Genomic DNA, 227376 nt, shown 5'->3' on the forward strand with positions numbered 1-227376 from the left:
GCTGGTTCGGACGCTTGAAGGCGGCGCGCCGCGATATCGCCTGGCTCAAGTACCTGTGAGGCCGGCGATGGCGGTACGCAAGTGGGCCGCAGGCATCGTGGCATTGATGGCGCCGTGGGCTGCGCACGCCCAGCAGAACGCCGTGACGCTGTATGGCGTCGTGGACCTGAGCATCGCGGGCTTTTCCACGCAGGAGCGCGGCACGGCCATCAACATGCAGTCCGGCGTGCAGTCCGGATCGCGCTGGGGCCTGCGCGGCAGCGAAGACCTGGGCAATGGCCTGCGGGCCAACTTCCAGCTTGAAAGCGGCTTTCTTGCCAACAACGGCAACTCGGCGCAGGGCAGGCGCCTGTTCGGGCGTGCGGCGTGGATGGGCGTGTCCGGCGGTTTTGGCGATCTTCGGCTTGGCCGGCAGACCTCTGTGTCGTCGGCCACGCTGGCCGACTACGATGCGTTCCTGGCGTCCTACCTGATCACCGGCGCGCAGACCGCGCTGCTGCCGTACAACGCCAATCGCGCAGACAACATGGTGGCCTACTGGAGCCCCTCTGTCGGCGGGCTGCGCGCGGGCGTCGATGCCAGCCTGGACTACGACGGCGGGGGCGGGTTCCAGACCGCGTCCACCAACAAGCTATACAGCGCCGCCGTGGTGTTCGACCAGCCGGGCTATTCGATCGCCGCCACCTACGAAGGCGCAAGCTGGGCGGACGGCACGGCGCAATCGGCCGCCATGACCCGGGCAGGCGCCGACCGCCGGCCCTACGCCTACACGCTGGCCGGCCGCGCCACGGTGGATGCGTTCACGCTTTATGCCGGCTGGTCGGTGATGCGCAACGGCTCAACCATCCCGGCGGTACAGTCACCCGGTCAGCGGGTGTACTTCCCGGGCAGCACGGTGCACGGCGTGATGGCGGGCGCTGCCTGGCGCAATGGTGCGAGCACCGTGATGGCGTCGTGGCAGGGCAGCCTGCCGGGCGGCGGGTCGCTCGAGCGCGATGGCGCCACGCATACCCAGCAGATCTATTCGGCGGGCTACGTCTACGACCTGTCCAAGCGCACCAACGTGTACGCCATCTACGGCTACATGCGCGGCGCCTGGGACGATCCGTCCTGGCATCAGTCCCAGTACGCGGTGGGCATGCGCCACCGCTTCTGATCGCGCCCGGCGCACGTCCACGAAAAAGCCGCCTGATGAAGGCGGCTTGAGGATCTGACGGAGCGACTATCCGTCGCCTCAGTGCAGGATCTGACTCAGGAACAGCTTGGTCCGCTCGCTCTGCGGATGATCGAAGAAGTCGTCGGGGTTGTTCTCTTCGATGATCTCGCCGCGGTCCATGAAGATGACGCGGTTGGCAACCTTGCGCGCAAAGCCCATCTCGTGCGTCACGCAGATCATCGTCATGCCGCTCTCCTGCGCCAGCGTCACCATCACGTCCAGCACTTCCTTGACCATTTCCGGGTCCAGCGCCGACGTGGGCTCGTCAAACAGCATGACCTTCGGGTTCATGCATAGCGAGCGCGCGATCGCCACGCGCTGCTGCTGGCCGCCCGAGAGCTGGCCGGGGAACTTGGCGGCCTGATCCGGGATGCGCACGCGCTCCAGATACTTCATGGCGGTGGCCTCGGCCTGGGCGCGCGACTGCTTGAGCACCCACATAGGCCCCAGCGTCAGGTTTTCCAGCACGGTCAGGTGCGGGAACAGGTTGAAGTGCTGGAACACCATGCCGACCTCGCGGCGGATGGTCTCGATGTGCTTCAGATCGCTGGTCAGCTCGGTGCCGTCGACGATGATCTGGCCCTTCTGGTGCTCTTCCAGCCGGTTGATGCAGCGGATCATCGTGGACTTGCCCGAGCCCGACGGGCCGCACACCACGATGCGCTCGCCCTGGGCGACGTTCAGGTTGATGTTGCGCAGCACGTGGAACTGGCCGTACCACTTGTTCACGTCATGCAGACGAATGATGGCATCGGACATGCCTGTCCTCCTTCGGATTTACCGGGCGTGCCCGGTGGCCAGGCGCTGCTCGAGCGCGCGGCTGTATTTGGACATGGAATAGCAGAAGACGAAGTAGATGAGCGAGATGAAGAGATAGGCCTCCACCCCGAAACCTCGCCATGCCGCGTCGGACAGGGCCGCCTTGGCCGCCAGCGTCAGGTCGAAAATGCCAATGATGACGACCAGCGACGTGTCCTTGAACAGGCTGATGAAGATGCCCACCAGCGGCGGGATCACGATCTTGAGCGCCTGCGGCAGGATGATCTTGCGCATCTGCTGCCAGTAGTTCAGGCCCAGCGAATCCGCGCCTTCGTACTGGCCCTTCGGAATGGCCTGCAGGCCGCCGCGCACCGTTTCCGCGATGTAGGCCGCGGCGAACATGATGATCGCGATCTGCGCGCGCAACAGCTTGTCGATGGTGAAGCCTTCCGGCAGAAAAAGCGGCAGCATGACCGACGACATGAACAGCAGGCTGATGAGCGGCACGCCGCGGATCAGCTCGATGTACACGACGCACAGCGCCTTGATCGCCGGCATCTTGGACCGGCGGCCCAATGCCAGCAGCACGCCGACCGGAAACGCGAAGGCGATGCCGAAGGTGGCCAGGATCAGGGTCAGCGGCAGGCCGCCCCAGCGGGCGTTTTCGACGTAGGTCAGGCCAAACACGCCACCCCACATCAGCACGGCGACGGCCGCCAGGCCCAGCGTCCAGATGAGCGCCAGCTTGCCGTTCCAGAAACGGCGCATGCCGCTTGCCACGATCACCGCGATCAGGATACCGGTAGCGATCAGCGGCCGCCATTGCTCGTCGAACGGATAGGTGCCGAACAGGATGAGGCGGTGCTTCTCGATGATGAACGCCCAGCACGCGCCGCCGGCCGCGCGGCATTCCTGCGCATTGGTGGCGTCAAAACTGGCCTTGATGAAGGCCCATTCCACCAGCGCCGGCAGCGCCATCAAGAGGCACCATGCCAGCAGCACAGTGATCAGGATGTTGAGCGGCGAGGAGAACAGGCGCGACCGCATCCAGGCCCAGGCGCCGCTTTGCGCGCCGGGCGGGGCGAGGTCGGCGCCCAGGGTTTGCGTAGTGCTGCTCATCTCAACGCTCCACCAGCGCGATGCGCTTGTTGTACCAATTCATGAATATCGAGATCGACAGGCTGACCGTGAGGTAGGCGGCCATGATGATGAGGATGCCTTCGATGGCCTGACCGGTCTGGTTCAGCGTGGTGTTCACGACAGACACGATGTCCGGATAGCCGATCGCCACTGCCAGCGAACTGTTCTTCAACAGGTTCAGGTACTGGCTCGTCATCGGGGGGATGATGACGCGCAGCGCCTGCGGCAGGATCACCAGGCGCAGCACCAGCCGGCGCGGCAGGCCCAACGATCCGGCGGCTTCCCACTGGCCGTTGTTGACGGCCTGGATGCCGGAACGCACGACTTCGGCGATGAAGGCGGACGTATAGACGGTCAGGCCAAGGAAGAGGGCGACGAACTCGGGCGTCAGCGTCAGGCCGCCGACAAAGTTGAAGCCCTTGAGCGCCGGCATGTCCAGCGTCAGCGATGCGCCGCTGGCCAGCCACCCGATGACGGGAAACCCGATCAAGAGACCGATGGCCACGCGGCCCAGCCGGAAAGGCTGCCCCGTCGCTTCCTGGCGCTTCGTGGCCCAGTGGCTCACGGCGATGATTGCCACGATGGCCAGCGCCAGTCCGCCCAGCACCCAGTCCAGCGAGGCGCCTTCCAGCCCCGGCACCTTCAGGCCGCGATTGGAGATGAAGACGCCCGGCAATGGGTTGTGCGCCTGGCGCGGCCCGGGCATGTTCTCGGTGATGAGCGCATACCAGAAGAAGAGCTGCAGCAAGAGCGGCACGTTGCGCATCACCTCGACGTAGACCGAGGTGATCTTGTTGACCAGCCAGTTCTTGGACAGCCGGCCGATGCCGATGAACACGCCCAGGATGGTCGCGGCCACCAGCGCCAGCAGCCCCACGCGCAGCGTGTTCAGGATGCCGGCGAAGATGGCGCGCCCATAAGTATCGGCGGGCGAGTAGGCGATGACGGTTTCGCCGATGGCAAAACCGGCCTCGCGATTCAGAAAGCCGAATCCTGTCGCAATGTTGCGCAGCGACAGGTTGTGCAGCGTGTTGTGCACCAGGAACCAGACGGCGGCCCCGACCAGCGCGAGGGCCAGCGCCTGGTAGACGACCGCCCGCGTGGCTGGATCGTTCCAGGAAACCCGGCGGGGCGGGCGCCGCACCGGGTGTTGAGCGGAGTGCTGCGCCACGGTTCAGCCCGCCATCAATGCGCCGACGGCGGCGGCAAGGCGGTCCATGCCCTGTTCGATGACCTCGGTGGAGGTCGCGAACGAGAAGCGCACGTACGGCGACAGCCCATACGAACCGCCGTCGATCACGGCCACGCCGGCCTCGCGCAGGAAGAACAGGCTGACGTCCAGGTCGGTCTTAAGTTCGCCATCGGGGCCTTGACGGCCGATCAGGCCCTGCACGTTGGCGTACACGTAGAACGCGCCGTCCGGCATGGCGCACGAGATGCCGGGGATGGCATTCAGCCGGCTCACGATGAGATCCCGGCGCTTCTTGAAGATCTCGACCATTTCCGTGACGCTGGACTGGTCGCCTTCCAGGGCTGCCTGCGCGGCCGCCTGCGAAATCGCGCTGGGGCACGACGTGCTTTGCGACATGACGGTGCTCATGGCCTTGATCAGCTCGGCCGGGCCGGCGCCGTAGCCGACGCGCCAGCCGGTCATTGCGTACGACTTGGACATGCCGTTCACGATGAGCGTGCGGCCGATGAGTTGCGGTTCGACCTGCACGGGCGAAGCGTGCGCCTGGCCGCTGTAGGTGAAGGGCGCGTAGATCTCGTCGCTCAGGATCCACACTTGGGGATGGCGCACCAGCACGTCGGTCAGCGCGCGCAGTTCGTCCGCGCTGTAGACGGCGCCGCTGGGGTTGCTGGGCGAATTCAGGATCAGCCAGCGCGTGCGCGGCGTGATGGCCGCTTCCAGCGTGGCCGCGTCCAGCTTGAAGCCTTGCGATTCGGGGCCGGTCACCACGACCGGCTTGCCTTCGCCCAGCAGCACCATGTCGGGGTAGGACACCCAATACGGCGCGCAGACGATGACTTCGTCGCCCGGTTCCAGGCTGGCCGTCAGCGCGGCCGCGATGATCTGCTTGGCGCCCGCGCCCACGGTGATCTGGTCCATGCCGTAGCGCACGCCCAGGGTCTGTTCGAGGCTGTTGGCAATGGCGGTGCGCAGGCCCACGGTGCCGTTCGGGCTGGTGTAGCGGATGTCGCCGCCCGCGATGGCTTCCTGGCCGGCGCGCGCGATATGCGCGGGCGTGGGCATGTCGGGCTCGCCCAGCGTGAAGTCGGCGATCTCGCGGCCCTGGCGGCGGAGTTCGTCCACGACGATCTTGGCGGCCATGCTGGGCGAGGGTTTGATCTGTTTGAGTCGGGCGTTGACGATGCTGTTCATGGTGATGCTGCGTAAAGAGTTATCTGGCGCGGGGCGGGCCCGCGCGCCGGGGAAATGAAAGACGGCTCCGCGCAAGGCGGAGCCGGGTAGGCCGCGGGTTAGCGCACCGGCCAGCCGTACATCAGGCCGCCTTGCGTCCACAGCTTGTTCAGCCCGCGGTCCAGCTTGAGCGGGCTTTCCTTGCCCATCGCACGGTCATAGCTTTCGCCGTAGTTGCCGACCTGCTTGATGATGTTGTAGGCCCACTTGTCGTCCAGGCCCAGGTTCTTGCCCATGCCGGGCGTCACGCCCAGGATGCGTTGGACGTTGGGGTTGGTGCTCTTCAACATTTCATCGACGTTCTTGGACGTGATGCCGTATTCCTCGGCTTCCAGCATCGCGTTCAGCGACCAGCGCACGATGTTGAACCACTGCTCGTCGCCCTGGCGGACCATGGGGCCCAGCGGTTCCTTGGACAGGTTCTCGGTCAGGATTTCCCAGTCGTCCGGGTTGGCCAGGCGCGTGCGCATGTTGGCGGCGGTGTTGGACTTGTCGTTGGTGTAGGCATCGCAGCGGCCCGATTCCAGCAGACGGAAGTTTTCGTCGTAGTTCTCGACCAGCACCGGCTTGAAGGTCAGGCCGCGGCTGCGGAAGTAGTCGGCCAGGTTCAGTTCGGTGGTGGTGCCGGGCTGCACGCAGATGGTCGCGCCGTCCAGTTCCTTCACGCTCTTGACGTTCATTGCCTTCTTCACGATCAGGCCCTGGGCGTCATAGAAATTCACGCCCACGCCGATCAGGCCCAGCGTCGTGTCGCGGGTCAGCGTCTGCGTGGTGTTGCGCGACAGCATGTCGATCTCGCCGGACTGCAGCGCCGTGAACTTCGCCTGGGCGGTCAGCACATTGCCCTTCACCTTGGAGGCGTCGCCGAACATGGCGGCGGCGACCGCACGGCACATATCTACGTCCAGGCCGGTCCATTCGCCCTTGCTGTCGAGCACCGAGAATCCGGGGATGCCGGCAAAGCCGCACTGCAGGAATCCCTTTTTCTTGACGGCGTCAAAGGTCACGCCGGCTTGCGCGCCGGAAGCAACGCACAGCAGGGTCGCCGCAATGGCGGAGCTCAGAAACTTGCGCATGGAGATTTCTCCTGGAGATCGAAAAAAAGTTAGGAAAAGCGGGAGGGACGGAAACGGCCAAGCGTGCGGGGACCGCCCCGGCAGGCCGGGGAGGGCGCGTCGCGCATTCGGACGGGGTAAGGCAATAAGGAGGAGGAGTGGCCGACGGGGCCGGTCAGGCGGTGCGCCGGTGGATGCGCGTGGCGTAAGGGAGATACGTACTGCGGAGGGTAGGAATCGGGCTCATCGGCGGCACTGGTACGGCAGGTCTTACAGTCGCGGAAGACGCCGGCGGTCACGAGGCCAACGTCGTATTACGTTATGCAATAAGACGTATGATGGCAGCCGTCATACAAGTAAACAAGTAAGGGGATTCCCGTAATTGGCATTACGGGCAGGGACTAAACGTCGGGCTTACGCCGCCGGCGGATGCGACAGCAGCTTGCGATAGCGCGCAATGCTGTCGCCCAGATGGCGGGCCATGGCGGCCCGCGCGGCGCCGGGATCGCGGCGCATGATGGCGGTCAGGATGGCTTCGTGCTCGCGCACGTTGCGGGTTTCGTACGTTTCAAGTTCTTCGGGCGTCTTGCCGCCGTGCTTGATGTTCAGATCCAGCATCACGTCGCGCACCGCGGCCTTCAGCAGCGCCGGAAAGTGCGGGTTGTTCGACGCGCGGGCGATCGACAGATGGAATTCGTAGTCGGCCTTCACGGCCGCTTCCATGTCGCGCGTGGCACGGTTGAAGGCGTCGAAGGCTTCGACGATGCTGCTCAGGTCCGAAGCGCTGCGGCGCTCGGCCGCCAGCCCACAGGCTTCCACTTCGAGGCCCGCGCGCAATTCCATGATGTGCAGCGCCCAGCGCGGATCCGTTGCGGGTTCGACGACGAAATCGATGGGTTTTTCGCGGTCTTCGGTGACGAAGACGCCGATGCCGGGTTTGCTGACCAGGCGTCCGCTCAGGCGCATGGAGGCCACGGCTTCACGAATGACGGTGCGGCTGACTTCGAATTCGTCGCAGAGCGCGTGTTCGGAAGGCAGCTTGTCGCCGGCGCGGTACTGGCGCGCATCAAGGCGCTTGGTCAGTTCCTTGATGACGAAATCGGTCAGGCGCGAGCGGGGAGGCCGGGCGGGAGTTTGCATTGTCTCTCTTATGGGAAATCGCTGCGGGCAAGGCGTGGCAGCCTTTGCGCAGCCGCAAGTTTACGCGTTCCTGGAATGCCTCGCGGGTGTCCGGCCCGTCGGGATTGGCCACGCGCAAAGGTCGCGGCCGCAGGAAGCGAGAGGGCCATATGACAACATACGGGGCGGATTCCGCCAACTTTTCTTTGCATCAATAAGCAAAACGCCCTCCATGGGAGGGCGTTCGGGCAATCAGGCAAGCATGGGCTTACTCGGCGCCGGACTTCTTGATCAGGGCGGCGAGCATTTCCATTTCTTCGCCGGTCAGGTCGGTCAGCGGCGCGCGCACGGGGCCCGCGTCGTGGCCCACCAGCTTGGCGCCGGCCTTGACGATGCTGACGGCGTAGCCGGCCTTGCGGTTACGGATTTCCAGGTACGGCAGGAAGAAATCGTCCAGCAGGCGGTTGGTGGTGTCGCTGTCGCCGGCGGCAATGGCGTTGTAGAACTCCATGGCCATCTTGGGCACGAAGTTGAAGACGGCCGACGAGTAGACCGGCACGCCCAGCGCGCGGTAGGCGGCAGCGTAGACTTCGGCGGTGGGCAGGCCGCCCAGGTACGAGAAGCGGTCGCCCATCTTGCGGCGGATGCGGACCATGGACTCGATGTCGCCGATGCCGTCCTTGAAGCCGACCAGGTTGGGGCAGCGGTCCGCCAGGCGGGCCAGGCTGTCGGCCGACAGGCGCGATTGGGCGCGGTTGTAGACGATGACGCCGATGTTGACCGACTTGCAGACCTGCTCGACGTGGGCGGCAATGCCGTCCTGCGAGGCTTCGGTCAGGTAGTGCGGCAGCAGCAGCACGCCCTTGGCGCCTTGGCGCTCGGCTTCCTGGGCGTAGGCGATGGCGGTGCGGGTGGGGCCGCCGGCGCCGGCCAGGATGGGGACCTTGCCCTTGCAGGTCTGGACGGCGGTGCGGATGACGTCCGAGTATTCCTCGGGGGCCAGCGAGAAGAACTCACCGGTGCCGCCGGCTGCGAACAGGGCGGTGGCGCCGTAGGGGGCCAGCCATTCCAGACGAGCCGCATAGCTCTTGGCGTTGAAATCGCCGTTCTGGTCGAAGTCGGTCACGGGGAAGGAAAGCAATCCTTCCGAGACGATGGCTTTGAGTTCCTGGGGAGTCGTCATGGCTGTCTTCCAAATAAGAGAAAGGGGTATGAAAAGGCGGTGATGCCGTGGCCGCGGCGTTATCGAACCCGCGATGTATGTCATCGTACAACATACAAGGTCGTACTACAACGGCTTCGTGGAGAAGATGTTGTCGTACAACAAGTCTACCGTTCACACCGGATATAGGAATTTCCCTAGATTGATCGCCAAAAGCCGCCAAGCTATCCTCGCGATTCATTGTCGTACGACAACGTACAAGAAAGACGACAATTCCATATCTCTAGGAGACAAGTTTGAAGGCATTTCCCCTGTTGAGCCGCCTGTCGGCCGTCCTGGCCGTCGCCACCGCGTTTGCCGCACCTGTCCACGCCGCCGATGACTGGCCGTCCGCCAAGGCCATCACGCTGGTCGTTCCGTTTGCAGCCGGGGGCACGTCCGACATCCTGGGCCGCCTGATCGCGCAGGAACTGGGCACGACGCTCAAGCAGACCGTCGTCGTTGAAAACAAGGGTGGCGCCGGCGGCGTGCTGGGCGCCGACGCCGTGGCGCGGGCCAAGCCGGACGGCTACACGCTGCTGTTGGGCACGATCGCCACGCATGCAATCAACCCGTCGCTGCTGCCCAGCATCAACTACAACGCCGCCAAGGATTTCTCGCCGGTCATTCTGCTTGGCAGCATTTCCAATGTGCTGCTGGTGGGCGCCAACCAGCCGTATAAGTCCGTGCAGGACGTGGTTGCCGCCGCCAAGGCCAACCCCGACACGATCGCGTTCGGGTCGGCCGGGCAGGGCACGTCGCAGCATCTGTCGGGCGAAGTGTTCAAGCAGTTGACGGGCGCGCACCTGACGCACGTGCCGTACCGCGGCAGCGCGCCGGCCATTTCGGACCTGATCGGCGGCCAGATCCCCAGCTCGTTTGAAACCGCCCTGGTCGCGCTGCCTTACGTGCAAAGCGGCAAGGTGCGCGCGCTGGCCGTGACGTCGGCCAAGCGCACCGCCGTGCTGCCCGATGTGCCCACCATGCAGGAAGCTGGGGTGCCGGGCTTCGACGTGAGCAGCTGGCAGGCCATCTACGCACCGGCCAACACGCCGCCCGCCGTGGTCGACAAGCTGAACAAGACCATCGCCGAGATCGTGGCCAAGCCGGAAGTGGCTGCCAAGATGCAAGGCCTGGGCCTGGCCTACACGCCGAACACGCCCGCCGAGTTCACCGCGTTCCAGACGGCCGAGCAGGCCAAGTGGGCAAAGATCATCGCCGACGGAAAACTCAAGCCGCAGTGATCGCGCGGCATCATCTCTTTGCGCGGTGTCTGACACCCGTTGAACGTCTGCCGCAAGCCGCAGGCGATGTCCACCGGGTGTCAGACACCTTTGCGCTCAGCACTTACCGAGACCCGCTGGCCGCCGCCAGCAGCACGCCAAACGCGACCAGCAGCCCGCCAAAGATCCGGTCTATCCAATGGCGCACGGCCAGCAGGCGTTGGCGCACGCCGTCCGACGAAAAGCACATCGCCACCAGGCAGAACCACGTCACGTGCGCCAGCGAAATAAAGGCGCCATAGCCAACCTGCACCGCCAGCGGCGTATCGGGCCGCACGACTTGCATGAAGAGACTCACGATGAAAACCGTGGTCTTGGGATTCAGCGCGTTGGTCAGAAAGCCCGTGCGCAGCGCCGCCAGGTCCGACATTGCCGCCGCGGGACGGCTACTGTTGCCGCTGCCCGGCCGCGTGCGCAGCATTTTCATGCCCAGATACACCAGATAGGCTGCACCTGCCAGTTTGATGGCGTTGAACAACCACAGCGATTGCTGGATCAGCAGCCCCACGCCGACCAGCGTGTAGCCGACATGCACCAGCACGCCCATGCCGATGCCCAGCGCCGTCAGCACGCCGGCGCGCCGGGACAGCATCAGGCTGTTGCGGGTGACCATCGCAAAGTCCGGCCCCGGACTGATGACGGCAAGCACCGTGATTGTGATGACAGCTATCAGTTCGGTCATGGCGTATCCTGTCGCGAAATATCAATGGCGAGCATCCTAGCAACGGGGCTCAAGGACGTATAACGATGGTTTCTCACAGCAATGGTGAGCTGCAATCACCATCCTCGGACGCGCGCCTGCCGTCGCTGCTGGCGCTGCGATGCTTTGAGGCCGCGGCGCGCCACGAAAACTTCAGCCGCGCGGCCGCGGAGCTGCATCTGACGCATGGCGCGATCAGCCGGGCGGTGCGGTTGCTGGAGGACGACCTGGGTGTGGCGCTGTTCGAGCGGCGTAGCCGCCGCGTGTTCCTGACGGACGCCGGGCGCACCCTGTCCGGCGCAGTGGGCAGCGGCCTGGACTTGATGCGGCAGGCGGTGGGCGAACTGCGCGCCCGCGCCCGCAGCGGGCGTCGTTGGGTGCTGTCATGCGAGCCGACCTTGCTGATGCGCTGGCTGATCCCGCGCTGGCCCGATTTCCAGGCCCGGCATCCGGACATGGAAGTGCACCTGGTCGCGGGCGGCGGGCCGTTTTCATTTGCAAGCGGCATCGACCTGGCTATCCGCCGCGACGACTTTACCTGGCCGGTCAGCCATCACGTCGAGCCCCTGTTTGCGGAAAAGGTCGGCCCGGTGTGCCATCCCGGCAAGCTGGCGGAATGGTTCGACGACAACACAGCCGGCGGCTCGTTGAAGTCTGGCGCGCCGCTGCTGCACACACGCACGCGGCCAGACGCATGGCGCGAATGGGCGGCCGCGGCCGGTAAACCGGCGCCAGATGCGCCCGGCCAGACATTCGATCATTTCTATTTCAGCCTGCAGGCGGCGGTCGCGGGCCTGGGCGTGGCCATCGGCCCGTGGCGGCTGGTGCGCGACGATCTGGAAAGCGGCGTGCTGGCCGCGCCCATGGGGTTCGTCGAGGATGGATCGCGCTATTGTCTGTTTGCTCCGCAGCCGCTGCCGCCGGGCAGTCCGCAAGCGGCGCTGCTGGACTGGCTGCGCAAGGCGGCGTAGTGCCGAAGGGGCTGGGAATGGCGAAAGGCCCGAGGGGGACGTCCGAAAGCCGGACGTCCCCCTCGGGCCGGTGTTGTCAGTCGGACCTTGCGGTCCGGCCCAGCGTTACGGCGTCACGCGATCAGGCGTTGGCCAGCTTGCCGTCGACCATGCGCGTCAGGCCCAGCGGGTTGGCGCGCTTGATGCCGTCGGGCAGCAGGGCGTCGGGCAGATCCTGATAGCAGACCGGACGCAGGAAGCGGCGGATGGCAGTGGCGCCCACCGAGGTCGAGGCCGGGTTCGAGGTGGCCGGGAACGGGCCGCCGTGAACCATGGCGTGGCTGACTTCCACGCCGGTCGGGTAGCCGTTGGCCAGGATGCGGCCGGCCTTGCGCTCCAGCACGGGCAGCAGCGCGCGGGCGGCGTCCACGTCGGCGTCGTCCACGAACAGCGTCGCGGTAAGTTGGCCTTCAAGATGCTCGGCCACGGCGCGGACCTGCGCTGCGTCCTTGCACGCGACCACCAGCGAGGCGGGGCCGAACACTTCGGCTTCCAGTTCGTGCGAGGCCAGGAACTGGTCCGCGCTGGCGCCAAACACCACGGCGCCCGCGGCGTTGCACGCCGGGTTGGACGGCTCGCCGCGGCCGACGGTCGACACGCTGGCGTGGCGCGCCAGTGCGTCGGCGCCTTGCTCGTAGGCCGAGAAGATGCCCGGCGTCAGCATGGTGGCGGCGCCCTTGGCTTTCACGGCTTCGGCGGCGGCCTGGCGGAAACGATCCAGTGCCGGGCCTTCGATGCCGATCACCAGACCCGGGTTGGTGCAGAACTGGCCCACGCCCATCGACAGCGAATCCACGAAGCCCTTGGCGATGGTCTCCGCACGGGCTTCCAGCGCGGCCGGCAGCAGGAACACCGGGTTGATGCTGGACATTTCGGCGTAGACGGGAATCGGCACGGGGCGGGCGTTGGCGGCGGCCACGAGCGCCAGGCCGCCGCGGCGCGAGCCGGTGAAGCCGATGGCCGTGATGGCCGGATGCGTCGCCAGCGCGGTGCCGATTTCATTGCCGGCGCCGAACAGCAGCGAGAAGGTGCCTTCGGGCAAGCCGTGCTTGGCCACTGCCTGCTGGATGGCGCGGCCGACCAGTTCGGACGTGCCGGGGTGCGCGTTATGCGCCTTGACGATTACCGGGCAACCGGCAGCCAGTGCCGAGGCGGTGTCGCCGCCCGCCACCGAGAAGGCCAGCGGGAAGTTGCTGGCGCCGAACACGGCTACCGGGCCGAGCGGAACGTTGGCCAGGCGCAGGTCGGCGCGCGGCAGGGGCTGGCGTTCGGGCTGGGCCGGATCGATGGTCGCGTCCAGGAAGTAGCCGTCGCGCACCACGCGGGCGAACAGGCGAAGCTGGCCGACGGTGCGGCCGCGCTCGCCCTGCAGGCGGGCGACGGGCAGGCCGGTTTCCAGGTGCGCGCGCTCGATCAGCGCGTCGCCCAGCGCCAGGATGCCTTCGGCGATGCTTTCGAGGAATTGGGCGCGCGTCTCCAGCGGCAGCGCGCGATACGGATCGAAAGCGGCACGGGCCAATTCGGCCGCGCGGGACACGTCGTCGGCGGAGCCGGCGGGGTAGGCGGGGTCCAGGCGTTCGCCGGTGGCGGGGTTGATGGCGTGCTGGGCAGCGCCCGCGCCCAGCACGGCGGTCGAGCCGATCAACATCTGGCCGGTCAGGTTCATGGTCATCTCCAAAAATTCATAGGCGCCGATCCAGGGGATGGGCGGTTTCGCCCCCGACGGGTCCGGGGAAAAAAATGCCCCCGGACCGGGGGCAGACAGAAGGCGTCGGTGCAGACCGATTATTCGGCGCCGGACTTCTTGATCAGGGCGGCGAGCATTTCCATTTCTTCGCCGGTCAGGTCGGTCAGCGGCGCGCGCACGGGGCCCGCGTCGTGGCCCACCAGCTTGGCGCCGGCCTTGACGATGCTGACGGCGTAGCCGGCCTTGCGGTTACGGATTTCCAGGTACGGCAGGAAGAAATCGTCCAGCAGGCGGTTGGTGGTGTCGCTGTCGCCGGCGGCAATGGCGTTGTAGAACTCCATGGCCATCTTGGGCACGAAGTTGAAGACGGCCGACGAGTAGACCGGCACGCCCAGCGCGCGGTAGGCGGCGGCGTAGACTTCGGCGGTGGGCAGGCCGCCCAGGTACGAGAAGCGGTCGCCCATCTTGCGGCGGATGCGGACCATCGATTCGATGTCGCCGATGCCGTCCTTGAAGCCGACCAGGTTGGGGCAGCGGTCCGCCAGGCGGGCCAGGCTGTCGGCCGACAGGCGCGATTGGGCGCGGTTGTAGACGATGACGCCGATGTTGACCGATTTGCAGACCTGCTCGACGTGGGCGGCAATGCCGTCCTGCGAGGCTTCGGTCAGGTAGTGGGGCAGCAGCAGCACGCCCTTGGCGCCTTGGCGCTCGGCTTCCTGGGCGTAGGCGATGGCGGTGCGGGTGGGGCCGCCGGCGCCGGCCAGGATGGGGACCTTGCCCTTGCAGGTCTGGACGGCGGTGCGGATGACGTCCGAGTATTCCTCGGGGGCCAGCGAGAAGAACTCACCGGTGCCGCCGGCCGCGAACAGGGCGGTGGCGCCGTAGGGGGCCAGCCATTCCAGGCGAGCCGCATAGCTCTTGGCGTTGAAATCGCCGTTCTGGTCGAAGTCGGTCACGGGGAAGGAAAGCAATCCTTCCGAAACAATGGCCTTGAGTTCCTGCGGAGTCGTCATGTTGCGCTCATCCCAAAATGGCCGTCGCAGGCGGAGAGGGTGCTTGCGAACGGGATGCGGTGGTAAAAGGTGAGTCATCGTACAACACGATTTTGCCGGATTCAAGGTGTCCACCCAGCTGAAGCGGCATTTACAAGGGGAAACCCGAAATTCCTTTCCGATGCCTTTCAGCGATATTCTCTTGGTTGTACGATAACGTACGGTGCCCGCAGCGGGGCATCCATCAGGCAAAAGGATTCAGCATGCAGGTTGCAGTCGAGCAGACGCCCGTTCTCATCAAGATTCATCCCGACGACAACGTCGCCATCGTGGCCAACGACGGCGGCTTGCCGGCCGGAACCGTTCTGCCCGACGGGCTTCAGTTGGTGGACGCCGTGCCGCAAGGCCACAAGGTGGCTCTGACCGATCTGGCCGAGGGCGATGAGGTCAGACGCTACAACGTGGTGGTGGGCTACGCCGCCAAGTCCTTGCCGCGCGGCAGCTGGATCAACGAGCGCGTCACGACGATGCCGACCGCGCGCACGCTGGAAGACCTGCCGGTGTCCACGCGCGTGACGCCGCTGCCGCCGCTGGAGGGCTATACGTTCCAGGGCTATCGCAACGCGGACGGCACCGTGGGCACGCGCAATATTCTGGCCATCAGCACCACGGTGCAGTGCGTGCAGGGCGTGGTCGAACATGCGGTCGCGCGTATCCGCCGGGAACTGCTGCCGCTATATCCGAACGTGGACGACGTGGTGGGCATCGAGCACACCTACGGCTGCGGCGTGGCCATCGACGCGCCTGGCGCCGCGATTCCGATCCGCACGCTGCACAACATCGCCCGCAACCCGAATTTCGGCGGCACGTCCATGGTGGTCAGCCTGGGCTGTGAAAAACTGCAGCCTGAACGCCTCTTGGCGCCCACCGCCATTCCGATCCGCGCCGGCGAAGGCATGGGCGGCAACGGCGTGGAGACGATCGTGCTGCAGGACGAAGAGAACATCGGCTTCGATTCGATGATCCAGCTCATCATGCGCACCGCCGAGCGCCACCTGCAAAAGCTCAACGCCCGCCAGCGCGAAACCTGCCCGGTATCCGACCTGACCGTCGGTGTGCAGTGCGGCGGCAGCGACGCGTTCTCCGGCGTGACCGCCAACCCGGCCGTGGGTTTTGCGACCGACCTGCTGGTGCGCGCCGGCGGCACCGTGATGTTCTCCGAAAACACCGAAGTGCGCGATGGCATCGACCAGCTCACCGCCCGCGCCGAAACGCCCGAAGTCGCCGACGCGCTGATCCGGGAGATGGCCTGGTATGACGCGTACCTGCAGCGCGGCATGGCCGACCGCAGCGCCAACACCAGTCCGGGCAACAAGAAGGGCGGTCTGTCCAACATCGTCGAAAAGGCGATGGGGTCGATCGTCAAGTCCGGTTCCTCGCCCATCCACGGCGTGCTGTCGCCCGGCGACCGCCTGACACGCAAGGGCCTGATCTTTGCGGCCACGCCTGCCAGCGACTTCATCTGCGGCACGCTGCAACTGGCCGCGGGCATGAATCTTCACATCTTCACCACCGGCCGCGGCACGCCTTATGGGTTGGCGCAGGTGCCGGTCATCAAGGTCGCCACGCGCTCCGCGCTGGCGCGCCGCTGGCACGACCTGATGGACGTGGATGCCGGCGTGATCGCCACCGGCCAGGCCTCGATCGAGGAAGTGGGCTGGCAGCTCTTTCAGATGATGCTGGACGTCGCCAGCGGCAAGAAGCAGACCTGTGCGGAAAAACTCAAGCTGCACAACGCCTTGGCGCTGTTCAATCCGGGCCCCGTGACCTGATCGCGGATCCGTCCCGTCCGTAGCGCCATCGCAAAAAAAACCACCGAGAGGAGACAGCCGATGGAAATTGACCCGCAAGTCCAGGCCGGCCGGCGCCGGCTGCTGGGCGCCGCGCTCGCACTGGGGCCCGCCAGCCTCGTGCACGCACAGTCATTCAGTTTCACCCCGCAGCAGCGCTATCCGGACCCCTCGGTCCGGATCCTGGACCCGGAATTCTCCAAGTACCGCATCTACAGCAGCAGCGTGGAGCAGCTTGCAACCGGGTTCCGCTGGCTGGAAGGGCCGGTGTGGTTCGGGGACGGGCGTTATCTGCTGGTTTCGGACATTCCCAACAACCGCATCCTGCGCTGGGACGAGACCACGGGCCAGATCAGCGTGTTCCGTCAGCCGTCCAATTTCAGCAACGGGCTTGCCCGCGACCGCCAGGGCCGCCTGCTGACCTGCGAGCATCTGACGCGCCGCGTCACGCGCACGGAGTACGACGGCAGCATCACGGTGCTGGCCGACCGCTTCGACGGCAAGCCGTTCAATTCGCCGAACGACATCGTGTGCCAGCGCAATGGCGCCATCTGGTTCACGGATCCGCCGTTTGGGATCGGCGGGCACTGGGAGGGCGACAAGGCCACGCCTGAGCTCCCGCATTCGGTCTATCGCATCGATCCGGCCAATGGCCGCGTGACGCTGGCGCTGGCGGATCTGGCCGGCCCCAACGGCCTGTGCTTCTCGCCCGACGAAAAGGTGCTCTACATCGTCGAGTCCCGCCACCAGCCCAATCGCGTGATCTGGGCTTTCGATGTGGGCGCGGACGGCGCGCTGACGAACAAGCGCCTGCACGTCGATGCGCAGGGCCCCGGCGCCATCGACGGCATCAAGTGCGACGAGGCCGGCAACCTGTGGTGCGGCTGGGGCAGCAACGGCTCGGCCGACGCCAAGCCCGAGGAACTGGACGGCGTGATGGTCTTTAACCCCGCCGGCAAACCCATCGGGCACATCCGGCTGCCCGAGCGGTGCGCCAACCTGTGTTTTGGCGGCGCCAAGCGCAACCGCCTTTTCATGGCGAGCAGCCATTCGCTCTATGCCCTGTACGTGGAGACCCGCGGCGCGGCATAGGCATATCCCCACCGCGGCCTCACCTGGCCGCGGGACACTTCAACACACATACCAATCAGTGTGGAGACAGCATGAACCCGAGCAAAAGACAGTTCCTGGGCAGCGCCGCGGCGCTTTGCCTGACGCCGCTGGTGCCGGCGTGGGCCCAATCGGCGCAATGGCCGACGCGCCCCGTGCGCATCGTGGTGCCTTACCCGCCCGGCGGCTCGTCGGACATCATCGCGCGCATCCTGGCGCCCCGGCTGGCCGAAGTGCTCAAGCAGACTGTGGTCGTCGAGAACAAGCCCGGCGCCAACGGCAACCTGGGCGCCGGCCTGGTGGTGCAGTCGGCACAGGAAGGCCATACGGTGCTCCTGTGCGACGTCGGCGCGCTGGCGATCAGCCCGTCCGTCTACACCAAGCTGACCTTTGATCCGTCCAAGGACCTGCGCGCGGTGGGCATGCTGGCGTATTCGCCGCACGTGCTGGCCGTGCATCCCGACGTGAAGGCCAACACCGTGCAGGATCTGGTCGAGCTGTCCAAGAAAGAGCGCATCAACTTTGCCGTCACCGCAATCGGCAGCGCGCCGCACCTGGCGGCTGTCGCGGTTCAGCAGGCGACCGGCGCGCAGTGGGAATACGTGCCGTACAAGGGCGGTTCGCAGGCGGTCACCGACACCATCGGCGGCCAGACGCAGATCATCATGAACGGGCTTTTGGCCACGCTGCCGCACATCAAGTCCGGCAAGCTGCGCGCGATCGCGATTTCCAAGAGCGAGCGCATGAAGCTGGTGCCGGACATTCCGACCATTTCCGAGCAGGGCGTGAAGGGCTTCGAGTCGGGCACGTGGCAGGGCGTGATGGCCCCGTCCAACATGACCGACCCGGTGGCCGCACAACTGCAGACGCTGATGGCGCAGATCGTCACCCAGCCGGACGTCACGGCGCAGTTGAACGAGCAGGGCGCCGAGATCGTCACCAAGAGCCCCGCGGAACTTGCGCAGTTCTTCGGCAGCGAACGCGCCCGCTGGGCCAAGGTCGTTGCAAGCACCGACATCCGCCTGGATTGACCGGCCCGGCCCGCGCCTTGCTAGGGGCGGGCGTTCGGGGGCACACTGGGATCGTGTCCGGGCTTCGGTCTGGACCGATTCCCGTGGAGCCTGACGATGAAATCCCTGTTCGCCGCGGCGGCCTTGGGGTCGCTGACGGCGCTGTCCGCCTTGGCAAGCGCGCCCTCAATCGCGCGCGATCCGCTGCCCACGGCGCCAAAGCCGCCCGCGTCGGCGCGCACCATACCAGACACGTGTCTGGGCACCGACTGCCCGCGCATCGTGGACCCGGGCAAACTCAACCGGGACTGCCTGGGCACGTCATGCCCGGGCTCTCGCTATCCTCCCGCGACGGAAACGCCGGTGCGGCCTCAGAATCAACCGGGGCTGAAACCTCCCACGCGGACATGGCTGCCGCCCATGCCGCCGCGGCCTGGCCAAGCCCCCGTGGGCCCGCTGACGCCCGCGCCGGCATTGCCTCGATAGATCAGAAAAGGCCACACGCCGCAGGTATGATGGCTTCCTTGCACCTGATCCACTTCGCCTTGGCCAACGCACGCCGGGCTTCCTGACAACGACATCCCATGAACGACCGCCTGCAGCAGACCCTGCGCCGCTTCGACGAGTACAACGCCGCCGATCCCAATGTGTTCACGTGGGAAGGCCAGTCCTGTCCGCAGGAGCTGTTTCTTGCGCAGAAGCTGCACGAATGGGTGATGAAGCTGGCGCCTGACGTGTCCGAGCCGCTGGTCCTGGCGTCCCGGTGCCAGCACATCGGCCGTTGGGAAATCGCGCGCGCCAGCTATCCTGAAGGCCGCATCGGTTACCTGACGTGGCGCAAGGCGTTGGCCAGGCATCACGCGGCAATCGCGCAACAGATCATGCAGGAAGCCGGCTATCCGCAAGAGGACTGCGACCGCGTGGCGGCGATCCTGATGAAGCAGGGAATCAAGCAGGACCCGGACGTGCAGGTGATGGAGAACGCGCTGTGCCTGGTGTTTTTGCAATACCAGTACGAGTCGTTTTATCCCGCCCACGAAGACAAGATCGTCGAGATCCTGCGCAAGTCGCTGCTGAAGATGGATGGCGCGGGGCATCAACAGGCTATGACGCTGACCTATTCGGACCAGGGCATGGGATACATCAAGCAGGCGCTCGCCGCGCTGGAAGCGGCGGCCTAGCAGCCTTTAGCCAGATGCAAAGAGGCCTGCGGCAGGCCGGGAATGGATCTCCCGGCCTGCCGCAGGCCTGTATCGCGTTTGGCGGGCTTACTCGGACGCTTGGGGCGTGACGTCGGAGGACGAGGCGTCCGCGGGCGTCGCACCTGCGGCCTTCGTATCTACGGCCTTCGTATCTGCAGAAGTCGCGTCGGCGGATTGCACGTCGGCAGGCTTCACGTCGGCAGGCGCGGCGTCTGCAGCGGGTGCTGGCGTTTGTTCGGCGGACGCCTGGGCCTTTTTCTCGGCGCGGGCGCGCGCGGCGTTGCGGGACGCGTTGCGCGATGCCATGCGCTTGGCGTGGCGCGCTTCGTTCGCAGTCACGGCGCCGGCGGGTTCGCCGTTCAGGTCCACGCGCGGCGCGTCTTCGACCATGCTGGCCCAGTAGCGGCGGCCATCGCACCACGTCTTGACGGCTTCCTTGATCTGCGCTTCGTCGAGCTGCAATTGCTCGGCGTGCTGCACCAGGTCCGCCAGCACGCCCAGCTTGAGCGGAACCTTGGGCGCGGGGTTCTTGGGAAACGCCTTGGGAAAGTGCCGTTGCAGGCGCGAAATGGCGACGACCACGGGATCGACCGGCGACTCGCGCTTTTCGGGACGCGGCGCACGCTGGCCCTTGTCACCGCCTTGCGCGCGCTTGGCCTTGTCGCCGGTCTGCGGACGCGGACCCTTGGCGGCGCCCTGCGGGCGGCGCGGCTTGTCGGTGCCTTGCGGACGCGATTCGTTTTTCGAGCCTGCCTTGTCAGGCGACTGCTTGATAAGCAATTCCCGGATCGCGGCTAATTGTTCTAGTCCCATGTGCTACACAAAAAAAAGGTTGAGGCGGCGAGCGTGTCCCTGCGCCGTGAAATCCGCTACCCGGAGACGACCACGAGCAGCGCCAGCGACAGCAGGATGCCGAACGCGGCCAGGGCAAACGGCAGTAGTAGAACATACACGCCGCGTTCCTGCCCCCGGCCATGCGCCAAACCGGCCGCAATCGACATCCGAACCGGCGAAAAAATCCCCATCGACGTGCCCGAAACGTGCAGCAGCGCGGCAGCTGCGGGCACGCTCAGGCCAGCCTGAAGCGCTAATGATAGCTGGGATGGCATGAACAGGCTGTTTGGCGCGTTGCCGCTGTTGGCCAGGATGCCGAACGCGCCGGCCAGCAGCGGCGTGATCAGGATAGTCCAGTCGCGCAGGCTCGCAAAGAGGCCGTCGGCGTAGGCCCGCGATATGCCCGCGCCAGCCAGCACCTCGGCCATCATGGCAAACAGGAATACGGACATGACGGCGTGCCGTCCGGTCAGCCAGGCGGCGCGCGCCTGTGTCCGCACGGCGCCCGGATGTCGCTGCCAGGCGGCCAGGAGCAGGGCGCCGGCGATCAGCCAGCTTCCGGCATGCAGAAATGGCATCCACGGCGGCAGGTCCGCATACGGGCGCAAAGCCGCAAGGTCGGCAAGGCCGCGATTCAGGCCGGGCACAAGCCGCGTGGCGACCAGCCAGGCGATGAGGGCGATATAGGGCAAGGCGCGGCGCGTTGCCCGCAGCGCCTCGCTGCGACCGGGCCGGCGGTCCGCCAGAAAACGCAGCACGATCAGCGGTCCGTATGCGGCGAGCAGTGCCGTTTCCGGTCCCAATAGCGCGGTCGCCGCGGCCAGCAAGGCCAGGCTCGCGGCCATCCAGCCAGCCTCGCGGACCCGCTCGGCGGCCGGCGCAGACAACCCCGCGCGCGTCGCGGTGCGCCAGTACAGCGTCAGCCACACGCCCATCAGCAGCGCGATGGGCACCATGCTGTAAAGCGCAAGTTGCGTGGGCGGCACGCGGGCATAGGCCGAAGCCAGCAGCGTGCCGCTGCCCATCGCGCCCCACGGAATCAGCGTCTGGCTGAGCAGCGCAAACACCATGACCTCGCGGGCGCCGAGGCCGAGCGGACGGATCAGCATCACGGTGCCCAGCATGCCCACGCCGAAACCCGTTGCCGATTCGGCGAAAGGGCCGATCAGGAAACAGGCAAAGAACAGCAGTCGGCGCTTCGCCAGCGCATCGCGGCGCCCCGCGTCCGGCGCGCCGCCAGCCGTGGCGTCGTTAGCCGAGGCGTGCCCCTGCGCCGCCATCTGCCAGAACAGCAGGCCGCCCAGGATGTAGGGGGTGATGATCCATCCGATCCAGAGCCCGCGTTCCAGCGCAATGGCCAGTTGCGAAGGCGCAAAAGGGGCAGGCGCCGCAAACAGCGCGATAGGCAGGGCCCCCAACAGGCCCATCGCCGCCGCAATGGTGGTGTTGACGCGCCCGCTCGCGATCGCGGCGATCACGGTCAGCGCCGGCAGGGACCACAGCAGGTACATCATTGAGGGAACATCCGCATCGCCCGGGTGAAGTCGCGGCGCAAAGCGTAGCAGCCTCTGGCCGCCGCGGGTAGCCATGCGCGCGGCGGACGGGGACGAGGGCGGGAGAGGGCGCGGCGCCCACACGCAGGAACGCCGGCTGGCGCTTGCACGCGAGCCGGCGTTCGGGACCTGGAAGATCAGGCCGGTGACGCTCGGATTACTGGTTCGCGCCGCGGATATTGCCCGCGATGCCGCCAGCCGCGCCGCCGATGGCGGCGCCGGTCCAGGCGCTGCCGCCCGCGATCGCGGCAATGCCGGCGCCCGCCGCGGCGCCCATCAAGCCGCCCGTGACGGTGCCTTGCTGTTCCTTGGTCATATTGGTGCATGCGGCCAGCGATGCCATCGCAATGGCCAGACCTATCGTGCGGATCGTCTTCATGGCGGCTCCTAGGGGGTGCGTTTCGTCTTCGTGGCGGGCATGACGATCTCAAACCAGATCGTCTCCACGACAGGGCGATCCAATCGGCTCGGATTGGCGGCATACCAGCGGTCGACGGTATCGCGCACGGAGTCCAGCGTCTGGTTCTGAAGACCCATGGAGAACTTGGGCACCAGGGTCTGGGTATCCGGCACGGCACGGCGTTGCTGATAGGCCCTTTCGACCTCAAGGACGTTGGCCATGCCCAGCAGATAGGCCTTCTTGAGATTGGCGTCGGATTCGGTCCAGTGCTTGCCCGTGACGATCGGGGCAGGCTCCGCGGGTGCGGCCGTGACAGCCGACCCGAACAGCATCGAGAGGGCTACGGTCGCTGGGCCAAGCAGGTGTTTTACTCGCATCGCATCGCTCCTTTGGGGAACAAAAGATAGAAAACAACCTTCGCGCGCGATTCGGGCGGACGAACCGTGATGGCCGATCGAAAAGCGTACCGATCAATTTATGCCTGAATGCGTGGGCACGCAAGATCAGATTGGCGGGTGGATCGGACCGATTTGCGTCTTCAGTACGCGGCCGATGGCGCTGCGGCGGCAGCGCTGGGCGCGCCGCGGTCAAAGCTGGCCGCCAGCCGGCGGGCGCTGTTGGCATAGAGCAGGACATCCACGCCAACCGCCACGAACGTGCAGCCCAGCTCCAGGTAGCGGCGCGCCAGGGCGGGGTCCGAGGTCAAGGTGCCGGCGGCTTTGCCGCGCGCGATGATGACCTGCATGGCGCGTTCGATCGCGGCCTGTACATCGGGGTGGCCGGGGCGGCCGCGATAACCCATCGACGCAGCCAGATCCGCCGGCCCGATGAAGACCCCATCCACGCCCGGCACCTCGCAGATTGCCTCCAGGTTCGACAGCGCTTGAACGGTTTCTGCCTGCACGAGCAGGCAGACTTCATCGTCGGCGACTTCCAGGTAGTCCTCGCGGGCGCTCCAGCGCGACGCGCGTCCCACGGCACTGCCGACCCCGCGGATGCCGTGCGGCGGATAGCGCGTGGCGGCGACCAGGGCGCGCGCCTGGTCGGCCGTGTCCACCATCGGCACCAGCAGGGTTTTCGCGCCAATGTCCAGCATCTGCTTGATGAGGGCCGTGTCAGCCGCCACCACGCGCACCACGGGATGCGAACGGTAGGGCGCCACGGTCTGCAACGCCGCAAGTGTTCCGCGCAAGTCGTTCGGGGCGTGCTCGCCATCGATCAGCAGCCAGTCAAAGCCGGCGGTGGCGGAGACCTCGGCCAGATAGGGATCGGCCATGGAGAGCCATAGCCCGACCTGGGCCTGGCGCGCCGCGAGGGCGGCCTTGAAGGGGTTGTGTGCGGGCATGCGGAAAGACTCCAGAAAGGGGGCGGATCAGCTGACGATGCCCAGGTGCCAGGGCACGAATTCGTGGTTGCCCAGGCCCAGGGCTTCGCTCTTGGTGGGTGCACCCGAGGCCGCGCGCAGGATGTGGTCGAAGATGCGCTGACCCATCTGCGCGATGTCCACCTCGCCGTCCAGCACCGCGCCGCAGTTGATGTCCATGTCCTGCTCAAGCCGGGCGTACATGCTGCTGTTGCTGGCAAGCTTGAGGGTGGGCGCCGGCTTGGAACCGAACATCGACCCGCGTCCCGTCGTGAAGCAGATCAGGTTGGCCCCGCTGGCGATCTGTCCGGTGACGGCGACCGGGTCGTAGCCGGGCGAATCCATGAACACCAGGCCCGCGCGGTCGATGGGTTCGGCGTATTCGTACACGGCTTGCAGCGGCGTCGTGCCGCCCTTCATGGCGGAACCCAGCGATTTTTCGAAGATGTTGGCCAGGCCGCCTTGCTGGTTGCCGTGGCCGACGACGCCATTGAACTGCGCGTTGTGCCCGGCCGTGTAGGTTTCCCACCAGGCCAGCCGGTCCAGCAGCTTCTGTCCCACTTCCGGCGTGACGGCGCGGCGCGTCAGCAGGTATTCCACGCCGTGGATTTCGGGGGTTTCCGACAGGATCGCCGTGCCGCCGTGACGCACCAGAATGTCCATGGCCGCGCCCAGCGCCGGATTGGCCGTGATCGCCGAATAACCGTCGGACCCGCCGCATTCCAGGCCGATCTTCAGGTGGCTGGCCGGCACGCTGCTGCGGCGCGCGGCGTTCGCGTGCGGCAGCATTTCCTCCACGGCGCGGATGCCCGCGTCGATGGTGGCGCGCGTGCCGCCCGTGTCCTGCATCACCAGGGTGCGTACCCGCGGATCGCCGGCCAGGTTCTGCGAGTCGATCAAGGCGGACACTTGATTGCGCTCGCATCCGAGACCCACGATCAGCACTCCGGCAAGGTTCGGGTGCCGCGCATAGCCGGCCAGCGTGCGCCGCAGGACGTCGAAATGCTCGCTGGGCGAGGACATCCCGCAACCGCTGGTCTGTGCAAACGCGGCCACGCCATCCACGTTGGGATAGGTGGCAAGCCGCTCGGGCGTGAAATGCTGCGCGATGTGGTGGATGACCGTGGCGGAACAGTTCACCGACGCGATGATGCCCACGAAATTGCGCGTGCCCACCCGGCCGTCGGCGCGCACATAGCCCTGAAACGTGGCGCGTTGCGCCTCGGGCACCATCGCGACGGGGCGAACGTCGCGGCAGAACGCCGGGTCCCGCTCGAAGTCGGCCAACGCAAGGTTGTGGGCGTGCACGTGGTCGCCCGCCTCGATGTCCCGGGCAGCCACGCCAATGACGGCGTCGTACTTGCGCACCGGTGTGCCCGCGGCAATGCGGCAGGCGGCAATCTTGTGCCCGCCAGGCACCTGCGCGCGCACACGCAGACCCAGGTCGGGCACGACCATGCCCAGGGCCAGGGCCTCCCGGGCGACGAGGACATTGTCGTTGGGGTGAAGCCGGATCAAGGGGTTGGAGTTCACCGTGAATCAGCCTTTCTGCAGCATTTCTTTCAATTTCAGCCGTGCGATCAATGCGGTCTCCTGCTGATAGACCGAGGCGACATACGCCTGGTAATCCGGACCGTCCAGGTACATCACCGGCGCGTCGATGCGGTCGGCAACCTGCTTGAAGGCGTCGCTCTTGACGGCGGTGCGGAACGCATCGCGCAGCTTGCGCTCGACGGCGGGGTCCAGGCCCTTGGGCGCGCCGATGCCGTTGGGCGCCTCGACCACGACGTCGTAACCCAATTCCTTCAAGGTTGGCGCGTCCTTGAAGCGCGAGGCGCGCGATTCGCCCCAGGTCGCCAGCAGGCGCAGTTTGCCTGCCTCGACATGCGGCGCCCACGAGCTGGAATCGGCCAGGAGATCGACCTGGCCGCCCAGCACATCCTGCAGCGCGGCCGCGCCGCCCTTGTACGCGATGGCGTTGAACCGCACGCCGGCCGCCATGGCGAACTCTTCCATGCCCACGTGCGTCGCGCCGCCGATGCCGGCGTGCCCGTATGTCAATTTGCCCGGGTTGGCCTTGGCATACGCCACGACTTCCTTGAGCGTCTTGAATGGCGAGGAGGCCAGCACGGCAATGCCGAACGTCTGGCCCGACGTGCGCGCCAGGTAGGTCAGCTCGCTGCGCGGGTCCAGCTGCAACAGGCCAAGCTGCGAAAAGCGCGCGACCGAGATGGGAATCTGACCGATGGTGTAGCCGTCCGGTTGCGCCTGCGACAGCGACTTCGTGCCGATCATTCCTGACGCGCCGGCGCGGTTCTCGACCACGATGGACTGGCCCAGCACCCCCGAGGCCACCTGGCAAAGCGCGCGCATGGATTGGTCCGCCGTGCCGCCCACGGGCCAGGGGCAGATGAAGGTGATGGGACGCTGGGGATAGTCGGCGGCGCGGGCCGTGGCGGGCGCCAGCAGGCCGACCGCGCCAGCGCCGGCGGCCGCGCCCAGATAGGCGGCGCCGGCCAGGAACCTGCGCCTGTCCAGATCGGGGGTAGGGATGTGCCTCATGATTTGTCTCCGGATGTCGTTCTTATGGGTCTCGCTTTTATATTCGGGCCCCGGCAAGGCTACGCGGGGGCCGGACTTATTCTCGTGAGCTTAACCATAACTATCCAATAGAATTGGCGCATCGTTAGATAACGCCGGTGATATGTATCGGCGCCCTGGTATCGGAGTCCTCGATGGCGCATTTGGATCGCGTTTTCCGCTCAAACCTGAAGCTGCGTCACCTCCAACTGGTCGTGGCGCTGGATGAATTCCGGCATTTGGGACGCACGGCCGAGTTCATGACCGTCAGCCAGCCGGCGGTGTCGCGCATGCTGTCGGAGGTCGAATCGATGCTGGGCCTGGCGCTGTTTGCGCGGTCCGTGCGCGGCACGGAACCCACGGAGGCCGGCGCCTCGGTCGTGCGCTTTGCGCGCGGCGTGCTGGCGCAATACGCGCGAACCCGCGACGAGATCGACGCCGCCGCAAGCGGCGCGGCGGGCAAGACGCGCGTCGGCGCGATGGCCGTCGCGCTGCCGGTGCTGCTGGCGCGGGCGGTGCACGCCTTGAAGGCGCGGGCCGCGCGCGCGACCGTGCTGATCGAAGAGGGCGACCTGACGCACCTGCTGCCCAAGCTTCGGCTGGGCGAACTGGACCTTTTCGTGGGCAGGTTGGAGCCGGGCTATGCCGCGCCAGATCTGCAGACCGAAGCGTTGTTCGAGGAGCCGATGGTGGTGGTGGCCGCGCCGGGCAGCAAGGTCGCGGGACTGGCACATCCCGGCTGGGAAGATCTGGCGGCATTGCCGTGCGTCATGCCACCGCCGTGGGCGTCATTGCGCGTCAAGCTGGAGCAGCAGTTCCACCAGCACGGGCTGGAACCGTCGTCCGATCTGATGGAAACGTCGTCCTACCTGGCGACGTTGACTTTCATCCGCGAACGCCACGGCGTCGGGTTTCTAGCCCGCTCGGCGGCGAGAAGCTTCCAAGCCCAGGGGCTGTGCCGGATTCTTGCGGTGCCGCTCGCGTTGCCGCTGCCGCCCGTCGGCATCATTACGATGCGCGAAGCCGGCCTGCCGGCCACCAGCGCGCAACTGATCGATTGCTTGAAGGAGGCTGCAACGGCGCTGTCGGCCGAAGCGGCAGACGGCGCCGGATAAGCCGGCGCGCGTTCGTGATGGCATTGCCGGTGGCGATTTACTTGGCCGCCGTGGCAGCGGCGGGCGCCAGCGCTTGCAGCAGGCGCTGCGCGTTGCCCTGCAGGTCCGCGACCGGGTCGGCGCCATCAGTGGCCAGCACGACGGCCTTGGCGCCGCCGGCTTCAATGGCCTGCGAAAGTGCTGGGGTCGGCTCGCGGTGCAACAGCGCGGCGGCCACGCCGTTGTCCTTCAGCGTGGCGGTCAGCGCAGCCAGCGCGTCGGGCGTCCAGTCCTTGTCGTCACGTGCCATCGTGTCGACCAGATCCAGATTGAATTCCGCAATCAGGTAGGGCAGGCGTTCGGACAGGCTGACGACCGCGACGTTCTCGGCCTGCGCCAGCCCCGCCTGGCTTTTTGCATTCAGTTCGACCAGCGTGCGCTTGATGTGCGCCAGGTTTTCGCCGATGCGCTTTTCGTCGGACGGGGACAGGCGGCCCAGGTCGGCGGACACGATGTCGGCCATGCGGCCCAGGTTGACGATGCTGAGCCACGGATAGGCGGCAAACTGGCCGCCAGCCCGCGTGTCGCTTTGCAGCGCGATGCCGTTCAGCGCGCCGTCGAGCGGACGCGCCGCGTCGATCTCGACGATGCGGATATTGGTGCGGCGCGCGTTGGCAAAGAGCGGATCGTCTGGCCAGAGGGAACGCAGGCCCACGGCCGCATCGGCGGAGGCCGCGGCCTTTTGCAGCGCCGCGCCGCCGCGGCCGCTGAAGTAGGACGTCAGCCGCGTGGCCGGCAGGTTGGCGGGCGCCGCACGTTCGACGCGGATGCTGCTGTCCTTGGCCAGGCTGTCGGTCAGGGCGAACACGACCGGGTGGGCGGCCAGCACGGTGACTGCTGCAGGCGCGGTGCTGGCGGTTTCGGGTTGCGGGGCGCGGGCGGCGCGGCCGGACTTGGCGGCTTCCTGGGCATGCGCCGTAACGGCGGCGCCCAGGGCGGATGCCATCGCCACCGCCAGGGCGGCGCGGCGCAAGGTGACATAACCTGACTTCAGACTCATGCTGCGTTTCCTTTCAGACCGGGGACCAGGCTGCGCGCCAGGGCCGCGATCGCAAACAAGATTCCCGCGACCAGAATGATGGCCGCGCCGGAGGGCACCGGCAGTTCCAGTTCGATGGGCAACATGATGCCGGCGAGCGTGGCGATCATCGCAAACAGCACCGACATCGTGAAAAACCCCTTGAGCGATTGCGCCAGCATCCGCGCCGCGGCGGCCGGAATCACCAGCAGCGCGCCGACCAGGATGGCGCCGATCACCTTGACCGAAGCCACGGTGACCAGCGTCACCAGGATCACGAACAGGTAGTCCATCGCCTTGACGGGTACACCGCGCACGGCGGCAAGCTGCGGATTGAAACTGGCCAGCATCAGCCGGTTGTAGTTGGGCAGCGCCAGCGCCAACGCCAGCACCGCCACGCACGTCAGCACCGACAGGTCGTTGCTGTTGACGGTGAGCACCGAGCCGAACAGCACGTTCTCCAGGATGTGGATGTTGATGCGCCCGGCCAGCACCAGCAGCAGGCTTGCACCCAGCGCCAGCGACACCGACAGGAACACGCCGATCAAGGTGTCCGGCGTGAGGCGCGTGCGGTTGCTCAGGAAATTGAGCAGGATGCCGAAGATGAGGCAATAGCTGAACAGGCTGCCATACGGGCCGGTGTAGGGCTCGCCCAGCAGAATGCCGATCGCCACGCCGGTCAGCGCGGCATGGCCCACCGCTTCCGAGAAGAACGCAAAGCGCTTGACCACGACCAGCGTGCCCAGGCCGCCCAACACCGGCCCGATGATCAGGCCGGCGAGCAGGGCGTTGATGACGAAGCCATAGGCCAGCGAATCGGGCAGCGCGCCGGATTCCGCCGCGCGCTGGATGAGTTGGCGCAGGTTATCGAAAAAGGCGTTCATGCGGCGCGCTCCTGCGGTTGGCCGCCCACGCGCGGACGGGTGGAAAAGAGCGTCAGCAGCCGGTCGGGCGTCAGCACTTGCTTAGGAGGACCGTCGCAAAGCACCTGGCGGTTCAGCCCGGTGACGCGGTCGGCCAGGCGGCCAACGGCCTCCAGGTCATGCTCGATCCAGAGCACGGTCACGCGCTGCGCGCGCCAGTTGTCCAGCAATTGTTCGAACACGCGCACGCCGGCTTCGTCCAGCGCCGACATGGGCTCGTCCAGGACCACCATCGATGGGCTGGGCACCAGGCCCTGGGCCAGCAGTACACGCTGGCGCTCGCCGCCCGACAGCGCGCCCATGCGGCGGTTGCGCTTGTCCTGCATGCCCACGCGTTCCAGCGCGGCGGAAATCTCTGCCGACTTTGCGCGCGACAAGCCCAGGAATGCCGGCTTGCGCTGGCACATCGCGGCCATGAAATCGTTGACGGTCATGGGCAGGCCGCGATCGAACTCCAGCGCCTGCGGGATGTAGCCGATGACGCCCGGCCGATCGCCGGGCCACGTCACGCTGAGCTTGCCTCGATGCGGCATCTGGCCCAGCAGCGTCTTGACCAGGGAACTCTTGCCGCCGCCGTTGGGGCCCACCAGCGCGTGCACGCTGCCCGCCGTCACGCTAAAGGCGACATCGCTGAGGATCTCGGTGCGGCCCAGCGTCAGCGAGATCTGCTCGAAGGTCAGCGTGGGGCCGGGCGCGCCCGCCGGGTGCGGGCTCACCGGGCCGGTCACGCGCCGGCCTCTTCAATGGCGCGCACGACGGTAGCCAGGTTTTGCGTCATTTCCTTCTCGAACTGCTCGGCGCTGTATTCGCCGTAAGAGATGTGCGACAGCGCGTACAGCTTCACGCCGGTTTCACGCTGGATCGTTTCGACGTACGAGGACGGGAAGTTCAGTTCCGAAAAGATCACCTTGACGTCGGCCGCGCGCAATTGCTCGATGGTGCCCTTGAGCTGGGCCGGGCTGGGCTCGATGCCGTGCGCCGGCTCCACGACGGCCGTGACTTCCAGGCCGAATTCGCGCAGCAGGTAGTCGTACGCGCCGTGAATGGTGGCCACGCGCAGGTCGGCGTTGGGCGCGGAGGCCAACTTGCCCAGCGCATCGGCGCGCAGCTTGCGCAGGCGCTGGCCATAGGCGCGCGCGTTGGCGGTGTACGCCTGCGCGTTCGCGGGATCGATACGGCCCAGTTCGCGGGCGATGGTGTTGATCTGCGCGATCGAGGCGGTGATCGACAGGAAGGTGTGCGGATTGACGACCTTGCCCGAATCGCCGCCCCCGCGCGCGGCCATGCCGACTGCGGCCAGCAGCGGCACCTGCGCGTTTGCCTCGATCACCGGGATCTTGGGCTTTTCGCTGGCGGCGATCATGCGGTCCGCGAAGTCATCGTGGCCGATCCCGTTGAGCACGACGACGTCCAACGTGCCGATGCGCTTGATGTCCTCGGCGCGAGGCTCGTAGGCATGCGGATTGAAGCCCACCGGAATCAGCGGCACGACCTCGGCGTTGTCACCCACGATGTTGGCGACGTAGCTGTAATAAGGATGCAGCGTCACGCCGATCTTCAGACGCTTGGCGTCTTCGGCGTGGGCGGGCGCGGTGAACGCGCCGGCCAGCAGCGCCAGCGCGGCGAGCGGCGCGGCGCAGCGGCGCAGGATCTGGGAGAAAAACGAAAAGGCAGACATAAATCCGTAGGCTCGTGTCGGAAGGCGAAGGGGGAGGGCCCGGTCAGGGCTTGTTCTGGCGGGTGACGCCGGCATCGAACTGGGCGGCGACCTGCAGCCAGCCCGCCGCAGCCAACGCGGCATCGTCGGCGCTTTCCGGGACGCGGGTTGCCGCATTCCGGGCCAGCCAGACATCGGCCTGGGCGGGCGCACTGCCGTCATGGCCATGGCCGTCCTTGGCGTGGCCGTCTTCGGCGCGCATCAGGAACGATCCGGCCAGCTTGGCATCCGCCGTCTGCCCCACATACAGGGCTTTGCCCGCCTGACGCTCCAAGCGCCACACGTGGCCGCCGCGCGCGGCGGTGCTGTTGTCGGTGACGAAAGGCGGCAGTCCCTGCGCGGCCAGATCGGCGACCGAGGGCAGCGGCTCGCCGGCTTGCAGGGCAAATCCGATTTCCTCGTAGGCGACGCGCAGGTCGGCGTAGATGCCCTGTTCGGCGGGCGTCAGGTCGCGTCGTGCGTCGATCTGGGTGGCGGCGAGCGGCGCGCTTTCGGGCGGCGCTTCGCGCAGTCCGATATACCCTGCGGCGGCGGCGACGATGACCACGCAGGCGCCCAGCACCGCAAGGGTTTCGTGGCCGGCGCCCGCGGGGCGGATGACTTGTGTGTGCATGCTGCGGTTGGCCGGGGCTTACTGGATGTCGACGTGGTCGATCTCGACCACGTGGCCGGGACCCGCGTCAAACAGGACGTAGAACTCGCCGTTCGGCCGCTTGAACGACATCTTGGAATCCGCGTCCAGCTTGCCGGGCACGAGGATCTGTTCGTCGTAGGAGATGACGTCCATGGTGACGCCGGCCGCGCCGCTGCCGTCGGAGAATCCGCCGGTGCACTGGATCTGTTCCTTGCCCTCGGCCTTGCATTCGGCCATCGGATTGTGCGCCAGGGCCGAAGCGCTGGCGGTCAACAGCGCGCCAAGCAGGGCGGCGCGAAAGCGGTTCGCGAAAACTGCGTTCATCGGGATGCTCCTTGTTTCTTCAGCCACTCGACGGTGGCGGGGGAGGCGGTGGCGATGGGCCACGCCGCCTGGTGCACCGAACCGTCCCAGCCTTCCGCCGTGATCCAGAGATCGGCGTCCGGGGTGGTGCGCGGCGGAATCGGCACGGTGGCAAAGGCCCGGTGCGGGCTGCCAAAGAAGATCGAGCCCGCGGCGCGCAGGCTGCGCGGCTTGCCCACGCGCACGTAGACTGCGCGGATCTGGTCCTTGCAGCCTTCGCATTGCGCCATGGTGAAGGTCTTGACCATGCCGGCCGGATCGGACTTGGGCGGTTCGATCTGCCATTCGGCAAGCTGCAGCTTCCACGGGCCGACCTGCAGGTCGCCGGCGGGGCGCTGGCCCAGGCCCATCGCCCCTCGCGACAACGCCAGGTTATCGAAATACTTCGGAACGTAGAGGATCGGCAGGATAAGCAGCAGCGCGCTCAGGTGAAAGCGCCAGCGGCGCCAGAGTCTGGGCTTGGACGCGGCGGCGAGGGTGGCGGTCTTGCTCATTCGGTCACCTCACGGGCGTCGGTGCGGGCTGCGCGGGCAGGGCGCAGCGCCTTGGCGGTGGCTTGCGCGGTGCGCTTGGTCCAGATCAGCAGGCCGCTCAGCGACATCATCGTCAGCAGCAGGCCAAACAGGAACCACACCAGCTTCAGCCAGAACCCGCCGAAGTCGCCGGTGTGCAGCGGCCGCATGGATTCGGTGAAGAATTCCAGACCGCTGCGATCGGACAGGCGGCGCACTTCCTCGACGGCGCCGTTGTACGGATTGATCTTGGCGTATTGGTACATCAGCGGATAGGCGCCGCGGCCCGAGATGGTGATCGGGTCGTAGGCATTGCCGGGGAAAAACACCTGCTGCGTCTCCAGTCCGGGCAGCTCGCGCTCGGCAATACCGACGATCTGGTCGAGCGGCAGGCGTTTGACGGTGTCGCCGGGCGCGACGGTCGGCACCTGGTCGCGCGCCACGACGGCGGGGACGCCCTGCGTTGAGATCGTGGTGGCCGTATCGAACAGCACGGCCTGGACCAGGAACCAGATCGCGCTGACCGAGATCAGCAGGATGAACCAGACGGACCACAACCCCGACAGGCGGTGGAAGTCGCCCCAGAAAATGCGGGCGCCCTGGTCGACGCGCAGGCGCGGCTTCTGGAAATAGGCGCGCCAGAACCGTTTGTAGACGACGAGACCCGTGATGAGCGAGAGCAGCATCGGCACGGACAGCAGCGACACCAGGTACCAGCCCCAGCTATAGCCATTCGTGAACGGAATCAACAGCCAGCCGTGCAACGCGCGCATGAACTGGCGCAGGTCAAAGTTCAGGGCAGGGCCTTGAACATCACCGGTATAGGGGGTGACGTAAATGGAGGTGAATCGCGCGCCCGGATATCCGACCGAGGCCGTCAGGGCGAATTGGGATTCCTCGGGCCAGGACAGCCGCTGCACGGAAGCGTCGGGCTCCTGCTTGGCGATGGCGTCCATCAAATCCTGGTAGCCCATGCGCGGGGTATCGGCATCGGGCGCCTGGGCGCGAACGGCGGGATTGATGAGCCAGACGATTTCCTGGCTGATGACGGCGATGGTTCCGGTCGCACAGATGAAGAACAGGAAAATCCAGATCGGCAAGGCCAGCCAACTGTGGACGAGAAACCATAATTTGGAGCGCGATGGCTTGGCCATTCGAGAACTGTCCGAAGAACGTGAGAAGTGGATCTGGTCCCATTTAAGGGAGGTGTCAGGCGGAATTCTAGCAATAATCGTTCTCAATTGTCTTAGCGACTGGCTTTGGATCCGTCCTGCACCGTCAGCCGCTCTCGCGGCGTAATGACGCCACCGGTGTTTAAAATGCCCCCTCGGCGCCCAAATCGGCCGCCGCCCGGAACCTCCGCATGCACGCCTTTCCGTCCTCGCCGTCCTTGCGCCCAGCCGCTGCCGTCGCCCTTGCGCGGCTGTTGCTGCTGGTGTTGCTGGCCGCGCGGGCGCTGGTGCCCACCGGCTACATGCCAGATGTGCAGGCGCTCAAGCAGGGCCGTTTCGCGCTGGGCTTCTGCGCGGCCGGGGGTGGCGTTTTTCCCGGCATGCCGGGTCTGGCCGACCCGCACGCGCATGCCGGCGACTCGCATGGCCATCACGGGCACCCGGATTCCTCCGGACACGTCGGCGCCGGTCAGGAATGTCCGTTTGGGCTGAGCGCGCACCCGGCACTGCTGACGCCGCCAGCCTTGGCGCTGATCCCCATGCTGCTTGGCTGGCGGGTGCAGCCAGCGCCGCAAGCCGACAGTCCGCGGCCCCCCATGCCGGCCGCCGGCCCGCCGCTGGGCCAGCGCGCGCCGCCTCGAACCATCGGATGACATTTCCCGCCGTGCGCCTTGCGCGCACGCTGGCCGCCCCTTGCGGGCGGCGTCCGTTGTTGTCGAGACCCTTATGACCACTGACACTCTGGTTAGCCCTGCCGAGTCCGCGCGGCCGCGGGCCGCGAGCGGCAGCGCGTTTCTCGCGCTGCTCACCCGGCTGCATTTCTATATCGGCCTGTTCGTCGGCCCCTTCATTCTGGTGGCGGCGGTGACCGGCACCCTGTTCGTCCTGACGCCGCAACTGGAAAGCGTCATCTATGCCGACCAATTGCGTACGGACTCCACCGGCACCGCGCAGCCCTTGGCCGCGCAGGTCGAGGCGGCCCGGGCGCGCATCGGCCCGGATCCGCGCCTCTTTGCCGTCCGGCCCTCACCCGGACCGGGCGAGACCACGCGCGTCATGTTCACGCAGCCCGGCATGGGCGACTCCGAATCCCGTGCGCTGTTCGTCGATCCCATCACCCTGGCCATCAAGGGCGACATGGTCGTCTACGGGACCAGCGGCACGCTGCCTTTCCGGACCAAACTGGACTACCTGCACCGCAATCTGATGCTGGGCGACCTGGGCCGCAACTACAGCGAGCTGGCGGCGTCGTGGTTGTGGGTGGCCACGCTTGGGGGCGTTGTGCTGTGGTTTGCACGCCGGAGCCGCGACAAGGCTGCGGCAGCGCGCAGTCCGCGCCTGCGCGCGCGGCGCTGGCATGGGCTGTTGGGGCTGTGGATCGGGATCGGCCTGGTGTTCTTCTCGGCCACGGGGCTGACCTGGTCGAACTGGGCGGGCGCGCGCGTGGACCAACTGCGGGCCCAATTGGGATGGATTACACCGGCGGTGTCGCTAAAACTGCCGGCCTCCGGAATGCCGGCCGCCGGTTCGCCGGCCGTGCCCGAGGGCGGCGAGCACGCGCATCATCATGGCGGCCAGCATGACCACGCCGCCATGATGATGGCGCCGGACAACGTGGCCTCCGGCTTTGACCGCGTGCTGCAGTCGGCCCGGCAGGGCGGCATCGACAGCAGCCAGCTCGAAATCCGCCCGCCGCGCGGTGAAGGCCAGGCCTGGATGGTGCGCGAGGTGGACCGCTCCTGGCCCACGCAAGTCGACACCATTGCGGTGGATCCGTCGACCTACGCCATCACGAGCCGCGCGGACTTCGACACATTTCCGCTCATCGCCAAGCTGATCCGGTGGGGCGTGGACATGCACATGGGGATCCTGTTCGGCTGGCCCAATCAGCTCTTGATGGCCGCCATGGGCATCGCGCTGACGGCGATGATCGTCCTGGGTTACCGGATGTGGTGGCTGCGCCGGCCGGCAGCCCCGGCAGGGCAGACGCTGACGCAGGCGTGGCGCGATCTGTCCTGGCCGGGTCGCATCGCGACGGCGGCTGTCGCGCTCGCGCTGGGCTGGTGCCTGCCGGTCATGGGCGTGAGCCTCGCCGTGTTCCTCGTGATCGACGTGTTGCGGTGGATGGTGGCCAAACGCGCTTGATATGCGTCAACGGGCGGCGCAGATCGCGGGCGGCGGGCCGGATTCGGGGCCGGATCCGCGCTACCATCTGCGCCGTCAAGGGGATCCGATGTACCGATGCGCCACGGCTGCAAGACGATGGGTTTCGCTGTTCGCAGCGGCCCTGTTCGTCTTTCAGGCGCTGATTGCCTCGGCGGCGCTCGCCGGATCCGGCGGCGCCGGCGGGGCAGGGGGATCCCCAGTCTTCGGTGCCACCACCATCATCTGCACGGCCAGCGGGCCGCGCGTGGTCACCCTTGGCCAGGAAGGCGCCATACCAGGCGACACCCCAGGCGCGCATCAAGACGCCACCTCGGACGCCGCGCAACATAGCGGCGCCATGCCGCACTGCTGCGTCGCGGGGTGCGCCATGCTGGGCGGCGCCTCGCTGCCGGCCTTGTGGCTGCTTGCATGGCTGCTGCCCTCCTTGGCCCAGCCTGACGCGCCGCCCGCCACCCACGATCCTCACTTCTCCAGTGCGCTCGCGCGGCTGCCGCAGCAGCCGCGTGCGCCGCCATCCGCCGCCTGACGGCTTTCCTCCCTGCATTTCCGGCTTGCATCGCGCCGCCCACCGCTAGCGGGTGCGGCGCCGACCGCTGACGCCTGTCCGCCTGTCCGCTCGTGGCATGGCCCCTGATCCGTGGGGCAGCCGCCGGGGCGTGCCTGCGCGCGGCCTTGGCGCACCAGACGGCAAGCCATGACTCCCCATTCCACGTTGGACTCGATTCCGATATGTGCAAGCAACAGCAATTTCTACGCATGACCTGCCTGGCCGCCGCCATGGCCGCCACGTTCTCCGCCGGGGCACAATCCGCTCCCGACGGCGTGACCACGCTTGATCCCGTCGTCATCACGGGCGTTGCGCCCAGCGCGCCCCTGACATTCACGACCGATCCCAAGCTGCCGCGCCAACCGCTGCCGGCCAGCGACGGCACCGACTATCTCAAGACCATTCCGGGGTTTTCGGCCATCCGCAATGGCGGCACCAATGGCGATCCGGTGCTGCGCGGCATGTTCGGTTCGCGCCTGAACATCCTGACGAACGGCACCGCCATGCCCGGCGCCTGCCCCTCGCGCATGGACGCGCCCAGTTCCTACATTTCCCCCGAGAACTTCGACCAGCTCACCGTCATCAAGGGACCGCAGACCGTGCTGTGGGGGCCGGGCGCGTCCGCCGGCACCGTCCGGTTCGACCGGGATACGCCCCCGTTCACCGAGCCGGGCGTGCGCTTTGACGGCAGCGTGACGGGCGGCTCGTTTGGACGCAACGACCAGACGGCGGACCTGACCGCCGGCAACGAGAAGGTCTACACCCGATTCACCGCCAACCACTCGCATTCGCAGGACTACAAGGACGGCGACGGCAACACCGTGCCGTCGCGCTGGGACAAATGGAACGCGGATGTGGCGCTGGGATTCACGCCGGACGCGGACACCCTCTATGAGTTGACCGCCGGCACCGGCGATGGCGAGGCCCGCTATGCCGGCCGCGGCATGGACGGTTCGCAGTTCAAGCGGGAAAGCTTTGGACTGCGGTTTGAAAAACGTAACCTCGGCGAGGTGCTGAATCGGGTGCAGGCGCAGCTCTATTACAACTACGCCGACCACGTCATGGACAACTACACCCTGCGCGCGCCCGACCCCTCAAGTTCCATGGCGATGCCCATGGCGTCGGACGTGGACCGGGCCACCTGGGGCGGGCGCTTCGCCAGCACCTGGACCCTGTCGCCGGACGTCAATCTGGAGGCGGGGATGGACTTCCAGCAGAGCCGCCACCGCGCCCGCAGCGGCACGGGCACGGTGTCGTACCGCAGCCAACCGTGGGTCAAGGATGCAGATTTTTCCAACACGGGTGTTTTTGGCGAATTGACCTGGCGCGCCGCCCCTGACAGCCGCGTGATTGGCGGAGCCCGCGTGGATTGGGCGTCGGCCAAGGATTTCCGCCAGACCACGGGCGGCCAGATGATGCCCATGCCCAATCCGACGGCGGGCGAGCGCCGCGACGACACGCTGCCCAGCGGCTTTCTGCGCTATGAACGGGATCTGGCGTCGCTGCCCGCCACGGTGTACATCGGCCTGGGCCACGTCGAGCGGTTTCCCGACTACTGGGAATTGTTCTCGCCCAAGCGCGGGCCGGCCGGTTCGGTCAACGCCTTCCAGGGTGTCAAGCCGGAAAAGACCACCCAGCTGGACTTCGGCGCGCAGTACAAGACCGAGACGCTCGATGCCTGGTTCTCCGGGTACGCGGGTTACGTGGACGACTTCATTCTTTTCAACTACACGTCCGGCGGGATGATGGGCGCCACCTCACAGGCGACCAACGTGGATGCCCGCATCTTTGGCGGGGAGTTCGGCGCCACGTACGCCGTGTCGCCGCGCTGGAAACTGGGTGCGACGCTGGCCTACGCCTGGGGCCAGAACCGCAGCGACGGCAGGCCGCTGCCGCAGATCCCCCCGCTGGAAGCCAAGCTCAGCGCCGCGTACGACGACGGCACCTGGTCGGCCGGCGCCTTGTGGCGCATCGTCGCGCCGCAAAAGCGCTACGCGCTCAACGAAGGCAATGTCGTCGGCAAGGATTTCGGCCCCAGCGCCGGTTTTGGCGTTTTCTCCGTCAACGCGGGGTATGTGGTCAACCCGCAGGTCCGGCTGTCCCTGGGCGTGGACAATGTGTTCAACAAAACCTACAGCGAACACCTGAACCTGGCCGGAAACGCGGGTTTCGGATATCCAGCGGGGACAGCCGTGAACGAACCCGGACGTAGCGTCTGGGCCCGGGTCGGTATCCGATACTGACAACGGAAATGGGTTGGGCACGCTACTTGCTGAAAGGGGGGTGAGGGTCATTCCTTGTCTTATGGAGAAGCATCATGGAAGCTTTCAAGTACACGCCCACCCTGTCCACCCCCCAGCCGATGACCAACGGCGAACGCTGCGCGCTGCGCACCCTGGCCGCCGCGCAGCAACTTTTGCACCCGGAACGTCCGCCCGCCGTCATGATGTCGACGGTCGAGGCCGAGCTGGCGAAATATGTAAAAGAGACTTACCGTCCGCGCACGGCGTGGTGACCCGCGGGGGCAGGGCGCCGCTGCCCTCGGGCGCCCGTCACTCGATCGGCGCCCGCATGACCAGCGCCGAAACGGTATGGTTTTTCCAGAACACCTGATAGATTCGGGGCAGCAAGGCTTGCAGCTCCGGTTCCGTCGCGCCTGTAAAGGTCACCAGCACTGCGGGCCGGTTGCCTTCGCTGGGGACGCGTTTGACGTGATCCGGCGATGGAAACCCGTACTTCGTCAGGAAGGTGCGAATCTCGTCGTCGGTGGTGGTTTCCTCAACCTGATTGATGAGCAGCGCTGCCATGGCTGAACCTCCGGGGAAGGGGCGCTTCGGGCGTCAGGACGTGTCGCGTCAGAACTTTTCGGGCACGAACCGGAACGGATGCTCCGGCTGCTCGTATCCCTTGGCCTTTTGCCGCTTGGGTAGCGCAATCTTTTCCCTGGGCCCGACCTTGTAGGGAATGTGTTCCAGCAGATGGCTGATGATGTTGAGCCGCGCCCGCTTCTTGTCATCGGATCCGCACACATACCAAGGCGAGATGGCCGTGTCCGAGGCCTTGAACATGTCGTCACGCGCCCGTGAATAGTCGTACCAGCGGCTGTACGAATCCAGGTCCATCTTGGTCAGCTTCCAGGTCTTGCGCGGGTCATTGATGCGCGACTGCAACCTGCGCGTCTGCTCCGCCTCGCTCACTTCCAGCCAATACTTGAAGAGCAGGATGCCGGAGTCAATCATCACCCGCTCCACCAGCGGCACGGCCTTCAGGAAGGTGTCGACCTGCGCCTGGGAGCAGAACCCCATGACGCGTTCCACGCCCGCCCGGTTGTACCAGCTGCGGTCGAAGATCACGACTTCGCCGGCGGCGGGCAGGTGGGGAAGATAACGCTGCATGTACATCTGGGACTTCTCGCGCTCGGTGGGCGCGGGCAAGGCCACGATGCGGAAAACGCGGGGGCTGACGCGCTCGGTCAGGGCCTTGATCGTGCCGCCTTTGCCTGCGCCGTCACGGCCTTCGAAGACGATGCACACCTTGGCGCCGGTCTCCTGCACCCATTGCTGCAGCTTGACCAGTTCGGCGTGCAATTGCGCCAATTCCTTTTCGTACTGCTTCTTGGACAATCCGGCCTCTTCGGCCGCTTCGGGGGTGTCCTTCTGCTTTTTTTTGCCGGCCATCGTCGCACTCCGAAAAGTTAAGCCACGAATCAAGGCGCATCACGGCGCCGCCCGTGAAGTGAATATATTGCCGATTCGATGCCATTTGGGAACGCGTTACCAATGGTTTTATGGTGCCGCAACGTAACCCGTCATTGGAGGCATGCGAAATCAGGCACAGCCCGGGCACGCCATTTGCTGTTTGCGTCCTTGGCCACGCTTCGCTGGCCGCCGCATATTCCAAGGTGACGAAAATGGAACCAAGACATTCCGTTGGGCAGGCATCTTCCCAGGACAACGCCGTGGAAGCGACGTCGACGCCAGACGATCTGCCCGTCAAGCCTTCCGACGGCAAGGCCGGCGCCCAGCCGGTCAAGCCTTCCGACGCTAGCGAGAACGCGCAGGGCAACGAAATTCGAAATGAGGATATGGAGCCGTCGGATGCGTCCGAATCCAATCCCGACCCCGCCGGCTCGCAGCGCTCGTCCTGACCCCGAGGAGAACCGATCATGACCATAAAGACCACAGTGTTGGGTTTGGCCGTCCTCCTGGGCGCCGCGGGCGGCGCTTGCGTGGCGCAGGCGCAGGGCGCGCCGCAGTCCGTGACCGAAGTCCGGGTCGATGTCGCCAAGGTTGACGCCGGCTACCGCGCCTCGAAGATGATCGGGGCGACGGTCTACAACGGCAAGAAGGAAAAGCTCGGCACCGTGGATGATCTGATCCTCGGACCGCCCGACTGGGCGCCTTATGCGGTGTTGTCGGTGGGGGGCCTGCTGGGCGTGGGCAACCACCTGGTGACGGTGCCGCTGTCTCAGATGCAGGTCGCGGGCGATCAGTTCCAGTTGCCGGCGGCCACCAAAGATACGCTCAAGGCGCTGCCCGAATTCAAGTACGCGAAGTAGACGGCGCGGGGCCTGCCGCCCCGCGCCGCATGACCATCCATGCCACGAGGAGGCTCCATGCAGATTGAACCCGTCCCCGACATCCGCCCCGCGCCGCGCTCGCGGTCACTGGTCGCGCAGCTCAAGGATATCGATGCCCGCCGGCCGGATTTTCCGGGCGAGCATCTGATCGTGCTGGGCGTGGGCGTTCTGCTCATGCTGTCGGGCATGCGCAGCCGCACCATCCTGCGGCGCACGCTGATCACGGCAGCCGGCACCGCCCTGATCGGTCGCGCGGCAAGCGGAACCGGGGGCGTTGCCCGCGTCGCCCGGATCGTCAAGCGCTTGGGCTGATCGCGGCGCAGGAGAATCATCATGGCAGCAAGAACCATATGGAAAGGGGCCATTTCCTTCGGTCTGGTTCACATCCCCGTGGGCCTGCACACGGCCACCACCGAGTCGGGCGTGGATTTCGACTGGCTGGACAAGCGCTCGATGGACCCGGTGGGCTACAAGCGCATCAACAAGCGGACCGGCAAGGAAATCGACAAGGACAACATCGTGAAGGGCGTCGAGTACGAGGACGGCAAGTACGTCATCGTATCGCCCGACGAAATCGCCGATGCGTATCCCCGGACCACGCAGACCATCGAGATTCAGCAGTTCGTGGACGCCACGGACGTGTCCTTCGTCTATCTGGAGCGGCCGTATTACGTTGCGCCCATCAACAAGGGGCACAAGGTATATGCCTTGCTGCGCGACACCCTGGCCAAGACCGGCAAGATCGGTATTGCCAAGGTCGTGATCCAGACCAAACAGCACCTGGCCGCGCTGATCCCGTCGGGCGACGCGCTGGTGCTGAACCTGATGCGTTGGGGCGATGAGGTCAAGTCTGTCGATGGGCTGGATCTTCCCAAGGCTGGGGCCAAGAACATGACGCCCAGCGCCAGCGAGTTGAAGATGGCCAAGATGCTGGTGGAGGACATGTCCGGCCAATGGGATCCGGAACAGTACCAGGACGAATTCAAGGCCGCGGTGATGGAGCTGGTGGAGAAGAAGGCGCGCGCCGGCAAGACGGAGACGGTCATCGAGCCGCAGGAAGAGTCGCCCACCTACGCCGACAACGTCATCGACCTGACGGAGCTGCTGCAACGCAGCCTGAAGGGCGGCAAGGGCGGAGCCAAGGCCGCGTCATCGGCGGGCAAGGCCGGAAATGGCGCCGCAAAAAAGGCGGCCAAATCTGCGGCCAAAAAGACGGCTGCAAAGAAGACAACGGCCAAAACCACGGGCAGCGCCGGCAAGGCGTCCGGTAAGACAGCAGCCAAGACGGCGAGCAAAGCGCGCAAGGCGGCTTGATCATGGCCGATTCGCTCAAGAAGTACCGCGAAAAGCGCAACTTTCAAGTTACCTCGGAACCGGCCGGCGGCGGCGAGGCGAACGAGGACGCTCGCGCCTTCGTCATCCAGAAGCACTGGGCGAGCCGGCTGCACTACGACTTCCGTCTGGAACTGGACGGCGCCATGAAGAGCTGGGCGGTGCCGAAGGGTCCTTGCTACGACCCGGCCGTCAAGCGCATGGCGGTTCAGGTCGAGGACCATCCCATTGCCTACAACCAGTTCGAGGGGCAGATTCCCGAAGGCCAGTACGGCGCGGGCAAGGTCATCATCTGGGACGAAGGCAAGTGGATGCCCGTGGGCGACCCGCGCAAGGGCTATCGGGACGGTCATCTGAAGTTCGACCTGCAGGGCGTGAAGATGCAGGGCAGGTGGGCGCTGATCCGCTTAAAGGGCAAGGAAAGCGACAAGCAGCCGCCCTGGTTGCTCATCAAGGATCGCGATGCGTTCGCCCGGCCGGAGCGGGAGTTCAGCGTGGTGGACGAAATGCCCGACAGCGTGGTCCCGCTGCGGGCGGCCAAAGCGCCATCCCCAGATCGGTCCGAAGACCAACCTGAACCTTCGGCCGACGGCCAACGCGCCTTGCCCGGCGTGGCCGCCGATTTGCCGGCGCATCTGAAACCTCAGCTCGCCACGCTGGTGGACGGTGTGCCCCACCACGCCCCGGACTGGCTGTACGAAATGAAGTTCGACGGCTACCGGCTGGTGGTGCGGATCGAAGGCGACGACGTGCGTCTTTATACCCGCAACGGCCACGACTGGAGCGCCAAGCTGCCTCATCTGGTCGACGCGTTTCGCGCGTTGCCTGCCAAATGGGCGTGGGTCGACGGCGAAATCGTGATGCTCGACCGCGAGGGCATTCCGAACTTCCAGGCGCTGCAGAACGCCTTCGACGGCGAGCGCACGCAAGATATCGTCTTCTATGCCTTTGATCTTCCTTTCATCGGGCAGCGGGATCTGCGCCAGGAACCCCTGACGGTGCGCCGGGCGCTGCTGCAGCAACTGATGGACACCGCCGAAGACGACCATCTGCGGTTCAGCGAGGCCCTGGAGGCCGCGCCGACGGATCTGGTGGCGACAGCCTGCAAGATGGGGCTGGAAGGCATCATGGCCAAGCGCCTGTCCTCGCCCTACGTGTCGCGCCGCACAAATACCTGGGTCAAGGTCAAATGCGCCCGGCGCCAGGAATTTGCCATCGTCGGCTACACCGCGCCGAAGGGCAGCCGCGCGGGGCTGGGGGCGCTGCTGCTTGCCGTGACCGAGCAGGATGGCAGCCTGCGCTATGCCGGCAAGGTGGGCACGGGGTTCGATGACGCCAGCCTGGTGTCGCTGCAAAAGCGCCTGGCGTCCATCGAGACCGACAAGAAGCCTGTCGCGAACGCGCCCGCCGCGGGTGGCGTACGCTGGGTCAAGCCCGAACTGATTGCAGAGGTGTCGTTTGGCGAGTGGACGGGAGGCGGACACATCCGTCATTCTGTCTTTCGAGGATTGCGGCAGGACAAGCCGGTGCGGGCCATTTCCAGGGAGAAGGCAGTGCCAGTCAAAGACATCGAGGGCGATGCGGGCGCGACCAGACCGGCCAGCAAAGCCGTGCCCGCCACCAAGGCCAGCCGCGCCAAGGGCGGCAAGCTCACCAATCCGGATCGCGTCATCGATCCGTCCACCAAGCTCACCAAGCTGGACCTGGCACGCTATTACGCGTTGGTGGCGCCGCTGATGCTGGAGCACCTGAAGGGGCGCCCGGTGTCGTTTCTGCGCGCGCCGGCCGGCATCCAGGGCGAATTCTTCTTTCAGAAGCACCTGGAAGCCGCAATGCCGGGCGTGAAATCCCTGCCGGCCAAGCTCGACCCGGACCATCCGCCGCTGCTCGAAGTGCCCACGGCCGAGGCCATCATGTCCGCGGTGCAGATGAACGTGGTCGAATTTCACACCTGGAACGCGGTCAAGACGTCCATCGGCAAGCCGGATCGGATGCTGTTCGACCTGGACCCGGGCGAGGGCGTGCAGTGGCCCGCGATGCAGCAGGCCGCGAACCTCGTGCGTGTGCTGCTGGAAGAAATCGGACTGAAAGCGTGGCTCAAGACCAGCGGCGGCAAGGGCCTGCACGTGGTCGTGCCGCTGCGCAAACAGTACGACTGGGATACGGTGAAGCGCTTTTCCCAGGTGATCGTGCAGCATCTGGCGCGGACGCTACCGCAACTGTTTGTGGCCAAGAGCGGGCCGAAGAACCGGGTCGGCAAGATTTTTGCGGACTACCTGCGCAATGGATTTGGCGCGACCACCGTATGCGCCTGGTCGGCGCGGGCGCGTCCCGGTCTGGGCGTATCGGTGCCCGTCAAGTGGGAAGAGCTGGACAAGCTGACGGGCGGGGCGCACTGGACGATCCAGGATATCCACACCCGGCTGGACGCGGGCAACACCCCATGGGACGATTACGCGCCGCAGTCTCTGGCGCCCGCCATGTCCGCCATGGAGTTCGAGCCATGAGCAGGATCTCCCTTGTGCTGTGCCGATCTCCCAAGGAGTCGCCCTATGCCACCGCCTGTCGCCAAATCCAGCGTAATGGACCGTCCGGACGGGTATGGAATCGTCAGCCGTGTCCTGCATTGGCTAATGGCGGTGCTGCTGGCGTGGCAGTTCACCAGCGCGGCTGCGCGGCAATTTTTTCCGGACACCCCCATCGAGGACTTCTTCTGGGCGTCGCACACGTCGCTGGGCCTGTTGCTGCTGATCCTGGTTGTCGTACGCGGCGCGTGGGCCCTCGCCAACCTGGGACGCCGTCCGAACAGCGGCCTGATGGCGGGTTTCGGTCACTTGCTCCTGTACCTCATGATGATCGCCATTCCCACATTGGGATTGTTGCGGGCATATGGCCGGGGCAGGGGCTATTCGGCTTTCCGCATCCCGGTCTTCAGCCCCCGCGACCAGGAAATCGAAGCGCTGGTCGAGTTGGCCAATGCCTGGCACGGACTGCTGGGCTGGACGCTTCTCGCGGCGGCGGCGGGCCACGTCCTGATGGCCTTCCTGCACCGCGGCAGGGACGGCCGGCGCGTATTGACGCGCATGACCCGAGGGCAATGACGGCCGGCGCGCCGGCCTGCACAGGAGGCAATCATGCAGCGCGATGAGCTCTTGGCACTGATGATCTCGGTGTCCGCGCCGGCGCCCCGGCTGGACGAATGGGACCGGGTGCTTTCCATCTACGCCGGGTACCTGGAAGGCGTCGCACCCAAGCTGTCGGAGAAGGAGCTGGGCAATTTCATTGGCGCGGGCGCCATGTTCTACCGCACGCTGTGCCAGGCGGACGCCTATCGGCAGGAATCCGTGTGGGGGCGGCGCAAAAAGGAAGGATAGCCACGTCCGGGCACGCCAACCCGGGGGCGCTTCGCATGCGGCATCCGGCCGCCTTGAATGCAAACGTTTGCATGGGTACGGGGCTTGCTGGCCGTTCTGGCACGAAATTCATCCATTCGTGCCAGGAAATGGCCAGCGGCAAGGACACCACATGCGACGCAGACCGGTAAGACAACCATCAAGCCGACCCACCATCACGACACCCACGACCCTTGACGCGAACTTCACATTGGCGGATGACGCACCGCACAGACAGCTGCCCGCCATCTGGGCGATCGGCGACGTGCATGGCTGCTGCCCGTCGCTGGACGCGCTGCTGGCCAGCCCCGAAATTGCGGGGGATCCAACCTGCCGGTTCTGGTTCGTGGGCGACCTGATCAACCGCGGTCCCGCCAACGCCGAGGTCTTGCGCCGGGTCATGGCCTTGGGCGACCGCGCGACCGTGGTGCTGGGTAACCACGACCTGCGCGCCCTGGGCGTGGCCGCAGGTTGCCTGCGCCCAGACCCCCGCGACACGTTGAATGATCTGTTCGACGCGCCGGATGCGTACGAATTGCTGGATTGGCTGCGCGCGCAACCGCTGATTCACGTGCAGGACAGGCATGTCCTCGTGCATGCCGGGCTCTTTCCCGGATGGGACGTGGCCCAAGCGGTGGCGCTGGCCGGCGAGGTCCAGGACATGCTTCGCGACGATGACTGGCGCCGCCATATGCGCACGCTGACCGGCACCGCGCCGCTGGCGTGGAGCGCCAACCTGGACACGCAGCAACGCCTGCGCTTCATCGCCAGCGCATTTACGCGTATGCGGCTTTGCACCCGCAATGCGGCGCTGGCGCCCGGCGCCAAGTCCACCCCAGGGCGCTGGCCTCGCGGAACGTTGCCGTGGTACGACCTGCCGCGGCGCGCGGACGCCGGCAACACCATCGTGTTCGGGCACTGGGCGACGCTGGGGCTGCTCGTGCGCACGGACGCCGTGTGCCTGGACACGGGCTGCGTGACGGGCGGGCCGTTGACTGCCTACCGGCTCTCCGACCACAAATTGGTACAGGCCCCGCGCGAAGCGCTTGCCCAGGCGGCTTGAACGGTCACGCGAACAGCCGGTAGGCCACGCCCAGACTGAACAGAAGCGCCGTGCCAATGGCATAGAACGCCAACGACAGCCAGGCGCTCAGCGGCACGCGCGCCGGCGCTTCGGCCTGACCCGCCGATTGCGCCTCGGGCGGAATTTCATCATTGGCGGCCGTGGGGCAGGGGAGTCGGCCGTCCGCGACGTGGGCGGGTTGGGCGGCGCGCGCAAGCCCCAAGGAAATCAAGGTGTTGCCGACCGGCGTCGGCGAGAGAACGGGTTCCGGTGAGCTCATGGGAGCCTCCGCAATCAGGGTTAAGTGACGAAAGGCGAAACGCCTACAGCAAGCGGCGTGCCCATGCCCGGCCTTGCGCGCCGGACCGCCAGCCGGACGGTCCGAAGGCGGCCTACTTCCCGTCTCCCTCCCAAACACTTACGATACGGCAGGCGCCGGGCGTTTCCGCCCCGCTTGCCCGAATCGACTGACACGTGACGGCCGCATTTCAACCACGGAGCATTCATGAACGGTTACCCAGATACTCTTCTCCTGATCGACAACGAATGGCGCGAGGCCCGAGGTGGCGCGCGCATCGACGTCGTGAACCCCGCCACCGGCCAGAAGATCGGCCAGGTGGCCAGCGCCTCCCGCGAGGACCTGGACGCGGCGCTGGCGGCCGCGCAACGCGGTTTCGAGACGTGGCGCGACACGTCCGCGCATGAGCGTTGCGCGGTCATGCGCAAGGCGGCCGTCCTGCTGCGCGAGCGCGCGGACAACGTGGCGCGCCTCTTGACGCAAGAGCAGGGCAAGCCGTTGGCCGAGGCGCGCGGCGAAGTGCTGGCGGGCGCCGACATCATCGACTGGTTTGCCAACGAAGCCCTGCGCGTCTACGGCCGCATCGTACCGTCGCGCAACCCGGCCGCCCAGCAATTGGTCATCAAGGAACCCGTCGGCCCCGTCGCCGCGTTCACGCCTTGGAACTTCCCGGTCAACCAGATCGTGCGCAAGCTGGGCGCCGCGCTGGCCACGGGCTGCTCCTTCCTGGTGAAGGCGCCCGAGGAAACCCCGGCGTCGCCTGCCGCGCTGCTCAACTGCTTTGTCGACGCCGGCATCCCGAAGGGCGTGCTGGGCCTGGTGTTCGGCTCGCCGGCCGAAATCTCCAGCTACCTGATTCCGCACCCGATCATCCGCAAGGTCACCTTCACCGGCTCCACCCCGGTCGGCAAGGAACTGGCCGCGCTGGCTGGCCGCCACATGAAGCGCGTCACGATGGAACTGGGCGGTCACGCCCCGGTCATCGTGGCCGAGGACGCCGACGTCGAACTGGCCGTCAAGGCCTCGGGCGGCGCGAAATTCCGCAACGCCGGCCAGGTCTGCATTTCGCCGACCCGTTTCCTGGTGCACAAGAACGTCAAGGCGGCATTCGAGCAGGCTTTCATCGCGCACGCCGAAAAGCTCAAGCTGGGCGATGGCCTGACCGAAGGCACCACGCTGGGCCCGCTGGCCAACGACCGCCGCCTGGCGGCCATGGACAAGATCGTCAAGAACGCGGCAGAGAAGGGCGCACGCGTGGCCACCGGTGGGCAGCGCGTGGGTGGCGCCGGTAATTTCTTCGCCCCGACGATCCTGACCGACGTGCCGCTCGAGGCCGATATTTTCAACGAAGAGCCGTTTGGTCCCATCGCGGCGATCCGCAGCTTCGAAACCCTGGACGAAGCCATCCGCGAAGCCAACCGCCTGCCGTTCGGCTTGGCGGCTTATGGTTTCACCCGGTCGATCAAGACGGTGCACGAGCTGTCGCGCCGCCTCGAAGTGGGCATGCTCTGGGTCAACCAGCCCGCAACGCCCTCGGCCGAGCTGCCCTTTGGCGGCGTTAAGGATTCCGGCTACGGTTCCGAAGGCGGTCCCGAAGCGCTTGAGGCGTATCTGGTCACGAAGGCCGTGTCGGTCGTGGGGGTCTAAGCCCGGGGTCTAAGCCCGCCCTCTGACCCCGCTGGTTTGGCAACAGGCCGTATCCGAGAAATCGGATACGGCTTGTTCGTTTCCGGGTTCGATGCTCTCCAAATGAAAGGCGTGCTTACGCACCGTTGCCGGTCGGGCCCGCCGACCGAAGGTAAGGTCTGTCTGACAATGACGTCCCCCGGAGATAGACGCATCGATGTTTTCCTTGCCGCCCATCAAGACCCTAGCCCGCCACAAGCCGGCCGGCTCGGCCATGAATTGGTTTTTGGAGCGCAAGCAGTTTGTCAAGGCGCTGCTTTCCAACCCCTCGGCGGTCGGCGCGGTTGCGCCTTCCAGTGCAGCGCTGGCCGCGGCCATCACCGAATCGATCCCGCCGCGCGGCGGCAAGGTCCTCGAACTGGGCTGCGGGACTGGCGTGTTCACCCGAGAGATGCTGCGCCGGGGCGTTGCGCCATCCAATCTGGTACTGGTGGAGCAGGACTCGGACATGAGCTCCAGCTTGCGCAGCCAGTTTCCAGAGGCGGCCGTGCTGCAGGTGCCTGCCCAGGACCTGTCGCGTGACAGCCATCCTGAACTGCACGGGATCGGCGCGGCGATTTGCGGCCTGCCGCTACGCAACATGAGCGGCGCGCATCACCACAAGCTGCTTACCGCCGTCTTCGAGGCAATGCCGCCGGGCGCATCCATGCACTTCTTCACGTATGGCGTGAAATGCCCGATCTCGGCGCGCGTGCTCGATGACTGCGGGCTTCACGCCCGGCGCGTGCGATTCGTGCCGATGAACCTGCCGCCTGCCTCTGTGTTCAGCCTGAGCCGCACGCCCTGAGGGCACGGGCGGGACGGGCGCGGCCCATTGATAGGCACGCCCGCCCGCGGTACGGCGACGTCGGGGAAAGGGCTATGCCATGAAGGTCAGCATGCCGTTGGTGAGGTCGTACATCGACCCGACGATCTTGATCTTTCCTTCCTTTTCCAGCCCCGCAAGAATGGGGCTGTTCTTGCGGATGGCCTCGACGGTGAGCTGAACGTTGGTCCGCGCCACCGCGTCCACGAATTGCGCGTTCTTGCCGCTGCGGTCGCCCGTGTACTGGGTGGCCTCGACCGCTGGCTTGATGACGTCGAGCAATCCGGTCAGATGGCCGAGCTGAACATTGTCGATCGCGCCGGCCACCGCGCCGCAAGCCGTATGCCCCATGACGAGGATCACCTTGGCGCCCGCCGCCGCGCAGGCAAACTCCATGCTGCCGAGCAGGTCGTTGTTGGAAATGTTGCCGGCGATCCGCCCGTTGAAGGTTTCGCCGATGCCCGTGTCCAGAATGATCTCGGCGGGCGCGCGCGAGTCGATGCAGCTCAGGATGACCGCCGCCGGGTATTGGCCCAGGGCGCTGGACCGCTTCTGCGCAAGGTAATCGTGCTTCTGGGGCTTGCCCGCGCGAAAGCGCGCATTGCCCCGCTTCATCATGTCAATCACCTGGTCCGGCGTCATTGCGTCGCGCTGTGCCTGCGATAACGACGCCGCCTGCGCGTCGTTCGGGGCGACTGCCACGCCTGCCATCACCGCAGCCGTTCCGGCGGCAACGCCCGCCTTCAACCAGCCGCGCCGGTCCAGGTTCAGAGGGTGCCCAGCCATGCAACAATCCTTGATCGCTTCCATGAGGTGTCCCCAAAAAGCAGCCCAAAACGATAGACCGCGGGACGCGGCTATTCGATGATGGGCCGGCCACACTTGCCGTTTTCACGGCGACAGCCATTCTGTTCCTGTTTGCGGCGGTGAACAATGTTTCTTGTTTTCCCGACCGATGAGTGGCATAGTTTTTCGCACGACAGGCCCCCGGGCGGGTTCGGGGCGGTTAAGACAGCGAATACGAAAGGTGCCCCATGAGATACCTGTACATCGTATTGATTGTGTTGCTCACGGCGATGGTTCTGTCGTTCAAGGTCCAGAATTTCGATTCCGTCACCCTGACGCTCTGGACATCCACCATCACTTTGCCGACGTCGGTTCTCGTGGTCGGCGTCTACATCCTGGGCATGCTGACGGGCGGCTTTCTGCTCAGCCTGTTGCGCACCGCCTTCCGGGGCGCGGCCAGCCGTCCCGCCGGTCCCACCCCCTGAAGATTCCCCAAGCGCTACCCGGCTAGCCGCCGTGCGTCCGCAATCAGGGCGCGAACGCGTACTTAGGAGCAATCCCGATGAAAAGGCTATTCCTTGTCTTGTCCACGTGCGTGCTGGCCGGTTGCGCCGGCACGGTCGCGACGAAGAACGATCTGGCCAAGTACGGCACGCCGCCCAGCGATGAAGACCTGTACCAGTACATGTCGACGCTGCGCGATTCCATGCCGCCCACCCGGTATGTCAGCTATCGCGACAAGGGATATGCGGAATCCGTGAAGAAGACCACGTTTGCGGGCGAGGACGGCAAGCCGATGTCGGGTTGGGAGTACGACTTTGACGTGGCTGCCTACGACCAGCTTGGCCCCGACCAGCCGCAGTGGACTGCGCGGCGCGTCGTGTTCTTCAATGGCCGCGCCATAGGCGGCTTCGATGCGAATGGGAAGTTCATGCGCGCCAGCGCCCAGCCATCCGCGGCTGCGCCTGCGCCCGCACCGGCGCCCGCGCCTGCGGCCTCGCCGGCGCGTCCGCGCTAGGCCTGGTTTTCCCATTTCCGCCGTTCCGGAGACCCCATCATGCAAAAGCCTCAGCAGGCCGCCCCGCGTAGCCGCCTGACCCTTCTCGCCGCAGGCGGCATTCTTGGCCTTGCCGCCATCCTTGCCGGCTGCGCCAATCCCTCCGCGTCCTCACGCGTCTACACCTTCGACCAGGCGCAGCGCGCCCAGACCGTCACCCTCGGCTACGTCATTGGCGTGCGGCCCGTCACCATCCAGGCCAGCCAGACATCGGGCATGGGCATGATCGCGGGTGGCGCGCTGGGCGCCGTCGCCGGCAACGCCGTGGGCGGCGGCTCCGGACGACGCATCACCACCGTCGGCGGCGCAGTCGGCGGCGCCATGGCGGGCAACGCAGTCGAAAACGCCAGCATGCGCCGCGCGGGCCTGGAAATCACCGTGCGCCTGGATTCAGGCGACGTGCGCGTCATCACACAGGAAGCGGATGTGCCAATCTCGACCGGCCAGCGCGTCCAGGTGGTCACCCAGGGCGGCGTCAGCCGCGTCGGCGGCATCTGAAGCCGCCCGGGATCCGCATCCGGACTGCGATTCGGGCCGGCTGCGGAGAATATGGCATCTAATCTCCGCATGGCGGCATGCGGAGATTAATTGCTCGCGCCGAGAAAGCGCGCCATGGGCGGGCGCAGCACCAGCGATGAATTGGCGGATTGACCGCGCCATGAGCGTCTTAAGATTCTCTTCATCCTGTCGCGTATAGTCGGCGCATGCGTATCCTACTGGCCGAAGACGATGTATCCCTGGGCGAGTCGATCGAATCCTGGCTGGAGCTCGACGGCTATGTGGTCGACCGCGTGACACGCGGCGACCTTGCCGAAACGGCGCTGGCCGCCCACGACTACCACTGCGTGTTGATCGACCGCGGGCTGCCCGGCGTCTCGGGGGACGACCTGCTGCGGCGGCTGCGCGCGCGCCGCGACAACGTGCCGGCCATCATGATCACCGCCCGCGACGCGGTGCCCGACCGTATCGAAGGCCTGGACCTCGGCGCGGACGACTACCTCGTCAAGCCTTTCGACCTGGACGAACTGTCCGCGCGCATCCGCGCTGCGCTGCGCCGCCGCGACGGCCACGCCACCCCTGCGCTCAAGCATGGTGGCGTCTTGCTGGACGTGGCGGCCAAGCAGGTGCGCTTCAACGGGACGCCGGTCGAGCTGACGGCGCGCGAATTCGCCATCCTGCACGCGCTCATCCGGCGCCCGGGCCATATCGTGTCCCGCGCGCAGCTGGAAGAGGCGCTGTATGGCTGGGGCGACGAAGTCGAAAGCAACACGATCGAAGTCCACATCTACAACCTGCGGCGCAAGCTGTCTTCGGACCTGATCAAGACGGTGCGCCGCCAGGGCTATCGGCTGGCGGACTGAGATGCGCTGGCGCAACAAGACTCCCCGGGCCGAGCGCGGCTATTCCCTGCGGCGGCGCCTGATCGGCACGACGCTCGGTTCCAGCATCCTGGTGGGGCTGGTCAGCACCGTGATCGTGCTGGCCATCGCGCGCAAGGAGGTCAACGACGCCTATGACGACTGGCTGGAAGAGGGCGCGCGGCTGGTCCTGGCTCTGGGAGAGGGCAGCATCGGCCGGACGGCGGGCCAACCCGCCGCTGGCGACACGCAGCCGGCGCTTCGGCTGGACTATCAGCTGGTCTCGCGCACGGGCGATGTGCTGCTGCGGGGTGAAGACGCGCCCAAGCGGCCGTTCGTGCCGACGGACCGGCGCGGCGACCGCTATTACGACGTACGTGCCGACGGCGAGGACTGGCGCGTCTACGTGCGCCATCATGACTCCCTGGGTTTTTCGGCGCAGGTCGGCCAGGAGATGGACGAACGCACCGATCTCATCTGGGACATGCTCGAGTCCTTGGCGTGGCCGTTGGTCGGCCTGTGGGTCCTGCTTGGACTGATCAACTGGTTCCTGATCTGGCGTCTGCTCAGGCCGCTTGCGCGCATGGCGCGCGGCATCGAGACCAAATCGCCGTCCGACCTGTCGCCGGTGGCCGAAGAGAGCAGGGCGCATGAAGTGCAGTCCATCACGGCAGCCCTGAACCGTCTGCTTGGCCGGTTGGACCACGCGCTTGAAGCCGAAAGGCGCTTCACTGCCGATGCGGCGCATGAGCTGCGCACGCCGCTCGCGGCGCTGGCGTCGCGGATCCAGGTCCTGCAACGCAGCCATCCGGCCGACGAGGCGCCGGCGCTGGCCGCGCAATTGCAGCGCCTGCGCGCCGACATGATGCGCACGACGAGCCTGGTGGAAAACCTGCTGCAACTTGCCCGGCTGGATCCGCAATCGGCCGACGCCATGCCGCGCGAGCGCATCGACGTCCCCAGCCTGCTGCAGGATGCGGTGGACGCCTGCGCGCCCGCGGCGGCGGCGCGCGGCGCCACGATCACGATTGCAGCGCGCGAAAAGGAACTGGTCGGCAACCGGGACGCGCTCTTTACCGCCTTGCGCAACCTCATCCATAACGCGGTGTCGTACGGTCGCGAGGGCGGACAGGTGCGGGTCGCGGCCGAACGTGCCGGGCAGCACGTCGCGCTCAGCGTGAAGGACGACGGGGAGGGCGTGGCGCCAGCCGATCTGGAGCGGCTGACGCAGCGCTTTTACCGCGTCCTGGGCACAAACGTGCCGGGCAACGGCCTGGGTCTGTCCATTGTGGCGCGCGTGGCCACCATGCATCGCGCAGAACTACGCTTCGGTCCGGGCCTGGACGGCCGGGGGTTGGGCGTCACGCTGCTGCTGCCGCTAGACATGAACGGGTGACGCAAGAATCCGCGTCCCCGCGCAGGGATAAGGTCTGCTTCATCTTCGGGGCGTCAAATGGCGCCATGTTCAACAGCGAAGCGCAATCCGCGCAAGGAGCCGCACCATGACCCAGATCTCTCGTCGTTCCTCATTCCTCCGCACGTTCCTGGCCAGCGCCGTCCTCGCTGGCGCCACCGTGGCGGGCGTGGCGCACGCCCAGGGCTACACGGGCCCCAGCACCGGCAAACCCGCTGCCCAAGGCTACAGCGGCCCCAGCACGGTTGCCGTCACGACGGTCAAGGAACTCCTGGCCAATGGCCGCGACGACCAGAACGCCATCCTGCGCGGCCGCATCGTGTCGCACGACGGTGACGATCACTACACCTTCGACGACGGCACGGGCCAGATTCGGGTCGAAATCGATCACGAGGACTTCCCGGCGGGCCAGAAAATCGACGACAAGACCCAGGTCGAGTTGCGTGGCGAACTGGACCGTGACCGCAACAACGTCGAGTTCGACGTCGACAGCGTCCGCGTGATGTAAAGCGCGCGCGGCGGGCGCATACGTTATCCTGTCGACCTCCGTTTCGATACCCGTGCCCGTTTGTCGTGAATCCCGTAACGTCCCCCGCCGCGGTCCAACTGCCCGAAGCCTCCATCCGCGCCACCGTCCGGTTGCCCATCCGCCTTGCCGATGGCACCGAGGCGCTGGCGCTGGCTTACAGCTTTCATGGCCTGGCTGACGCCCGCGACCATCTGGCCCTCAAGTTCGGGCAGCCTGGCCCGCAACCGCTCGTCCGGCTGCACTCCGAGTGCATGACCGGCGATGTCTTCGGATCGCTGCGCTGCGACTGCGGCCCCCAACTGCAGGAAGCGTTGCGCCTCATGAGCCAGGAGGGCGGCTATCTGCTGTACCTGCGCCAGGAAGGGCGCGGCATCGGCCTGTATTCCAAGCTTGACGCCTACCGGCTGCAGGAACTGGGCTACGACACCTACACCGCCAACCTGGAACTGGGGCACGGCCTGGACGACCGCGACTACACGCCGGCCGCCCAGATGCTGCGAGCATTGGGCGTCGACAATCTTGAACTGCTGACAAACAATCCCGACAAGCGCACCCAGCTCGAACGCATGGGCATCCGGGTCAGCGGTTGCCGCCTGACGGGCGTATTTCCGAACGAACACAACAAAGGCTATCTGCTGGCCAAGGCGCTGCGCACGCAGCACCGCATCGAACTCGGTCAGACCGAGGAGTGACGAAGCGATACGTCCGGCAGCCCCGCCCGGCATAAGGAGAAACCCTTATACTCTGGGCCGGTCGTTGGGCCGCATTGCCGGCTGCATGGCCGTATCGTTTTGGAATCCCCTATGAATCAACAACATAAAGACCTGTCCGCGCTCGCAAAAGCGTGGCTGTTCGTGCTGGGCGCCTGCATTCTGGCGGCCGGACTCTTTTTCGGCTACCAAGGTGGGCGCCTCGTGGCGCTGAACGGTAGCTGGTATTTCGTGATTTGCGGCGTTGTGCTGGCCATCTCCGGCATCCAGATCGCACGCCGCCGCGCCAGCGGCGGTCTGCTGTACGCGTTGGCGCTGATCGGCACCGCCATCTGGGCGGTGGCAGAGGTCGGCCTGCAATTCTGGCCGCTCGTGTCGCGTGTCCTGGTGTTTGCAGGCTTTGGCATCCTGGTCGCGCTGTCGCAGCCGCTGCTGCGCCGCGCGCAGAACCAGCCGGCCAGCCCCGCACCGTCCCGCATCGCCGCCGCCGCGCTGGCGCTGGCCTTCATTGCGACAGTTGCCGGCATGTTCGTGCCGCACGTGCCGCTCTCGCAAGGCGAGACCCTCGCGCTCAAGCCTGTCGCACCCGGCCAGGAGCAGAAGGACTGGGCGCATTACGGCAACACCGCCGGCGGGACGCGCTTCGCGGCGCTGGACCAGATCACCCGTGACAACGTCAAGGACCTGCAGGTCGCCGGGACCTACCGCACGGGCGATACGCCCGTCAGCCCCGGCGGCGGCGGCGCCGAAGACCAGCAGACCCCGCTGCAGATCGGCAACCGCGTGTTCCTGTGCACCCCGCACAACAACGTGATCGCGCTGGACGCGACCACGGGCAAGGAACTCTGGAAGGTCGAGATCAACGCCAAGCAGAAGAAGTGGATGCGTTGCCGCGGCCTGGCTTATTTCGACATCGATGCGCCCCTGGAGCAGCCGACCGTCGAAGGCGCGACGCCCGTCAAGGCCGTCAGCCTGGACGCGGGCGCCACCTGCCGCCGCCGCATCCTGATGAACAGCGTGACGCCCGAACTGATCGCGCTGGACGCCGACACGGGCGCGTTCTGCGCCGATTTCGGCAAAGCGGGCCGCGTGGACCTGCGCGCCGGCATGGGCAAGGGCGCCGACAAGGGCGAGTACTACCCGACATCGGCCCCGACGCTGGCCGGCACGACCATCGTGATCGGCGGCCGCGTCGCGGACAACGTCAGCACCGACATGCCTGGCGGCGTGGTGCGTGGCTTTGATGTCATCACCGGCGAGCTGCGCTGGGCGTTCGACCCCGGCAATCCGCAAGACAAGGCCGCGCCGGCCGACGGCCAGACGTACGCACGCTCGACCCCGAACGTGTGGGCGCCGATGTCGTATGACGCACAGTCCAACACGGTCTTCATGCCCGTGGGCAGCGCCGCCGTGGACCTGTGGGGCGTCAAGCACACCGCGCTGGACCGCAAGTACGGCGCGTCTGTCCTGGCGGTCGACGCCAGCACCGGCCAGGAAAAGTGGGTCTACCAGACCGTGCACGACGACCTCTGGGACTTCGACGTGCCCATGCAGCCGACTTTCGCGGACTTCCCCGTGGACGGCAAGAACGTGCCCGCACTCGTCTTCGGCACCAAGGCCGGCCAGATCTTCGTGCTGGACCGCCAGACCGGCAAGCCGCTCACCCGCGTCGAAGAACGCAAGGTGCCGGCCGGCAACATTCCCGGCGAAACCTACTCGCCGACCCAACCCTTTTCGGTCGGCATGCCTTCGATCGGCGCCAACGACCTGAAGGAATCGGACATGTGGGGCGCCACGCCGTTCGATCAGCTGCTGTGCCGCATTCACTTCAAGTCCAAGCGCTACACGGGCCTGTTCACCCCGCCGGGCACCGACGCATCGCTCAACCTGCCCGGATCGCTGGGCGGCATGAACTGGGGCGGCATTTCGATCGACCCGGTCAACGGCTACCTGTTCATCAACGACATGCGCGTCGGCCTGGAAGTGCAACTGGTCGAGGCCGGCGCCAATGCCAAGAAGGGCGACGGCAACGAAGCCGCCGCAATCCAGGGCCCCGTGGCCCTGGCCGGCACGCCTTACGCGATCAACGCCAAGGTGCGATTCATGTCGCCGCTGGAAATCCCGTGCCAGGCGCCGCCGTTCGGCACGCTGACCGCCGTGGATCTGAAGACGCAGAAGATGGTCTGGCAGGTGCCAGTCGGCACCGTTCAGGACACCGGCCCCTTCGGCATGAAGCTGGGCCTGCCGATCCCCATCGGCATGCCGACCATCGGCGGCACGCTCGCCACGCAAGGCGGCCTCGTGTTCATCGCCGCCACGCAGGACTACTACCTGCGCGCGTACGACGCCGGCACCGGCAAGGAAGTGTGGAAGGTCCGTCTGCCTGTCGGCAGCCAAGGCACGCCCATCAGCTACAAGTCGACCGTCGACGGCAAGCAATACCTCGTCATCTCGGCCGGCGGGGCGCGCAATTCGCCCGACCGTGGCGACTACGTGATTGCCTACGCATTGCCCGGCAAGGTGTAAGCCGCGCGGCAACGCAAGTATCTGGGCGCTCCGCGGAGCGCCCATTTTTTTGCAATCTAACCGCTGTGGCGATGCTTGCCGGTCTTGATGAACAAGTCGGAGAATGCCTCCCAGTCGGTTTCTGGCGAAACCCGGAACCAACCGCCATCGAGCGCAATCGCCGGCATATGGCCACGCCGGTGCCGCCCGCTGCGCTTAGTCGTGCGTTGGGCTGCAGATCCTTGTCCGGATCGCAGGGCAGGGAAGGGAGCAAATCGCAATGCCTTTTTCCTTCATTTCTTGCAGAAGAGTTCTGCGGAATATCGCGGAGATCGGCGGCTGGGCGATCGATACACTTTCAGGCGGAGACAACTGAAAAAGAGCAACACATGCCTATCGTCACACGCCGCCGCATACTGCTGGGCAGCGTAGTCCTCAGCGCACTGTTTTCGTTCGGGGCTGCCGCGCAAACCGCTTATCCGTCGAAACCTGTCCGCCTCGTCGTCCCGTATCCACCGGGCGCCGCCACCGACGCCATCTCGCGCGCGTTCGCCCAACAACTGGGCACGATCATGGGCCAACCGGTCGTCGTCGAAAACCGGCCAGGCGCTGGCTCTGCCATCGGCATCATGGCCGTCAAGAACAGGCCCGCGGACGGATACACCTTGCTGGTCCACGCCGAAGGCTTCTACAGCGCAAAGATCACGACACCCGCCGCGGATTATGCGTTCTCCGACTTTGAAATCCTGGCGCCGCTGGGCCAAAGCAGCTACGCCTTCATCGTGCCGTCCGACCGAGGCTGGAACCGCCTGGAAGACTTGAAGGGCATTAACCGGGAATTGGACATTGGCGTCGCCGACCTCGGCGTGGGCACGTACTCCACGCTTGCGGCGAGGCTGGCTTCAGGGCTGAGGACGCAATACCGTCCAATTCCGTTCAAGGGCGGCGCGGAAGGGCTGACGGCCATCCTTGGCGGGCAGATCGACGGCTACTTCACCACAATTGGCACCACCCAAAGCGTCAAGGACAATCCGCACGTAAAGGTGCTGGCCTATACCGGCCGCAAAGGAAGCGTCAGTCATTTGCCCGGCGTGAAGACGTTCGCCGAGCTTGGCGTGCCGAACATGGTGTTCCACAGCAGCTACAGCGTTGCCGTGCGCAGCGAAACGCCAGAGCCCGTCAGGACGAAGCTGGCGGAGTTTGTACGGCAGGCTGCCACTTCAGGGGCGATGGAAAAGGCGCGGCGGGATTTGTATTTGGAGGGATATGAGGGGTCGTTGGACGACTACAAGCGAGAGCTCAAGGGGTTGGCCGATGAGTTCGCGGCAAGCGCCAAGGGGCTGAAAAAGGAGTAGCCGGTGGTTGCTCTGGATGGGTTGGCGACGATAATGGCTCCGAGCTGCGGGGGTCCGTAACCGATGTGGTGCTCGCCCCAGGCTAAGTTCGCATAATGTGTATTATGTAAAATAGAGGATCCGGGTGGATAGCATGCTTGGCTCCCCTAAATAGCCACACCGCCCCAATCAATCGCCTGTTCTCATGTCTTTCCGGTCTGCCACCCCTGCGTTAGCCGCCGCGCTCCTGTTCGGCGCCAGCACGCCTTTCGCAAAAGCCTTGGTCGAAGGTGTGCCGCCGCTGTTGCTGGCCGGGCTGCTCTACCTGGGCAGTGGCTTGGGTCTCGGCATCCTCCTGGCATCGCGCCACCTCTTGCATGCCCGGGAGTCGAAGCTTCCGTCCGCCTGGCGCATTCCTCGGGCCGATCTGCCGTGGTTGGCCGGCGCAATCGTTGCGGGCGGCGTGCTTGGCCCAGTCCTGTTGATGCTGGGATTGACCCAGACCAGCGGCGCGTCGGCGTCCCTGTTGCTCAATGTCGAGGGCGTGCTCACGGCGGTCATTGCCTGGTGCTTGTTCAAGGAAAACGCCGACCGCCAGATCGTGATGGGCATGATTGCCATCGTTCTGGGCGGCGTCTTGCTGTCCTGGGAGCCCGGCGGCGCAACGCTGTCGACCGGGGCGCTGCTGATCGTGGGCGCCTGTCTGTGCTGGGCGGTGGACAACAACCTGACCCGGCGAGTCGCCTGCAATGACGCCATGCTGATTGCGGGCATCAAAGGCTTGGCAGCGGGCATTGTCAGCACAACCCTGGCACTGCTCGGCGGCGCCGGGTTTCCGTCCGGCGCGGTGGCGGGCGCCAGTCTTGCCGTGGGATTTTTCGGTTATGGATTGAGCCTCACGTTGTTCGTGGTGGCGCTCCGGACGCTGGGAACCGCCAGGACTGGCGCGTACTTCTCCGTGGCGCCGCTTTTTGGGGTGGCGATATCTTTTGTTCTGTGGCCAGAAAGCCCCGGTCTGCTCTTTTGGCCGGCCGCGGCCTTGATGGCGCTTGGCGTTTGGCTGCACGTGCGCGAACGGCATGCGCACGAGCACACCCACGAACCGCTTGAGCACAGCCACCGGCATGTGCACGACGATCACCACCAGCACACGCACCCATTCGCCTGGGACGGCGTGGAACCACACACCCATCCTCATCGTCACGAACCTCTGACGCACACCCATCCGCACTACCCGGATATTCATCACAGACATCCTCACCGTCGCGCAAGCAAGAAAGGAAGTTCACAGGGCTCTCGCTAATAGTTTCAACAATCGTTGTATGATCGAACAATGAACGAAGAGCAAGCCATCTCCGCGCTAGGCGCCCTCGCCCATCCTCAACGGCTGCGGACCTTCCGCGCACTGGTCGTGGCGGGTCCGCCGGGACTGATGCCCAGTGTCCTCGCAGACCAACTGGGCGTTGCGCGTAATACCCTGTCCTTTCACCTGAAAGAACTGTCCACGTCGGGCCTGGTCACCGTCGAGCAACAGGGGCGCAACCTGATCTACCGAGCCGACTTCTCGAAGATGAGCGGATTGCTCGGCTATCTGACTGAGCACTGCTGCGCGGGCACGGCCTGCGAACCTTCCCTGCGTGCGGCTTGCACGACCTGCTGATCAAACCCCCGGAGTAAACCCGATGTCGTCCACCACACAGGCCGCGCCCGCTCAGCGCCCGCGGCCCGGGATGAATGTTTTCGAGCGCTATCTCACCCTATGGGTGTTTCTCTGCATCATGCTCGGCGTGACGCTTGGGCAACTGATGCCCGCGTTGTTCCAGACGATTGGCCGCCTTGAAGTCGCTCAGGTCAACTTGCCGGTCGGGATTCTGATCTGGGTAATGATCATTCCCATGCTGCTCAAGGTGGACTTCAGTGCGCTTGGCCAGGTCAAGCAGCACTGGCGCGGCATTGGCGTGACGCTGTTCATCAACTGGGCCGTCAAGCCGTTTTCGATGGCCTTTCTGGGCTGGCTGTTCATCCGCCAGATTTTTTCGGCCTGGTTACCCGCCGACCAGCTGGATAGCTACATTGCCGGCTTGATCCTGCTGGCGGCGGCGCCGTGCACCGCCATGGTGTTCGTCTGGAGCCGCCTGACCGGAGGCGATCCGGTGTTCACGTTGTCCCAGGTCGCGTTGAACGACACCATCATGGTGTTTGCCTTCGCGCCCATGGTGGGCTTGCTGCTCGGGCTGTCGGCCATCACCGTGCCTTGGGACACGCTGCTGGTGTCCGTCGGGTTGTACATCGTGATTCCGGTGGTGCTCGCCCAGGTCTGGCGCCGCGCCCTGCTTCGCCGCGGTCAGGCGGCATTTGACGCCGCGCTGGCGCGCATCGGGCCGTTCTCGATGGCGGCGCTGCTGCTGACGCTGGTTCTGCTGTTCGCATTTCAGGGCGAAGCCATCATTGGCCAACCTTTGATCATTGCGATGCTGGCGGTGCCGATTCTCATCCAGGTGTTTTTCAATTCGGGCCTGGCGTACTGGCTTAACCGCCGCGCGGGAGAAAAGCACAGCATTGCCTGCCCTTCCGCGCTGATCGGCGCATCCAACTTCTTCGAACTGGCCGTGGCGGCCGCGATCAGCCTGTTCGGATTCCACTCTGGCGCGGCATTGGCCACGGTGGTGGGCGTGCTTATCGAAGTGCCCGTAATGCTGCTTGTCGTGCGGATCGTAAATCGGACCAAGGGTTGGTACGAGGCCGGCGCCCTCCGGCGCTGAGTGGTGGCCACCGGCCTGCCCGACATTCCTTAGACAGAGGTTTTCATGAGTTCCATCACGATTTATCACAACCCGGCCTGCGGCACGTCTCGCAACGTCCTCGGGTTGATTCGCAATAGCGGCGAAACGCCCACGATCATTGAGTACCTGAAGACGCCGCCGGACGCCGCCACGCTGAGGTCGTTGATTGCCGATATGGGCATCTCCGCTCGCGAGCTGCTGCGCCAGAAAGGCACGCCTTACGACGAATTGGGGCTGTCCGATCCGAAGTGGACGGACGACCAACTGATCGGCTTCATGCTTGAGCACCCGATCCTGATAAATCGGCCGATCGTCGTGACCCCGCTGGGTACGCGGCTGTGCCGGCCGTCGGAGGCCGTGCTGGACATTCTGCCTCAGGCTCAACGCGGCGCCTTCAACAAAGAGGATGGAGAACCGCTGATCGATGCGGAGGGCAACCGTGTCTGACGTGTTTGCGGATCTGCCGAATATCGATCCCGCGTACTTCAAGGCGCCGGCTCCGGCCGCGCTGTTCCCGCCGGCGCGGGCCACGCATGCGCCGCGGTTCCTGCTCTTGTATGGATCGCTGCGCGAGCGCTCGTACAGCCGGTTGGTCGCCGAAGAAGCGGCGCGCTTGCTCCAAGCCCTGGGCGGCGAAACCCGGCTCTTCAATCCCACCGGGCTGCCGCTGGTCGATGACGCCACGGAGAATCATCCCAAGGTCCGAGAGCTTCACGAGCTTGTCCAGTGGGCCGAAGGCATGGTCTGGAGCTCGCCCGAGCGTCACGGCGCGATGACGGGATTGATGAAGACGCAGATCGACTGGATCCCGTTGTCGGTGGGCGCCGTGCGGCCCACCCAGGGCAAGACGCTGGCGGTCATGCAGGTTTCGGGCGGATCGCAGTCGTTCAACGCAGTGAACCAGATGCGTATCCTGGGCCGTTGGATGCGGATGTTGACCATTCCCAATCAATCGTCCGTCGCCAAGGCCTACCAGGAGTTCGACGATCGCGGGCGCATGAAGCCCTCCCCTTACTACGATCGGATCGTCGACGTGGTCGAGGAGCTGATGAAGTTCACGTTGCTCACGCGGGACACAAGCCCTTATCTGGTGGATCGCTACAGCGAACGCAAGGAAGCCGGCATAAAGAGCCGGCTTCCTTCCGTCGCTTAGAGCCGAATTGCAGGCGTTACCCCTTCTTCGACGCCGCGTACTTCGCCTTGTTGGCTTCGTTCGGCGGATACAAGCCCGGCAGCACGGCGCCGTTGTTGACTTCGTCCATGATCCAGCCTTCAAAGCGTTCCTGCTCAACGGCCGCATCGACCACGTCGGCCAGCAGCGCGGCTGGAATGACGACGGCGCCGTCCTGGTCGGCGACGATCACGTCATTGGGAAAGACGGCCACGCCGCCGCAGGCGACGGGCTGCTGCCAGTCCACGAAGGTCAGGCCGGCCACCGAGGGCGGCGCTGCCGCCCCGCTCGCCCACACGGGCAGCTTGGTTCCCAGTACACCGGCCAGGTCGCGCACGACCCCGTCGGTCACCAGGCCAGCCACGCCGCGCTTTGCCATGCGGGCGCACAGGATGTCGCCCCAGATACCGGCGTCTTTCACGCCCATGGCGTCGACCACCGCGATGCAGCCGGAGGGCATCTGCTCGATGGCGCCGCGGCTGGATTTGGGCGAGGACCAGGATTCCGGCGTGGCAAGGTCTTCGCGGGCGGGCACGAAGCGCACGGTGAACGCGCGGCCGACGATGCGGTCCAGGCCCTGGGCCAGCGGGAACGCGCCGCGAATCCAGACGTTGCGCAGCCCTTTCTTCAATAGGATGGTGGTCAGCGTGGCCGTCGTGACGCCAGAAAGCGCCTTGAAATAAACCTCATCGGAAACCGTCATGTATTTCTCCAGGTGAAATTGGAACTGGCGCTCAGCTTGAGCGCGCGCTTTCCCGTGATGCTCAAATCCATTGTTCCAGCCTCTTTAGTCAAGGGTGTCGCAAGTATCGCGCAGACGTTTGCACGCCTGCGCCAGCCGCTCGTCCGACGTCGCAAATGAAATGCGGAAGTAGCCTTCGGCGCCAAATGCGCTGCCCGGCACGACGGCAACATGCGCTGCTTCGAGAAAGAACTGGCTGACATCCACGTCGCTTTTGAGCACCCTGCCCTGCGGCGTCGTGCGGCCAATCAGCCCTTCGCAGGACGGAAACAAGTAAAACGCGCCTTCTGGAGTGCGGCAGTGAACGCCCTCGATCGCATTGAGCGCGTCCAGGCAGTCGTCGCGCCGGCGCTGGAACGCCTGATTGCGCGGTAACAGAAATTCCATCGGGCCATCCAGCGCTGCGGTTGCCGCCGCCTGAGCGACCGAGCATGGGTTGCTTGTGCTCTGCGATTGAATCGTGGCCATGGCCTGGATCAGCGGCTGGGGTCCCGCGGCATAACCGATGCGCCAACCCGTCATGGCATAGGCCTTGGAAACGCCATTGACGGTTAACGTGCGGGGGTGGAGTTCAGGGTCCACAGACGCGATGGTCGAGAACTGCCAGCCGTCATAGCGGATGTGCTCGTACATGTCGTCGGTCATGATCCACACGTGCGGATGACGCGCCAGTTCAATGGCAAGCGCCGCCAGATCGGCGCGCGAGTAGCCGGCGCCCGTGGGATTGCTGGGCGAATTGAGAATGATCCATTTGGTCTTGGCCGTGATCGCGTGGCGCAGCTGTTCCGGCTTGATCTTGAAGTCCTGCGAGGCCGGGCAAGCGACCTCGACGGGCACGCCGCCCGCAAGCCGCACCATGTCCGGGTAGGAAACCCAATACGGAGCCGGGATGATGACCTCGTCTCCCGGATTGATGGTCGCCAGGAGCGCATTGAAGATGACCTGCTTTCCGCCCGTGCCCACGCTGATTTGCGCAGGATCGTAGGAAATGCTGTTGTCGCGCCAGAACTTGCGGGCGATCGCTTCCTTCAACTCGCGCGTTCCGTCGACGTCCGTGTAACGCGTGGCGCCGGCGTCGATGGCCTCTTTCGCGGCGACGCAGATGTGCTCCGGGGTCGGAAAATCAGGCTCGCCCTGCGATAGGCCGATGACGTCGATGCCGCGCCGCCGCATGTCCCCCGCTATTTTGGTGATGACCAGTGTGGGGGAAGGCTTTACTGCGCCAAGGCGGTGGGAAAGCATCATCGTCTCGCGGGTCTGGATCGTTCAATGCTGGAAGTCTAGAACTGCGATTAGTCCATGAAAAGCGATATATTTCACAGCTGAGTATCAATTATTTCGATTAAATGCGGGCGGCGAGAGACAACATCGCAGGCACGATACGCGCTGTCGCTGCCCCGTGTCTGTGTCACGGGCGAGATCGCACCGCGTGCGGCGCCCCAGAGGCAGTGTCGACCCCTTCGGATATCCGCTGGCGTCACACAACTTGACCGGAATCAATATTCTCGCCGCGCGTCCGCTGATACTGGTTTCGTGCCCAATTTTCCCGGAGACCAGCATGTATGAGCGAATCCTTGTTCCCATCGACGGCAGCGCCACCTCGCAGATCGGCTTGAACGAGGCCATCCGGCTAGCCAAGCTGACCGGGGCGCGCATCCGTCTGATACACGTCATCGACGAGCTGTCCTTTGCCCTGACAACCGATGCCTACAGTTATCGCGCGGGCGAACTGCTGGATCTGATGCGCCGCAACGGCGCGAAGATGCTGGAGACGGCGCAAGGCACCGTCCGCGATGCAGGCATCGAAGCGGATACCGCGCTCTACGAGAATCTGGACCGGACCGTCCAGCAGCGGGTGCTGGATGAAGCGGCAGCATGGAAAGCCGATCTGATCGTGATCGGCACGCACGGCCGCCGCGGCGCGCGGCGTCTGCTTCTGGGCAGCAGCGCCGAAGGCATCCTGCGCGGGGCATCGGTGCCGGTCTTGCTGTTGCGGGCTCCCGAAGGCGTTTCCTGATCCGGGGCGTTTCATGCTCCTGCCGCAGCCGGCGTGCGTGAATGTGCTGCTTGACCGGTACGCGGCGTGCGCAGAGCACGATGCCGCGCAGGTGTACGCGCGCGTCGCCCTGGCGCTCGCCCAGGCGGAGACGCCGGCACGGCGGGCGTCCGCCGCCGCGGCGTTTCTTCAGAACATGCGGGACGGCGCGATCGGTGCGGGGCGGATCATGGCAAACGCCGGCACGCAGGCACACGCGACCATGGTCAATTGCTTCGTGCAGCCGGTGGGTGGCCATGATGCCTCACTCTCCTTCCAGGCCGGTCTGCAGCAGGCGCTTGAGACGTTGGCCATGGGCGGCGGGGTCGGGTACGATTTTTCATCGCTGCCCCCGCAGGCGGCTGGGTCCCGTGGGCGGGCAGACGCCCCGACGGTCCGCGAAGCCATCGACCAGTACGACGCGGCGTGCGCCCGCCTGGCATTCGAGGGCAGCCGCCGCGGCGCCCAAATGGCGGTTCTATCCTGTGCGCATCCCGACATCCTTGACTTTGCCCAGACCAAGCACGGCCGCCGGCGCTGGCGCACCTTCAATATTTCGGTCGCGGTCAGCGACGCGTTTCTTGCCGCGGTGCAGCGCGACGAGCCCTGGCCGCTGGTTCATCACACCCCGCCCGGCCAAGCGGCGATCGACGCGGGCGCATTCCAGCGAACCGACGGCCTTTGGCAGTATCGCCAGGATTCGGCACGGCGCTTATGGGATGCCATCGCGCGCGAGGCCGTCCACAGCGCCGAACCGGGGTTGCTGTTCATTGACACCATCGCGCGCGCCGACAACCTGCGCGCGCTCGAGACGATCCGGGCCACCAATCCGTGTGGCGAGCAGCCGCTGCCCGACTATGGATGCTGCGTGCTCGGCCCCATCAACCTGACACGCTTGGTCGAGCACCCATTTGGACTGGGCGGCCCCGCCAACGTGAACCTGGCAAAGCTGGCCGGCATGGTCCGCATACAGGTGCGCATGCTCGATAACGTGATCGCGTTGACGCATTGGCCCCTGCCCGCCCAACAGGCGCAGGCATTGTCCACGCGCAGGATCGGCGTGGGGGTGACCGGGCTGGCGGACATGCTAGCGATGCTGCAATTGCGATACGACAGCGACGCCGGCCGCCAGGCCGCAAGCGAAGTGGCCCGGTGCATCCGGGACAGCGCCTACGCGGCGTCGGCGGCACTGGCCCGGGAACGCGGGCCGTTTCCCCTTTACCGCGCAGCGGACTACCTGTCGGACGGCGCCATCGGCGATGCGCTTGCCGCCGAGGTACGCGTTGCCGTGCGCCGGCATGGGTTGCGAAACAGCCATCTGGTGTCGTATGCGCCCACCGGCAGCGTCAGCCTTGCCTTTGCGGACAATTGCTCCAGCGGGATCGAACCGGCTTTCGGCTGGACTTACCGCCGCCGCGTGATGCTGGGCGCCGCTGCGGTTGACGTGCCGCTTGAGAACCATGCGTGGCGCCAATGGAACCTGCATTTTGCCCGCAAGCCTTTGCCCGACTATTTCCGCACCGCGCAGCAGGTAGCGCCTGAAGACCACGTGGCGATGGTGGGCGTCTTGCAACCTTTCGTGGACGCCTCCATTTCGAAGACGGTACCCGTGCCGTCCGACTGCAGCGTCGAACGCGCGCAGGCGTTGTTCATGTCAGCATTCAAGCTCGGGCTCAAGGGGATTACTCTCTTTCGGCCAGACCCCGCGCTTGCGGCGGTGCTGGGCACGGCAACCTCGGGGGCTGACGCCCTGGCAACGCCAAGCGCCTGCGAAGGGTGCGCATGAGAGCCCCCCCGGCAACCGGGATCCGCGGCGCCTCAGGGCAGCAGCACGGCCGTCGCCTGGATGCGCCCCGCCCGCAAGTCGTCCAACGCGCGATTTGCGTCCTCAAGCCGATACGTGCGGACATCGGCACCCAGATCCCACGCGTGCGCCTTGCCCAGAAATTCCCTTCCGTCCTCACGCGTCAGGTTGGCGACGGACGAGAGCGAACGTTCGCCCCAAAGCAGGCGGTAGGGAAATGCCGGGATGTCCGACATGTGGATGCCCGCGCACACCACGCATCCGCCCGGGCGCACCGCGCCCAGCGCTGACGGCACCAGCGCGCCGACCGGCGCGAACAGGATCGCCCCATCCAGGGGTACCGGCGCGGGTTCGCTGCTGTTGCCAGCCCAAGTCGCGCCCATCGCAAGCGCATGCGCTTGCGCTGCCACATCGCCGGTGCGGGTAAAGGCGTACACCTCGCGGTTCAGATGGCGGCAGGCCTGTGTCAGGAGCCGTGCCGCAGAACCGAAACCGTAAAGCCCCAGCCGCTGGGCATCGCCGGTTGCCCGCAATGCCCGCCAGCCAATCAGGCCGGCGCATAGCCACGGCGCCATCCGCGCCGGGGCTCTGGCCGCTGGCAAGGGAAACAGATAGTCAGCATGCGCCAGCATGTGCGTGGCAAAGCCGCCGTCCTGTGTGTAGCCGGTAAACAGAGCCTCGCTGCAGAGATTTTCCAGGCCGGCGCGGCAGAACGTGCATTGTCCGCACGTGCGCGCCAGCCAGGCCGCACCCATGCGGCGCCCCAGCATCGCCGTGTCGACGCCAGCCCCGACCGATTCCACGACGCCGACGACTTCATGGCCCGGAATGATGGGATACCTGAGGTTGGGCAGCTCGCCGTCCAGGACATGCAGATCCGTGCGGCAGACCGCGCATGCCAACACGCGTAATCTGACCTGGCCGGGGCCGGGCTGCGGCGTCTCGCGTGTTTCCAGCGTCAGGGGCAGCCCCGGCGCTTGCAGGACCATCGCCTTCATGGGGTGCGGACCAGCAAGACGGGGACAGGCGCCATCCGCACGACGCCTTCCGCGCTGCTGCCCAGCATCGCGCGGCGCAGGCCATGGTGGCCATGTGTGCCCAACACGATCAGGTCCGCGTTGAAGGCCTGCGCGGCCCGCAGGATGCGCGCGGGCGTCGGCATGGCGTCCTCATCCAGAAGCGTCGCCTCTGCGTTGACGCCGGCCGCCGCGGCGTCAGCCTTGGCGCGCTTGAGCAGGTTGGCGCCCGCTTCTTCTCGGCTGGCCTTCAGCGTGCGCAGGGCATCCTCGGCGTAGGGGTTGTCCTCCAGGACTGCCGGCGGATCCTCCAGCGCATGCACGACAAGGAGCGAGGCGCCGGCTTCCCGGCTGATCCGGACCGCCTCCTCCAATGCCCGGTCGGATGCGTGCGAGCCGTCGATGGCGGCAAGGATACGGCGGTACATGGGCTATCCAGATCGGCGACGCAGCAATCGCCTAATGGGACAGAAGGACGGGAACCGTCATTGCGCTGAGCAGCGACCGGGTGGCCCCGCCCATCACCAGCTGCCGCATCCGGCTGTGCCCATATCCGCCCATCACGATGAGATCCGCACTGAAATCCGCGGCCGCCGTCAGAATTGCATCGCCGATGTCTCCGTGGCGGACGTCGCGCATCTGGTGGACGGGCTGGGGAAACCCGTGGCAGATGCAGTAGGCGACGAGGTCCTCGAAGGGAACGTCCGAAGGCTGCTGCAAGGGGAATCCCTCGTCCAGGGACAACACCTGCAAAGCCGCAGCATTGCGCAGCAGCGGCGCGGCGTCGGCGATGGCCCGCGCCGCCTCGCGGCCGCGGTCCCAGCAGTACAGCACCCGGCCGCCGATCGTGCTGAACGTCCCGGCAATGGGCAGCACGATGACGGGCCGGCCCGAGGTGAGGATCACCTGCTCGACGAAATCGTTGCCCGTGGCCGCTTCGAGATCCTTCAGGTTGTTCTGCCCCACCACGACGACATCCGAGGAACGCGCGTGCCGGGAAACGCACTCCGCGGGCGTGCCCCACTCGCCTTGCCGCCATGCCGCCGCAACGCCGGCGTGCTCGGCCGCCTCGCTGAACGCCTTCTGGACGGCAGTGCGCGCCTTTTCGTGGATCTGGACCGCCCGATCCATCCCCCTCACCCACAACCCGGCTTCGTCATAGAAATAGCCCGGCGCGACGTAGCTGGCGTATATCCCTGTCAGGTGGGCGTCATGGGCCTTGGCCAGACGCAGACAGAAATCGAGCCGGCGCGAACAATCGGCGCCCTGGTCCAGATGGACCGCGATTCGACGGAACATGGTGACCTCCGGTGGCAGTAAGTGGCTGAGGACTGCCTGCACGCGCCTCACACCCTGCGGCGCTCTCTTGACTGGCTGGCGGGGCAACGTCCTCTTGCATAGGCTTCATCTTGCGCGGGTGCGCGTGGCAAATATTGACCTTCGTCAACGCGCGAGCGGGGACGCCGCCGTCGGGGTGCGGCCCAAACCTTGATTCCAGTCAATGGCCGGGGCATCATTCGCGTCATGATGGTTGCAGGCAGCCGAGGCTGCGCCTTTCCTACCCCCAAACGTTGAGGCCACTGTGAAGAACGTACTCATTCCCATCGACGGCTCCGAAAACGCCTTGCGTGCCGTGAAGTACATGATCGATCACATCCGTGAGCATGGCGACTGCGCGATCCACCTGCTGAACGTGCAAATACCCATTGTGTCGGGCGCCGTCCGCGCGTTCGTCACGCCGGAAATGATCCGGGACTACTATGAGGATGAATCCAGCGCCGCGCTCGCCGAGGCGCGGTCGGTCCTGGATGCCGCCGGTGTCAGCTATCAAACGCAGATGCGCGTGGGGCCCGTGGCCGCTACGATCACCACCTATGCCGCCGAACAGCACTGCGACCACATCGTCATGGGTTCGCGGGGGCTAGGCGCCGCAGGCAGCCTGCTGCTCGGATCGGTGGCGCTGAAAGTGCTGCACACCGCCCACATACCGGTCGTCATGATCAATTGACCACGCGCGCCCCGCCTTGCCCGCCCGCTGCCCGGGCGGCCTGGGCCGGGCGCGCCCTTCCCTGCCCCTGCGCCGCGCCGGATCAGTTCAACACGGCGGTTTCGGACGGCTCGACAGGATGGCAGCGCCAGCCAAGCTCGTCCTTGATGCGCAGGCGCAGCGCGTCGGCTGCCGCGGGTTCTCCGTGCACGATGTAGGTATGCCGGGGCGCGCTTGAGAATCCACGAAGCCAGCGCAGGATCTCGTCGGCGTCCGCATGCGCCGACAACATCGACAGGTTGTCGAGCTCGGCGCGAATCGGCACATATTCTCCATGTATCTTGGCTTGTCGGGCGCCATCCAGCATGGCGGCCCCGCGCGTTCCCATCGCCTGGAAGCCGGCAAAGAGGATCGTGTTTCTAGGGTCTCTGGCATAGTGCTTGAGATGGTGAATGACCCGTCCGCCGGTGGCCATGCCGCTGGCCGAAAGAATGATCTTGGGCATCGGCGAGCGGTCCAGCGCCTTGGATTGTTCGACGTCAGTGACGCAGGTGGCTACGCCGAACGCGGCCCTGGCATCCGCACGCGGCAATCGCTGATCGGCGGTATGCCGTAGATAGACGTCGACCGCGCTGCTGGCCATCGGACTATCCAGGTAGATGGGCAGGTCGCGAGGGATGCTTCCGGCCAGCCTGAGCCGCCACAGGTGAAACAACAGGAGCTGGGCGCGGCCGACGGCAAACGCCGGAATCACAAGAGAGCCCCCTCGCCGGATGGTGCGCTGGATGATGCCGGCCAGCGTGTCCGGCACGCTTTGCGTGCCGTGGCTGCGATTGCCGTAGGTGGATTCGACAATCAGATGATCCGCCTGCGTCACGGACGCGGGCGGCGGCATCAGCGGGTCGTCATAGCGGCCCAGGTCGCCGGAAAACACCAGTCGTCCACCCGGGTAATCGAGTTCGACGATGGCGGCGCCCAGGATGTGGCCGGCGCGCGAGAACCGGACCTGCATTCCCCCCGGGAGCGGCATCGGCGCATCGAACGGGACCGGGCGGAGCGCGGCGATCGCTCTGCGCGCGTCGGCGACCGTGTACAGGGGCAACGCGGGACGATGGCGCGACAGGCCGTGGCGGTTCAGGTAATCGGCATCGGCTTCCTGCAAGTGGGCGCTATCCAGCAATAGCAATTCGCACAAGTCGCGCGTCGCTTCGGAACAATAGATCGGGCCGGCGAAACCCTCCCGCACGAGCCTGGGCAGATTCCCCGAATGGTCCAGGTGCGCGTGCGACAGCAGCACGGCTTCGATCTTCGAGGGCGCCACGGGAAACGGCGCCCAGTTGAGCAGCCGTAGCGGCTTGAGTCCCTGGAACAACCCGCAATCCATCAGGATCAGCCGCCCGGACGCATCCAGCAGATGACGCGAGCCCGTCACGGTGCCGGCGGCCCCGCAAAAGTGTATGCGCAGCTTCTGTGTCATGGATCGACTCCTGACTGTCTGACCAAGTTTTCGCTAATAAGCAGCATTGATGTGGCAGGCCCATCCTTGCTTGACCAATGTCAAGATAACCGCCGGGCGCGAGATCAACATAGGACCGACAAGCAAACAGGCGTGGGGCGTGCCCCCGCCACCCAGGAGAAATGCCATGAAAGCGCGCGACCTCATGACCGCGACCCCATACTGCGTATCCCCGCGTACCCCGGTTTCGCAGATTATGCGTGCCATGCTGGATCGAGACATCAGCGCCGTGATGGTGACGGGCGATGACGGCGCGTTGATCGGCGTGGTCAGCGAAGGCGATCTGGTGCGACGCCAGGACAGCGCGCATCAGAGAAAGGTGAACCACTGGCTGTCGCTCCTGGCAGAAGGCGAGGCACTGAATCTGGAGTTTCTGCACAGCCTTCAACTGGGCGAGCAGACGGCATCGGCCGTGATGAGCAGCCCTGCCATCACGGTGGATGAGTCCGCCGACCTGTCCGAAATTGCAGATGTGCTGCTCAAGCGCGGGATCAAGCGGGTTCCCGTGGTCCGGCAGGGAAAACTGGTCGGCGTGGTCAGCCGCCGGGACATTCTTCAGGCGCTGCTGGCCCAGGAAGTCTGAGGCCGTCGTTGCGGCCAGGAGTGAACGCCATGCGGATCGGCATCGTCTTTTATTCACGCACCGGCACAGGACGCATCGTGGCCGAGCGGCTGGCATCGATCACGGGATGGGAGGTCCACGAAGTGCGGGATGCATCGTCACGCATCGGGTTGGCTGGCGACCTTCGCTGCGTCACCGATTGCCTCTTCAAGCGCCAACCCGAGATTCGCTATGCCGGCCCTGCCCTGGACCAGTTCGACCACGTGATCCTGATCGCGCCAGTCTGGCTTCGAGCGCTCGCGGCCCCCATGCGCTCGTTCCTGATGACGCAGGGGCGGCTGATCAAGACCTACTCCGTCATTTGCGTGATGTCGGGCTATGGCGGATTCCGGGCTGTCGATGATATCGCCGCCGTCGTGGGCGCAAAGCCCCGCGGCATTCTCCTGCTCAAGCAGTACGACGTGTTGGCCGAAGAGTGCGACGCGTCCCTTTGCCGGTTCAAGGAAAGGACGCTCGCGGCCTGGGAATCGGGCGGGAGCGACTCGCTGCTGTCGGCCGTTGACTAAGCGGCGCTCGGGCACAAGTCCGAGCCCCGCTGACCAGATCCGCCGCCTGCACTAGTGCACGTGGCGGTAGCCCACGCGCGGCGCTCGCCGCTTGCGGAATTGTGTGTTGCAATGGACAAGTTCCCCCTGGAAGGGCGATCCCGGCACCCACATATCCAGCAATGAAGCTCTCCTCTGGCGCGCCTCCGCTGCTCGATATCATCCAGTCCGCCACAGAACCGATCATCACGATCGACGCGTTGCAACACATCGTGATGTTTAACGCTGCGGCGGAACGCGTGTTCATGCTCTCCGCCGACCAGGCCATCGGCGCCAGCGTGGACATCCTGATCCCGTTGCGCTTTCGCGCCGTGCATGCCAAGCATGTCGGCCGCTTCATGACCACCGGAATTTCCGATCGCCAGATGGGCCTGGGCGCGCCGTTATGGGGTCTTCGGTCCAACGGCGAAGAGTTTCCGATGGAGGCTTCGATCTCGCAGACCTGCACCAGCGCCGGCGTGTACCTGTCGATCTTTCTGCGCGACATCACCGAGCGCCAGCGTATCGACCAGGCCTTGAGAGCGTCCCGGGACGAGCTGACCCGTCTGTCCAATGCCCTGCTTCACGTGCGCGAGCAGGAAAAGAAGCACATTGCGCGCGAGCTCCATGACGACCTGGGCCAAAGCCTGACGGCGCTGACGATGGAGCTGTCCCAACTTGAACCGATCCTGGCGTCCGACAACGTCGAGGCACGCGAGCGCGTGCGGTCCATGCGGCAGCTTATCAAAGCCACGTTCAAGTCGCTGCGGCGCATCGCCTCTGACCTGCGGCCCGTCATGCTCGACGACCTTGGACTGGCGGCGTCCGTCGAATGGCTGGTGGCCAATTTCCTTTCGCGCTATGGCGTCGATACGGAATCGGACATCCGGATCGGCCCCGCCGAACCGGCAAAGCAGGTCGCCACCACCCTGTTCCGCGTCGTGCAGGAGGCGCTGACCAACATCGCCAAGCATGCGCAGGCCAGCGCCGTCCAGGTGCGCCTTGTCTGTGACGACTCGCACTGCGCGCTGACCGTGTCCGACAACGGCGTTGGCGCCACACCGGAGAGTCTGGCCAAGAAGCTGCCCCTTTCGCTTGGCCTGCAGGGCATTCGCGAACGGGTCCGCCTGCTGGGCGGTGATGTCTCCGTTCATACCCGCAGGAAAGGCGGGTTTCGCCTCGAGGTGCGCATCCCGGTCCGCCCGCCCGACTCGCAATGGGAGGCGACATGATCAACGTCATGCTTGCCGACGACCATACATTGCTGCGCGAAGGCCTGAGGCGGCTGCTCGAGCAGGCCGCAGACATCCGCGTCGGCGGCGAAGCCGGCAACGGCAACGAAGCGCTTGACCTTCTGGCCAAGGGGCAATGGGATCTTCTGGTGCTGGACATGTCGATGCCCGGGCGCGACGGCGTCGACCTGATCCGGCAGATCAAAAACTCTCATCCGGACGTTCCGATTCTGGTGCTGACGATGCACGGCGAGCAGCAATACGCCGTCCAGGCGATCAAGGCGGGTGCGGCGGGCTACCTGACCAAGGACAGCGCCAGCGAAGAGCTGGTGCAGGCGGTGCGCAAGGTGGCCGGTGGCGGACGGTATCTGAGCCAGTCGCTGGCTGAAAGCATTGCATTTGACCGGTACGGGCATGCGGAATCGCTGCCCCACGCACTCCTTTCCGACCGGGAATTGTCGGTTTTCCGCCATCTGGCGTCGGGCATGAACAATTCGGACATCGCGCAACTGCTGTTCGTGAGCGTCAAGACGGTCAGCACGTATAAAAGCCGGATATTGATCAAGCTGCACTTGCGCAATCAGGCGGATCTGGTCCGTTACGCGATACGGCACCGGCTCGTCGACGATGACGACGCCCCTCCGCGCTGAGCACGCTGTAGGAATTTGCCTACATCTGTAGGCGTCGTCGGCCAAAACGTGGCGATCTGCGCTGATAGCGCACGGCAGCGCGGCATCCGATACTAGCCCCCATCGCGATACCAACAAAGCGATACGGACAAAGCGATACCGACAAGGCGATCGGCCTGCTGCCGCGTCACCGCCACATGCCCCCGAGGAGCCGCGGCCATGGACTCACCCATCGTTGTCACGAACTACACGGACAGTGCGACAGGCGTGTCCGCCGATTGCGACCGTTGCGCCCTGGCCCCGATCTGCCGCGCAGGATTGGACGCGGCCCGGCCTCCCCCGAGCGACATGGTCCGCTGCCGGCGGCTGATTCACCGCGGCGAATCTGTCTACCGCGCGGGGGACGCGTTGCAGAACCTGTATGTGCTGCGGTCAGGGTCGGTGAAGCTGCGCGCGACCAACCGCGCCGGCCTCGAGCAGATCATGGGCTTTCCGTCTGCGGGCGCGTTGCTGGGCCTGGATGCCATCGAGAGCGGCACCCATCGCTGCGATGCCATCGCGCTGGAGGATTCGCTCGTCTGCGTACTGCCGTTCTCGGACATCATGGGCAGATGCCGGGAGGATTTCTCGTGCGCGCAGCAGTTCCATCGCTTGATCGCTCACGATATCGATCAGTACCGGCGGCTGTTGCTGACCCTGGGGTGCATGAAGACCGAGCAGCGGGTCGCCGATTTCCTGGTGGGAATGTCGGACCAGATGTCGGCCAATGGTTACTCTCCCCTCGCCTTCACCTTGAAGATGACGCGCGAGGACATCGCCAATCATCTGGGCATGAAAGTCGAGACGGTCTGCCGCGTGCTGGGCCGCCTGCAGGAGGCCGCGCTGGTCAACGTATCCCGGCGACAGCTCCAGATCCGCGATGTGGATGCGCTGCGGCAGATGAGCAGCGGGTAGGCGTGCCTGCGCCTAGCAGGATGTCGTTCGGAACTTGAGTTTGGTCAACATCCCGGTCGCGGGCAGGCCTATTCTGGCTGGAGCAAGCCGGTCGGCCGCCGAAGTGCCGCGTCGAGCGGTTACACGTGACCTGGAGGATGACCTTATGCAACCCGACTATGAACCCTACGTGGCGCTATACAAATACGGAATTCATTCTGCGCTGGCCGCGGCCACCGGTTATTTCGAATTCGCGCGGCAACTGCGCTCGCTGCAGCTCAAGACCGACAAGGAAATGCTGGCATTCGCTCAGGAAGCCAATGCGCAGGTCAACGCTGCGACGTCTCTGACCGCCATGTGCGCCCTGCACCAGAAATTGATGACGGATCTGATGGGCCGCGAGTTCAGTTATCTGAAGGAAATGGAGAAAATCGCGCGCGAGACATCCACCATGACCGCCGCAGCTCTGCGTGAGAGCAAGAATCCCTGGCAAGAAAGAATGTCGCAGATCGCGGAAAGCACGGCCAAATTCCTGGCCGACGGCAATGCCGTGGCCGCAATGACGCGCGCCAGCCAATGACGCATGTGAGGGCCGCGAAGGCGCATCCGGCCGCGGAATCCGTTACCGACCCGTCGGCATCGGCGCCGCGTGGCGCGGACAACGCGCTGGCGGCGCTGGACTACTTCAAGGCGGCGCTCATCGCGCAGCTGACGGGCGGCATTTCACCAAGCGCCCTTGCGCTCGCGATGGCCGACTGGTTGATCCACCTGGGGGCCGCGCCTGGCAAGCAGATCGGATTGGCGCTGCAGGCGGGAAACGCCATCCAGGCGCTCAGCGCGCATGCCGCGATGGCCCTGGCGGGCCGCCCTCACGTCTGTCCCGAGGCAGCCCTTGACCGCAGGTGCGCCGCGCCGGCCTGGCGGGCTGAACCCTTCCAATATTGGCAGCATTGCTTTTCCGAAGCGCGCAAGTGGTGGGCCGAGGCCACGACGCGTGTGCCGGGAGTCTCCGCCCATCACGCCGACGTCGTTTCCTTCTGCGCAAGCCAATGGTGCGACGTCTTTGCGCCGGCCAACTTTTTCTGGTCCAACCCCGAAGTGATTGAGCGCACGGTGACCGACAAGGGCCTGAACCTGGTTCAAGGGATGGGACATCTGGCAGAGGACGTGCGGCACAGGCTGTTGGGCCTGCCGGAACCCGGCCTGGAACGGTTCGAGGTGGGCGTCAACGTGGCGGTGACCCCCGGCACGGTGGTGTACCGCAATCACTTGATCGAACTGATCCAGTACGCGCCCTCGACGCCGCAGGTGCGTCCGGAGCCCATTTTGATCACGCCGGCGTGGATCATGAAGTACTACGTGCTGGATCTGTCGCCTGAAAATTCCCTGATCCGCTACCTGGTGGCGCAAGGGTTCACGGTGTTCTGCATCTCATGGCGCAACGTCGATGCGCGCGACCGCGACCTCTCCCTGGACGACTACCGGCGCCTGGGCTTCATGGCGGCAATGGCGGCGGTCAATCGATGCGTGCCCGGCCAGCGCGTGCATGCGGTTGGGTACTGCCTGGGCGGCACGCTGCTGGCCATCGCGGCCGCGACCATGGCAGGCGACGCGGACGACCGCCTTGCCACGATCTCCCTGCTCGCGGCGCAGACCGACTTTACCGAGCCCGGTGGCCTGGGCTTGTACATCGACGCGAGCGAGGTGCACATGCTGGAAAGCGTCATGTGGGCGCAAGGCTACCTGTCCGCCGGGCAAATGGCTGCGGCCTTCCAGTCCTTGCGGCCCATCGAGGATGTCGCCAGCCGCGCGGTGCAGACCTATTTTCTGGGTCAGCGCATCCTTCCGAACGACCTCGTCGCCTGGAATGCCGATTCGACGCGCATGCCGTACCGGATGCATGCGGAGTATCTGCGCAAACTGTTTCTGAACAACGAACTGGCGGCCGGACGATTCGAGGTGAACGGCCGCACGATTGCCTTGCGCAACATCCGCACGCCCATCTTTGCGCTGGGTGCGGTCAACGATCACATCGCGCCCTGGCGTTCCGTATTCAAGATCCATTACCTGACGGACGCGGACATACGCTACGTCTTGACCAGCGGCGGCCATAATGCCGGCGTCGTGAGCGAGCCGGGGCATCCGGGCCGCTGGCACCGGCTTTCCGCGGGGCCGAAGGATGATCTGCGCGCGGGTCCGGACGAATGGCTGGCCGCGACCATGCAATGCGGGGGATCGTGGTGGCCGACGTGGACCGAGTGGCTGGCGCATCGCTCAGGGCCCTTGCGGCCCGCACCGTCCGGCGTTGCCGGGCGGCGGCCCGACGACGATCCTGGCGCGCCGATGGCCGCGCCGGGCAGCTATGTCATGCAGAAATGACGCGTCTCAAGGCCACGGTTGCGCGTAGATCCGTTTCCACTCCTTCTCCATGTCCACGACCGTCCAGCCTCGGGCGGGCGCCTCGTCCAGCGCCTTGTCGAGCCGGCCCACGCTGGAGTGCCGGTCGTAGGCCCACTCGCGCTTGGCGTCGGTGTGGTGCACGATGCCTCCGAAGCGTCTGCCTGGCCCGGTCGTCGTCCACTGCAGCATCTGCAAGTCGCCGTCGGAATTGCCGAACGCCATGATCGGACGCTTGCCGATATGGCGCTGGATCGCCACGGGCTTGCCCGGGCCGTCGTTGTTGAAGTCCAGCTTGGGCAGCCGCATGAGTTCGAATCCACTGCCGCTCGTCACGAATTCGCTGCCAAACAGGGTGCCAATCACCTGTTCGGGCGGGATGCCGTAGGCCTGCGCGGTCCAGGCGCGCATGAACTCCGTTTCCCCGCCCGACACAATGTAGGTCGTGAAACCGTTGGCGCGCAGGTAGTCCAGCAGTTCGCGCATCGGCATGTACGTCATGCTGTCGTAGGGCAGCTTGGTGCGCGGGTGGCGGGCGGTGTCCAGCCACTGGTCCACGCGCTGCGTGTACTGGCCCACCGGCATGCCGGTGTTGGTTGCCAGCAAGATCTCCATCATGCCGTGCACGCCCGATCGGGCCACGGCCTCGTGGTCGCCCTGCAGCACTGCCATGAAAGGCGGGCGGGTATACCAGTCCGGATGTGACGGCGCCAGCGCATGCACTTCATCCATCGAGAACATGACCTGGAAGTAGATGGGCTTCTCGCTCCACAGCGTGCCGTCGTTGTCGAACACCGCGATGCGGTCCTCGGCGGGCACGAATTCCGGGCTGGCCGGGTCGGTGACCGCCTTCACGAACGCCACGATCGCCGTGCGGGAGGGGCCATCGGTCCAGGACAACAACCCGGCTTGGCTCTCGCGGCCGGATGACGCGCACCCGGCCAGCAGGAAAAGAATCCACAGCCAGATCCAGGCGAGCCGACGCGCATATTGGTGTTCGAATGAAGCGTGCATGATCTTCCCCGGAATGCGCGCAACGCGCGCGTGCCCTGCCAGACCGGCGGCAATTGCCTGCCCTGCCCGCTTCCTGCCTGCCGCACACTCAACGGCTGGCGATGCTGCCCTGCGCTGCCTGCGCCATCTTCCATTGCTGCGGCGTCATGACGGTTCGGAACCCGATGTGGGACATGGGATTGAGCGGGTCCGTGCCGCGCCGTGCGCTGGCGCGGTAGCTGATGCAATAGGTATCGCTGCACAGAAAGGACCCGCCCCGGGTCACGCGCTTGGGCGCCGATGCCGGCATGCCGGGTTCATCAGGGTCGAAGCTGTTCGCCGGTCCGGCGGGGTCTTGCGGCGGCTGGCGATATTGCGCCTGAATCCTGAAAGCGTCCGCGCGGTACCAGTCCGACGTCCATTGCCAGACGTTCCCGGCCATGTCGTACAAGCCATAGCCATTGGGCGAAAAACTGCCCACGGGCGTGGTGCCGACCTGCACTTTTTCATCTTTCACGACCGGAAACGGTTGCGCCTGGCGCGTGTCCCAGATGTTTGCCATGGCCCGGCCTTGCGGCGACAGCTCGTTGCCCCACGTGTAGGTCGCCTGCGCGAGGCCGCCTCGCGCGGCGAACTCCCATTCGGCTTCGGTCGCAAGCCGCTTGCCCGTCCACTTGGCGTAGGCCAGCGCATCTTCATAAGACACCTGCACCACCGGATGGTCGTCCTTGCCGGCGATGGTGCTGTGCGGCCCCTCGGGATGCCGCCAATTCGCGCTGGGAACAAAACGCCACCAGCGCGAGTAGTCTCGCAGCGACACCTCGGTTTGCGTGCCGACGAACACCATGGCGCCCGCCTGCAACGCACTGTCATCCGGACGTGGCGTCCCCGCGGGAAGCTGGACGCGCAGGTCTTCCCAGCGCGGCTTTTTCTCGGCGGTCGTGACATAGCCGGTCGCCTCGACAAAGCGGCGGAATTGCGCGTTGGTGACATCATGAACGTCCATCCAGAACCCGCTCACGCGCACCTTGTGCGCCGGCCGCTCATTCGGTTGCGACATCTGATGATCGTTGCCCATCAGGAACTCATGGCCGGGGATCCACGCCATTCCCGCCGGGCCTTGCTTGCCGTCTCCCAGCTTGACGACGGGAACGTCCTTCGCGGGCGCGGAGACCGCGACATAGGCGCCGATGGCGCCTGCCGTGCAAAGGATGGCTGCCACTGCAATTCCAATACTGGCTCGTCTTTTCATGCGCTTTCTCCGTCAGGCGCGCATAGCCGGCACCAGGCCGCCGTGCGTGCCGCCACCTACAGCGCTGCGGCCCGCGCGGCAAGCGCGCGGTTGCCCGCGCTGCCGGGCTTGAGGGCCATGCGTTCGGCAGTCAGCACCTTGGCCAGAGAGCGCGCGCCGTCTCGCAACGCCGCTTCCACCAATGTCAGCGCCAGCACGTCGCGCTGCGCGTGGCTGCCGCCGAATCGATGCGCAATAAGGCGCACGTCCCGCAGCAGGTTGACGGCAAGCGCGTAGTCTTGCCGGGCGAACGCGGCCAGCGCGTGCGCCACCGGCAATCCCACATCCCGGGTCATCATCGCGTTCGTGCCCGTGCCGTCCGCGGCCGTTTCCATCGACTCGATGAGCGCCTGGGCGGCAGCGCCGTCACCCGCGCCCAGATAGGCCATCAGCGCATGCACGTCATTGAAGGCGTAGAACCCCGCGCCGCCACGCGTCTGCCAGACATCGGCAAGTTGGCGCCATCGCGAGCCGGCATCCACGCCTCGCAAATGCAGACGCCACAGCATGGCGGAGGCGTCGATCAGATCCAGCACCTGGCCCGTGGAAGCTTCGCGCAGCCTGCTGTCGTACAACGCCAGCACGTCGCCAATCTCGTCGCGATCCAGCTGAAACAGAGCCAGATGCCACCAGTTGTGGATGGCCAGCATGTTGTCCTCGGACCAGTCGCCCCGTCTTCCGTTCAGCCAGGCGATACCCTCGTCGATCCGGCCCTGCATTTCCAGGACGTGGGCGACGGCGTGCACGGCCCAGGGATCGCGCGGGTTGAGCTCTAGCGCGCGGCGCCCTTGCGCCTCGGCCGGGCCGTAGAGATTCGTCTCTTCCAAGCCGAACGCATGCATGCCCAAGACGTAGCCGTAGTCGGGCATCGAGCGGTCCCAGGCGGGCAGGATGCCGGCGACGCGGTCGCGCAGCATGGTCGAGCGGCCGAGCAGGAAATCGCCAATGTGGCCAACCTGCAGCGCCAGCGTGTCGTGCGGATAGTCGGCAAGGATGTCGGCATAGCGCCGCAAGGATCGGGAGAACTCCCCGTCGAGCCAGGCGCGGGCCGCGGCGGCGTGGCGGCGTTCGCGATCGTTGGCAATGTCGTAGAGCGCTTCGGCGGCTTGCACGCTTTCGCGCAGCAGCGGTTCGACGCATTTGTCGCTGGCGGTGATCATCATTCCCGCGCGCAGCAGATGGCCCATCACGAAAACGGGGTCATCGGCCAAGGCCTCGTCAATGACGCCCAGCGGATCGCCGTAGTAGCCATGAAACAAGCTTTGCGCCCGCTCGTAGGCGGCCATTGATGCCGGTTCATCGCTGGAAACCGGGTTGCCCCGTACATCGCTCAGCGCCATGGTGGTCTCCCAGAGGCCGGCCCGCGACGGGCTGGGAAAATCTTCAAAAATATAAGCATGGTTGCGGCGTTCCGGCAAAGCGCAGTTGCGCTAGTGCGGTTGCACCGGACGCGCAGGCCCCCGCTACCCGATGTCAGTGACTGCCGTCCGGAGTGCCCATGCTTGCCCGCTGCGCGACCAGCAAGGCGTCGCTCTGGTCGATGCGTATCGTGCCGATCCGCGGAAATTCGAAGTCGACGATGATGTAGAGCGCCGCGGTCATCACCACGGCATAGATGCACTGATGCAGCAACGTTTGCCGTTTGGCGGCCGCCAGATTCACGCCCACCAGAAACGCGCCCGTCAACGCCAGAAAGCCCAGGAACACGTACGCCGCGAGCGGTGGATGCACCTTCTGGGCGGCGGAGAGCGAGGTCGCGGCGTCGAACATGTCGTTCACGGCGGCGACGTACGACGCGGCCAGCGGCGGCGGTACGCCGTTTTTCGCCGCGGCGATCGACGCGCGCCAGATATCCTGCTGCAGCGCGGACGCCTTGGCCGCAATGCCGGCGCGCGCGGTCACATCCGCGACATGGCGCTCATACAGGATCCGCTGGTCGACGTAATCGCGGAAGTGTCCACGGACGGTGGACTGGTCGGCAGCATCCAGCAGGTCGATGCGCAGCCAGGCCGTGCCGATGGCGTTGACTTCCTGAATCACCAGATTGCGCCGCTCGGCCATGCGCTGCGCGGCGCCCGAAAAGGTAAACGCCACCAGCAGTCCCAGCAGCGCAAACACCGAGGCCTCGATGGCGGCCACGCCCGCCCCTCCCTTCTCCTGCTGCCTTGCGCCCAGTCGCTTTCCCAACGCAATGGCGCAAAACAGCGCCAAGAAAAACCCCATCGCCAGTCCCGCCAGGAGAAACGAGTAGCCCATGAGAACCCCGCACGTCCGGTCACCGAGATGCGCCCGCCGCCCGCTTGCCAACGCGCGCCGGGACGGAACAACGATACGGGCTACGTGCCTCGTCTGGCAACGCTGCGGCACAGCCGCCGGCCGTGCCCGCCACGCCAATACGAAGGGGGGGTGCTCGCGCTCTGGTCTGCGCGGATCAGCGGCGCGGCATTCTGCGCGCGCGGCCAAGAATTCCGTTGACATATGTGGACTTAGGATGAAAATTATTGCGGTTCAGCCATGCGAATCGCGCATCCCGGCATGAACGCTCCCCCCAAGTACGTAGGCCAATGTGAACCGCACGGTTTGCAGCGTCGTGCGGTTGGTTTCACTCTCAAACAGCGGAGTTGAAAATGGCGACCAAACGAACTTTCACTTGCGGTGCCGCAGCGCTTTTCCTGGCCAGCGCGGTGCTTTGCGCACCGGCTGTCGCGCAGGACCCGCGCAAACCCAACATCATCCTTCTCGTGTCGGACGACACCGGACTTGGCGATCTCGGTCCGTATGGCGGCGGCATCGGGCGCGGCATGCCGACGCCCAACATCGACCGGCTGTCGAGCGAAGGCATGACCTTCTTTTCGTTCTATGCGCAGCCCAGTTGCACCCCCGGCCGCGCGGCCATGCAGACCGGCCGCATTCCCAATCGCAGCGGCATGACGACCGTGGCGTTCCAAGGCCAGGGCGGCGGTTTGCCCGCAGCGGAGTGGACGCTGGGATCGGTGCTCAAGACCGCGGGCTACAAGACGTTCTTCACCGGCAAGTGGCACCTGGGCGAAGCCGACTATGCCCTGCCCAACGCGCAGGGCTATGACGAGATGAAGTACGCCGGCCTCTATCACTTGAATGCCTACACCTACGCCGATCCCACCTGGTTTCCTGACATGCCCGCCGACGTGCGGGAAATGTTCCAGCGGGTCACCAAGGGTGCGCTGTCCGGCAACGCGGGAGAGAAAGCGCGCGAGGAATTCAAGATCAACGGCCAGTACGTCGACACGCCCATGGTGAACGGCCGTGAAGGCGTCGTCGGGATTCCGTTCTTCGACCGCTACGTGGAGAAGGCATCGCTCGACTACCTGGAGCGCAACGCCAAGTCCGAGCAGCCGTTCTTCATGAGCATCAACTTCATGAAGGTGCACCAGCCCAACATGCCGGATCCGGACTACATCCACAAGTCCCTGTCCAAGAGCAAGTACGCGGACTCGGTCGTGGAGCTGGATTCTCGCATCGGCCGCATCATGGACAAGATCCGCGAGCTGGGCTTGGACAAAAACACGCTGGTGTTCTACACGACGGACAACGGCGCCTGGCAGGATGTCTATCCCGACGCGGGCTACACGCCGCTGCGCGGCACCAAGGGCACGGTGCGGGAAGGCGGCAACCGGGTGCCAGCCATCGCCTGGATGCCGGGCAAGATCGCGGCGGGCGTCAAGGATCACAGCCTGGTGGGCGGCCTGGACCTGATGGCAACCTTTGCCGCGGTGGCGGGCGTGAAACTGCCCACGAATGACCGCGAGGACAAGCCGATCATCTTCGACAGCTACGACATGACGCCCGTGCTCTTCGGCACCGGAAAGTGCGATCGCAAGGCGTGGTTCTATTTCACGGAAAACGAACTGTCGCCGGGCGCCGTGCGCGTGGCCAACTACAAGGCGGTGTTCAACCTGCGCGGCGACGACGGCGCGGTGACCGGCGGACTGGCCGTGGACACGAACCTGGGCTGGAAAGGCGCAGAGTCCTACGTCGCGACGGTGCCCCAGGTATTCGATTTGTGGGCCGATCCGCAGGAGCGCTACGACATTTTCATGAGCAACGTCACCGAACGGACGTGGACGATGGTCATGATCAACGATGCCGTTGCCCCGCTGATGAAGACCTACATCGACTATCCGCCCCGCAAGATGCAGAGCGAAGGCTATACCGGTCCGCTGACGCTGTCGGCCTACGAGCGGTTCCAGTACATCCGCGAAAGCCTGGCCAAGGACGGCTTCACCCTGTCATTGCCCAGCGGTAACTGACGCCCGGCGCCGCCCGCGCTCGGACGATGGGCAGTCCAGGCAGGCGGCTTGCTGCTGACGATGGATGGGCACGGCGGCGCCACCCCGGCAAGCTGCCGCCGGCCTATACAGGAGGCTATATGTGGGAACCCACCGAGCGCTATCCCGATCCGGCCATTGAGGTCCTGGATCCCCGATTCCAGACGATCCGGCTCACCAACGCCGGCGTCGAACGATTGGCGAGCGGCATCCGGTACGGCGAAGGCCCGGTGTGGTTCGGTGACGCGAGGTGCCTGGTCTGGAGCGACATCCCCAATAACCGCCTGATGCGCTGGGACGAGGAAACGGGCGCCGTATCGGTGCACCGCAAGCCCTCCGGGTACATCAACGGCAACACGCGCGACCGTCAAGGCCGGCTGGTCAGCTGCGAACATGGCGGTCGACGCGTGGTCCGCACCGAATACGATGGCTCGCTGACGGTGCTGGCCGACCGTTTCGAGGGCAAGCGCTTGAACGCGCCGAACGACGTTGTCGTGCACAGCGATGGGTCGGTCTGGTTCTCCGACCCGCTATTCGGGATTCTCTCCAACTACGAAGGCTTTCAGGCGCAACCCGAGCTGCCGACGCATGTTTACCGTCTGGAGCCGGACTCCGGCCGGCTGGACGCCGTGGTAAGCAGCATCCACAACCCTAACGGCTTGTGTTTTTCTCCGGACGAGCGACTGCTGTATGTCGTGGACAACGGTTCGACGCCGAATCGCATCCTGGTCTACGCGGTGGGACAGGACGGGTCGCTGGACGACGGCCGCACCTTTGTCGAGGCAAGCACCGACGCGATTCCCGACGGCATACGTTGTGACACCGACGGCAATGTCTGGGCGGGCTGGGGCCCGGGCCCGGCGTTGAGCGGGGTGATGGTATTTGCGCCCGACGCCACGGCCATCGGCCGCATCGCCCTGCCCGATCGGTGCGCCAACCTGTGTTTTGGCGGAGCGCGCCGCAATCGGCTGTTCATGGTCACCGGGCAGTGTCTCTTCGCGCTGTATGTGAATGCGCAGGGGGTCGGGTACTGCTGATGCCTGGCTATAGAAAGCCGATCCAGCGCCCCGCCACCAGGCAGCCCAGCCACAGCACCAGAGAGGCCGCCGCCTGAATGCGCAGCGCGGGCGACGGCGGACTTCCATTTGCCACGCTTGCCCAAGCCCTGCCCCGATTCACCAGCCAGGCGTTGACCGCGCCCGCCGCCAGCAAGCCCATCTTGGTCAGGAATGCCGGGTTGTACAGGTAGTCGAGCGGCCGCACCGAAAACAGCAGCGCCCCCGTCACCATCGCCAATGCCAAGCCCGTTGCGGCCGTGCGCGCCAAGACGGGCGCCAGGACGGCCAGCGCACCCGGCTTGAGTACGCCGAGCAGGCGCAGATCCAGCGGAATGATCGAACCGATCAGTAGACCCATGGCGACGATATGGGCGGCGTTGACGAGCAGATAGAGAACGCCGGACCGGCGCAGCCACAGCGCTGGCGGCACGGATTGAAGCTGTTCAAGCGCAAGTCGTAGCAGGTCAGGCATCCACGGCCCGCGGTCAGGGCTTCTTGATGCGGCTGGGATAGATATCGTAGGTCTTGCCGCCAACGGTCACCTGGACCGCCTTCATGCGCTTGGCGGCGGCGTCCTGGTCTCGGTTGCCGACGGCGGTGATGGCATCTCCAGGTTTGGCGGAGCCTTCCACGAAACCGGCTTCCTTCGTCTGATTCGGATTGCCAAGCTCGACGGTCCAGACGCCATCCTTGGCCCGCACCTTGAGCGAGGGGTGCGGTGGCGCGATCTGCACCTGCTCGACCGTGCCTTGCAGCGTCATCTGTTCGGATTCGGCCCACGACCAGCCGTGATGCGCCAAGGCCGATGGGGCAGCCCCGGTCATGGCGGACAGCGCCAAGGCGGCAAACAACGCGTGTCGGGAAAGCTTCATGTCGATGCTCCTGTGATTGCGGTGGCATGCCGTTCCCCGCGCCGCGACGCAGGGTTGAGCGCACGAAAAAGCAGGATAGCAGCGCGTTTCCAACGTGCGTGGGAATTTATTGAACGCGCGCGGACAAAAAAACGTCAGCCGTACTTAAGAAATTACTTTAGATATTCAACTTCAACTATGAATTTTTCATTGGATATACTTTCGTTCAATATCAATAGCTTGAAGACTAAATATCAGGCATTACATCAATAATGAAAGCTGCTGATACCTGTTTTTGGATGACACCCGGACCCAGGAAAACCCTGCGGAACTTTCCGCCGCCGGCCACGGTCGCTTTATGTTCAGGCAATTGTCAGCATATGCCGACATTTGCCCTGAGCATCCGTCCGCGCGTCCACCCCGGGAGAATTGCATGTCATCGCTCCGCTCGCGTTTGCCCGCGAATGTGTCCATCACCCTCACCACGCGCCCCCCGGATTTCCCGCTTGTCCCCCGCCTGCCGCTACGCGCCAATCCATGTCTGCGGCGCGCTCTCCCATGAGCGCCGTCCCTGATACGGTAAACAGCCGCGCGCCCACTGGCCTGTCGGTCATGGACGCGACCATGGTCCTTGTTGGCGTGGTCATCGGCATCGGCATCTTCGGTTTTCCCCCTCTGGTCGCGCAGCACGCGCATTCGGAAGCGGTGTATATCGGCCTCTGGTGCGCGGGCGGACTCGTCATGCTGGTCGGGGCGCTTTGCTACGCGGAACTCGGCTCGGCGTATCCCGGAGCAGGCGGCGAGTACCTTTATCTGACCCGCGCTTGGGGACGGCGCGTCGGGCTGATGTTCGCCTGGGCGCGATGCTCCGTCATCCAGACCGGCGCGATCGCAGTGGTGGCATTCATCTACGGGGATTACGCGCAACGGCTTCTGCCCCTGGGATCCCTGGGCCCCGCTGTGCACGCGGCCATCTCCGTCGTCGTTCTGACGGGCCTGAACATGATCGGCACGCGTTATTCCAAACGGCTGCAATGGGTTTTCACGGTACTGACCTTGATTGCGCTTGCCGCGGTGCTGATCGCCAGCCTGACCGCGTCGGGCGGCGAGTCTGTCACTGCTGCTTCACCGGCCCCGCTGTCGGGCAATACCGCCGGGCTGCTCGGCATGGGGATGGTCTTCGTGCTGCTGACCTACGGCGGCTGGAACGAGGCCGCGTATCTCAGCGGCGAACTGCGCGATCCCGGGCGCAACATGAGCCGGGTGCTGCTCATCGGCACGGCGGTGGTCACCGCCGCCTACGTGCTGACCAACATCGCGCTGCTTGAGATCTTCGGGCTACAGGGACTGCGGGACACGCCCGCCCTGGGTGCCGAGGTCATGCAGCTGGCCGCAGGACCCTATGCGGCGGCGCTGCTCAGCCTGACCATCTGCGCCACGGCGCTCAGCACCATCAACGGCACCATCATTACCGGCGCGCGGGTGTACTACGCGCTGGGCCGCGACGTGCCCCGGCTGCAGGCACTGGCGGGCTGGAGCGCGCGCAACGAGACGCCTGTCAGCGCGCTAGTCGTTCAAGGCGTGATCACCCTTGCGCTGGTGGCGCTGGGCGCGTTCAGCCAGAACAGCGTGCAGACCATGGTGGCCTACACGGCGCCGGTGTTCTGGCTTTTCATGACGCTGGTCGCCGCCTCCGTCTGGCGCCTGCGCCGCCTGGACCCGGACCGCCCTCGTCCTTTTCGCGTTCCGCTCTTTCCGCTGCCCCCCTTGCTGCTGGCGCTGACTTGCGCCGGACTGGTGGTGTCCAGCGCCATGTATGCCGGCGCGGGCGCCCTGATCGGGCTGGCGGTGCTAGCGGCCGGCGCGCCACTGCTGCGCCTGCTCAAGCCCGCCCAGGCCGCAAGCTGACTGGCTCTTCCCCTATCCTCCACCGTCCAAGGAACCTTCACCATGCCACGCTCCCTCGACCATTCGAAAACCGCGTCCCAGGTATTCACCCCGCGCCTGCGCCTTGCGATGCTGGCCTCGGCGATGGCGTTCACGCTGCTGAGCGCGGGCGCCGCCATAGCGCAGACTGCCACTGCGCCCGCCAAGGCCGGCGTCCAGAAAGCCTACGTGCCCGACGTCGGCCAGGAAGGCAAGGACGTCATTTGGGTCCCTACCCCGCAGACCCTGGTGGACAAGATGCTGGACATTGCCAAGGTCACACCCAAGGACCGGCTGATGGACCTGGGCTCGGGCGACGGTCGCACGGTCATCACGGCCGCACAGCGCGGGCTGACCGCGCAAGGCATCGAATACAACCCGGATCTCGTCGAGCTGTCGCGCCAAAATGCCCAGCGCGCGGGCGTGGCCGACCGCGCCACGTTCGTGGCGCAAGACCTTTTCACCACAGATCTGTCCAAGGCCGATGTGATCACGATGTTCCTGCTCTCGACCATCAACGAGAAGCTGCGGCCCAAACTACTGGAGCTGCCAGCCGGCACGCGCGTGGTGTCAAACACCTTCCGCATGGGCGACTGGGAGCCGGATGCCTCGGAAACCGTTACCGATAACTGCCAGACCTATTGCACGGCGCTCCTGTGGATCGTGCCGGCCAAGGTGCAGGGCAAATGGGATCTGGGCGGGCAGACGCTGCAGCTTGACCAGCACTACCAGATGCTCTCGGGCAAGCTGGGGTCCGTGCCGATCTCCGACGCCCGGATGGACGGCAAGTCGATCACCTTCACCGCCAATGGCGTGCGCTACGCGGGCGAGGTAAACGGCCGCAGCATGAGCGGAAGCGCGGCCGGCAAGGGGGAATGGCAGGCCAAGCGGATCTGATCGATGCCCTTGCCGCGGGGCGCGGCCTTTCGAATGCCGCGTCGCGTTGACCATGGCTGCCGTCATGCAATAGCATCTGTTGCATGAGAAGAGACAGCAAGCTTTCCGGCGTACTGCACGTTCTGCTGCATATGGCCGAACGCCCCGGTCCCATGACCTCCGATGACCTGGGCCGCGTCATGCAGACAAATCCTGTCGTCATCCGCCGCATCATGGGCGGCCTGCGGCAGCAGGGCCTGGTCCGATCCGAAAAAGGTCATGGCGGCGGGTGGACGATTTCGTGCGATTTCAAATCGGTCACGCTGCGCGATATCTACGAAGCGCTGGGCGCGCCAGAGATCTTCGCCATGGGCAACCGCAGCGAATCGCCCGGATGCCTGGTCGAAGAGGCGGTCAATGCGTCGCTGGACGACGTGTTCGAACAGGCCCAACAGCTGCTTCTGGACCGGCTCGGCAAGGTCACGCTGGCCGAACTGAGCCGAGATTTTCACGCGCGCATGGTCGAGCGCGGTCAGGCTTACGATCCGCACGCCGTTCACGAGGTTTGAGCCGCCCTATTCCCACGGCTGGCGCCACGCCATCAATGAGGCCTCGACGTGTTCGATTTCGGCCTGCGACATGCCAGCTTCTTCGTAGAAACGCCTGCGCTCGCCGACCACGTCCCGCACGCGGTCGATGATCGACCTGGCGGCCGCTTCCGACCGGAGTCCGAAACGCCGGTACTCGGTCAGGCAATTGGCAAACGTGCTGTCGCGGCCGGCGGAGCCAATGTGAAGGTAGTGCCGCGCCGAACCTTCCTGGGTCACCACATCAAAAAGCGGCGACAGCCGGTAGGTGCGCGCATCTTCGTCTTTCAGAAATCCGACATTCTTCAGATGGTCGTCGGTGTTGTGGACCGCGACGTTCAGGATCATGCGCGCGTATAGTTCGAGCAGATCCTGCACGGGATTTGACGAGATACGGCGCGCCACGTCGGCCAGGCGCGCGTAGGAATACGTGGCCTTGCCGCGCGGGCCGTCGAGCTCGCGTTTGCCGATATGCACGGACGGGCTGATGAGCGACGCGCCGCTAAGGAAGTGGCGCCGCGCGATGACCGGGTCCGCGCCCTGCCGGACCGGCAGCAGCTCGCGATCGAACCGGTGCGTCAGCAGCACGGCGCCCAGATGCGTTTGCGCCAGACGGATCTGCGGCACGTTCAAGCCGATGGCCTTGGCCATCTGCAGGTTCGCGTATTCCACGCGCTGGCGGTCGTAGGATTCGCCCTTGCGCGGAAACTTGGCAATCCACATTTCGCCCGCCTCGTCCCGCACGATCGTCTTGGGCCGCGCCCCGCCGATATCCCATGAGCTGCCCAGGATGTCACGATATAGCCCCTTGGGCTTGATGCCCTGGTCGATGTCGGTCAGCAGGTCGGCCAACGAATCCAGCTGGCTGACTTCGGGCAGCCGATAGGTCTTGCGCATGTTGGGTGTCAATTGCCGGGCGCTGAAAAAAAGCGCCCCCACACCCATGCCCCGCCCCTTGAGCAGCACTTCGTTCTCCGTCACGCGGGCGCCCGCGTTGTCCACGCGCATCACGTTGCGGCCCCAGGCATCCGGCGCGGCGTCAAAAATGGCGCCCAGCGTCTGGTACCGGCTTTCGGTCCGGTAGGTGGTGGCTGAGTCGGTTAGCGGCAGATTGAGCGGATCCAGCGAAAACGCCCGGGGGTCGTTCACGTAGGACTGCACGTAGGTGAATTCAGCGAAGAAGTGATTCTCGTCGCTGTCATCCAAGGTCAGGACGCCAGCGAGCACGGCTTCGCCCCGGATGTCCACATAGACGAAAAGCTCGCTTTCGACGGTTTTGGTTTTCTTGGCAGGCACGATGTCGACCGCCGGGTTACAGGCTGGACGGATCGGCGCGATGCGAATGCTGCGCCTTGCCGCTGCCCCGAGCGGGACGGCGCATGGCGTCAAGCCGTTTGCCCACCCCATCGAGGTCCGGGTCACCCAATGCGAACACTTGGTCGCCAAAGCCGTACAGCAACAACGCTTCAACGGCGAGCGCCAGGGAAACGCCGCCATCGCCGCGTTCCAGCCGGTTGATGGTGGCGCGCGACACGCCCATGCGGCTGGCCAGCATGGCTTCGGTTTCATTGCGGCGAAGGCGCGCGGTGCGGATGTGCGCGCCCAGGCGAGCCAACGCCTCGGCAGCCTCGAAACTGGGTTCGATTTTCTTTTTCATGCCGCAATAATAGCGCCATGAGTGGCCTTATGCACTATTAATGAGGCAAACCTATGCTGCTTTGTGAGCTATTAATAGATCATAAGTATCGCTTATGCGCTATTAATGGGGCATTCAAGTGTATCAGCCAGCGGTTACACGGATCACTGCCTGATCCAGCCGCAACCCTGCCCGCGCGGTGTCCAACGTGACGCGCGCCCCGAGCGGCAGGGTCAGGTTCGGATCGCCGTGTCCACTGGGCCAGCCAGCCAGCACCGGAATGCCTCGAGCGCCGAACTGTTCGAGTATCAGCGGATACAGCAGGCTCTGCGCCTGCGCATCGTCCAGATTCGTCCCGATGATGCGAGTGAAATTGCCCACGATCACACCTTGGACGCCGTCGAACTTGCCTGCGGCTGCAAGTTGGCTCAAGAGCCGGTCCACGCGCGGCAGCGCCTCGTTGACGTCTTCGAAAAACAGAATCGAATCGCGCGTGTCGATCTCGTGCCGGGAACCGATCAGCGCGGCAATAAGCGCCAGGTTGCCGCCCACCAGCCGCCCGCTTGCGGTGCCAGCCACCAGTTCCATGGCCCGGCTGTCCGGGGGCGGCTGGATCCACGCGGCTTCCCCGATCTGGCCGCTCAGCATCGCCAGCAGATGCGACTCGGTGGGTTCGCCCTTGCCTGCCACCAGATCCTGCGCCAGCATCGGCCCATGAAACGTGACAAAACCGGCGTGGCGCTGCATGGCCAGGTGCAAGGCCGTGATGTCGCTGTAACCGATGAAGGGCTTGGGGTGTTGGCGCAGCAGCCCGTAATCGAGCCTGTCCAGCAAGCGCCATGAGCCAAAACCGCCTTGCAGACACCACACCGCGCCGATGTCCGGCGCGGCGAACGCCGCGTGCAGGTCATCCAGGCGCTGTACGTCGGTGCCCGCCAGGTATTCATACGGAGCGTCGAGCCGGGTGCGCGACGCCGGCATGATCACCGGAAAATAACCCCGGTCTTCGAGCCATTGCGCGGCAAGGTCGCTGGCGTTGGGCGCGGCGGATGCGGGCGCCACGATGGCGACCTTCGCGCCCGGCCGCAACGCCGGCACGGGGGCGGCCGAGGGTTTCGCGTGCGACGGCGGCGGCGCGGGAGGGCGGTTCAGAGCACCCGGCGAGGACGTTTTCCGGCCGCCGGCGCAGCCCGCCAGGCCAAGCCCCGACAGACACAGGGCGCCAGCATTGAACAGCATCCGCCGGCGTCTGGCATCCGGCAGACCGGCATCCTGGTGCGAGCCGGATTCCGGACTGGGCCGGTTCAGGAGATTGGCGAACGGGGTGCTGGTCGGTCCGCGCATCAGAATCGCTCGTACTCCAGCCGGTAGCGCCATTGCCCGGCCGCAAGGCCTGCCATCGGCAAGCGCCCGATCCGCAGCCGCCGCAGGGCCAGCAGGCGCAGGCCTGCCGCTTCGCACACCGCTTCAATAAAACCGGGCATCGGCGACTTCAGCGCAAAGCGCAGATGGGTTTCGTTTTGCCAGCTCACCTTCATCGGGGTGGCCGGGCGGCCCTCATAGGCCATGCCGCGCTGCATGCGGACCAGATCGGCCTCGCTGAGCTGACCTTCGACCTGGGCGACGTACTCCTGCTCGACGTGTCGGCCTTCGTCCACCAGCTTGCGCGCCACCGCGAACTCCTGCGTGTACACGACCAGACCGCTTGCCGCGCGCTCAAGCGGCGTCACCAGCTTGAGTCCGTTGAACATGCGCTTCAAGTAGCGCTGGCCGGAACGGTCGCCAGGCATCAGGTTCTCGGGCAGGATCAGGTCGCGTGCCGAACCAGGCTGGTCGTCAGCGTACATGCCCGCTGGCTTGTGGATCAGGATGGTGACCGGACGGCCCTCTTCCAGCTTGGCGCCGGGCAGCAGGCTGACCGTCTGCGAGGCCGTGACCCGCAAACCGGGCTCTTCCTGCACCTTGCCGTTGACCGTGACCCAGCCTCCTTCGATGTAGCGCTCGGCATCTGCGCGTGAACACGGCAGCTCCGTGGCCAGCCGCTTGGCCAGCCGCTCGGTGTTCGCGGCAGCGGGAGCTTGGGCGGGACGCTGGCCACGCGATGGCCTCGCGCTGGCTTGAGGCGAACGATCTTTAGGCGCACGATCTTTAGGCGCACGATCTTTAGGCGTGCGATCTTGGGACGAACGACCTTGAGGTGCACGATCCGGTCGGCTGCCTTGCCGGCTATCCGCGCCGCCGGTGCCGGGCTTTACGGCGCGGCGCTTCATCCCTGGCTCGACCGGCAGTTGCGCTCTGCCGGTCCCGCCGCTTGGGGCAGAACGAGCCGGCTTGGCCGGCGGGCTGGCGCGGCCGGTTGTGCCGGTTGTGGCAGGACGGGCCGATGCGTTGCTTGCGGAACGCGCTGGCCGCGTCGACGCCGCCGGACGGGCGGGCCGATCGGTGGCGCGTTTCACGCCGGATTTGGCCTCGCTGGGGCTTGTGGCGGAAGGCTCGCGGCGGGGTGTTCCCGCCGCGGGGGCGGAAGGCCCGGACCTGGGCGGACGAGCACTGCGGGTTCCCGTGGCGCGCTTGGCCGGACGGGACGACAGGCTGAGCGTGCCGGGTTTGGTGGGACGCAAGGTGCTGCTCATCGTCCCTCCTCCTGGCACAGCGGATTGAAGCGGTAAAGGAATGGGTCAGAAGCGCCTTTGGGCGCCGCGATCAGAAGCTTGGTCATCGGTATTGCCGGGTATTGCGAAAAGCGGGCCACATGGCCCGCACCTTGAGACGGATGTTACGCCCTTTTCTGCCCAAGGCCCTCGGGCGGCTCCGGCTTCAAGTCTGCCGTCTGCGCACCGGCCTGCACCGGCGGCGGCACCTCGTCGATCCAGGCCTTCAACAGCGTCGACGTCACCGCCAGGATGACCGGGCCAATGAACAACCCGACGATGCCGAAGGCGAACATGCCCCCCAGCACGCCGGACAGGATGAGCAGCATCGACAGATTCACGCCGCGCTTGATGAGCAGCGGCCGCAACAGGTTGTCCAAGGTGCCAACCACGATGGCCCAGACCAGCAGCACGGCGGCCGCCAGCTTCATGTCGTTCTGGAACAGCCAGGCAACGCCACCCAGCATGGGCAGTAACGGTCCCAGTTGGGCCAGGCACAGCATCACCATGAGGGCAGTCAGAATGCCGGCCGCCGGCACCCCGGCAATCCACAGGCCAATGCCGCCCAGCGCCGATTGCACCACCGCCGTGACCACGATGCCCAGCGCCACCGCGCGGATCGCGGACGCGGCAAGCTTGATTGCCGCCACGCCACGCGGGCCGGCCAGCCGGTTGGAAAACCGCAGCGCGAAGTCCGCTGCGGCGTCGCCCTTGCTGTACAGAATGCCGGCGATGATCACCGTGATCAGCATGTGCATCACGAACACGCCGACGATCGCCGCGTGGCCCAGCAACCAGTGCGCGGCGGTGGTCAGGTAGGGTTCGATGCGCGCCAGCAAGCCGCCGGCGCCGGCGTCGGAAAGCGCCTGCCACTCCAGGGCGATCCTCGGGCCCGCCAGCGGAATGCCGTGTACCCACGACGGAGGCGCCAGCAACGCATAATCGGGCAGGCGCTTGACCGCCGCCATGATGGTGCCGCCGTGCAGCGCCAGCGTCGAAATCGCCTGGTACAACGGCAGCACGATCACGAACAGCAGGATGAGAAGCATCGCCACCGTTGCCAGCCAGCGCCGGCCGCCGCAACGCCGCTGGATGGAGAGCAGCACCGGCCAAGTAGCGACCACGATGGTCGTGGCCCAGATGAGGCCCGGCAGGAAGGGCCTAAGGACGTACAGGCTGCCGATCATCAAAGCCAGCAGCATGACGATGACGAGCAGGATGCGGGCTATGTCGACGGACTGGCGTGGTATCACCCGAACCTCCTGGCGAGGCTGTCGCCCCGGTTGCGGTGGATGAGGACCGGCGGCGCCCGTCCGTGCCAGCCAACGCGCTGAATCGAATGTATTCGAAAACGCGCAGAATCTGAATGGAAACGTGGGTAGACGCTACGAGGCCCCTAGCATCGCGCGAAACCGGCTGCGGATTGCGCCGGAGTATGCCCAGCACCAGACCGCGAGGGCCAGCATCGCCACCGTGAAGTAGGCGCGAGCGCCCTCGGGCACGGGATTCAGTTGCGACAGCGTGGGGAATGGCTCGAAGCCGATGAAGTCGGTGGCGGCCAGGGTGCTGAAGATAAGCGCCAGCACGGGTCCGGTAAACCGGGGGCGCTCTCCCCGTGTGTCGGGAGCGGCAAGAAAGCACCAATGAATCCAGCGCGCGAACTGGATGGCCACGGCAACCAGGGGAATGAGTAGCGCAAGCTGTAGCACCAGTAGCGCCAGAATGACTTGAGTGGGAAGCATGCGCGGATTTTATCGGATCCGCCGTGGGCTTGAGCTTGGATCCGCCCGGGGCTTGAGCTTGGATCCGCGGGGGCTTGAAGCCCCCTGCTCTACGGCCGAGCGATGGGGCGCGACTATGTCCCCAATTGGAATTCGCGCCAGTTGGAACCGGCGCTGGTCAGCCAATCCTGCACGTACTGCAGGCTTAGTGCGATGGACAGCGCCTCTCCCTGGAAGAGCACGTCGGGCTGCGCGCGCAGCCAGTTGAAGTCTTCGATCCTGCGGATGTCCTGCGCCAGGACCTTCAGGCCTTGGCGGGACGCTTGCCCAAGCAGGCTGAAGAAGCGCTCTTGCAGGGGACGGCGGGTGCAGATGCCTTCGGGAATGCCGACGCGCAGCCCCGTGGCGCGAAGCGTGCCGAACGATGCTTGCGCCGACGGCAGCAAACGCACCCGCAGCGCGGGCCGCAGTTCCTGGTAACCGTGAAAAAGCGTGGCGCCGTGCGCCAGGCGGTCGCTAAGGGGAACGTTGTATGTGACTTTGCCGCAGGGGTAGATCGGCAGGCTGGGATGCGATTCTTGTGGGGTTTCGCGCAGTTGATCGCCCGCGACGGCACCAATGCGCAGGTCTTCGCATAGCTGGCGGGGCAGCAGGATGTCCGAGTTGACGTTCAGCGGATGGTCGATCGACAGTGGCGCCATGCAGCCTGCAGCCCGGAAAACCCGCCCTGCGCGGCGCAGGGCGTCGGCCGAGGCGGCGTTGGCAAGCAGCGCGGGACCGTGCCAGCTTTGGCCGCCTACCAGCGCCATTTCGCGTACGACGCCTTTGGCGTCCAGGACAGGTTGGATACGTAACGGCTCGCTGACGAGGGTGGCGGATTCTGCCAGGTTGATAGCGTTCATAAGTCGATGAGTCTATGGATGGCAAATGCATAAACCAATCGAAAAAGTACGATTCAGGCGGCGCTTTCGCCCTAGGGTTGGCGCATTTTCAAAATATTCTTATATCCGCCGTCTAGCGCGATGCCTACGATGGCCGCATGCCAATCAAGGATCCAAAGACCCCCGCGCCAGACGTCCAGCCAGTCCCCCGAGCTCCCACGCTGCTCTTGCATCTCTTCGCCGCCGCGCTGCTGGCCTGCATCGCGGCGGCGGCCGTGTTTCTGCTGTACTGGTCCTTTACCAGCACCACGTCCACGTACCGTCGGCAAATGAACGCCGCCGCGTACAACGCGCAGATCTTCTTCGACCAGCGCGAGGCGCTGCTCCGGTCGCTGGCTTCCAGCCTGGTGCGCAACACCGATGCCGCGCCCGCCTCCGACACCCCATCGCACTTCGGCAACACGGGTCAGATCAAGGTGTTTCCGCTACACGAAGCCCCGAACGTCTACGATTGGGCGCTGATCCTCACGCCCCGCGTCCTTGACGACATCGCCTTCGCACATACCCGTCTGCTGTTCACCTCCGGCCGCAACGGCCAGACCACGTACGTCGCGCCGCGCCCTGCCCGGCCCCCGGCGCACGGGCCTGCCCGCATCCCCCAGCTGGGTGCCGACGAACAAACCTGGATCGCTCGGGCGCTGGCGGCGGCCGATCCCGGCGCGGCGCACGACCGGCGCACCGCCATCACCTGGTTGAAGCCATCCACGCACAACGCCAACCCGCTCTACCTGTACACCCCCATCGACCCCAACACGCCGCGCGCCGGATGGATCGGCCTGGAACTCGGCGACCTCGACGAGGCCATCGACCTGTCCTCGCTTCGCGGGGGCAACTACATCCTGCACGACCAGCACGACGCGCCTGTCCTGCACAGCCCCGCCGACCCGCAGGTGCTGGCCGGCCTTAGCCGTTACGGCGGCCGGGAAGACGCATTCGGCTGGTGGGGGCCGGGTCTTTTGCCCCGCTTCGTCGTCCTCAGCAAGTCCGTGGGTGAAGCGGGCTGGCGGCTTGTCTACTACACGCCCATCAGCCGCATCCTGGGCGACATGGCGTTCGCCATCCAGGCAATACTTGGCGGCGCCTGTCTGCTCTTTGCTGTCGTCATTCTCGGCATCCGGCACATCCGCAAGAAACTCGTCGCCCCGGCCCTGCGGCAATACGAAGCCCTTGCCGATAGCGTCTCGCTGAATCGCAAGCTGGTCGAAGTCGCGCCCGTGGGACTGTGCCTGTTGCGCCGCGCCGATGGCAGACCGCTGCTGGCGAACGAACTTGCCAAGGACTGGCTGCTGGGCGATGCCGGGCTGCTGTCCCGCCTGCTCTCAGAAAACGACTTCAGCGCCGACCGCGAATACGTCCTGAACGACGGGCGTTGCCTGTACCTGACATTCGCGCCAATCACTTATCACGCCGAGGACGTCATCCTCTGCGGCATCAACGATGTCACCGCATTCAAGCGGGTCGAGCAGTCCATCACCCAGGCCAAGCTGCACGCAGACGCCGCCAATCACGCCAAGACGGTATTCCTGACCACCATGAGCCACGAGATCCGAACGCCCCTGTTCGGTATTCTCGGCACCCTCGAACTGCTGGGCCTGACCGCCATGGACAGACAGCAGCAGCAATACCTGGAAACCATGCAGCAGTCCTCGGCAAGCCTGCTGAGCTCCATCAACGACACGCTCGACCTGTCGCGCATCGAGGCCGGCTACCTGACGCTCGAAACCGCGGAATTCTCGCCCGTTCAGATGCTGGACAGCGTCATCGGCACCTACGGGGCGCGCGCCGAAGCCAAGGGTCTGCACCTGTATGCCCTGGCCGACGTGACATCCCCGCCGCGGGTCCTGGGCGACGCGATGCGCGTACGGCAAATCCTGAACAACCTCGTCAACAACGCCATCAAGTACACCAGTTCTGGGCAGGTGGTGTTGCGCCTTCAGACGCTCAGCCAGGACGCGCAGTGTGCGACCCTGAAGTTCCAGGTGGCCGATACCGGCATGGGCATCTCTGCAAAGCACCACGCGCGGCTCTTCGAACCCTACTTCCGCGCCGAAGGCGGACCCAACCAGAACGTGCCCGGCACCGGCCTTGGGCTAGCCATATGCCGGCGGCTGTCAGAGATGATGAACGGCACGCTCAGCGCGGTCAGCGAGCCAGGCCTGGGCACCAGCATGTCGCTCGTCCTGACCCTGCCGCGCGTCGGCGGCGCGCAACCGGAAATGGGCGTCCGGCTGGATCCCCGGCCCGTATTCGTAAGGGGCGCCAACAACGAGGTGGTCACCAATCTGTGCCAGTGGCTGCGGCATTGCGGCGCCCTGGCCATGCCGTTCAAGGACGCGCTGCATGGCCGGCGCGAAGGCAGCGTGCTGGTGGAAACATGGACCCGGGACTTCATTCCAGCAGCCTGGCGAGGAGCCCGGGTCATTGCGCACCCGCCGGGCATCAAGCCGCAGCCGGCGATCAACAGCTGGACCGCCGACAGTCATAGTCTGGCCAGCATCGTCGGCGCCGTCCGCCTTGCACAGGACAGCGCCGCCACGAAGGCGCCCCCTGCCCCCCCGGCATCCTGCGATTCGCTCGACATGCACCTGCTGGTCGTCGAGGACAACCCGGTCAGCCGGCAAATCCTTCGAGAACAGCTGGAACATCTGGGCTGCACCGTCGTCCTGGCGGCAGACGGCAACGACGCATTGGCGCTGCCCGAACTTCCCGATTTCGACGCCATCCTGACGGACCTGCAGATGCCCGAACTGGACGGCTACGCGCTCACCCGCACGCTGCGCAGCCAGGGCTACACCCGGCCGATCGTAGGCATCACCGCCAGCGCATTCACCGAAGACCTGCGGCGCAGCGCTGAAGCCGGCATGACGACGGTGCTGCTCAAGCCGCTGCCCATTTCGGCGCTGTGCAAGGCGTTGATGACCCTGAAGGAAGCCGCATGACCAAAACGCTGTCCGAGTACAGGGTCCTGATCGTGGACGACCATCCGCTGCAATGCGTCCACCTGGCAGATCAGCTGACAGCGGCCGGATTCGGGCAGGCGGACGTGGCATCGTGTGCCGAGACCGCCTTGGCCAAGACCGAGCTGCAGGCGTACCACCTGGTCCTGATCGACCTGAACATGGCCGGCATGGATGGCGTGCAATTCATAGACCGGCTTGCCAGGCAGCGCCGCGCGCCCGCGCTGGCAATCGTATCGGCCTGCCTGCGGCGCCTCATCGAAAGTGTCGCCTTGATGGCACGGGAAAAGGGGCTGGACGTGCTGGGCACCTTTTGCAAGCCTTTCACCTTGCAAGACGCCAGCCAATTGGCCAGCCAACTGTGCCGGGACCGTCAGCAGTCGATGCCGGGCCGCCCCGGGACCGGCCCCGCCTCGGACCGCACTGCCCTGGAACACGCGCTGCACCACGGACAGTTGCAGGCCTGGTTTCAGCCCAAGCAGTCGCTGGCCACCGGGCGCTTCGTGGGGGCCGAGGCGCTGGCGCGATGGCTGCACCCCGAACTGGGATGCCTGTCGCCCGGCGCCTTTCTTCCCGCCATCCGCCGCCTGGGGCTGGACAAGGCGCTGCTGCGGCAAATCCTGCAAGACGCGCTGCACGGGCACTTGCAGTGGGGGCAGCAAGGCTTTCGCGTCCCGGTCTCGGTCAACCTGCCCACGCAGTTCCTGGACGACCCGGATCTACCCGACGAATTAGAAGACATGGTGTTGACCCACGGGGTGGCGCCGACGGAAGTCACATTCGAATTGCTCGAGAACGAGACAACGACGGCACAAGGCCAATACTATATGGGCGCCAGCCGGTTACGCCTGAAAGGTTTCGGGTTGGCACAAGACGACTTTGGCCGAGGTTACAGCTCCATGTACAGCCTGATTTCGACCCCGTTCACTGAACTGAAGATCGATCGCGCCTTTGTCAGCGGCGCCGCCAGCGACGAAAGCCAGGCGGCGGCCCTCAGGTCGTCCGTGCAGTTGGGCCGGCAATTGGGGCTTCAGGTCACGGCCGAGGGCGTCGAAACGGCCTCCGACCTCGAGTTCCTGCGCCAGATCGGTTGCCACTGCGCCCAAGGATTCCTCATTTCGGTCGCGGTGGACACTGACGGCTTCAGCCAGCTTCTCGCCCGAGAGCAGCGCGCCATGACTCCGCCCGCGCGGTAAGGCCGACCATGCGTAAGCCGGACACTCCGTTTGCCCGAATCACCCGCACCTCGCGCTGGTTGAACTTCGCGCTCTTCGGCATCCTTCCCTTTGCGCTGATCCTGATCGGCGCGCTCTATTGGGGTTTGAATCGCATCGTCGACCAGGAGCGTGACCGCCTGAAGCTCGATTTCTCCATCCTGGTCGGGTACATCCAGGCGCAGGAGCAATTCCTGGGCAGGCTGCGCGCGCATAACGCATCCCTTCCCGAAGAAAGCCTATCGACCACCATCAATCTGCACGCGACCGAGGTGCCGGAACGCTTCGGCATGCAGATCTTCGAAGGCCAGCACACCTATGCGGAAATGGCGTTTTCGCTGGCGTGCGAGCAGGCCACGGACTGTCCCACGGCGGGCCGGCGGCTCGCCAACCTGGGCGAATTCCTGGCCGACTTCTACTCCAGCTTCTGGGCCGCATCCTACTACCCGGCTTCCACGGTATTTCTGGTCAACCAGGCGGACAGCATCAGCATGAGCGTGCCTGCCGTGGACGCCGTGTCGGGGTATGACCGGCTGAGCGCCGCCGCATTCCTGGCGGTGACGGACGCCGTCAGGACCGAACTGCGCCGCCTGCAGACAGTGCGACAACGCCTTATCGACCAGGACCTTCCCAGCCACCGCGAACTGCCAGGCACCGGCCGCGTGCATTGGTTCCGGTCGGAAGCGCTGTCCGGCAGCATGCTGGGCATCATTTATGCCGACATGCCGCAGTCGGTCTGGTCCACGGCACAAGGCAGGACGTCGGCTGTGTACGCCACCACGCAATTCAACCACCAGCGGATCAACATCTTCGAAAAGACGCTGCGCAAGCCGCTGCATGGCGGATTTTGGCTGACCCACCGCGATGAAGGCCTGCTGCTGGGCGAGGCGCCGGGCCCGGCAGCGTCCCGGGATGGGCTCGAATACACAGCAGACGGCATCGTGCTGCGTGTCACGGATCCCTCCGGCGTGTGGACGGGCACATATCGCATCAGCTATGGCGCGTTTTTCCAGGACAACCTGTGGCTGCCGGCCATCGCGGGCCTGCTGCTCTTGCTCAGTCTTGGCGCCGGCATCGTGTCCTCGCGCTGGTACAGTCGTCATGTCATTGCGCCGGCGTCCAATGCGCAGCGCGACATCGTCGAAAAGGAAGAATTCAGCCGTACATTGATTGAAACCGCACCCGTGGCGCTGTGCGTGCTGGCGCGGCCGATGGGACAGGTGGTGTTCGGCAATAGTCTCGCGCTTCAATGGCTGGGCGCCGAGCCCGGCCGCGAACTGGACAATTCACCCAAGACCAACCTCTTTCTGCGGCAAGTCCTGGGCGCGACGGGACCGGGCACCATCGCCAGTTTCGAGGCCACGGACGGACGTCCGTTGTACGTCGCCTACGCACCCACGCGCTACAACAACCAGGACGTCGTGCTGTGCGCCTTTTCCGACATCAGCGCCCGGGCCGTGATCGAGCAGGCCCTGACGGACGCCAAGCGCGAGGCGGACAAGGCCAACGAAGCCAAATCGACTTTCCTGGCCACGATGAGCCACGAGATCCGGACGCCGCTGTATGGCGTGCTGGGCACGCTGCAGCTCATGAGCCTCACCGCGCTGGACGAAGAACAGCGGCAGCACCTGGAACGCATGCAAAGCTCGTCCGCGATCCTCTTGCAGCTCATCAGCGATGTCCTGGACATCACCAAGATCGAAGCCGGGCAGCTAGCGCTGGAGTATTCGGACTTCAACCCGCGCGAACTGGTCGAGGAATGCACCAACGCCTACGCGGCGATGGCCGAACAGAAGGGGCTGCTGCTGTTTTGCAGCGTGGACGTTGACGTGCCCGACTGGATGACCGGTGACCCCGTGCGCATCCGCCAGATCCTCAGCAACCTGCTCAGCAACGCCATCAAGTTCAGCGACTCCGGACACGTGATCGTCCGCCTGACGGTGGGTCACGTGCTGGACGGCAAGACGCATCTGCGGCTGCAAGTGGTCGACACGGGCATCGGAATCCCCAAGGAGGGCCAGGCGCAGCTGTTCGTTCCCTTCTATCAGATCGACAGCGGCTCGCACACGGTGCGCGGCGCCGGCATCGGCCTGTCGATATGCGCGCGGCTGGCCGGTCTGATGGGCACCAGCATCCGCGTCACCAGCGAACTTGGCCTGGGCAGCAGTTTTTCGCTGGATTTGCCTTTGTCAGTGGCCGCCGGCCAGGCTGCCAGCCCGCCCGACCTGAGCGGCATGAACGCATACGTTCGCAGCCCGCACCACGAACTGTCCGACAACGTCTGCCAATGGCTCAAGCGCTGGGGCGCCGCCGCGGCCCCCGTGAGCGCTCCCTTGCCCGCCGGCACGCCGGACGACATCCTGGTCGACGTGCTTTACACCGGAGGCGCCAACCTGGCGGACTGGCCCGGCCACCATGTGCTGGCCAGCGCAAGCGGCAAGCCGCCCACCGCGCGGACCGTCAAGGTGATCGCCAGCGTCGAACACATCGCCGCCGGCATGTTGGCGGCGGTTCGCGGTGAAGTCGCCTTGTCTGGGGACGCCGACAGCGGCGCGTATACCCCGCTGGGATTGTCCATTCTCGTCGCCGAAGACAACCCGATCAACCAGGCCACCCTGCAACATCAGCTGGAGCAACTGGGCTGCGAGGTCACGCTGGCGTCCGACGGCGCCGAGGCGCTGATGCTGTGGGGGCTTGCCCGCTACGACGTCGTGCTGACCGACGTGAACATGCCGCGCATGAATGGCTATGAGCTCGTCCAGGCGTTGAGGGCCCAGGGCGCCACCGTTCCCGTCATCGGCGTGACCGCCAATGCCATGCGCGAAGAAGAGGAACGATGCCTCGCGGCCGGCATGACGTCGTGGCTCGTCAAGCCCATCAGCCTTTCCACGCTTAGGCGGCATCTGCAGGGAAGCGGCGCGCAGCCGGCCGACGCGGCCGAAGCCGCAGCGCAGCCGCGCGCAACACGCCAACCCGAACCCGAGCCTGCCGTGCCGGAAAAGTACCGCGCATTGTTCATCAGCACGATGGAAGCGGACGTCACGCAGATGGTGCGGGCCCTTGAAATCAACGACCAGCGCCTGCTTGGCCGCACCTTGCACCGCATGCGAGGCGCGCTGAGCGTCATGCAGATGACGGCGATCACGGAACGGCTGGAGGCGCTGGAAGACTTGCTGCGCGGCACGGGTCTGGATGCCGTGGCGCAGGCCGAGGGTCACGCGGTGGTGCAACTGCTGCGCAACACCTTGGCGGAAATCTAGCCTTCATTCCGTCCGCTTATTGGCCTTGCGCAGGCTTGCTTTCGAAGCTTATCGATGTATCGATTGACGATCCGAAGGTAGATTCAGCGGCTTTATCTCTTTCCCCGCCCGCCTGCCTCACGCCCATTCACCCTGCAGCCCAACCGCTTCTGCTCGCCTTTTCAGTGGAGTTTGAACATAAAATGGTCACCGACGGAAGTATCGAAAATCCTGGCGCCCTTAGCCTGGTGGGGCCAGCCAAGGAACGGCTTCCCCCTGCGGCATCGCAAGCCGGACACGAGGAATCACCAGGTGCATTCGAACATCAACGCGATGGCGGGTCCATGATGAAGCTTTCGTCTGACCAGGATGTGCGAATCATCGTCGCCGACGATCATCCGATCATTTCTCTTGCGCTTGCGGATTCCCTGAACGAGGTGCCCGGTTTCACGGTCGTCGCCACCGCGCGCTCGGGACTCGAACTGGTCACTGCGGTGCAGGACCATCCCTGCCATCTCATCGTCACCGACTTTTCAATGGCCGCCCGGTCTGGTGATGAAGACGGATTGCGGCTCATCGAACGTCTGCAACGCCTGTTTCCGGAAATCCCCATCGTCGTCTTCACGATGCTGTCCAACAGCGGCATCCTGAACCAGCTTCGCCAGGTGGGCGTAACGGGCATCGTCAGCAAGGAAGAGCCCATCGACGAGCTGGTGTCGATATGCATCCGCGCGCTGACTGAAAGCGGCCCCATCCTGTCCAACAGCATCGGCCAGCGGCTCAGCCAGAATGACGTGACGATGGGACGCGCCGGCAGAACAAAAGGGCTGTCGCCCAAAGAACTTGAAGTGGTCCGAATGTTTGCGCAAGGCCTGTCCGTGACAGAGATCGCAAAGCGCCTTCACCGGTCGGTAGCCACCATCGGCACGCAAAAGCAATCGGCCATGCGCAAGCTGAACATCGAAACCAACGCCGAACTGCTCAGGTACGCGGACGAACAAGGGTTCTCTTGATGGGGTCGCCCCAAGCGGTGCGCCATGAATTACTTGGGTTGAGCCGGCTCAGGTGTGTGCGCCGGCTGCGTGGGGTGTGACGACGCTTGCATCGCCAGCAAACGCGTCGTCAGTTCGCCGAACTGGACGTCACGGGATTTCAGCTGCGCCATCAGACTATCCACCTGCGCGGATGCGCCCGCGAGGCGTTGCGCCAGATCCGATTCCCGCGCCTGGCTGGCTTGAAGCGCTTGGGCCGCCGCCACGGTCTCGGCATGCCGTTCGCGCTGATCGGCCAGCGCCTGTGCCTGAAGGGCGGCAGCTCGCTGCTCGGCCGCACGTTGTTGCTCCTGGACGGCGGCAAGCGCGTCGCGTAGCTGGTCTGCCTGCTGTTGGGCGGCAACCAGGGATGCATCCAGCCGAGTCTGCAAGCGCTTAACCGCGCTCCGCTCCGCATCCAGCTCGTTCAGCCAGCGGCGCTCGTGGGCAGCGTGGCGCGCATCCAGGGCGGCAATCGCCTGTGCGTGCCGGTCGCGGTCCTGCTCGGCGTCGGCCAGCAAGGCCTTGTTGGCGGCGCGGACGTCCTCCAGACGGGTTTGCGTTGCGGCCAGCGCCGCGTCCCGTTGGCGCAATTGCGCTTCGGCGGCTTGCAGACGGTTTTCGGTGGTGGCCAATTGCGCCCTGGCGACCTCCAGCGCTTCCTGCAGATGCTTTTCGCGCTCGATCAACTGCGCCTCGCGCAGTTCAAGCTGTTCAGCCTGCGCGGCAAACCGCTCCCCTTCCCTGGCCAATTCCTCCCACCGTTCCTCATACGCCCGAGCCTGTTCAGCCCTGGCTGCCGCCAGCGCGGCTTCCCAGAAATGCGTGGCGGCCTGGGCGATGGGGTCCGGTACCGCGGTGGGTGCGGCAAACGCGCGCGGATCCTGAATGCGTGCGCCCAGCGCGCGGAACCAGGTTTCCAGGTGCGGACTGACGGTATTGGGCGACCCCCGGCCGATTTTCTGGCGAACTCGCTCAATGGTGGGCCGGGCGCCCTCCAGCAACAGCGCATCCGCAGCGCTCCAGACGTCCGATTCCGTAATGCCAGTGGCCATGATGATCTGCGTTGCCGAAGTGGGTGGGATTAGTCACGATAATGGAACCTTATCGTGATTTAACTTGCATATACGTTATATATCTTACAGCATACGTAATATTTTATACATAACGCGATTTGCGGCCTCCGCCCTTCCCTCAACGTCCAAGATTCGTCCGGGCAAGCTCAACGACCTCATCGCCGCGGCCGTTCATGATGGCTTTGAGCATGTACAGGCCAAATCCCTTGGCTTGCTCGAGCTTGATCTTGGGTGGCACGATCAGCTCTTGCGCCGAAACCACGACGTCGACCAGCGCGGGACCGGGGTGCGCCAGCGCTTCCGTCAGCGCGGCGTCCAGCATTTCCGACGACTCGACCCGGATGCCCCGGACGCCGACGGCTTCTGCCATCGCCGCGAAATTGGGGTTCTTGAGGTCTGTGCCGGTATCCAGGAAGCCCTCCGCTTTCATTTCCATGGAAACAAAGCCGAGCGCGCCGTTGTTGAAGACGACGATCTTCACAGGCAGCTGCAACTGGGACAGGGACAGGAAATCTCCCATCATCATGGTGAATCCGCCGTCGCCCGATAGCGAGATGACCTGCCTGCCTGGCGCGGCCGCCTGGGCGCCGATGGCCTGCAGCATGGCGTTGGCCATCGAGCCGTGGTTGAACGAGCCCAGCAACCGGCGCTTGCCGTTCATGGAGAGATATCGCGCAGCCCACACGGTGGGCGTGCCGACATCCACCGCGAAGATCGCGTCCTCGTTTGCGAGCGCGTTGACGCGGTGCGCCAGGTATTGCGGATGGAGCGGCCTGCCAGCCGGCGCGGGCACGGCGAGGCTGTCGAGGTCTTTGCGTGCATGCCGGTAATGATCGAGGGCAGCGTCCAGGAATGTCTGGTCCTGACGCTCGTCAAGCTGTTCGAGCAGCGCGGCGATGGTTTCGCCGACGTCGGCGGCAATGCCCAACGACAACGGCGCGCGCCGGCCGAGGGCGGCGGGGTCGCGATCGATCTGGACGATCTTTGCGTGTTTGGGATAGAAAGGCCGGTACGGAAAGTCCGTGCCCAGCATCAGCAGAAGCTCGGCGTTTTCCATGGCTTGGTATCCGGACGAAAAGCCGATGAATCCGGTCATGCCGACATCGAACGGGTTGTCCCACTCGACGTGCTCCTTGCCGCGCAACGCGTGAATGATGGGCGCTTTGAGGCGCTGCGCCAGCGCGATCACGGCGTCGTGGCTGCCGGCGCAGCCGCTGCCCGCCAGAATCGACACCTTTCGCGCCCCGTTGAGCAGACCGGCCAGTTGCTGCACGGCCGCCGCGCCTGGACGCAAGTGCGCACGCGCGGGCGGCGCGGGCCAGAACGCGGGCGCATCCGCGGGCGCCGCAGCAAGCGCCACATCGCCCGGTATTACAAGGACCGCCACGCCCTGCCTGCCGACCGCCGTGTTGATGGCGCGTGCCAGCACCCCTGGCAATTGCGCAGGGTTCGATACCAGCTCGACGAAGTCGGCGCATTCCTTGAAGAGTTCCTGGGGATGCGTCTCCTGGAAATACCCCAACCCGATTTCAGAGGACGGAATGTGGGCTGCAATGGCCAGGACGGGAAGGCGGCTGCGTTGGCAGTCAAACAATCCGTTGATCAGATGCAGATTGCCCGGACCGCAACTGCCTGCGCATACGGCCAGCGATCCGGTGACGGCTGCTTCCGCGCCAGCGGCGAATGCGGCGGTCTCTTCGTGCCGGGTGTGCATCCATTCGATTCCGCCAAGCCGCCGAAGGCTATCGTTCAGTCCATTGAGACTGTCGCCGGTCACCCCCCAAATGCGGCGTACCCCGACGTCGGCAAGCACTTTGACAAGAAAATCTGCGACGGTTGCGGCCATGGAAGGCTCCTTGAAGAACCGCCGCCGGGAACGCTACCGCTACTGACTGCCCTCAGCGCCGGAAGTTGACTTGCGTGCGGGAAATCGTAGCACCGCGCGCCACGCTTGGCCGATGGCGGCCGCAGGCGCCTCCACCGGCTAACATGACGGGATTGTTCAACTGATCCCTCACCCAGGAGACGGCATCTGCCGTGCGCGCGGAAACATGAATGACTTGCCAGGCGCGGCGCCGGCGCTGACACGCGCCCTGGCGCGGTTGGATCCGGATAACCTTGACCGCCAGGCGGACGCCGCGGTGCGCGACCTGTTGCGCGAAGGCAGTTCCCCCAACACGGCTGCCAGCTATCGCACGGCGATCCGTTACTGGTCGGCCTGGTTCGGGCTGCGTTATGGCCGGTCGTTCGCCTTGCCTGTGTCAGAGGCCGCGGTCATTCAATTTGTGGTGGACCACGCGCAGCGGTCTTCCGGGGACGGTCTTGAATGGGAACTGCCGCTGGAGCTGGACCAGGAACTGGTGCGCCTGAAGGCAAAGGGACGGTTGGGCGCGCCCAGCCTGAACACGCTGCTGCAACGCCTGTCGGTGTTGTCCAAGGCGCATGAATTGCTGGGCCACCCGAACCCCTGCCGCGCCGCCGCCGTGCGCGAGCTGGTGTCCAAGACGCGCCGCGCGTACGCCCGCCGCGGCGTCGCGCCCGCGCGCAAGGAAGCCCTGACGCGCGAGCCGCTTCAAGCCATGCTGGACACCTGCGACGACTCGTTGCGCGGCAAACGCGACCGCGCCCTGCTCCTTTTTGCCTGGGCAAGCGGCGGCCGGCGCCGGTCTGAAGTGGTGCAGGCCACCGTGGAGAACACGCGCCGCGCGGGCGATGGCTATCTGTATACGATGGCGCATTCCAAGACGAACCAGACGGGCGCCCTTCGGGCGCAGGACCAGAAACCGATATTGGGCAAGGCCGCGCAGGCGCTGGCGGACTGGCTGGCCGCAAGCGGCATCCGCCAAGGGCCGATCTTCCGGCGCGTGCGGCGCGGCGATGTGGTTGGCGAGCCGCTGGCCGCCGCGGCGGTGCGCGACATCGTTCTGGAACGCAGCCGGCTGGCCGGACTGGACGGCGCCTATTCGGCACACAGCCTGCGGTCCGGGTTTGTCACGGAGGCCGGGCGGCGCAACGTGCCGCTGGGCGACACGATGGCGATGACCGGCCACGCCAGCGTAGCGACGGTGATGGGATATTTCCGGGCCGGCGCCGCGGCGCAATCTCCGGCCGCTCGCCTGCTGGACGACCCGCAGGGGCCAGACCTACAGGATCCCCCCGGCCTGCCGTAATGGTGGGAGTGACCGTACAATCACCGCGCCCCGGCCTTTACGCCGATCGATGCCCATCGGATCGGATGCAACCGCCCAAGGCGCCGGCTTGTCCCCTGCCCGTCCCCGACCCCCATGCAAATCAATCTTCGCGGGCTTGTGCTTGCGCTTACCGTCTTCAGCGCCATCGCGGCCACGGCCAATGCCCTGTATGCAAGCTATCTGGTGCAGCGTGAGCAGTTGATCGAGAACACCCTCGAATCGAACCGCGTCTACGCCACGAAGCTGGCGGAAAGCGCGGCAAGCTTCCTGCGGTCCGCACAGCAGCAATTGGGATACAGCGCCCGGCACATGCCCGAGCTGATGGGATCGCCGGATCGCCTTGCCGCCGAAGTGATGCGCGTGCAGCAACAGACCGATAGCTTCAACTCGGTAGGTGTCGTGGGGGTGGACGGCACAGTCCTCGCGACCACGCAGACCTTCCGGAGCTTTCTGGGCGTGCAGATCGACAGTCCGGGCAGCCGGGCCGCCCTGCGGGCCCGCCAGCCCATGATCAGCAAGCCCTACGTGTCCGTTGCGGGCAATCTGCTCGTCAATGTGTCGCATCCCATCTTCTCGAACGACGGCCAGTACCTGGGGTATGTGGGGGGCGCGATTTACCTGCGCAATGAAAGCGCCTTGCATGAGCTGCTGGGCAATCACCATTACCACGATGGATCGTATCTGTACGTGGTCGATGGCGATGGGCAGCTTATCTATCACACGGATGCCTCTCGCGTGGGCGAGACGGTGCTGTCCAATCCGGTGGTGGCATCGGTGGTCAAAGGCAACGCCGGGGCGATGCGCGTCATCAATACCAAGGGCGTGGACATGCTGGCCGGGTATGCGCCGGTGCCCATCAGCGGCTGGGGCGTGGTGGCGCAGCGCCCTGCGCAGGTCACATTGGAGCCGATCCACGACCTTATCTGGGCGCTGTTGGGCTATGCTGCGCCGCTGGCGGTGGCGTTTCTGCTGGCCATCTGGTGGTGCGCCCGCATGATTTCGCTACCGCTGTCGCAACTGGCGACGAACGTCGAGCATCAGGACGTCAGCGAGGCGATGCAGCGAGTGCATTCCGTCAAGGCGTGGTACTTCGAGGCCGAGCGCCTCAAGCGCGCCGTGATCGCCAGCTTCACCAGTCTGCAGGACAAGATTGGCAAGCTGAATCTGGCCAGCATCACCGATCCGTTGACCGGCCTGCGCAACCGCCGCGGCACCCAGGATGCGGTGGACCAGATGCAGGCCGGCGGCACGCCGTTTTCGGTGGTGGCGCTGGATATCGACCATTTCAAGCGGATCAACGATACCTACGGCCACAATGTGGGCGACGAGGTGATTCGCGACATGGCGCAGATCATGCGCGAGTGCTCGCGTCCGTCCGACGTGCTGTGCCGCAACGGCGGCGAGGAGTTCCTGATCCTGTTGCCCGGCGTGGCCGCGCGGGAAGCTGTCCATGTCGCCGAACGGCTGCGCACGCATATCGCCGAGCGCCCCTTGCACGGCGACAATCGCGTCACCGTGTCGGCCGGCGTGGCGCAATGGCCATCGAGCGGGCCGGATGTGGACGAAGCGTTCCGTGCCGCCGATGCCGCGCTGTATGTGGCCAAACAGCAGGGCCGCAACCGGGTGGTGATGCACGAGGCTTGATGCCCAGGATTGCGAGGCGGCAGGTCGCTGGCCGGCGTGTCCTGTCTGCGAGCGGCACGGCGCGACGAAAGTCGATGGCGCAAGTTTTCGCAGATAAACGCAATTAACTGCGTTGGAAAGAAATAATCTTGCCGCCATAAACTGAAATAAGCCATCTTCTGCCAAAAGCCAGGTCTTCAAAGGGGCAATTACAGTATCCTGCGCAGCTTCCACTTTGCCTGGACCTGCACGCCGAGATGTTGCGCCCTGCCGTCGCGCCAAAATCCCTGGAATGTCATTTCATCGCGCTGGCCGTCGGCGTGCTGTTGCTGGTGTCGGTGCTTGCCGGCATCCTGCTCTATCAGAATTGGCGATCCTACGGAGCGGCGTCGGACGCGCGGCAGGCATTCTCGTCGGTGCGCGCGACGATCCGCGTCATGGAGCATGCCTCCGCGGAGCGCGGCCCCATGAACGCAGCGCTGGGGTCCGCCCTGCCCGTGCCGCAGCACGTCATGGATTCCCTGTCAGCGGCCCGCGCCCGCACGGACGCCCTGATTGACGCGCTGCTGGCGCTGCATGCCGGCGCCGACGGCGCCGCAAAGCGCGGCGAGATTCAGCAGATTCGTCAGGCGCTGGCCAGCGCGCGGCAGGACATCGACCAGCTCATCGCCACGCCGCGCGATCAGTTGTCGGGACAAATGTTGTGGGACGCGGTCAGCGGCATGGTTCGCATCATTCCGCAGTGGCAGGCCAGCCTGGCTGCCAACGCGGGATGGGTCATGCGCAGTGAAGCCAATGCGCCCAGTTTGCTGACGCTGGCACTGCTGGCCAGCGAGCTGCGCGAACAGGCAGGACTGCTGGGATCCACCTATACGCCCGCGCTGAGCCGCCACCGGAAGCTGACGGCCGAGGAACAGTTCCGCATTGAACGCGTCCTGGGCCGGATCGACGAGTTGCGCGCGCTCATTGAAGCCCGCATGGCGACGCAGCCCGATGTGCGCGCCTCCGAGGTCTATGCCCGCATGCAACAGCGCTACTTCGGCGACGGTCTGGCCTATCTGGCGCGCGTGCGCGGGCAGGCATCGCGGCAGTCCGACGAGCCCGCCGTGTCGACCGCCGCGCTGGCAGCGGCCTATGTGCCGCTGATGGGCGCCATCACGGAATTTCGCGACGTGCTGCTGGACGAGATGGGACGGCATATCGAGGCGCATCGCATGGCCGCTGCGCGGCTGCTTGCCGTGACCCTGGCGGCCACCGCGCTGCTGGTGGCCGCCCTTGCCGTGGCGCTGGTGCAATTTCGCAAGCGCGTGATCCAGCCTTTTGCGCAGGCCACGCGCATCATCGGATCCATTGCCAGCGGCGCGGCGCCAGCCAACATTGCGCACGGCAATCATCATGGCGAAGTGCAAGACATGTTCAATGCGCTGCGCGTGCTCAAGGAGAAGTCCGCCGCGCAGAAGCAGCTTGAAGCCGAGCGCGACCGGTTGATTGCGGATCTGGCGCACTCCGCCGAGACGGACTATCTGACCGGGCTGCTGAATCGGCGGGCCTTTGAGAAGCGCTTTGAGGCGGCGCGCGCGCATTGGGACGAGAGGCAGCCGATGCTGGCGTTCATCCTGTTCGATATCGACCACTTCAAGACCATCAACGACACGCACGGGCATGCCAGCGGCGACCTGGCGCTCAAGGCCGTGGCGCAGCTGTGCCACACGACGTGGCGTCAGTCGGATGTCGTTGCGCGGGTGGGCGGGGAGGAATTCGCGGTGCTCTGCCGCACGCGTAGCGCACAGCAGGCGATGGAGATGGCGCAGCGGATGCGAGACCGCATCCGGACCTGCTCAGTCACGTCGGCAACCGGAGCCCCGTTCGGGCTGACGGCCAGTTTTGGGGTGGCGTGTATTTCGTGGAGCCATGCAGAAAGCGTCAGCGGCCTTTTTCGGGCCGCTGACGAACTGCTTTATCTGGCGAAATTGAACGGGCGCGATCAAGTCCAGCAACGCACCCTGGGGTGAAAGCAGGGTCCGGGCTTACAGGCTTAGTTCTTCACGCGCGAGACGTCGGCCTTTTTGGGCGTATCGGCGTGGGACGGCGTGTCGTGCCGGTCGGACTGCTTGTTGGCCTCGGGGGCCTTCCAATTCAACGGGGGGATCTCGAAGCTTCCCTTCTTGGCAGTCAATTGATGAGACATAAGCATGCTCCTGGACAGGCGCATGGCTTCCCCCGCCGAGCATTGCGCACAGATTCAGGCGGGCCATGAATGCCGCGGGTGCGGGGGAGCATTCAGGAGCAGGCGTCGCCGGGATTCGAAACTACTGGCTTGTTCTTATAATTTTGCCGATAGATAAAAGATTTTAGCAGAATTTTGGCAGAAATAGCAAGCTAAATTGCGGGGCGTCGCCCTGCGAGCGCGTTCGGCTTTCGGAACCGGGACGGAAAAATCGCGTTGACGACGGAGAATGATCGTTCTACTATCTGCCCATTGCAGATAGAACGATCATTCTCCATGACTGAAGCTCATACCGATTCCCATACCGAATCCCGCGCCGACGTGCAGGAAAAGTTGTTGCGCGCCACCGAGTCCCTGATCTATGCCGGGGGCATCAACGCCACCGGCATGGACCTCATCGTCAAGACGTCCGGCGTGGCACGCAAGAGCATCTACAAGCACTACGGCACCAAGGAAGTACTGGTGGCCGCGGCGCTGTCGGCCCGCGATGAGCGCTGGATGCAGTGGTTCATCGATGCGACGACGCGCGCGCCCTCGCCGCGCGATCGCGTGCTGTCGATCTTCGATGCGTTGCGCGAGTGGTTCGCCTCGGAAGGCTTTCACGGCTGCGCCTTCATCAATGCCGCCGGCGAAATCGGCGACCCCGACAGCCCCATCCGCGCGGTGGCGCGGCGCCACAAGGAGCGTCTGCTTGCGCATGTGCAATCGCTGGTGCAAGCGGCTGGCGTGGCGCAGCCTGAGGAGTGCGCGCGCCAGTTGCTGGTGCTGATCGACGGCGCGATTGCCGTGGCCATGGTCACGGGCGATGCATCGATCACGGACAGCGCCGAGCGCGCGGCCGCAGCGCTTCTTAAGGCCAACGCCTGACCCCATCCACGTTTCCTTCCTGATTCCCTCCCCCCCGACCATGAGGCTCACGCCATGACATCGTCCCCTGAAGTCCGTCCGCCCCTTCCTCCCTTTACGCTCGAAAGCGCCATCCTGAAAGTGCGCCTGGCCGAAGACGGCTGGAACACCCGCGACGCGGACAAAGTTGCCCAGGCCTACAGCCTGGACACCCGCTGGCGTAACCGCGCCGAGTTCGTGCATAGCCGCGACGAAGCGCGCGAATTTCTTTCGCGCAAATGGGCGCGCGAACTTGAGTACCGGTTGATCAAGGAACTGTGGGCCTACACCGGCAATCGCATCGCAGTGCGCTATGCATACGAGTGGCGCGACGACTCGCGAAACTGGTTCCGCTCGTACGGCAACGAGAACTGGGAATTCGGCGAGGACGGCTTGATGATCCACCGCCATTCCAGCATCAACGACCTTCCCATCAAGGAAGCCGACCGCAAATTTCACTGGCCGCTGGGACGCCGTCCGGACGATCATCCCAGCCTGTCCGACCTGGGCATGTAAACGCCCTGCACGGCTCTCGCGCGGGCCTGCAGCGCCTGGGCGGCCCGCGTGCCGCGCAGGCGCTTGACGCGCGCATTTCCCTTCAAGAAAGCCTAGGGATTTCCCCCGTTTTCGTGGCTATCGCGACACCCGCGCGCAACTTTCGCACGCCTTGAAAGGTGAACGGAAGTTTGGATTTTTAGACTCCCGCATTCATTGCAGTGTCAGCTTTTGTTCAGACCTCAGTCAGGCAAAAGCACAACAACGGGAGGAAAAGACCATGCAATCAAAACGCAGCGCCGTGCGGCGCGAGGCGTGGGCTGCGGGCACGATGATCGTGCTGGGCCTGGGCGCCATCGCGCAGGCGTCAACCTACACATTGGGAACCCTGGACCGCATGGGCCCGGGCATGTTCCCGGCCATTCTGGGCGTGCTGCTGGTGCTTCTTGGCTTGGCCATCGCCAAGATGGCGGCTTCGCCCGTGGCCGCCGAGGAAGATGCCGAAGAAGTGGCGCCGCCCGAGTGGCGCGGCTGGGGCTGCATCATCGGCGGCCTGCTTTCCTTCATCCTCATCGGCAAATTCGGCGGCCTGGTGCCGGCGACGTTCGTGCTGGTCTTCATCTCTGCCATGGGCGACCGTCAGCATACCTGGCGCTCCGCAGCCATCCTGGCTGCCGGCGTCACGGTGCTTGGCGTGGCCGTGTTCTCCTGGGCGCTGCAACTGCAGTTTCCGTTGTTCCGCTGGGGTTGATCCATGGAAATCTTCAATAACCTGATGCACGGGTTTTCGGTCGCTTTCGCGCTGGATAACCTGATGTGGGCCATCTTTGGCGTGTTCATGGGCAACCTGATCGGCGTGCTGCCGGGCATGGGCGTGCTGGCCGCCATTTCGATTCTGCTGCCCCTGACCTACACGATGACGCCCACCGCGGCGCTGGTGATGCTGTCCGGCATCTACTACGGCTCGCAGTACGGCGGCGGCATCACGTCGATCATGTTGAACCTGCCCGGCACGGCCTCGCACGCGGTGGCCTGCCTGGACGGCAATCCGCTCGCGCGCAACGGCAAGGCGGGCTCGGCCCTCTTCATGCTGATGTTCTCGTCGTTCTGCGGCGCGTCCGTCGGCATCCTGGCAATGATCTTGTTCTCGCCGCTGCTGGTCGACGTCGCGTTCAAGTTCGGTCCCGCCGAGTACTTCTCGATGATGATGCTGGGCCTGCTGGCCGGCGCAACGCTGGCCAAGGGTTCGGCGATCAAGGGCGTGGCGATGGTGGTGGTCGGCCTGCTGCTGGGCGTGGTGGGCACGGACGTGAACACCGGCACGATGCGCTTTCACTTCGGCATCCTGGAGCTGTCCGACGGGCTGCAGATCGTGGCGCTGGCCATGGGGCTGTTCGGCGTGGCGGATTTCCTGAAGAACATCAATCGCATCGGCGGCGACAGCAAGGTCACCTCGACGAAGGTGAGCATGAAATCCATGCGTCCGGAAGCCGGCGACATCAAGCAGTCGCGCGGCGCGCTGGTGCGCGGCACGGCGATCGGTGCGGCGTTCGGCATCCTGCCGGGCACGGGTCCGACCATCGCGTCGTTCATCTCGTACGCCACGGAAAAGAAGGTTGCCCGTGAACCGCGCCGCTTTGGCCGCGGGGCCATCGAAGGCATTGCCGGTCCGGAAGCCGCAACCAGCGCATCGACGCAGACCAGCTTCATCCCGACGATGAGCCTGGGCATCCCTGGCGATCCCGTCATGGCGCTGATGCTGGGCGCGCTGATCATTCACGGCATCCAGCCGGGTCCGCAGATGATGGTCGAGCACGCCGACATGTTCTGGGGGCTGATCGCCAGCTTCTGGGTCGGCAACGTGCTGCTGCTGCTCCTGAACCTGCCGCTCATCGGCATGTGGGTGCGCCTGTTGACGGTTCCCTTCCGCTATCTGTTCCCTGCCGCGCTGTTCTTCGTCTGCGTGGGGGTATACAGCACGAACAACAACCTCTTCGACGTGGGAATGGTGACCTTGTTCGGCGCCGCGGGCTACGCGTTGATCCGGCTGCGTTTCGAACCGGCGCCGCTGCTGCTGGGATTTGTGCTCGGGCCCATGGTGGAAGAGAACTTCCGCCGCGCCCTGCTGCTGTCACGCGGCGAGTTGTCGATCTTCGTGACGCGGCCCATCAGCCTGGGCTTCATCCTGGCCTGCGTCGGCCTGATCGCGTTGCTCGGCGTGTCGGCGCTGCGCCAGCGCAAGGCGCGCGAAGCGCTTAAGCACGCGGAGTCTGCCGCGTAAACGCAAATCAAGAATCGGGGTAGTGCTGCTTTGGCCGGTCTTAAAAGGACCGGCCTTTTTTTGCCTGCCTGCCCGGTCAGCGATGCGGGTCGGCGATGCGGGTCAGCTTTCCGGCGTGGCGGTGTGGCCGTCGATGTGGCCAAGCGGGCGGCCCGGATCCAGGCGGTCGCGCACGCGCTGCTTGAGCACCTTGGCGTCGGGGAAGCCGCCGTCGCGCTTGCGGTCCCAGATCAGATCGCCGTCGTAGGTGATCTGGAAAATTCCGCCGGTGCCGGGCTGCAGCGCCACTTCGCCAAGATCCGTCGAAAACGTGGAAAGCAATTCTTGCGCCATCCAGCCCGCGCGCAGCAGCCATTGGCACTGCGTGCAATACAGGATGACGATGCGAGGGCGCAAAGCAGACGGGTTCATGGGAACGGCATTCTACGCCTGCGCGGGCGGAGGCGATCATGGATAATGTCGGGTTTTCCCGGGTCTGCAATGGGCCCAGAGCCTCGTATGAAGTCTGCCTTGACGCCCCGAGGCCAACGCTGGCTGATCGGTCTTTTGATGGGACTGGTCACGCTCACGCCGATGGCCATCGACATCTACCTGCCTTCCCTGCCCGCCATGGCATTGGCGTTTGGCGAGCCCATCGGCGCCTTGCAATCCAGCATCACCCTGTTCATTTTTGCGGTGGGCGTGGGCCAGGTGCTGATCGGCCCGCTGGCCGACCGCTATGGCCGCCGGCCCGTGGCCCTGTGCGGCGCTGCGGCATATCTGGCAGGCTCGGCGCTGGGCGCGTCGGCAACGTCCCTCGAGGTGTTTTACGCAGCACGCGTCATCCAGGGATTAGGCGCGTGTTCGGCATCGCTGGTCGCGTTTGCCGCCGTGCGGGATTGCTTTACCCCGGCCGTCGGCGCGCGCGTCTACAGCTACCTGAACGGCGCGCTATGTTCCGTGCCCGCGCTGGCGCCGATGGTGGGCGGCGTGCTGGCCCTGCATGCTGGCTGGCGCAGCACGTTCGTCTTCATGACGGTGTTCGCGTTGGCATTGGCGGCGCTGCTGGCCGTGCGCTTCGAGGAAACCCGCGCCAAGCTGACGCACCGGCCAGGCGCGCTGAACAGCCTGCCCCGTTATGCGTCCATCGTCACCAGCGGACGGTTTCTCTACTTTGCGTGTTTCGGCATGGCGGGCATGGCCATGATCCTGGTGTTCGTGTCGGCCGCGCCCGTCGTGCTGGTCGAACAGCTTGGGTACAGCGAGCTGGGCTTTTCGGCATGGTTTGGGGCGAATGCAACCATCAACATCGCGGCGTTTTTCCTGGCGCCCGCGTTCATCGCGCGCCATGGCCGCTACACCATGGTGCGCGTCGGCATGGCCGCCCTCCTGCTGGCGTCGGTCCTGCAGGTCGGCGCGTGGCTGTGGATGCCTTTGTCGGCCTGGGTCTTCATGCTGCCGGTCACGGTGTTTACCGTCGGATTCTCGCTGGCGCTGGGATCGGGGCTGAGCCTGGCGCTCGAGCCTTTTGCCGACCGGGCGGGCACTGCCGCCGCCGTGTACGGCCTCTTCCAGATGAGCGGGTCGGCGGTGATCGCCACCCTGCTGCTGGACAGCGGCATGGCGCCTCAGGCGGCCATGGCGCTGGTCGGCGCGGTCATCGTGGCGCCGCTGCTGCTGCTCTCGCCGGCGTTGGGCCGGCGCCTTGCCGCCGGTTCCTGAGCCAGTGGGCGCGGGGCGTGCGCTAGTATCCAGGAACAACCACCTGGAGGCGACATGTCCATCGAAAAACCCGCGGACGAACCGGTGCTGCTGCGCAGCGCCGAAGGCGGCGTCGTCACGCTGCGCCTGAACCGCCCTTCCCAGTTCAACGCCTTGTCCGAGGCGATGCTGGCCGCGTTGCAACAGGAAATCGACACACTGGCATGCGATGCCGACGTCCGCTGCGTGGTGCTGGAGTCGGCCGGCCGCGCGTTCTGCGCGGGCCATGACTTGCGCGAGATGCGCAGCCAGCCGGACCTTGATTACTACCGGGCGCTCTTTCGCCGATGCGGCAGCGTCATGCAAGGCTTGCAGGCGCTGCCGGTGCCCGTGATCGCCAAGGTGCACGGCATTGCCACCGCGGCGGGATGCCAACTGGTCGCCAGCTGCGATCTGGCAGTCGCCGCAGACACCGCGAAGTTCGCCGTGTCCGGCATCAACGTCGGCCTGTTCTGCGCCACGCCCGCCGTGGCCCTGACCCGCAACCTGTCTGCCAAGCGCGCCTTCGAGATGCTGATGACCGCGCGCTTCATCGATGCCGCCCAGGCTGTGGACTGGGGGCTGATCAACGCGGCGGCGCCCGAGAGCGAATTGGATGCGCGTGTGCGCACGCTGGTGGACGACATCCTGGCCAAGAGCCCGGCGGCCGTGCGTTACGGCAAGCGGATGTTCTACAAGCAGCGGCAGATGTCCCTGGCCGATGCCTACGATTACGCGGGCGACGTGATGGCCCGCAACATGATGGAGGCGGACGCGTGCGAAGGCATCGACGCCTTCCTGCAGAAACGCCCGCCGCGCTGGACGTCGTGACGACGCGCCGGCGGCTGGGGCCGGGCGTTAGACCAGCCAGCCCAGCGACCAGCCGCTGACAGCCGCCAGCAGCACCACCCATAACGGCGACCAGCGGGCATAGACCAGCAACGCGAACAGCAACAGCGCGAGGCCAAAGTCGGCCTTGCCCAGGATTGCGCTGGTCCAGACGGGGTCATACAGCGCGCCGAGCAGGATGCCGACGACGCTGGCATTGACGCCGGCCACCATGTTGCGCACGCCTGGCCGGCGCCGCAGCGTGTCCCAGAACGGCAGCGCCGCGGTAAGCAGCAAGGCGCCCGGCACGAAGATGACACAGAGAAGCAGCAAGCCGCCCGCCCATCCGGACAAGGGGCCGGACGACATCGCGCCCAGGAAGGCCGCGAAGGTGAACAAGGGCCCGGGCATGGCCTGGGCCGCACCGTAACCGGCCAGGAAATCCGCGCTGGACACCATGCCGGTGGAGACCGACGCCGTCTCCAGCAGCGGCAGCACCACGTGCCCGCCGCCAAAGACCAGCGCGCCGGCGCGATAGAAGCCGTCGATCTGGCCCGCCAGCGCGCCGCTGGAGATCAGCGCCCAGAGCGGCAGCCCCGCCATCAGCACGGCAAAGAGCACCAGCGACGCCACGCCCGCCGCGCGCGACACGCCGGAAGGCGCGTGGGACAGGACGGGCCGGGCCGGCAATTGCAGGAAGGCCGCACCGATCACCGCGCCCAGCGCCACGGCGCCGATCTGCGCCAGCGCAGCCGGCAGCACCACCGTGAGTAATGCGGCGGCGACCGCCAGCGCCGCGCGGGATCGGTCCGGGCACAGCGAACGGCCCATTCCCCATACCGCCTGCGCAACGATGGCCACGGCGGCCACTTTCAGCCCATGAATGGCCGCCGACCCGGAAAGCCAGCCGTAGTGGGCAAGCCCCATCGCAAATCCGATCAGGGCGAGCGCCGAAGGCAGCGTAAAGGCGACCCACGCGGCCAGCATGCCGGCCCAGCCGGCGCGGCGCAGGCCGATCGCCATGCCGACCTGACTGCTGGCCGGACCCGGCAGAAACTGGCATAGCGCGACCAGATCCGAAAAGGTGTAATCGTCGAGCCAACGGCGCCGGTCGACAAATTCGGTGCGGAAGTAACCCAGATGCGCGACCGGTCCGCCAAAGGACGTCAAGCCCAGGCGCAGGAACACCAGAAACACTTCAAGACAGGACCCTCGGTCCGTCTGGGCACGCGCGCCGGTGGCCGGCTTGCTGTCGACATGTTCGTCATGGGGGGATGGGTGCGGCATTGGCTCGGGCTTCTTGGGGAATCGGGGCGGCGATTTTATAAAAGGCCCCAGCACCAAGCTTATAGCCGGGCCACGGCCGGGATTCAATCGGATAAATGTCAGGAATTGGCGCTTGGCGGGCGGACCGCCCAACGCATCATGGCCCATATCAAAAATGGGTTCTTGGCACTTCAGCGGTAGGCCAATCGGCGCCATCATTTACCGGTCATTCCCCCATCCCATTGCAATAGAAAGGTCTGAACATGAGCCAACGGTTGAATTATTTCCAGGTGTCCGAAGTCCTGTCGAAGAAGTATCTGGACTTCAGCATGGCGTTGAAGAAGACGCCTGTGGTCCAGGAGCTTGGCTCGCTGGTCGATATCCGTGCCTCGCAGATCAACGGCTGCGGATTCTGCCTGGACATGCACGTCAAGGAAGCCACGATCAAGGGCGAGCGCGCGCTGCGCCTGCATCACGTCGCCATCTGGCGCGAATCGCCCCTTTTCTCGCCCCGTGAACGCGCCGCGCTGGAATGGACCGAGGCGCTTACGACGCTGCCGCCGCACGGCGTGCCGGACGAGATCTACGATGCCGTGCGGGCGCAGTTCACGGAAACCGAACTGTCGGACCTGACCTTCCTGGTGGTCGGCATCAATGGCTGGAACCGGCTGAACGTCGCGTTCCGCACCGAGCCCGGGTCCGCGGACAAGGCCTATGGCCTGGACAAGGCCGGCTTGAACTGACCGGCGCTCTCCTGCCGCGACTCACATGAGCTGCAGGATGCGGCGCGCCAGCTGCTCCGCCTGCTCGGCCGAGACGATATTGGTGAAGCTCATGAGCAGGCCGGCGCGCGCGTCCGGCGCCGCCGACCAGTGCGACAAGGCATGGGCGTACAGGCCCTGCCGCAGCATGCGCGCCGCAAGTTCGCGATCGGTCTGATGGCCATCCAGCCGCGCCACCAGGTGCATGCCGCCCGGCTGCGGATCGATGCGCAACCGGTTGCCCAGCACGCTGGACAGCGCCGCGGCCGTGGCCTCGCGCCGTTCGCTGTACAGCCGGCGCATGCGCTGGATATGGCGCGCGAAGTGTCCTTCGTTGATGAACGAGGCCAGCACGGCCTGCGTCAACGCCGGCGCGCCGCCCGCCAGAAGCATGCACAGGCGCTCGAAGCGCGGCGCCTGCTCCTCGGGCACCACCAGGTAGGCGAGCCGCATGCCGGGAAACAGCACCTTGCTGAAGGTGCCCGAATACAGCACGCGACCCTGCCGGTCCAGGCTTTTCAGGGCCGGTAGCGGACGGCCGACGTAGCGGTATTCGCCGTCGTAATCGTCCTCCACGATCCACGCGCTGCTGCGTTCAGCCCAGTCCAGCAGCGCCTGGCGCCGGGGCAGCGACAGCGACAGGCATAGCGGACTTTGGTGCGCGGGCGTCACGACCGCCGCCCTGGCCCGCGGCTCCTGCGCAATGCCCGCCTCCACGACCAGCCCTAGCGCGTCCACGCGCACCGGCACGGCCTGCATCCCTGCCTGCGCCAGCAGCGCCCGCGTGGGCGGATAGCCGGGGTCTTCCACCCAGACCGAATCGCCGGGCTTGAACAACGCCTGCATGATGAGCTGCAGGGTGTTGTTGTAGCCCGACGTGATGAACACCTGGCTGGGCGTGCACTGGATGCCGCGCGCCACCTGCAGGTAGGCGGCCGTCGCGGTCCTGAGCGCGAGCAAGCCCGAGGGATCCGGGTACGCAAGGTCCGGCGGCTGCATGCCGCGCAGATGGCGCGCGCCCAGACGCGCCCAGATCTTGCGCGGAAAGACGTCGAGCGCGGGCAGCCCCATCTGAAAAGGCAACGGTGCGGCCGGACGTTGCCAGCCGTCTACCGGCGCCTCGGCGGGCCGGGCCTTTGCAGCGGGCGCGGAACGCGCAACCGGTTGCAGGTTGGGAGCGACCACGGTGCCGGCCTGGCCGCGCGCCTGGATGTAGCCCTCGGACGCCAGCAGCGAATAGGCGACCTCGATGGTGCCGCGCGCCACGCCGATTTCCTTGGCTAGCGCGCGTGCCGACGGGATGCGGTCGCCGGGTTTGAGGGTGCCCTCGGCGATGGCGCCCCGGAACCGCTCATAGATCTGGCGGTAGAGCGGATGGCCGGCGGCGTCAGAGACGGTTTGCAGACCGTCGGGGGTGGCAGGAATCATGGCATAGTCCGTAAGCGCATTTATGGCCCTTCAAATTATGGCATGTGGTTTTTAAGATTCGTACTCACGGTGGGCGTGCGCTTCGCGCCCTGAACTTCGAGCGACTGATCCCATGCACACATCCACGGAACCGTCCTTGCGCCATCTGGAGACCCCGGAAGAATGGCAGGCCTGCCTGCCGCTGATGCGCGAGCTGCGACCCCATCTTGCCCACGACGACGCGGTTGTCGAACGCCTAGCCCGCATGCACCAGCAGAACTATCGCCTGCTCGCCGTCATGCGCGACGGCGAGGCGCTGGCGCTGGCGGGATACCGGTATCAGGAAAACCTGATCTACGGGCGGTTCCTGTACGTGGACGACCTGGTGGTGGCGCCGTCGGCGCGCGGCAGCCGCTGGGGCGCCCGGCTGATCGCCGAGCTGGATCACCTGGCGCGTGGCGCGGACTGCGACAAGCTGGTGCTGGACACCGGGCTGGGCAACGCGCTGGCGCAACGCTTCTACTTCCGGCAGGGCCTGTTGACCAGCGCCATCCGGTTCAGCAAATCCTTGAAAGGAAACACCCAATGAGCATTCTTCGTATCCGCTGCAGCCCGCGGGGGCTCGATTCCGAGAGCTATCGCCTGTCCCAGCGCATCGTCGACCGCCTCGTGCGGTCGGCGCCGGCCGGCGGCCTGGAGGTCGTCGAGTTTGACGCCACCACCCTCACCCATGCGGACAGCGACTATGCGGCGGCGCTGGCCGCGCCGGCGGATCCTGCCGCCGACGTGCTCGGGCGCGGTTCGCTGCACGCGTCGGGCGCGCTGATCCGGATGCTGGAAAACGCCAGCCACGTCGTGCTGGCCACGCCCATGCACAATTTCACCGTCCCCTCCGCGTTGAAGGCATGGCTGGACCTTGTCGTCCGGGTGCGCAATACGTTTCACATCACGCCGCAAGGCAAGGTCGGATTGCTGGCGGACCGCCCCGTGTTTGTCGCGATTTCGTCGGGCGGGGCCTTCAGCGGCGAAGAGGCCCGTCAGCCGGACTTCCTGACGCCATACCTGCGGCATGTGCTGGCGACCATCGGGTTGAAGCAGGTGACGTTTGTATCGGTGGAGGGAACGGCCCGTGGGCCGGCTTATCTTGCGGCTGCTCGCAAGCAGGCCGAACGCGCGGTCGATGCCATTTCTTTCGCGCGTGTAGTGGCTGGAGCGCCTTTCCCGCTGCCCGCGTGAACACCCAGTTCTGCGCGGATGCGCTGAAACGCCTGATCCGGCTTCGGCCGGATACCAGCCGGATGGCGCCCGTCCGACCCGCTGGCGGCCGGTGACGCAATCCCTTCGGGCCATCCGATCGGGCCGCATTGACACGCTTGATTTAGCCGCTCTACGCTAGCCCGCACTTGTGGTCCAACTTGGGCGTGGTCCTGCCCCGGCGCACCAAGGTGCGGGAGGCGCAACATGACGCTATGCAGGCCTGGAGCAATCGCATGCGTGCTGCTGTGGCTGAGTGTCCTGGCGCCAGCCGGCGCGCAGGCGGCATGCAGCGACAAGACATTGCGCGAGATGTCGGACGCGGGACGCACCGTGGCGACGATTGCCAAACGCTGCGGGATGAGCGCGGCAGCGGTGAAGGAACGCCTGGGCGCAGGCGAAACGAAATCGAACCGCGCGCCGCCCGAGGCCGCTGCGTCCGCCGCCGCGGGGGGAGCCGAAGCCGCGTCCACAGCATCCCCGGCCGCGCCAGCCGCGGCATCCGCCGCCAACACCACAAAGACCGCCAAGCCGGCAAAGGCGCCCGCCGATCCGCCAAAACACCCGCCGGGCACCATCCTGGAACTGTGCGGATGCTACGGCAGCATGGAATACGGCTTCACCGAGCCGAACGCGCAATGCGTGAGCGGCAAGGCCGTGGCGACGCGGTGTCCGGGCTATTGCCCGGTGAACCGGTCGCCATGGCGCCGCATCTGCAGTTGAGGCGGCGGCGAGCCGCCCTGCCCGTCAGTCGGCCGCGCTGACTTCGGGCTGGTGCGGACGCGCATGCACCTGGTCGATTCGCAGGCCGTCCCGCCGCGTCACTTCGAACCCCCAGTCACGCAGCATCACGGTGTCGCCCGTTTCGGGGATCCGGCCGCCCGCGCGCAGCAGGCATCCAGCCAGCGTCGCATCGGGATAGTCGTCGGCAAGCGCCGGCGCATCCAGAAGGCGGGCGGCTTCGTCGACGGACAAGCGGCCGCCCAGCAGCCACGAGCCATCGGACAGCTGCAGGGCGTCCGGGTGGTCTTCCTGGTGTTCAGGCAAGTCGCCCGCCACCGCTTCCAGCACGTCCAGCGGCGTGACCAGGCCTTCGCACACGCCGTGCTCGTCGACGACGATCAGCATGTGATCGCGCGAGGCGCGCAGTTCATCCAGCACCTTCAGCACCGGCGTGGTTTCCATCACGTAGCGCGGTTCGCGCGCCAGTTCCACCAGGTCGATCGGACCGGGGTTCTGCAGCAGCGGCAGGACCTCCTTGAAGTGCAGGACGCCCAGCACGTTGGCCGGATCCCCCGCGCACAGCGGCAGGCGCGAGTGACCGGTGGCGAACTTGCGAATGATCACATCGGGCGTGTCGGACACATCCAGCCACGTCATGTCGCCGCGCGGGACCATGATGGAGCGGATGTCGCGCGTGCCGATGGACAGCACGCGCTCGATCATCGAGCTTTCCTCGGGCGCGAAGGCCGGCTCGTCCCCGGCGCCGTCCACCAGCGCGACCACTTCATCGGCTTGCGATACCGGCTGGCCGGCGCGGCCGCCGCGCAAGAGGCGCAGCACGGCCTGCGCCGTGCGCTGCCGGCGGCCCAGCGCATGCGTGCCTCGGGCGCGGTTGCGGCGGGCCAGCTGGTTGCACAGCTCGATCAGGATCGAGAAGCCGATGGCCGCATACAGATAACCCTTGGGAACGTGGAAGCCCAGGCCTTCGGCGACCAGGCTGAAACCGATCATCAGCAACAGGCCCAGACACAGGATCACGACTGTCGGGTGACGGCCAACGAACGCCATCAGCGGGCGGCTGGCGATCATCATGACGGCCATTGCGAGCACGACGGCGATCATCATGATGCTCAGTTCCTGCACCATGCCCACGGCGGTGATGACGGAGTCCAGCGAGAACACGGCGTCCAGCACCACGATCTGCAGAATGACCTGCCAGAAGACGGCGTGCTGCGGCTTTTGCCCCTGGTCGTGGCTGGCGCTGCCTTCCACGCGTTCGTGCAGTTCCATCGTGCCTTTGAACAGCAGGAACAGGCCGCCCAGGATCAATATCAGATCGCGTCCGGAGATTTCGGCGCCCAGCACGGTGAAAAGCGGCGCAGTCAGCGTGACCACCCAGGCAATACTGGCCAGCAGGCCCAACCGCATCACCAGCGCGAGCGTCAGGCCAATGAGCCGCGCGCGGTTGCGCTGCTCGGGCGGCAACTTGTCCGCCAGGATGGCAATGAACACCAGGTTGTCGATGCCCAGCACAATTTCAAGAATGACCAGCGTCGCCAGGCCAAGCCAGGCGGTGGGGTCGGACATCCAGTCGAAAATCATCAGGTTTCCACGGAAAGCGTAAGCGAGCGCGCGTTCGGGACGCGCCGGCGGGAAGGGACTGCATCAGGAGCGCACCGCAATCGTTGCAGAGGTGCGCGAATGGACGTGACCCGGCGAGGCGGCGCGCGGCCGCCCAGGCGCGGCGTGGCCGCAGTGGCAATCAGGGAGGCGGCGCGCAGGCAGACAAGCCTTGCCGCGGCAGTGTGAGGAGAAGATGTCGGGCGCCGGCAGGAGTGCGGCGCCCTGCTAGGAGGAGGGTCTTCGTTCATAGAAGGCGGATGGCTCCAGGCTGCCGGGGCAGCAATGCATCAGAATATCCGCCGGGCTCTCTTTCTTACAGGATCCTGAATCTTACCTGAAAAGGCGCATTGCGCGACTTGGGGCTGTTACTACCCTCATTGGCCACGGAGGTCAGCCGTGCCGCCAGAGCCCGACGACGCGCCGGAGCCGGGCATGCCGCCGTGTCCTGTCGAGCCGGTATTGCTGCCCGGCGTGCCCTTGGCGCCTCGCGTGTCCGAGCCGGCGTCGTCTTGCCGCGGACTCGAGCCCGCGCGCCCGGGCTCGTCGCGGCTGGGGTCGCGCTGTTTCTGTTTTGCGTCCTTATGGTTTGCGCCCTTGTCTTGCGCGCCCTGCGTTTGCGCGGGCGGCTGTTGCGCGCCGGACGGCTGGTCCCGCTTGGACTGGCCGGTGGCGCTCATGCCGGGCGTCGTCATCTGCGCCTGCGCAACCAACGTTTTTTCAACGCGCTGCGCCGACGCGCCGGTGGCAAGCAAGCCGCTCATGACGGTAGCGCACAGATACAGAATCGGGTGTTTCATGGTTGCTCCTTGGTCGACAGCGGTGACACACTGAGCCCCAGGCCAATAAGCTGACGCGGGATCTCTGTTCATCCAGGGGCAAGTGGCGTGCCTGCCCCACCGAGGGAGCGATACATGCGTGATCAACCAGTACCCGGCCGGCGGGGGCTGCTCAAGGCCCTTGCCGTCGGCGTCCCCGGCGCCGCCTGGGCGCCCCGCGCAATCAGCGCACCGGACCATCCCCCTTCTGCCCCCCAGCCGGACGCTGCCGCGACCGGCGCCGCGCCCAACCGGACGCTCAAATTTTTCAATGCGCAGGAAGCCTTGACGATGGACGCCATCGCCGCGCGGCTGATTCCGGCCGACGATCTGGGTCCGGGCGCCAAGGAAGCCGGGGTGACGCTGTTTCTTGACGGCCAGCTTGCCGGCGCTTGGGGCGCGGGCAGCCAGCTCTACCGCCAGGGTCCTTTCGAACCGGGCACGCCGGAACAGGGCTACCAGCTTTCGTTCACACCGGCCGAAATGTTCCGGCGCGGTCTGGCCGCGCTGGACGCGGCGGCGCGCAAAGCGGACGGCAAGCCGTTCGCGGATTTGGATGCGTCGCGCCAGGACGCCTGGCTGCGCGACATGCAGGAGGGCAAGCCCGACTTCTCGCCGCTGCCTTCTGGTGTGTTTTTCCAGGCACTGCTCGAAGGCACGATCGAAGGATTCTTTTCGGACCCGCTCTACGGCGGCAATGCGGACATGGTGGGGTGGAAGCTCGTGGGGTTTCCCGGCGCGTTTGCCTCGTTTTCCAACGACATCGAGCGCCACGGCGTGATCTGGGCCGGCCAGCCGGTGTCCATTGCCAACGCCACGAGCCACAAGATGACGCCCGGAGGCAAGCATGGCTAAAACGCTACCGGCGGTCGACGTCGCAATCATTGGAGGCGGATGGACCGGTTCCATCATCGGCAAGGAGCTTGCCGCCGCCAAGCAACGGGTCGTGGTGCTGGAACGCGGCGAGGCACGGTGGCCGTCGCCTGACTTTCAGGGGCCCAATGTCCACGACGAACTCAAGTACACGCGCCGCCACGAACTGCATCAGGACGCCGCGACCGAAACCTACACGTTCCGCAACAACACGGACCAGAAGGCGCTGCCGATGCGCCGGTGGCAATTTGCCTACCCTGGCACGCATCTGGGCGGCGCGGGCAATCACTGGTCGGGCGCCTACTACCGCTTCGATCCCACCGACTTCGTCATGCGCAGCCATTACAACGAGCGCTATGGCAAGGACATCTTCGACAAGGAACTGACCTGTCAGGACTGGGGCATCACCTATAACGAGCTGGAGCCGTACTTCGACCGCTTCGATTACCTGATCGGCGCTTCCGGCCAGGCGGGCAACATCAAGGGCGAAAAACAGGAAGGCGGCAACCCGTTCGAGCCGTGGCGCTCGCGCCCCTACCCCAACCCGCCCATGAAGGTGCCTTACGCGCCGGCGCTCTTTGGCGAAGCCGCGCGCAAGCTGGGCTACCACCCTTACGTGCAGCCGTCCGCGCTCTGTACGCGGCCCTATGTGAACACCGAAGGCCTGCACATGAGCGCGTGCGTGTACTGCGGATTCTGTTCCAACTTTGGTTGCGAGCACTTCGCCAAGGCCTCGCCGCAGGTGTGCATCCTGCCGGTGGCCATGAAGATGGAGAATTTCGAGATCCGCACCGGCGCGCATGTGCTGCGCGTGGAGCTGACGCCGGACAAGAAGCGCGCCCGGGGCGTGACCTACGTGGATGCGGGCGGCGAAGAAGTCTTCCAGCCGGCCGAGATCGTCGTGCTGTGCGCGTTCGGCATCAACAACGTGCGGCTGCTGTTGCTCTCGGGGATCGGCAAGCCCTTCGATCCGGCAACCAACACCGGTGTCGTGGGCCGCAACTACACGCACCAGACCACCTCGGGCGTAAACCTGTTTTTTGATGAGTCGGTCAACATCAATCCGTTCATGGGCGCCGGCGCGGTGGCGGTGACGATGGACGACTTCAGCGCCGACAACTTCGACCACGGACCCGTGGGCTTCGTCGGCGGGGGCTATCTGCAGATCCAGGTGGTCAGCGGCGCGCCGATCGGCTTTCATCCCACGCCCAAGGGCACGCCGTCGTGGGGCTCCGAATGGAAGAAGGCGGTCGCGCGCTACTACAACCATGCGGCCAACATCACCATCACCGGCTCGGCGCAGCCCTGGCGCGGCGGCTACCTGAGCCTGGATCCTACATACAAGGATGCGTGGGGCCTGCCGCTGTTGCGGGTGACCTACGATTTTCCCGACAACGACATCCGCATGTCGGCCTTTCTGACGGAAAAAGGCGACGAGATCGCACGCGCCATGAAGGGCATCGTCCGCACCGAACCGGGCCCCCGCAAGCGGCCGTTTTCGGCGACCGCGTATCAGTCCACCCACCTGACGGGCGGCGCGGCAATGGGCGACGATCCCAACACCAGCGTCGTCAACCGCTACGGTCAGTCGTGGGACGTGCCCAACGTGTTCGTCACGGGCGCCGCGCTCTTTCCGCAGAACTCGGGCTACAACCCGACAGGCACCGTGGGCGCCACCGCCTACTGGATCGTAGAGAAAATCAAGGCGGACTATCTGCGTTCGCCGGGCCCGCTGGTGTCATCATGATCGAACATCGCAAAGGCATCATCTTCACTGTCGGGTTGATGGTCGCCGTGCCGGCCCTCACGCTGGTCGCGACCGTGCACCAGATGATGGGCGCGGGCGGCGACGAGGCGATCCGGGCCTCGGCCGTGCCGCAACCGCCACCGCCCGCCGCGAGTCCGGCCCCGCAGACGGCCGCGCCGGCGGGACAAGCGGCGGCCCCGGCTGCACCGGGCGCCGCGCCGGGTCCCGCCGCGGGATCGGGCGTGACGGCACCTGCCGCCGTATCGGGTGCAGCGGCGCCTGCCGCCCCATCGGGCGCCCAGCCGCCAGCCCCCCTGAAACCCGTGCCGGGACGCAGCGCCACCGATTTCACCGCGTCGCGCCCCGATTGGGAAAAATGGCTGCGCGAGGCCGATCCCGAAGCAGGCAAACAGCTGGCCGCGAACGGCAAGCCCGGCGCGGGGGTGCAGGCCTGTGTGGCCTGCCATGGCCCGGCCGGCATCACGCCCACGGGCGGCATTTTCCCCAACCTGGCGGGGCTGCGCAGCGAATATCTGGCCAAGCAGCTGGCCGACTTCCGGTCCGGCACGCGGGTGCAACCCCTGATGAACACCATCGCGCGCGCGCTGACAGAGGAAGAAATCGGACAGGTGGCGGCCTACTACGGCACGTTGGCCGGCCCGCCGCTGCACGTGGGCGAATTCGGCGGCGAGGCGGCGCGCAAGCTGGATGTCGAAGGCGACGGCGCGCGCGCCCTGCCCGCCTGCGCCAATTGCCATGGTCTGCGCGGCATGGGCGAAGGCCCGTTGCTGCCGCGGCTGGCCGGGCAGTCTCGGGAATATTTCACCGACCAGATGAACGCGTTTCGCAACGGATCGCGCCAGAACGACGATGTCGGCGTGATGCGGGCGTTTTCGCAGCGCCTGACCGACGCGGAGATCCAGGCGCTGGCGCAATACTACGCCGGCCCGGCGCCCGCGCCGCGGTAGGCGCCGGTTAGGCAGTACAATCGCGTCCGCCGCACCCGCAACGGGTGCGCGGCCGCGATGCTGTCGCGATCCCAGATGGACCCGGCTTGCCGGGTGGCTCGGCCGGGCGCCTATCCCTCGGACAACCTGCAAGCCCAACGGGCGATCGCCCTTGACCTGCCGCACACGCTGCGGCGCGACCCACGCCCGGCGCTTGCTCAAATCTGCTTAGCCAATCAATGTCAGTTCTTTCCAAGCTTCGCCGCGACTGGATGGCCAATCCGCGCGCGGACGTTCTGTCGGGGGTGCTCGTCGCCCTTGCCCTCATTCCCGAAGCCATCGGCTTTTCCATCATCGCCGGGGTCGACCCCAGCGTTGGCCTGTATGCCTCGTTTTCCATCGCGTTCATCATCGCGTTCATGGGCGGGCGGCCGGGCATGATCTCGGCCGCGACCGCCGCAGTCGCGGTCCTGGTCGCGCCGCTGGTGCGCGAGCACGGCGTCAGCTACCTGTTCGCCGCGACCGTGCTGATGGGCCTGCTGCAGATCGCCGCCGGATTCCTGCGGTTAGACCTGCTGATGCAGTATGTGTCGCGTTCGGTCGTGACCGGCTTCGTCAATGCGCTGGCCATCCTGATCTTCATGGCGCAGCTGCCGCAATTGATCGGGGTGACAGGGGTCACGTATGCCATGGTGGCCGCCGCGCTTGCCATCATTTACCTGCTGCCCCGGCTCACGACGGCCATCCCGTCGCCGCTGATCGCCATCATCGTCATGACGGCCGTCTCCATCCAGGCGCGCCTGGACGTCAACACGGTGGGCGACATGGGCGCGCTGCCCTCTGCCCTGCCGTCGTTCATGGTTCCCGATGTGCCCTTCACGCTGGAAACCCTGCGCATCATCCTGCCGTACTCGCTGACGATGGCCGCGGTGGGACTGCTGGAATCGATGATGACGGCGCAGATCGTGGACGACATGACCGACACCGCCAGCGACAAGCGCCGCGAATGCAAGGGCCAGGGCATTGCCAACCTGGTCACGGGCTTTCTGGGCGGCATGGGCGGCTGCGCCATGATCGGCCAGTCCGTCATCAACGTGCGTGCCGGCGGCCGCACGCGTCTGTCCACCTGCGTGGCGGGCGTCTTCCTCTTGTTCCTGATCGTGGCGCTGGGCCCCCTGGTGGCGCAGATCCCGATGCCGGCCCTGGTGGCCGTGATGATCATGGTGTCGATTGGCACCTTCAACTGGCGCTCCTTGCGCAACCTTGGCTCGCATCCCTGGCAGTCGTCGGTCGTCATGCTGGCGACGGTCGCCGTGGTGGTCTGGACGCACGACCTGGCACGCGGCGTGCTGGTGGGCGTGGTGCTGAGCGGTCTGTTCTTTGCCGGCAAGGTCAAGGGGCTGCTGCACGTGGCCACGTCGCTGTCCGAGGATGGGCGCACGCGTACCTACCGCTATTCGGGGCAGATCTTTTTCGCCTCGGCGTCGCGGTTCTCGGCGGCGGTCGACTTTCATGAAGCCGTGGAGCGCGTGGTGATCGATCTGACGGGCGCGCACTTCTGGGACATTTCGGCCGTTGGCGAACTGGACAAGGTGACGCTCAAGCTGCGCCGCGCGGGCCGTCAGGTCGAGGTCATGGGACTGAACGAGGCCAGCGCAACGCTGGTCGGGCGTTATGCCCAACCCGGGGCGCAATCGGGCCACTAGCGCGCCAACGCAGCCGACGCCTTAACGGCCTCGGCTGCGGATCAACACGTTTGGTTACTTCCCGGGCACGCCGCTTGCTCACTCCGCCAGATCGCATCTGCCGGAGTTTTCATGCCCGCTTCGCATTCCCTCGACGCCACGACGCTGACGGTGTTGACGGTCAACACCCATAAGGGCTTTACCAGTTTCAACCGCCGCTTCATGCTGCACGACCTGCGTGAGGCGCTGCGCACCGCTTCCCCGGACGTGGTCTTTCTGCAGGAAGTCCTGGGAGAACACCAGACGCACGCCGGGCGCCACGATTCCTGGCCGGCGCAGTCGCAGTATGAATTTCTTGCCGACACGTTGTGGACGGACTTCGCGTATGGCCGCAACGCGGTCTACCCCGAAGGACATCACGGCAACGCGATCCTGTCGCGCTACCCGATCGAAAGCCACGAGAACCACGACGTGAGCGTCGATGGCCACGAGGGCCGGGGCCTGTTGCACTGCGTCTTGAGACCCCCTTCCCTTGCCTCGCCCGTGCACGCCATCTGCGTGCATCTGGGGCTGCTCGAGCGCCACCGGGGCGAGCAATTGCGCCGGCTGTGCGAGCTGGTGTCCCACGGCGTGCCCGCCGACGAGCCGCTGCTGATTGCGGGCGACTTCAACGACTGGCGGCTGCGTGCGGACACCCTGATGCGCGATTGCGGCACGCAGGAGGTGTTCACGTCGCGTCTGGGCCGGCCCGCGCGGACCTTCCCGGCGCGCTGGCCGCTGCTGCGGCTGGACCGCATCTATGTACGCAGTGTGCGCGACTGGAAACCGGTGCCACTGGCATCGCGCGTCTGGTCGCGGCTTTCCGATCATGTGCCGATTTGTGCGGAGATTGCGCTATGAACCTGGGCTGGCGCGAAAACAACCGATATACCCTGCTGGAAAACGGCACGGAGTACTTTCCCGCCGTCGTCGAGGCCATCGACGCGGCCAAGAGCGAAGTGCTGGTGGAAACCTTCATCCTGTTCGACGACAGCGTCGGCCGGGATATCCAGCAGGTCCTGATCCGCGCCGCGAAGCGCGGCGTCAGCGTGGACCTGCTGGTCGACGGCTACGGGTCCGACGAGCTGAGCGAGGAATTCATCGGCGCGATGACCGAGGCCGGCGTGCGCTTTCACGTGTTCGATCCGCGCCCGCGCTTTCTGGGCGTGCGCACGAACGTGTTCCGGCGCATGCACCGCAAGATCGTGGGCATCGACCGCGAGCGCGCGTTCATCGGCGGCATCAATTTTTCCGCGGACCATTTGCCCGACTATGGCCCCGAGGCGAAGCAGGACTATGCCGTTCTGGTCGAAGGGCCGCTGGCGGCCGACATCGCCGACTACGCGCGCGCGCAGCTGGGCAACGGCAAGCGGCGGCTGCGGCGGCGCCCCGCCCGGATGGACCCCCTGCCCGCCGGCGACGGCGGCGGGCGGCTGGTGGTGCGCGACAACATCAGCCATCGCAGCGACATCGAACGCTACTACCGGGCAGGCGTGCGCTCGGCGCGCTCGGACGTGCTGATCGCCAATGCCTACTTCTTTCCGGGCTACCACCTGCTGCGCGATCTGGTGAAGGCCGCCCGCCGCGGCGTGCGCGTGCGGCTGCTGCTGCAGGGCGAGCCGGACGTTCTGGTCGCCCGCCTGGCCGCGTCGATGCTGTACGACTACCTGATCGATTCGGGCGTGGAGATCCATGAGTACTGCAAGCAGCCGCTGCACGGCAAGGTCGCGTGCGTGGACGATGACTGGTCGACGATTGGTTCGAGCAACCTGGATCCGCTGAGTCTGGCGCTGAACCTGGAGGCCAACGTCGTGGTGCGGGACGCGTCGCTGAACGCAGCCCTGCGCAAGAGCCTGGACCGGCTGATTGCCGAAGACTGCCGGCCGGTCGAGATGGCCAAGAACTCGCGGCGCCGGTTGCGCCGCCTGTGGCTGGGCGTGGTGGTGTTTCACTTTCTGCGGCGGTTCCCCGCGTGGGCGGGCAGCTTGCCGGCCCATAAGCCGCGCCTGCAATCCATGACGGCGGATACCGGAAGGGAGACCGCATGAAGATCCTGCATTCGTCACCCATGCGGGCGTTGAGGCGCCGCTGGCCCCGTATCAAGCGCGTGCTGCCCGTACTGGTGCTGATCGTGGTCGCAGGGCTGCTGTATTACTTCGGCCGCTCCGTGGACTGGCCGCAGGTGTGGGTCGCCATGCGCAAGATTCCGGGCCAGACCATCGCCATCGCGGCCGGACTGGTGGTTGCGGGCTACCTTGCGTACGGCAGCCTGGACCTCCTGGGCAAGAAATACACGCGCCACCACCTGCCCGCGCCCAAGGCGCTGGGCGTGGCGATGCTGAGCTACGCGCTGAACCTGAACCTGGGCGTGCTGGTGGGCGGCCTGGGGGCACGGCTGCGGCTGTACACGCGGCTGGGCTGCCGCAAGTCTGTCGCGACCCGCGTCGCCTTGTTTGCGGCGGCATCGAATTGGATCGGCTATGCGTGGCTGGCGGGCATCGTGTTCGCATTGGGCGTGGTGCCGGTGCCGGCGGGCTGGGAGATCGGCTCCGGCATGCTGCGCATCCTGGGACTCGCGCTGCTGTCGTTGGGCATTGCGTACGTCGTGACGTGCGCACGGGCCCGGCGCCGCAGCGTCACCTGGATGGGCCACCACATCGCGCTGCCGCGCGCCCGCATGGCCGTGGCGCAATGCGCTCTGGCGGCGCTGTCCTGGTCCCTGATGGGCGCCATCTGCTATGTGCTGCTGCAGGGCAAGGCAAGCTACCCGGCGGTGCTGGGCATCCTGCTTTGCACGAGCTTCGCGTCGGTCATCACCCGCGTGCCCGGCGGATTGGGCACCACCGAGGCCATCTTCGTGGCCGCGCTGGGATCCCACATTCCGCCCACCGAAGTGCTGGGCGCGGCCCTGGCCTACCGCGCCGTCTACGCGTTGGCGCCGCTGTGCCTGGCGCTGATCGCGTATCCCCTGATCGAGCTGAAATTGGGCATGCGTCGGCGCAAGGCGGACGCCGCTCCCCCAGGCCAAGCAAGCCGCGTGCAATGAGGACCGCCATGAGTAGACTCCGACCCGACTCCGCAGGAACCGTCGCCGCCTATCCGCGGCGCGCCGCTGCGTCCGAACACGATATCGCCTCGCAGGAGGCGCTGGCGTTGCGCGTTGCCGCCTTGCTGGGACGGCGGTTCGCCCCGGACTTCCGGCCGACCCGCAATCGTGGCGAACCACCGCCCTACTACGTGCCGGATCGCAGCATCACCAGCCTGGCCCGCGCGACAAAGCTGGGCATCACGCGAGCGGCCGACCTGTTCGGCGGCGTGACGCCGCATGCCTTCGTCGCCACCAAATCCATCACCCATGGCGTCGTCGACGCCCAGGCGCGGGTGCCGCAGGGGTGGGCGCCATCTTTGGCCGGCGCGCTCGACGAGGTTGTGCTTCGCGGCTTCACCGCCTTCACGCTGGAGGACGCCTACCGGGCCGGGGAACGGCTGCTGCAAGAAGGCGCATTCCGCGTCAAGCCAGCCGACGCCACTGCGGGCCGCGGGCAGGTCGTCGTGCGCAACGCGCAGGAATTGCGAGCCGCGCTGAGCGAACAGGACGCCGCATCCGTGCGCCGCCTGGGCCTCGTGCTGGAGGAGGACCTGGCGCAGATCGAGACCTACAGCGTGGGCTGGGTGCGCGTGGGCAAGCTGGAAGCGTCGTACGTGGGCACGCAGTGCCTGACACCGGACAACAACGGCGTCTCCGTGTACGGCGGCTCGAATCTCACCGTTGCCCGCGGGGGCTTCGACGAGTTGCGGGCGCTGAACCTGACCGACGAAGAACGGCAGGCGGTGGACTTGAGTTGCCGCTATGACACGGCGGTATCCACCGCCTATCCTGATTTCTTCGCGTCCCGGCGCAACTACGACGTGGGCGTGGGCCGCAATGCCCGAGGCGAACCGCGCGCCGGCGTGCTAGAGCAATCGTGGCGGGCGGGCGGCGCCAGCATTGCGGAACTGTCCGCGCTGCAGGCGTTCATGCTGTCGCCATCGCTCAAGTCCGTGTCCGCCTTCACGCGCGAACGCTATGGCGTCGACGAGCCGCCGCCCACGTCCGAGCAATATGTGTATCGCGGCGAAGATTCCGCCGTCGGTATGATCACCAAATCCGGGGGCATTCTGGAGGACGACGATGGCCGCCTTTAGCGACCCAATCGAAATCGACGTGGCGGACCAGCAGCTGGCCGGCACGTTTCTGACGCCCGAGAGCAAGGTGCCGGGCGTGCTGTTCATTCACGGCTGGGGCGGCGACCAGAAGTTCGACCTGGCCCGCGCCAAGGGCATCGCCGCGCTGGGATGCGTGTGCCTGACGTTCGACCTGCGCGGCCATGCCGCCACGCAGGCGCAGCAGATGCAGGTGTCGCGCGACGACAACCTGCGCGACGTCATGGCGGCCTACGACCGGCTTGCGGCCCATCCGTCATTGGACAGCGGCTCGGTCGCGGTAGTGGGCAGCAGCTACGGCGGCTACCTGGCCGCCATTCTGAGCGGACTGCGCCGCGTGCGCTGGCTGGCCCTGCACGTGCCCGCACTGTACCGCGACGACGAATGGATGCTGCCCAAGAACCAGCTCAACCGCGAAACCCTGCGGGCGTATCGCAACACCCATATCGAGCCCGAAAGCAACCGCGCGCTGGCCTCTTGCGCCACCTTCACCGGCGACGTGCTGATCGTGGAAGCCGAGCACGACGTGTACATTCCGCACTCGACGATCATGAACTACCGTTCGGCCTTCCGGCGGTCCCATTCGATGACGCACCGCATCCTGGATGGCGCGGATCACGCCCTCAGCGACAAGGCCTCGCAGCAGGCCTATACGTCGATCCTGGTGAACTGGGTGACCGAAATGGTCATGGGCGCGCGGGTCGGCCGGCCGCGCCCGCTGCCTTAGGCGGCTACCCGGCGACGGCTCAGGGCTTGGCGGGGCTGAGCAGGTCCGACAACGCGTTGCCCAATTCCTTGACGGCGCCCGCGACCCCTTCCGCGGCGCCTTCGGCGCCCACCCCGATGGCGTGTCCGAAGCCTTGCGCCACCTGCGCCGCAAAGCCGCGCGTGACCGAGAACTTCGGATTATCCAGGCTGCCCGCCAACGCGAAGTCGAACCGGACCGTGCCGCTCTTGTCCTTCATGGCCGCCAGCACTGCCTTGCGCGGCAACGAGAACAGGCTGCCGTCGCCGCTGAACTTCAGGTTGTGCAAGGCCACGGCGCCCGAGGCCTTCAGCTCATGCCGGGCAATCGATGTCTTCATGTCCAGGTCCATCGAACCGCCCGACAGCGAGCCGGCGCCGTTCTCGGCCAGATAAGGCGCGGCATGGCGCACGTCCATGTTGCGCGCCGCGACCGTGATGTCCGCATCCGTGCCGCCGATCACCACCTTGCCCCGCGCGCGCACCGTCGACTCGCCATTGCGGTTGTCCTCGACCTGGCCGCTAAATTCCATGTCGCTGGACGTGCCATCGCCAGGAATGACCACCGGCTGCAGCCGCGCCTGCACGTCCTTGAAGGGAATGCGATGCGGCGGCTTGGAGACAGCGCCGTCCAGGTATTCCAGCCGGCCATCGCCCAGGATCAGCTCGGCGACGCGGATCGGCCCGTTGCGCCGCGTCTTGCCATCCCCCACGCCGGCCCGCAGCGCCGCCTGCAGCGCGGGGGATATCTGCATGTCGCCGTCGGGACTGCGCACCACGGCGAAATCGAACCCGTCGATGATGATGCGCTTGAACACGGCCTCGCGGCGCAGAAAGGCGGTCCACTCCGGTTCAAGTTCAACGCGCTGGGCGCGCGCGCCAGGCTGGCCGGATGCGCCGGGTACGGTAACGTCGGTCAGCACCACCTGCCGCAGGCCGACCTGCACATTGCCGACCTGGCTCCGGGGGCCCAGAATGCTGGCGATGCGCTGTTCGACCACGCGGGTGGCGGCCAGCGCCAACACCGCAAGGACGGCTCCGATCAGAAGCAATATCGCCAGGGCGGTGCCCCAGCCTGACCGGCCACGCGCGTCGGCTGCGTTCGAACTCATCTTGGTTTCCGAAGTTGTACAAATCACCGGCGCCGCCGGCGCCACACCCCTTGCACCATAGCGAGGCGCGGCGGCCTGCGCAACCTGGAGCATCGTCCGGGATGCGCAATCATTCATCAATGCTCGAAAAGGATGAGACGGCGCCCGGCCTCGCCGTCTCGATGCTGGTCAAGCGACCTCACGCCGCCAGGACAGCCGCCAGTAGCGTTCGGGACGGGATGGCAAAGCGCCAACCTGCCCCGCCTGTACCTCTGCCGCCAGGCTGTTGCGCGCGGCCAGGGCGCGCAGATGGGCACGCGTGACGTCGCCCTCGGCGCCGGCGTCGAACGGTGAAGCCAGGATCCGATGGCGCAGCAGACTGGCCAGCCGCTCCTGGACCGCGCCCGGCTCGGCGTCCGCGACCTCTTCATAGGCGATCCACTCCACACGCAGAAACAGCGCCCGCGCGGTCAGGCATGCGTCCGACACTTGCAGCTGCGCCGGCCCGCACAGCCCAAGCGGGATCAGGATCACCCGTGGCCGCAGTGCGGACAGCGCCGATGCCAGGGCGCCCGTCAAGCGCCCGGCCCTGCCGCTGTCCGGGCGCGGATCTTCCGCCAGATCCATCTGCACGCCGCGCACGCCCAGCAGGGACAGCGCCCGCTCGCTGCTGGCCTGGCGGGCAAGGACGGCTTCGCGTCCGCTTGCAAGACGGTCGGCGCTGTCCTTGTCGCTGGCGCAACCGGACGGCAGCGGCAAGCCCGAATACACCGTGAGCACGGTGCTGTCCGGACGCGCCGCCAGCAGGCCTGCACAGCCGCCGACGGCGTCGTTGAAGCAGGGAGAAACCGCAATCAGTCTGCCTTCCCGGAGCATGGCGTCCTCGTCGGTAGCGGCTTACCAATACGGGGGCTGGTTGTAATACTGATGAATGCCTCTGGCCCAGGTTTCGTCCGCCATGCTGGGCCAATTGTCCTTGTCGAACCCGTCGGCGTTCTTGAGCACCTCCTTGTCCACGTTCAGCACGAAGCACTTGCGGTCGGTATCCAGCGTCAGCGCACTCCACGGAATGGCGTACAGCTTGTCGCCAATGCCCAGGATGCCGCCGCGCGACAGGACGGCATACGCGATGCGCCCGTGCGGCACGTCCAGCATGATTTCCTGGATGCTGCCCAGCGATTCGCCAGCCGGGTTGTAGACGTCGTTCCCTTCAAGGGTGCTGGCCGCCATGATCTGCGGACCGGGACCGCTGGGATCGTTTTTCGGGCCGCCCACGATCTTGGTTTCGCTTTGCGCCTGGCCGGCGCCTGTCAACGGATGGTTCATGGTGAATCTCCTTCAGTAAAGCGTCTTGCATGGCGAACGGTTCGGCATGCTGGTCATCCTCCAAGCAAGCCCTGTGCCACACCGCTGTGCGGCTTGGCGCCCCGGCCTTGCGCAGGTCCGGCCCGCACAAGATGGCAGTTCTTACATGCGGCCCCACAAAAATGCCGGGGCCGGCCCTGCGTGTGCAGGATCGGCCCCGGCCGGAGCGCGGGTCGGGCCGCGCGGGGGTTGGCGTCAGCGCCGGTTACCGCGGTCCGACATCATGCAGATGCCGGCCAGCACGCCCAGCAGCACGGCGCCTGCGATGCTCTTCCAGGCGTTTTCATGCACGTATTCATCTGTGGCGTGCGACACCACGCGCGCCCGGTCCCAGGCCGCACGCTCCCATCCGCGGGCCTGATCGCGTGCGGCGTCCAGCTGATGCTTGAGCTTGTCGCGGGCGGATTCGATCTCCGACCCGCTGTAGCTGGCGGTGCTTCGCAGCAAATCCTCGGTGCCTGATATCAGGTCGCGCATCGTCCGCGAAGACGAGTCCGAGGTGTGGAACATGTCGCGCAGCCTATCTCGTTTGTTCATGGGTACTCCTTTGAAAAGTGCGGATCGCTCCCCCCGCGGCACGGCGCACGCGAGGCGCGGCCCGCAAGCCGCAAGCCGTGCGGGGCCGGTCACAGCCGGTCGATGCCCGGCGTCTGCTGGGGGTCGACCCCCGGCATGGGATTGGGAATGCTGTCCGGAGGCCAGTGCCCCTTCTCATCCTTGCCCGCGCCGGGCGCGTCGGGCTGGGGTTGTTCGGCGGGCGCCTGGTCCGGGGTCTTCTGTCCGCCCTGTCCGGGCGGTGGGGAACGCGTCCCCTCAGTGTTTGCCATGATGTGCTCCTGAAATGAAAAGACTGATGCAATCGGCTGTCAACTTGCCCACCATTGCTTGATCGTCGCGCGCAGCGCCGCGCCGCCCGTCGCGGCATCTTCCTGGCGCAACGCCTTGAAATACGCACCGATCTGCTTGGCCGGGATGTGGGGCGGCAACGGCGGCATCTCGGGATCGGTCACCATCTCCAGCACGACAGGACGTCCCGCCGCCAAGGCGCGGTCCCACGCCGGCCCGACGTCGTCGGGACTGTCCACCCGGATGCCCTCCAGGCCCAGCATCCGGCCATATTCCGCATAAGAAAACTTGGGCAACCACTGCGAGTCCGGAAAGCGCGGGTCCCCGCCCATCACGCGCTGTTCCCACGTCACCAGGTTCAAATCGCCGTTGTTCAGCACCATGACGATCAGGGTGGGATTGCTCCAGTCCTGCCACCGGTGGGCAATGGTGATGAGCTCGTTGATGCCCAGCATCTGCATCGCGCCGTCGCCCACCAGGGCGATGACAGGCCGATCCGGATAGGCAAGCTTTGCCGCCACCGCATAGGGCACGCCGCAACCCATCGTGGCCAGCCCGCCCGACACCGAACCCATCATGCCGGCCTGAATGTCGACGTTGCGCGCATACCAGTTGGCGGCCGAGCCCGAGTCGCAGGTCAGAATGGCCTGCGCAGGCAAGCGCTTGGACAACTCCAGGAACGGGCGCTGAGGATTGATCGGCTTGGCATCGACCATCGCACGGGCATGCACCGTTTCGCGCCAGGCGGAAACCTGCTTCTCGATACGCTCGCGCCAGCGCCGCGTTTTCTTGGGTTCCAGCAGCGGTATCAACGCTTCCAGCGTCAGGCGGCTGTCGCCCACCAGCCCGATTTCCACGGGATAGCGCAGGCTGAGCTTGCGGCCGTCGCGGTCGATCTGCACGGCGCGCGCCTGGCCTTCCTGCGGCAGGAATTCCGCATACGGGAAGGAGGTGCCCACCATCAGCAGCGTGTCGCACTCGTTCATCATGTCCCAGCTCGGCTGCGTGCCGAGCAGTCCGATGGCGCCCGTCACGTAAGGCAGGCTGTCCGGCAGCACGGCCTTGCCCAGCAACGCCTTGGCCACGCCGGCGCCCAGCAGCTCGGCGACCTCGCTGACCTGTTCGCCCGCCTGCAGCGCGCCCGCGCCCACCAGGATTGCCACCTTCTCGCCGCGATTCAGGATGTCGGCGGCGTTGCGCAGCGCGTCCGGGCCGGGCACCGCGGCGTGGGAGGTTACGCCGATGCCAGTGTGCACCGTGCCGTGCTCACGGGGCGGCGCCGGCACGGCCGGCAAGTCCTGCACGTCGTTGGGGAAGATGACGCAGGTCACGCTGCGCCGCTCCAGCGCAATGCGCATGGCGCGGTCCACCATGTGGCGCGCCTGCTCCGCCGTCGTCGCCATCTGCACGTAATCGTGCGCGACGTCCTTGAACAGGCTGATCAAGTCCACTTCCTGCTGGTAGTCGCCGCCCAGCGCGCTGCGGGCCTGCTGGCCCACCAGCGCCACGACCGGCTGATGATCCAGCTTGGCGTCATACAGACCATTGAGCAGATGGATGGCGCCGGGCCCCGAGGTCGCCAGGCATACGCCGACCTGCCCCGTGAATTTGGCATGGGCGCACGCCATGAAAGCGGCGCTTTCTTCGTGGCGGGCCTGTATGAATTCCAGCGGCTCCTGCGTGCGGCCAAAGGCGCCGATGAGCCCGTTGATGCCGTCGCCGGGATACCCGTACACCTTGCGCACGCCCCACTGCGACAGCCGCTTCAACACGAAGTCCGACACTGTTTCCATACGTTTCTCCATGCGGTCGTCGTTGAAAGCGTCTTCTTGCAGCAACCGCCGTTCCCGCCCCGGATTGGAATTTGGGCGTAGGGACGCAGATAAAAATTACAAACCGGCCGTGGCGGGCGGCAGGCCTGCGTCGTCGCTCCATCGTTTGGATGACCCGCATTTGTGCTGCATCGCGCAATTTTTCTGGTGCCAGCGGGTTTGGGCACACGGCTTGCGTAAGGGAAGGCCTCGGCCTATCAACTGGAGCAAGCATGGCGAAGACAAGAACCCTGATTGTGGCGGGAGAAGCTTTTCCGCTGGCCAAAACGGGCGGACTGGGAGATGCCATTACCGGCATGGCCCGCGCGTTGATGGAGGCGCGAATGCCTCTGAGCGTGCTGCTGCCTGCCTATCGGGGCGTGCGCGCCAAGTTGAACCGCGTGCGCGAAGTGGCCACGCTGGAGGATCTGCCCGGCGGCCCGGCCGTCCTCCTGGAAGGCAAATGCCCGCAATCCGGCATCGACTATCTGGTGCTGGAGAACGATGCCCTGTACGACCGTGGCGGCCTTTACGCCGACGAGAACGGGCGCGAGCATCCCGACAACGGCTTGCGCTATGCAGCGCTTGCGCACGCCGCCGTGCGCGTGGCGGCGGGATTGCCGGGCGTTGCGCGCCCCACGCTGGTGCACGCGCACGACTGGCATGCCGGCCTGGTGCCGCTGCTGCTGCGCGCGGCCGACCTGCGCGACGTGAAAAGCGTGATGACCATTCACAACCTGGCGTTCCAGGGTCTGTTTCCGATGGCATGCGCCGACGAATTTGGCGTGCCCGAATGGGCCCGCACCGACGACGGCGCCCAGGCCTGGGGGCAGCTCAACTTCCTGAAGGCGGGCATCCGCTACGCGGACCGCGTCACCACGGTCAGCCACACCTACGCCCGCGAAATCATGACGCCGGAATTCGGTTGCGGCCTGGACGCGCTGCTGCGCAGCCGTGCAGACGACCTGCTGCCGATCCCGAACGGCATCGACGACGTGCTGTGGAACCCTGCCCACGATCCGTACCTGCGCAGCCACCGCTATTCGGTCCGAGACCTGACCAACAAGATTCATTGCAAGGCGGCATTGCAACGCGAGTTCGGCTTGCGCCCGGATCTGGGCGCGACGGTGATGGGGATGGGCAACCGCCTGACCGAACAGAAGATGGCGGACGTCGCGGTGCACGCGCTTCCCGAAGCGCTGGACCGTCACCCCAATCTGCAGATCGCCATTCTGGGTCAAGGCGATCACCGGCTGGAAGAAGCCTTGCAGGACATCGCGCGCCGCTATCCGGGACGCTGCGCCACCCATATCGGCTACGACGAGGGCATCGCCCACCGTCTGCACGCCGGCTCCGACATCCTGCTGCATGCCAGCCGCTTCGAGCCCTTTGGCCTGACGCCGCTATATGCGATGCGCTACGGCACCCTGCCGATCGGCTCGCGGGTGGGCGGCATGGCCGATACGATCCAGGATCCCGGTCCGCGCGCCCCGCTGTCAGCCATGGCATCGGCCACCGGCGTGCTCTTTGAAGGCGACACGCCGCAGGCCATGAGCGCCGCGATCGATCGCGCCCTCGACCTGCGCGGCCACGGCATTCTCTGGCGGCTGATGCAGCGCAACGCGATGAGCAGCGATTTCGGCTGGCGCGCCGCGGTCAGCCTGTACGCCAGCCTGTACCGCTCGCTTGTGGAACCCGAGTATCGCGATGCGGCGCCCGCCTCGGCCCTGCAACCCGAAGACGTCGCCGCCGTCAGCCGCCGCCAGCCGCGAGCGGGTGGCGCACTGCCAGCCGCCATCTAAGGAGCCAGCCCGGTGCCCCGTTCCACCGTCCCCGCGCCGTCCCGCGCCCCGCTACGTCTTTATCACGCCCGCTCTGGCCTGCCGGAGGGCCACTCGGACCTCCAGGCCCTGTGCCAACGCCTCGCGCAACGCGGGTTCAATGCCGTGCTGGCGCCGGCGCCGTGGCTGACCGGGCCAGAACCGGGCTCGAATGCCGCGCGCGATGCGGACATCGCGCGCGTCGACGGCAAGGACACGCCGATCACTCAGTGGTACACCGAGATTGCGGCGCAGTTGTCGACCCACGGGTTATCGCTGTTCGTCGACGTGATCCTGGACCGCAGTGCGCGCCATGCCGTGGCGACCACCGCCGAACCCGGGTGGTACCGGTCGCTGCACGAAGAACCCGCGCGCGATCCGCGACTGACGCCGCAGGAGCGCGGGGTGCTGCACCTGCCTGAAGGCCCCCTGCCGGCCGGCTTTCTGCCGGCGTGGACGGCACGTCTGCTCGGCTGGACGCGCAGCGGGGTCAAGGGCCTGGTGTTCCAGGCGCCTCACCGGCTGCCGGCAGAGGCGTGGCGGGAACTGGGGGCCGCGTTGCGCGCGCAGAATCCGGATGTGCGCCTGTTGGCCTGGACACCCGGCCTGTCGCCCGCCGACCTGGCGGGCCTGCGGGACGCGGCGTTCGACGCCGCATTTTCTTCCCTGCCCTGGTGGGACTTCAAGTCGTCGTGGCTGGCGGAAGAGGACGCGCGCCTGCGCGCCATTGGCGAAGTCATTGCTGCCCCGCCGCAATCCGGCGCGCAGTCGCCGTCTGAATACGGCCGAAGCGCGCTCTGGAGCGCGGCGGTGTCGGGCGATGGACTCATGCTGACGGACGAGGACGAACATCGCCTGCCGGACGTACAAGCCGTGAACGCCTGGTTCGACGGCTCCCGGCTGAAGGGTCCGTTGTGTTTGCTGGGCGGCCGGGACGGCAGCTGCACCGTGATGCTGCGCGATGCGGGCGATGGCGCGACATTGGCGCTTGCGGTCAATCCGTCGCCCACGCAGCATGCGGGCGTGGATTGGGATGCCCTGGCGCCAATGTTGCCGCCGGCCGATCTCGTCCCGTTCACGCCGCCCGCGGGTTTGCAGAGGCAGGCCGACTCCCTGGCCGCGGGCGACTGCGCGTTGCTGATGTTCCAACCCACCCAGCCGGTCCGCGACGCCGTGCGTCACCACCGGACGCGCGCCGACGACCTGGCCAACCAGCGCGTCGCGCTGGAGAACATCAGCCCTGCCGTGGATGGCGGCCTCTATCCGGTCAAGACCATCCCGCACGCGCGCATCGCCGTGCAGGCCGACATCTTCATGGACGGCCACGACCAACTCGCCGCCGAGGTGCGCTGGCGCGCCAAGGACGAGGCGCGCTGGCACACGGTGCCGATGACGCGCGGCCTGAACGACCGCTGGGAAGGCGCATTCCGCCCTCGCCGCGTCGGGGCCCATGAATTCGTCGTGGCCGCCTGGTTCGACGCCTGGCATACGTTTACCCATGACATCGAGGTCAAGCACCAGGCGGGCCGCGATATCAGCCTGGAGATCCACGAAGGCCTCGCACTGCTGCGCGACGCCCTGGCGCGCGCCGACGCCGGCTCGCCCGCCGGCGCGGATGCCGAGCCCGTGCGCCGTGCGCTGGCGGCCTTCGCGGACGCCGACCTGACCCATCCGGTCCCGCCGACGCAGGCGCAGGTCGACGTGCTGCTGGACCCGGCGTTGGCGCACGCCATGCACGCGCTTGACGACCACCCGTTCGAAGCGGTCACCGCCACGGCCTACCCGGTCTGGGTGGACCGCAGCCAGGCCGTCCATTCCAGCTGGTACGAACTGTTCCCCCGGTCGCAGGCGGCCGAGCCCGGGCGCCACGGCACCTTCGACGACGTGGTCGCGCGGCTGCCGGACATCCGCGAGATGGGCTTTGACGTGCTGTACATGCCGCCCATCCACCCGATCGGCCAGCGCAACCGCAAAGGCCGCAACAACAGCCTGCGCGCCGAGCCGGGCGACGTGGGCAGTCCCTACGCCATCGGGGCGCAAAGCGGCGGCCACGACGCCATCGAGCCCGCGCTGGGCACCCTGTCCGACTTCCTGAACCTGGTGGATGCGGCCGCTCAGCATGGGATGGAGATTGCGCTGGACTTCGCCATCCAGTGTTCGCCGGATCATCCGTGGCTGACGCAGCATCCGGACTGGTTCTCGTGGCGGCCGGACGGGTCGATGCGCTACGCCGAGAATCCGCCGAAAAAGTACGAGGACATTGTCAACGTGTCCTTCTACGGCGGCCAGAACCGCCGCGGCCGCAAGCTGGGCTTGTGGCGCGCGCTGCGCGACGTGGTGCTGTTCTGGGTGAATCACGGCGTGCGCATCTTTCGCGTGGACAACCCCCACACCAAGCCCCTGCCGTTCTGGCAGTGGCTGATCTGCGAAGTCCACGCGCAGCATCCGGACGTGATCTTCCTGTCCGAGGCCTTCACCCGCCCCAAGATGATGTACCGGCTGGCCAAGATCGGCTTCACGCAGTCGTACACGTACTTCACGTGGCGCAACGAGCGGGCCGAGCTGGAAGCCTACCTGCAGGAGATTTCGTCGCCGCCGGCGGCCGACTTCTTCCGCCCGCACTTCTTTGTGAACACCCCGGACATCAACCCGTTCTTCCTGCAGACCTCGGGACGCCCGGGCTTTCTGATCCGCTCGGCGCTGGCCGCGCTGGGCTCGGGACTGTGGGGCGTGTACAGCGGGTTTGAACTCTGCGAAGGCGCGCCGCTGCCGGGCAAGGAAGAGTACCTGGACTCCGAGAAGTACGAACTGCGCCAGCGCGACTGGCACGCCCCGGGCAACATCCGGGCCGAGATCACACGCCTGAACCAGATCCGGCGCGCCAACCCGGCATTGCAGACGCATCGCGGCCTGACGCTGGCCGCCAGCAGCAACAACCGGGTGCTGGCTTTCTACAAGTCCACGCCAGGCCACGGCAACGTGGTGCTGGCAGTCATCAGCCTGGATCCGTTCCAGGCGCAGGAGACGCGCGTCGAGGCGCCGTTCTGGCTGTTCGGCGAATCGGACGCCGGTCAGCTGTCCGCCGAAGACCTGCTGACCGAAACCCGCGAGACCTGGCATCAGAAGCACCGCAGCCTGACGCTGACCCCCGACCAACCCTATCGCGTGTGGCGGCTTTCGCTGCATGGATGAAGCCCGCGCCCAACGCCATGATGAGTAAAGCCCAACCCATTCAGGATGATCCCCTCTGGTACAAGGACGCCGTCATTTACCAGCTTCACGTCAAGTCGTTCTTCGACTCGAACGGCGACGGCGTTGGCGACCTGCCCGGCCTGATTTCCAAGCTGGACTACATCGCCAGCCTGGGCGTGAACACCATCTGGCTGCTGCCCTTCTACCCGTCTCCCCGCCGCGACGACGGCTACGACATCGCGGACTACCGCGGCGTGCACTCGGACTACGGCACCATCGCCGACGTGCGCAAGCTGATCCGGGCCGCGCATGCCCGGGGCCTGCGCATCATTACCGAACTGGTGGTCAACCACACGTCGGACCAGCACCCGTGGTTCCAGCGCGCCCGTGCGGCCAAGCCCGGGTCGGCGGCGCGCAACTTCTATGTCTGGTCCGACAACGACAAGGCGTACGCCGGCACGCGCATCATCTTCTGCGATACCGAGAAGTCGAACTGGACCTGGGACCCGGTGGCCAACGCGTACTTCTGGCACCGCTTCTATTCGCACCAGCCCGATCTGAACTACGACAACCCGCAGGTGCTCAAGGAAGTGCTGTCCGTCATGCGCTATTGGCTGGACATGGGCGTGGACGGGCTGCGCCTGGACGCGGTGCCCTACCTGGTCGAGCGCGAAGGCACCAACAACGAAAATCTGCCCGAGACGCATGACGTGCTCAAGCAGATCCGGGCGGTGATCGAGGCCGAGTACCCCGGCCGCCTGCTGCTGGCCGAAGCCAACCAATGGCCCGAGGACGCGCAGGAGTATTTTGGCGCGGGCGACGAATGCCACATGTCCTTTCACTTCCCGCTGATGCCGCGGATGTACATGGCCATCGCGCAGGAAGACCGCTTTCCGATCACCGACATCATCCGCCAGACGCCCGATATTCCGCCCACCTGCCAGTGGGCCATCTTCCTGCGCAATCACGACGAGCTGACGCTGGAGATGGTGACGAGCCGCGAGCGCGACTACCTGTGGAACGTGTACGCGGCCGAGCCGCGCGCCCGCATCAACCTGGGCATCCGCCGCCGGCTGGCGCCGCTGCTCGAACGCGACCGGCGCCGTGTCGAGCTGATGAACAGCCTGCTGCTCTCGATGCCCGGCACGCCGGTGCTGTACTACGGCGACGAACTGGGCATGGGCGACAACGTCCACCTGGGCGACCGCGACGGGGTGCGCACGCCGATGCAATGGTCGCCCGACCGCAATGGCGGCTTTTCGCGCGCCGATCCCGAACGGCTGCCATTGCCCGTGCTGATGGGCCCGCTGTACGGCTACGAGGCCGTCAACGTCGAGGCGCAGCAGCGCGACCCGCATTCGCTGCTGAACTGGACGCGGCGGCTCCTGGCGCAGCGCGGGCAGAGCCACGCCTTCGGCCGCGGCACGTTGCGCTTCATCTATGCCGGCAACCGCAAGATCCTGGCCTACCTGCGTCAGTGGGAAGACACGACCATCCTGTGCGTGGCGAACCTGTCGAATGCGGCCCAACCGGTCGAGCTGCACATGCAGGAGTTCTCGGGCCGGGTACCCGTGGAAATGCTGGGTGGCACGCCCTTCCCCGCGATCGGCGAACTGCCCTATCTACTGACGCTGCCGCCCTACGGCTTTTACTGGATGGACCTGAGCCAGGACGCCGCGCCGCCCGGATGGCACGCGACGGCGCCCGCCCAGATGCCCGAACTGATTACCCTGGTGCTCAAGAATCGGGGCGGCGCGGCGCTGACCGACGCGTCCCGCGCCACGCTGGAGCGCGAGATCCTGCCGCAATATCTGGCGCGCCAGCGCTGGTATCCGGGGTCGGAGGCGCCGGCCCGCGCACGTCTGGCCTACGCCACGCCGTTCGCCTCGGCCGACGGGGAATTCTATTGGGCCGAGATCGAGCCGGAGGACGGTACGACGGGCATGCGCGCGCAAGCGCCCTTTGTCCTGGTCTGGGACGAGACCGCCGTCATCCAGTACGCCATTGCCCGCGTGCGCCGCGGCGCCGAAGTGGGCGTCCTGGCCGACGCCTTCCTGCAGCCGGGCTTCGTGCGCAGCACGCTCCGCGCTATGCAGGCGAGCGCGGAACTCGACGGACGCAGCGGCGGCAAGCCGGGCGACAAGCCGGGCGTGATCCGCTTTCTGCCCGAGGCGGGGCTGGCCGGCATGGATTTCGACGGCGACCTCGACATGCACTGGCTGTCGGGCGAACAGTCCAACAGCTCGGTCATCGTCGGCAATGCCGTCATCCTGAAGCTGATCCGCAGCGTGCAGCCGGGCCTGTCGCCCGAAGCCGAGATGACCCGCTACCTGACGCGGGCCGGCTACGGGAACATTCCACCGCTGCTGGGCGAGGTGCAGCGCGTCGACGCGGAGGGCGTCGTGCACACGCTGGCGGTCGCGCACGGCTACGTCTCCAATGAGGGCGATGCCTGGAGCTGGACGCTGGACTACCTGAAGCGCACGCTGGCCAATGCCCTGTTGGTTGGCAGCTCGCCCGAGGAGTTCGAGGAAACCCTGGAAGGCTACGCCGTCATGGCCGGCACCATCGGAGAACGGCTGGGCCAGATGCACACGCTGCTGGCCGCGCCAACCGATGATGCAGACTTCCAGTCGCGAGCCGCCAGCCAGACGGATGCGGACAAGCGGGCCGAGCAGGTGCTTGCGCTGCTGGACCGCGCCGAAAAGAATCTGCGCGCAACGCTGGACAAGCTTGAAGAGCCGTCGCATGCCTGCGCGGAGTGGTTCTTCGAGCATCACGAGCGCCTGGCCAAGCGCGTCGCCGAGATGGCGCAGGCCGAGGTGGGCGCGCCGTGGCTGCGGATACACGGCGACTTCCACCTGGGCCAGGTGCTGGTCGCGCAGACCGACGCCTACCTGATCGACTTCGAAGGTGAGCCGATCAGCAGCCTGGAAGTGCGGCGATCGCTCGCTTCTCCGTACAAGGACGTGGCCGGCATGTTGCGCTCGTTTGACTATGCGGCGGCGTCGATTGCGCGGACGGACCTGATCGGTGGCGCGCATCTGGACGCCAATGCGGGTGCGGACGACGTGCCCGCGCCGCCCGTTGCACCGGCCGAACAGCGCGACGCCCTGCTGGCGCGTTTCCGCCAGCGGGCCTCGGACGCGTTCCTGCAGGGTTACACCAGTGTGCGCGGCGGAGACCTTGCCGCCTCGGGGGATCGCGAGGATACGCTGCTGATCCTGGCGCAACTGGAGAAAGCCGCCTACGAGGTCAGCTACGAAGCGGCCCACCGGCCCGACTGGATTTCGATTCCCCTGTGCGCCCTGACCGAACTGGCGCGCGGCGTCCTGCTGTCGGCCGCCATCGATGCCGAAGGAAAAACGTCATGACCGCAGGCTTTGCCTCTCCCGCCGCTGCCACCGACGGCCACATCGACGCGCAGGAGCTGACCGCGCTGGCCCATGGGCTGCATGACAACCCTTTCGGGGTGCTGGGACCGCACGACGGCTGGGTACGCGTCTTCGTTCCCGGGGCCTCGGCCGTGGCGGTCCTGGATCAGGATGGCGATCGCACGCCCCTGGAGGAACAGGCGCAGGGTCTCTACGTCGGCCGCGTGACGTACGCGCAGGCCGGCGACGGGGCGTCCTACCGCCTGGCGATCCGCTGGCCCGCGGCCGAACAGGTCACCGCCGATCCCTATGCCTTCGGCGCTCTGCTGGATGACGCCACGCTGCAGCGCCTGGCCCAAGGCGCGTGGCGCGAGGCCGGCGAGGCCCTCGGTGCGCACCTGGTCGAGGTGGACGGCGTCAGCGGCCTGCGCTGCGCAGTCTGGGCGCCCAATGCCCGGCGGGTTGCGGTGGCCGGCGATTTCAATGGCTGGGACCCGCGCCGCCACGGCATGCGTCTGCGCCACGCAGCGGGGGTGTGGGAGATTTTCATTCCCGGCGTACGCCCTGGCGACCGCTACAAGTTCGCCATCACCGACCGCAACGGCAATCAATTCTTGAAGGCCGATCCGATGGCGCGCCGCAGCGAGTTGGCGCCCGCCACGGCCTCGATCGTGGACGATCCCGCGCCCTACGCCTGGTCCGACGACGACTGGATGCAGGCGCGCGGGGCGCGCCAGTCTCCCAGCGCGCCCGTGTCGATCTACGAGGTCCACGCCGGCTCGTGGGCCAGTGTGGAAGCGGGTCCCTGCGCCTGGGACCAGATGGCCGACAAGCTGCCGGGCTATGCCCGCGCCATGGGCTTCACGCATCTGGAACTGATGCCCATCATGGAACATCCGTTCGGCGGCTCGTGGGGCTACCAGCCGCTGGGCATGTTCGCGCCCACGGCGCGCTATGGGCCGCCCGAGGCCTTCGCCCGGTTCGTCGACCGCTGCCACGCCGCCGGCATCGGCGTCATCCTGGATTGGGTGCCCGCGCACTTTCCCGACGACGCGCATGGCCTGGCCACCTTCGACGGGACCTCGCTGTACGAATACGAAGATCCGCGCGAGGGCTATCACCCCGACTGGCACACCATGGTCTACAACCTGGGGCGCAACGAGGTGAAGGCGTTCATGATCGCCAGCGCCATGCACTGGCTGCGGCGCTTTCACATCGACGGGTTGCGTGTGGATGCGGTGGCGTCGATGCTTTACCGCGACTACAGCCGCCGGCCCGGCGAATGGATACCTAACCGCTATGGCGGCCGCGAGAATCTGGAGGCGGTCCAGTTTCTGCAGGAGCTGAATGACACCGTGCGCCACGAGGTGCCGGACGCCATCATGGTTGCCGAAGAGTCCACCGCGTGGCCGGGCGTGACCGCGCCCGTGTCCGAAGGCGGTCTAGGATTCCACTACAAATGGAACATGGGCTGGATGCACGACACCCTGCGCTATCTGGCGCAGGATCCGATCCATCGCCGCTACCACCACCACGACATCACGTTCGGCATGGTGTACGCGTACAGCGAGCGCTTCATCCTGCCGCTGTCGCACGACGAGGTGGTGCACGGCAAGGGGTCGCTGCTGGGCAAGATGCCCGGCGACAAGCAGGCGCGGCTGGCCAACCTGCGCGCGTACTTCGGCTTCATGTGGGCGCATCCCGGCAAGAAGCTGCTGTTCATGGGCGGCGAGCTGGCCCAGCCCACCGAATGGAACCACGACGCTACGCTGGACTGGAACCTGCTGGACGACGCGGGCCATCTGGGCATGCAGCGTCTGGTGGCCGACCTGAACCGCCTGTATCGCGACCTCCCGGCCCTCCATGCGCGAGACGCGGACCCCTCGGGGTTCGCGTGGACGATCATGGACGACCAGGACAACAGCGTCGTCGCCTTCATCCGCACCGACGGCCAGCAGCACGTGCTGGCCGTGTCGAATTTCACGCCGGTCACCCGGCACGATTACCGCATCGGGGTTCCTCGGGCCGGCCGCTGGGCTGAACTGCTGAACACCGACGCGTCCCAGTACGGCGGGTCCGGCCAGGGCAACCAGGGCGGGGCCAACACCGGCGACATGGCTGCCCACGGGCAGCCGCAGGCCTTGTCGCTCACCCTGCCGCCCCTCTCGACTCTCTTCCTGATGCACGAAGGCTGAATCCATGGATCCGTCCCAACTGACCCGAATCACCGGCGGCCAGCCCCAACCGCTGGGCGCCACCAGCGATGGCCTGGGCGTGAACTTCGCGGTGTTCTCCGCGCACGCCACCCGTATCGAGCTGTGCATCTTCGATCCCAAGGGGCGCAAGGAATTGCGCCGCTTCGACCTGCCGGAGTGCACGGACGAAATCTGGCACGGCTACCTGCCGGATGCGCAGCCCGGCCTGCTCTACGGCTACCGCGCCCACGGCCCGTACGATCCGCAAAATGGGCACCGCTTCAACCCCAACAAGCTTCTGCTGGATCCCTATGCGCGCCAGCTGAGCGGCCCGCTGCACTGGAGCAATGCGCTCTTTGGCTACCGCATGAATCATTCGCGGCAGGATCTGAGCTTTGACCGCCGCGACAGCGCCCCCGCCATGCCCAAGGCCATCGTGGCCGATGAGGTGCCGTTCAACTGGGGCAACAGCAAGGCCCCGGACACGCCCTGGAACGACACGACGATCTACGAGGTCCACTTGCGCGGCGTGTCGATGCAGCGCGAGGACCTGCGCCAGCCGCTGCGCGGCACCTGCGCGGCCCTGGCCGATCCGCATTTCATCGAGCATCTGCAGCGTTTGGGCGTGACGGCGGTGGAACTCTTGCCGGTGTATGCCTTCCTGCAGGACCACTTCCTGACCGAGCGCGGGCTGCGCAACTACTGGGGCTACAGCACCCTGTCCTACTTCGCCCCGGAACCGGCGTACCTCATGCAGCATCCCAACGAATTGCGGCTGGCGATCCGCCGTCTGCACGCGGCGGGCATCGAGGTGATCCTGGACGTGGTCTACAACCACACCTGCGAAGGCAACGAAATGGGGCCGACGCTCTCCTGGCGCGGCCTGGACAACGCCAGCTACTACCGCCTGATGCCGGGGCAAGAGCGCTACTACATCAACGACACGGGCTGCGGCAACACGGTCAACATGTCGCACCCGCGGGTGCTGCAGATGGTGACCGACTCGCTGCGGTACTGGGCCACCTCTTACGGGGTGGACGGCTTTCGCTTCGACCTGGGCGTGACGCTGGGCCGCGAGGGCAACGGCTACGACCCCGGCTCGGGATTCTTCGACGTGATCCTGCAGGATCCGGTGCTGTCCAAGCTCAAGCTCATCTCCGAACCGTGGGACATCGGCCCGGACGGCTACCAGCTGGGCAATCACCCGCCCGGGTTCGCGGAATGGAACGACAAGTTCCGCGACACCACGCGCCGCTTCTGGCGCGGGGATGAAGGCATGCGCGGCGAGATGGCGGCGCGGCTGTGCGGGTCGCGCGACATCTTCGACCGCCGCCATCGCCGCCCCTGGTCCAGCGTCAACTACGTGGCCTCGCACGACGGCTTCACGCTGGCCGACATCGTCAGTTACGACGGCCGCCACAACGAGGCCAATGGCGAGGACGGCAATGACGGCCATTCCGAGAACTTCAGCCACAACTGGGGCGCCGAAGGGCCGACAGACGATCCGCAGATTCTGGAGACGCGCGGCCGCGTTCAACGCGCGCTGCTGGGATCGGCCATGCTGTCCGACGGCACGCCGATGCTGCTGGCGGGCGATGAATTCGGCAACAGCCAGGAAGGCAACAACAACGCCTACTGCCAGGACAACGCCATTTCCTGGCTGGACTGGACACAGGCCCAAAGCGATGCCGGCCGGGCGCTCAGCCGCTTTGTGGGCCGCCTGACGGCCCTGCGCCGCGCGCATCCCAGCGTACGCAGCGCCCGCTATGGCGATGCGGGCCAGGAAATTCTGCCGGGCGTCCCGGCCATTTCCTGGTTCGACGCATCGGGCGCGCCGCTGGAGGGCCCGGCGTGGGACGCCGAACAGGAGCGCGTCATGGGCTTGCGCCGCGCCGCGCTGCGCCCCGAGGGCGGCGCCGACGTGACGCTGTTGCTGATGAACCCCACGCACGAAGCCGTGACCTTCACACTGCCCGAAGCCGGCTTCGCCTGGTCGTTGGAACTGGACTCGGACAAGCCGGCCGAGCCCGCGCCATGGGACGAGCCGACGGTGACGGTTGCGCCTCATAGTCTTGTCTTGATGGGACAGCGGGCGGAACCGGGAGAGGCGACATGACGCATCCGTACTCATTCGGCGCCTTGCCGCTGGAAAGCGGCGTCACCCGCTTTCGGCTGTGGGCGCCGAGCGCCCCGCCCGGTCTCGTGCTGGAGGTCGAGGGCCATCCCCCGATTCCGATGCGGCCCGGCCCGGACGGCTTTGCGCAAGCCGATGTGGACTGCCCGGCGGGCGCCCGCTACCACTATCGGCTGGACGACGGCACCGTCATACCCGATCCTGCATCACGTCTGCAGGACGGCGACGTGCATGGCGACAGCGTTGTCGTCGCGCCCGGCGCGTACCGCTGGCGCCACCCGGAATGGACCGGCCGCCCGTGGGAAGACACCGTCATCTACGAAGTCCACGCGGGACTGGCGGGCGGCTACGCGGGCCTGATCGCGCGGCTGCCCGAATTGGCCGACATGGGCATCACCATGCTGGAGCTCATGCCCATCGCCGATTTTCCGGGAGAGCGGAACTGGGGCTATGACGGCGTGCTGGCGTATGCGCCCGACACCGCGTACGGTTCGCCCGACGATCTGAAGAACCTGATCGACACCGCGCATGGATTGGGCATGGGCGTGATGCTGGACGTGGTCTACAACCACTTCGGCCCGGACGGCAATTACCTGTCGGCCTATGCCGCGCCCTTCTTTCGCACCGATATCGACACGCCGTGGGGGGCTGCCATCGACTTCCGGCAGGCGGCCGTCAGCGCCTTCTTCAAGGAAAACGCGCTGTACTGGCTGACCGAGTACCGCTTTGACGGCCTGCGCCTGGACGCTGTCCATGCCATCGCCGGACACGAGTGGCTGCACGAGCTGGCCGGTTTCGTGCGCGACAACGTCTCGGCCGAGCGCCACGTGCATCTCGTCGTCGAAAACGACGACAACCGGGCCAGCCTGCTGCGCGGCGATTTCGAGGCGCAATGGAACGACGATGCGCACCATGTGCTGCACCATCTGCTGACCGGCGAATCGCGCGGCTACTATTCCGACTACGCCGAAGCGCCCGCGCAGGCGTTGGCGCGCTGCCTGGCCGAAGGCTGGGTGTATCAGGGCCAACCCTCCGCCTATCGGGGCAACCAGCCGCGTGGCGAGCGCAGCGCCGACCTGCCGCCCACCGCCTTCGTGCTGTTCTTGCAGAACCATGACCAGACCGGCAACCGCGCGCGCGGCGAACGCCTGACCGAGCTGGTGGACAACCCCCAGCGTCTGCGTGCGGCTGTCGCGCTGCAATTGCTGGCGCCGCAGATCCCGTTGATCTTCATGGGCGAGGAACGCGGATCGCGCGCGCCGTTCCTGTATTTCACGAGCCACACCGATCCCGAACTGGCGCAGGCGGTGCGCGACGGCCGGCAACGCGAATTTTCGGCCTTTCCCGAGTTCGCCGGCGATTCCCCGGCCGCGCAGTTGCCCGATCCGAACGACGCGTCCACCTACCACGCCAGCTATCCCTGGCAGGACGAGCCAGATGCGGCCCAGTGGATGCGCGATTACACGGCGCTCTTGCAATTGCGCGCGCGCATGATCGCGCCGCGGCTGGCGGGCGCGGTCAGCCTGGGCGCCGCGGCGGTGGGCGACCGCAGTGTGTTCGCACGCTGGGAATTGGCCGATGGCGCCCGCCTGACGGTCTACGCGAACCTGGGGCCCAATCCTCAGACCGTGCCCGATTCGCTCATGCCCGGTCCGGACGTGTTCGCGACCCTGCTGTTCGAATCGCCCGCGGGCGGACGGGACCGGCTCGCACAAGGCGAACTGTGCCCGGACAGCACCGTCTGGCTGCTGGAGGACGCGGCATGAAGCGCACCAGTGCCGAGCCGGATGGCCTGTCCGCGCTTGCCGCCGAGGCCGGCATCGCGGAGCATTGGACCGATGCGCGCCAGCGCCCGCAGCGCGTCGCGCCGGAAACCTTGCGCGCGCTGCTGGCTGCGATGGACCTGCCGGCAGAGACGTCCCGGGACATCGCCGACAGCCGCCAGCGCCTGGCGGAACAGGCGGCGGACGCGCTGCCGCCCATGCTGGTGACGCGGTGCAACGCCCGCACGCCGCTGCCCAAGACTGCCCGCGGCCCCTATCGCATCCTGTGCGAATCCGGCCACATCCTGAACGGCCATATTCAGGCGGGCGCGGACGGCATCCCGTTCCTGGTGGCGCCCGACGAGCCCGGCTACCACCGGCTGCTGTTGACGTCGGCGCAGGCCACGCTGGCGGTGGCGCCGCGGGAGGCCCCGAGCCTCGCCGACCTGACCGGCGCGGCCAGCCCGCGCTGTTGGGGTCTGGCCGCACAGGTCTACAGCCTGCGCCAGGACGCGCGCGCCGACATGCCGCGCACGCACGGTTTCGGCGATTTTGGCGCGCTGCGCGAACTAGCGGTGGCCGCTGCCGAGCAAGGCGCCGACATGCTTGCCATCAGCCCGGTTCACGCGATGTACGCCGCGCAACCCGAGCGATCCAGCCCGTATTCGCCGTCCAACCGCCTGTTCCTGAACGTGCTGTACGCCGATCCCGCCCCCGTGCTGGGCCAGGATGCGCTGCAGCGCGCGCTGGCCGGCGTCGCCCCCGCGGCGTTGACCGCGCTGGACGGATTAGCGCGCATCGACTGGCCGGCGGCCGCGGCGATCCGCTTGCAAGCGCTGCGGTCCTTGCATGCCGAATTCGCCACCCATGGCGGTGTCAGTGAGCGGGCGCGCTATGCGAAATTTTGCACTGAGCGCGGCCAGGCCCTGCGCGACCACGCGATCTTTGAAGCGCTGCATGCGGCGCAACGCGCGCCCGGCGGGTCGATCCCTGCGTGGCAGCGCTGGCCTGCCGCCCTGCGCGATCCCACCTCGTCGCAGGTCCAACGCTTTGCTGAGGACCATGCGCTGGACGTAGACTTTCACCAATTCGCGCAGTGGCTGGCGGCAGAGAGCCTGGCTGCGGCGCATGCCGCGGGCCGCGAGGCCGGCATGCGGCTGGGCCTGCTCGCCGATCTGGCCGTGGGCGCCAGTCCGGATGGCAGCCACGCCTGGAGCCGCCAGGCCGACCTCATGCGCGGCATGTCCGTGGGCGCGCCGCCCGACATCTACAACCCCCTCGGACAGTACTGGGGCCTGACCGCCTTCTCGCCGCGCGCGCTGCACACCCAGGGCTACGCTGCCTTCATCGACATGCTGCGCGCCGTGCTGGCGCATACCGGCGGCGTGCGCATCGACCACATCCTTGGAATGGCGCGTCTGTGGCTTGTGCCCGAGGGCGCGTCGCCCGCCGATGGCGCCTACCTGCGCTATCCGCTGGACGACATGCTTGCGCTGATCTCGTTGGAGGCCTGGCGCCATCGCGCCTGCGCCATTGGCGAAAACCTGGGCACCGTGCCCGAGGGCTTTGATGACCGGCTCAAGGACAATGGCGTGCTCGGCATGAACGTGCTCTGGTTCATGCGTCAGGCGCCGGACGCCCAGCCGGGTCCCGACGCCCCGGCCGGTTTCACGACGCCCGCCGAGTGGCCGCGCAACGCGGTCGCCATGACGACGACGCATGACTTGCCCACCCTGCGCGGCTGGTGGGACGAGCGCGACATCGACTGGCGCGTCAAACTGGGTCTGCTGGGCGCCGACGACAGCGAGGAAAGTCTTCGCGCCGAACGGGCGCTGGACCGCGAGCTGCTTTCGCGGGCGCTGGATCCAAGCCTGGCAACGCCGCCCGCCGAGGCGCCGGTGCCCGCGCTTCTGCAGTTCGTGTCCTCCAGCCCGTGCCCGCTGATGTTGATTCCGATGGAAGACGTTGCCGGCGTACTGGACCAGCCGAACCTGCCCGGCACCATCGACACCCACCCCAATTGGTGCCAACGGTTGCCGCTGAGCATCCGCGCGACCTTTGCCGATCCCGCCACGCAGGCCCGCCTGGATGCCGCGCGCGCCGGAAGGAGACAATCTTGAGCACACCGCAAGCCACCGCCCGGCTGCAATTGCACGCAGGCTTCACACTCGACGACGCGTGCGCCCAGGTGGATTACTACGCGGACCTGGGGGTCAGCCATCTGTATCTGTCGCCCATCACCCGCGCGCGAGCGGGCTCCACGCACGGCTACGATGTCATCGACCACGCCGTGGTCAGCCCGGAACTGGGTGGCGAACCCGCCCTGCTCCGGCTGGCCAGCGCTGCGCGGGCACGCGGCCTGGGCCTCATCGCGGATATCGTGCCCAACCACATGGCGGCCCATCCCACCAACGCGTGGTGGCGCGACGTGCTAGCCAACGGCGCGGCAAGCGCGTGGTCGGCCTACTTCGATATCGACTGGAATCGTCCCGCGCCGGCGCTGCGCAACAAGGTCCTGCTGCCCGTGCTGGGCGACCCGTACGGCGCGTCCCTGGAGCGCGGCGCGATCACGCCGCAATGGGACCCGGATGCCGCCGCCCCCGAGCTGGACGTGCATGGCCAGCGCTATCCGCTGACGCCGTCGTCCGTGCCGCGCGGCGCCGCACGCGAGGCGTGGCTGCGCGAACACGACCCCGCCGAGGCGCCCGGCCGCCAGCGTCTGCATGAACTCCTGGAACGCCAGCACTACCGCCTTGCGTGGTGGCGCACCGCGCCCGACCAGATCAACTGGCGGCGCTTCTTCGAAATCAGCGAACTGGTCGGCGTGCGTGTCGAGGACGAGGCGGTCTTTGACGCCGTCCATGCGCTTGTCCTGCGCCTGTACGCCCAAGGCGTGCTGGACGGCCTGCGCATCGACCACATCGACGGGCTGGCGTCGCCCGGCGGGTACTTGCGGCGGCTGTCGGCGCGTCTGGCGCAAGCCAACGCCAGCCGGCCCGCGGCGCTGCGCCAGGACCAACCGTATCTGGTCGTGGAGAAGATCCTGGCGCATGACGAGGCGCTGGATCCTCGCTGGCAGACCGACGGCACCACGGGCTACGACTTCATGGACCAGGTGAGCGCCGTGCTGCATGACCCGCAGGGCGAGGCGCCGCTGCGCACATTCTGGCAAGAATTGACCGGCGACGACCGCGACGCTGCCGAGCAGCTACGCGCGGCGCGTGTGCGCATGCTGGTGCGGCACTTCCCCGCCGAACGGCAGGCGCTGGTCGGCTGCCTTGAACAGATCGCCAGTCAGGACGTGCGCACGCGCGACTGGACCGCAACCGCGATCGACCGCGCGCTGAGCGCCCTGCTGGCGGCCTTTCCCGTCTACCGCACTTACGCCGAGGACGAGGGCAGCAACCCGGCGGACGCGCATCGGCGCAACACCGCCGTTCAGGGCGCGGCGTTGGCGCTGGCGGCCCGCGAGGGTTCGGCAGACGCCACGCTGCTGGCGCAGATCGCCGAATGGTTCAATGGCCAGCCGGAACACGCCACTGCACTGCGGCGCTTTCAGCAATTGACGCCGCCCCTGGCCGCGAAGGCGCTGGAGGACACGCTTTTCTACCGCTACGGGCCGCTGCTGTCGCGCAACGAGGTCGGCGCGTCGCCCGCGCGCTTCTGCCTGTCCGGCGACGAGTTCTTTCAGGCCTGTGCCGCCCGAGCCCGAACGCATCCCCGCGCCATGCTGGCCACCGCCACGCACGATCACAAGCGCGGCGAAGACACGCGGGCCCGCCTTGCCGTCTTGACGGAGATGCCGCAGCGCTGGCTGGAAGCGGCGCGCGGCTGGATCGACGCCATGCCTGCCGGCTTGACGCGTGCCGACCGCTACATGCTCATCCAGACCCTGGTCGGCGCCTGGCCCTGCGATTGGCGCGCCGACCCGTCCGATTGGCCGGCCGACCGCCTGCAACCCTGGCTGGACCGTGTCGCCCAATGGCAGGAAAAGGCGCTGCGGGAAGCCAAGCTGCACACCAGCTGGACCGACCAGGACCCGGCGTACGAAGCGGCCGCAAAGGCGTGCCTCGCCTGGCTGGGCCACGACGCCGACGGCCGCGCCGTGCTGGCCAGCATGGCGGCCTTTGCGCTGGAAATCGCACCCGCCGGCATGGTGAACAGCTTTACCCAGACGCTGCTGCGCTGCACGTTGCCGGGCGTGCCGGACCTCTATCAGGGTACGGAGCTTTGGGATTTCAGCCTCGTCGACCCGGACAACCGCAGGCCGGTCGACTACGGCCTGCGCGCCCGGCTGCTGGCCGACGGGTCGCGCGAGGTGGCCATGGACCTGTCGGAATCAGCTTGGCGAACGGGCGCGGTCAAACAGGCCCTGATTCACCGCCTACTCCTTGCCCGCCAGCGAATCCCCGCGCCGTTTGCGGCAGGCACCTTGCACGCCCTGCAAGCCGAAGGCAGCCAGGCGGACCATGTGCTGGCCTATGTGCGCCAACATGAGGGTCAGTCGGCCCTTATCGTCGGGGCGCGCACCTGCGCGTTGCGGTTGACCGGCTATGTAAACGGCCAGCCGGGCGAGGCGCGAGCGTTCTGGGGCGATACGGCGCTGCGGTTGCCGGCGGCAAGCCCGATTCTGTCCTGGCACGACGCGCTAACCGGGCGCCGGGTGCGCGCGGGCGCCGATGGCCTGCTGCCGGTATCGGAAGTGTTGCGCGACGGCCCCGCGGCGTTGTGCCTGTCTTCGTGAGCGCGGGACGGCCTTTCAAGCGCAATTCGGCCCCGGATACGCCACGGAGGAGGCGCGGCCGGGGCCGTCAGGCACTACGCAGACAACCGCGCGCTGGTGACGCGGCTGGCGTAGCCAACGCGTTTAGCGCTGGGTCCTGTTCTGCTGGCCTGAAGTCTGACCTTGTTGATTCCGGTCTTTCTCCATTTGCTGACCCGATTGTCCGGGCTGTTGACCCGGCGACTGGTTGCGGTCCCGCGGATTTTCCTGGGACTGTTGCTTTTGCGGTTGCTTCTGCTGGTCGGGTTGGTTCTGGTTGGCCATTACAAGTCTCCTAGTAAGCGGAGATATTCCGCCCAGATACCAGAGCAACCGGCGTGCCCAGCCGAGGCGCGGCGGGCGGGTCCAGGGCAAGCATTTTCAGGGGACGGGGCCGGGGCTGGGCAATCCCCGCGGCGGTCGGTAAAAACTACGCTCGCGCAGGACGAGGTGAGGCGGCGGCGACTACGCCACCGTGCGCAAGATGACGGGGCGCGTGGGCTCAGTTTCCTGGCTGGGCCCGTCGAAGGCATCCAGCCACGACGACGCATAAGCGGCAGGCGCGGCCAGCGGCTCGCCACCGTCGCGTTGCGTCCGAAGGCGCAAGATCAGTTCGTCCAGCGGCATGGGCCGGCCCAGCGAAAAGCCCTGCCCGTACCGGCATCCCGCCGCACGCAGCGCGGGAATGTCAGCGACGTTTTCCACCCCTTCGGCCACCACGCGCCAGCCCAGCCGGGTAGCCAGCTCCGCGGCGGTGCGCAGCACTTCAAAAGCCACGGTGCTGCGGCGCATCCGCGTCACGAAATACTGGTCGATCTTCACCTCCGACAGCGGAAGCGCCGACAGCAGCTTGAGCGACGCGTGGCCGGTGCCGAAATCGTCCAGGCTGACTTCGCAACCCGCCTCTTCCAGCCGAAGCAGCGACGCGCGCAGCACGTCCAGATCATGGATGGGTTGGTCTTCGGTCAATTCCACGCGCACCAGCGAGGGGGGCAATTCCGCGGACCGCACGCGATCCAGCAGGAAATCGATGCAGCGCGTCTCGGAAAGCGTGGTGGCCGGCGCATTGATCGCCAGCGGCACCGCCAACCCCAAACGGCGCAGTGCCTGGAGCGCATCGATGACCCGCACGCAGACGCGCTCGAACAGCATGCAGTCCAGCCCTAGCCGGTTCACGGCCGGGATGAAGTCCGACGGCATCACGAAGCCCAGTTGCGGATGCTGCCATCGGACCAATGCTTCGGCCGATACGATCCGGCCCGTCAGCAGGTCCACTTGCGGCTGAAGGAGCACGCGCAGCCCGTCCCGGCTAGTGATCATGGCGGTAATTTCCGCATCGCTGACCACGGAATTTTGGCAAGGCTCAGTGTTGATCATGGCTTGCTCCAGATGCGCTCCGACGTGATGCCTGCGCTGTCCGGGCGCAGATCGGGACACGATATTCGGGCATTCTGCGCTCACTCCGCCATAAAGTCACACACATGTAACCAGAGGTGTTAAGGTGCGGAAATTCATGTTTCACGAGGTATCGCGGGCACGCTGCAACTCGGGCCTGACGGTGTCTTGTCGACATGGTAGGGTTGCCGTCTTCGGGCCCGGCCCGCGTTCCATTTCCGCTGTATTTCCCCTCTCCGCGTGACTAGTCTGCTTACTCGTTGGCGCGCTTCCCTGCGCAATGTGCTGTGGCTCGACGCCCTGCAAGCCGCCGCCATCAGCGCGGCCCCCGTCATCCTTGCCGTGCTGGTGCACGAACCCCGGTTGGGCTGGACCGCCATCGCGGCGTTCTGGGCCTGCTTCGGCGACCCAGGCGGCCCCTTGCGCAAGCGCGCGGGATCGATGCTGGCGCTGGGCTTGATCGGCGCCCTGTTCTGCCTGCTGGCCAGCGCCAGCGCGGCGCACCTCTGGCTGCTGTTGCCGCTTACGTTTGTCTGCTGCACGTTCGGCGGGCTGCTCCGCGTGCTGGGACCGGCCGCCGCCATCGTGGGCACCCTGCTGTCGGCCGGCTTCGTCGTGGCCGCCGAGCTGCCCGCGCCGACGCTGATGGAAAGCCTCTGGTACACGCTGTTCTTCCTGGCGGGCGCGGTCTGGGCCATCCAGATGACGGCGCTCGTCTGGCGCCGCCGTCCCTGGAAGGACGCAACCCATGCGGTCGCGCACTGCTACCGGGGGCTGGCCGATTTTTCCGACGCGCTGGCTCGCATGTATTCGGGCCTGGCGCCCGCCGCGGGGCAACAAGCCTGGACCGCCGTCGTCAAGCCCCAGCGCAGCGCCCAGCGCGCCGCACTTGAAGCTGCTCGCGTCCGCATCCGCGAAGTGCTCGATGCCCGGCCGTCGCGCCGGGCCCGCGCGCATCAATTGATGTACCTGCTGGACAGCGCCGAGGACAGTTTCATCGCACTGGTCGCGGCGGCCGACCTGCTGGAATCGAACGCGCCGCGCTGGCTGGGCCGCAGCGCCGGCGCCCACCTGTCGCACGCCCTGCACCGGTACGCCAGCGTCTGCAACGCCATCGCCAGCACCTCCGACGTCAGCGATGCCAAGCAGGCCGATTGCCTGCGCGAGCGCCTGGCCCACTACAACGCCGGGCTGCGCGATCTGCGCGGCGGCGCCATGGCCTACGCGCCCGACCTGGCCACCGTGGTGCCGGTGCTGGACCGCCTGCTGCACACCGCTCAGGCGGTCTCCCACACCCTTTTCGACCAGGGCGCCGCGCCCGCCGCGCCCGCCCAACGCGCCCGCGACGCAAGCGGCGCGCAACAGGCCTGGCAAACGTTGCGCCAGAACCTGCGGTTCGAATCCGATGCCTTCCGCCATGCGTTTCGCGTCGGCGTGGGCGCCACCATTGCCGTCGCGCTGTCCAAGACCTTTGCCGTCAACCACGGCTACTGGATGTCGCTGACGCTGGTCTTCATCCTGCAGCCGTACTTCGCGACGACCTGGCAACGCACCGTCGAGCGCGTGATCGGCAGCGTGGCGGGCGCCATCGGCGCCTCGTTGCTGGGACTTCTGCTCAGCACGCCGCTGTCGGTGGCGCTGGCGGTGCTGCCGATCGCGCTGGGCACGTTTGCCGCGCGCACCATCCATTACGCGCTCTTCACCTTTTTCCTCACCTCGCAGTTCGTGCTGGTCAGCCACATCCAGCAGCCCGAGATCTACGAGCCCATGCTGGCCGCGCTACGCGCGTTCAACAGCGTCCTGGGCGGCATCCTGGCGCTGCTGGTGGGCTTTCTGGTCTGGCCCGAGAAGGAACCGCGGCAGCTTGCCGGCGCCCTGGCGCGCGCGCTGCAGCGGCACGCGGACTACGCGCTGGCCCTCACGCAGGAAAAGAGCGGCGACGCGTCTTCGCAGGACATCGTCGGCCTGCGCAGGCTTGCCTGCCTGTCGGCCGACAACGCCGAGGCTTCCCTCCAGCGGCTTCAGCAGAATCCGGTGCATCGCGAGCGCAACGTGGACACCGCGGTGAACCTGCTCAACGCCATGCGCCGCATCACGGCGGCGGGCACGGTGCTGGAAATCCAGCCAGCGCTGCCCCCGGCGTCAGCGGCGGCCGCCGCGCTGCGCGACTACGGCGCCAGGCTTGCGCACGTGCTGCACCCCGAAGGCCCCACCCCGCCCGGAGACGCACGCCGCATCGGCGTCCCGCCGGTCATCGCCGACGCCGAACCGGCGCTCGCCGCTCCGCTGGACCGCATCGCCCAGCAGGCGCGCCAGATCCGGCAACTGCGCGAACGCGTGCAGCGCGACGACGCGGCGCATTAACGGTCTCTCATTGCGCCGGCGAGGCCAAACTCAGACAGGTTTGACGCGCATCAATGGAGCCCGCGGGCGAAACGGCAACCATACGGACATGGCACGCTTTTAACCAAGGAGGCCCACCATGTACCGCCGCATTACTGTCCACCTGGACCACGGGTTTGACTGCACCCGCCGCACCGCGCTGGCGCTGGGACTGGCCAAGCGCCACAAGGCCGAACTGGTGGGGGTCTACGCCAGCTCCGCGCCGCCGCAGTACTACTACGGCGAATCCGTCATGATGTCGCGCACGCTGAACATCATGAAGAACCTGCAGGCACAGAATCGGGGTGCGGTACAGAACGCCTTTCTGGAAGCGGCAGCGGCCGCCGACGTGCCAGCCGTCGTCCGGGCCGGCGAATCCTCGCCCAGCGCCACCGTTGCCCTGCACGGCCGGGCCAGCGACCTCCTCATCGTCAGCCAGCAAAACCGCGACGACGTCGAAGCCGCGCACGAAAACGAATTCGTTGAACAAACCTTGCTGACCGCCGGCCGCCCCGTCATGGTGCTGCCGTCCAGCGGTGATTTTCCGGTGGTCGGCGAGCGGGTCCTCTTGTGCTGGGACGGCAGCCGCGAAGCCGCCCGCGCGCTGGCCAATGCGGCACCGCTCCTACAGGGCGCCTCGCATGTGGTCGTGCTGACCATGGACGAAGGGGCCGCCACGCGCAATGTCGAATCCATCCCCTTCGAAGACCTGGCCAGCTATTGCGTTGCGCATGGCATCCCCGCGCCCGATCACGTGCGCCGCGACATCAAGGGCGTCGGCGTGGGCAGCACCATCCTGAATGCCGCCGCGGACTACAGCGCGGACCTGATCGTCATGGGCGCGTACGGCCACAGCAAGTTCCGGGAATGGGCCATGGGCGGCGCCACCGCTTCCATCCTTAAAAGCATGACCGTGCCCATCATGTTCTCGCACTAACGCGCATCCCCTGCCCGCCCACACGAAGCCGCGCCCCTCACCGGGCGCGGCTTCGGTGCATTTCGGCCGGGAGCAGTATCAGGCCGCCTCGGGCTGCGCGTCGCGAACCGGCGTCAGCACCGGCTTGCCCGCAAAATGCGCCGTGGCGTTTTCCAAGAACAGCGCAACCGTGGCGGCCACGGCTTCAGGCGAGCGGCCCGCGCTGTGCGGCGTCAGCACCACGTTGTCCAGTTGCTTGAGCGCATCGGGTATGAACGGCTCGCCGTCCACCACGTCCAGGCCCGCGCCCGCGATGCGCCGCTCGGCCAGCGCCGCGATCAGCGCGTTGGTATCGACCACGCTGCCCCGCGCGATATTGATCAGATATCCATCCGGACCCAGCGCCTCCAGCACATTGGCGTCAACCAGGTGATGCGTGCCGGCGCCGCCCGGGGTGGCCACCACCAGAAAGTCCGATTCCGCGGCCAGCGCGCGGGGGTTGTCGAAATAGGTGTAGCCCGACTCCGGCCGGGCGCGGCGGTTGTAATACCCGACGCTCATGCCGAATCCATTCGCGCCGCGGCGCGCGATTTCCAGGCCGATCGTGCCCAGGCCCAAAATGCCCAGACGCTTGCCGCTGACCTGCGGCCCCATGAAGCCGCTCCAGTGACCCTGCCGCACCCAGGCGTCCGCCTGCGGCAGTCGGCGCGCGGCGCCCAACAGCAGCGCCATCGCATGGTCGGCAACGGAAACCGCATTGGCGCCCGGGCCGTTGGTCACGACGATGCCGCGCGCGTGAGCCGCCAAGAGATCGATGTTTTCATAGCCGACGCCCAGCGAACAAACGATGCTCAGGTTCGGCAGCGCGGCCATTTCGTCGGCCCGCAGGCCAGTGGCGCCACGCGTCAGGACGGCGCGGATCTGCCCGCCATGCGCCTGGATGGCTTGCGCGCGGGTCTGGTCGGTGGTGGCGAGAATCGGGCGGAAGCCCTGGGATTCGATGACGGGAAGATAGTCCTGAACGCTGTCGATCAGGATGAGTAAGGGGATGCTCATGGGGCTGCGGGATCTAGGTGGGTTGCTGCTGAAACCCGCAGATCTTACGCCCGACGCGGCGCGCGCGCCAGGACGGCACGGCCACCCCGGGCCCTGCTGGCGGCCCGCCAGACGCGCTGGCGTCCGGCGGCCATCAGCGTGTCATGGCGCTATATGCGTCCCATCAACAGCAGCACGATGAGCACGATCACAACGATGCCCAACAGGCCGCTCGGGTAGTAGCCCCAGCTACGGCTGTGAGGCCAGGCGGGGACGGCGCCGATGAGCAACAGGATCAGGATGATCAGCAGGATGGTCGACATAATGACTCCTTGGATTTATTGATTTGAGTTGTGGAAGGGGCGAAGGATCAGGCGTCTTTCGGCGGCACGATTTCCTTGACGGGCGGGGACAGCGGCGGCAGGTCCACGTCCGGCTCATCGGTATCCGGGTCGACCGGCAAGTCCCCCGGCGGCGAGCCGGGCGGGATCGGATCCGGCTTCGGCGGCACATGTAGTTGCAGGACGGTTTGCATTGCACTCTCCTCTGAAGATTCTCTCGCGGGCGGCGCGGCCGGTCGGCGGGCGTTTCCGGCGGCGCGATTGCCGACAAGGCATTCAGCAAGCGGCGTGCCCAAAGCCGTCCACGCCCGCGATCGCCGCCGCCGGGAACGCGGCATGCTGTAGCCCAGCGCTACCGCGCGCACCCGGAGATTGAATGAGCACCCGCACGCAAAAGGACCCGGATCCGTTGCCCGTCGAAGAGGCATCGCTGACCTATGTGGACGACACGCAGCCCGGCTACACCCGCGTGCGCGTCAACGCCCATACGTTTCACTATCTGGACGAGAAAGGCGCGCGCATTACCGACGAGGCGCAGATCCAGCGCATCAACGCCCTGGCCATCCCGCCCGCGTACGAAAACGTATGGATCTGCCCGCTGGCGGACGGGCATCTTCAGGCCACGGCGCGCGATGCGCGCGGCCGCAAGCAATATCGCTATCACCCCGACTGGACGGCGGTACGCGACGCCACCAAATACAAGAATCTGCTGTCCTTCGGCCACGCATTGCCCCGGATCCGGCGTCAGGTCGAGCGCGACATGAAGATACCGGGCCTCACGCAGGACAAGGTGGTCGCGACCCTGGTCCGCCTGCTGGAGATCACCCTGATCCGCGTTGGCGGGCGCGAATATGCGCGTGCCAACAAGTCCTACGGCCTGACAACGCTCAAGCGCCGTCACACGACCGTGGCCGGCAGCCGTTTCCGGTTCAGATTCCAGGGCAAGAGCGGCGTGGCCCACGACGTCACGGTCACGGACCGTCGCGTGGCGCGCATCATCAAGCAATGCCTGGACATTCCGGGCCAGCAGCTGTTTCAGTATCTGGATGCCGACGGCGACAAGCGCCCGGTCGATTCCGGCGCGGTCAATGCCTACCTGCGTCACGCCGGCGGCGGCGAATACACCGCCAAGCACTATCGCACCTGGGCGGGCTCCGTGATGGCCTTTGCCGCGCTGCAGGCGCGCCCGTTCGAAGACGAGCGCCGCGCCAAGCAGGAGGCGGTGGACGTCATCAAGGCCGTGTCAAAACGGCTGGCGAACACGCCCGCCGTGTGCCGCGCGTGCTACGTGCACCCAGCCATCATGGAAGCCTACCTGACCGGTACGCTGCCCGCGCGCACGGCCGCCCCGGCAGGCCCCCGCGGGCTCAGCGCCGACGAGCGGCGCCTGCTCGCCTTTCTTCATGAGCAGGACGCCGGCGATGCGTGATCAGAGAATCGAGGAGCGCGCATTCTTGGCGCGGGGCTGCGGCGCGGAGCCGTCGGCCCAATTCGATTCGGTCTTGTTGTCGACCACCTCGCGCTTGTCGCGCGCGGCCTCGTCGGGCGTATCGGCATCGGGTTTATCCGGTAGATTTGGCACGTCGACGGGACCGCTCGGCGGCAGTATCTTAGCGTTGTCCTGCGCGGATTTGCCGGCGCGCGCCGGCGAGGTGGTTTTGGATGTGGACGAGGGTTTCACGGTGTTCTCCCGCCAGTTGCGAACCTTCATCCTACGGCCCCTCGCCCGCAGGAAAAACTGTCAAGACCTTCAAATTGCAAGCGGATGTGCCGCCGCGCCAGCCGCGCCTGTGTGGCCGGGCGGCCGCGGCCGCTCACAAGGAGATGCAATGCGAGACCCAAACTTCGAACAATGTGTGCAAGCCTGCTATGAATGCGCGGTAGCGTGCGATCAATGCGCGGCCGCGTGTCTGCGGCAGAATCCGGCGCAGATGCGCGCGAACATCGCCTTGTGCACCGATTGCGCCGAGGTCTGCCGCTTGTGCGCGGCCATGCTGGCCCGCGGCGGCGAATTCGCTCAGGCGCTTTGCACGTTGTGCGCGCTGGTCTGCGATGCCTGTGCGCGGCAATGTTCCACGCACGACGCCGAGCACTGCCAGATTTGCGCAGGCGCCTGTATCGCCTGCACGCTGGCATGCCGAGACATGGTCGAGGCGTAAGCCTCGCCCCGCCGCGCGGCCGCCCGGGCCGGCCGCAACGGCGCATTTTTCCGCCCGACAGTCAGGAGCTTTCGATGGCCACCACGAATACCCCCATGCCTTCCGACTTCCCCGAGAACGGCCCCGACAATCGTGGCGCCTACAGGCGCTCGCGGCATCCGGAAAGCTGGATCGACGAGCTGGAAGCCACGCTCAGCGACACTTCGGCAACGGACCTTGAAGCCCTGAAGGCGCGCTTGAACGACCAGCTGCAAGCCACGCGCCAGAGCCTGCGCGAGGCGTCCGACAACGCCCATGACCTCATGCGCGAGACCCTGGACTGCACCGAGGACTACATCCACGCGCGTCCCTGGCAAGCAGTCGGGCTGGTGGCGGGCGCGGCCTTTCTGCTCGGCGTCATCGTCGGCCGCCAGTAGGCCGTTTCCCACGCGGTCGCCGGGAACGGCGTTTGCTCGACTTCCATTGCAAGGCGCATCCCGCGCCGCCCAATGGGAGAACACATGAGCACCCCCAAAAGCGCCCAGACCGGCGACCGCCCTCACCCCACCCCGCCCATGCCGGCGCAGCACCTGGACGAACAGCCAGGCGTTGAAGCCAACATGGTGCTCAAGCCCCAGTATCAGGCGCCCGGCTACAAAGGCAGCGGCAAGCTGCAAGACAAGGTTGCAATCATCACTGGCGCCGACTCCGGCATCGGCCGGGCCGTTGCCGTCCTGTTTGCCCGCGAAGGCGCGGACGTCGCGGTGATGTACCTCGATGAACACGAGGATGCCCGGGAGACCAGCCGCGCCGTGCAGGCTGAAGGCCGCCAGTGCCTGCTGATCCCGGGCGACGTCCAGAATTCTGCCTTCTGCGACGAGGCCGTCGCGCAGGTGGTCAAGCACTTCGGCAAGCTCGACATCCTGGTCAACAACGCGGCCTACCAGCAACACACCGAGACGCTGCCGGAAATCAGCGACGAAAAATGGGACAAGACGCTGCGTACCAACATCAGCGCCTATTTCTACATGGCGCGCGCCGCGCTGGAACATTTGAAGCCCGGCAGCGCCATCATCAATACGGGATCAGTCACGGGTCTGAACGGCAGCGGCAAGTTGCTGGACTACTCATCGACCAAAGGCGCCATCCACGCGTTCACCCGTTCGCTGGCCTCGAACCTGGCCGAAAAGGGTATTCGCGTGAACGCGGTCGCGCCCGGTCCCGTCTGGACGCCGCTCAATCCGGCCGACCGAAGCGCCGAAGACATCAAGTCATTTGGTGAAAAGACCGATCTGGGACGCCCCGCTCAGCCGGAAGAAATCTCGCCCGCCTACGTCTTTTTGGCATCGCCCGAATGCTCGAGCTATATCACGGGCATCGTGCTGCCCATCACGGGCAGCGCGGGCGACTGAGCGATCCTCACTTCTCCGGCACCACCGAGGCCGGCGCGGCGCGCGACGCCGGGGACACCGGCGGCGCTTCGCCCTTGGGCGCAGGATGGATCTTGTCGCCATTGACGGCGGGCTCGCGACCCAACGCGCGGCTCATCGCGTAGTGATCGCTCAACATCGGCAAGGTGCGCGTCGCAAAGTCGCGCACCTGCGCATCTTCCGACTCCTTGGCGGCTGTTTCAAAAAGGCGATTGGCGGTCGCGTGCGCGTCCACGGCAGCCTTCTTGATATACACCTGGTCGAACTCGGCGCCCGTCTTTTCCCGCAATTCATGCAGCGTCGCGCGATCGGGCTCGGCCGGCTGATCGGGCAGCGAGATGTTCTTGGCCGCTGCCAACGCGTGGATCTCCTTGTTCACCGCCGTGTGCTGTTCAAGCATCTTGGCCGCAAACGCGCGCACCTGTGCGTCCTTGGCGCGCTTGCTTGCCAGTTCGGCGGCCTGCACCTCGAAAATTCCCGAACCCGAGGCAGCCTGCAGGAAGCGGGCGTCCGAGGCGTCCAGTTCTGCGGCATGCGATAGCGGGCCCGCGCCCGCAAGCACCACCGCCGCGGCAAGCGCGGCAAATGACGGTTTAGTGAATGGATTCATATTGCTGTCTCCGTGCGTGGCTGGGCGGGGCTCAATTGGCGGTGGTCGGCGCTTCCACCCGGCGCGGCGGATCCAGCGGATCAAAATCCTGCCACTTGCCATCCTGCCATCGCCCATTGGCCCGTTCGATGTCGGTGCCGCCCGCGGCGCGCAAGATCTGGCGGGCTTGCTGCTCGCGCCCAAGGTCCACGTGCAGCGCCAGCATGACACCGGCCTGGCGCACGGGCGGGTGCGATTTCTCGGGCTCGCCCGGCGCGGTGCGCACCCGCTTCTTGCGGCCGACCACCCACATGGCGCCCGCCAACGCCCCGATGTAGGCGCCCACCCCGGCAGCGGCAATCGTGATGAAGATCGAGGCGGCCAGTTGCGCGGCGATCAGCCCCGCCACCAACGCAAAGACCAGCCCCAGCAACGACGCGCCGGCCACCGCGCCAAAATGCCCGCCTTTGGCATCGGGGTCTGCGATCCGATCGCCCCCCAGCGGAAAGCGCCCATGCTCGCCGGCAATACTGACGTAAAAAGTGTGGATGTCATCCTCGGTATAGCCCTCGGCGAACAACTTCTGGGCGGCCAGCGTGGCTTCGTCGAAGGTCTGGAACCGTGCAGCGACAATCAAGGACATGACAATCTCCCGGGGAAAAATTTTCAATCAAGGAGCAACTTCCATACCTGCGCTGCCGGAACCGCCCTGCCCATCGCGACGTCGGCATGGCGCTTGCTGCCTGCCACGCACCCGCTGCTGCGCGCACCGCCTGTTCCGATCCCGCGCGCGCTTATCCGGAGAATGCTCATGCCCCGTATACCCGACACCGATATCAACCTTGACGAAAGCGGCCGTCCCGATCTGGGTCCCAGCGACTCTTCAGATTCGGCCAGCGACCTGCCGCGCGACCTCAGGCACACCGATAGCGACTCCCAGGCCACGGGCGAACGCGAGAGCGTCGAACCGGACTTCCAGGACGACGACGGCGCGGACGTGGCGACCGACCGCGTCACCGACGCGGACGAAGCCGGCCTCTCGCACGACGCGCCCGATCCGGTCCGCAACGGTGGCTGAGGCCATCTCGAACCGGACCCGGCGCCGCACTCCCTGAGGAACGACGATGGAAATATCCCGTACTGAGGAATTGCTGCCCGGGTCCGAGCCCGACGAGGGCCTGCCGGCGCCCGAGCCTGCCCGCAGCGAAGCGCGGCGCTGCCTGTCCGCGCTGGATTGGATGGCGCTGATCGCCGTCGTGGCCGGTGGGTTGAACAGCGGTTTGATCGCTGCCGTCAATCTGGATGTGATCGAGAAAATTTTTCCGCACATGGCGGCGGCGCGCACCGTCTACGGCGTGATCGGCCTCGCGGCGTTGTATTGCGTCGTGATGCTCTTTCGTCTGGCTGACGAATTGGGCGAATCGGCCCGCTGACAACAAGCCGTTTCGCCCGCCTTTCGCATTAATTGCCGTCAGGCCGCTTGCCCGGATACTGCCCGCCCTCTTCAAACTCCGGCCCCTTGCGGTTCGGCGTTTTATCCGAATGCCGCTTATAAGGCTGATCGTTCTCGGTCGGCTTATCCGCGCCAAACTGACCGCTCTGGTTCGCCGCCTCCGTATCGTCCTTGGGGGTATTGGCCTTGGACTTGGCGGACTGCTGATCGTCTGGGGTCGTCATGAATCATCTCCTTGATACGCGCCATCCGTGAATCGCGAATGGCCTCGCTCCTCCTGCGCAAGCGCCGTGCCTGGAAATTCTGGGCACGTTACTTGCTCTAGGGGTAGTCGGGTCCGCCAACTACCGGATCACTTACCCAAGGAGTCAGTCATGAATCTGTCCAAAACGATTTGCCCCGCTTTTGCCCTGTGCTTTTCCGTCCTGGCTTTCCAGGCCTCCGCGCAAACGGGCACGACCGGCGTTCGCACGAACGATCAGATCGACAACCAATACAAAATGGACAAAAAGCAATGCGACGGCATGAAGGGCAATGCCAAGGACGTCTGCCAGAAGCAGGCCGAAGCCACGCGCGACAAGGCCAAGGCCGACGCCAAGGCCGCGAAGGAGAAGGCCGAAGCCTCCCACGACGCGGCCAAGACGCGCAACGATGCCGACTACAAGGTCGGCAAGGAAAAGTGCGATGCCATGTCCGGCAACGCCAAGGACGCCTGCATGGCTGACCTGAAGACCCGCTTCAACAAGTAAGCGGCGTCAGGCGGATTCCCGGGACGGTCCGCCCGTCCGGGAATTCTCGCCGGGCAGCACGTAGCCTGCTGCCGCGTATTCCTCAAGACGGTTGTAGAGCGTCTTGGGACTGATGCCCAACACTGCGGCCGCCTGTTTCTTGACCCCGTTGCATCGCTCAAGGGTGGCCAGGATCAGACGACGATCGGCTTCGGCCAAGGTCTCGCCAACCGGCACGCTGACTTGCCCGCCGGCCGACTCGCCAGCTGGCGATACCTGCGGCACAAGCATATCCAGATCCAGCACATCCCCATCGGCCATGATGAACGCGCGCCGCACGAAGTTCTTCAGCTCGCGGACGTTGCCTGGCCATTCGTACCGCGCGAGCGCGGCCGCCGCCTCGGGCGAAAAATCCTTGTTCTTGCCGGATTCTTCGTTGAGCGCCTGCAGAAAGCGCTGCGCCAGAAAGAGAATGTCGCTGCCGCGGTCGCGTAGCGCCGGCAGCTCGATGGGAAAAACGCTCAGCCGGTAGTACAGGTCTTCACGCAGCTTGCCCTCTTGCACGGCCTGCTCCGGATTCCGGTTGGTCGCAGCCACCACGCGAATGTCGCACGCAATTTCCCGGTTGGTGCCCACGCGCATGAATTGGCCGGTTTCCAGCACACGGAGCAGCTTGACCTGCAGGTCAAGCGGCATTTCGGTGACTTCGTCCAGGAACAACGTGCCGCCGTCGGCGCGCTCGAAGTACCCCTTGTGTTGGCGGTCTGCACCGGTGAAACTGCCGCGCTCGTGCCCGAACATTTCACTTTCGATCAGGTTGGGCGAGATGGCGCCGCAATTGACCGCGATGAACGGCCGCTGCCGGCGCGGGCTGAGTTCGTGGATGGCGTGAGCGGCCAGCTCCTTGCCGGTGCCGCTTTCGCCGATCAGCAAGGTGGTGACCGTGGTGGGTGCCACGCGCCCGATCTGACGATACAGCGTCTGCATGCGTTCGGACTTGCCATACAGCTTGCCGAACCGGCCCGGTTCTTCAAACGGGGTGCCGGGCATTTCGCCGCCCGAATTGGTCATGATCCGCTTCAGGATCTCTTCGAGGCGCTCCATGCAGATGGGCTTGACCAGATAGTCGGTCGCACCCAGGCGCAGGGCCTGCACGGCGTTGTCGACAGTACCGTGGCCGGTCATCACCACCACTTCTGCGCTGTGCACGGCAACGTTCTTGAAAATGTCCATGCCGCTGCCGCCCGGCAGCCGGACGTCCGTCAACACCAGGTCGGGCGCTTGCCGTTCGAGCTGGATGAGGGCGTCCTTGACGCTGGCCGCCAGGGCCACCGAAAACCCGCTTTCTCGGCCGATTTCGGCCAGTGTTTCCCGTATTGCATCGTCGTCGTCGACGATAAGCAGGTGAGGCATGCTATCTCCGTATCCCTTCCATAACCATCAGAATAGTCACTATGAGGTCGGCCGGCGCAAATATCTGCCAGTTTCCAACAACGTTTTCCAATACTTGCAACTCGTCGCAATCAGACAGCAGACCGCCCTCTACGATGCGATTATTGCAGGCCCGCTTTCGGGACTAGGAATCAGCATGGCCAGTCGAAATACCGCTCCGCGCACCACCGCGCCTTCCCCCACTTCCGTTTTTGCGGACACCAGCGGCATGTCGCCGCAAATGCGAAAGCTGGGAAACCAGATCGCACTTGCCGCAGCTACCGATGCAAGCGTGTTCATTATCGGCGAAAGTGGGGCTGGCAAGGAAATCGTTGCGCGCGCCATCCACGAGGCGAGCGATCGCCGCGATCAGCCCTTCGTCGCCGTCAATTGCGGCGCGATCAGCGGATCGCTGGCGCACGCCGAGTTGTTCGGCCATGAGAAAGGCAGCTTCACGGGCGCTGTGTCGCAAAACGCCGGGTACTTCGAGTACGCAAGCGGCGGCACGCTGTTCCTGGATGAAGTGACGGAAATGCCGCCGGACATGCAGGTGCATTTCCTGCGCGTGCTTGAAGTGGGCACGTATCAGCGCGTGGGCGGCACGGACCTGCTGCGCGCCAATGTGCGCGTCATCTGCGCCAGCAACCGCGACCCGGCCGCCTCGGTGGCGGATGGCCGCCTGCGCCAGGACTTCCTGCACCGTCTGCTGGTGATCCCGCTGCGCGTGCCGCCGCTGCGCGAGCGCGGCGACGACGCCCTGCTGCTGGCGCATCAATTCCTGGATACGCTCAATGCGCAGCACGGCACGCAAAAGACGTTTTCGCCCGCCATGCTAGAGGCGATCAAGGCGCACGACTGGCCGGGCAACGTACGCGAACTTCGCAACGTGGTGCAGCGCGCGTACATCATGGCCGATACCCAGCTGGACGCCGACTTGGCGACGCGCAACCTCGGGCCCAACCAGGCACAGGTTCGCGACGGTTCGCTGAACTTTCCGGTGGGCATGCCGCTGGGCCGCGCCCAACGCGAATTCATCCTCGCCACGCTGGCCCACCATGCGGGCGACAAACGCCTGGCCGCCGAGACGCTCGGGGTCAGTCTGAAAACCCTGTACAACCGGCTGGATGTCTATGAAAAGGACGAGCCAGAAAAAGCTGCCTGAGCAGTTCTTACCACCGGGTTTGTAATACTGGCTCAGCATGCCGCGTTCCCGGGGCGCCTTCGCCCCCTTGAACGGGGTTGGCACGATCTTTGCATATAGAAGGGGAATGAGCCGCCTTCCGGCGGCCGCCCCTTCAGGAGACTCGATTGGGCCACCCCATGCAAGAACTTCGCCTGCGCCAGCAAATGACGCTCGCGCCGCGTCTGCAACAGTCCGTCAAGCTGCTTCAGATGTCGGCGCTTGAATTCACCACGGCCGTGCAGCACGCGCTGGCCTCAAACCCTTTTCTCGAAGATCCGGACGATTCGGAGCCCGAGTCGGCGGCCCCGGCTGCGCCTGGCATCCGCGGCGAGACGGCGGACATGGAAGGACAGCCCACCCCGGAGCCCGTTGCGGCCTCAGACAGCCCGGACGGTGACGAGCCCCCGCCCGACGCGCCCGCCTATTCCGGCGACTACCCCACCCACACGTCCTCCGGCGGCGACAGCGATCTGGGCCAGTGGGCCTGCGCCAACGTGTCGATGCGCGATCGCCTGTCCTTCGAACTGGGCAACTATCACCTGCAGCCGCGTGATCGCCTGCTGGCGGAGTTCATCATCGACGCGCTGGACGACGATGGCTATCTGCGCACGCCGCTGTCCGCGCTTTGCACGGCTGCGGATGCGGACATCAGCCCGATTCCGGAGGAATCCGAATGGATGGCGGCGCTTCGCCTGGTGCAGCAGCTGGACGCCCCCGGCATTGCCGCGCGCGACTTGCGCGAGTGCCTGACCCTGCAACTTGCCGCGCTGCCGGATGAAAACGACGACACGCGCGCACTGGCTCAGAAAATCGTCCAGGAACATCTGGAGCGGCTGGGCAAGAACGATTACGTCGGCCTGCGCCGCGCGCTGGGATGTGGCGATGACGCCCTGCGCGACGCCTGCGCGCTGATCCGCCGGCTGGACCCCAAGCCCGGCGGCCGCTACAGCGGAGACACGCCGGTGTACGTGGTGCCGGATGTGTTCGTGGACAAATGGCAGGGACGCTGGCGCGTGCTGCCCAATCGCAGCGCCATGCCGCGCGCGCGGTTGCACAGCGCCTACGCGGATCTCTTTCGCCGCGCCCGCCTGGACGACCGCAGCCCCATGGCGCAGGAACTCCAGGAAGCGCGTTGGCTGGTGCGCAATGTCGAACAGCGCTACACCACGATCCAACGCGTGGCCGAGGCCATCGTGAAGCGCCAGCAGATGTTCTTCGAATATGGCGAAGTGGCGCTGCGCCCGCTCATGCTGCGCGAAGTGGCGGACGACCTGAACATGCACGAGTCCACCGTCTCGCGCGCGACCGTAAGCAAGTACATGACCACGCCGCGCGGCGTTTTCGAGTTCCGCCACTTCTTCTCGCGTGAACTGGCCACGGAGTCGGGCGGATCGTGCTCTGCAGCCGCAGTGCGTGCCCTCATCAAGGAAATGGTGGACGCCGAAGACCCTGCAATGCCCCTGTCCGACGTGGCGCTGACGCAGCAACTGGCCTCCAACGGCATCTTGCTGGCCCGCCGCACCGTGTCGAAGTACCGCGGCCAATTGCGCGTGCCGCCCGCCGAGCTGCGCCGCCAGCACTGATCAGCCCGGCGCCCATAAAAAAAGGCTTCCTTGCGGAAGCCTTTTTGTTGGGCTGCTTACTTGCTGCCGCCCGTGTTCGGATATCCCGGAGGAGGCGTAGCGCCAGCGGCCGGGGTCTTCGGCACGTTGTCATTGGCCTCGCGCTTGCGGTTGGGCATTTCCGACCCATGCTTGTCCGACTTCATGTGACCGCTCTTGTCCAGGTTCGGCGGCGTCGTGCCCGTATTGGGCGCGGCGTTCGGGGCGGGGGGAATCTGGCCCGGGGGCACCTTGGTATTGGGCGGCACGGCAGCCCCGTCGTTCGGCGTCGTGGACGGCGAAGTCGGGGGGGTGCTGCGGCCCGTGGACTGGGCATAGGCGCCGCCAGCGGTGGCAACGCCGGCAATCAAAGCAAACGCGCAGGTCATGGCACGGTATTTCATAGCGTAGCTCCTTCCTTGGTTGAAATGCACCGACCTAGTCGCAAGCCCCGTGCCTGACCCCCTGCCCGCCTTCTCTCCTACTGGTAGTCCTCCATGCGGGGCATTTTTTACCTGCGTTTGAACACTTGACCCTCAGCGTGCCCGTTGCGGCCCCGCGCTCTCTTCCAGCATCCGCTGCACGCGCTCGCCCAGCGCATCCAGCGAGAACGGCTTGACGATGAGTTCCATGCCTTCTTCCAGGAACCCGCCCGCACTGGCCGCGCTTTCGGCGTATCCCGTCATGAGCAGAACCCGCAGGCCGGGATGCGCGACGCGCGCGGCGTCGGCCAATTGGCGGCCGTTCAAATTGGGCAGGCCCACGTCGGTCACCAGCAGGCTCAGGTTGCGCGTGGCGGTCACCAGCTCAAGGCCGGCCTCGCCATCGCCGGCCGTCAGCACATGCAGCCCCATGTCCACGAGCGACTCCCGCACCATTTCCCGCACGTTCATATCGTCTTCCACGACGATAACGAAGGCCTGGCCCGCCGACGCCGCCTTCGCGCCCGTCGCCCGCGGCGTTTCGGCCGCCATCTCCGGCACGCCCTGATGACGCGGCAGATAGAGGCGAACCGACGTGCCGACGCCTTCGGCGCTTTCCAGCACGGCACTGCCGCCCGCCTGCTTGGCAAAACCGTAAGTCATCGACAGACCCAGACCCGTGCCCTCGCCGAGCGGCTTGGTCGTGAAGAACGGATCGAAGGCGTGCGCCAGCACGTCGGGCGACATGCCGCATCCCACGTCCGACACCGTGACCTCGACGAACGCGCCGGGATTTACACCCGGGTTCTGGCGCAGCGACGCGGCGTCCAGGTGTGTGTTCGCCGCGGCAATGGTCAAGACGCCGCCGTTCGGCATCGAGTCGCAAGCGTTGATCACCAGGTTGAGCATTGCGTTCTCGAACTGGTTCCGGTCGCAGTTGACTGGCCACAAGCCCGGCTCCAGATCGAACACCAGATTCACACGCTCGCCGGTGTAGCGATGAAACAGGTCCGTCATGGAATGCAGCGTGGCCTCCACGCTGAACGGCTTGGGGTCGATCGGCTGGCGCCGCGAGAAAGTCAGCAGCCGCTGCGTCAGATGCGCGGCCCGGTTCGCCGAATCCATGGCCACGGTGATGAAACGCTGCGCCTGTTCCGGCACGCCGGCCGTCAGCTTGCGCTGCACCAGATACAGCGCGCCCGTGATCCCTTGGAGCATGTTGTTGAAATCGTGCGCGATACCGCCCGTCAAGCGCCCCACTGCTTCCATCTTCTGCGCCTGGCGCAGCGCATTCTCGGTGTCGGCCAGGGCTTCGGCCTGCGCCTTCAGGTCCGAATCGTCGCGCCCGGCCACATACAGGCTGTCCTCGGACCACGACATGCTCCATGTGATCCAGCTGTAGCCCCCTTCGCGCCGCAATACCCGGTTTTCCACGTGCCGGGCGGGTTGCGCGCCGTTCGCCTTGGCCTGCGGCGACCAGGCGGCGCGGGTCGCCTCCAGGTCATCGGGGTGGATCAGCTCTGACAGTCCCATCGACAGGAACTGGTCGGGGTTCCAGCCCAGGATGGTTTGCACCGCCGGATTCACGCTGGCAAATCTGCCGCGGCCATCGATGACCGCAAGCAGTTCGGGCGACATCCGCCAGATGCGGTCCCGCTCGGCGATGGCGTGCTCGACCCGCTGCTCCAGCATGCGCGCATACTGCGACCGCTCGACGGCATCGCACATCCGTTCGGCCACTTCCTCGATGAAGGCCAGATCCGCGGGCTTGAGCCGGCTGCTGGACAAGGGGCGGACCACCAGCGCGCCGCCCTGCCGCGCCCAACGGCGCATCGGCACCACGATGGCCGACGGGCGGACGTCGCCGCCCTCTTGCGCCACCAGCGGCTGCAGGTAGGTGGTGCGCCCGTTGCGCACCGCCTCGAAAAAGTCGTCGCCCAATTGTTCTGTCGCCAGCGGCTCCTGGCGCGCCACGTACACGTCGGACTGCCAGGACGTGGACACGACGGGCGCCGCGCCGTCGCCGGCCCAATCCAGAACTGCCACCAGGCCCAGCGACAGGTGCTGCCCCAGCCCCGCGCAGGCGGTCTCCTCGATCGCGGCCTGCAGGTGCAGTTCTCGCATGCGGTCGCCCAGCGCCAGCAGGAAATTCTTGCGATGCTGGCCTTCCCACAGCTCGGTCTCGGCAGCCTTGCGCGCGGAGACGTCCAGGAAAAGCGCCATGATCCGGTCGGGCCCTTCCTTGCGCGCCCGCGCTTCGTACCACGCGTCGTTGGGCGCGGGAACGGCAAATTCGAACTGGGTCGGCTCGCCTGTTTCCACGACCTGGGCGAACGTATCCAGGATCTGGCTGGGCACGCCCGGAATCATCTCACGCAGCGTGTGACCCAGCGTGTCGCCCTCCCGCATGCCGCTCTGGCGTTCGAAGGCCGGGTTCACTTCAAGAAAACGGAAATCGGCAATGCGGCCATCCTCGCCGCGCAGGGCCTCGGCCAGGAAGAATGCCTCCTGCATGCCCTCGAACATGGCGCGCCAGCGGTCGCCGCTGCGGCGCAAGGCCACGTCGAGCAGATGCCGTTCGATGGCCAGGGCGGCGCTACGCGTGACAAGCGCAATGGCGTCGATGTCGTGTGCCGACGGCAGGCGGCTTTCGTCGTAATAGTTGGAGAACACGCCCAGCAGCCGCCCGTCCGGCGCCTTGATCGGGGTCGACCAACAGGCACGCAGGCCGTGCGCCGCCGCGACGTCGCGCCATGCGGCCCAGCGAGGATCCCGGGAAATGTCTTCCACGTAGACCGGGCAGCCCGAATGCGCCGCAGCGCCCCAGGGGCCGGCCTCGGGCTCGATCATCATCCCGCTTACCGCAGCGTTGAATTCATCCGGCAGGCTGGGCGCGGCGCCATGCTCCAACCTGCCCCCCTTGTCGTCCACCAGCGCGATGGACGCGCGAAGTTTCACGCTCGATTGGGCCTCGATGGCGTGAAGCACATGTTCTAGCACCTGCTGGAGCGGCACGCCGGCAGCGATTCGCTCCAGCATGATGCGTTCGTCTTCAAGACGAGCTAGCGTGTCGGTCCATGGCAGGGACACGCGGTCTTGCTTGGTCAGCATGTTTCCCCCTATCGCAATACGGAATGTACGCGATAGGGACACGCCTGGGGCAACCCTGCGTAACGCGAGGCTACCCTTCCTGGAAAAAAGAGGCGGTCAGGCGGGCCCCGCCACCCCTGCCGCCGGGTCACGGCGCCCCGTGCGCCAGGCAAGGCCCGCGCTGATCGTCAGTGCGGCCGCCAGCAGGCCGCCGGCCATCGCCGCCACGCCGTGCCAGCCGCCAACCGTCCAGAATTGGCCGCCCAGCGCGCCCAGGACGCTGGACCCCACGTAATAGACCAGCAGGTACAACGAGGCGGCCAGCGCCTTGTAGCCTCGTGCCATCTGACCCACCCAGCCGCTTGCGACGGCATGGGCGGCAAAAAAGCCGAACGTGAAGACCACGATGCCCGCGACCAGCACAGGCAGCGAATCCGAGAGCGTCAGCACCAGACCGGCCAGCGCAAGCCCCGACGCGGCGGAGAGCATCGCCCCGCGCCCATGACGGTCGGCCAGGCGGCCGAACCACGTGGATGCGAAGATGCCCACCAGGTAGACGACGAAGATGAAGCCGATGAAGGTCTGGCTAAGCGAGAACGGCGGGAGCAACAGCCGGAAACCGACATAGTTGTAGACGGCCACGAAAGCGCCCATCAGTAGCCCGCCCATGGCGAACAGTGCGCACAGCGGCCCGTTCTTCAAGTGCGCGCCGGCCCCGGCCCGCACGTCCGACCAGACGCCTGCCCACCCTTGGCCGCGCCGCGGCGTGAAGCGGCGCGACGCCGGCAGGAGCCACAGGAACAGCACGGCCGCGACGATGCCCAGCAGTCCCAGCGTTCCCATCGCCGCGCGCCACCCGAAGTGATCGGACACCAGGCCGGTGATCACCCGTCCCGACAGCCCGCCAAACGCGCTGCCGCTGATGTACAGCCCCATCGCGAAGCCCAGCGTGCCCGGTTCGACCTCCTCGGCCAGATAGGCCATGGCCACGGCCGGCACCCCGCCCATCGCCACCCCTTGCAAGGCGCGCAGGGCCAGCAGGCTCTGCCAGTCCGGCGCGACCGCCGCAATGGTGCCAAGAATGGCGGACGCGAACAGCGACCACGCCATGACGCGCTTGCGCGGCAGCGCGGCCGAAAACAGGCCGACAAAGAAAATGGCGATGGCCAGCAAGCCCGTGCACAGCGACAGCACCAGGCTGCTCTGCGCGGGCGAAACATGGAAAGCCTGGGTGAACAGCGGCATCAGCGGCTGCACGCAATACAACAGCGAAAACGTGGAAAAGCCGGCGGCGAAGAGCGCCCATTGGGCGCGGCGCAGACCCGGCGTGCCGCGCGCCAGATACGCCGGCGCCGATACGCCGGGGTCTGTTGCGTGACTTGCAGAAGGGGTAGACATCAGGATTCTCGAAAAACACCCGGGCAGGAGCCCGTGGAGAACAAGGTAGACATTTCCCCTGCATATGTCCAATATATGAAACCGCTCCTGTCTATATTTAAAACCGATGGAACTGCGTCACCTGCGATATTTCACCGCCGTCGCCGAGGAACTGCACTTCACGCGGGCGGCCGCCCGCCTGGGCATCGGCCAGCCCCCGCTCAGCCAGCAGATCCAGCAATTGGAGCGCGAGATCGGCACGCCGCTCTTTCTGCGCCTGCCCCGCGGCATCGCGCTGACCGAAGCCGGCGTGCAATTTCTGGACGACGCCCGCGCCATCCTGGCCAGCGCCGACCGCGCCGTGGATATGGCCAGGCGGCTGGGGCGCGGCGAACGCGGCGCCATCACGGTCGGCTTTACCGCGTCGGCCGTCTTTCATCCCTACCTGCCCCGGGCCATCCGCGCTTTTCGCGACCGCTATCCGGACGTGCGCATCACGCTCACCGAAAGCAATACCGTCACGCTGCTGCGAGGCCTGCGCGCGGGCGACGTGGACGTGGCCTTTGTCCGCCCGCCCTATGTGCTGGACGCCGAATTCGAATCGGAGCGGGTGCTCGATGAGCCCATGCTGATCGCCCTGCCGCCGGACCATCCGCTCAGCAGGAAGCGCGCGGTCCCGATCGTCGCGCTGGCCGAGGAGGACTTCGTGCTTTATCCGCGGCCCATCGGCGCGGGCCTGTACGACGCCATCCAGTCCGCCTGCCAGCGCGCCGGCTTTGCCCCGCGCGTCATTCAGGAAGCGCCGCAGATGGCGTCGATCGTGAGCCTGGTGGCGGCTGGCGTGGGTATCTCCATCGTCCCCGCCGCGATGCGGCACATGGGCGCCCAGGGCATCGAGTACCGTCCCATCAAGGGCGATGCGCCCCATGCGCTGCTGGACATGGCCTACCGGCGCCATGACCGCTCGGTAGCCGCCGAAAACGCCGTCGGCATGCTGCGCCGGCTGGCGCATCCCGAGCGGGAATGAAACCCGGCCCCGGGGGATTGCCGTATCAGCCTGTCGCGTTTGTCATTTTCTGTAAACCTGCGGCGCGGGGCTGGGACTAGACTCTCGCGCTTGCGGGCGATGCGTCCCCTGGAATCCGCGATGCCGGCCGCGCCCAACTTTTCAAAGGTGACCCCGTGAGACGTACCCTTCTGGCCCTGGCCTTTGCAACGATTCCCGGCTTCGCCGCTGCCGCCGCGCTGCCCTCAGCCATCGGCGCGGTCACCGTCTATCAGGACCGTGCGGTCGTCACCCGCGCCGCCAGCAGCGACCTGGCCGCCGGCGAACACGAACTGATCCTGGACAACCTGCCGGCCTCGCTGCAGGAAAACTCGCTGCAGGTGTCCGCCAAGAGCACCGGCCAGGCGACCCTGCTGGACGTCAAGGTCAGCGACGTCTACCAGACCGACACCGCCAACGAACGCGTGCGGTCGATCGAAGCGCAGCTCGACAAATTAACTGCCCGGCAAGCCGCGCTCGACGACGAAGCCGCGGTGCTCGACAACCAGCGCGAACTCATTCTGATGATGCAGCGCGGCGCCACGGAACCGGCCAAGGACGGGGCCCGAATCACCGTGGATGAGCTCAAGGCGATCCAGACGCTCAGCGCCGAGTCGCTGGCCACGACGCTGGCGGGCCTGCGCCGCGTCGCCGAACAGAAGACCGCGCTGGAGCGCGAAATGACGGCGCTGCAAACCCAGCTTGGCCAGGTCCGCGGCGAGGCGGGCCGGCGCACCAAGAAGGTCGCCTTGCGCGTTGGCATGGCGCGCGCCGGCAAGCTGGACCTCGCGCTGTCGTATGCCGTGGCGGGCGCGCGCTGGACGCCCGCCTATGATGCGCGGCTGCGTCCGGCCGATCGTCAGGTGGACCTTGGTTACTTCGGTGTCATCCGCCAGAACACGGGCGAAGACTGGAACAACGTGAAGCTGACGCTGTCCACGGCCCGGCCGTCGCTGGGCGGCGGCGCGCCCACGCTGCGCCCGTGGATCATCGACGTGGCCGCCCCTCCCCCGCCCCCGCCGCCCCGTCCCGCCGCCGCGCCGGCCCCTGCTGCCGTCCAGGCCGAGATGCACGCCAAGCGCGCGCCGCGCGGCCGCGCGATGGAAGACAGCGCCATGTTGCCCGAGCCGCAAGCCGAGGCCATCGAGCTGTCCACGGCCCAGCTCCAGAATGCGGCAACCAGCGCGTCGTTCCAGATCCAGAACCCGGCAACGCTGCTGTCGGACAACACCACGCAGCGCGTTGCCATCGCCACGGCCAAGCTGCCGGCCACCTTGCAATACCAATCCACGCCCGCACTGCGCGAAACCGTCTACCTGACCGCGCAAGCCAGCAACAACACCGACTTTCCGTTCCTGGCGGGTCCGCTCAATACGTTCCTGGACGATGCCTTTGTCGCCACGGGTGCCATGAAAGCGGTCATGCCCGGCGAAAAGCTGGAGCTGGCGCTGGGCGCGGACGAGGGCATCTCCATCAAGCGCCAGCTGGTCAACCGCTACACCGAGAGCACCGGCTTTTCGGGCAGCGGCAAGCGTGTCACCTACGAGTACAAGATCACCGTCAAGAACAACAAGTCGACCAAGGAACAGGTGACCTTCACGGATCACCTGCCCATCTCGCGCAACGAGAAAATCGTGGTCAAGCTGCTGTCGCCCGCCGACCGCGACATCAAGCGCGAAGAGGACGGCAAGCTGGTGTGGGACTGGGAGCTCGAGCCGGGCAAGTCGCGCGAGACGGTGTTGAAGTTCTCGGTGGATTACCCGGGTGATATCGACGTGTCCGGCCTCTGACGCGCTAGCGCATCTGGAAGGCTTCCTGGTGGAACAGTTGCCGCACCGGCATGCCCCGCCGGTGCAAGCCGTCTTTCAGCACGTCGGCAAAGCCCGTGGGACCGCAGAACCAGACACTTGGCCAGGGCGTCCCTTCCTGTCTGGCCTGCGCCAGCTCGGCGGCCGTCAAGGGCCGGTGCTCGTCGCTGTAGCGCACGTCCAATTTCACGCTTGGAACGCGCGCGCACAACTGGCGCAACCGGTCGGCGAAAGGCGCATCGGCCGCATTGCGGGCGCAGTAATACAAGGTGGCGTCGGGCGCGTCCGCGGGCCGGGTCTGCAAGGCCTCGAGCCATGAAATGAAGGGCGTCACGCCGATGCCCGCGCCCACCCAGATCTGCCGGCGGCCCTCGTCCCGGCGAAAGTCGAAACAGCCGTATGGCCCTTCAATGGTCACCGCCTGCCCGGCCGCCAGGCTCTTCTGCAGGCGCCGCGTGTAATCGCCGAGCGCCTTGATCGAAAACTGCACCCTGCCCGAGCCATCGTCGGCGCCCGACACCGTGAAGGGGTGCGCGCCTTCCTTGCGATCCGCGGTCAGGAAGGCAAACTGGCCGGCGCGGTGATGCCAATCGCCCTGGACACGACAGGTCACGCGCAGGATGTCATCCGACAGATGCTGCACCTCCAGCACGGTGCCCTTGTAGCGGCGCGCCCGCCCGATGCGGCCCGTCAGCGCCATGACCGCGCAGACGGATCCGACCGCGGTCGCAAGTCCAACCAGCCACCCCGCCGGCTGCGACCACCACGCGGCGGGCGTGAGCACGACGCCATGAAACGCCGCCACCAGGAAGATCACGGCGGCAATGCGATGGACCTGGCGCCACACGTGGTACGGGAACCGGCGCCACAGCGTCAACAGCACCATCGCCACCAGGATCCAGACGGCGTATTCGCCCAGATCCTTGGCCGATCCCCGGAACATGTCCAGCATGGCCGCGGCGCGGGGCGTCTTGGGAACCGGATCGAAGATGGCCAGCAGCAGCGGCTTGGCGAGTTTGATGAGGTAGTGCGCCGCCGCCAGCGCGGTGGCCAGGATGCCGCACCACTTGTGCAGCCGGTACATCTTGTCCAGGCCATCCAGCCGCTTTTCCAGCCAGACCGGCCTGACCGACAGCAGCATGATGAGCGCCATCAGCACATAAGCCGCCAGACCGGTCAGCAAAATCAGTTGGTCGCGCCACGTCCATACATTGAAGGCGGCGGGCGGCTGCAGCCGCAAGGCAAGCGCCCAGGACAGGACGCTGACGGCGAGGATCGTGAAAAGGATTCGGCGCATTGGCATCGCTCCCCGTAAATCGGCGGCCGTGCCGAACCGAGACAGGCCGCAGACATAATGGTAGTTTCGCCCAGCGCCGCTATTTCGGGTATCGGGGCCGTCCTTTGACGCGAATCAAACCCATCCCGGCGAAAAATGCCACGCCGCCCGCGCTCAATGCGCCCGGCAATACGCGATGAATTCGTCCGGGGACAACGGCATCGAAATCCCATAGCCCTGCGCCAGGTCGCATCCCAGTTCGCGAAGCAGCTGCACGTCGCGCTCCTGCTCCACCCCTTCGGCGACCACGCGCCGGCCCAGCACCCGCCCCATTTCGATCGCCGCCGCCACGACGGCACGCGAGGCAGGCTCGCGGTGCATGTGGACGATGAAGTCCCGGTCGATCTTCAGTTCGTTGAAGGGCATTGCCGAGAACAGGCGCATGGAGGCGATGCCCGCGCCAAAGTCGTCCATGGCCAGCTCGAAGCCGCGCACGCGCAACAGGTTCAACGTGGACGACAGCGCCAGCCAGTCGGTCACGGGCTCGTCTTCGGTAAGTTCGACCTTGATCAGACGGGCCGGCAGCCCCGCCTGCCCCACCTTCTGCTCCAGCAGGCCGGGCAGGTCGCGCGAGCACAGCGTGGAGGCCGACGCGTTGATCGCGATCGGCACCGCGACATCCGCGTCCTGCAGCCGGCGCAACACCTCCAGCACGCGGTCGGTGACGCGGCTGAACAACATGCGGTCCATGCCCAGCCGATGCGCCGCAGGCACGAAGTCCGCCGCCGAGATCGCGCCCAGCTTCGGATCCACCCAGCGCGACAACGCTTCGGCCGCCACCACATGCCCGGTCGACAGGCTGATCTGGGGTTGCAGCACCACGCTCATGTTGGTGCCCGAGAGCAGCGCCTGGCTCAGCGCCGCCTCCATCACCTCGCGCCGCACGGACTTGGGTTTGTCCGGCGAGGCCGACTCGTCGTCGATGCTGCGCAGCGCGTTCTTGATGGCCTGCTGCATCGCCACGCGCGACACGGGCTTTGAAAGCGCCTGCGCGGAGGGGCAACCGGCCTGCAGGGCCAACCGCACATGCGACTGAAGCAATTCGTCGCTCAGGCTGCTGATCCAGATGATCGGCGGCATGCTCTTCAAGCGCCCGGCATCCACCAGCCGCCGCAGGTCGTTGGGAAGGCGTGTGCCGTCGCCCTCGCCCATCACGATGTCGCTGATGAGCACGTCATGGTTTTGGCGCGTGATCGCGCCTACCGCCTCGATGCTGCTTCCCAAGCCCGCCACGCGGCGGTAGCCCAATGCCAGCAACATATTCTGCAGATAGGCGCGTTCGACGGGATGGTCTTCTACAAGAAGAATCCGTCGGGACGATCCGGCATCGGGTTTTGGCATTGCTGACCGTCCTGAACGGTGCCTACGGAAAGAAGCCGTGCGCGGCCCCCGCCTGCGCCTGCTGCTGGCCGGCAGCGCCGGCCTGCTGAGAGCGTGCATCAATGCTAAGGCATCCGCGCGAAAAGTGTCCTTATCGATAACGGGTTAATTCAGTTCGCCGCCTATAGACGTAGCCGCCGGATTATCCGCCGTCCGACTCCATACATTGGGGCCTGTCCCCGCAAGCGGGCGTGGCGATGCCACCCATCCGCCTCCACCGTCCGCGGGTGCGATAATGGCGGACTTTCCCGCATCTACGGCACGGAGCTTTCCCTTGACCCGCATTGACGACCCCCTGCACGACCGCGAGGTCGGCGCCGCCGACGCCACCCAGGACAACACCCGCACCGACGACACCCGCATCAGCGCGGTGCGCCCGCTGATCTCGCCTGCGCTGCTGCAGGACGAACTGCCGGTGTCGCCCAGCATCCAGAACCTCGTCGAGCAAAGCCGCGCCGAGATCGCGGACGTGCTGCACGGCCGGGACGACCGGCTGGTGCTGGTCGTGGGCCCATGTTCCATCCACGATCACGCGCAGGCCATGGAGTACGCGCGCAAGCTGCGCGCCGCCGCCGACGAGCACAAGAAGGATCTGCTGATCGTCATGCGGGTGTATTTCGAGAAGCCCCGCACCACCGTCGGCTGGAAGGGCTACATCAACGACCCGCGCCTGGACGGCAGCTTCCGCATCAATGAAGGCCTGCGCCGCGCCCGCGAGCTGCTGCTGGACATCGGCGGCCTGGGTCTGCCGATTGCCACCGAATTCCTGGACCTGCTCAGCCCGCAGTACATCGCCGACCTGATCGCGTGGGGCGCCATCGGCGCGCGCACGACCGAAAGCCCCAGCCATCGCCAGCTCAGCTCCGGCCTGAGCTGCCCGCTGGGCTTCAAGAACGGCACCGATGGCGGCGTGCAGATCGCAGCCGACGCCATGGTCGCCGCCAGCGCCAAGCATGCGTTCATGGGCATGACCAAGATGGGCATGGCCGCCATCTTCGAAACCCGCGGCAATCAGGACACCCACGTGATCCTGCGCGGCGGCAAGCAAGGCCCCAACTACGATGCCGCCAGCGTGGACGCGTGTTGCGCTGCCCTGCGCAAGGCCGGCCAGCGCGAACAGGTCATGATCGACTGTTCGCACGCCAACTCCAACAAGTCGCACGTGCGCCAGATCGACGTGGCCAACGACATCGCCGCCCAGGTCGCCCAGGGCGACAGCCGCATCACCGGCGTCATGATCGAAAGCCACCTCGAGGAAGGCCGCCAGGACCTCAAGCCCGGCGAGCCGCTGCGTCACGGGGTCTCTATTACCGACGCATGCCTGGGCTGGACGCAGACCGAGCCCGTGCTGGCAGCGCTGGCGCTGGCCGTGCGCCAACGCCGCGAAAAGCTGGCCGCCCGCGGCTGATCCTGTGGCCGGGCAGCGGCCGGCCGCTGCTGTTACAGCACATTCCTGAAACAATTGGTATCATGCGGGCCTTCGGGGTCTCTCGACCCCTCCCCGCTTCCCTTCGCTCAGGTATGGATCGTTCTCGCCTTGTCGCGGCCGCGCCGGCCGCATCGCCCCCCGTGCGCCACAGCATTTTCATCTACACCGAAGAACAACGCGGCAACCAGATGGTTGAGTCGCGCATCCTCGGCATGATGTCCGACGTTTCCGGATCGGAAAAACTCATCGTCGTGCAGGATCCGTTTCACGGCTTCAAGTACGTGTACCGGATCGACCACGAAAGCAACAATCTCGATGCGGCCGCCATCACCGAAATCGACGAATCGCTGTTCAACGGCAAATCCTCCATCGAGATCAACGCCATGTCCTACCGCCTGGGGACGGCCGAGAACGCGGTGAAGCTGTTGCGGGGCAAGACGCGATGGATCCAGGACAAGGGTTCGGTGCTGTCGGTGCTGCTGCAAAATGCTGCTGCGCGCAAGACGCGCTTTGCACCGGGCCGGATCGAACGCGATCGGATGCGCAAAGTGCCCGATGGCGTGCCGGTCGAATTACTCCCTTAGTCGGCCAGGACGGTATCCGCGCTGTTTTTCTTATCCACAGAATTTGTGGATAAGAAAAACGCAAACGCACGGCTGATGGCCTTTCGGGCGATGCGCACCGGGCTGCGCAATTTTTGACCAGCCCCTTTTTGCCCACGGTCTGGATCGCATCCTTGATCCATGACGCGCCGCCGCAACGGCGGGGATGATATTCTGCGCGCAAGCACGCGGGATACGCACACCGTCATCCCCTGATTTCCGCGCGCACGCGGCCCCCTATCGAATTCATAGCATGACGAGAACATCCCTGTTCGCCCGAGGAGCGCGCAAGCGCGCCGCGCCGTGACGATCATCGTCGTGGACGACCACGGAGATTGGCGCGATTCCATCGCCGAGTACATCCAGGACCTGGGCCTGGACAAAGCCATCCTCACTGCGGGCTCGCTGGCCGAGCTGGACAGCCTGTTGCTTACCGTCACCCCCGCCATCCTCGTGCTGGACGCCATGCTGCCGGACGGCGACGGGCTGGCGCGCGTATCGCACCTGCGCACCACGTATCCGTCGATGGGCATCATCATGCTCACCGGGCGGCTCTTGAGCGAAGACAAGGTATCGGGCCTGAGCCTGGGCGCCGACCACTACCTGACCAAGCCCGTGAACCTGGCCGAGCTGGGGGCCACCCTGGTGGCGCTGTCCCGGCGCCTGCGCGTCGTGCCGGCCGCCGACACCGAGGACGCGCAGTCGGACGCCTGGCGTTTTGACCCGGCGCGCCGCACGTTGACCACCCCCAGCCAGATCAGCGTCGACATCACCGACACCGAAAGCCGGCTGATCGGCGCGCTGATCCAGGCCGCGCCGCTGCCGCTGACGCGCGCGCGCCTCGTCGAAGCGCTGGGCGCAAGCGTCGAGGCCTACGACACGCATCGGCTGGATGCCCACATGCACCGGCTGCGGCGCAAGCTGCGCGCGCTGGCCGGCGGCGACTTGGGCATACGCACGGTCTATGGCGTGGGCTATGTCTGCACCACGCCCGTCACCATCGTGGGCAGCCTGCCCAAATCCTGAGACCGCCATGACCGCCCCGCTCCGCCCCCGCCGTTCCGTTCTCTACATGCCTGGCGCCAACGCGCGCGCGCTCGACAAGGCGCGCACGCTCGACGCGGACGCGCTGATCCTGGACCTGGAAGACGCGGTGGCGCCCGATGCCAAGGCGCAGGCCCGGACACAGGTTGCCGCCGCGCTCCGGGAAGGCGGCTACGGGCGGCGCGAATGCATCGTGCGCGTCAACGCACTGGATACGCCCTGGGGCCTGGACGACGTGCGCGCCATTGCGCAGGCCGGCGCCGATGCCGTGCTGCTGCCCAAGGTCGAGAGTCCGGCCCAGTTGGCGGCGCTGGCGCAGGCGCTGGACGCGGCAGGCGCGCCCGCCGACCTGCCGCTGTGGGCCATGGCCGAAACGCCGCTTGGCTTTCTGCGTATGGACGCCATTGCAGGCGGTCACGCGCGGCTGGCCGCCATCGTCGTCGGCACATCGGATCTGGTCAAGGACCTGCACGCGCGTCACACGCCTTCTCGCGACGAGACGCTGCTGGCGCGCTCGCTTGCCGTCATGGCGGCCCGCGCACACGGCCTGGCCGTGCTGGACGGCGTGCACCTGGACCTGAACGACGACGCCGGGCTGCAAGGCGCATGCCGGCAAGGCCGCGATCAAGGCTTTGACGGCAAGACGCTGATCCATCCGCGGCAAATCGCCGCCGCGAATGCGGCCTTCGCGCCGACGCCCGAGGAACTGGACACCGCACGCCGGCGCCTCGAGGCATGGACCGCGGCGCAGGCCGAGGGCAAGGGCGTCGCGGTCGTGGACGGCGCATTGGTCGAGAACCTGCACGCGCAAGAGGCCGAGCGCGTGCTGGCGCTGGCGCAGGCGATCGGCGCGGCTTAAGGGCAAGACGCGGCGGGAGGCGCCCGTCTGAGGCTGCCCGCCCGGAGCTGCCCGCCCGGAGCTGCCCGCCCGGAGCTTCCCGCCCGGGTACAATCCCCCCTCGCGTTCGGAGTTGGGTTGCTTCCATTCCGTTCATGCTTCGCGCCGGCGCGCATGTTGCGCGCGCCCTCCCGCCCCGCTTTCCGCCCTTTGCACCGCGCCGCTGGCCGGCGCCTTGCCGCGCGCCCGTCGCGCCATCCCGTTTCGTAGTCATGATCCGCTTCCAACAAGTTTCACTCATGCGCGGCGTCAAGCCGTTGCTCGACAAGGTCGACCTGCTTCTGAACCCCGGCGACAAGATCGGCCTCATCGGCGCCAATGGCGCGGGCAAGTCGAGCCTGTTCGGCCTGTTGCGCGGCACGCTGCACGCCGACCAGGGCGACCTGGACTATCCCGCGTCGTGGCGCGTGGCGCACGTCGCGCAGGAGACGCCCGCGCTGGATCGCCCCGCCATCGAATACGCCATTGACGGCGACACCACGCTGCGCAAGCTGGAAGCGGAACTGGCCGCGCTGGAAGCCGAACCGGAAAGCGCGGAGAACGGTCTGCGCATGGGCGAGATCTACGCCGCGCTGGCCGACGCCGATGCCTACACGGTGCATTCGCGCGCCGAGCAATTGCTGACCGGCCTGGGCTTCACGCAGGCGCAGATGCACCTGCCGCTCACGAGTTTTTCAGGCGGCTGGCGCATGCGCCTGAACCTCGCGCAGGCGCTGATGTGTCCATCCGACCTGCTGCTGCTCGACGAGCCCACCAACCACCTGGACCTGGACGCCATCATCTGGCTGGAAGACTGGCTCAAGCGCTATCCGGGCACGCTCATCGTCATCTCGCACGACCGGGATTTCCTGGACGGCGTGGTGAACGTGATCGTCCACATCGACGAACGCAAGCTCAAGCGCTACTCCGGCCATTACTCGTCGTTCGAGCGCCAGCGCGCCGCGCAGCTTGAACTGGCGCAAGGCATGATGGAAAAGCAGATGCGCCAGCGCGCGCACCTGCAATCGTTCATCGACCGCTTCAAGGCGCAGGCCAGCAAGGCGCGGCAGGCGCAGAGCCGGATCAAGGCCCTGGCGCGCATGGAAGAAGTGGCGCCGCTGCGCGCCGCCGCCGAATTCTCGTTCGAGTTCCGCGAGCCGCTGCGCGCCCCCAATCCGCTGCTGACGATGGACAAGGTCAGCGCGGGCTATCGCATCGAGGACGAAGCCACCGAAGCCGTGTCCGACAAGATCATCGTGTCGGACATCAACTTTTCGCTGCAGGCGGGCCAGCGCATCGGTCTCTTGGGCATCAACGGCGCGGGCAAGTCGACCTTCATCAAGACCATTGCCGGCGAGATCGAATCGCTTGCCGGCGAGACGCAGTTCAACAAGGGGCTGTCCATCGGCTACTTCGCCCAGCATCAGGTCGAGATGCTGCGCCACGATGAATCGCCGCTATGGCACATGACCAAGATCGCACCCACCGTGCGCGAACAGGAACTGCGCAACTTCCTGGGCAGCTTCAACTTCAACGGCACGATGGCCACCAGTTCCATCGCCCCCTTCTCCGGCGGCGAAAAAGCGCGCCTGGCGCTCGCGCTCATCGTGTGGCAACGCCCCAACCTGCTGCTGCTGGACGAACCCACCAACCACCTGGACCTGGAAACCCGCGAGGCCCTGACCGACGCGCTGGCGCAGTTCGAAGGCACGCTGGTGCTCGTCTCGCACGACCGCCACCTGCTGCGCGCCACCACCGACCAGTTCATCATCGTGGCCGACGGCAAGGTCAACCCGTTCGATGGCGACCTGGACGACTACAAGGACTGGCTCTACAAGACCAAGCTGGCCGCCAAGGCCGCCTGAGCGCTTTTTGCGCGCCGCGTCCGGCCAACCGCGTTACAATCGCGCCGAATTGCCGGACTCCAGCTTCAACCTGGCCCGCGCGGCACCTTCAACCACGTCCCGCTGCATGCGGGACGCGTTTTTTAGCGCCCTAGATGCCTATCAAAGACCAACTTTTTCTTGCCAGCCAGTATCTCGCGCCGCACCACCTGGTGTCGCGCTTCTTCGGATACGCATCGGACTGCCGCGAACCCGCGGTGAAGAACTGGATGATCTCGCGTTTCGTCCGCAAGTACGGCGTGAACATGAGCGAGGCGCTGCAAGAAGACCCGTTGGCCTACGACTGCTTCAATGACTTCTTCACGCGTGCGCTGAAAGACGGCGCGCGGCCGCTGGACGAAGAGCCGGGCGCGGTGGTGTGCCCGGCCGACGGCGCCATCAGCCAGATGGGCGCCATCGAACAGGGCCGCATTTTCCAGGCCAAGGGTCACAGCTACGGGCTTGCCGACCTGCTGGGCGGCGACACCGAGCGCGCCGCGCCCTTCCAGGGCGGACAGTTCGCCACCATCTACCTGTCGCCCAAGGACTATCACCGCGTCCACATGCCCGTCGCCGGCACACTGCGCGAAATGATCCATGTGCCGGGCCGTCTGTTTTCCGTCAATCCCCTGACCGCCCGCAACGTGCCGCGCCTGTTCGCGCGAAACGAGCGCGTGGTCTGCATCTTCGATACCGAACACGGTCCCATGGCGGTCGTGCTGGTGGGCGCGATGATCGTGGCGTCCATCGAAACCGTGTGGGCGGGTCTGGTCACCCCGCACAAGCGCCGCATCAAGTCCGTGCGCTACGACGCGGCCGCCCGCGCGCCCATCCATCTTGAGAAAGGCGCCGAAATGGGCCGCTTCAAGCTGGGCTCCACGGCCATCGTGCTGTTCGGGCCGGACAAGATCCGCTGGGCCGACACGCCGTCCGTGCTGGGTCCGGTACGCATGGGCGAACTGCTGGCGCTGCCCGTCCAGGTGTAAATCACCCCGACGCCGCTTTTTCGCCTAAAGCGAACAAGCAGCTTTTGTTTTATTCGCTTTCAGTCGCAAACGGGCGTTGTTAGATTACGGGCTTTTACCGGCCCGCCATGACCACGACCGCCCTGCCCGCCGCCGCGCCTCGCGCCACTGCCCGTCCGCTGTCCCGCGCACTGGGGCGCATGCTCTCCCTGGACGATTTCGAGACTGCCGCGCGCCGCCGGCTGCCGCGCCCCATCTTCGGCTACATCGCCGGCGCGGCCGAAGACAACCAATCCCTCAAGGGCAACCGCGACGCGTTCGCCCAGTACGCGTTCACCCCGCGCGTCCTGGTCGATGTCTCGCGCCGCACGCAACAGACCGAACTGTTCGGCCGCACCTACGCGTCGCCGTTTGGCATCGCGCCCATGGGCATCAGCGCGCTGTCGGCCTACCGGGGCGACATCGTGCTGGCCCGCGCGGCGCGCGAGCAGAACGTGCCTGCGATCCTGAGCGGCACGTCGCTGATCCCGCTTGAAGCCGTCATTGAAGAAGCGCCCGGCACCTGGTTCCAGGCCTATCTGCCCGGCGATCCCGCCAAGATCGATGCGCTGATCGAACGCGCGCGGCGCGCGGGCTTCGAGACGCTGGTGCTGACCGTCGACATCCCCGTGTCCGCCAACCGCGAGAACAACGTGCGCACGGGGTTTTCCACGCCGCTCAAGCCCAGCCTGCGCCTCGCGCTGGACGGCCTGGCGCGCCCGCGCTGGCTGGCCGGCACGTTCCTGCGCACGCTGCTGGCGCACGGCATGCCGCACTTTGAAAATTCCTTTGCCACGCGCGGCGCGCCCATCGTCTCCGCGTCGGTGCTGCGCGACTTCACGGCGCGCGACCACCTTAGCTGGGAGCACGTCGCGCGCATCCGCAGGCAATGGCCGGGCACGCTCATCATCAAGGGCATCCTGCATCCGCGCGACGCGGCGCTGGTTCGCCAGCATGGCGCGGACGGCATCATCGTGTCCAACCACGGCGCGCGCCAGCTTGATGGCGCGATCTCGCCGCTGCGCGCGCTGCCGGGCGTGGTGGCGCAAGCAGGCGCGATGACGGTGATGATGGACAGCGGCGTGCGGCGCGGCACGGATGTGCTCAAGGCGCTTGCGCTGGGCGCGCGCTGCGTGTTCGTCGGCCGCCCGTTCAACTACGCCGCGGCGGTGGGCGGACAGGCGGGCGTCGCGCACGCCATCGGATTGCTGCGCGCCGAGGTCGACCGCAACATGGCGATGCTGGGCATCAACCGGCTTGATGAAATGGACGCCAGCCTCATCTGCCGGGAAGGCGAGCTGCCGGCCTGACCAGACCGGCGCGCGATGCAACGCGTCAGGTGCCGGCGGGGCATAGAATGGCGGTTCCCTCGTTTCCTGCGCGTCCTTCCGCGGCGTGCCTGCCCGCTGCCGTGTCCCTACGCCAATCCTCATTCTTCCTGCGGTTCCTGACCCTGGGCGCCCTCGCCCATGTGTACGTCGGCGCCCGCCTGATTCCCGATCTGCTGCTTGGCCGCGAAGGCGACGCCGCCGCCATTCTTTTCCTGGTGCTGTCGTGCGTGCTGATCCCGATGGGCATGCTGGCGCGTTCGTCCGTCAACCCGCCATGGGGCGACCGCATCGCCTGGGTCGGCCTTTTGGCAATGGGGCTGTTCTCGTCGCTGTTCGTGCTGACGGTGCTGCGCGACGCACTTCTACTGATCCTGTGGCTGGGCAACCTGGCGGCGGGCGCCAACCTGCCCTGGACCGAACTGCGGCGCGCCAGCGCATGGACAGTCATCGTGCTTGCGCTGGCCGGCACGCTGGCGGGCTTTTACAACGCGCGGCGGCGCGCACGCGTGGTCGATGTGGACGTGCCCATTGCCGGCCTGCCGCAGGATCTTGACGGCTTCACCATCGTGCAGATCAGCGACATCCACGTCGGTCCGACCATCAAGCGCCGCTATGTCCAGGCCATCGTCGACGCGGTCAACGAACAGCTGCCCGACATGATCGCCATCACGGGCGACGTGGTCGACGGCAGCGTCGAGCAGCTTGCCGCCCAGTCCCGGCCCCTGGGCGATCTGCGCGCGCCTTTCGGCGTGTACCTGGTCACCGGCAACCATGAATACTATTCGGGCGCGGCCCCGTGGATTGCGGAGTTCCGCCGCCTCGGCCTGCGCGTCCTGCTGAACGAACACGCCGTGATCCATCCGTCGGGCCTGCCCGTAGTGGTGGCGGGCGTCACGGATTACAGCGCCGGGGCCTACGATCCGCATCAGCGCAGCAATCCCACGGCGGCGCTGGCCGGCGCGCCCGCCGACGCCGCGGTCCGGATTCTGCTTGCGCACCAGCCGCGCAGCGCGGTCGCGGCCGAGCCGGCGGGCTACACGCTGCAGCTCTCCGGCCATACCCATGGCGGGCAATTCTTTCCGTGGGGATTCTTCGTGCGGTTCCAGCAGCCCTTCACCGCCGGGCTGCACCGGCTGGGAAAGATGTGGGTCTACACGAGCCGCGGCACCGGTTACTGGGGGCCGCCAAAGCGCCTGTGGGCGCCGTCTGAGATAACGCGGCTGCGGCTGCGCGCCGCTTCGTCGCGCTGACCGCAAGGCGGCCGCTCAGGCCGCCTCGGGCAGCGGTCCGCGCTCCAGATAACTGGTCAGCGCGATGTCGCTGGTGGTGTTGCTGATGCCTTCGATCTGATGGATACGGGCCAGCAGCAGTTCCAGCGCCTGGGTGTCGCGCACCCTTACCTTCAGCAGCATGGCGCTCTTGCCCGTGATGGTGTGGATCTCTTCGACTTCGTTCAGTTCGGCCAGACCCAGCACCTGTTGGGTGATGGTCCAGTTGATCGTGTCCACATGCACGAAGGCCAGCAGCGGCCGGCCCATCTTCGCGCCATCGAGCTTGGCGGCAATGCCCTTGATGAGGCCGTCGCGCTTGAGCCGCTTGACCCGTTCGTGCACGGCGGGCGCCGACAGGTTGAGCAGTTTGCCCAGCTCCGCATAGCTGGGCGTGGCGTCGTCGGCCAACAGCGTCAAGAGTTTCCGGTCGCGGTCATCGAGGTCAGACATGGAATGCCCCCTTACCAGGGGAAGGAAATGAGGTCGCCGTAAAGACGCTTGAGCGTGGCCTTCACTTCAGGCGAGTTCTGATAAATGGCAATGAACTTCAAAAGGCGCGGATCCTGCGCTTTTTCGGGCTTGGCCACCCAGCGGATGGCGTAGCGCCGGATGCTGTCGGGGTCCGTATTGTCGAAGGCCAGCCCGTCCTTCTCGTTCAGGCCCGCCTGCTTGGCGAAGGTCGTGTACGTGACCGACGCGGTCACATCGTCGAACGTGCGGGCCGACTGCGAGCCTTCGATCTGCACGAACTTGAGCTTCTTCGGATTGGCCACCACGTCCTCCAGGCTGGCCTGATGCGCCACACCCGGCTTGAGCGTGATGAGCCCCATCGACTGCAGCAGCAGCAAGGCGCGGCCGGTGTTGACCGGGTCGTTGGGCACTGCGATCGTGGCGCCCTCGGGCACCGGATCGCCCTTTTTCAGCTTCTTGGAAAAGAGCCCGATGGTCGTGGAATAGCCGTATGCAATGGGTTGCAGGTTGGCGCCGCGCCGCTGGTTGAAGAGTTCAAGAAACGGCGCGTGCTGAAAGAAGTTGGCGTCCACCGAACCATCGGCCACCGCGATATTGGGCAGCACCCAGTCGTTGAATTCCACCAGCTTGACGTCCAGACCCTGCTGCTTAGCCTCGGCAATGGCCAATTCGGTGGCTTCGTTGGCCACGCTGGCGATGACGCCGATGCGCAGGGGCTGTTCCTGCGCGGCTGCGGGCGCAATCACAGCCAATCCCAGCGCCGCCACCGCGGCCCCCCGCGTCAGTTTCTTAAGCAATTGGTGCACAAGCATGTCAGCCATCCACAGAATCGGAACGCCGGACGACGGTCCGGCACAGGCGCTATTGTGCAGCACCTGGCGCCGCAGGCCCCAGAAAGGCCTTTGTCACGCAATGGCAATGCCAAGCCGCCCCGGCGGCGCTAAGATGGCCTGAGTACGCCCTTGGGAGACGTTCATGAGTGCCGTGATGACCCCCCAGCCCAGCGCGCAGTCAGCGGCCAGCCGCCGCGACCGCATCGAAGACCAGTTGGGCGCGCACAACTACCATCCGCTGGATGTCGTGCTGGCGCGCGGCAGCGGCGTCTGGGTCCATGACGTCGACGGCCGCCGTTATATGGACTGCCTGGCCGCGTACTCCGCCGTCAACCAGGGCCACTGCCACCCGCGCATCCTGGCCGCCATGACCGAGCAGGCGCAAAAGCTCACACTGACCTCGCGCGCGTTCCGCCATGACCAGATGGCGGGCTTCTACGAAGACCTGGCGCGCCTGACGGGCGCCCACAAGATCCTGCCGATGAACAGCGGCGCCGAGGCCGTCGAAACCGCCATCAAGGCGGTGCGCAAGTGGGGCTACGAGGTACGAGGCGTGCCGGAGGGTCAGGCCGAGATCATCGTGTGCGCCAACAATTTCCATGGGCGCACGCTGGGCATCGTGGGGTTTTCGACCGATCCCGACGCCTATGGCCATTACGGGCCGTTCGCGCCCGGCTTCAAGGTCGTGCCGTTCGGCGATTTTGAGGCCTTTGACGCCGCCATCAGCGACCGCACCGTCGCTTTCCTGGTCGAGCCGATCCAGGGCGAAGCCGGCGTCGTGCTGCCGCCGCCGGGTTATTTCAGCCGCGTGCGCCAGCGCTGCACGGAGCGCGGCATCACGTTGATCCTGGACGAGATCCAGACCGGTCTGGGGCGCACGGGCAAATTGCTGGCCGAGGAACACGAAGGCATCGAGGCCGACGTCACCCTCATCGGCAAGGCGCTGTCGGGCGGCTTCTATCCCGTATCCGCCGTGCTGTCCAACGCGGACGTGCTTGGCGTGTTCCAGCCCGGCCAGCACGGCAGCACCTTCGGCGGCAATCCGCTGGCGTGCGCCATCGCGCGCGCCGCGTTGCGGGTGCTGACCGAGGAAGGCATGATCGAGAACGCGGCCGTGGTTGGCGCCCACTTCCTGGAGCGCCTGCGCGCCCTGCCCGGTCCGGTGCGCGAGGTCCGCGGACGCGGCCTGATGCTGGCCGTCGAACTGGAGCCGGACGCGGGCGGCGCACGCCTGTGGTGCGAACGCTTGCAGGCGAGGGGCTTGCTGGTCAAGGACACCCACGGCCATACCCTGCGCCTGTCGCCGCCGCTCATCGTCACGCGTGACGAGGTGGACTGGGCGTGCGATCAACTGGCGGCGGTGCTGTCGGCGGCCTGACGTTCACGCCCGCGCACGGCAAGTTTTGAACCGCAACACGGAGCACGCGAATTGACGAACACCCCAACCCTGCCCACCGACGTCACCTTGATCGGCGCGCCGACCGACATCGGCGCCGGCGCCCGCGGCGCCTCGATGGGCCCGGAAGCGCTGCGTGTCGCGGACCTGGGCCCGGTCATCGAAGCGCTGGGTTTTCAGGTCCGCGACCGCGGCAACCTGTACGGACCCGCCAACCCCTGGCTGCCGCCCGTGGACGGCTACCGGCATCTGGAGGAAGTGACCGCGTGGAACCGCGCCGTGCACGATGCGGTCCACGAGGAACTGGCGGCGGGGCGCCTGCCGGTGCTGCTGGGTGGTGATCACAGCCTGGGAATCGGTTCGGTCAGCGCCGTCGCGCGCCATTGCCGCGCCGCGGGCAAAAAACTGCGCGTGCTGTGGCTGGACGCCCACGCCGACTTCAACACCCATGCGCTGACGCCCACCGGCAACCTGCATGGCATGCCCGTGGCCTGCCTGTGCGGCAACGGGCCGGCGCCGCTGATCGGCATGTCCGGCGAATGCCCGGACATCGAGCCGTCCTGCGTGCGCCAGATCGGCATCCGCAGCGTCGATCCGGGCGAAAAGCGCCTGCTGCACGAGGCTGGCCTCGAGGTCTTCGACATGCGCTACCTGGACGAGATGGGCATGCGCGCCACCATGCAGGCCGCATTGGCCGGCCTGGACGGCGATACGCACCTGCACGTGAGCTTCGACGTCGACTTTCTGGATCCCGAAATCGCGCCGGGCGTGGGCACCACGGTGATGGGCGGCCCCACCTATCGCGAAGCGCAGCTTTGCATGGAGATGATTGCCGACACCGGTCTCATGCGTTCGCTGGACGTGGTGGAACTGAATCCCGCGCTCGACGTGCGCAACCGGACGGCCGAGCTGGCGGTGGACCTTATCGAAAGCCTGTTCGGCAAATCCACGCTGGTGCGCCGGGGGCCCTGAAGGGCCCAGTGCGCATTGGACCGGCCCGCTACCCCTCGCGGTTGCGGCGGATTGCCTCTGCCGCCTCGCGCAGATGCAGCAGGTTGTCCTCGCGCTGCGCCCACACGCGCGGCGTGGGGCCCGCCACGCATAGCGCATACCATTCGCCCCCAAGATCCAGCGCCACCGCCAGGCCGGTCAGGTCGACGACGCTCTCACCCACGTTCGACGCCCAGCCTTGCTCGGCCGCGCGCTCGACGTCGGCCAGCAGGGTTTCGCGCGTGGTCAGCGTGTGGTCCGTGTAGCGGGTGTATTGCGCCGCGGCCAGCACCTGCTCGCGCTCGGCGGCGGGCAAGCGCGCCAGAATGGCCTTGGCGACCGAGCTGGTGTGCAGCGGCCGCCGCTCACCCGCACGCGCGGCATAGTGCACCGGCTGGGTGGATTCCACGACGTCCAGAAACACGACGGCGCCATCCTGGATCTTGCCCAGCATCACGGTCTCGTTCGCGGCGTCGCGCAGCGCGGCAAGACGCGGACGCACCAGGTCCAGCCACGGATCGCCCGTGAGGATCTGCGCGGCCAGGCCGTGCAGCTTGGCCGTCGGGTAATACCCGGCGCGGCGCCGGACCTCGTACAGATAGCCTCGGGCCACCAGCGTGCGCACGAGGGCCAGACAGCTGGACATCGGCGCGCCCAGGCCCTGCGCCAGTTCGGTGAGCGGCATGGGACGCCGGGTCTGCGCAAACAGCTCAAGCAGCTCCAGCGTGCGGGCAACCAGCTTGACTTCCACGGCGTCTCCCTCCTTCGCGGCAACGGATTCTGTCCACGCGGACTAGGGTGTTCCACCGTGTTGACTTTTCATGGACAGGTACCTAAATTCTTGCACAGGAATTTACATTCACCAATATGAAATAAATTTCAGCCGGCTGGAGCACCGGCGCCGCCTTCCCGAGTTACCGCGTCATCCGACAGATCAATAAAACGGCCCATTCCAGGGTTGGGAGACAGACAGATGCGTATCAAACCCGTGTTGGCGGCCTTGGCCGCCACTTTGGCCGCCTGCGCGGCGCAGGCCCAGTCCGACGTCGTGCGGCTGGGCGTATCCAACGATCGTTCCGGCATCTATTCCGACCTGGGCGGGCTCGGGTCCGAGATGGCCGTACGCATGGCCGTGGAGGATTTCGGCGGCAAGGTCGCAGGCAAGACCGTCGAGGTGGTCGGCGCGGACAACCAGAACAAGGCCGACGTGGCCTCCGCCCTGGTGCGCCGCTGGTTCGACACCCAGAACCTGGTCGCGGTGGTTGACGGCGGCGCCAGCTCGGCCGGGCTCGCGGCCCAGGGCGTCGCCCGGGAAAAAGGCGGCACCGCGCTCATCAGCGGCGGCTTTGCCGGCGATTTCAGCGGCAAGCAATGCAGCAACCTCAGCACGCAATGGGCGCCGGACACCTACGCGCTGGCCAACGCAGTGGTCAAGAGCGTGGTCGAGGGCGGCGGCAAGAGCTGGTATTTCATCACCACCGACTACGTGTTCGGCAAATCGCTGGAAAGCAATGCCTCGCGCTTTGTCGAGCGCGCCGGCGGGAAGGTCGTGGGCAGCACGCGCCACCCGCTGGGCGCCATGGACTTTGCCTCGTTCCTGGTCCAGGCCCAGTCCTCCAAGGCCGACGTCGTGGGCCTGGCCAGCGCCGGCGGCGACCTGGTCAACCTCATCAAGCAGGCGCAGGAGTTCGGGCTGGCGGGCGGCAAGCAGCGCATGCTGACGTTCCTGACGTTCATCAACGACGTCCACGCGATGGGCCTGCCCGTCGCGCAGGGCCTCACCTTTCCCACCGGCTTCTACTGGGACGCGGACGAGGACACTCGCGCGTGGACGCAGCGCTGGCAGAAGAAGATGGGCGTCACGCGCGCGCCGTCCATCGTCCAGGCCCTGAGCTACGTGGCCACCACTCACTACCTGCAAGCCGCGCAGGCTGCGGGCAGCTTCGACGGCGCGGCGGTCAACCAGAAGATGCGGGAATTGCCCATCACGGCCAAATTGATAAAGAATGCCCGGGTGCGCCCCGAAGACGGTCGCGTCATCATGGACCTGTATCTGGTGGAGGTGAAAAAGCCCGCCGAGTCCAAGTACCCGAACGACTACTACCGCATCCTGTCCACGGTGCCCGGCGAAAAGGTCTTCGTGTCGCTCGCCGACAGCGAATGCCCCCTGGTCAAGAAATAGAAAGGAGACAACCATGAAGTGCTATTGCGTCGTCAATTTCCGCGAGCCCCTGCAGGAAATGGATCAGCCCACGCCCACCCCGCAGGGGACGCAGGTGCTGTTGAAGGTGCGCGCGGCGGGCGTATGCCACAGCGATATCCACCTGTGGGAAGGCGGCTACGACCTCGGCCAGGGACGCACCCTGTCGCTCAAGGACCGCGGCGTGTCGCTGCCGCTGACGATGGGCCACGAAACGGTCGGCGCCGTCGTGGCGGCCGGGCCCGACGCGCAAGGGCTTGCCACCGACCGCAACTACCTCGTCTATCCGTGGATCGGTTGCGGCAAATGCGCCTCGTGCGCGGCCGGCATGGAAAACCACTGCACCGCGCCGGCCTGCCTGGGTGTGCATCGCGCCGGCGGATACGCCGACCACATCGTGGTGCCGCATCCCCGCTACCTCATCGACATCGGCGACCTCGATCCCGCGCAGATCGCGCCCTACGCGTGCTCGGGCCTGACGACGTATTCCGCATTGAAGAAGATCGGCGCAGACGTCTACCGCGAACATCCCGTGGTGATTTTCGGCGCGGGCGGACTGGGCCTGATGAGCCTGACCCTCATCAAGGCACTGGGCGGCGCGGGCGCCATCGTCGTCGATATCGATCCGGCCAAGCGGCAGGCGGCGCTGGACGCGGGCGCGCTGGCGGCCATCGACGGCGCCGCGCCCGACGCCGCGCAGCAGATCATGAAGGCCGCGGGCGGCAAGCCGGTGCAGGCTGCGATCGACCTGGTCGGCGCACCCGCCACCACCTCGCTCGCGTTCGACTTCCTGACCAAGGGCGGCAAGCTCATCATCGTGGGCCTGTTCGGCGGCGGTTCGACCTGGCCGATCGCGTTGATCCCGATGAAGGCGCTGTCGATCATCGGCAGCTACGTGGGCAACCTGACCGAACTGAAGGAACTGATGGAACTGGTGAGGGCGGGCAAGGTGCCGCCCATGCCGGTCCACCGCCATGCGCTGGCCGAGGCGGACCGTGTGCTGGCCTCGCTGCGCGAAGGCAAGGTCGTGGGACGCGCCGTGCTGACGGTCGATTGACCCAGCCGCGGTCATTCCGATGCGGCGCGCCCGGCATCGGGCGCGTCGTGTGTTGAAAGCTATGCGGGCCGCAGGCGCGGATCGTAGATGAAGCGTTCGCGCCGCACCACCACGATGTGCTCGGCATCCGGATGCGCCGGGTTGACGAGAAAGTTGCAGTCCGGCACGCCGCGATACGGGACGATGGCGCTGGGCAGTTCCAGCAGCGCCGATACGCCCGACGCCACCCAGTTATCGCCCACGGCCTGCGAGGCCTCCGCGAAGGGCACCGCATCCCAGAACGGATAGTCGTCCTGAAGCTGCGCCAGCGACAGCGACTGGCGCGCTTCGAAGACGGCAGTGGGCACGGCCAGTTCGATCAGGTAGCGGTTCGCCTGCTGGGACGCGCGAGCGGCAAAGTGCACCACCGTTTCCAGCACCGAAAGTGCCACGCTGGCCGAGGCATACACGACGGGCGTGCCGGGGCTGTTGTAGCGGCCGCCCACGGCGGCTGCGCCCGCGCCGCTCAGGTCGTCCGCCCGGTATTTGCCCGCCGTGGTGCCGATGCGCCAGAGCGAAACGTAGTCCTTCATGCGTAGACGCCCGCTGCGGCACGGGCAAGCGTGTCTTCGACGATGCGGCTGCTGGCGTCCGAGGTCAGAAGCGACAGGGGTTTGACGTTGCCCAGCGCGGGCACGGGCGTGTTCAGCCACAGCACCGCTTCCTCGTCGCTGCCCAGCACCTGGCGCGCAACGCGCACCACGCGGGCGACGCGGGCAAGCCGGTCCGATTCCCCCAGCGGGAGCGCCTGGCCTTCACGCGTCCACCGCGACAGCGACGCCGCCTTGACCTCCGTGATGGCCATGATCTCGGACTTGGGCACCTGCAGATAATCAGCCGCATCGTCGACCATCTGCGCAGGCAGGCCGCGATGCACGTCGCGCGCGATGTCGGTCAGGGGGCTGTCGACCAGGCCGCGGAACAGCTGGCGGGCGCGCGGCGGACGCTTGGCGGTGGCGCCGCGCTTGGTCGGTGATTTATCGGCAAGGGCGATGGTCATGGTCTGCTCCGGGCGCCGCGCACGGGCGGCAAACCGGGGGACCGGCCACGCCATGAGCGGCTGAATTACCAAATTGAATTTATAATATCCCATTTGGAAATACCCGCGCAAGGCGCTGCGGGCCGCCTCCACAGGACATACCCGGCATCGCAGTGCCAGGCGGCGGCGCTCCCGTTGGAAGCGGCGCGCCGCCCGTCACGCCCCCTGTTTCGGCCTATCATAGGCGGCGGCAAATTTACCCCCTCGCATTTCTCTCAAGGACAGGCAATGACGGACCGGCAGCTCACGATACTCGCGGCGCTCAATCTCATGGTGGCGGTGGGCGCCGGTGCCTTCGGCGCGCATGGCCTCAAACGCATCCTGACGCCAGAAATGCTGGCTGTCTGGCAGACCGGGGTGATGTACCACCTGGTCCACGCCCTCGGTCTTTTCGTCATCGCGCTGCTCGGCGCGCGTTTCGGCTCGCCCCTGCTGTCGGCGGCAGGCGTCGTGATGTTTGTCGGCATCGTGCTGTTTTCGGGCAGCCTGTATGTGCTGACGCTGACCGGCAAAGGCTGGCTGGGCGCCGTCACGCCGTTTGGCGGAACGGCATTCCTGGCCGCGTGGGCCATGGTCGCCTGGGCTGCCTACCGCGCGCAGCCCTGAACCCGTACTTCCCGTCATTCATTCCCGGCGGCAGGAACCGCCGCCCTTGCAGGTCTCTGATGTCCCCAACCACCGCATTACCCGCCGTCCGTGAACACTCCGCCGCCGCAGGCATTGCCTGCGTGGCGGGCGGCATCTTCTTTCTGACCCTCAGCGACGCCAGCGCCAAATGGCTGGGCGCAACGTACAACCCGCTGCAGATCCTCTTCATGCGCGCGCTGATCGCGCTGCCTTTCGTGACCGCGCTGGCGTTATGGCTGGGCGGCCGCCGCGTGCTGCGTACGATGCATCCCGGACTGCACCTGACGCGCGGCGCCATCAACGTTATCTCGGCCAGTTGCTTCTACCTGGGATTGCAGGCGCTGCCGCTGGCCGAGACCACCGCCATCGCGTTCGCCGCGCCGCTATTCGTCACGGCGCTTTCCGTGCTGATCCTGAAGGAACGCGTGGACGGCAAGCGCTGGCTAGCCGTGCTGGCGGGTTTTGCGGGCGTGCTGATCGTGGTGCGTCCCGGCACGCAGGCCTTTCAGGCGGCCACATTGCTGCCGCTGACCACCGCCCTGCTCTACGCGGTCATGATGATCACGGCGCGCGGCATCAACCGCGCCGAAGGCATGCTGACCATCACCTTTTACATCGTGCTGGGCCAACTGGTGTGGAGCTCGCTGGGGCTGGCGTGGGTCTGGCGCGCGCCGGCCGCCGAAGACCTGCCGTACTTCGGCGCGGTGGCCTTGTTCAGCACGCTGGGACTGACGCTGATCACGCAGGGATTCCGTATCGGACCGGCGTCCGTCGTCGCCCCCTTTGACTACACGGGCCTCGTCTGGGCCACGATCCTGGGATGGATCTTCTGGCGCGAGGCGCCCGACGCCTACGCGTACCTGGGCGCCGTCTTCATTGCGGGCAGCGGCGTGTACATCGCCGTTCGCGAGGCGCGGGGCAAGTCGCGCCGCCGCGCCGCGCGCTGACGGCCGCCCTGCCCGCCAGCACTATTCGGTGGGCGGCGGAAAGTGCCGCTGCAACACCTTTGCGACGTTCGGCTCTTGTTCGGCCTCGCGCGCCACCGCCGTCAGCGCCGGGCACATGGCGCCGAACCACGACGGTCCCGGACGCCAGTGCGTCATGACCGTCACGTACAGGTCCAGCGCCGAAAAGCGCCGCCCCAGCATGTGCGGCGCGCCGGCCTGGCGTTCGAGTTCCTGCCACAGCTCGGCGCGGCGCGTGTGCACGCGCTCACGCAGCAGATCGGCCCCCGCGCCCGGCGTCGTCCATTGCGCGGGCTCATCGCCGTAGGTGAAGGTGGGATACACCGCCGCCACCAGCCGCATCAGCAGGTTAAGAAATCGCGCCCGCTCCGGCTTGTCCGGCGCGGGCGCCAGCCCGGCCTGCGGCGCCACATCGTTCAGGTGCAGGATCATCGCCGCGCTTTCGGTCATCACCTCGCCGTCGGGCAGGATGAGCGTGGGCACCTGCCCCAGCGGATTCAGATGCAAAAGCCGGTCCCGCTCGGGCCCCGGCTTCAGATATGGCACATCCGTCAGCGTGTGCGGCACATTGGCCAGCACCAGCGCCATCTCGACAATGGCCGAGCCGCAACCCGCGGACCCGATGAGCTCGTAGGATTTCATGGCCGTCACCCTCCCGTTTCGGCCGGCGCCACCCGCAGCAATTCGCCAGGCGAGGCGTCCGTCAGCACATACACATAACCGTCCGGCCCCTGCCGCACGTCCCGAATCCGCCGCTTGCGGTCGACCAGCAGCCGTTCCTTCTCGACCACGCGATTGCCGTCGACAGTCAGGCGGATGAGGTTCTGATTGCCCAGCGCGCCGATGAAGAGCGAATTGCGCCAGGCCGGAAACCGGTCCGCGTCGTAGAACGCCATGCCGCTGATGGCGGGCGATTTCGGCCACCAATGGATCGGCGGCTCCATGCCCGGCAGGGTTTCGCCCTTGGCTTCCGGAATGGCGAAGCCCGAATAGTTGATGCCGTAGGTGGCCAGCGGCCAGCCGTAATTCTTGCCCGGCTTCACGACATTGATCTCGTCGCCGCCACGCGGCCCGTGTTCGTTTTCCCAGAGTTCGCCGGTCCAGGGATTGAGCGCCATGCCCTGCGGATTGCGATGGCCGTACGACCAGATCTCGGGGCGCGCGCCCGGCTTACCCACGAAGGGATTGTCCGCCGGCACGGAGCCATCCGTCTTGAGCCGCACAACCTTGCCTTGCAGCTTGTCCAGGTCTTGTGCCGTCGGGCGCTGATTGTTCTCGCCCAGCGCGATATACAGGTAGCCCTTGCCGTCGAACACCAGCCGCGATCCGAAATGCTGGCCGGACGACAGCTTGGGCTCCTGGCGTAACAGCACCTTGAATCCCTCAAGGCCGCTGGCGTCATCGGCCAGCCGCCCGCGACCCACGGCCGTGCCGCTCTTGTCGCCATCCGACTCCGCATACGCCAGGTACACGTAGCGGTCGGTCGCAAAATCAGGCGACAGCGCCACGTCCAGCAGTCCCCCTTGACCGCGCGCAGCAACCTGCGGCACGCCGGACAGCGGCTTGGATAGCCCACCGGGCGTACGCAGCAGCCGCAGGTTCCCGGGCCGTTCGGTGATCAGGATGCCGCCATCGGGCAGGAACGCCATGGACCAGGGGTGATCCAGGCCGCCGACGACGGGCGTCACGCGGGCGGGCGCCGACGGCGGTTCCTGCGAGGCTTGTGCAACGGCGGGCGCGGCCGCAAAGGCCACGGCCAAGGACAGGATCAGGGGAATTGCGCGCGTGCTCGCGGCGGTGCGTGACTGCATGGACATCTCCGGCGGCGACAGATTGAAAAGCAGGCGCGCAAGGCATGACAGTGAGACGCGGGGGCCGCTCGCAATTGGCACACCCGGTTGGCGTACCATAGCGCCCACGGACGGGAGCTCTCCCGTTCTTGCTCTCAGGAGACTCGACCAGATGAAACTGTACTACATGCCCGGCGCGTGCTCGCTCGCTTCCCACATCGTCCTCGAGTGGATCGGCAAGCCGTACGAGACGCACAAACTCAGCCGTGAAGCGCTGAAGGAGCCGGAGTTTCTGCGGATCAATCCGCTGGGCGCCGTGCCCGCGCTGACCGATGGCGACTGGACCCTCACGCAGAATGTCGCCATCCTGGAATACCTGGCCGAACAGGCCCCGGAAATCCCCCTGCTGGGCGACGGCACCGCGCGTTCGCGCGCCGAAGTGCGCCGCTGGGTCGGCTTCATCAATTCCGACGTCCACAAGACCTTCTCGCTGCTGTTCGGCGCGCAGCGCTACCTGAAGGACGAAGGCGCGCAAAAAGAATTGGCGGGCTCCGCGTCGGCGCTTCTGACCAAGCTGTTCGGGCAGCTGGATGCGCAACTGGCGGGCAAGTCCTATCTGGCCGGCGCCGCGCCGTCTGTGGCGGACGCGTATCTGTTTGTCGTGCTGCGCTGGGCCCACGCAAAGGAAATCGACCTGTCCGGCCTGAACCATCTGCAAGCGTTCTTCGAACGCATGCAGGCCGACGCGGGCGTGCAGGCCGCACTGAAGGCCGAAGGCCTGTAACGGCTGCCGCTGCCCGGCTCGCCTACGCAGGCGCCGCGCCGGGCAGCGTCTCGCCTTCCAGGATCTTTTTCACGGCGGCCAGGAAGCGCCGCGCCAGCAAGGGCGGCGCACTCAGGTTGGAATGCGTCGCCCAGATTTCCACGCTGGCCTCGGGCTCGATCGGGCGAAGCGCCATGTGGGCTGCCTGGTCCGGCGTGACGCACCATGCGTCGACCAGCGCCGGTCCCAGCCCCTGCTGCACGAACGAACAGGCCGTCACGGGCGAATGCACCTCGACCGCTGCCGCGCAGCGCGGGCCCTCTCCAAAGAATGGCTGCAGCGCGCGTCCTAGCGGCGTGTCGCGCGGATAGCCGATCCACGCCGCCGACGAAAAGTCTTCCGGCAGCACCACCTCATGACTGGCCAGCGGATGCCCGGGCGGCAGCACGCAGACCACCGGCACACGCGCCAGCCGCACGGACGTCAGGTTGGGGTGATCCGGCGGCTGCATGGAAATGCCGATGTCGGCCTGACCCGACAGGAAATACGCCGCCAGTTCGTCGAAAGTCACGCTGCGGTAATCCACGCGCGCGCCTGCATTGCGGCCGCGAAACCGCTCCAGCGCCATCGGGATCAGACGCTGCCCGAAACTGGCGCTGGCCACGATCTTCAGCATTCCCGCGCCCGACTGGCCGAGGCTGGCGGCCAGGTCGTTCACCCGCTGAATGCCGCCATACACCTGCTCGACCTCGGCATACAGGCGCCGGGCTTCGGCGGTGGGCGACAGCCGGCTCTTGACCCGCTCGAACAGCCGGTAGCCCAGGCGGCTTTCCGTCAGCGCCAGCACCCGGCTCACCGCCGGCTGCGACACATGCAGCATGCGCCCCGCCCCGCTGATCGACCCGGCCATCATGATCGCGCGGAACACCTCGATCTGACGCAGGTTCAGTGGCCTTCCGGCGCTGGGGCCGACCTCGTCGGCATACGCATCCGCATCCATTTTTTTCCCCTATTCCGATAACGGGGGATTATAGGTTTGAGACATTTTTCGATGACGCAGTGCCGCATGCCAAGGTGTAATCTGCCCGCTCCACAAAACAAAACCAGGGGAAATCCATCATGCGCAGCACGCTCCTTCGCAGTCTTTCCATGGCGGCGCTCAGCGTCGCCTTCATCGGCGCCGCCTCGGCCGCCGGCTATCCCGACAAGCCCATCACCTTCGTGGTCCCGTCCGCCGCCGGCGGATCGCCCGACGTGCTGTCGCGCCTGATCACGACCCAGATGGCCCGCGACACCGGCGCCACGATGGTCGTCGAGAACCGCGCCGGCGCGGCCGGCAACATCGGCATCGCGCTCATCAAGCGCGCCGCCCCGGACGGCTATACCGTCGGCTACGGCAACATCAACACGCTGGCGGTCAACCGCTCGCTCTTCAAGCGCCTGCCGTACGACGTGGACAAGGACCTGACGCCGGTCGCGCACATGTTCGACCTCTACAACGCGCTGATCGTGCCGGCCGAATCGCCCATCAAGAGCGTGCAGGACCTGATCGACCGCGCCCGCAACGAGCCGGGCCGCCTGTCGTACGGCGCCTCGGGCGTGGGCACCACCGGCCACATGGGCGGCGAGCTGTTCAAGAGCATGGCCAAGCTGGACGTGATGTTCATCCCCTATAACGGCGGCCCCGCCGCCATCCAGGATCTGCTTGGCGGCCGCCTGGACTACCTGTTCGTCAACACCTCGGAAGCCGCACCGCTCGTCAAGAGCGGCAAGGTCCGCGCCATCGGCGTCAGCAGCCTGAAGCGCCTGTCGCTGATGCCCGACGTGCCGACGCTGGACGAATCCGGCCTGAAGGGTTACGAGACGGTCGCCTGGGGTGGCGTCGTGGCGCCCAAGGGCACCCCCGATGACGTGGTCGCCACGCTGAACGCCGCCATCCAGAAGGCGCTGCAGGCGCCGGAAGTGCGCCAGGGCCTGGCCACGCTAGGCGCCGAACCGGCATCCGGTTCGCCCGCCGAGTTCAAGCAGCTGATCGATCGCGAAACCGCCAAGTGGCAGCAGATCATCGACAACGCCGGCATCGAAAAACTCGACTGAGCATTCTTCATGACGGCAGACACCTTGCAGGCTGACTTCATCGTCGCGGGCGCCACGCTCATCGACGGATCGGGCGGGCCCGCCACCGTCGGCGACCTTGCCGTGCGCGGCGGGCGCATCGCGGCGGTGGGCAGCTTTGCCCATCCCGCCGGCGCGCCGGTCATCGATGGCCGGGGCCTGGCCCTGGCGCCGGGCTTCATCGACTCGCACACCCACGACGACGGGTATCTGCTGGCCCATCCCGACATGCTGCCCAAGGTGTCGCAAGGCATCACGACGGTCGTCACCGGCAACTGCGGGATCAGCCTGGCGCCCCTGGCGCGCACGCAGATCCCGCAGCCGCTGGACCTGCTGGGCCCGCCGTCGCTCTTTCGCTTTGGCACCTTCCGGTCCTGGATGGACGCGCTGCGCGACACGCCCGCCGCAGTCAACGTGATTCCACTGGTGGGCCACACCACCTTGCGCGTCGCCGTCATGGACGACACATCGCGCGCTGCCAACGACGCGGAACGCGCCGCCATGCGCGAACTCATGCAGGAAGCGCTGGACGCCGGCGCCTTCGGTGTATCCACCGGCACCTTCTATCCGCCGGCCAGCGCCGCGCCCACGGACGAGATCGTCGACGTGTGCCAGCCGCTGCGCGGCCGCGCCGGCATTTATGCCACCCACCTGCGCGACGAGGCCGATCACATCGTGCCGGCCATCGAAGAGGCGCTGCACATCGGTCGCGAAATCGATTGCCGCGTCGTCTTCTCTCACCACAAGCTGGCGGGCGAACGCAATCACGGACGCAGCCGCGAAACGCTGGATATCATCAGCCGCGCCGCAGCCTCGCAGCCCGTCTGCCTGGACTGCCACCCCTACCCCGCCACCTCCACCATGCTGCGGCTCGATCGCGCGCGGCTTGCCAGCCGGACGATGATCACCTGGTCCAAAGGCTACCCCGAAGCGACGGGCCGCGACTTCAGCGAAGTGATGGCCGAACTGGGCCTGGACGACGAGGCCGCCGTGGCCCGCCTGGCCCCGGCCGGCGCCATCTACTTCCTGATGGATTGCGCCGACGTCAACCGCATCTTTGCCCATCCGCTGACCATGGTCGGCTCGGACGGGCTGCCCTTCGATCCCCATCCGCACCCCCGCCAATGGGGCACGTTCACCAACGTCCTGCGCACGATGGTGCGCGAGCAAAACCTGCTGTCCCTGGAATCGGCCATCCACAAGATGACGGGGTTGGCTGCCCACCAATACGGCGTGGCCGGGCGCGGCCTGCTGAGAGAGGGGTATCATGCTGACCTGGTGCTGTTCGATCCCGCCACCGTCACCGACGTGGCCACTTTTTCAGCGCCCATTCAGGCAAGCCGGGGCATCCACGCGGTGTGGGTCAACGGCAGGCAGGTCTGGGACGGGGAACGGACGGGCGCCGAACGCCCGGGCCAGGTCCTGTCGCCCGGTCAAGCATGAGCACGGAGTACTTAAAGTGAAGACGTTTTCCCAGGGCTGCTACCTGGGTGTATTGGGCGGAATGGGGCCCATGGCCGGCGCGGCCTTTGCCCTCCGCCTGGCGGCGCTGACGCCCGCCACGGTTGACCAGCAACACATCCCCACCCTGCTGCGCAACGATCCGCGCATTCCCGACCGGTCCAGCGCCTACATGGCCGGCGGCGAAAATCCGCTGCCCCACATGGTCGACGGCGTGCGCTTCCTGGAACAGGCCGGCGCCCGGCTCATCGCCATCCCGTGCAACACCGCCCACCTGTGGTTCGACGAGATCGCCGCGTCCACCGGCGTGCCGGTGCTGCACATCATCGAGGCAGTCATCGAAGACCTGCGCCGTCTGGGCCTGCCCCGCGGCCGCATCGGCCTGATGGGCACCGCCGCCACGCTGAAGCTTGGCCTGTACCAGCGGCACCTCGAAGCCCAGGGCTACGAGTGCATCGTGCCTGACGACGACGAAGTCGAACGCTTCTGCATGGGCTCGATCCGCGCGGTCAAGGGCAACCTGCTCGAAGACGCCTTCGCCCCCGCCGCCGAATGCATCGCCCGTTTGAAGGCGCGCGGCGCCGACGCCGTCGTCCTGGGCTGCACGGAACTGCCCCTGGCCGTGCCGCACGCCCTGCGCCCCAGCCTGGGCGTGACCCTCACGGACTCCATCGACGCCCTGGCCCGCGCCGCCATCGCGCACTACCAGGCTGACCAGCCCGCGGAACGGATCGCGGCGTAAGGGCAGCAAAAAAAAGGCGCATCTTTCGATGCGCCCACTTCCTTCGCGGGGAAGAGGTCAACCGCCCAGGTAAGCCTTGCGGACCTGGTCGTTGACCAGCAGATTGGCGCCGGTGTCCTGCAGGACCACGCGGCCGTTTTCCAGCACGTAGCCGCGGTCCGCCACGCCCAGGGCCTTGTTCGCGTTCTGCTCGACCAGGAACACGGTCACGCCCTGCTCCCGGATCTCGCGGATGATGTCGAAGATCTGGGCGATCACCAGCGGGGCCAGGCCCAGCGTGGGTTCGTCCAGCAGCAACAGGCGCGGCCGGGTCATCAGCGCGCGGCCGATGGCCAGCATCTGCTGTTCGCCGCCCGACATCAGGCCGGCTCGCTGGCTGGCGCGCTCTTTCAAGCGCGGGAACAAGCCATAGACGTGGTCGATACCCGCCTCGATCTCGTCGCGCTTGGAAAAGAAGCCGCCCATCATCAGGTTCTCGGCGACGGTCAGGTCCTTGAACACGCGACGGCCTTCAGGCGAAATGGCGATGCCACTGCGCATGATGTGGTGCGTGTCCTTGTTCGTGATGTCTTCGCCTTCGAACGTGATCTTGCCTTCGCGCGCACGCGGATTGCCGCAGACCGTCATCAGCAGCGTGGTCTTGCCCGCGCCGTTGGCGCCGATCAGCGTGACGATCTCACCCTTGTTCACATCGACCGACACGCCGTTCAATGCCTGAATGGCGCCGTAGAAGGTGTGTATGTTTTCCAGCTTGAGCATCATTCCTCCCCCAGATACGCCTTGATGACGCGCTCGTCGTTGCGCACCTGATCCGGGGTGCCGGTCGTGATGGGCTTGCCATGTTCCATGACCAGAATCCGGTCCGAAATGCCCATGATGAGGCTCATGTCGTGCTCGATCAGCAGCACCGCGACGCCGAATTCGCGCCGCAACTGGTCGATGAGCGATTGCAGATCGCGCTTTTCCTGCGGATTCAGACCCGCCGCGGGTTCGTCCAGCATTAACAGGCGCGGCTTGGTGATCATGCAGCGCGCGATCTCCAGGCGCCGCTGGTGGCCATATGCCAGATTGCCGGCTTCGCGGTTCGCGAATTCGCGCAGACCCATGAAATCCAGCCACTGCGCCGCGCGCGACAGCGCCTCGGATTCGGACTGGCGATAGCCCCTGGTCTTGAGCAGGCCCGGCAACAGGCGCGATTCGACCTGCGTGTGCTGCGCAACCAGCAGGTTTTCCAGCACCGTGAGCTGCTTGAACAGGCGCACGTTCTGGAACGTGCGCACCAGGCCGTGGCGCGCCACCTTGTGGCTGGCAAGACCCGTGATGGGCTTGCCGTCCATGATGATCTCGCCGGCAGTGGGTGCGTAGAACCCACCCACGCAATTGAAGACGGTGGTCTTGCCGGCGCCGTTGGGGCCGATGATGGCAAAGACCTCGTCGGTCATGACCTCGAAACCCACGCTATCCACGGCCAAGAGGCCGCCGAACCGCATGGTCAGGCCGGATACTTTCAGCAATGCCTCGCTCATTTAGCCAGCTCCACGTGGGGACGCTTCATGGGCAACAACCCCTGCGGACGCCACATCATCATCAACACCATCACCAGACCGAACATCAGCATCCGGTACTCGGCGAACTCGCGCGCCAGCTCGGGCAGCACGGTCAGCAGGATGGCTGCGAGGATCACCCCCACCTGCGAACCCATGCCCCCCAGCACCACGATCGCCAGGATCAGCGCGGATTCGATGAACGTGAAGGACTCCGGATTCACCATGCCCTGGCGCGCCGCGAAGAACGCGCCGCCAAAGCCGGCAAACATGGCGCCCAGCGTGAACGCGGACAGCTTGATGCGCGTGGGGTTCAGGCCCAGCGAGCGGCAGGCAATCTCGTCCTCGCGCAGCGCCTCCCAGGCGCGGCCGACCGGCATGCGGATCAGGCGCGTGGACACAAACAGCGTCACCAGCGCCAGCAGCAGCGCCATCATGTACAGATAGATGACCATGTCCTGGTTCTGGAACGTCAGCCCGAAGAAGTCGTGGAATGTCGTCCCACCCTCGGTGCTGGGGCGGCGCGTCATTTCCAGGCCAAAGAACGTGGGCTTCGGGATACCGGAAATCCCGTCCGGACCACCGGTCATCTTGTTCAGGTTGATCAGCAGCAGGCGGATGATTTCACCGAAACCCAGGGTCACGATGGCCAGGTAGTCGCCGCGCAGCCGCAATACCGGAAAGCCCAGCACAAAGCCGAACAGCGCGGACATCGCGCCGGCAAACGGCAGCGCTTCCCAGAAGCTCCAGCCGCCCCAGTGGTAGAGCAGCGCGTAGGTGTAGGCGCCCACCGCGTAAAAGCCCACGAAGCCCAGGTCCAGCAGCCCCGCAAAACCCACCACGATGTTCAGGCCCAGGCCCAGCATCACGTAGATCAGCACCAGCGTGGCGATGTCCACGGAGCTGCGCCCCGCGAAGAACGGCCAGATCACCGCGATGGCCAGCAGCAAGAACATCAGCGGCTTGTGGTTCCTGGCCGGGGCCGAGGACAGCGTCGGCAGACTGGTCTTGAGCTTTTTGAACGGAATGGCCAGCCAGGGCCGCAGCAACTGGAAGACGAACACCACGGCGGCGGCCAGCGCCACCAGCGACCAGTTCGACTCCATCGACGTGCGCGCACCCTGGCGGATGAGCTGCAGGCCAAAGACCGGGGTGACGATGACCGCCGTCAGCACGGCCGCCATCGTGGCGTTTTTGAGATTGTTGGTCGACATCAGACTTTTTCCACCTCAGGTTTGCCCAGCAGCCCGGTGGGACGGAACAGCAGAATCAGGACCAGCAGCGAAAACGCCACGATGTCCTTGTACTGCGACGAGATGTATGCGGCCGCGAAGGTCTCGGCCAGGCCCAGCAGCACGCCGCCCAGCATGGCGCCGGGAATGCTGCCGATACCGCCCAGCACCGCCGCCGTGAAGGCCTTGATGCCGGCCAGAAAGCCGATGAAGGGATTGAGCTTGCCGATGGTGATGGCGATCAGCACGCCGCCCACCGCCGCCAGGATCGCGCCCATCACGAACGTGAACGAGATCACGCGGTTGGTGTCGATGCCCAGCAGATTGGCCATGTGCATGTCCTGCGAGCAGGCGCGAGAGGCACGGCCCATGCGGGAGTACTTGATGAACAGCGTCAGCCCGATCATCAGCACCACGGTGACCACGATGATCATGATGCGCGAATACGGCACCGTCACGTCGAAGTCGGATCCCATGTGGAACTGCACGGCGCCGGACACCAGCGAAGGCACGGCCATGTCGCGCGCGCCCTGCCCGAGGGCCACCCAGTTCTGCAGGAAGATCGACATCCCGATGGCAGAGATCAGCGCCACCAGCCGGGGGCTGCCGCGCACCGGACGATACGCCACGCGCTCGACCGAAAAGCCGTAGATGCCGGTGACCGTGATGGCCACGAGCAGCATGGCCGCAATGATGAAGGGGGTCGGCAATCCGCTATTGGTGCCGATGGCCGTCAAGGTGACCAGGCCCACATAGGCGCCGATCATATAGATTTCGCCGTGGGCGAAGTTGATCATACCGATGATGCCGTAGACCATTGTGTAGCCGATGGCGATCAACGCATAGATCGCTCCCAGGGACAATCCGTTGAAGAATTGCTGGGTCAGTTGGGGTATGAGATCAGACATGATTCTATTGCTCCAAATGGTTCCGGCCCCGGTAGAGAGACCCGGAGCCGGAAACCTGGGCGTATTTTATAAGGGCCTGTCGTCGCCGCCTTGCCGGCCGCACAGCGCTTTTGGCGCATCGCTACGCGGATTTCGGCAAGACGGAGACGGCAGGCCCTACACGCCGGCAACACGCCGGCGGGATCGCGAGTTTACAGCTGGGTCTTCTTTCCGTCCTTGTCCCATTTATAGACAGCGAACTCGAAGTCCTTCAGATCGCCCTTGGCATCGTATTCGACCTTGCCGATGCCGGTATTGAAGGTGGTCTTGTGCATGTAGTCGGCAACCTTGGCGGGATCTTCGCCCACGGCGTTGATGCTGTCGGCCAGGATCTGGACCGCGGCGTAGGCCGGCATCTGGAAGGCGCCGTCCGGATCGCGCTTGGCGTCCTTGAAGGCCTTGACGATGCTTTCGTTGCCCGGCAGCTTGGTGAAGTCGGCGGGCAGCGTCACGAGCAGGCCTTCGATGGCCGGGCCGGCGATTGCCACCAGGTCCTGGTTGGCCGTGCCTTCCGGACCCATGAACTGGACCTTCAGACCCTGTTCACGCGACTGGCGCAGCAGCAGGCCGAGCTCGGGGTGGTAGCCGCCGAAATACACCAGATCGACGCCAGCCGACTTGAGCTTGGTGATGATGGCCGAGTAGTCGCTGTCGCCGACGTTGATGCCTTCGAACATCGCGACGTTGACGTTCTGCTTGGCCAGCGCGTCCTTGACCTGGGTGGCCACGCCCGAACCATAGGTCTGCTTGTCGTGCAGCACGGCGACCTTCTGGGGCTTGAGCGTCTTGGCGATGTAGTTGGCGGCGTACGGGCCTTGCTGGTCGTCGCGGCCGATCGTGCGGAAGAAGAAATGCGGCTTGATGGTGTCGGTGACCAGGGGCGACGTGGCGCCCGGGGTGATGCCGACGATGCCCTCTTCCTCGTAGACCTTCACGGCGGCAACCGTGACGCCCGAGCACGCATGGGCCACGGCGAATTTGGCGCCGGAGTTGACCACGCGGTTGGCGGCAGGCACGGCCTGCTTGGGTTCGCAGCCGTCGTCGATCAGGATGGGTTCGAGCTTCTTGCCCTTGACGCCGCCCTTGGCATTGATGGTTTCGATGGCGGTCAGCGCGCCGGCCTGGATCTGGTCGCCGTATTGCGTGTTGGGACCGGTCATGGGCTGGGGAATGCCGATCTTGATCGTGTCGGCGGCGTGCGCGGCGCCAGCCAAGGCAAGTGCCCCAAGCGCCATGGCTACCGGGGTAAGGCGATTCAGAAACTTCATGCGGAGTTCTCCAGCGAGGTTTTGAGCGGCTCTGTCCAACACGGTTTATCGGGAGAGTACCCCTTTGTCCGCATTGCCCGTCGCCGGCTTCTTGGGCAAAAACACGGTGTGGGCGGTATTCTGAAAGCAAGCCGTCATACTGTCACTGCGTGTAATCCCCAATATTTGAAGCGCGGCATTTAATCGTGACGCATAGCCCGCGTAAAGGCGTGAAATCAATGGAGAAATCGCAATTCCGACCCCGAAGTTGGCTGGCGTTTCGCTGGGATTTATGCTTGCCGGGTTTTATGAAAAATCATTAATACGGCGTTTAATCGCATATTTAAATACAGTCCTTACGCAGGACTTACTACAACCGCATCAATTAATACTCGCGGCCATTAATAAAAAGCCGCGCGTCCTGCGCTGCAGGCAGCCAGGAATGCGCGGCTTCAAGAACAAAAACGGGGGAATCAGGCGTTCGCGGGCCTTGCCAGATTCCACATCAATGCCCGGAACGGCGCCAGCATGCTGATATTGACGACCAGCTTGATGGCCAGGTCGCCCAACATCCACGTTACCCAGGGCGCGCCGGTGGCCGCGAACGCCACGCTGAAGAACACGGCCGTATCCAGGATGGCGCCCAGCACGCCCGACGCCAGCGGCGCGCGCCACCAACGCTGGTCGCGCAGGCGGTCGAACACCTGAATGTCGACGAGCTGCGCACATATATAGGCCAATCCCGACGCCAGCGCGATACGGGGCGACGCCACCCATACCGACACCGCGAGCGCGGCGGCAAAGCCGAACCACACCACACGCCGGGCCGCGGCCGGACCAAAGCGGCGGTTCAGGACGTCGGTGACCAGGAACGCCACCGGGTAAGACAGCCCGCCCCACGTGAGCCAATCGTTAAGCGGCATCTGCACCAGGATGTTGGAGCCGACCACCACGGCCAGCATGCACAGCACCGAGATGCCGAACTGCAGGCGGGTCATGGCGGGAAAGCGCGCGGCGGCCGTGGTCATCGCGCGCACTCCGGCGCCCACCGCGGCTGACGGCGACCGCCCGCCGAACGGCCGTTCACGGCCCCTTCTTGCCCACATTGACGTGTCCTGGCCACAACACCTGGCATGTTCCGAGTCGCGGCCGCGAACACGCCACGCGCGATGCGTGCGGACCCGCTGGCAAAGGCGCGCGCGATGCGCGTCCCGCAGGGCCGCGGTGCCCGCGCATCCTGGTTAATGTCAATGACATGAACGCCCGTGGCGGCGCATACTCTGCGGGCCTGGCGCGAGGCCCGCGCGGCCGTCCCGCAGCCACCGCCAATGAACGCAATCGAAAGTTCGTTTTCCATAGGCGGCGATTGTAATCGGTCGGCTCCCTGCTGCAGGAATCGCAAAATGTTCGTTCGCGCCTAAAACGCGCAATTTGACAGGCGTTTGTAGGGATGTGAAAGTCACGGTTTTGTCACAAACAATTCATAAGGTGTCGTGTTTCATGCGGCCGGACAACCCGTTCGCAACACGCCCAACTGGAGAACCCTTTATGCGATCCCATCGTATTGCACTGACCTTTGCCGCCATCATGACGGCTTTCGCCGGCGCCTCCGCGCAAGCAGCCACCGAGATCCAGTTCTGGCATTCGATGGAAGGCGCTCTGGGCGACCGCGTCAACGGCCTGGTCGACGAGTTCAACAAGAAGAACCCCGACTACCAGGTCAAGGCCATCTACAAGGGCAACTACGGTGAATCCATGAACGCCGGCATCGCCGCGTTCCGCGCCGGCAACGCCCCGGACATCCTCCAGGTCTTTGAAGTCGGCACCGCCACCATGATGTACGCCAAGGGCGCCATCAAGCCGGTGCAGCAGATGTCCGAAGAAGCCGGCAACCCGATCGATCCCAAGGAATTCATCGGCGCCGTGGCCGGCTATTACTCGTCGGCCGACGGCAAGCTGGTGTCGATGCCGTTCAACAGCTCGACCGTCGTCTTCTACTACAACAAGGACGCCTTCAAGAAGGCTGGCCTGGACGCCGACAATCCCCCCAAGACCTGGGAAGAACTGGCCGCCGCCGGCCAGAAGCTGAAGGCCGCTGGCCAGGAATGCGGCTACACCACGTCGTGGCCGTCCTGGACCCAGCTTGAGACCTTCTCGGCCTGGCATAACGTGCCGTACGCCACCAAGGACAACGGCTTCGGCGGCCTGGATGCGCGCATCGCCATCAACACCCCGCTGCACGTGCGCCACCTCGAGAACCTCGCCAAGCTCGGCAAGGAAGGCATCTTCATGTACGGCGGCCGCGGCGACGAGCCCAACTCGCTGTTCATCAGCGGCAAGTGCGCCATGATCACCGGTTCGTCCGGCCTGCGCGCCAACATCGCCAAGAACGCCAAGTTCGAGTTCGGCACCTCCACGCTGCCCTACTACGCCGACGTGAAAGGCGCGCCGCAGAACACCATCATCGGCGGCGCCTCGCTGTGGGTCTTCGCCAACAAGAAGCCCGAAACCTACAAGGGCGTGACCGCGTTCTTCAAGTTCCTGGCCAGCCCCGAAATCGCCGCCCGCTGGCACCAGCAGACCGGCTACGTGCCCGTCACCAAGGCCGCGTACGAGCTGACCAAGAAGGAAGGCTTCTACGACAAGAACCCGGGCACCGAAGTGGGCGTCAAGCAATTGAACGTCGAAACCACCGCCCAATCGCGCGGTCTGCGTCTGGGCTTCCTGCCCCAGATCCGCGAGATCGAGGACGCTGAAATCGAACGCATCGTCTCGGGCAAGGTTGCCCCCAAGGACGGCGCCGAGAACATCGTCAAGCGCGGCAACGAGCTGCTGGAAAAGTTCGAGAAGAGTGTAAAGTAACGCCCTTTCGCGCGGCTTGACCGCCGCCTTGTCAATCGGCATTTTCCATGCCGTGACAAGGACCCTGTTGCGACAAGGACAAACGAGGCTTAAAGCCCTGGTTTTTAAGGGGCTTTAAGCCTATCGTGTTTTTATGAGTGCCGGTGCTTTCGGGCTCCGGGCGCCACGCGCGGCACGCGCGCTGGCGGTTTCAGGCGGCGGTTATTTCAACCGCCGCTTTTCTGTACCTTGGGTTCCCCCTATGGAAAAACGCGTTGTATTCGGGCACAAGACCTTGCCCTATCTGCTGCTCCTGCCGCAGCTGATCATTACCGTGGTGTTCTTCTTCCTGCCCGCCGGACAAGCCATGTGGCAGTCCATGCGCCTTGAAGATCCCTTCGGTCTGTCCTCGCAATTCGTCGGCCTGGACAACTTCATGGACCTGTTCTCGCAACAGGCCTACCTGGATTCGTTCCGCGTCACCGCCGTATTCTCGGTGCTGGTGGCCGGCGTGGGCCTTGGCGTGTCGCTGGTGCTGGCCGTGATGGCCGATCGCGTGATTCGCGGCGCCGGGCTCTACAAGACCCTGCTCATCTGGCCGTATGCCGTGGCGCCCGCCGTCGTCGGCGTGCTGTGGCTGTTCCTGTTTTCGCCTTCCGTCGGCATCCTGGCCGTGGCCCTGCGCAAGTCGGGCGTGGACTGGAACCCGCGCCTTGACGGCAACCAGGCCATGGTCCTGGTGATCGTCGCCGCGGTCTGGAAGCAGGTGTCGTACAACTTCCTGTTCTTCCTGGCCGGCCTGCAATCGATCCCGCGCTCGCTGATTGAAGCCGCCGCCATCGACGGCGCCAGCCCCGCGCGCCGCTTCTGGACCATCGTCTTCCCGCTGCTGTCGCCCACCACGTTCTTCCTGCTGGTGGTCAACATCATCTATGCATTCTTCGACACCTTCGCCGTGATCGACACGACGACGCAGGGCGGGCCCGGCACGTCGACCTCGATCCTGGTCTACAAGGTGTACAGCGACGGCTTCCGCGGCCTGGACCTCGGTTCGTCCGCCGCCCAGTCCGTCGTCCTGATGTTCATTGTGGTTGCCTTGACGGTCGTGCAGTTCCGCTACGTCGACCGCAAAGTGCAGTACTGATTTTGTTCGAGGCTGATAACAATGGTTGAACGCCGTCCCTGGCTGGATATTCTGGCCCACGTCATTCTGCTCTGCGGCGTGGCGATGGTGGCATTTCCGCTCTACGTCACTTTCGTCGCGTCCACCCAGACCGCGCAGGAAGTCGCTCAAGCGCCGATGTCCCTGATTCCCGGTCCGCACTTCGTGGACAACTACATGAAGGCCCTCTTCGGCGGCTCGTCGGGCGGTTCGTCCGGCGCGCCCGTCGGCCGCATGATGTACGTGAGCCTGATCATGGCGCTGGCAATCTCGATCGGCAAGATCGCGATCTCGCTGCTGTCTGCATTCGCGGTCGTGTACTTCCGCTTCCCCGGCCGCATGTTCTTTTTCTGGATGATCTTCGTCACGCTCATGCTGCCGGTCGAAGTCCGCATCGCGCCCACCTACAAGGTCGTGGCCGATCTGGGCTTGCTCAACAGCTATGCGGGCCTGACCTTGCCGCTCATCGCGTCGGCCACGGCCACGTTCCTGTTCCGCCAGTTCTACCTGACGGTTCCGGACGAGCTCATCGAGGCTGCCCGCATCGACGGCGCGGGGCCCGTGCGGTTCTTCCGCGACGTGCTGCTGCCCCTGTCCAAGACGAGCATCGCCGCACTGTTCGTGATCCAGTTCATCTACGGCTGGAACCAATATCTGTGGCCGCTGCTGGTTACCACGCAGGAAGACATGTATCCCGTCGTCATCGGCATCAAGCGGATGATCAGCGGCGGCGACAGCGTGACCGAATGGAACATCACCATGGCCACCGCCATGCTCGCGATGATCCCGCCGGCGCTGGTCGTCATCCTGATGCAGAAATGGTTCGTCAAGGGTCTGGTCGACACTGAGAAGTAACGCCGCCCCACCCGCGCCCACCCGAACACGACTCTGAACACGAATAACTCATGGCTACTCTCAGCTTCCGCAACGTCAAGAAAACCTACGCCGGCAACGTGCCGGTCATCCATGGCATCGACATGGATGTCAAGGATGGCGAATTCATCGTCATCGTCGGCCCCTCGGGCTGCGGCAAGTCCACGCTGATGCGCATGGTCGCCGGCCTGGAAACCGTGACCAGCGGCGATATCGTCATTGACGACAAGGTCGTCAACACGCTGGAACCCGCCGAGCGCGACATCGCGATGGTGTTCCAGAACTACGCGCTCTACCCGCACATGACCGTGTTCGAGAACATGGCCTACGGTTTGAAGATCCGCAAGTTCTCCAAGGACGAAATCAAGAAGCGCGTCGACGCCGCCGCGCAGATCCTGGAACTGGGACACCTCTTGGACCGCCGTCCGCGCGCCCTCTCGGGCGGCCAGCGCCAGCGCGTGGCCATGGGCCGCGCCATCGTGCGCGAACCCAAGGTGTTCCTGTTCGACGAGCCGCTGTCCAACCTGGACGCCAAGCTGCGCGTGGCGATGCGCCTTGAAATCATGAAGCTGCACCGCCGCCTGGGCACCACCAGCCTGTACGTGACGCACGATCAGGTCGAGGCCATGACGCTGGCGCACCGCATGATCGTCATGTACCAGGGCGTGCCCGAGCAGATCGGCACCCCTATGGAAGTCTTCGAAAAGCCCGCGTCGACGTTCGTGGCCGGCTTCATCGGCTCGCCGCCCATGAACCTCATGGAAGTCCAGGTGTCCGGCGACGGCACCGTGCAGACCGCCGACGGCAACCAGCTCGAGATCTCGCCGTTGCAGGTGCCTTCGCAGGTTCGCGGCCGCAAGGTCATCATGGGCATGCGCCCCGAGCACATGCTGTTGAACACGCAGGGCATTCCCGCCGAAGTCGAAATGGTCGAGACGCTGGGTTCGGAACAGCTTGTTCACTGCCGCTGCGGCAAGAGCACGCTGGTCGTGCGCTGCACGACGCGCCAGCTGTCCGAGGCGTCCGCCAAGGTCGGCATGCAGGTCAACGTGGGCCCCGACGGCCGCCATCCGCTGCACTGGTTCGAGGCCGACACCGGCCGCCGCGTCCAGGGCCTGTAAGCGGCGGGGCCTCTGCCCTCTGCCCCTGAGGCGCAATAACAAACCGGGCCGCAAGCAGATCGCTTGCGGCCCGGTTTTTTTTGCGGCGTCTGATGCGTGTGACCTGATGCCCCACACGCGGTACGTACCGTTCGCGTGACAGCGGGCCGGTAGCGGCCCGCCGCACTGCGCTTTACTTGTAGACGGTCTTGGAGCCGTCCTTGTGCCACGTGAAGACGTCGAACTCGAAGTTCGTCAGGTCACCCTGCTTGTTCCACGACACCTTGCCGATCGGCGTATCGAAGGAATTGGCATGCAGGTACTTGGCGACCTTGGTCGGATCGTCGGAACCCGCGCCCTTGATGCCGTCCGCGATGACCTGCGTGGCGGCGTAGGCCGTCATCTGGAAAGCGCCGCTGGGATTGCGCTTTTTCGCCTGGAACGCC

General features: G+C 66.2%; 214 protein-coding genes and 1 other annotated feature (2 of these 215 running past the window's edge). Of the genes, 122 read left to right on the forward strand and 92 right to left on the reverse strand.

Annotated features, from left to right (window positions below):
* Nucleotides 1-59, forward strand: the final stretch of a protein-coding gene (locus tag KVT32_RS07660; protein WP_152384509.1) for a DUF1624 domain-containing protein. Its footprint begins 1105 nt before the window's first position; the window shows 59 of its 1164 coding nt (coding positions 1106-1164); its start codon lies beyond the left edge, outside the window; its stop codon occupies nt 57-59.
* 8 nt (nt 60-67) lie between these two features.
* Complete coding sequence (locus tag KVT32_RS07665) at nt 68-1156, forward strand: porin (RefSeq protein ID WP_175155531.1); 1089 nt, start codon at nt 68-70, stop codon at nt 1154-1156.
* Nucleotides 1157-1234: 78 nt separating this feature from the next.
* Here the strand turns inward: KVT32_RS07665 and KVT32_RS07670 are convergent, their stop codons facing one another.
* From KVT32_RS07670 to kdgD (KVT32_RS07700), 7 genes are all read right to left on the reverse strand, one after another.
* Entirely contained in the window at nt 1235-1975 is a 741-nt protein-coding gene (locus tag KVT32_RS07670) for an amino acid ABC transporter ATP-binding protein (RefSeq protein WP_152384507.1), read from the reverse strand.
* Between the two features lie 18 nt (nt 1976-1993).
* Nucleotides 1994-3094, reverse strand: coding sequence for an amino acid ABC transporter permease (locus tag KVT32_RS07675; protein WP_056318045.1), 1101 nt, complete (start codon nt 3092-3094; stop codon nt 1994-1996).
* A 1-nt stretch (nt 3095) separates the two neighbouring features.
* Nucleotides 3096-4259 (reverse strand): amino acid ABC transporter permease, encoded by a 1164-nt coding sequence (locus tag KVT32_RS07680; protein ID WP_217618060.1) that lies wholly within the window; start codon nt 4257-4259, stop codon nt 3096-3098.
* 30 nt (nt 4260-4289) lie between these two features.
* Entirely contained in the window at nt 4290-5498 is a 1209-nt protein-coding gene (locus tag KVT32_RS07685) for an aminotransferase class I/II-fold pyridoxal phosphate-dependent enzyme (RefSeq protein ID WP_152384505.1), read from the reverse strand.
* A gap of 98 nt (nt 5499-5596) precedes the next feature.
* Nucleotides 5597-6613 carry an amino acid ABC transporter substrate-binding protein gene (locus tag KVT32_RS07690; RefSeq protein WP_128829053.1) on the reverse strand — a complete coding sequence of 339 codons (1017 nt, stop codon included), beginning with the start codon at nt 6611-6613 and terminating at the stop codon, nt 5597-5599.
* A gap of 393 nt (nt 6614-7006) precedes the next feature.
* Nucleotides 7007-7732 (reverse strand): FadR/GntR family transcriptional regulator, encoded by a 726-nt coding sequence (locus tag KVT32_RS07695; protein WP_217617951.1) that lies wholly within the window; start codon nt 7730-7732, stop codon nt 7007-7009.
* A 247-nt stretch (nt 7733-7979) separates the two neighbouring features.
* A complete protein-coding gene (kdgD, locus tag KVT32_RS07700) occupies nt 7980-8894 on the reverse strand; it encodes a 5-dehydro-4-deoxyglucarate dehydratase (RefSeq protein ID WP_062839421.1) in 915 nt (304 codons plus the stop codon).
* 275 nt (nt 8895-9169) lie between these two features.
* On the opposite strand from kdgD (KVT32_RS07700), the gene KVT32_RS07705 reads away from it, so the two are divergent.
* Entirely contained in the window at nt 9170-10156 is a 987-nt protein-coding gene (locus KVT32_RS07705; RefSeq protein WP_128829049.1) for a tripartite tricarboxylate transporter substrate binding protein, read from the forward strand.
* Between the two features lie 103 nt (nt 10157-10259).
* Here the strand turns inward: KVT32_RS07705 and KVT32_RS07710 are convergent, their stop codons facing one another.
* Nucleotides 10260-10877: a LysE family translocator gene (locus KVT32_RS07710; protein ID WP_175155530.1), complete on the reverse strand. Its 618-nt coding sequence runs from the start codon at nt 10875-10877 to the stop codon at nt 10260-10262.
* Nucleotides 10878-10942: 65 nt separating this feature from the next.
* Here KVT32_RS07710 and KVT32_RS07715 point away from each other — a divergent pair, with 65 nt between their 5' ends.
* Nucleotides 10943-11866 (forward strand): LysR family transcriptional regulator, encoded by a 924-nt coding sequence (locus tag KVT32_RS07715; protein WP_217617952.1) that lies wholly within the window; start codon nt 10943-10945, stop codon nt 11864-11866.
* A gap of 121 nt (nt 11867-11987) precedes the next feature.
* On the opposite strand, the gene KVT32_RS07720 is transcribed toward KVT32_RS07715, so the two are convergent.
* Both KVT32_RS07720 and kdgD (KVT32_RS07725) read right to left on the reverse strand, forming a co-directional pair.
* Nucleotides 11988-13571, reverse strand: coding sequence for an aldehyde dehydrogenase (NADP(+)) (locus KVT32_RS07720; protein ID WP_142055162.1), 1584 nt, complete (start codon nt 13569-13571; stop codon nt 11988-11990).
* 119 nt (nt 13572-13690) lie between these two features.
* Nucleotides 13691-14605 carry a 5-dehydro-4-deoxyglucarate dehydratase gene (gene kdgD / locus KVT32_RS07725; protein WP_062839421.1) on the reverse strand — a complete coding sequence of 305 codons (915 nt, stop codon included), beginning with the start codon at nt 14603-14605 and terminating at the stop codon, nt 13691-13693.
* A 242-nt stretch (nt 14606-14847) separates the two neighbouring features.
* Between kdgD (KVT32_RS07725) and garD the strand changes: the two genes are divergently transcribed.
* The 4 genes from garD (at nt 14848) to KVT32_RS07745 (ending at nt 19735) form a co-directional block, all read left to right on the forward strand.
* On the forward strand, nt 14848-16416 hold the full coding sequence (garD, locus tag KVT32_RS07730; RefSeq protein ID WP_056318035.1) for a galactarate dehydratase: 1569 nt from the start codon (nt 14848-14850) through the stop codon (nt 16414-16416).
* Nucleotides 16417-16476: 60 nt separating this feature from the next.
* Nucleotides 16477-17526, forward strand: a complete 1050-nt coding sequence (locus KVT32_RS07735) for an SMP-30/gluconolactonase/LRE family protein (protein ID WP_217617953.1) — start codon at nt 16477-16479, stop codon at nt 17524-17526.
* Between the two features lie 71 nt (nt 17527-17597).
* Nucleotides 17598-18575, forward strand: coding sequence for a tripartite tricarboxylate transporter substrate binding protein (locus KVT32_RS07740; protein ID WP_062839424.1), 978 nt, complete (start codon nt 17598-17600; stop codon nt 18573-18575).
* Between the two features lie 563 nt (nt 18576-19138).
* Complete coding sequence (locus KVT32_RS07745) at nt 19139-19735, forward strand: DUF4202 domain-containing protein (protein ID WP_217617954.1); 597 nt, start codon at nt 19139-19141, stop codon at nt 19733-19735.
* Nucleotides 19736-19822: 87 nt separating this feature from the next.
* On the opposite strand, the gene KVT32_RS07750 is transcribed toward KVT32_RS07745, so the two are convergent.
* The 7 genes from KVT32_RS07750 to KVT32_RS07780 all read right to left on the reverse strand — a co-directional run bounded on the left by KVT32_RS07750 (nt 19823) and on the right by KVT32_RS07780 (nt 26468).
* Nucleotides 19823-20569, reverse strand: a complete 747-nt coding sequence (locus tag KVT32_RS07750; RefSeq protein ID WP_254636806.1) for a ProQ/FinO family protein — start codon at nt 20567-20569, stop codon at nt 19823-19825.
* Nucleotides 20570-20625: 56 nt separating this feature from the next.
* Nucleotides 20626-22104 carry a hypothetical protein gene (locus tag KVT32_RS07755; protein WP_217617955.1) on the reverse strand — a complete coding sequence of 493 codons (1479 nt, stop codon included), beginning with the start codon at nt 22102-22104 and terminating at the stop codon, nt 20626-20628.
* Nucleotides 22105-22300: 196 nt separating this feature from the next.
* The gene (locus KVT32_RS07760) at nt 22301-22522 is read right to left on the reverse strand and encodes a hypothetical protein (protein WP_056318016.1); all 222 of its coding nucleotides are present in this window, start codon (nt 22520-22522) and stop codon (nt 22301-22303) included.
* Nucleotides 22523-22530: 8 nt separating this feature from the next.
* Complete coding sequence (locus KVT32_RS07765) at nt 22531-22920, reverse strand: hypothetical protein (RefSeq protein ID WP_056318013.1); 390 nt, start codon at nt 22918-22920, stop codon at nt 22531-22533.
* Nucleotides 22921-23081: 161 nt separating this feature from the next.
* On the reverse strand, nt 23082-23888 hold the full coding sequence (hpaI, locus tag KVT32_RS07770; protein WP_217617956.1) for a 4-hydroxy-2-oxoheptanedioate aldolase: 807 nt from the start codon (nt 23886-23888) through the stop codon (nt 23082-23084).
* Between the two features lie 27 nt (nt 23889-23915).
* A complete protein-coding gene (locus KVT32_RS07775; RefSeq protein WP_217617957.1) occupies nt 23916-25439 on the reverse strand; it encodes an altronate dehydratase family protein in 1524 nt (507 codons plus the stop codon).
* A 6-nt stretch (nt 25440-25445) separates the two neighbouring features.
* Nucleotides 25446-26468: a tripartite tricarboxylate transporter substrate binding protein gene (locus KVT32_RS07780; RefSeq protein ID WP_217617958.1), complete on the reverse strand. Its 1023-nt coding sequence runs from the start codon at nt 26466-26468 to the stop codon at nt 25446-25448.
* 173 nt (nt 26469-26641) lie between these two features.
* Between KVT32_RS07780 and KVT32_RS07785 the strand changes: the two genes are divergently transcribed.
* Nucleotides 26642-27601, forward strand: coding sequence for a LysR substrate-binding domain-containing protein (locus KVT32_RS07785; protein ID WP_217617959.1), 960 nt, complete (start codon nt 26642-26644; stop codon nt 27599-27601).
* Between the two features lie 37 nt (nt 27602-27638).
* On the opposite strand, the gene KVT32_RS07790 is transcribed toward KVT32_RS07785, so the two are convergent.
* The 8 genes from KVT32_RS07790 to KVT32_RS07825 are packed head-to-tail and all read right to left on the reverse strand — an operon-like array spanning nt 27639 to nt 33961.
* On the reverse strand, nt 27639-28640 hold the full coding sequence (locus KVT32_RS07790) for a metal ABC transporter solute-binding protein, Zn/Mn family (RefSeq protein WP_217617960.1): 1002 nt from the start codon (nt 28638-28640) through the stop codon (nt 27639-27641).
* A complete protein-coding gene (locus KVT32_RS07795; RefSeq protein WP_175155519.1) occupies nt 28637-29542 on the reverse strand; it encodes a metal ABC transporter permease in 906 nt (301 codons plus the stop codon). The genes KVT32_RS07790 and KVT32_RS07795 overlap by 4 nt, the downstream gene beginning before the upstream one ends.
* Entirely contained in the window at nt 29539-30309 is a 771-nt protein-coding gene (locus KVT32_RS07800) for a metal ABC transporter ATP-binding protein (protein WP_217617961.1), read from the reverse strand. The genes KVT32_RS07795 and KVT32_RS07800 overlap by 4 nt, the downstream gene beginning before the upstream one ends.
* On the reverse strand, nt 30306-31259 hold the full coding sequence (locus KVT32_RS07805; protein ID WP_217617962.1) for a metal ABC transporter solute-binding protein, Zn/Mn family: 954 nt from the start codon (nt 31257-31259) through the stop codon (nt 30306-30308). Before KVT32_RS07805 ends, KVT32_RS07800 begins: the two co-directional genes overlap by 4 nt.
* 43 nt (nt 31260-31302) lie before the next feature.
* Entirely contained in the window at nt 31303-31911 is a 609-nt protein-coding gene (locus tag KVT32_RS07810; RefSeq protein ID WP_217617963.1) for a DUF6162 family protein, read from the reverse strand.
* Between the two features lie 18 nt (nt 31912-31929).
* Complete coding sequence (locus tag KVT32_RS07815; RefSeq protein ID WP_056317990.1) at nt 31930-32256, reverse strand: hypothetical protein; 327 nt, start codon at nt 32254-32256, stop codon at nt 31930-31932.
* Complete coding sequence (locus KVT32_RS07820; RefSeq protein WP_175155517.1) at nt 32253-32789, reverse strand: thiamine pyrophosphate-binding protein; 537 nt, start codon at nt 32787-32789, stop codon at nt 32253-32255. The genes KVT32_RS07815 and KVT32_RS07820 overlap by 4 nt, the downstream gene beginning before the upstream one ends.
* The gene (locus KVT32_RS07825) at nt 32786-33961 is read right to left on the reverse strand and encodes a PepSY domain-containing protein (RefSeq protein ID WP_217617964.1); all 1176 of its coding nucleotides are present in this window, start codon (nt 33959-33961) and stop codon (nt 32786-32788) included. The genes KVT32_RS07820 and KVT32_RS07825 overlap by 4 nt, the downstream gene beginning before the upstream one ends.
* Before the next feature lie 209 nt (nt 33962-34170).
* Between KVT32_RS07825 and KVT32_RS07830 the strand changes: the two genes are divergently transcribed.
* The 5 genes from KVT32_RS07830 (at nt 34171) to KVT32_RS07850 (ending at nt 39207) form a co-directional block, all read left to right on the forward strand.
* A complete protein-coding gene (locus KVT32_RS07830) occupies nt 34171-34632 on the forward strand; it encodes a DUF2946 family protein (protein ID WP_175155515.1) in 462 nt (153 codons plus the stop codon).
* 73 nt (nt 34633-34705) lie between these two features.
* Entirely contained in the window at nt 34706-36124 is a 1419-nt protein-coding gene (locus tag KVT32_RS07835) for a PepSY domain-containing protein (RefSeq protein WP_217617965.1), read from the forward strand.
* Nucleotide 36125: 1 nt separating this feature from the next.
* Nucleotides 36126-36671 (forward strand): DUF2946 family protein, encoded by a 546-nt coding sequence (locus tag KVT32_RS07840; protein WP_254636807.1) that lies wholly within the window; start codon nt 36126-36128, stop codon nt 36669-36671.
* 203 nt (nt 36672-36874) lie between these two features.
* Nucleotides 36875-38935, forward strand: coding sequence for a TonB-dependent copper receptor (locus KVT32_RS07845; RefSeq protein WP_217617966.1), 2061 nt, complete (start codon nt 36875-36877; stop codon nt 38933-38935).
* Nucleotides 38936-39009: 74 nt separating this feature from the next.
* The gene (locus KVT32_RS07850; RefSeq protein ID WP_056317974.1) at nt 39010-39207 is read left to right on the forward strand and encodes a hypothetical protein; all 198 of its coding nucleotides are present in this window, start codon (nt 39010-39012) and stop codon (nt 39205-39207) included.
* A gap of 37 nt (nt 39208-39244) precedes the next feature.
* Here KVT32_RS07850 and KVT32_RS07855 read toward each other — a convergent pair whose 3' ends face one another.
* Together KVT32_RS07855 and ppk2 are read right to left on the reverse strand one after the other, a co-directional pair.
* Nucleotides 39245-39499, reverse strand: coding sequence for an RNA-binding protein (locus KVT32_RS07855; RefSeq protein ID WP_217617967.1), 255 nt, complete (start codon nt 39497-39499; stop codon nt 39245-39247).
* Between the two features lie 48 nt (nt 39500-39547).
* Complete coding sequence (ppk2, locus tag KVT32_RS07860) at nt 39548-40369, reverse strand: polyphosphate kinase 2 (protein WP_056317970.1); 822 nt, start codon at nt 40367-40369, stop codon at nt 39548-39550.
* A gap of 233 nt (nt 40370-40602) precedes the next feature.
* Here ppk2 and KVT32_RS07865 point away from each other — a divergent pair, with 233 nt between their 5' ends.
* From KVT32_RS07865 to KVT32_RS07900, 8 genes are all read left to right on the forward strand, one after another.
* The gene (locus tag KVT32_RS07865; protein WP_152384487.1) at nt 40603-40839 is read left to right on the forward strand and encodes a hypothetical protein; all 237 of its coding nucleotides are present in this window, start codon (nt 40603-40605) and stop codon (nt 40837-40839) included.
* A gap of 18 nt (nt 40840-40857) precedes the next feature.
* Entirely contained in the window at nt 40858-41250 is a 393-nt protein-coding gene (locus KVT32_RS07870) for a PRC-barrel domain-containing protein (protein WP_056317965.1), read from the forward strand.
* Nucleotides 41251-41307: 57 nt separating this feature from the next.
* Nucleotides 41308-41583 (forward strand): hypothetical protein, encoded by a 276-nt coding sequence (locus KVT32_RS07875; RefSeq protein WP_217617968.1) that lies wholly within the window; start codon nt 41308-41310, stop codon nt 41581-41583.
* A 21-nt stretch (nt 41584-41604) separates the two neighbouring features.
* Nucleotides 41605-42585, forward strand: coding sequence for a Ku protein (locus tag KVT32_RS07880; protein WP_152384486.1), 981 nt, complete (start codon nt 41605-41607; stop codon nt 42583-42585).
* Nucleotides 42586-42587: 2 nt separating this feature from the next.
* Complete coding sequence (ligD, locus tag KVT32_RS07885) at nt 42588-45110, forward strand: DNA ligase D (RefSeq protein WP_217617969.1); 2523 nt, start codon at nt 42588-42590, stop codon at nt 45108-45110.
* 45 nt (nt 45111-45155) lie between these two features.
* Nucleotides 45156-45704: a cytochrome b gene (locus KVT32_RS07890; RefSeq protein WP_254636808.1), complete on the forward strand. Its 549-nt coding sequence runs from the start codon at nt 45156-45158 to the stop codon at nt 45702-45704.
* Between the two features lie 33 nt (nt 45705-45737).
* The gene (locus KVT32_RS07895; protein ID WP_056317950.1) at nt 45738-45977 is read left to right on the forward strand and encodes a hypothetical protein; all 240 of its coding nucleotides are present in this window, start codon (nt 45738-45740) and stop codon (nt 45975-45977) included.
* A 229-nt stretch (nt 45978-46206) separates the two neighbouring features.
* The gene (locus tag KVT32_RS07900) at nt 46207-47058 is read left to right on the forward strand and encodes a symmetrical bis(5'-nucleosyl)-tetraphosphatase (protein ID WP_254636809.1); all 852 of its coding nucleotides are present in this window, start codon (nt 46207-46209) and stop codon (nt 47056-47058) included.
* Nucleotides 47059-47062: 4 nt separating this feature from the next.
* Here KVT32_RS07900 and KVT32_RS07905 read toward each other — a convergent pair whose 3' ends face one another.
* On the reverse strand, nt 47063-47338 hold the full coding sequence (locus KVT32_RS07905; protein ID WP_142055208.1) for a hypothetical protein: 276 nt from the start codon (nt 47336-47338) through the stop codon (nt 47063-47065).
* A 225-nt stretch (nt 47339-47563) separates the two neighbouring features.
* Between KVT32_RS07905 and KVT32_RS07910 the strand changes: the two genes are divergently transcribed.
* Nucleotides 47564-49003, forward strand: coding sequence for an NAD-dependent succinate-semialdehyde dehydrogenase (locus tag KVT32_RS07910; RefSeq protein WP_056317945.1), 1440 nt, complete (start codon nt 47564-47566; stop codon nt 49001-49003).
* Between the two features lie 253 nt (nt 49004-49256).
* The gene (locus tag KVT32_RS07915) at nt 49257-49829 is read left to right on the forward strand and encodes a class I SAM-dependent methyltransferase (protein ID WP_254636810.1); all 573 of its coding nucleotides are present in this window, start codon (nt 49257-49259) and stop codon (nt 49827-49829) included.
* A 72-nt stretch (nt 49830-49901) separates the two neighbouring features.
* On the opposite strand, the gene KVT32_RS07920 is transcribed toward KVT32_RS07915, so the two are convergent.
* Nucleotides 49902-50633, reverse strand: coding sequence for a carbonic anhydrase family protein (locus KVT32_RS07920; protein WP_254636811.1), 732 nt, complete (start codon nt 50631-50633; stop codon nt 49902-49904).
* 248 nt (nt 50634-50881) lie between these two features.
* Between KVT32_RS07920 and KVT32_RS07925 the strand changes: the two genes are divergently transcribed.
* The 14 genes from KVT32_RS07925 (at nt 50882) to arsH (ending at nt 63476) form a co-directional block, all read left to right on the forward strand.
* On the forward strand, nt 50882-51118 hold the full coding sequence (locus KVT32_RS07925) for a lipopolysaccharide assembly protein LapA domain-containing protein (protein WP_056317937.1): 237 nt from the start codon (nt 50882-50884) through the stop codon (nt 51116-51118).
* A 77-nt stretch (nt 51119-51195) separates the two neighbouring features.
* Nucleotides 51196-51651: a hypothetical protein gene (locus KVT32_RS07930; protein WP_175155506.1), complete on the forward strand. Its 456-nt coding sequence runs from the start codon at nt 51196-51198 to the stop codon at nt 51649-51651.
* Between the two features lie 39 nt (nt 51652-51690).
* Nucleotides 51691-52188 carry a glycine zipper 2TM domain-containing protein gene (locus KVT32_RS07935; RefSeq protein WP_152384482.1) on the forward strand — a complete coding sequence of 166 codons (498 nt, stop codon included), beginning with the start codon at nt 51691-51693 and terminating at the stop codon, nt 52186-52188.
* Between the two features lie 206 nt (nt 52189-52394).
* Nucleotides 52395-53051 carry a response regulator transcription factor gene (locus KVT32_RS07940; RefSeq protein ID WP_217617973.1) on the forward strand — a complete coding sequence of 219 codons (657 nt, stop codon included), beginning with the start codon at nt 52395-52397 and terminating at the stop codon, nt 53049-53051.
* Nucleotide 53052: 1 nt separating this feature from the next.
* Nucleotides 53053-54444, forward strand: a complete 1392-nt coding sequence (locus tag KVT32_RS07945; RefSeq protein WP_217617974.1) for an ATP-binding protein — start codon at nt 53053-53055, stop codon at nt 54442-54444.
* Between the two features lie 106 nt (nt 54445-54550).
* Nucleotides 54551-54970, forward strand: a complete 420-nt coding sequence (locus KVT32_RS07950) for a YgiW/YdeI family stress tolerance OB fold protein (protein ID WP_175155503.1) — start codon at nt 54551-54553, stop codon at nt 54968-54970.
* Nucleotides 54971-55101: 131 nt separating this feature from the next.
* The gene (gene ribA / locus KVT32_RS07955; RefSeq protein ID WP_254636822.1) at nt 55102-55683 is read left to right on the forward strand and encodes a GTP cyclohydrolase II RibA; all 582 of its coding nucleotides are present in this window, start codon (nt 55102-55104) and stop codon (nt 55681-55683) included.
* 111 nt (nt 55684-55794) lie between these two features.
* Nucleotides 55795-58227, forward strand: coding sequence for a membrane-bound PQQ-dependent dehydrogenase, glucose/quinate/shikimate family (locus tag KVT32_RS07960; RefSeq protein ID WP_217617975.1), 2433 nt, complete (start codon nt 55795-55797; stop codon nt 58225-58227).
* A 368-nt stretch (nt 58228-58595) separates the two neighbouring features.
* On the forward strand, nt 58596-59561 hold the full coding sequence (locus KVT32_RS07965; protein ID WP_175155501.1) for a tripartite tricarboxylate transporter substrate binding protein: 966 nt from the start codon (nt 58596-58598) through the stop codon (nt 59559-59561).
* A 184-nt stretch (nt 59562-59745) separates the two neighbouring features.
* Nucleotides 59746-60843, forward strand: coding sequence for a DMT family transporter (locus KVT32_RS07970; RefSeq protein WP_217617976.1), 1098 nt, complete (start codon nt 59746-59748; stop codon nt 60841-60843).
* A 30-nt stretch (nt 60844-60873) separates the two neighbouring features.
* Nucleotides 60874-61200 (forward strand): helix-turn-helix transcriptional regulator, encoded by a 327-nt coding sequence (locus KVT32_RS07975; RefSeq protein ID WP_056317918.1) that lies wholly within the window; start codon nt 60874-60876, stop codon nt 61198-61200.
* Between the two features lie 22 nt (nt 61201-61222).
* The gene (gene arsB / locus KVT32_RS07980) at nt 61223-62302 is read left to right on the forward strand and encodes an ACR3 family arsenite efflux transporter (protein ID WP_217617977.1); all 1080 of its coding nucleotides are present in this window, start codon (nt 61223-61225) and stop codon (nt 62300-62302) included.
* A gap of 45 nt (nt 62303-62347) precedes the next feature.
* Nucleotides 62348-62770, forward strand: a complete 423-nt coding sequence (arsC, locus tag KVT32_RS07985; RefSeq protein WP_152384474.1) for an arsenate reductase (glutaredoxin) — start codon at nt 62348-62350, stop codon at nt 62768-62770.
* Nucleotides 62763-63476 carry an arsenical resistance protein ArsH gene (arsH, locus tag KVT32_RS07990; RefSeq protein ID WP_152384473.1) on the forward strand — a complete coding sequence of 238 codons (714 nt, stop codon included), beginning with the start codon at nt 62763-62765 and terminating at the stop codon, nt 63474-63476. The genes arsC and arsH overlap by 8 nt, the downstream gene beginning before the upstream one ends.
* A 16-nt stretch (nt 63477-63492) precedes the next feature.
* Here the strand turns inward: arsH and KVT32_RS07995 are convergent, their stop codons facing one another.
* Nucleotides 63493-64197 carry a ribonuclease activity regulator RraA gene (locus KVT32_RS07995; RefSeq protein ID WP_152384472.1) on the reverse strand — a complete coding sequence of 235 codons (705 nt, stop codon included), beginning with the start codon at nt 64195-64197 and terminating at the stop codon, nt 63493-63495.
* Between the two features lie 84 nt (nt 64198-64281).
* Entirely contained in the window at nt 64282-65481 is a 1200-nt protein-coding gene (locus tag KVT32_RS08000) for a pyridoxal phosphate-dependent aminotransferase (protein WP_152384471.1), read from the reverse strand.
* 313 nt (nt 65482-65794) lie between these two features.
* Here KVT32_RS08000 and KVT32_RS08005 point away from each other — a divergent pair, with 313 nt between their 5' ends.
* Complete coding sequence (locus KVT32_RS08005) at nt 65795-66253, forward strand: universal stress protein (RefSeq protein ID WP_180098760.1); 459 nt, start codon at nt 65795-65797, stop codon at nt 66251-66253.
* Nucleotides 66254-66266: 13 nt separating this feature from the next.
* Nucleotides 66267-68057, forward strand: a complete 1791-nt coding sequence (locus tag KVT32_RS08010; RefSeq protein ID WP_217617978.1) for an adenosylcobalamin-dependent ribonucleoside-diphosphate reductase — start codon at nt 66267-66269, stop codon at nt 68055-68057.
* A 32-nt stretch (nt 68058-68089) separates the two neighbouring features.
* Here the strand turns inward: KVT32_RS08010 and KVT32_RS08015 are convergent, their stop codons facing one another.
* From KVT32_RS08015 to KVT32_RS08025, 3 genes are read right to left on the reverse strand one after another with little or no spacing between them, the layout of a single operon-like run.
* Nucleotides 68090-69073: a zinc-binding alcohol dehydrogenase family protein gene (locus KVT32_RS08015; protein ID WP_254636812.1), complete on the reverse strand. Its 984-nt coding sequence runs from the start codon at nt 69071-69073 to the stop codon at nt 68090-68092.
* The gene (locus tag KVT32_RS08020) at nt 69070-69519 is read right to left on the reverse strand and encodes a universal stress protein (protein ID WP_175155493.1); all 450 of its coding nucleotides are present in this window, start codon (nt 69517-69519) and stop codon (nt 69070-69072) included. Before KVT32_RS08020 ends, KVT32_RS08015 begins: the two co-directional genes overlap by 4 nt.
* Before the next feature lie 31 nt (nt 69520-69550).
* A complete protein-coding gene (locus KVT32_RS08025) occupies nt 69551-70390 on the reverse strand; it encodes a universal stress protein (RefSeq protein WP_180098764.1) in 840 nt (279 codons plus the stop codon).
* Nucleotides 70391-70673: 283 nt separating this feature from the next.
* Between KVT32_RS08025 and KVT32_RS08030 the strand changes: the two genes are divergently transcribed.
* The gene (locus KVT32_RS08030; protein ID WP_082586192.1) at nt 70674-71099 is read left to right on the forward strand and encodes a universal stress protein; all 426 of its coding nucleotides are present in this window, start codon (nt 70674-70676) and stop codon (nt 71097-71099) included.
* Between the two features lie 82 nt (nt 71100-71181).
* Here KVT32_RS08030 and KVT32_RS08035 read toward each other — a convergent pair whose 3' ends face one another.
* Complete coding sequence (locus tag KVT32_RS08035; RefSeq protein ID WP_217617979.1) at nt 71182-72555, reverse strand: MBL fold metallo-hydrolase RNA specificity domain-containing protein; 1374 nt, start codon at nt 72553-72555, stop codon at nt 71182-71184.
* Nucleotides 72556-72721: 166 nt separating this feature from the next.
* On the opposite strand from KVT32_RS08035, the gene KVT32_RS08040 reads away from it, so the two are divergent.
* From KVT32_RS08040 to KVT32_RS08070, 7 genes are all read left to right on the forward strand, one after another.
* Nucleotides 72722-73177, forward strand: coding sequence for a CBS domain-containing protein (locus tag KVT32_RS08040; protein ID WP_056317885.1), 456 nt, complete (start codon nt 72722-72724; stop codon nt 73175-73177).
* A 29-nt stretch (nt 73178-73206) separates the two neighbouring features.
* Complete coding sequence (locus KVT32_RS08045) at nt 73207-73722, forward strand: hypothetical protein (RefSeq protein ID WP_217617980.1); 516 nt, start codon at nt 73207-73209, stop codon at nt 73720-73722.
* Nucleotides 73723-73883: 161 nt separating this feature from the next.
* Entirely contained in the window at nt 73884-74972 is a 1089-nt protein-coding gene (locus KVT32_RS08050) for a PAS domain-containing sensor histidine kinase (protein ID WP_217617981.1), read from the forward strand.
* Nucleotides 74969-75622, forward strand: a complete 654-nt coding sequence (locus KVT32_RS08055; RefSeq protein WP_217617982.1) for a response regulator transcription factor — start codon at nt 74969-74971, stop codon at nt 75620-75622. Before KVT32_RS08050 ends, KVT32_RS08055 begins: the two co-directional genes overlap by 4 nt.
* Nucleotides 75623-75820: 198 nt before the next feature.
* Nucleotides 75821-76555 carry a helix-turn-helix domain-containing protein gene (locus KVT32_RS08060; protein WP_254636813.1) on the forward strand — a complete coding sequence of 245 codons (735 nt, stop codon included), beginning with the start codon at nt 75821-75823 and terminating at the stop codon, nt 76553-76555.
* A gap of 40 nt (nt 76556-76595) precedes the next feature.
* On the forward strand, nt 76596-77114 hold the full coding sequence (locus tag KVT32_RS08065; protein ID WP_217617983.1) for a hypothetical protein: 519 nt from the start codon (nt 76596-76598) through the stop codon (nt 77112-77114).
* Complete coding sequence (locus tag KVT32_RS08070) at nt 77111-78913, forward strand: alpha/beta hydrolase (protein WP_217617984.1); 1803 nt, start codon at nt 77111-77113, stop codon at nt 78911-78913. The genes KVT32_RS08065 and KVT32_RS08070 overlap by 4 nt, the downstream gene beginning before the upstream one ends.
* Nucleotides 78914-78919: 6 nt before the next feature.
* On the opposite strand, the gene KVT32_RS08075 is transcribed toward KVT32_RS08070, so the two are convergent.
* The 4 genes from KVT32_RS08075 to KVT32_RS08090 all read right to left on the reverse strand — a co-directional run bounded on the left by KVT32_RS08075 (nt 78920) and on the right by KVT32_RS08090 (nt 83693).
* Nucleotides 78920-79945: an HAD family phosphatase gene (locus tag KVT32_RS08075; protein WP_217617985.1), complete on the reverse strand. Its 1026-nt coding sequence runs from the start codon at nt 79943-79945 to the stop codon at nt 78920-78922.
* Nucleotides 79946-80033: 88 nt separating this feature from the next.
* The gene (locus KVT32_RS08080; protein WP_217617986.1) at nt 80034-81176 is read right to left on the reverse strand and encodes a formylglycine-generating enzyme family protein; all 1143 of its coding nucleotides are present in this window, start codon (nt 81174-81176) and stop codon (nt 80034-80036) included.
* A gap of 56 nt (nt 81177-81232) precedes the next feature.
* Nucleotides 81233-82555: a tetratricopeptide repeat protein gene (locus tag KVT32_RS08085; protein ID WP_175155484.1), complete on the reverse strand. Its 1323-nt coding sequence runs from the start codon at nt 82553-82555 to the stop codon at nt 81233-81235.
* Nucleotides 82556-82688: 133 nt separating this feature from the next.
* Complete coding sequence (locus KVT32_RS08090; protein ID WP_312539017.1) at nt 82689-83693, reverse strand: hypothetical protein; 1005 nt, start codon at nt 83691-83693, stop codon at nt 82689-82691.
* Nucleotides 83694-83842: 149 nt separating this feature from the next.
* Here KVT32_RS08090 and KVT32_RS08095 point away from each other — a divergent pair, with 149 nt between their 5' ends.
* Nucleotides 83843-85504 (forward strand): arylsulfatase, encoded by a 1662-nt coding sequence (locus tag KVT32_RS08095; protein ID WP_217617987.1) that lies wholly within the window; start codon nt 83843-83845, stop codon nt 85502-85504.
* A 119-nt stretch (nt 85505-85623) separates the two neighbouring features.
* Complete coding sequence (locus KVT32_RS08100; RefSeq protein WP_217617988.1) at nt 85624-86559, forward strand: SMP-30/gluconolactonase/LRE family protein; 936 nt, start codon at nt 85624-85626, stop codon at nt 86557-86559.
* Nucleotides 86560-86566: 7 nt separating this feature from the next.
* On the opposite strand, the gene KVT32_RS08105 is transcribed toward KVT32_RS08100, so the two are convergent.
* Together KVT32_RS08105 and KVT32_RS08110 are read right to left on the reverse strand one after the other, a co-directional pair.
* On the reverse strand, nt 86567-87052 hold the full coding sequence (locus tag KVT32_RS08105) for a DUF6644 family protein (protein WP_152384455.1): 486 nt from the start codon (nt 87050-87052) through the stop codon (nt 86567-86569).
* Between the two features lie 13 nt (nt 87053-87065).
* Nucleotides 87066-87452 (reverse strand): DUF6152 family protein, encoded by a 387-nt coding sequence (locus KVT32_RS08110; protein WP_128830281.1) that lies wholly within the window; start codon nt 87450-87452, stop codon nt 87066-87068.
* A gap of 537 nt (nt 87453-87989) precedes the next feature.
* On the opposite strand from KVT32_RS08110, the gene KVT32_RS08115 reads away from it, so the two are divergent.
* From KVT32_RS08115 to KVT32_RS08125, 3 genes are all read left to right on the forward strand, one after another.
* Nucleotides 87990-89339 carry an APC family permease gene (locus KVT32_RS08115; RefSeq protein ID WP_217617989.1) on the forward strand — a complete coding sequence of 450 codons (1350 nt, stop codon included), beginning with the start codon at nt 87990-87992 and terminating at the stop codon, nt 89337-89339.
* 42 nt (nt 89340-89381) lie between these two features.
* Nucleotides 89382-90254 carry a methyltransferase domain-containing protein gene (locus KVT32_RS08120; protein WP_217617990.1) on the forward strand — a complete coding sequence of 291 codons (873 nt, stop codon included), beginning with the start codon at nt 89382-89384 and terminating at the stop codon, nt 90252-90254.
* An 83-nt stretch (nt 90255-90337) separates the two neighbouring features.
* Nucleotides 90338-90802, forward strand: coding sequence for an Rrf2 family transcriptional regulator (locus tag KVT32_RS08125; protein WP_217617991.1), 465 nt, complete (start codon nt 90338-90340; stop codon nt 90800-90802).
* Between the two features lie 6 nt (nt 90803-90808).
* Here KVT32_RS08125 and KVT32_RS08130 read toward each other — a convergent pair whose 3' ends face one another.
* The 7 genes from KVT32_RS08130 to KVT32_RS08160 all read right to left on the reverse strand — a co-directional run bounded on the left by KVT32_RS08130 (nt 90809) and on the right by KVT32_RS08160 (nt 97730).
* Nucleotides 90809-92116 carry a type II toxin-antitoxin system HipA family toxin gene (locus KVT32_RS08130; protein WP_227741226.1) on the reverse strand — a complete coding sequence of 436 codons (1308 nt, stop codon included), beginning with the start codon at nt 92114-92116 and terminating at the stop codon, nt 90809-90811.
* A 16-nt stretch (nt 92117-92132) separates the two neighbouring features.
* Nucleotides 92133-92477, reverse strand: a complete 345-nt coding sequence (locus tag KVT32_RS08135) for a helix-turn-helix domain-containing protein (protein WP_175234482.1) — start codon at nt 92475-92477, stop codon at nt 92133-92135.
* 123 nt (nt 92478-92600) lie between these two features.
* Nucleotides 92601-93800, reverse strand: coding sequence for an LD-carboxypeptidase (locus KVT32_RS08140; protein ID WP_371825571.1), 1200 nt, complete (start codon nt 93798-93800; stop codon nt 92601-92603).
* A complete protein-coding gene (locus KVT32_RS08145; protein WP_056318758.1) occupies nt 93800-94507 on the reverse strand; it encodes an RNA pseudouridine synthase in 708 nt (235 codons plus the stop codon). Before KVT32_RS08145 ends, KVT32_RS08140 begins: the two co-directional genes overlap by 1 nt.
* Nucleotides 94508-95232: 725 nt before the next feature.
* Nucleotides 95233-96360, reverse strand: coding sequence for an AI-2E family transporter YdiK (ydiK, locus tag KVT32_RS08150; RefSeq protein WP_371825572.1), 1128 nt, complete (start codon nt 96358-96360; stop codon nt 95233-95235).
* Between the two features lie 132 nt (nt 96361-96492).
* On the reverse strand, nt 96493-96849 hold the full coding sequence (locus tag KVT32_RS08155) for a hypothetical protein (protein WP_152384452.1): 357 nt from the start codon (nt 96847-96849) through the stop codon (nt 96493-96495).
* Between the two features lie 113 nt (nt 96850-96962).
* Nucleotides 96963-97730, reverse strand: a complete 768-nt coding sequence (locus KVT32_RS08160) for a hypothetical protein (RefSeq protein WP_056317846.1) — start codon at nt 97728-97730, stop codon at nt 96963-96965.
* Nucleotides 97731-97867: 137 nt separating this feature from the next.
* Between KVT32_RS08160 and KVT32_RS08165 the strand changes: the two genes are divergently transcribed.
* From KVT32_RS08165 to KVT32_RS08180, 4 genes are read left to right on the forward strand one after another with little or no spacing between them, the layout of a single operon-like run.
* Nucleotides 97868-100708, forward strand: a complete 2841-nt coding sequence (locus KVT32_RS08165; RefSeq protein ID WP_217617992.1) for an ATP-binding protein — start codon at nt 97868-97870, stop codon at nt 100706-100708.
* Nucleotides 100705-101922, forward strand: coding sequence for an EAL domain-containing protein (locus KVT32_RS08170; protein WP_217617993.1), 1218 nt, complete (start codon nt 100705-100707; stop codon nt 101920-101922). The genes KVT32_RS08165 and KVT32_RS08170 overlap by 4 nt, the downstream gene beginning before the upstream one ends.
* 8 nt (nt 101923-101930) lie before the next feature.
* Entirely contained in the window at nt 101931-105200 is a 3270-nt protein-coding gene (locus KVT32_RS08175; protein ID WP_217617994.1) for a hybrid sensor histidine kinase/response regulator, read from the forward strand.
* Nucleotides 105201-105235: 35 nt separating this feature from the next.
* On the forward strand, nt 105236-106192 hold the full coding sequence (locus KVT32_RS08180) for a response regulator transcription factor (RefSeq protein WP_227741224.1): 957 nt from the start codon (nt 105236-105238) through the stop codon (nt 106190-106192).
* A gap of 29 nt (nt 106193-106221) precedes the next feature.
* On the opposite strand, the gene KVT32_RS08185 is transcribed toward KVT32_RS08180, so the two are convergent.
* Together KVT32_RS08185 and poxB are read right to left on the reverse strand one after the other, a co-directional pair.
* Nucleotides 106222-107265 carry a DNA-binding protein gene (locus tag KVT32_RS08185; RefSeq protein WP_217617995.1) on the reverse strand — a complete coding sequence of 348 codons (1044 nt, stop codon included), beginning with the start codon at nt 107263-107265 and terminating at the stop codon, nt 106222-106224.
* A gap of 139 nt (nt 107266-107404) precedes the next feature.
* A complete protein-coding gene (poxB, locus tag KVT32_RS08190) occupies nt 107405-109132 on the reverse strand; it encodes a ubiquinone-dependent pyruvate dehydrogenase (RefSeq protein ID WP_217617996.1) in 1728 nt (575 codons plus the stop codon).
* A gap of 205 nt (nt 109133-109337) precedes the next feature.
* On the opposite strand from poxB, the gene KVT32_RS08195 reads away from it, so the two are divergent.
* From KVT32_RS08195 to KVT32_RS08205, 3 genes are all read left to right on the forward strand, one after another.
* On the forward strand, nt 109338-110456 hold the full coding sequence (locus KVT32_RS08195) for a site-specific integrase (protein WP_217617997.1): 1119 nt from the start codon (nt 109338-109340) through the stop codon (nt 110454-110456).
* Nucleotides 110457-110570: 114 nt separating this feature from the next.
* Nucleotides 110571-112121: a sensor domain-containing diguanylate cyclase gene (locus KVT32_RS08200; RefSeq protein WP_217617998.1), complete on the forward strand. Its 1551-nt coding sequence runs from the start codon at nt 110571-110573 to the stop codon at nt 112119-112121.
* Nucleotides 112122-112357: 236 nt separating this feature from the next.
* On the forward strand, nt 112358-114112 hold the full coding sequence (locus tag KVT32_RS08205) for a diguanylate cyclase (RefSeq protein WP_217617999.1): 1755 nt from the start codon (nt 112358-112360) through the stop codon (nt 114110-114112).
* Nucleotides 114113-114135: 23 nt separating this feature from the next.
* Here the strand turns inward: KVT32_RS08205 and KVT32_RS08210 are convergent, their stop codons facing one another.
* A complete protein-coding gene (locus KVT32_RS08210; RefSeq protein ID WP_174245449.1) occupies nt 114136-114288 on the reverse strand; it encodes a hypothetical protein in 153 nt (50 codons plus the stop codon).
* Between the two features lie 315 nt (nt 114289-114603).
* Between KVT32_RS08210 and KVT32_RS08215 the strand changes: the two genes are divergently transcribed.
* The 4 genes from KVT32_RS08215 to KVT32_RS08230 all read left to right on the forward strand — a co-directional run bounded on the left by KVT32_RS08215 (nt 114604) and on the right by KVT32_RS08230 (nt 117988).
* Nucleotides 114604-115194 carry a TetR/AcrR family transcriptional regulator gene (locus KVT32_RS08215; RefSeq protein WP_056317821.1) on the forward strand — a complete coding sequence of 197 codons (591 nt, stop codon included), beginning with the start codon at nt 114604-114606 and terminating at the stop codon, nt 115192-115194.
* Nucleotides 115195-115248: 54 nt separating this feature from the next.
* Nucleotides 115249-115728 carry a nuclear transport factor 2 family protein gene (locus KVT32_RS08220; protein ID WP_217618000.1) on the forward strand — a complete coding sequence of 160 codons (480 nt, stop codon included), beginning with the start codon at nt 115249-115251 and terminating at the stop codon, nt 115726-115728.
* A 259-nt stretch (nt 115729-115987) separates the two neighbouring features.
* A complete protein-coding gene (locus KVT32_RS08225) occupies nt 115988-116458 on the forward strand; it encodes a tripartite tricarboxylate transporter TctB family protein (protein WP_056317818.1) in 471 nt (156 codons plus the stop codon).
* A 3-nt stretch (nt 116459-116461) separates the two neighbouring features.
* Nucleotides 116462-117988, forward strand: coding sequence for a tripartite tricarboxylate transporter permease (locus KVT32_RS08230; RefSeq protein ID WP_180098787.1), 1527 nt, complete (start codon nt 116462-116464; stop codon nt 117986-117988).
* Between the two features lie 102 nt (nt 117989-118090).
* Here KVT32_RS08230 and KVT32_RS08235 read toward each other — a convergent pair whose 3' ends face one another.
* Nucleotides 118091-118399 (reverse strand): SelT/SelW/SelH family protein, encoded by a 309-nt coding sequence (locus KVT32_RS08235; RefSeq protein ID WP_217618001.1) that lies wholly within the window; start codon nt 118397-118399, stop codon nt 118091-118093.
* A gap of 87 nt (nt 118400-118486) precedes the next feature.
* On the opposite strand from KVT32_RS08235, the gene KVT32_RS08240 reads away from it, so the two are divergent.
* Both KVT32_RS08240 and KVT32_RS08245 read left to right on the forward strand, forming a co-directional pair.
* Entirely contained in the window at nt 118487-119689 is a 1203-nt protein-coding gene (locus KVT32_RS08240) for a multidrug effflux MFS transporter (protein WP_217618002.1), read from the forward strand.
* A gap of 54 nt (nt 119690-119743) precedes the next feature.
* The gene (locus KVT32_RS08245) at nt 119744-120538 is read left to right on the forward strand and encodes an enoyl-CoA hydratase (protein WP_217618003.1); all 795 of its coding nucleotides are present in this window, start codon (nt 119744-119746) and stop codon (nt 120536-120538) included.
* Between the two features lie 27 nt (nt 120539-120565).
* Here KVT32_RS08245 and chrA read toward each other — a convergent pair whose 3' ends face one another.
* Nucleotides 120566-121822 carry a chromate efflux transporter gene (gene chrA / locus KVT32_RS08250; RefSeq protein ID WP_152384439.1) on the reverse strand — a complete coding sequence of 419 codons (1257 nt, stop codon included), beginning with the start codon at nt 121820-121822 and terminating at the stop codon, nt 120566-120568.
* 242 nt (nt 121823-122064) lie between these two features.
* On the opposite strand from chrA, the gene KVT32_RS08255 reads away from it, so the two are divergent.
* Entirely contained in the window at nt 122065-122544 is a 480-nt protein-coding gene (locus tag KVT32_RS08255) for a carboxymuconolactone decarboxylase family protein (protein WP_056317802.1), read from the forward strand.
* Between the two features lie 21 nt (nt 122545-122565).
* Here the strand turns inward: KVT32_RS08255 and KVT32_RS08260 are convergent, their stop codons facing one another.
* Entirely contained in the window at nt 122566-123990 is a 1425-nt protein-coding gene (locus KVT32_RS08260; protein ID WP_217618004.1) for a PLP-dependent aminotransferase family protein, read from the reverse strand.
* A gap of 112 nt (nt 123991-124102) precedes the next feature.
* Here KVT32_RS08260 and KVT32_RS08265 point away from each other — a divergent pair, with 112 nt between their 5' ends.
* The 3 genes from KVT32_RS08265 (at nt 124103) to KVT32_RS08275 (ending at nt 125946) form a co-directional block, all read left to right on the forward strand.
* Nucleotides 124103-124558, forward strand: coding sequence for a GNAT family N-acetyltransferase (locus tag KVT32_RS08265; RefSeq protein WP_217618005.1), 456 nt, complete (start codon nt 124103-124105; stop codon nt 124556-124558).
* Nucleotides 124555-125205, forward strand: a complete 651-nt coding sequence (locus tag KVT32_RS08270) for an FMN-dependent NADH-azoreductase (protein ID WP_217618006.1) — start codon at nt 124555-124557, stop codon at nt 125203-125205. Before KVT32_RS08265 ends, KVT32_RS08270 begins: the two co-directional genes overlap by 4 nt.
* 258 nt (nt 125206-125463) lie before the next feature.
* The gene (locus KVT32_RS08275; RefSeq protein WP_217618007.1) at nt 125464-125946 is read left to right on the forward strand and encodes a hypothetical protein; all 483 of its coding nucleotides are present in this window, start codon (nt 125464-125466) and stop codon (nt 125944-125946) included.
* Nucleotides 125947-125970: 24 nt separating this feature from the next.
* Here the strand turns inward: KVT32_RS08275 and KVT32_RS08280 are convergent, their stop codons facing one another.
* Both KVT32_RS08280 and KVT32_RS08285 read right to left on the reverse strand, forming a co-directional pair.
* Nucleotides 125971-127548 (reverse strand): TerC family protein, encoded by a 1578-nt coding sequence (locus tag KVT32_RS08280; RefSeq protein WP_152384434.1) that lies wholly within the window; start codon nt 127546-127548, stop codon nt 125971-125973.
* A gap of 395 nt (nt 127549-127943) precedes the next feature.
* Nucleotides 127944-128366, reverse strand: a complete 423-nt coding sequence (locus KVT32_RS08285) for a hypothetical protein (RefSeq protein ID WP_217618008.1) — start codon at nt 128364-128366, stop codon at nt 127944-127946.
* 114 nt (nt 128367-128480) lie between these two features.
* On the opposite strand from KVT32_RS08285, the gene KVT32_RS08290 reads away from it, so the two are divergent.
* From KVT32_RS08290 to KVT32_RS08330, 9 genes are all read left to right on the forward strand, one after another.
* Nucleotides 128481-129239 carry a gluconate 2-dehydrogenase subunit 3 family protein gene (locus KVT32_RS08290; RefSeq protein ID WP_152384432.1) on the forward strand — a complete coding sequence of 253 codons (759 nt, stop codon included), beginning with the start codon at nt 128481-128483 and terminating at the stop codon, nt 129237-129239.
* Complete coding sequence (locus tag KVT32_RS08295; protein ID WP_217618009.1) at nt 129232-131004, forward strand: GMC family oxidoreductase; 1773 nt, start codon at nt 129232-129234, stop codon at nt 131002-131004. The genes KVT32_RS08290 and KVT32_RS08295 overlap by 8 nt, the downstream gene beginning before the upstream one ends.
* Entirely contained in the window at nt 131001-131972 is a 972-nt protein-coding gene (locus KVT32_RS08300) for a c-type cytochrome (protein WP_217618010.1), read from the forward strand. The genes KVT32_RS08295 and KVT32_RS08300 overlap by 4 nt, the downstream gene beginning before the upstream one ends.
* Nucleotides 131973-132046: 74 nt before the next feature.
* Nucleotides 132047-132099: a sequence feature (sul1 is cis-regulatory element that is thought to sense ions involved in sulfur or methionine metabolism; They are found in Alphaproteobacteria), on the forward strand.
* Nucleotides 132100-132190: 91 nt separating this feature from the next.
* Nucleotides 132191-133657 carry a SulP family inorganic anion transporter gene (locus KVT32_RS08305; RefSeq protein WP_217618011.1) on the forward strand — a complete coding sequence of 489 codons (1467 nt, stop codon included), beginning with the start codon at nt 132191-132193 and terminating at the stop codon, nt 133655-133657.
* A 111-nt stretch (nt 133658-133768) separates the two neighbouring features.
* Complete coding sequence (locus KVT32_RS08310) at nt 133769-134536, forward strand: endonuclease/exonuclease/phosphatase family protein (protein WP_056317766.1); 768 nt, start codon at nt 133769-133771, stop codon at nt 134534-134536.
* On the forward strand, nt 134533-135723 hold the full coding sequence (gene clsB / locus KVT32_RS08315; RefSeq protein ID WP_062839509.1) for a cardiolipin synthase ClsB: 1191 nt from the start codon (nt 134533-134535) through the stop codon (nt 135721-135723). The genes KVT32_RS08310 and clsB overlap by 4 nt, the downstream gene beginning before the upstream one ends.
* The gene (locus KVT32_RS08320; RefSeq protein ID WP_152384428.1) at nt 135720-136721 is read left to right on the forward strand and encodes a lysylphosphatidylglycerol synthase domain-containing protein; all 1002 of its coding nucleotides are present in this window, start codon (nt 135720-135722) and stop codon (nt 136719-136721) included. The genes clsB and KVT32_RS08320 overlap by 4 nt, the downstream gene beginning before the upstream one ends.
* An 8-nt stretch (nt 136722-136729) precedes the next feature.
* Nucleotides 136730-137860: a DUF3182 family protein gene (locus tag KVT32_RS08325; RefSeq protein WP_217618012.1), complete on the forward strand. Its 1131-nt coding sequence runs from the start codon at nt 136730-136732 to the stop codon at nt 137858-137860.
* Nucleotides 137847-138605 (forward strand): S9 family peptidase, encoded by a 759-nt coding sequence (locus KVT32_RS08330; protein WP_056317755.1) that lies wholly within the window; start codon nt 137847-137849, stop codon nt 138603-138605. The genes KVT32_RS08325 and KVT32_RS08330 overlap by 14 nt, the downstream gene beginning before the upstream one ends.
* A 19-nt stretch (nt 138606-138624) precedes the next feature.
* Here KVT32_RS08330 and KVT32_RS08335 read toward each other — a convergent pair whose 3' ends face one another.
* The 6 genes from KVT32_RS08335 to KVT32_RS08360 all read right to left on the reverse strand — a co-directional run bounded on the left by KVT32_RS08335 (nt 138625) and on the right by KVT32_RS08360 (nt 143717).
* Nucleotides 138625-139734, reverse strand: coding sequence for a DUF748 domain-containing protein (locus tag KVT32_RS08335; RefSeq protein ID WP_217618013.1), 1110 nt, complete (start codon nt 139732-139734; stop codon nt 138625-138627).
* 168 nt (nt 139735-139902) lie between these two features.
* Complete coding sequence (locus tag KVT32_RS08340) at nt 139903-140589, reverse strand: PIG-L family deacetylase (RefSeq protein WP_217618014.1); 687 nt, start codon at nt 140587-140589, stop codon at nt 139903-139905.
* A 21-nt stretch (nt 140590-140610) separates the two neighbouring features.
* The gene (locus KVT32_RS08345; RefSeq protein WP_152384423.1) at nt 140611-141039 is read right to left on the reverse strand and encodes a PRC-barrel domain-containing protein; all 429 of its coding nucleotides are present in this window, start codon (nt 141037-141039) and stop codon (nt 140611-140613) included.
* A gap of 234 nt (nt 141040-141273) precedes the next feature.
* Complete coding sequence (locus tag KVT32_RS08350; protein WP_056317742.1) at nt 141274-141615, reverse strand: YqjD family protein; 342 nt, start codon at nt 141613-141615, stop codon at nt 141274-141276.
* A gap of 89 nt (nt 141616-141704) precedes the next feature.
* The gene (locus KVT32_RS08355; protein ID WP_062839516.1) at nt 141705-141905 is read right to left on the reverse strand and encodes a hypothetical protein; all 201 of its coding nucleotides are present in this window, start codon (nt 141903-141905) and stop codon (nt 141705-141707) included.
* A 39-nt stretch (nt 141906-141944) separates the two neighbouring features.
* Entirely contained in the window at nt 141945-143717 is a 1773-nt protein-coding gene (locus KVT32_RS08360; protein ID WP_217618015.1) for a thiamine pyrophosphate-requiring protein, read from the reverse strand.
* Nucleotides 143718-143968: 251 nt separating this feature from the next.
* Here KVT32_RS08360 and glgA point away from each other — a divergent pair, with 251 nt between their 5' ends.
* Genes glgA through treY form a run of 8 tightly spaced genes read left to right on the forward strand, consistent with a single transcriptional unit; the run spans nt 143969 to nt 162957 of the window.
* Nucleotides 143969-145537: a glycogen synthase GlgA gene (gene glgA, locus KVT32_RS08365; RefSeq protein ID WP_217618016.1), complete on the forward strand. Its 1569-nt coding sequence runs from the start codon at nt 143969-143971 to the stop codon at nt 145535-145537.
* 12 nt (nt 145538-145549) lie between these two features.
* Nucleotides 145550-148747: an alpha-1,4-glucan--maltose-1-phosphate maltosyltransferase gene (locus tag KVT32_RS08370; protein ID WP_217618017.1), complete on the forward strand. Its 3198-nt coding sequence runs from the start codon at nt 145550-145552 to the stop codon at nt 148745-148747.
* A complete protein-coding gene (gene treS / locus KVT32_RS08375; RefSeq protein WP_371825573.1) occupies nt 148744-152121 on the forward strand; it encodes a maltose alpha-D-glucosyltransferase in 3378 nt (1125 codons plus the stop codon). The genes KVT32_RS08370 and treS overlap by 4 nt, the downstream gene beginning before the upstream one ends.
* The gene (gene glgB, locus KVT32_RS08380) at nt 152118-154316 is read left to right on the forward strand and encodes a 1,4-alpha-glucan branching protein GlgB (RefSeq protein WP_217618018.1); all 2199 of its coding nucleotides are present in this window, start codon (nt 152118-152120) and stop codon (nt 154314-154316) included. Before treS ends, glgB begins: the two co-directional genes overlap by 4 nt.
* 4 nt (nt 154317-154320) lie before the next feature.
* Nucleotides 154321-156432: a glycogen debranching protein GlgX gene (gene glgX / locus KVT32_RS08385; RefSeq protein ID WP_152384418.1), complete on the forward strand. Its 2112-nt coding sequence runs from the start codon at nt 154321-154323 to the stop codon at nt 156430-156432.
* Entirely contained in the window at nt 156429-158216 is a 1788-nt protein-coding gene (gene treZ, locus KVT32_RS08390; protein ID WP_217618019.1) for a malto-oligosyltrehalose trehalohydrolase, read from the forward strand. Before glgX ends, treZ begins: the two co-directional genes overlap by 4 nt.
* On the forward strand, nt 158213-160333 hold the full coding sequence (gene malQ, locus KVT32_RS08395) for a 4-alpha-glucanotransferase (protein WP_217618020.1): 2121 nt from the start codon (nt 158213-158215) through the stop codon (nt 160331-160333). The genes treZ and malQ overlap by 4 nt, the downstream gene beginning before the upstream one ends.
* On the forward strand, nt 160330-162957 hold the full coding sequence (gene treY, locus KVT32_RS08400; protein ID WP_152384415.1) for a malto-oligosyltrehalose synthase: 2628 nt from the start codon (nt 160330-160332) through the stop codon (nt 162955-162957). Before malQ ends, treY begins: the two co-directional genes overlap by 4 nt.
* A 123-nt stretch (nt 162958-163080) precedes the next feature.
* On the opposite strand, the gene KVT32_RS08405 is transcribed toward treY, so the two are convergent.
* On the reverse strand, nt 163081-163260 hold the full coding sequence (locus tag KVT32_RS08405) for a hypothetical protein (protein WP_056317712.1): 180 nt from the start codon (nt 163258-163260) through the stop codon (nt 163081-163083).
* Between the two features lie 180 nt (nt 163261-163440).
* Entirely contained in the window at nt 163441-164295 is an 855-nt protein-coding gene (locus KVT32_RS08410) for an EAL domain-containing protein (RefSeq protein WP_254636814.1), read from the reverse strand.
* A 315-nt stretch (nt 164296-164610) separates the two neighbouring features.
* Here KVT32_RS08410 and KVT32_RS08415 point away from each other — a divergent pair, with 315 nt between their 5' ends.
* Together KVT32_RS08415 and KVT32_RS08420 are read left to right on the forward strand one after the other, a co-directional pair.
* The gene (locus tag KVT32_RS08415; protein ID WP_217618022.1) at nt 164611-166734 is read left to right on the forward strand and encodes an FUSC family protein; all 2124 of its coding nucleotides are present in this window, start codon (nt 164611-164613) and stop codon (nt 166732-166734) included.
* Nucleotides 166735-166852: 118 nt separating this feature from the next.
* Entirely contained in the window at nt 166853-167689 is an 837-nt protein-coding gene (locus KVT32_RS08420) for a universal stress protein (protein WP_217618023.1), read from the forward strand.
* 78 nt (nt 167690-167767) lie between these two features.
* On the opposite strand, the gene KVT32_RS08425 is transcribed toward KVT32_RS08420, so the two are convergent.
* The 3 genes from KVT32_RS08425 to KVT32_RS08435 form a co-directional block, all read right to left on the reverse strand.
* Nucleotides 167768-168724, reverse strand: coding sequence for a 2-hydroxyacid dehydrogenase (locus KVT32_RS08425; RefSeq protein WP_175155457.1), 957 nt, complete (start codon nt 168722-168724; stop codon nt 167768-167770).
* A gap of 149 nt (nt 168725-168873) precedes the next feature.
* Complete coding sequence (locus tag KVT32_RS08430; protein WP_076520934.1) at nt 168874-169026, reverse strand: DUF3309 family protein; 153 nt, start codon at nt 169024-169026, stop codon at nt 168874-168876.
* A 47-nt stretch (nt 169027-169073) separates the two neighbouring features.
* Nucleotides 169074-169238 (reverse strand): hypothetical protein, encoded by a 165-nt coding sequence (locus KVT32_RS08435; protein ID WP_167427925.1) that lies wholly within the window; start codon nt 169236-169238, stop codon nt 169074-169076.
* Nucleotides 169239-169420: 182 nt separating this feature from the next.
* Between KVT32_RS08435 and KVT32_RS08440 the strand changes: the two genes are divergently transcribed.
* Nucleotides 169421-170473, forward strand: coding sequence for a DNA topoisomerase IB (locus KVT32_RS08440; RefSeq protein WP_175155456.1), 1053 nt, complete (start codon nt 169421-169423; stop codon nt 170471-170473).
* Here KVT32_RS08440 and KVT32_RS08445 read toward each other — a convergent pair whose 3' ends face one another.
* Nucleotides 170474-170755 carry a hypothetical protein gene (locus tag KVT32_RS08445; RefSeq protein WP_226849307.1) on the reverse strand — a complete coding sequence of 94 codons (282 nt, stop codon included), beginning with the start codon at nt 170753-170755 and terminating at the stop codon, nt 170474-170476.
* Nucleotides 170756-170975: 220 nt separating this feature from the next.
* On the opposite strand from KVT32_RS08445, the gene KVT32_RS08450 reads away from it, so the two are divergent.
* From KVT32_RS08450 to KVT32_RS08460, 3 genes are all read left to right on the forward strand, one after another.
* Entirely contained in the window at nt 170976-171203 is a 228-nt protein-coding gene (locus KVT32_RS08450) for a four-helix bundle copper-binding protein (RefSeq protein WP_370638967.1), read from the forward strand.
* A 74-nt stretch (nt 171204-171277) separates the two neighbouring features.
* A complete protein-coding gene (locus KVT32_RS08455; RefSeq protein WP_056317694.1) occupies nt 171278-171619 on the forward strand; it encodes a YqjD family protein in 342 nt (113 codons plus the stop codon).
* 84 nt (nt 171620-171703) lie between these two features.
* Complete coding sequence (locus tag KVT32_RS08460; protein ID WP_217618024.1) at nt 171704-172594, forward strand: SDR family oxidoreductase; 891 nt, start codon at nt 171704-171706, stop codon at nt 172592-172594.
* 7 nt (nt 172595-172601) lie between these two features.
* Here KVT32_RS08460 and KVT32_RS08465 read toward each other — a convergent pair whose 3' ends face one another.
* Nucleotides 172602-173222, reverse strand: a complete 621-nt coding sequence (locus tag KVT32_RS08465; protein WP_152384407.1) for a DUF4142 domain-containing protein — start codon at nt 173220-173222, stop codon at nt 172602-172604.
* Nucleotides 173223-173253: 31 nt separating this feature from the next.
* On the reverse strand, nt 173254-173844 hold the full coding sequence (locus KVT32_RS08470; protein WP_062839532.1) for a phage holin family protein: 591 nt from the start codon (nt 173842-173844) through the stop codon (nt 173254-173256).
* Between the two features lie 168 nt (nt 173845-174012).
* Here KVT32_RS08470 and KVT32_RS08475 point away from each other — a divergent pair, with 168 nt between their 5' ends.
* Nucleotides 174013-174279, forward strand: a complete 267-nt coding sequence (locus KVT32_RS08475; protein ID WP_062839533.1) for a hypothetical protein — start codon at nt 174013-174015, stop codon at nt 174277-174279.
* A gap of 46 nt (nt 174280-174325) precedes the next feature.
* The gene (locus tag KVT32_RS08480; protein WP_217618025.1) at nt 174326-174634 is read left to right on the forward strand and encodes a DUF378 domain-containing protein; all 309 of its coding nucleotides are present in this window, start codon (nt 174326-174328) and stop codon (nt 174632-174634) included.
* A 28-nt stretch (nt 174635-174662) separates the two neighbouring features.
* On the opposite strand, the gene KVT32_RS08485 is transcribed toward KVT32_RS08480, so the two are convergent.
* The gene (locus KVT32_RS08485) at nt 174663-174878 is read right to left on the reverse strand and encodes a hypothetical protein (protein WP_152384405.1); all 216 of its coding nucleotides are present in this window, start codon (nt 174876-174878) and stop codon (nt 174663-174665) included.
* 150 nt (nt 174879-175028) lie between these two features.
* On the opposite strand from KVT32_RS08485, the gene KVT32_RS08490 reads away from it, so the two are divergent.
* The gene (locus KVT32_RS08490; protein ID WP_056317667.1) at nt 175029-175403 is read left to right on the forward strand and encodes a hypothetical protein; all 375 of its coding nucleotides are present in this window, start codon (nt 175029-175031) and stop codon (nt 175401-175403) included.
* A 6-nt stretch (nt 175404-175409) separates the two neighbouring features.
* Here KVT32_RS08490 and KVT32_RS08495 read toward each other — a convergent pair whose 3' ends face one another.
* On the reverse strand, nt 175410-176795 hold the full coding sequence (locus KVT32_RS08495) for a sigma-54 dependent transcriptional regulator (protein WP_217618026.1): 1386 nt from the start codon (nt 176793-176795) through the stop codon (nt 175410-175412).
* Between the two features lie 175 nt (nt 176796-176970).
* Between KVT32_RS08495 and KVT32_RS08500 the strand changes: the two genes are divergently transcribed.
* Both KVT32_RS08500 and KVT32_RS08505 read left to right on the forward strand, forming a co-directional pair.
* On the forward strand, nt 176971-177975 hold the full coding sequence (locus tag KVT32_RS08500; protein ID WP_256450074.1) for a sigma-54-dependent Fis family transcriptional regulator: 1005 nt from the start codon (nt 176971-176973) through the stop codon (nt 177973-177975).
* Nucleotides 177976-178133: 158 nt separating this feature from the next.
* The gene (locus tag KVT32_RS08505; protein ID WP_217618027.1) at nt 178134-179579 is read left to right on the forward strand and encodes an RNA polymerase factor sigma-54; all 1446 of its coding nucleotides are present in this window, start codon (nt 178134-178136) and stop codon (nt 179577-179579) included.
* Between the two features lie 56 nt (nt 179580-179635).
* Here the strand turns inward: KVT32_RS08505 and KVT32_RS08510 are convergent, their stop codons facing one another.
* The 3 genes from KVT32_RS08510 to KVT32_RS08520 form a co-directional block, all read right to left on the reverse strand.
* Nucleotides 179636-180001: a hypothetical protein gene (locus tag KVT32_RS08510; RefSeq protein WP_056317659.1), complete on the reverse strand. Its 366-nt coding sequence runs from the start codon at nt 179999-180001 to the stop codon at nt 179636-179638.
* A 132-nt stretch (nt 180002-180133) separates the two neighbouring features.
* Nucleotides 180134-183130 (reverse strand): GAF domain-containing protein, encoded by a 2997-nt coding sequence (locus KVT32_RS08515; RefSeq protein WP_152384400.1) that lies wholly within the window; start codon nt 183128-183130, stop codon nt 180134-180136.
* Nucleotides 183131-183226: 96 nt separating this feature from the next.
* Entirely contained in the window at nt 183227-184507 is a 1281-nt protein-coding gene (locus tag KVT32_RS08520; RefSeq protein ID WP_152384399.1) for an MFS transporter, read from the reverse strand.
* 106 nt (nt 184508-184613) lie between these two features.
* Here KVT32_RS08520 and KVT32_RS08525 point away from each other — a divergent pair, with 106 nt between their 5' ends.
* Both KVT32_RS08525 and KVT32_RS08530 read left to right on the forward strand, forming a co-directional pair.
* Nucleotides 184614-185513, forward strand: coding sequence for a LysR family transcriptional regulator (locus KVT32_RS08525; protein ID WP_217618028.1), 900 nt, complete (start codon nt 184614-184616; stop codon nt 185511-185513).
* A gap of 155 nt (nt 185514-185668) precedes the next feature.
* Entirely contained in the window at nt 185669-187321 is a 1653-nt protein-coding gene (locus tag KVT32_RS08530) for a mucoidy inhibitor MuiA family protein (protein ID WP_371825574.1), read from the forward strand.
* Nucleotides 187322-187325: 4 nt separating this feature from the next.
* Here the strand turns inward: KVT32_RS08530 and KVT32_RS08535 are convergent, their stop codons facing one another.
* Entirely contained in the window at nt 187326-188636 is a 1311-nt protein-coding gene (locus tag KVT32_RS08535) for a ferric reductase-like transmembrane domain-containing protein (RefSeq protein WP_217618029.1), read from the reverse strand.
* Between the two features lie 153 nt (nt 188637-188789).
* Nucleotides 188790-190016 (reverse strand): EAL domain-containing protein, encoded by a 1227-nt coding sequence (locus KVT32_RS08540; RefSeq protein WP_217618030.1) that lies wholly within the window; start codon nt 190014-190016, stop codon nt 188790-188792.
* A gap of 313 nt (nt 190017-190329) precedes the next feature.
* Between KVT32_RS08540 and KVT32_RS08545 the strand changes: the two genes are divergently transcribed.
* The 8 genes from KVT32_RS08545 to KVT32_RS08580 all read left to right on the forward strand — a co-directional run bounded on the left by KVT32_RS08545 (nt 190330) and on the right by KVT32_RS08580 (nt 199475).
* On the forward strand, nt 190330-191463 hold the full coding sequence (locus KVT32_RS08545) for a 3-deoxy-7-phosphoheptulonate synthase (protein ID WP_056317640.1): 1134 nt from the start codon (nt 190330-190332) through the stop codon (nt 191461-191463).
* Between the two features lie 113 nt (nt 191464-191576).
* The gene (locus tag KVT32_RS08550) at nt 191577-192068 is read left to right on the forward strand and encodes a hypothetical protein (protein ID WP_056317637.1); all 492 of its coding nucleotides are present in this window, start codon (nt 191577-191579) and stop codon (nt 192066-192068) included.
* A 321-nt stretch (nt 192069-192389) separates the two neighbouring features.
* Nucleotides 192390-193112, forward strand: a complete 723-nt coding sequence (locus KVT32_RS08555) for a response regulator transcription factor (protein WP_056317634.1) — start codon at nt 192390-192392, stop codon at nt 193110-193112.
* 7 nt (nt 193113-193119) lie between these two features.
* Nucleotides 193120-193989 carry a CoA ester lyase gene (locus KVT32_RS08560; protein ID WP_217618031.1) on the forward strand — a complete coding sequence of 290 codons (870 nt, stop codon included), beginning with the start codon at nt 193120-193122 and terminating at the stop codon, nt 193987-193989.
* Between the two features lie 251 nt (nt 193990-194240).
* Nucleotides 194241-195872 (forward strand): ATP-binding cassette domain-containing protein, encoded by a 1632-nt coding sequence (locus KVT32_RS08565; RefSeq protein ID WP_217618032.1) that lies wholly within the window; start codon nt 194241-194243, stop codon nt 195870-195872.
* Nucleotides 195873-196006: 134 nt separating this feature from the next.
* Nucleotides 196007-196876 carry an archaetidylserine decarboxylase gene (gene asd / locus KVT32_RS08570; protein WP_142055348.1) on the forward strand — a complete coding sequence of 290 codons (870 nt, stop codon included), beginning with the start codon at nt 196007-196009 and terminating at the stop codon, nt 196874-196876.
* Between the two features lie 107 nt (nt 196877-196983).
* Complete coding sequence (locus KVT32_RS08575; protein WP_217618033.1) at nt 196984-198204, forward strand: alpha-hydroxy acid oxidase; 1221 nt, start codon at nt 196984-196986, stop codon at nt 198202-198204.
* Between the two features lie 101 nt (nt 198205-198305).
* Nucleotides 198306-199475 (forward strand): metallophosphoesterase, encoded by a 1170-nt coding sequence (locus KVT32_RS08580; protein WP_217618034.1) that lies wholly within the window; start codon nt 198306-198308, stop codon nt 199473-199475.
* A gap of 15 nt (nt 199476-199490) precedes the next feature.
* On the opposite strand, the gene KVT32_RS08585 is transcribed toward KVT32_RS08580, so the two are convergent.
* On the reverse strand, nt 199491-199946 hold the full coding sequence (locus KVT32_RS08585; protein WP_056317626.1) for an Lrp/AsnC family transcriptional regulator: 456 nt from the start codon (nt 199944-199946) through the stop codon (nt 199491-199493).
* 11 nt (nt 199947-199957) lie between these two features.
* Nucleotides 199958-200779: a MetQ/NlpA family ABC transporter substrate-binding protein gene (locus tag KVT32_RS08590; RefSeq protein ID WP_152385489.1), complete on the reverse strand. Its 822-nt coding sequence runs from the start codon at nt 200777-200779 to the stop codon at nt 199958-199960.
* Between the two features lie 163 nt (nt 200780-200942).
* On the opposite strand from KVT32_RS08590, the gene rocD reads away from it, so the two are divergent.
* Both rocD and rocF read left to right on the forward strand, forming a co-directional pair.
* Complete coding sequence (gene rocD, locus KVT32_RS08595) at nt 200943-202178, forward strand: ornithine--oxo-acid transaminase (protein WP_217472106.1); 1236 nt, start codon at nt 200943-200945, stop codon at nt 202176-202178.
* A 51-nt stretch (nt 202179-202229) separates the two neighbouring features.
* Nucleotides 202230-203168 carry an arginase gene (gene rocF, locus KVT32_RS08600; RefSeq protein ID WP_152384392.1) on the forward strand — a complete coding sequence of 313 codons (939 nt, stop codon included), beginning with the start codon at nt 202230-202232 and terminating at the stop codon, nt 203166-203168.
* Between the two features lie 28 nt (nt 203169-203196).
* On the opposite strand, the gene KVT32_RS08605 is transcribed toward rocF, so the two are convergent.
* Nucleotides 203197-203937 carry an IclR family transcriptional regulator gene (locus KVT32_RS08605; protein ID WP_152384391.1) on the reverse strand — a complete coding sequence of 247 codons (741 nt, stop codon included), beginning with the start codon at nt 203935-203937 and terminating at the stop codon, nt 203197-203199.
* Between the two features lie 222 nt (nt 203938-204159).
* Here KVT32_RS08605 and KVT32_RS08610 point away from each other — a divergent pair, with 222 nt between their 5' ends.
* A complete protein-coding gene (locus KVT32_RS08610; RefSeq protein ID WP_217618035.1) occupies nt 204160-205368 on the forward strand; it encodes an ABC transporter substrate-binding protein in 1209 nt (402 codons plus the stop codon).
* Between the two features lie 13 nt (nt 205369-205381).
* Nucleotides 205382-206443 (forward strand): alcohol dehydrogenase, encoded by a 1062-nt coding sequence (locus KVT32_RS08615; protein ID WP_217618036.1) that lies wholly within the window; start codon nt 205382-205384, stop codon nt 206441-206443.
* A 59-nt stretch (nt 206444-206502) separates the two neighbouring features.
* Here KVT32_RS08615 and KVT32_RS08620 read toward each other — a convergent pair whose 3' ends face one another.
* Together KVT32_RS08620 and KVT32_RS08625 are read right to left on the reverse strand one after the other, a co-directional pair.
* Entirely contained in the window at nt 206503-207015 is a 513-nt protein-coding gene (locus KVT32_RS08620; protein ID WP_152384388.1) for an RES family NAD+ phosphorylase, read from the reverse strand.
* On the reverse strand, nt 207012-207482 hold the full coding sequence (locus tag KVT32_RS08625) for an antitoxin Xre/MbcA/ParS toxin-binding domain-containing protein (RefSeq protein WP_056318733.1): 471 nt from the start codon (nt 207480-207482) through the stop codon (nt 207012-207014). The genes KVT32_RS08620 and KVT32_RS08625 overlap by 4 nt, the downstream gene beginning before the upstream one ends.
* Before the next feature lie 267 nt (nt 207483-207749).
* On the opposite strand from KVT32_RS08625, the gene KVT32_RS08630 reads away from it, so the two are divergent.
* Both KVT32_RS08630 and KVT32_RS08635 read left to right on the forward strand, forming a co-directional pair.
* Nucleotides 207750-208127 (forward strand): DUF423 domain-containing protein, encoded by a 378-nt coding sequence (locus tag KVT32_RS08630; protein WP_062841117.1) that lies wholly within the window; start codon nt 207750-207752, stop codon nt 208125-208127.
* 59 nt (nt 208128-208186) lie between these two features.
* Nucleotides 208187-209095: a DMT family transporter gene (locus KVT32_RS08635; protein WP_152384387.1), complete on the forward strand. Its 909-nt coding sequence runs from the start codon at nt 208187-208189 to the stop codon at nt 209093-209095.
* Between the two features lie 21 nt (nt 209096-209116).
* Here the strand turns inward: KVT32_RS08635 and KVT32_RS08640 are convergent, their stop codons facing one another.
* Together KVT32_RS08640 and KVT32_RS08645 are read right to left on the reverse strand one after the other, a co-directional pair.
* Nucleotides 209117-209755, reverse strand: coding sequence for a glutathione S-transferase family protein (locus KVT32_RS08640; RefSeq protein WP_056318730.1), 639 nt, complete (start codon nt 209753-209755; stop codon nt 209117-209119).
* Nucleotides 209756-209760: 5 nt separating this feature from the next.
* A complete protein-coding gene (locus tag KVT32_RS08645; RefSeq protein ID WP_175155436.1) occupies nt 209761-210924 on the reverse strand; it encodes a PQQ-dependent sugar dehydrogenase in 1164 nt (387 codons plus the stop codon).
* 151 nt (nt 210925-211075) lie between these two features.
* Between KVT32_RS08645 and KVT32_RS08650 the strand changes: the two genes are divergently transcribed.
* Nucleotides 211076-211687: a glutathione binding-like protein gene (locus tag KVT32_RS08650; RefSeq protein ID WP_152384384.1), complete on the forward strand. Its 612-nt coding sequence runs from the start codon at nt 211076-211078 to the stop codon at nt 211685-211687.
* Nucleotides 211688-211709: 22 nt separating this feature from the next.
* Here the strand turns inward: KVT32_RS08650 and KVT32_RS08655 are convergent, their stop codons facing one another.
* Complete coding sequence (locus KVT32_RS08655) at nt 211710-212666, reverse strand: LysR family transcriptional regulator (RefSeq protein ID WP_217618037.1); 957 nt, start codon at nt 212664-212666, stop codon at nt 211710-211712.
* 119 nt (nt 212667-212785) lie between these two features.
* Between KVT32_RS08655 and KVT32_RS08660 the strand changes: the two genes are divergently transcribed.
* The 3 genes from KVT32_RS08660 to KVT32_RS08670 are packed head-to-tail and all read left to right on the forward strand — an operon-like array spanning nt 212786 to nt 215984.
* A complete protein-coding gene (locus KVT32_RS08660; RefSeq protein ID WP_217618038.1) occupies nt 212786-213763 on the forward strand; it encodes a tripartite tricarboxylate transporter substrate binding protein in 978 nt (325 codons plus the stop codon).
* Between the two features lie 9 nt (nt 213764-213772).
* Nucleotides 213773-215224 (forward strand): amidohydrolase family protein, encoded by a 1452-nt coding sequence (locus tag KVT32_RS08665; RefSeq protein ID WP_217618039.1) that lies wholly within the window; start codon nt 213773-213775, stop codon nt 215222-215224.
* A 16-nt stretch (nt 215225-215240) separates the two neighbouring features.
* Entirely contained in the window at nt 215241-215984 is a 744-nt protein-coding gene (locus KVT32_RS08670) for an aspartate/glutamate racemase family protein (protein ID WP_152384381.1), read from the forward strand.
* Between the two features lie 57 nt (nt 215985-216041).
* Here KVT32_RS08670 and KVT32_RS08675 read toward each other — a convergent pair whose 3' ends face one another.
* The 6 genes from KVT32_RS08675 to KVT32_RS08700 form a co-directional block, all read right to left on the reverse strand.
* Nucleotides 216042-216743 (reverse strand): ABC transporter ATP-binding protein, encoded by a 702-nt coding sequence (locus tag KVT32_RS08675; RefSeq protein ID WP_056317588.1) that lies wholly within the window; start codon nt 216741-216743, stop codon nt 216042-216044.
* On the reverse strand, nt 216743-217510 hold the full coding sequence (livG, locus tag KVT32_RS08680) for a high-affinity branched-chain amino acid ABC transporter ATP-binding protein LivG (protein ID WP_152384380.1): 768 nt from the start codon (nt 217508-217510) through the stop codon (nt 216743-216745). Before livG ends, KVT32_RS08675 begins: the two co-directional genes overlap by 1 nt.
* Nucleotides 217507-218742, reverse strand: coding sequence for a high-affinity branched-chain amino acid ABC transporter permease LivM (locus KVT32_RS08685; RefSeq protein WP_056317580.1), 1236 nt, complete (start codon nt 218740-218742; stop codon nt 217507-217509). The genes livG and KVT32_RS08685 overlap by 4 nt, the downstream gene beginning before the upstream one ends.
* Nucleotides 218742-219668, reverse strand: coding sequence for a high-affinity branched-chain amino acid ABC transporter permease LivH (gene livH / locus KVT32_RS08690; RefSeq protein WP_056317577.1), 927 nt, complete (start codon nt 219666-219668; stop codon nt 218742-218744). The genes KVT32_RS08685 and livH overlap by 1 nt, the downstream gene beginning before the upstream one ends.
* Before the next feature lie 191 nt (nt 219669-219859).
* Complete coding sequence (locus tag KVT32_RS08695) at nt 219860-220975, reverse strand: high-affinity branched-chain amino acid ABC transporter substrate-binding protein (RefSeq protein WP_056317574.1); 1116 nt, start codon at nt 220973-220975, stop codon at nt 219860-219862.
* A 452-nt stretch (nt 220976-221427) separates the two neighbouring features.
* Nucleotides 221428-221982, reverse strand: coding sequence for a queuosine precursor transporter (locus KVT32_RS08700; protein ID WP_217618040.1), 555 nt, complete (start codon nt 221980-221982; stop codon nt 221428-221430).
* A gap of 520 nt (nt 221983-222502) precedes the next feature.
* Here KVT32_RS08700 and ugpB point away from each other — a divergent pair.
* From ugpB to KVT32_RS08720, 4 genes are all read left to right on the forward strand, one after another.
* Nucleotides 222503-223816: a sn-glycerol-3-phosphate ABC transporter substrate-binding protein UgpB gene (ugpB, locus tag KVT32_RS08705; RefSeq protein ID WP_128829267.1), complete on the forward strand. Its 1314-nt coding sequence runs from the start codon at nt 222503-222505 to the stop codon at nt 223814-223816.
* Between the two features lie 241 nt (nt 223817-224057).
* The gene (ugpA, locus tag KVT32_RS08710) at nt 224058-224939 is read left to right on the forward strand and encodes a sn-glycerol-3-phosphate ABC transporter permease UgpA (RefSeq protein WP_152384377.1); all 882 of its coding nucleotides are present in this window, start codon (nt 224058-224060) and stop codon (nt 224937-224939) included.
* A 21-nt stretch (nt 224940-224960) separates the two neighbouring features.
* The gene (gene ugpE, locus KVT32_RS08715) at nt 224961-225812 is read left to right on the forward strand and encodes a sn-glycerol-3-phosphate ABC transporter permease UgpE (RefSeq protein WP_217618041.1); all 852 of its coding nucleotides are present in this window, start codon (nt 224961-224963) and stop codon (nt 225810-225812) included.
* Nucleotides 225813-225862: 50 nt separating this feature from the next.
* Nucleotides 225863-226951, forward strand: coding sequence for a sn-glycerol-3-phosphate import ATP-binding protein UgpC (locus KVT32_RS08720; protein WP_152384376.1), 1089 nt, complete (start codon nt 225863-225865; stop codon nt 226949-226951).
* A 172-nt stretch (nt 226952-227123) separates the two neighbouring features.
* Here KVT32_RS08720 and KVT32_RS08725 read toward each other — a convergent pair whose 3' ends face one another.
* Nucleotides 227124-227376: the 3' portion of a branched-chain amino acid ABC transporter substrate-binding protein gene (locus KVT32_RS08725; RefSeq protein ID WP_056317555.1), read on the reverse strand. 875 nt of this gene lie beyond the right edge of the window; the window shows 253 of its 1128 coding nt (coding positions 876-1128); its start codon lies beyond the right edge, outside the window; the stop codon is at nt 227124-227126.

Origin of the sequence: Achromobacter sp. GbtcB20, from assembly GCF_019091095.1 — a bacterium.
Classification (GTDB): Bacteria; Pseudomonadota; Gammaproteobacteria; order Burkholderiales; family Burkholderiaceae_B; genus Achromobacter; species Achromobacter mucicolens.

Coding starts and splice junctions, on each gene's coding strand:
- KVT32_RS07665 (WP_175155531.1), top strand. CDS start 68: ATGGCGGTACGCAAGTGGGCCGCAGGCATCGTGGCATTGATGGCGCCG.
- KVT32_RS07670 (WP_152384507.1), bottom strand. CDS start 1,975: ATGTCCGATGCCATCATTCGTCTGCATGACGTGAACAAGTGGTACGGC.
- KVT32_RS07675 (WP_056318045.1), bottom strand. CDS start 3,094: ATGAGCAGCACTACGCAAACCCTGGGCGCCGACCTCGCCCCGCCCGGC.
- KVT32_RS07685 (WP_152384505.1), bottom strand. CDS start 5,498: ATGAACAGCATCGTCAACGCCCGACTCAAACAGATCAAACCCTCGCCC.
- KVT32_RS07690 (WP_128829053.1), bottom strand. CDS start 6,613: ATGCGCAAGTTTCTGAGCTCCGCCATTGCGGCGACCCTGCTGTGCGTT.
- KVT32_RS07695 (WP_217617951.1), bottom strand. CDS start 7,732: ATGCAAACTCCCGCCCGGCCTCCCCGCTCGCGCCTGACCGATTTCGTC.
- kdgD (WP_062839421.1), bottom strand. CDS start 8,894: ATGACGACTCCCCAGGAACTCAAAGCCATCGTCTCGGAAGGATTGCTT.
- KVT32_RS07710 (WP_175155530.1), bottom strand. CDS start 10,877: ATGACCGAACTGATAGCTGTCATCACAATCACGGTGCTTGCCGTCATC.
- KVT32_RS07715 (WP_217617952.1), top strand. CDS start 10,943: ATGGTTTCTCACAGCAATGGTGAGCTGCAATCACCATCCTCGGACGCG.
- KVT32_RS07720 (WP_142055162.1), bottom strand. CDS start 13,571: ATGAACCTGACCGGCCAGATGTTGATCGGCTCGACCGCCGTGCTGGGC.
- kdgD (WP_062839421.1), bottom strand. CDS start 14,605: ATGACGACTCCGCAGGAACTCAAGGCCATTGTTTCGGAAGGATTGCTT.
- garD (WP_056318035.1), top strand. CDS start 14,848: ATGCAGGTTGCAGTCGAGCAGACGCCCGTTCTCATCAAGATTCATCCC.
- KVT32_RS07735 (WP_217617953.1), top strand. CDS start 16,477: ATGGAAATTGACCCGCAAGTCCAGGCCGGCCGGCGCCGGCTGCTGGGC.
- KVT32_RS07740 (WP_062839424.1), top strand. CDS start 17,598: ATGAACCCGAGCAAAAGACAGTTCCTGGGCAGCGCCGCGGCGCTTTGC.
- KVT32_RS07745 (WP_217617954.1), top strand. CDS start 19,139: ATGAACGACCGCCTGCAGCAGACCCTGCGCCGCTTCGACGAGTACAAC.
- KVT32_RS07750 (WP_254636806.1), bottom strand. CDS start 20,569: ATGGGACTAGAACAATTAGCCGCGATCCGGGAATTGCTTATCAAGCAG.
- KVT32_RS07755 (WP_217617955.1), bottom strand. CDS start 22,104: ATGATGTACCTGCTGTGGTCCCTGCCGGCGCTGACCGTGATCGCCGCG.
- KVT32_RS07760 (WP_056318016.1), bottom strand. CDS start 22,522: ATGAAGACGATCCGCACGATAGGTCTGGCCATTGCGATGGCATCGCTG.
- KVT32_RS07765 (WP_056318013.1), bottom strand. CDS start 22,920: ATGCGAGTAAAACACCTGCTTGGCCCAGCGACCGTAGCCCTCTCGATG.
- hpaI (WP_217617956.1), bottom strand. CDS start 23,888: ATGCCCGCACACAACCCCTTCAAGGCCGCCCTCGCGGCGCGCCAGGCC.
- KVT32_RS07780 (WP_217617958.1), bottom strand. CDS start 26,468: ATGAGGCACATCCCTACCCCCGATCTGGACAGGCGCAGGTTCCTGGCC.
- KVT32_RS07785 (WP_217617959.1), top strand. CDS start 26,642: ATGGCGCATTTGGATCGCGTTTTCCGCTCAAACCTGAAGCTGCGTCAC.
- KVT32_RS07790 (WP_217617960.1), bottom strand. CDS start 28,640: ATGAGTCTGAAGTCAGGTTATGTCACCTTGCGCCGCGCCGCCCTGGCG.
- KVT32_RS07795 (WP_175155519.1), bottom strand. CDS start 29,542: ATGAACGCCTTTTTCGATAACCTGCGCCAACTCATCCAGCGCGCGGCG.
- KVT32_RS07805 (WP_217617962.1), bottom strand. CDS start 31,259: ATGTCTGCCTTTTCGTTTTTCTCCCAGATCCTGCGCCGCTGCGCCGCG.
- KVT32_RS07810 (WP_217617963.1), bottom strand. CDS start 31,911: ATGCACACACAAGTCATCCGCCCCGCGGGCGCCGGCCACGAAACCCTT.
- KVT32_RS07815 (WP_056317990.1), bottom strand. CDS start 32,256: ATGAACGCAGTTTTCGCGAACCGCTTTCGCGCCGCCCTGCTTGGCGCG.
- KVT32_RS07820 (WP_175155517.1), bottom strand. CDS start 32,789: ATGAGCAAGACCGCCACCCTCGCCGCCGCGTCCAAGCCCAGACTCTGG.
- KVT32_RS07825 (WP_217617964.1), bottom strand. CDS start 33,961: ATGGCCAAGCCATCGCGCTCCAAATTATGGTTTCTCGTCCACAGTTGG.
- KVT32_RS07830 (WP_175155515.1), top strand. CDS start 34,171: ATGCACGCCTTTCCGTCCTCGCCGTCCTTGCGCCCAGCCGCTGCCGTC.
- KVT32_RS07835 (WP_217617965.1), top strand. CDS start 34,706: ATGACCACTGACACTCTGGTTAGCCCTGCCGAGTCCGCGCGGCCGCGG.
- KVT32_RS07840 (WP_254636807.1), top strand. CDS start 36,126: ATGCGTCAACGGGCGGCGCAGATCGCGGGCGGCGGGCCGGATTCGGGG.
- KVT32_RS07845 (WP_217617966.1), top strand. CDS start 36,875: ATGTGCAAGCAACAGCAATTTCTACGCATGACCTGCCTGGCCGCCGCC.
- KVT32_RS07850 (WP_056317974.1), top strand. CDS start 39,010: ATGGAAGCTTTCAAGTACACGCCCACCCTGTCCACCCCCCAGCCGATG.
- KVT32_RS07855 (WP_217617967.1), bottom strand. CDS start 39,499: ATGGCAGCGCTGCTCATCAATCAGGTTGAGGAAACCACCACCGACGAC.
- ppk2 (WP_056317970.1), bottom strand. CDS start 40,369: ATGGCCGGCAAAAAAAAGCAGAAGGACACCCCCGAAGCGGCCGAAGAG.
- KVT32_RS07865 (WP_152384487.1), top strand. CDS start 40,603: ATGGAACCAAGACATTCCGTTGGGCAGGCATCTTCCCAGGACAACGCC.
- KVT32_RS07870 (WP_056317965.1), top strand. CDS start 40,858: ATGACCATAAAGACCACAGTGTTGGGTTTGGCCGTCCTCCTGGGCGCC.
- KVT32_RS07875 (WP_217617968.1), top strand. CDS start 41,308: ATGCAGATTGAACCCGTCCCCGACATCCGCCCCGCGCCGCGCTCGCGG.
- KVT32_RS07880 (WP_152384486.1), top strand. CDS start 41,605: ATGGCAGCAAGAACCATATGGAAAGGGGCCATTTCCTTCGGTCTGGTT.
- ligD (WP_217617969.1), top strand. CDS start 42,588: ATGGCCGATTCGCTCAAGAAGTACCGCGAAAAGCGCAACTTTCAAGTT.
- KVT32_RS07890 (WP_254636808.1), top strand. CDS start 45,156: ATGCCACCGCCTGTCGCCAAATCCAGCGTAATGGACCGTCCGGACGGG.
- KVT32_RS07895 (WP_056317950.1), top strand. CDS start 45,738: ATGCAGCGCGATGAGCTCTTGGCACTGATGATCTCGGTGTCCGCGCCG.
- KVT32_RS07905 (WP_142055208.1), bottom strand. CDS start 47,338: ATGAGCTCACCGGAACCCGTTCTCTCGCCGACGCCGGTCGGCAACACC.
- KVT32_RS07910 (WP_056317945.1), top strand. CDS start 47,564: ATGAACGGTTACCCAGATACTCTTCTCCTGATCGACAACGAATGGCGC.
- KVT32_RS07915 (WP_254636810.1), top strand. CDS start 49,257: ATGAATTGGTTTTTGGAGCGCAAGCAGTTTGTCAAGGCGCTGCTTTCC.
- KVT32_RS07920 (WP_254636811.1), bottom strand. CDS start 50,633: ATGGCTGGGCACCCTCTGAACCTGGACCGGCGCGGCTGGTTGAAGGCG.
- KVT32_RS07925 (WP_056317937.1), top strand. CDS start 50,882: ATGAGATACCTGTACATCGTATTGATTGTGTTGCTCACGGCGATGGTT.
- KVT32_RS07930 (WP_175155506.1), top strand. CDS start 51,196: ATGAAAAGGCTATTCCTTGTCTTGTCCACGTGCGTGCTGGCCGGTTGC.
- KVT32_RS07935 (WP_152384482.1), top strand. CDS start 51,691: ATGCAAAAGCCTCAGCAGGCCGCCCCGCGTAGCCGCCTGACCCTTCTC.
- KVT32_RS07940 (WP_217617973.1), top strand. CDS start 52,395: ATGCGTATCCTACTGGCCGAAGACGATGTATCCCTGGGCGAGTCGATC.
- KVT32_RS07945 (WP_217617974.1), top strand. CDS start 53,053: ATGCGCTGGCGCAACAAGACTCCCCGGGCCGAGCGCGGCTATTCCCTG.
- KVT32_RS07950 (WP_175155503.1), top strand. CDS start 54,551: ATGACCCAGATCTCTCGTCGTTCCTCATTCCTCCGCACGTTCCTGGCC.
- KVT32_RS07960 (WP_217617975.1), top strand. CDS start 55,795: ATGAATCAACAACATAAAGACCTGTCCGCGCTCGCAAAAGCGTGGCTG.
- KVT32_RS07965 (WP_175155501.1), top strand. CDS start 58,596: ATGCCTATCGTCACACGCCGCCGCATACTGCTGGGCAGCGTAGTCCTC.
- KVT32_RS07970 (WP_217617976.1), top strand. CDS start 59,746: ATGTCTTTCCGGTCTGCCACCCCTGCGTTAGCCGCCGCGCTCCTGTTC.
- KVT32_RS07975 (WP_056317918.1), top strand. CDS start 60,874: ATGAACGAAGAGCAAGCCATCTCCGCGCTAGGCGCCCTCGCCCATCCT.
- arsB (WP_217617977.1), top strand. CDS start 61,223: ATGTCGTCCACCACACAGGCCGCGCCCGCTCAGCGCCCGCGGCCCGGG.
- arsC (WP_152384474.1), top strand. CDS start 62,348: ATGAGTTCCATCACGATTTATCACAACCCGGCCTGCGGCACGTCTCGC.
- KVT32_RS07995 (WP_152384472.1), bottom strand. CDS start 64,197: ATGACGGTTTCCGATGAGGTTTATTTCAAGGCGCTTTCTGGCGTCACG.
- KVT32_RS08000 (WP_152384471.1), bottom strand. CDS start 65,481: ATGATGCTTTCCCACCGCCTTGGCGCAGTAAAGCCTTCCCCCACACTG.
- KVT32_RS08005 (WP_180098760.1), top strand. CDS start 65,795: ATGTATGAGCGAATCCTTGTTCCCATCGACGGCAGCGCCACCTCGCAG.
- KVT32_RS08010 (WP_217617978.1), top strand. CDS start 66,267: ATGCTCCTGCCGCAGCCGGCGTGCGTGAATGTGCTGCTTGACCGGTAC.
- KVT32_RS08015 (WP_254636812.1), bottom strand. CDS start 69,073: ATGAAGGCGATGGTCCTGCAAGCGCCGGGGCTGCCCCTGACGCTGGAA.
- KVT32_RS08020 (WP_175155493.1), bottom strand. CDS start 69,519: ATGTACCGCCGTATCCTTGCCGCCATCGACGGCTCGCACGCATCCGAC.
- KVT32_RS08025 (WP_180098764.1), bottom strand. CDS start 70,390: ATGTTCCGTCGAATCGCGGTCCATCTGGACCAGGGCGCCGATTGTTCG.
- KVT32_RS08035 (WP_217617979.1), bottom strand. CDS start 72,555: ATGACACAGAAGCTGCGCATACACTTTTGCGGGGCCGCCGGCACCGTG.
- KVT32_RS08040 (WP_056317885.1), top strand. CDS start 72,722: ATGAAAGCGCGCGACCTCATGACCGCGACCCCATACTGCGTATCCCCG.
- KVT32_RS08045 (WP_217617980.1), top strand. CDS start 73,207: ATGCGGATCGGCATCGTCTTTTATTCACGCACCGGCACAGGACGCATC.
- KVT32_RS08050 (WP_217617981.1), top strand. CDS start 73,884: ATGAAGCTCTCCTCTGGCGCGCCTCCGCTGCTCGATATCATCCAGTCC.
- KVT32_RS08055 (WP_217617982.1), top strand. CDS start 74,969: ATGATCAACGTCATGCTTGCCGACGACCATACATTGCTGCGCGAAGGC.
- KVT32_RS08060 (WP_254636813.1), top strand. CDS start 75,821: ATGGACTCACCCATCGTTGTCACGAACTACACGGACAGTGCGACAGGC.
- KVT32_RS08070 (WP_217617984.1), top strand. CDS start 77,111: ATGACGCATGTGAGGGCCGCGAAGGCGCATCCGGCCGCGGAATCCGTT.
- KVT32_RS08075 (WP_217617985.1), bottom strand. CDS start 79,945: ATGCACGCTTCATTCGAACACCAATATGCGCGTCGGCTCGCCTGGATC.
- KVT32_RS08080 (WP_217617986.1), bottom strand. CDS start 81,176: ATGAAAAGACGAGCCAGTATTGGAATTGCAGTGGCAGCCATCCTTTGC.
- KVT32_RS08085 (WP_175155484.1), bottom strand. CDS start 82,555: ATGGCGCTGAGCGATGTACGGGGCAACCCGGTTTCCAGCGATGAACCG.
- KVT32_RS08090 (WP_312539017.1), bottom strand. CDS start 83,693: ATGTCAACGGAATTCTTGGCCGCGCGCGCAGAATGCCGCGCCGCTGAT.
- KVT32_RS08095 (WP_217617987.1), top strand. CDS start 83,843: ATGGCGACCAAACGAACTTTCACTTGCGGTGCCGCAGCGCTTTTCCTG.
- KVT32_RS08100 (WP_217617988.1), top strand. CDS start 85,624: ATGTGGGAACCCACCGAGCGCTATCCCGATCCGGCCATTGAGGTCCTG.
- KVT32_RS08105 (WP_152384455.1), bottom strand. CDS start 87,052: ATGCCTGACCTGCTACGACTTGCGCTTGAACAGCTTCAATCCGTGCCG.
- KVT32_RS08110 (WP_128830281.1), bottom strand. CDS start 87,452: ATGAAGCTTTCCCGACACGCGTTGTTTGCCGCCTTGGCGCTGTCCGCC.
- KVT32_RS08115 (WP_217617989.1), top strand. CDS start 87,990: ATGAGCGCCGTCCCTGATACGGTAAACAGCCGCGCGCCCACTGGCCTG.
- KVT32_RS08120 (WP_217617990.1), top strand. CDS start 89,382: ATGCCACGCTCCCTCGACCATTCGAAAACCGCGTCCCAGGTATTCACC.
- KVT32_RS08125 (WP_217617991.1), top strand. CDS start 90,338: ATGAGAAGAGACAGCAAGCTTTCCGGCGTACTGCACGTTCTGCTGCAT.
- KVT32_RS08135 (WP_175234482.1), bottom strand. CDS start 92,477: ATGAAAAAGAAAATCGAACCCAGTTTCGAGGCTGCCGAGGCGTTGGCT.
- KVT32_RS08140 (WP_371825571.1), bottom strand. CDS start 93,800: ATGCGCGGACCGACCAGCACCCCGTTCGCCAATCTCCTGAACCGGCCC.
- KVT32_RS08155 (WP_152384452.1), bottom strand. CDS start 96,849: ATGCTTCCCACTCAAGTCATTCTGGCGCTACTGGTGCTACAGCTTGCG.
- KVT32_RS08160 (WP_056317846.1), bottom strand. CDS start 97,730: ATGAACGCTATCAACCTGGCAGAATCCGCCACCCTCGTCAGCGAGCCG.
- KVT32_RS08165 (WP_217617992.1), top strand. CDS start 97,868: ATGCCAATCAAGGATCCAAAGACCCCCGCGCCAGACGTCCAGCCAGTC.
- KVT32_RS08170 (WP_217617993.1), top strand. CDS start 100,705: ATGACCAAAACGCTGTCCGAGTACAGGGTCCTGATCGTGGACGACCAT.
- KVT32_RS08175 (WP_217617994.1), top strand. CDS start 101,931: ATGCGTAAGCCGGACACTCCGTTTGCCCGAATCACCCGCACCTCGCGC.
- KVT32_RS08185 (WP_217617995.1), bottom strand. CDS start 107,265: ATGGCCACTGGCATTACGGAATCGGACGTCTGGAGCGCTGCGGATGCG.
- poxB (WP_217617996.1), bottom strand. CDS start 109,132: ATGGCCGCAACCGTCGCAGATTTTCTTGTCAAAGTGCTTGCCGACGTC.
- KVT32_RS08195 (WP_217617997.1), top strand. CDS start 109,338: ATGAATGACTTGCCAGGCGCGGCGCCGGCGCTGACACGCGCCCTGGCG.
- KVT32_RS08200 (WP_217617998.1), top strand. CDS start 110,571: ATGCAAATCAATCTTCGCGGGCTTGTGCTTGCGCTTACCGTCTTCAGC.
- KVT32_RS08205 (WP_217617999.1), top strand. CDS start 112,358: ATGTTGCGCCCTGCCGTCGCGCCAAAATCCCTGGAATGTCATTTCATC.
- KVT32_RS08210 (WP_174245449.1), bottom strand. CDS start 114,288: ATGTCTCATCAATTGACTGCCAAGAAGGGAAGCTTCGAGATCCCCCCG.
- KVT32_RS08215 (WP_056317821.1), top strand. CDS start 114,604: ATGACTGAAGCTCATACCGATTCCCATACCGAATCCCGCGCCGACGTG.
- KVT32_RS08220 (WP_217618000.1), top strand. CDS start 115,249: ATGACATCGTCCCCTGAAGTCCGTCCGCCCCTTCCTCCCTTTACGCTC.
- KVT32_RS08225 (WP_056317818.1), top strand. CDS start 115,988: ATGCAATCAAAACGCAGCGCCGTGCGGCGCGAGGCGTGGGCTGCGGGC.
- KVT32_RS08230 (WP_180098787.1), top strand. CDS start 116,462: ATGGAAATCTTCAATAACCTGATGCACGGGTTTTCGGTCGCTTTCGCG.
- KVT32_RS08235 (WP_217618001.1), bottom strand. CDS start 118,399: ATGAACCCGTCTGCTTTGCGCCCTCGCATCGTCATCCTGTATTGCACG.
- KVT32_RS08240 (WP_217618002.1), top strand. CDS start 118,487: ATGAAGTCTGCCTTGACGCCCCGAGGCCAACGCTGGCTGATCGGTCTT.
- KVT32_RS08245 (WP_217618003.1), top strand. CDS start 119,744: ATGTCCATCGAAAAACCCGCGGACGAACCGGTGCTGCTGCGCAGCGCC.
- chrA (WP_152384439.1), bottom strand. CDS start 121,822: ATGCCGCACCCATCCCCCCATGACGAACATGTCGACAGCAAGCCGGCC.
- KVT32_RS08255 (WP_056317802.1), top strand. CDS start 122,065: ATGAGCCAACGGTTGAATTATTTCCAGGTGTCCGAAGTCCTGTCGAAG.
- KVT32_RS08260 (WP_217618004.1), bottom strand. CDS start 123,990: ATGATTCCTGCCACCCCCGACGGTCTGCAAACCGTCTCTGACGCCGCC.
- KVT32_RS08265 (WP_217618005.1), top strand. CDS start 124,103: ATGCACACATCCACGGAACCGTCCTTGCGCCATCTGGAGACCCCGGAA.
- KVT32_RS08270 (WP_217618006.1), top strand. CDS start 124,555: ATGAGCATTCTTCGTATCCGCTGCAGCCCGCGGGGGCTCGATTCCGAG.
- KVT32_RS08280 (WP_152384434.1), bottom strand. CDS start 127,548: ATGATTTTCGACTGGATGTCCGACCCCACCGCCTGGCTTGGCCTGGCG.
- KVT32_RS08285 (WP_217618008.1), bottom strand. CDS start 128,366: ATGAAACACCCGATTCTGTATCTGTGCGCTACCGTCATGAGCGGCTTG.
- KVT32_RS08290 (WP_152384432.1), top strand. CDS start 128,481: ATGCGTGATCAACCAGTACCCGGCCGGCGGGGGCTGCTCAAGGCCCTT.
- KVT32_RS08295 (WP_217618009.1), top strand. CDS start 129,232: ATGGCTAAAACGCTACCGGCGGTCGACGTCGCAATCATTGGAGGCGGA.
- KVT32_RS08300 (WP_217618010.1), top strand. CDS start 131,001: ATGATCGAACATCGCAAAGGCATCATCTTCACTGTCGGGTTGATGGTC.
- KVT32_RS08305 (WP_217618011.1), top strand. CDS start 132,191: ATGTCAGTTCTTTCCAAGCTTCGCCGCGACTGGATGGCCAATCCGCGC.
- KVT32_RS08310 (WP_056317766.1), top strand. CDS start 133,769: ATGCCCGCTTCGCATTCCCTCGACGCCACGACGCTGACGGTGTTGACG.
- clsB (WP_062839509.1), top strand. CDS start 134,533: ATGAACCTGGGCTGGCGCGAAAACAACCGATATACCCTGCTGGAAAAC.
- KVT32_RS08320 (WP_152384428.1), top strand. CDS start 135,720: ATGAAGATCCTGCATTCGTCACCCATGCGGGCGTTGAGGCGCCGCTGG.
- KVT32_RS08325 (WP_217618012.1), top strand. CDS start 136,730: ATGAGTAGACTCCGACCCGACTCCGCAGGAACCGTCGCCGCCTATCCG.
- KVT32_RS08330 (WP_056317755.1), top strand. CDS start 137,847: ATGGCCGCCTTTAGCGACCCAATCGAAATCGACGTGGCGGACCAGCAG.
- KVT32_RS08335 (WP_217618013.1), bottom strand. CDS start 139,734: ATGAGTTCGAACGCAGCCGACGCGCGTGGCCGGTCAGGCTGGGGCACC.
- KVT32_RS08340 (WP_217618014.1), bottom strand. CDS start 140,589: ATGCTCCGGGAAGGCAGACTGATTGCGGTTTCTCCCTGCTTCAACGAC.
- KVT32_RS08345 (WP_152384423.1), bottom strand. CDS start 141,039: ATGAACCATCCGTTGACAGGCGCCGGCCAGGCGCAAAGCGAAACCAAG.
- KVT32_RS08350 (WP_056317742.1), bottom strand. CDS start 141,615: ATGAACAAACGAGATAGGCTGCGCGACATGTTCCACACCTCGGACTCG.
- KVT32_RS08355 (WP_062839516.1), bottom strand. CDS start 141,905: ATGGCAAACACTGAGGGGACGCGTTCCCCACCGCCCGGACAGGGCGGA.
- KVT32_RS08360 (WP_217618015.1), bottom strand. CDS start 143,717: ATGGAAACAGTGTCGGACTTCGTGTTGAAGCGGCTGTCGCAGTGGGGC.
- glgA (WP_217618016.1), top strand. CDS start 143,969: ATGGCGAAGACAAGAACCCTGATTGTGGCGGGAGAAGCTTTTCCGCTG.
- treS (WP_371825573.1), top strand. CDS start 148,744: ATGAAGCCCGCGCCCAACGCCATGATGAGTAAAGCCCAACCCATTCAG.
- glgB (WP_217618018.1), top strand. CDS start 152,118: ATGACCGCAGGCTTTGCCTCTCCCGCCGCTGCCACCGACGGCCACATC.
- glgX (WP_152384418.1), top strand. CDS start 154,321: ATGGATCCGTCCCAACTGACCCGAATCACCGGCGGCCAGCCCCAACCG.
- treZ (WP_217618019.1), top strand. CDS start 156,429: ATGACGCATCCGTACTCATTCGGCGCCTTGCCGCTGGAAAGCGGCGTC.
- malQ (WP_217618020.1), top strand. CDS start 158,213: ATGAAGCGCACCAGTGCCGAGCCGGATGGCCTGTCCGCGCTTGCCGCC.
- KVT32_RS08405 (WP_056317712.1), bottom strand. CDS start 163,260: ATGGCCAACCAGAACCAACCCGACCAGCAGAAGCAACCGCAAAAGCAA.
- KVT32_RS08410 (WP_254636814.1), bottom strand. CDS start 164,295: ATGATCACTAGCCGGGACGGGCTGCGCGTGCTCCTTCAGCCGCAAGTG.
- KVT32_RS08420 (WP_217618023.1), top strand. CDS start 166,853: ATGTACCGCCGCATTACTGTCCACCTGGACCACGGGTTTGACTGCACC.
- KVT32_RS08425 (WP_175155457.1), bottom strand. CDS start 168,724: ATGAGCATCCCCTTACTCATCCTGATCGACAGCGTTCAGGACTATCTT.
- KVT32_RS08430 (WP_076520934.1), bottom strand. CDS start 169,026: ATGTCGACCATCCTGCTGATCATCCTGATCCTGTTGCTCATCGGCGCC.
- KVT32_RS08435 (WP_167427925.1), bottom strand. CDS start 169,238: ATGCAAACCGTCCTGCAACTACATGTGCCGCCGAAGCCGGATCCGATC.
- KVT32_RS08440 (WP_175155456.1), top strand. CDS start 169,421: ATGAGCACCCGCACGCAAAAGGACCCGGATCCGTTGCCCGTCGAAGAG.
- KVT32_RS08445 (WP_226849307.1), bottom strand. CDS start 170,755: ATGAAGGTTCGCAACTGGCGGGAGAACACCGTGAAACCCTCGTCCACA.
- KVT32_RS08450 (WP_370638967.1), top strand. CDS start 170,976: ATGCGCGCGAACATCGCCTTGTGCACCGATTGCGCCGAGGTCTGCCGC.
- KVT32_RS08455 (WP_056317694.1), top strand. CDS start 171,278: ATGGCCACCACGAATACCCCCATGCCTTCCGACTTCCCCGAGAACGGC.
- KVT32_RS08460 (WP_217618024.1), top strand. CDS start 171,704: ATGAGCACCCCCAAAAGCGCCCAGACCGGCGACCGCCCTCACCCCACC.
- KVT32_RS08465 (WP_152384407.1), bottom strand. CDS start 173,222: ATGAATCCATTCACTAAACCGTCATTTGCCGCGCTTGCCGCGGCGGTG.
- KVT32_RS08470 (WP_062839532.1), bottom strand. CDS start 173,844: ATGTCCTTGATTGTCGCTGCACGGTTCCAGACCTTCGACGAAGCCACG.
- KVT32_RS08475 (WP_062839533.1), top strand. CDS start 174,013: ATGCCCCGTATACCCGACACCGATATCAACCTTGACGAAAGCGGCCGT.
- KVT32_RS08480 (WP_217618025.1), top strand. CDS start 174,326: ATGGAAATATCCCGTACTGAGGAATTGCTGCCCGGGTCCGAGCCCGAC.
- KVT32_RS08485 (WP_152384405.1), bottom strand. CDS start 174,878: ATGACGACCCCAGACGATCAGCAGTCCGCCAAGTCCAAGGCCAATACC.
- KVT32_RS08490 (WP_056317667.1), top strand. CDS start 175,029: ATGAATCTGTCCAAAACGATTTGCCCCGCTTTTGCCCTGTGCTTTTCC.
- KVT32_RS08495 (WP_217618026.1), bottom strand. CDS start 176,795: ATGCCTCACCTGCTTATCGTCGACGACGACGATGCAATACGGGAAACA.
- KVT32_RS08500 (WP_256450074.1), top strand. CDS start 176,971: ATGGCCAGTCGAAATACCGCTCCGCGCACCACCGCGCCTTCCCCCACT.
- KVT32_RS08505 (WP_217618027.1), top strand. CDS start 178,134: ATGCAAGAACTTCGCCTGCGCCAGCAAATGACGCTCGCGCCGCGTCTG.
- KVT32_RS08510 (WP_056317659.1), bottom strand. CDS start 180,001: ATGAAATACCGTGCCATGACCTGCGCGTTTGCTTTGATTGCCGGCGTT.
- KVT32_RS08515 (WP_152384400.1), bottom strand. CDS start 183,130: ATGCTGACCAAGCAAGACCGCGTGTCCCTGCCATGGACCGACACGCTA.
- KVT32_RS08520 (WP_152384399.1), bottom strand. CDS start 184,507: ATGTCTACCCCTTCTGCAAGTCACGCAACAGACCCCGGCGTATCGGCG.
- KVT32_RS08525 (WP_217618028.1), top strand. CDS start 184,614: ATGGAACTGCGTCACCTGCGATATTTCACCGCCGTCGCCGAGGAACTG.
- KVT32_RS08535 (WP_217618029.1), bottom strand. CDS start 188,636: ATGCGCCGAATCCTTTTCACGATCCTCGCCGTCAGCGTCCTGTCCTGG.
- KVT32_RS08540 (WP_217618030.1), bottom strand. CDS start 190,016: ATGCCAAAACCCGATGCCGGATCGTCCCGACGGATTCTTCTTGTAGAA.
- KVT32_RS08550 (WP_056317637.1), top strand. CDS start 191,577: ATGGATCGTTCTCGCCTTGTCGCGGCCGCGCCGGCCGCATCGCCCCCC.
- KVT32_RS08560 (WP_217618031.1), top strand. CDS start 193,120: ATGACCGCCCCGCTCCGCCCCCGCCGTTCCGTTCTCTACATGCCTGGC.
- KVT32_RS08565 (WP_217618032.1), top strand. CDS start 194,241: ATGATCCGCTTCCAACAAGTTTCACTCATGCGCGGCGTCAAGCCGTTG.
- asd (WP_142055348.1), top strand. CDS start 196,007: ATGCCTATCAAAGACCAACTTTTTCTTGCCAGCCAGTATCTCGCGCCG.
- KVT32_RS08575 (WP_217618033.1), top strand. CDS start 196,984: ATGACCACGACCGCCCTGCCCGCCGCCGCGCCTCGCGCCACTGCCCGT.
- KVT32_RS08585 (WP_056317626.1), bottom strand. CDS start 199,946: ATGTCTGACCTCGATGACCGCGACCGGAAACTCTTGACGCTGTTGGCC.
- KVT32_RS08590 (WP_152385489.1), bottom strand. CDS start 200,779: ATGCTTGTGCACCAATTGCTTAAGAAACTGACGCGGGGGGCCGCGGTG.
- rocD (WP_217472106.1), top strand. CDS start 200,943: ATGAGTGCCGTGATGACCCCCCAGCCCAGCGCGCAGTCAGCGGCCAGC.
- KVT32_RS08610 (WP_217618035.1), top strand. CDS start 204,160: ATGCGTATCAAACCCGTGTTGGCGGCCTTGGCCGCCACTTTGGCCGCC.
- KVT32_RS08615 (WP_217618036.1), top strand. CDS start 205,382: ATGAAGTGCTATTGCGTCGTCAATTTCCGCGAGCCCCTGCAGGAAATG.
- KVT32_RS08620 (WP_152384388.1), bottom strand. CDS start 207,015: ATGAAGGACTACGTTTCGCTCTGGCGCATCGGCACCACGGCGGGCAAA.
- KVT32_RS08625 (WP_056318733.1), bottom strand. CDS start 207,482: ATGACCATCGCCCTTGCCGATAAATCACCGACCAAGCGCGGCGCCACC.
- KVT32_RS08630 (WP_062841117.1), top strand. CDS start 207,750: ATGACGGACCGGCAGCTCACGATACTCGCGGCGCTCAATCTCATGGTG.
- KVT32_RS08635 (WP_152384387.1), top strand. CDS start 208,187: ATGTCCCCAACCACCGCATTACCCGCCGTCCGTGAACACTCCGCCGCC.
- KVT32_RS08640 (WP_056318730.1), bottom strand. CDS start 209,755: ATGAAATCCTACGAGCTCATCGGGTCCGCGGGTTGCGGCTCGGCCATT.
- KVT32_RS08645 (WP_175155436.1), bottom strand. CDS start 210,924: ATGCAGTCACGCACCGCCGCGAGCACGCGCGCAATTCCCCTGATCCTG.
- KVT32_RS08650 (WP_152384384.1), top strand. CDS start 211,076: ATGAAACTGTACTACATGCCCGGCGCGTGCTCGCTCGCTTCCCACATC.
- KVT32_RS08655 (WP_217618037.1), bottom strand. CDS start 212,666: ATGGATGCGGATGCGTATGCCGACGAGGTCGGCCCCAGCGCCGGAAGG.
- KVT32_RS08660 (WP_217618038.1), top strand. CDS start 212,786: ATGCGCAGCACGCTCCTTCGCAGTCTTTCCATGGCGGCGCTCAGCGTC.
- KVT32_RS08665 (WP_217618039.1), top strand. CDS start 213,773: ATGACGGCAGACACCTTGCAGGCTGACTTCATCGTCGCGGGCGCCACG.
- KVT32_RS08675 (WP_056317588.1), bottom strand. CDS start 216,743: ATGCTCAAGCTGGAAAACATACACACCTTCTACGGCGCCATTCAGGCA.
- livG (WP_152384380.1), bottom strand. CDS start 217,510: ATGAGCGAGGCATTGCTGAAAGTATCCGGCCTGACCATGCGGTTCGGC.
- KVT32_RS08685 (WP_056317580.1), bottom strand. CDS start 218,742: ATGTCGACCAACAATCTCAAAAACGCCACGATGGCGGCCGTGCTGACG.
- livH (WP_056317577.1), bottom strand. CDS start 219,668: ATGTCTGATCTCATACCCCAACTGACCCAGCAATTCTTCAACGGATTG.
- KVT32_RS08695 (WP_056317574.1), bottom strand. CDS start 220,975: ATGAAGTTTCTGAATCGCCTTACCCCGGTAGCCATGGCGCTTGGGGCA.
- KVT32_RS08700 (WP_217618040.1), bottom strand. CDS start 221,982: ATGACCACGGCCGCCGCGCGCTTTCCCGCCATGACCCGCCTGCAGTTC.
- ugpB (WP_128829267.1), top strand. CDS start 222,503: ATGCGATCCCATCGTATTGCACTGACCTTTGCCGCCATCATGACGGCT.
- ugpA (WP_152384377.1), top strand. CDS start 224,058: ATGGAAAAACGCGTTGTATTCGGGCACAAGACCTTGCCCTATCTGCTG.
- ugpE (WP_217618041.1), top strand. CDS start 224,961: ATGGTTGAACGCCGTCCCTGGCTGGATATTCTGGCCCACGTCATTCTG.
- KVT32_RS08720 (WP_152384376.1), top strand. CDS start 225,863: ATGGCTACTCTCAGCTTCCGCAACGTCAAGAAAACCTACGCCGGCAAC.